The sequence below is a fragment of the Paracoccus sp. J56 genome, from assembly GCF_019633685.1.
Lineage (GTDB): Bacteria > Pseudomonadota > Alphaproteobacteria > Rhodobacterales > Rhodobacteraceae > Paracoccus > Paracoccus kondratievae.
In genome coordinates this window covers 1-172400 of sequence record NZ_JAFL01000006.1, presented here as the reverse complement: position 1 = coordinate 172400, position 172400 = coordinate 1, and the positions used below count along the sequence as shown (strand labels likewise).

Annotated in this window: 160 protein-coding genes and 2 pseudogenes; 100 read left to right on the top strand and 62 right to left on the bottom strand. The window is 63.4% G+C overall.

Annotation, left to right across the window (positions count from 1 at the left end; translation table 11 throughout):
* Window positions 1–41: 41 nt before the first annotated feature.
* The 4 genes from M511_RS19140 to M511_RS06515 all read left to right on the top strand — a co-directional run bounded on the left by M511_RS19140 (window position 42) and on the right by M511_RS06515 (window position 2802).
* A complete protein-coding gene (locus M511_RS19140; RefSeq protein ID WP_254901044.1) occupies window positions 42–1463 on the top strand; it encodes a Hint domain-containing protein in 1422 nt (473 codons plus the stop codon).
* A gap of 302 nt (window positions 1464–1765) precedes the next feature.
* Window positions 1766–1984, top strand: a complete 219-nt coding sequence (locus tag M511_RS06525; RefSeq protein ID WP_010400916.1) for a hypothetical protein — start codon at window positions 1766–1768, stop codon at window positions 1982–1984.
* A 96-nt stretch (window positions 1985–2080) separates the two neighbouring features.
* Window positions 2081–2359, top strand: a complete 279-nt coding sequence (locus M511_RS06520; protein WP_010400914.1) for a hypothetical protein — start codon at window positions 2081–2083, stop codon at window positions 2357–2359.
* A gap of 59 nt (window positions 2360–2418) precedes the next feature.
* Window positions 2419–2802 (top strand): H-type lectin domain-containing protein, encoded by a 384-nt coding sequence (locus M511_RS06515; RefSeq protein ID WP_010400911.1) that lies wholly within the window; start codon window positions 2419–2421, stop codon window positions 2800–2802.
* Window positions 2803–2883: 81 nt separating this feature from the next.
* Here M511_RS06515 and M511_RS06510 read toward each other — a convergent pair whose 3' ends face one another.
* The 7 genes from M511_RS06510 to M511_RS06480 form a co-directional block, all read right to left on the bottom strand.
* On the bottom strand, window positions 2884–4893 hold the full coding sequence (locus tag M511_RS06510; RefSeq protein WP_085501730.1) for a CocE/NonD family hydrolase: 2010 nt from the start codon (window positions 4891–4893) through the stop codon (window positions 2884–2886).
* Between the two features lie 75 nt (window positions 4894–4968).
* A complete protein-coding gene (locus tag M511_RS06505) occupies window positions 4969–6564 on the bottom strand; it encodes an ABC transporter ATP-binding protein (RefSeq protein ID WP_085501729.1) in 1596 nt (531 codons plus the stop codon).
* Window positions 6561–7391, bottom strand: coding sequence for an ABC transporter permease (locus M511_RS06500; RefSeq protein ID WP_085501728.1), 831 nt, complete (start codon window positions 7389–7391; stop codon window positions 6561–6563). Before M511_RS06500 ends, M511_RS06505 begins: the two co-directional genes overlap by 4 nt.
* 1 nt (window position 7392) lies before the next feature.
* A complete protein-coding gene (locus tag M511_RS06495) occupies window positions 7393–8352 on the bottom strand; it encodes an ABC transporter permease (protein ID WP_085501727.1) in 960 nt (319 codons plus the stop codon).
* Window positions 8352–9899, bottom strand: coding sequence for an ABC transporter substrate-binding protein (locus M511_RS06490; protein WP_085501726.1), 1548 nt, complete (start codon window positions 9897–9899; stop codon window positions 8352–8354). Before M511_RS06490 ends, M511_RS06495 begins: the two co-directional genes overlap by 1 nt.
* Window positions 9900–10046: 147 nt before the next feature.
* Entirely contained in the window at window positions 10047–10937 is an 891-nt protein-coding gene (locus M511_RS06485) for a LysR family transcriptional regulator (RefSeq protein ID WP_010396541.1), read from the bottom strand.
* 86 nt (window positions 10938–11023) lie between these two features.
* Window positions 11024–11989, bottom strand: coding sequence for a LysR family transcriptional regulator (locus M511_RS06480; protein ID WP_085501733.1), 966 nt, complete (start codon window positions 11987–11989; stop codon window positions 11024–11026).
* 136 nt (window positions 11990–12125) lie between these two features.
* Between M511_RS06480 and M511_RS06475 the strand changes: the two genes are divergently transcribed.
* The 22 genes from M511_RS06475 (at window position 12126) to M511_RS06370 (ending at window position 32992) form a co-directional block, all read left to right on the top strand.
* Window positions 12126–12743: an FMN-dependent NADH-azoreductase gene (locus M511_RS06475; protein ID WP_010396545.1), complete on the top strand. Its 618-nt coding sequence runs from the start codon at window positions 12126–12128 to the stop codon at window positions 12741–12743.
* Window positions 12744–12917: 174 nt separating this feature from the next.
* Window positions 12918–13430, top strand: a complete 513-nt coding sequence (locus tag M511_RS06470; protein ID WP_085501725.1) for a hypothetical protein — start codon at window positions 12918–12920, stop codon at window positions 13428–13430.
* A complete protein-coding gene (locus M511_RS06465) occupies window positions 13427–15607 on the top strand; it encodes a NosR/NirI family protein (RefSeq protein WP_085501724.1) in 2181 nt (726 codons plus the stop codon). Before M511_RS06470 ends, M511_RS06465 begins: the two co-directional genes overlap by 4 nt.
* A 16-nt stretch (window positions 15608–15623) precedes the next feature.
* Window positions 15624–17582, top strand: coding sequence for a TAT-dependent nitrous-oxide reductase (nosZ, locus tag M511_RS06460; protein WP_010396551.1), 1959 nt, complete (start codon window positions 15624–15626; stop codon window positions 17580–17582).
* Window positions 17583–17586: 4 nt separating this feature from the next.
* Window positions 17587–18915, top strand: coding sequence for a nitrous oxide reductase family maturation protein NosD (locus M511_RS06455; RefSeq protein WP_085501723.1), 1329 nt, complete (start codon window positions 17587–17589; stop codon window positions 18913–18915).
* Complete coding sequence (locus M511_RS06450; RefSeq protein ID WP_085501722.1) at window positions 18881–19780, top strand: ABC transporter ATP-binding protein; 900 nt, start codon at window positions 18881–18883, stop codon at window positions 19778–19780. Before M511_RS06455 ends, M511_RS06450 begins: the two co-directional genes overlap by 35 nt.
* Window positions 19777–20601: an ABC transporter permease gene (locus tag M511_RS06445; protein WP_085501721.1), complete on the top strand. Its 825-nt coding sequence runs from the start codon at window positions 19777–19779 to the stop codon at window positions 20599–20601. The genes M511_RS06450 and M511_RS06445 overlap by 4 nt, the downstream gene beginning before the upstream one ends.
* Window positions 20598–21173 carry a nitrous oxide reductase accessory protein NosL gene (locus M511_RS06440; RefSeq protein WP_085501720.1) on the top strand — a complete coding sequence of 192 codons (576 nt, stop codon included), beginning with the start codon at window positions 20598–20600 and terminating at the stop codon, window positions 21171–21173. The genes M511_RS06445 and M511_RS06440 overlap by 4 nt, the downstream gene beginning before the upstream one ends.
* Window positions 21170–22084: an FAD:protein FMN transferase gene (locus tag M511_RS06435; protein ID WP_085501719.1), complete on the top strand. Its 915-nt coding sequence runs from the start codon at window positions 21170–21172 to the stop codon at window positions 22082–22084. The genes M511_RS06440 and M511_RS06435 overlap by 4 nt, the downstream gene beginning before the upstream one ends.
* 18 nt (window positions 22085–22102) lie before the next feature.
* A complete protein-coding gene (locus M511_RS06430; RefSeq protein ID WP_085501718.1) occupies window positions 22103–22567 on the top strand; it encodes a hypothetical protein in 465 nt (154 codons plus the stop codon).
* Window positions 22568–22653: 86 nt separating this feature from the next.
* The gene (locus M511_RS06425) at window positions 22654–23517 is read left to right on the top strand and encodes a LysR family transcriptional regulator (protein ID WP_217809585.1); all 864 of its coding nucleotides are present in this window, start codon (window positions 22654–22656) and stop codon (window positions 23515–23517) included.
* A gap of 243 nt (window positions 23518–23760) precedes the next feature.
* Complete coding sequence (locus tag M511_RS06420; protein ID WP_010396572.1) at window positions 23761–24597, top strand: hypothetical protein; 837 nt, start codon at window positions 23761–23763, stop codon at window positions 24595–24597.
* 88 nt (window positions 24598–24685) lie between these two features.
* Window positions 24686–25930, top strand: coding sequence for a methylamine dehydrogenase (amicyanin) large subunit (gene mauB, locus M511_RS06415; protein WP_085501716.1), 1245 nt, complete (start codon window positions 24686–24688; stop codon window positions 25928–25930).
* Between the two features lies 1 nt (window position 25931).
* Window positions 25932–26492 carry a MauE/DoxX family redox-associated membrane protein gene (locus tag M511_RS06410; protein ID WP_085501715.1) on the top strand — a complete coding sequence of 187 codons (561 nt, stop codon included), beginning with the start codon at window positions 25932–25934 and terminating at the stop codon, window positions 26490–26492.
* 1 nt (window position 26493) lies between these two features.
* Entirely contained in the window at window positions 26494–27093 is a 600-nt protein-coding gene (mauD, locus tag M511_RS06405; RefSeq protein ID WP_085501714.1) for a methylamine dehydrogenase accessory protein MauD, read from the top strand.
* 43 nt (window positions 27094–27136) lie between these two features.
* Window positions 27137–27703 carry a methylamine dehydrogenase (amicyanin) small subunit gene (gene mauA / locus M511_RS06400; RefSeq protein WP_085501713.1) on the top strand — a complete coding sequence of 189 codons (567 nt, stop codon included), beginning with the start codon at window positions 27137–27139 and terminating at the stop codon, window positions 27701–27703.
* An 83-nt stretch (window positions 27704–27786) separates the two neighbouring features.
* Complete coding sequence (locus M511_RS06395) at window positions 27787–28182, top strand: amicyanin (protein ID WP_010396583.1); 396 nt, start codon at window positions 27787–27789, stop codon at window positions 28180–28182.
* 22 nt (window positions 28183–28204) lie between these two features.
* Complete coding sequence (mauJ, locus tag M511_RS06390) at window positions 28205–29113, top strand: methylamine utilization protein MauJ (protein WP_085501712.1); 909 nt, start codon at window positions 28205–28207, stop codon at window positions 29111–29113.
* A gap of 5 nt (window positions 29114–29118) precedes the next feature.
* Window positions 29119–30333 carry a cytochrome-c peroxidase gene (locus tag M511_RS06385; RefSeq protein WP_085501711.1) on the top strand — a complete coding sequence of 405 codons (1215 nt, stop codon included), beginning with the start codon at window positions 29119–29121 and terminating at the stop codon, window positions 30331–30333.
* Window positions 30334–30352: 19 nt separating this feature from the next.
* Window positions 30353–31018 (top strand): ferredoxin-type protein NapG, encoded by a 666-nt coding sequence (napG, locus tag M511_RS06380; RefSeq protein ID WP_010396587.1) that lies wholly within the window; start codon window positions 30353–30355, stop codon window positions 31016–31018.
* A complete protein-coding gene (gene napH / locus M511_RS06375; RefSeq protein WP_085501710.1) occupies window positions 31015–31887 on the top strand; it encodes a quinol dehydrogenase ferredoxin subunit NapH in 873 nt (290 codons plus the stop codon). Before napG ends, napH begins: the two co-directional genes overlap by 4 nt.
* A gap of 88 nt (window positions 31888–31975) precedes the next feature.
* On the top strand, window positions 31976–32992 hold the full coding sequence (locus M511_RS06370; protein ID WP_085501709.1) for a nucleotidyltransferase family protein: 1017 nt from the start codon (window positions 31976–31978) through the stop codon (window positions 32990–32992).
* Here the strand turns inward: M511_RS06370 and M511_RS06365 are convergent.
* Both M511_RS06365 and M511_RS06360 read right to left on the bottom strand, forming a co-directional pair.
* Entirely contained in the window at window positions 32989–34320 is a 1332-nt protein-coding gene (locus tag M511_RS06365; protein ID WP_085501708.1) for a sigma-54-dependent transcriptional regulator, read from the bottom strand. The two genes, M511_RS06370 and M511_RS06365, sit on opposite strands and share 4 nt — an antisense overlap.
* Entirely contained in the window at window positions 34317–36005 is a 1689-nt protein-coding gene (locus M511_RS06360) for a sensor histidine kinase (protein WP_085501707.1), read from the bottom strand. Before M511_RS06360 ends, M511_RS06365 begins: the two co-directional genes overlap by 4 nt.
* Window positions 36006–36210: 205 nt before the next feature.
* Here M511_RS06360 and M511_RS06355 point away from each other — a divergent pair, with 205 nt between their 5' ends.
* Complete coding sequence (locus tag M511_RS06355; protein WP_085501706.1) at window positions 36211–37578, top strand: dicarboxylate/amino acid:cation symporter; 1368 nt, start codon at window positions 36211–36213, stop codon at window positions 37576–37578.
* 72 nt (window positions 37579–37650) lie between these two features.
* On the opposite strand, the gene M511_RS06350 is transcribed toward M511_RS06355, so the two are convergent.
* Entirely contained in the window at window positions 37651–38664 is a 1014-nt protein-coding gene (locus M511_RS06350; protein ID WP_085501705.1) for a LacI family DNA-binding transcriptional regulator, read from the bottom strand.
* Window positions 38665–38760: 96 nt separating this feature from the next.
* On the opposite strand from M511_RS06350, the gene M511_RS06345 reads away from it, so the two are divergent.
* From M511_RS06345 to M511_RS06325, 5 genes are read left to right on the top strand one after another with little or no spacing between them, the layout of a single operon-like run.
* Window positions 38761–39813: a sugar phosphate isomerase/epimerase family protein gene (locus M511_RS06345; RefSeq protein WP_010396596.1), complete on the top strand. Its 1053-nt coding sequence runs from the start codon at window positions 38761–38763 to the stop codon at window positions 39811–39813.
* Window positions 39810–40904, top strand: a complete 1095-nt coding sequence (locus tag M511_RS06340) for a Gfo/Idh/MocA family protein (RefSeq protein ID WP_029372106.1) — start codon at window positions 39810–39812, stop codon at window positions 40902–40904. The genes M511_RS06345 and M511_RS06340 overlap by 4 nt, the downstream gene beginning before the upstream one ends.
* Entirely contained in the window at window positions 40901–42385 is a 1485-nt protein-coding gene (locus tag M511_RS06335; protein WP_085501704.1) for a sugar ABC transporter ATP-binding protein, read from the top strand. The genes M511_RS06340 and M511_RS06335 overlap by 4 nt, the downstream gene beginning before the upstream one ends.
* Complete coding sequence (locus M511_RS06330; protein WP_085501703.1) at window positions 42382–43350, top strand: ABC transporter permease; 969 nt, start codon at window positions 42382–42384, stop codon at window positions 43348–43350. Before M511_RS06335 ends, M511_RS06330 begins: the two co-directional genes overlap by 4 nt.
* 18 nt (window positions 43351–43368) lie before the next feature.
* Complete coding sequence (locus M511_RS06325; protein ID WP_010396603.1) at window positions 43369–44328, top strand: ABC transporter substrate-binding protein; 960 nt, start codon at window positions 43369–43371, stop codon at window positions 44326–44328.
* 48 nt (window positions 44329–44376) lie between these two features.
* Here the strand turns inward: M511_RS06325 and M511_RS06320 are convergent, their stop codons facing one another.
* A complete protein-coding gene (locus M511_RS06320; RefSeq protein WP_085501702.1) occupies window positions 44377–45519 on the bottom strand; it encodes an alpha-D-ribose 1-methylphosphonate 5-triphosphate diphosphatase in 1143 nt (380 codons plus the stop codon).
* 95 nt (window positions 45520–45614) lie between these two features.
* On the opposite strand from M511_RS06320, the gene M511_RS06315 reads away from it, so the two are divergent.
* Complete coding sequence (locus tag M511_RS06315; protein ID WP_010396608.1) at window positions 45615–46295, top strand: DUF1045 domain-containing protein; 681 nt, start codon at window positions 45615–45617, stop codon at window positions 46293–46295.
* Here the strand turns inward: M511_RS06315 and phnN are convergent.
* Genes phnN through phnG form a run of 7 tightly spaced genes read right to left on the bottom strand, consistent with a single transcriptional unit; the run spans window position 46277 to window position 51239 of the window.
* Window positions 46277–46810: a phosphonate metabolism protein/1,5-bisphosphokinase (PRPP-forming) PhnN gene (gene phnN, locus M511_RS06310; protein ID WP_085501701.1), complete on the bottom strand. Its 534-nt coding sequence runs from the start codon at window positions 46808–46810 to the stop codon at window positions 46277–46279. The genes M511_RS06315 and phnN overlap by 19 nt on opposite strands.
* A complete protein-coding gene (gene phnL, locus M511_RS06305; protein ID WP_010396612.1) occupies window positions 46807–47490 on the bottom strand; it encodes a phosphonate C-P lyase system protein PhnL in 684 nt (227 codons plus the stop codon). The genes phnN and phnL overlap by 4 nt, the downstream gene beginning before the upstream one ends.
* Before the next feature lie 3 nt (window positions 47491–47493).
* Window positions 47494–48276: a phosphonate C-P lyase system protein PhnK gene (phnK, locus tag M511_RS06300; protein ID WP_085501700.1), complete on the bottom strand. Its 783-nt coding sequence runs from the start codon at window positions 48274–48276 to the stop codon at window positions 47494–47496.
* Window positions 48273–49145 (bottom strand): alpha-D-ribose 1-methylphosphonate 5-phosphate C-P-lyase PhnJ, encoded by an 873-nt coding sequence (locus tag M511_RS06295; RefSeq protein ID WP_085501699.1) that lies wholly within the window; start codon window positions 49143–49145, stop codon window positions 48273–48275. The genes phnK and M511_RS06295 overlap by 4 nt, the downstream gene beginning before the upstream one ends.
* Window positions 49142–50224, bottom strand: coding sequence for a carbon-phosphorus lyase complex subunit (locus M511_RS06290; RefSeq protein ID WP_085501698.1), 1083 nt, complete (start codon window positions 50222–50224; stop codon window positions 49142–49144). Before M511_RS06290 ends, M511_RS06295 begins: the two co-directional genes overlap by 4 nt.
* Complete coding sequence (phnH, locus tag M511_RS06285; RefSeq protein ID WP_085501697.1) at window positions 50224–50790, bottom strand: phosphonate C-P lyase system protein PhnH; 567 nt, start codon at window positions 50788–50790, stop codon at window positions 50224–50226. The genes M511_RS06290 and phnH overlap by 1 nt, the downstream gene beginning before the upstream one ends.
* Window positions 50787–51239 carry a phosphonate C-P lyase system protein PhnG gene (gene phnG, locus M511_RS06280; RefSeq protein WP_010396621.1) on the bottom strand — a complete coding sequence of 151 codons (453 nt, stop codon included), beginning with the start codon at window positions 51237–51239 and terminating at the stop codon, window positions 50787–50789. Before phnG ends, phnH begins: the two co-directional genes overlap by 4 nt.
* A gap of 131 nt (window positions 51240–51370) precedes the next feature.
* Between phnG and phnF the strand changes: the two genes are divergently transcribed.
* Window positions 51371–52120, top strand: coding sequence for a phosphonate metabolism transcriptional regulator PhnF (gene phnF, locus M511_RS06275; protein WP_085501696.1), 750 nt, complete (start codon window positions 51371–51373; stop codon window positions 52118–52120).
* On the opposite strand, the gene phnE (M511_RS06270) is transcribed toward phnF, so the two are convergent.
* The 8 genes from phnE (M511_RS06270) to M511_RS06235 form a co-directional block, all read right to left on the bottom strand.
* Window positions 52085–53407, bottom strand: coding sequence for a phosphonate ABC transporter, permease protein PhnE (gene phnE / locus M511_RS06270; RefSeq protein ID WP_085501695.1), 1323 nt, complete (start codon window positions 53405–53407; stop codon window positions 52085–52087). The genes phnF and phnE (M511_RS06270) overlap by 36 nt on opposite strands.
* A 3-nt stretch (window positions 53408–53410) precedes the next feature.
* On the bottom strand, window positions 53411–54253 hold the full coding sequence (gene phnE, locus M511_RS06265) for a phosphonate ABC transporter, permease protein PhnE (RefSeq protein WP_085501694.1): 843 nt from the start codon (window positions 54251–54253) through the stop codon (window positions 53411–53413).
* Window positions 54254–54318: 65 nt separating this feature from the next.
* Window positions 54319–55230, bottom strand: coding sequence for a phosphonate ABC transporter substrate-binding protein (gene phnD, locus M511_RS06260; RefSeq protein ID WP_010396630.1), 912 nt, complete (start codon window positions 55228–55230; stop codon window positions 54319–54321).
* Window positions 55231–55263: 33 nt separating this feature from the next.
* Window positions 55264–56082, bottom strand: coding sequence for a phosphonate ABC transporter ATP-binding protein (phnC, locus tag M511_RS06255; RefSeq protein WP_085501693.1), 819 nt, complete (start codon window positions 56080–56082; stop codon window positions 55264–55266).
* Between the two features lie 167 nt (window positions 56083–56249).
* Window positions 56250–57638, bottom strand: a complete 1389-nt coding sequence (gene lpdA, locus M511_RS06250; protein ID WP_085501692.1) for a dihydrolipoyl dehydrogenase — start codon at window positions 57636–57638, stop codon at window positions 56250–56252.
* 3 nt (window positions 57639–57641) lie between these two features.
* On the bottom strand, window positions 57642–58943 hold the full coding sequence (locus M511_RS06245; RefSeq protein WP_085501691.1) for a dihydrolipoamide acetyltransferase family protein: 1302 nt from the start codon (window positions 58941–58943) through the stop codon (window positions 57642–57644).
* Between the two features lies 1 nt (window position 58944).
* Window positions 58945–59961, bottom strand: coding sequence for an alpha-ketoacid dehydrogenase subunit beta (locus M511_RS06240; protein ID WP_085501690.1), 1017 nt, complete (start codon window positions 59959–59961; stop codon window positions 58945–58947).
* Window position 59962: 1 nt separating this feature from the next.
* Complete coding sequence (locus tag M511_RS06235) at window positions 59963–61216, bottom strand: 3-methyl-2-oxobutanoate dehydrogenase (2-methylpropanoyl-transferring) subunit alpha (RefSeq protein ID WP_010396643.1); 1254 nt, start codon at window positions 61214–61216, stop codon at window positions 59963–59965.
* A gap of 241 nt (window positions 61217–61457) precedes the next feature.
* On the opposite strand from M511_RS06235, the gene M511_RS06230 reads away from it, so the two are divergent.
* The 3 genes from M511_RS06230 (at window position 61458) to M511_RS06220 (ending at window position 64803) form a co-directional block, all read left to right on the top strand.
* Complete coding sequence (locus M511_RS06230) at window positions 61458–61952, top strand: Lrp/AsnC family transcriptional regulator (protein ID WP_010396646.1); 495 nt, start codon at window positions 61458–61460, stop codon at window positions 61950–61952.
* Between the two features lie 109 nt (window positions 61953–62061).
* Window positions 62062–63405 carry an esterase-like activity of phytase family protein gene (locus tag M511_RS06225; RefSeq protein WP_085501689.1) on the top strand — a complete coding sequence of 448 codons (1344 nt, stop codon included), beginning with the start codon at window positions 62062–62064 and terminating at the stop codon, window positions 63403–63405.
* A 153-nt stretch (window positions 63406–63558) separates the two neighbouring features.
* Window positions 63559–64803 (top strand): hypothetical protein, encoded by a 1245-nt coding sequence (locus M511_RS06220; protein ID WP_085501688.1) that lies wholly within the window; start codon window positions 63559–63561, stop codon window positions 64801–64803.
* Between the two features lie 3 nt (window positions 64804–64806).
* On the opposite strand, the gene M511_RS06215 is transcribed toward M511_RS06220, so the two are convergent.
* Together M511_RS06215 and M511_RS06210 are read right to left on the bottom strand one after the other, a co-directional pair.
* Window positions 64807–66438 (bottom strand): peptidoglycan-binding domain-containing protein, encoded by a 1632-nt coding sequence (locus M511_RS06215; protein ID WP_085501687.1) that lies wholly within the window; start codon window positions 66436–66438, stop codon window positions 64807–64809.
* A 150-nt stretch (window positions 66439–66588) separates the two neighbouring features.
* On the bottom strand, window positions 66589–67140 hold the full coding sequence (locus M511_RS06210; RefSeq protein ID WP_010396654.1) for a helix-turn-helix domain-containing protein: 552 nt from the start codon (window positions 67138–67140) through the stop codon (window positions 66589–66591).
* 146 nt (window positions 67141–67286) lie between these two features.
* Between M511_RS06210 and M511_RS06205 the strand changes: the two genes are divergently transcribed.
* The 4 genes from M511_RS06205 (at window position 67287) to M511_RS06190 (ending at window position 72565) form a co-directional block, all read left to right on the top strand.
* Window positions 67287–69731 (top strand): GcvT family protein, encoded by a 2445-nt coding sequence (locus tag M511_RS06205; RefSeq protein ID WP_085501686.1) that lies wholly within the window; start codon window positions 67287–67289, stop codon window positions 69729–69731.
* An 89-nt stretch (window positions 69732–69820) separates the two neighbouring features.
* Complete coding sequence (locus M511_RS06200) at window positions 69821–70549, top strand: putative pterin-binding protein (protein ID WP_237701512.1); 729 nt, start codon at window positions 69821–69823, stop codon at window positions 70547–70549.
* Window positions 70549–71973 carry a sensor histidine kinase gene (locus M511_RS06195; RefSeq protein WP_085501685.1) on the top strand — a complete coding sequence of 475 codons (1425 nt, stop codon included), beginning with the start codon at window positions 70549–70551 and terminating at the stop codon, window positions 71971–71973. Before M511_RS06200 ends, M511_RS06195 begins: the two co-directional genes overlap by 1 nt.
* Window positions 71927–72565: a response regulator transcription factor gene (locus tag M511_RS06190; RefSeq protein WP_029372115.1), complete on the top strand. Its 639-nt coding sequence runs from the start codon at window positions 71927–71929 to the stop codon at window positions 72563–72565. The genes M511_RS06195 and M511_RS06190 overlap by 47 nt, the downstream gene beginning before the upstream one ends.
* Window positions 72566–72580: 15 nt before the next feature.
* Here M511_RS06190 and M511_RS06185 read toward each other — a convergent pair whose 3' ends face one another.
* From M511_RS06185 to M511_RS06165, 5 genes are all read right to left on the bottom strand, one after another.
* The gene (locus tag M511_RS06185; RefSeq protein WP_085501684.1) at window positions 72581–73819 is read right to left on the bottom strand and encodes an AGE family epimerase/isomerase; all 1239 of its coding nucleotides are present in this window, start codon (window positions 73817–73819) and stop codon (window positions 72581–72583) included.
* 49 nt (window positions 73820–73868) lie between these two features.
* Window positions 73869–74981: an ABC transporter ATP-binding protein gene (locus M511_RS06180; RefSeq protein WP_085501683.1), complete on the bottom strand. Its 1113-nt coding sequence runs from the start codon at window positions 74979–74981 to the stop codon at window positions 73869–73871.
* Between the two features lie 5 nt (window positions 74982–74986).
* Complete coding sequence (locus tag M511_RS06175; RefSeq protein ID WP_085501682.1) at window positions 74987–75865, bottom strand: carbohydrate ABC transporter permease; 879 nt, start codon at window positions 75863–75865, stop codon at window positions 74987–74989.
* Window positions 75865–76758 (bottom strand): carbohydrate ABC transporter permease, encoded by an 894-nt coding sequence (locus M511_RS06170; protein ID WP_010396671.1) that lies wholly within the window; start codon window positions 76756–76758, stop codon window positions 75865–75867. Before M511_RS06170 ends, M511_RS06175 begins: the two co-directional genes overlap by 1 nt.
* 117 nt (window positions 76759–76875) lie before the next feature.
* Window positions 76876–78129 (bottom strand): ABC transporter substrate-binding protein, encoded by a 1254-nt coding sequence (locus tag M511_RS06165; RefSeq protein ID WP_085501681.1) that lies wholly within the window; start codon window positions 78127–78129, stop codon window positions 76876–76878.
* 201 nt (window positions 78130–78330) lie between these two features.
* On the opposite strand from M511_RS06165, the gene M511_RS06160 reads away from it, so the two are divergent.
* From M511_RS06160 to M511_RS06150, 3 genes are all read left to right on the top strand, one after another.
* Complete coding sequence (locus M511_RS06160) at window positions 78331–79368, top strand: LacI family transcriptional regulator (protein ID WP_085501680.1); 1038 nt, start codon at window positions 78331–78333, stop codon at window positions 79366–79368.
* Window positions 79369–79446: 78 nt separating this feature from the next.
* The gene (locus M511_RS06155) at window positions 79447–80601 is read left to right on the top strand and encodes a DJ-1/PfpI family protein (RefSeq protein ID WP_085501679.1); all 1155 of its coding nucleotides are present in this window, start codon (window positions 79447–79449) and stop codon (window positions 80599–80601) included.
* A 16-nt stretch (window positions 80602–80617) separates the two neighbouring features.
* The gene (locus M511_RS06150) at window positions 80618–81061 is read left to right on the top strand and encodes an SRPBCC family protein (protein WP_085501678.1); all 444 of its coding nucleotides are present in this window, start codon (window positions 80618–80620) and stop codon (window positions 81059–81061) included.
* Between the two features lie 48 nt (window positions 81062–81109).
* Here M511_RS06150 and M511_RS06145 read toward each other — a convergent pair whose 3' ends face one another.
* Together M511_RS06145 and rnk are read right to left on the bottom strand one after the other, a co-directional pair.
* On the bottom strand, window positions 81110–83101 hold the full coding sequence (locus M511_RS06145; protein WP_085501677.1) for a PhoX family protein: 1992 nt from the start codon (window positions 83099–83101) through the stop codon (window positions 81110–81112).
* Window positions 83102–83224: 123 nt separating this feature from the next.
* Window positions 83225–83638, bottom strand: a complete 414-nt coding sequence (rnk, locus tag M511_RS06140; protein WP_010396684.1) for a nucleoside diphosphate kinase regulator — start codon at window positions 83636–83638, stop codon at window positions 83225–83227.
* Window positions 83639–84042: 404 nt separating this feature from the next.
* Here rnk and M511_RS06135 point away from each other — a divergent pair, with 404 nt between their 5' ends.
* The 4 genes and pseudogenes from M511_RS06135 to M511_RS06120 all read left to right on the top strand — a co-directional run bounded on the left by M511_RS06135 (window position 84043) and on the right by M511_RS06120 (window position 88531).
* Entirely contained in the window at window positions 84043–85641 is a 1599-nt protein-coding gene (locus M511_RS06135; protein ID WP_029372118.1) for an OpgD/OpgG family glucan biosynthesis protein, read from the top strand.
* Between the two features lie 202 nt (window positions 85642–85843).
* Window positions 85844–86479, top strand: a complete 636-nt coding sequence (locus M511_RS06130) for a carboxymuconolactone decarboxylase family protein (RefSeq protein WP_139824548.1) — start codon at window positions 85844–85846, stop codon at window positions 86477–86479.
* A 240-nt stretch (window positions 86480–86719) separates the two neighbouring features.
* Window positions 86720–87503 (top strand): annotated as a pseudogene (locus M511_RS06125) (IS5 family transposase).
* 70 nt (window positions 87504–87573) lie between these two features.
* Window positions 87574–88531 (top strand): annotated as a pseudogene (locus M511_RS06120) (IS481 family transposase).
* A gap of 56 nt (window positions 88532–88587) precedes the next feature.
* Here M511_RS06120 and M511_RS06115 read toward each other — a convergent pair.
* The 3 genes from M511_RS06115 to M511_RS06105 form a co-directional block, all read right to left on the bottom strand.
* Complete coding sequence (locus M511_RS06115; protein ID WP_085501675.1) at window positions 88588–90039, bottom strand: aldehyde dehydrogenase; 1452 nt, start codon at window positions 90037–90039, stop codon at window positions 88588–88590.
* Between the two features lie 94 nt (window positions 90040–90133).
* Window positions 90134–91738 carry a DHA2 family efflux MFS transporter permease subunit gene (locus M511_RS06110; RefSeq protein WP_010397472.1) on the bottom strand — a complete coding sequence of 535 codons (1605 nt, stop codon included), beginning with the start codon at window positions 91736–91738 and terminating at the stop codon, window positions 90134–90136.
* Between the two features lie 3 nt (window positions 91739–91741).
* Window positions 91742–92971 carry an HlyD family secretion protein gene (locus tag M511_RS06105; protein ID WP_085501674.1) on the bottom strand — a complete coding sequence of 410 codons (1230 nt, stop codon included), beginning with the start codon at window positions 92969–92971 and terminating at the stop codon, window positions 91742–91744.
* A 224-nt stretch (window positions 92972–93195) separates the two neighbouring features.
* Between M511_RS06105 and M511_RS06100 the strand changes: the two genes are divergently transcribed.
* The 3 genes from M511_RS06100 (at window position 93196) to M511_RS06090 (ending at window position 95669) form a co-directional block, all read left to right on the top strand.
* Window positions 93196–93876 carry a TetR/AcrR family transcriptional regulator gene (locus tag M511_RS06100; RefSeq protein ID WP_085501673.1) on the top strand — a complete coding sequence of 227 codons (681 nt, stop codon included), beginning with the start codon at window positions 93196–93198 and terminating at the stop codon, window positions 93874–93876.
* A gap of 165 nt (window positions 93877–94041) precedes the next feature.
* A complete protein-coding gene (locus M511_RS06095; protein WP_085501672.1) occupies window positions 94042–95259 on the top strand; it encodes an FAD-dependent oxidoreductase in 1218 nt (405 codons plus the stop codon).
* Window positions 95260–95282: 23 nt separating this feature from the next.
* Window positions 95283–95669: a YbaN family protein gene (locus M511_RS06090; RefSeq protein ID WP_176224521.1), complete on the top strand. Its 387-nt coding sequence runs from the start codon at window positions 95283–95285 to the stop codon at window positions 95667–95669.
* Between the two features lie 44 nt (window positions 95670–95713).
* Here M511_RS06090 and M511_RS06085 read toward each other — a convergent pair whose 3' ends face one another.
* The 5 genes from M511_RS06085 to M511_RS06065 all read right to left on the bottom strand — a co-directional run bounded on the left by M511_RS06085 (window position 95714) and on the right by M511_RS06065 (window position 100451).
* Window positions 95714–97003, bottom strand: a complete 1290-nt coding sequence (locus tag M511_RS06085; protein WP_010397482.1) for a TRAP transporter large permease — start codon at window positions 97001–97003, stop codon at window positions 95714–95716.
* Window positions 96996–97490 carry a TRAP transporter small permease gene (locus tag M511_RS06080; protein WP_010397484.1) on the bottom strand — a complete coding sequence of 165 codons (495 nt, stop codon included), beginning with the start codon at window positions 97488–97490 and terminating at the stop codon, window positions 96996–96998. Before M511_RS06080 ends, M511_RS06085 begins: the two co-directional genes overlap by 8 nt.
* A 3-nt stretch (window positions 97491–97493) precedes the next feature.
* Window positions 97494–98462: a TRAP transporter substrate-binding protein gene (locus M511_RS06075; protein WP_010397487.1), complete on the bottom strand. Its 969-nt coding sequence runs from the start codon at window positions 98460–98462 to the stop codon at window positions 97494–97496.
* 101 nt (window positions 98463–98563) lie between these two features.
* Entirely contained in the window at window positions 98564–99559 is a 996-nt protein-coding gene (locus M511_RS06070) for an asparaginase (protein WP_010397488.1), read from the bottom strand.
* Window positions 99560–99758: 199 nt separating this feature from the next.
* On the bottom strand, window positions 99759–100451 hold the full coding sequence (locus M511_RS06065; protein WP_240547552.1) for a FadR/GntR family transcriptional regulator: 693 nt from the start codon (window positions 100449–100451) through the stop codon (window positions 99759–99761).
* Between the two features lie 111 nt (window positions 100452–100562).
* On the opposite strand from M511_RS06065, the gene M511_RS06060 reads away from it, so the two are divergent.
* On the top strand, window positions 100563–100742 hold the full coding sequence (locus M511_RS06060) for a hypothetical protein (protein WP_085501670.1): 180 nt from the start codon (window positions 100563–100565) through the stop codon (window positions 100740–100742).
* Window positions 100735–101925 carry a multidrug effflux MFS transporter gene (locus M511_RS06055; protein ID WP_085501669.1) on the top strand — a complete coding sequence of 397 codons (1191 nt, stop codon included), beginning with the start codon at window positions 100735–100737 and terminating at the stop codon, window positions 101923–101925. Before M511_RS06060 ends, M511_RS06055 begins: the two co-directional genes overlap by 8 nt.
* A 399-nt stretch (window positions 101926–102324) precedes the next feature.
* Here the strand turns inward: M511_RS06055 and ada are convergent, their stop codons facing one another.
* From ada to M511_RS06040, 3 genes are all read right to left on the bottom strand, one after another.
* Complete coding sequence (gene ada, locus M511_RS06050; protein WP_085501667.1) at window positions 102325–103386, bottom strand: bifunctional DNA-binding transcriptional regulator/O6-methylguanine-DNA methyltransferase Ada; 1062 nt, start codon at window positions 103384–103386, stop codon at window positions 102325–102327.
* 91 nt (window positions 103387–103477) lie between these two features.
* Window positions 103478–104179 (bottom strand): helix-turn-helix domain-containing protein, encoded by a 702-nt coding sequence (locus tag M511_RS06045; protein ID WP_010397498.1) that lies wholly within the window; start codon window positions 104177–104179, stop codon window positions 103478–103480.
* An 87-nt stretch (window positions 104180–104266) separates the two neighbouring features.
* Window positions 104267–104455 (bottom strand): hypothetical protein, encoded by a 189-nt coding sequence (locus M511_RS06040; RefSeq protein ID WP_139824547.1) that lies wholly within the window; start codon window positions 104453–104455, stop codon window positions 104267–104269.
* A 37-nt stretch (window positions 104456–104492) separates the two neighbouring features.
* Here M511_RS06040 and M511_RS06035 point away from each other — a divergent pair, with 37 nt between their 5' ends.
* Genes M511_RS06035 through M511_RS06005 form a run of 7 tightly spaced genes read left to right on the top strand, consistent with a single transcriptional unit; the run spans window position 104493 to window position 115161 of the window.
* Entirely contained in the window at window positions 104493–107171 is a 2679-nt protein-coding gene (locus M511_RS06035; protein WP_010397500.1) for a nitrate/nitrite transporter, read from the top strand.
* A 19-nt stretch (window positions 107172–107190) separates the two neighbouring features.
* A complete protein-coding gene (locus tag M511_RS06030; protein ID WP_085501666.1) occupies window positions 107191–110940 on the top strand; it encodes a nitrate reductase subunit alpha in 3750 nt (1249 codons plus the stop codon).
* Window positions 110937–112454 (top strand): nitrate reductase subunit beta, encoded by a 1518-nt coding sequence (gene narH / locus M511_RS06025; protein WP_085501665.1) that lies wholly within the window; start codon window positions 110937–110939, stop codon window positions 112452–112454. Before M511_RS06030 ends, narH begins: the two co-directional genes overlap by 4 nt.
* A complete protein-coding gene (narJ, locus tag M511_RS06020; RefSeq protein ID WP_085501664.1) occupies window positions 112451–113140 on the top strand; it encodes a nitrate reductase molybdenum cofactor assembly chaperone in 690 nt (229 codons plus the stop codon). Before narH ends, narJ begins: the two co-directional genes overlap by 4 nt.
* A 13-nt stretch (window positions 113141–113153) precedes the next feature.
* Window positions 113154–113840 carry a respiratory nitrate reductase subunit gamma gene (gene narI, locus M511_RS06015; protein WP_010397511.1) on the top strand — a complete coding sequence of 229 codons (687 nt, stop codon included), beginning with the start codon at window positions 113154–113156 and terminating at the stop codon, window positions 113838–113840.
* Window positions 113841–113851: 11 nt separating this feature from the next.
* Window positions 113852–114649, top strand: coding sequence for a peptidylprolyl isomerase (locus M511_RS06010; protein WP_336245880.1), 798 nt, complete (start codon window positions 113852–113854; stop codon window positions 114647–114649).
* Window positions 114649–115161, top strand: coding sequence for a DUF2478 domain-containing protein (locus M511_RS06005; protein WP_085501662.1), 513 nt, complete (start codon window positions 114649–114651; stop codon window positions 115159–115161). The genes M511_RS06010 and M511_RS06005 overlap by 1 nt, the downstream gene beginning before the upstream one ends.
* A 57-nt stretch (window positions 115162–115218) precedes the next feature.
* Here the strand turns inward: M511_RS06005 and M511_RS06000 are convergent, their stop codons facing one another.
* Genes M511_RS06000 through ubiT form a run of 4 tightly spaced genes read right to left on the bottom strand, consistent with a single transcriptional unit; the run spans window position 115219 to window position 118869 of the window.
* Window positions 115219–116433, bottom strand: a complete 1215-nt coding sequence (locus tag M511_RS06000; protein ID WP_085501661.1) for an NnrS family protein — start codon at window positions 116431–116433, stop codon at window positions 115219–115221.
* A gap of 23 nt (window positions 116434–116456) precedes the next feature.
* Entirely contained in the window at window positions 116457–117347 is an 891-nt protein-coding gene (gene ubiV / locus M511_RS05995; protein ID WP_085501731.1) for a ubiquinone anaerobic biosynthesis protein UbiV, read from the bottom strand.
* Window positions 117348–117349: 2 nt separating this feature from the next.
* The gene (gene ubiU / locus M511_RS05990; RefSeq protein ID WP_029372254.1) at window positions 117350–118339 is read right to left on the bottom strand and encodes a ubiquinone anaerobic biosynthesis protein UbiU; all 990 of its coding nucleotides are present in this window, start codon (window positions 118337–118339) and stop codon (window positions 117350–117352) included.
* Window positions 118339–118869: a ubiquinone anaerobic biosynthesis accessory factor UbiT gene (gene ubiT / locus M511_RS05985; RefSeq protein ID WP_085501660.1), complete on the bottom strand. Its 531-nt coding sequence runs from the start codon at window positions 118867–118869 to the stop codon at window positions 118339–118341. The genes ubiU and ubiT overlap by 1 nt, the downstream gene beginning before the upstream one ends.
* Window positions 118870–118992: 123 nt before the next feature.
* Between ubiT and M511_RS05980 the strand changes: the two genes are divergently transcribed.
* The 3 genes from M511_RS05980 to ric are packed head-to-tail and all read left to right on the top strand — an operon-like array spanning window position 118993 to window position 121716.
* Entirely contained in the window at window positions 118993–120462 is a 1470-nt protein-coding gene (locus M511_RS05980; RefSeq protein WP_085501659.1) for a UbiD family decarboxylase, read from the top strand.
* On the top strand, window positions 120459–121058 hold the full coding sequence (locus M511_RS05975; protein ID WP_085501658.1) for a UbiX family flavin prenyltransferase: 600 nt from the start codon (window positions 120459–120461) through the stop codon (window positions 121056–121058). Before M511_RS05980 ends, M511_RS05975 begins: the two co-directional genes overlap by 4 nt.
* Window positions 121051–121716, top strand: a complete 666-nt coding sequence (ric, locus tag M511_RS05970) for an iron-sulfur cluster repair di-iron protein (protein WP_010397531.1) — start codon at window positions 121051–121053, stop codon at window positions 121714–121716. Before M511_RS05975 ends, ric begins: the two co-directional genes overlap by 8 nt.
* A gap of 3 nt (window positions 121717–121719) precedes the next feature.
* Here the strand turns inward: ric and M511_RS05965 are convergent, their stop codons facing one another.
* Both M511_RS05965 and M511_RS05960 read right to left on the bottom strand, forming a co-directional pair.
* Window positions 121720–121992: a DUF6522 family protein gene (locus M511_RS05965; protein WP_010397533.1), complete on the bottom strand. Its 273-nt coding sequence runs from the start codon at window positions 121990–121992 to the stop codon at window positions 121720–121722.
* 159 nt (window positions 121993–122151) lie between these two features.
* Entirely contained in the window at window positions 122152–122592 is a 441-nt protein-coding gene (locus tag M511_RS05960; RefSeq protein WP_010397534.1) for a pseudoazurin, read from the bottom strand.
* Between the two features lie 351 nt (window positions 122593–122943).
* Between M511_RS05960 and acs the strand changes: the two genes are divergently transcribed.
* The 4 genes from acs to M511_RS05940 all read left to right on the top strand — a co-directional run bounded on the left by acs (window position 122944) and on the right by M511_RS05940 (window position 127574).
* Complete coding sequence (acs, locus tag M511_RS05955; protein ID WP_010397536.1) at window positions 122944–124905, top strand: acetate--CoA ligase; 1962 nt, start codon at window positions 122944–122946, stop codon at window positions 124903–124905.
* 204 nt (window positions 124906–125109) lie between these two features.
* Window positions 125110–125418 carry a DUF485 domain-containing protein gene (locus M511_RS05950; protein ID WP_010397538.1) on the top strand — a complete coding sequence of 103 codons (309 nt, stop codon included), beginning with the start codon at window positions 125110–125112 and terminating at the stop codon, window positions 125416–125418.
* Complete coding sequence (locus tag M511_RS05945; protein ID WP_010397540.1) at window positions 125415–127127, top strand: cation acetate symporter; 1713 nt, start codon at window positions 125415–125417, stop codon at window positions 127125–127127. The genes M511_RS05950 and M511_RS05945 overlap by 4 nt, the downstream gene beginning before the upstream one ends.
* Window positions 127128–127205: 78 nt before the next feature.
* On the top strand, window positions 127206–127574 hold the full coding sequence (locus M511_RS05940) for a response regulator transcription factor (RefSeq protein ID WP_029372256.1): 369 nt from the start codon (window positions 127206–127208) through the stop codon (window positions 127572–127574).
* Window positions 127575–127586: 12 nt separating this feature from the next.
* Here M511_RS05940 and M511_RS05935 read toward each other — a convergent pair whose 3' ends face one another.
* Genes M511_RS05935 through M511_RS05920 form a run of 4 tightly spaced genes read right to left on the bottom strand, consistent with a single transcriptional unit; the run spans window position 127587 to window position 131366 of the window.
* Window positions 127587–128363: a heme ABC transporter ATP-binding protein gene (locus tag M511_RS05935; RefSeq protein WP_085501657.1), complete on the bottom strand. Its 777-nt coding sequence runs from the start codon at window positions 128361–128363 to the stop codon at window positions 127587–127589.
* Window positions 128360–129439 (bottom strand): FecCD family ABC transporter permease, encoded by a 1080-nt coding sequence (locus M511_RS05930; RefSeq protein WP_085501656.1) that lies wholly within the window; start codon window positions 129437–129439, stop codon window positions 128360–128362. Before M511_RS05930 ends, M511_RS05935 begins: the two co-directional genes overlap by 4 nt.
* Window positions 129439–130329 carry a heme/hemin ABC transporter substrate-binding protein gene (locus M511_RS05925; protein ID WP_085501655.1) on the bottom strand — a complete coding sequence of 297 codons (891 nt, stop codon included), beginning with the start codon at window positions 130327–130329 and terminating at the stop codon, window positions 129439–129441. Before M511_RS05925 ends, M511_RS05930 begins: the two co-directional genes overlap by 1 nt.
* Window positions 130326–131366, bottom strand: coding sequence for a hemin-degrading factor (locus M511_RS05920; protein ID WP_085501654.1), 1041 nt, complete (start codon window positions 131364–131366; stop codon window positions 130326–130328). The genes M511_RS05925 and M511_RS05920 overlap by 4 nt, the downstream gene beginning before the upstream one ends.
* 150 nt (window positions 131367–131516) lie before the next feature.
* On the opposite strand from M511_RS05920, the gene M511_RS05915 reads away from it, so the two are divergent.
* The gene (locus M511_RS05915) at window positions 131517–133580 is read left to right on the top strand and encodes a TonB-dependent receptor domain-containing protein (RefSeq protein WP_085501653.1); all 2064 of its coding nucleotides are present in this window, start codon (window positions 131517–131519) and stop codon (window positions 133578–133580) included.
* A 59-nt stretch (window positions 133581–133639) separates the two neighbouring features.
* Here the strand turns inward: M511_RS05915 and M511_RS05910 are convergent, their stop codons facing one another.
* The gene (locus tag M511_RS05910; protein ID WP_085501652.1) at window positions 133640–133843 is read right to left on the bottom strand and encodes a P-loop NTPase family protein; all 204 of its coding nucleotides are present in this window, start codon (window positions 133841–133843) and stop codon (window positions 133640–133642) included.
* A 634-nt stretch (window positions 133844–134477) separates the two neighbouring features.
* On the opposite strand from M511_RS05910, the gene ugpB reads away from it, so the two are divergent.
* The 16 genes from ugpB to M511_RS05830 all read left to right on the top strand — a co-directional run bounded on the left by ugpB (window position 134478) and on the right by M511_RS05830 (window position 150351).
* On the top strand, window positions 134478–135773 hold the full coding sequence (ugpB, locus tag M511_RS05905) for a sn-glycerol-3-phosphate ABC transporter substrate-binding protein UgpB (protein ID WP_085501651.1): 1296 nt from the start codon (window positions 134478–134480) through the stop codon (window positions 135771–135773).
* A gap of 49 nt (window positions 135774–135822) precedes the next feature.
* Complete coding sequence (gene ugpA, locus M511_RS05900; protein ID WP_085501650.1) at window positions 135823–136704, top strand: sn-glycerol-3-phosphate ABC transporter permease UgpA; 882 nt, start codon at window positions 135823–135825, stop codon at window positions 136702–136704.
* Window positions 136697–137560, top strand: a complete 864-nt coding sequence (gene ugpE, locus M511_RS05895) for a sn-glycerol-3-phosphate ABC transporter permease UgpE (protein WP_085501649.1) — start codon at window positions 136697–136699, stop codon at window positions 137558–137560. The genes ugpA and ugpE overlap by 8 nt, the downstream gene beginning before the upstream one ends.
* Window positions 137561–138622, top strand: a complete 1062-nt coding sequence (locus M511_RS05890; RefSeq protein WP_085501648.1) for a sn-glycerol-3-phosphate import ATP-binding protein UgpC — start codon at window positions 137561–137563, stop codon at window positions 138620–138622. It abuts the gene before it with no gap.
* Between the two features lie 102 nt (window positions 138623–138724).
* The gene (locus M511_RS05885; protein ID WP_085501647.1) at window positions 138725–140155 is read left to right on the top strand and encodes an alkaline phosphatase D family protein; all 1431 of its coding nucleotides are present in this window, start codon (window positions 138725–138727) and stop codon (window positions 140153–140155) included.
* Window positions 140156–140254: 99 nt separating this feature from the next.
* The gene (queC, locus tag M511_RS05880) at window positions 140255–140956 is read left to right on the top strand and encodes a 7-cyano-7-deazaguanine synthase QueC (protein ID WP_085501646.1); all 702 of its coding nucleotides are present in this window, start codon (window positions 140255–140257) and stop codon (window positions 140954–140956) included.
* The gene (gene queD, locus M511_RS05875; RefSeq protein ID WP_085501645.1) at window positions 140956–141309 is read left to right on the top strand and encodes a 6-carboxytetrahydropterin synthase QueD; all 354 of its coding nucleotides are present in this window, start codon (window positions 140956–140958) and stop codon (window positions 141307–141309) included. Before queC ends, queD begins: the two co-directional genes overlap by 1 nt.
* A complete protein-coding gene (gene queE / locus M511_RS05870; protein WP_085501644.1) occupies window positions 141306–142013 on the top strand; it encodes a 7-carboxy-7-deazaguanine synthase QueE in 708 nt (235 codons plus the stop codon). Before queD ends, queE begins: the two co-directional genes overlap by 4 nt.
* A gap of 17 nt (window positions 142014–142030) precedes the next feature.
* Entirely contained in the window at window positions 142031–142495 is a 465-nt protein-coding gene (gene queF / locus M511_RS05865) for a preQ(1) synthase (protein ID WP_010397578.1), read from the top strand.
* A gap of 137 nt (window positions 142496–142632) precedes the next feature.
* Complete coding sequence (locus tag M511_RS05860) at window positions 142633–143940, top strand: ABC transporter substrate-binding protein (protein WP_085501643.1); 1308 nt, start codon at window positions 142633–142635, stop codon at window positions 143938–143940.
* A 101-nt stretch (window positions 143941–144041) separates the two neighbouring features.
* The gene (locus M511_RS05855) at window positions 144042–144911 is read left to right on the top strand and encodes a carbohydrate ABC transporter permease (protein WP_010397581.1); all 870 of its coding nucleotides are present in this window, start codon (window positions 144042–144044) and stop codon (window positions 144909–144911) included.
* Between the two features lie 4 nt (window positions 144912–144915).
* On the top strand, window positions 144916–145746 hold the full coding sequence (locus M511_RS05850) for a carbohydrate ABC transporter permease (RefSeq protein ID WP_085501642.1): 831 nt from the start codon (window positions 144916–144918) through the stop codon (window positions 145744–145746).
* 12 nt (window positions 145747–145758) lie between these two features.
* Complete coding sequence (locus M511_RS05845) at window positions 145759–146757, top strand: ABC transporter ATP-binding protein (protein ID WP_010397587.1); 999 nt, start codon at window positions 145759–145761, stop codon at window positions 146755–146757.
* A 12-nt stretch (window positions 146758–146769) separates the two neighbouring features.
* Window positions 146770–148233: a mannitol dehydrogenase family protein gene (locus M511_RS05840; RefSeq protein WP_085501641.1), complete on the top strand. Its 1464-nt coding sequence runs from the start codon at window positions 146770–146772 to the stop codon at window positions 148231–148233.
* A gap of 3 nt (window positions 148234–148236) precedes the next feature.
* On the top strand, window positions 148237–148893 hold the full coding sequence (locus tag M511_RS05835; RefSeq protein ID WP_010397591.1) for an HAD-IA family hydrolase: 657 nt from the start codon (window positions 148237–148239) through the stop codon (window positions 148891–148893).
* A 15-nt stretch (window positions 148894–148908) separates the two neighbouring features.
* Window positions 148909–150351, top strand: a complete 1443-nt coding sequence (locus tag M511_RS05830; protein ID WP_085501640.1) for an FGGY-family carbohydrate kinase — start codon at window positions 148909–148911, stop codon at window positions 150349–150351.
* Here the strand turns inward: M511_RS05830 and M511_RS05825 are convergent, their stop codons facing one another.
* Both M511_RS05825 and M511_RS05820 read right to left on the bottom strand, forming a co-directional pair.
* Window positions 150352–151284: a sugar-binding transcriptional regulator gene (locus tag M511_RS05825; RefSeq protein WP_010397594.1), complete on the bottom strand. Its 933-nt coding sequence runs from the start codon at window positions 151282–151284 to the stop codon at window positions 150352–150354. It lies immediately after the preceding gene.
* Between the two features lie 439 nt (window positions 151285–151723).
* Window positions 151724–152155 carry a hypothetical protein gene (locus tag M511_RS05820; RefSeq protein WP_085501639.1) on the bottom strand — a complete coding sequence of 144 codons (432 nt, stop codon included), beginning with the start codon at window positions 152153–152155 and terminating at the stop codon, window positions 151724–151726.
* 98 nt (window positions 152156–152253) lie between these two features.
* On the opposite strand from M511_RS05820, the gene M511_RS19640 reads away from it, so the two are divergent.
* Window positions 152254–152574, top strand: a complete 321-nt coding sequence (locus M511_RS19640; protein WP_085501638.1) for a heme-binding protein — start codon at window positions 152254–152256, stop codon at window positions 152572–152574.
* 6 nt (window positions 152575–152580) lie between these two features.
* Here M511_RS19640 and M511_RS05810 read toward each other — a convergent pair whose 3' ends face one another.
* On the bottom strand, window positions 152581–153234 hold the full coding sequence (locus M511_RS05810) for a TetR/AcrR family transcriptional regulator (protein ID WP_010399539.1): 654 nt from the start codon (window positions 153232–153234) through the stop codon (window positions 152581–152583).
* A 224-nt stretch (window positions 153235–153458) separates the two neighbouring features.
* Here M511_RS05810 and M511_RS05805 point away from each other — a divergent pair, with 224 nt between their 5' ends.
* The 7 genes from M511_RS05805 to M511_RS05775 all read left to right on the top strand — a co-directional run bounded on the left by M511_RS05805 (window position 153459) and on the right by M511_RS05775 (window position 162271).
* On the top strand, window positions 153459–154571 hold the full coding sequence (locus tag M511_RS05805) for a sugar ABC transporter substrate-binding protein (RefSeq protein WP_029372618.1): 1113 nt from the start codon (window positions 153459–153461) through the stop codon (window positions 154569–154571).
* 94 nt (window positions 154572–154665) lie between these two features.
* Window positions 154666–155625, top strand: coding sequence for an ABC transporter permease (locus M511_RS05800; protein ID WP_085501637.1), 960 nt, complete (start codon window positions 154666–154668; stop codon window positions 155623–155625).
* Between the two features lie 7 nt (window positions 155626–155632).
* Window positions 155633–157138 carry a sugar ABC transporter ATP-binding protein gene (locus M511_RS05795; protein ID WP_085501636.1) on the top strand — a complete coding sequence of 502 codons (1506 nt, stop codon included), beginning with the start codon at window positions 155633–155635 and terminating at the stop codon, window positions 157136–157138.
* Between the two features lie 13 nt (window positions 157139–157151).
* A complete protein-coding gene (locus M511_RS05790) occupies window positions 157152–158087 on the top strand; it encodes an ABC transporter permease (protein WP_240547550.1) in 936 nt (311 codons plus the stop codon).
* A gap of 7 nt (window positions 158088–158094) precedes the next feature.
* Window positions 158095–159132 (top strand): zinc-dependent alcohol dehydrogenase, encoded by a 1038-nt coding sequence (locus M511_RS05785; RefSeq protein ID WP_010399550.1) that lies wholly within the window; start codon window positions 158095–158097, stop codon window positions 159130–159132.
* A 30-nt stretch (window positions 159133–159162) separates the two neighbouring features.
* The gene (locus tag M511_RS05780) at window positions 159163–160659 is read left to right on the top strand and encodes an aldehyde dehydrogenase family protein (protein WP_010399553.1); all 1497 of its coding nucleotides are present in this window, start codon (window positions 159163–159165) and stop codon (window positions 160657–160659) included.
* 10 nt (window positions 160660–160669) lie between these two features.
* Window positions 160670–162271, top strand: a complete 1602-nt coding sequence (locus M511_RS05775) for a GMC family oxidoreductase (RefSeq protein ID WP_010399556.1) — start codon at window positions 160670–160672, stop codon at window positions 162269–162271.
* A gap of 38 nt (window positions 162272–162309) precedes the next feature.
* Here M511_RS05775 and M511_RS05770 read toward each other — a convergent pair whose 3' ends face one another.
* Window positions 162310–163128, bottom strand: coding sequence for an aldo/keto reductase (locus M511_RS05770; RefSeq protein ID WP_085501634.1), 819 nt, complete (start codon window positions 163126–163128; stop codon window positions 162310–162312).
* A 126-nt stretch (window positions 163129–163254) separates the two neighbouring features.
* Between M511_RS05770 and M511_RS05765 the strand changes: the two genes are divergently transcribed.
* The 3 genes from M511_RS05765 to M511_RS05755 are packed head-to-tail and all read left to right on the top strand — an operon-like array spanning window position 163255 to window position 166879.
* On the top strand, window positions 163255–164826 hold the full coding sequence (locus tag M511_RS05765; RefSeq protein WP_085501633.1) for an acyl CoA:acetate/3-ketoacid CoA transferase: 1572 nt from the start codon (window positions 163255–163257) through the stop codon (window positions 164824–164826).
* Window positions 164823–165623: an enoyl-CoA hydratase/isomerase family protein gene (locus M511_RS05760; protein WP_085501632.1), complete on the top strand. Its 801-nt coding sequence runs from the start codon at window positions 164823–164825 to the stop codon at window positions 165621–165623. The genes M511_RS05765 and M511_RS05760 overlap by 4 nt, the downstream gene beginning before the upstream one ends.
* Window positions 165620–166879 (top strand): glycerate kinase type-2 family protein, encoded by a 1260-nt coding sequence (locus tag M511_RS05755; RefSeq protein WP_085501631.1) that lies wholly within the window; start codon window positions 165620–165622, stop codon window positions 166877–166879. The genes M511_RS05760 and M511_RS05755 overlap by 4 nt, the downstream gene beginning before the upstream one ends.
* A gap of 25 nt (window positions 166880–166904) precedes the next feature.
* Here M511_RS05755 and M511_RS05750 read toward each other — a convergent pair whose 3' ends face one another.
* Entirely contained in the window at window positions 166905–167921 is a 1017-nt protein-coding gene (locus tag M511_RS05750) for an aldo/keto reductase (protein WP_085501630.1), read from the bottom strand.
* 158 nt (window positions 167922–168079) lie between these two features.
* Between M511_RS05750 and M511_RS05745 the strand changes: the two genes are divergently transcribed.
* The 5 genes from M511_RS05745 to M511_RS05725 all read left to right on the top strand — a co-directional run.
* A complete protein-coding gene (locus M511_RS05745; RefSeq protein ID WP_085501629.1) occupies window positions 168080–169222 on the top strand; it encodes an acyl-CoA dehydrogenase family protein in 1143 nt (380 codons plus the stop codon).
* Window positions 169219–169986 carry a 3-ketoacyl-ACP reductase gene (locus tag M511_RS05740; RefSeq protein ID WP_010399574.1) on the top strand — a complete coding sequence of 256 codons (768 nt, stop codon included), beginning with the start codon at window positions 169219–169221 and terminating at the stop codon, window positions 169984–169986. Before M511_RS05745 ends, M511_RS05740 begins: the two co-directional genes overlap by 4 nt.
* Before the next feature lie 11 nt (window positions 169987–169997).
* The gene (locus tag M511_RS05735) at window positions 169998–171146 is read left to right on the top strand and encodes a dihydrodipicolinate synthase family protein (protein ID WP_085501628.1); all 1149 of its coding nucleotides are present in this window, start codon (window positions 169998–170000) and stop codon (window positions 171144–171146) included.
* A gap of 2 nt (window positions 171147–171148) precedes the next feature.
* Complete coding sequence (locus M511_RS05730; protein ID WP_085501627.1) at window positions 171149–172006, top strand: sugar phosphate isomerase/epimerase family protein; 858 nt, start codon at window positions 171149–171151, stop codon at window positions 172004–172006.
* Window positions 172007–172024: 18 nt separating this feature from the next.
* Window positions 172025–172400 (top strand): electron transfer flavoprotein subunit beta/FixA family protein (locus M511_RS05725; protein WP_441339018.1); only part of this gene is annotated, 376 nt, incomplete at its 3' end.

The window sequence follows — 172400 nt, the reverse complement described above, 5'->3', positions numbered from 1 at the left end:
AAATAGCTGACCTGCCAGTTCATCCGGCTGGCGTCTGAAGTGTGCTTGTCAAGATCGTAACGAGTTTCTCGGCACGGCGGTGCCGATGGTTGTGGGGTAATGAAATGTATATCACGAAAGTGGATGACAATCTCCTCGTCAAGGATGGAGATAAGTGGAAGGTCAATGATAACTGGAAGGGAAACTATTCCGACATATCGCAAGGGTCGGAAGAGCTTGATCACATCTCGGCGAAAGGAACGAACGGCAACCCGTCGTCTACCGCCAAGAACGGGCAGGATGTAACTGTACATCTCCCGAATGGCGAGAAAATTACCGGGACTTACGTCGGCTCCGTGGAAACCATCCTGACCAGTCCTTCTCAGGTTGTGGATGTCCCGGGTCAGGGGCAGATCAGCATCTTTCACGGTAACATCAAAGGGCATTTGATCAAGGGTTCCGATGGGAATACCTACTTCGTCAGTGATACGGATCTGTCCAAATATGAGACTCCGATTGTTGGCGGTGGCTTTTCCATTAATGGAAAAACATACGCAGCGCATGGCCAGACGCCGGAAGAGTTCCAGAAAAAGCTTTACGATTTGCTGCGGCCAGATGCTGATAAGGCTGCAAACGACGCTTTCTTTAAGGCTTATAATGGGTATCCGAATACTATGACCCATGAGCAGAAAGTCGCGGCGGCTCTCAAGGCCAGGGACGAGGCTTTTGCGCCTTGGAAAAAATGGCTCGATAAACTGGAAAGACTGACTGAAGATTATATCAGGCCGTATGTTGACGACACGCAGTTCAAGGCCAAGGGTGGCAATGACCCGCTTCCGGTTGTGTGTTTTGTCCGCGGCACCTTGCTCATGACGGATCGTGGTGAGGTTGCGGTTGAGGATCTTTGTGTCGGGGATCTTGTGCTGACGCGGGACCACGGGCTTCAGCCTGTGCGCTGGATCGGCTCGCGCCAGCTCTGGGCGCATGAGCTTGAAACGATGCCGAACCTGCGTCCGGTCCGCATCAGGGCCGGCGCGATGGGGCCGGGGGTGCCTGCCAGCGATCTGATGGTCTCGCCGCAGCATCGGGTGCTGGTGCGCTCGAAGGTCGCGCAGAAGATGTTCGGCGCGATGGAGGTTCTGGTCGCGGCCAAGCAGCTTGTGCTGCTGGACGGGATCGACATCGCCGACGACGTGCAGGAGGTCGAGTATTTCCACATCCTCTTCGACCGGCACGAGGTGGTGATCTCGAACGGGGCCGAGACCGAGTCGCTTTATACCGGCCCGCAGGCGCTGAAATCCGTCGGCGACGAGGCGGTGCAGGAGATCTGCGCGCTTTTCCCCGAGCTTGCGGATCCGTCCCATGTGCCGCAGCCGGCGCGGTTTCTGCCCTCGGGCCGTCAGGCGCGCAAGATGGGGGTGCGGCATCTGCAGAACAGCCGCCCGCTTGTCGAGCATGATCCCGTCGGGCGCGCCCTTCACTAAGGGCCGGGGGATGTTGACGGGGATCACGCCCGTGGGCCGTGTCCCGGCACATGCGGCAGGCTGACCGATCTGCGCGCCGGGGCCCTGTCTGCCCGGCCGCAGGCCCGATGCGGCCTTGTGCCGGATGATTGGCATGCGTGGTGCACGGTCTTCACATCCGGCCCGGGGTCGCATGATGCGCCGTAAAGGTCTCTCCCGTGTCGGATGAACCGTCGCACGTACCCGCAATCCGACTGGCAGGCGGGCGCCGGCATCTGCTCGGCCCGAATGCGCAATGGGGTGCTTTGGTGGGGAGGTATCTGATGAATTCCGACAGTCATCGGTCCTGGTACGAGGCCGGGTTCGCAGACGGGCAGCAGGCGGTCCTGAAGGTTGTCTCGGAGCTTCTCTCGACAACGGCAGAGATGGTGCCCGAGGGCGAAACCCGCCGCATCGTTTCCAGCCTGGGTGCGATGATTGCCCTGATGGCGCCGCAGACGGCTGAGACCCGCGATCCGACCGGCCGGAATACCGGTTTGTGATGACCGTCCCGCCCCGTGTCGGGCGGGGCGGAAGTAACGGCGGGCCCGGGAGTTCCGCGCCCTGTCTTGTGTAATGGTAGCAGAAGGTAACCAGAGATGAACAAATTCCTGCCGGTCCTGGCGCTGGGGCTGCTTGCGGCCTGTTCGATCGACCCCAAGGATTATGAAACGGCGCCGGTGACGGTCCAGACGGCCTCGGGCCCGGTCACCTGCCAGCTTTACACCAGATCGCTCGTCACCTGGGACCGCTCGATTGATCGCCCGGCGAATATGACGGTGGCTGCCGCGGATCAGATCTGCCTCAGTGAGGGGCAGCGTCAGAAGGCCGCGGGCACCAGTCCCGCCGGCGCCTCTGAACCCGATTTGTCCTTGTGAAGCCGCGCTTCGTAAGCCCCGGCCGCGGCCGGGGGTCGATCAGGATCGGAGATCAGAAGATGTTGGATGATACGCGCTCTCCTTTTACGCAGAACCTGATCTGGACCGGAGAGCTTCAGATGATCAGCGCCTCGGGCGAGCTCTTCAACCATGTTGATGCGGGGCTGCCGATGTGGGCGGGCAGTGGTGACCGGAGTGTCCGGATCAGCACCTCATTTGTCGCGCCTTTCGGTGCGGTTCCATGCGTGAACCTGGGGCTGAGCGGGCTTGATGCGGCGCATGACCAGAACCTGCGCTTCCGGCTCGAGGCGGTGGAGGTGACACGCTCTGGTTTTGTGGTCGAGTTTGTGACCTGGGGCGACACGCATATCGCGCGGGCCTCGGTGACCTGGCAGGCAATCGGCCCCTCAACAGGCAGCCACGATGCCGTCCAGAGTAACTGAGCCTCCCTTCGACACAGAAGGTCCCCAAAAGGGGGCGACAGTCAAGACAGAGTGCAGGGGGCGGCAGCGCCCCCTTTTGCGTCAGAGCAGATGGCGGGGGATTGTCTCGTCCCAATCGCGTCGTGCGACCTCGTTCGCGCCTTCATAGGCGATCAGCCGGCCTTTCAGGAAGAAACGCCCGGCATCCGCGCTCATCTCCGTGACGGTTTCGATACGTGTGCGCCAGCCTTTGCGGCCCATCTCATAGCTTTGGGTCAGGACATAGCGTGCCGACAGGGGATCGTCGGGCCGGATGGTCAGCTCACGGCGCAGGTTATGGGCCAGTTCGGTGCCGGTCTCATCAATGCGCACGATCCCCTCGCCGAAAAGCCCGCCCCGCCCCTCGGTGATATAGTGCGCAACCCCGGTGACATGGTCAAACGACGACGCGCGCAGCACCAAGCCAGGATCAGTTCGCGTCAAAACGGCCAAAACTCCAGAAGAGGGCGGGGGAAAGGACACCTCGGCTTGCGGGGCCGAGGGGTCACGCATGGGCAGCGTCAGGCGGCAATCTCCGGGCCGGATCGTCACCGTGGCGGGTTGCGGCGCGGGCCAGATCATTGGCCAATATGCTGTTCCGATTGACACCCGGATCCGGTGCCCGGGCAGGAAGCGATGCCCACAGGCCGACAGCATGATCTTGATGCGATAGCGCTGGCCGGGCTCCAGCGGCGTCGGCGTTTCGTGACTGTCCCGGTGGGTGAGGTTCAGCACCTGATACGAGACACGCAGCACCTCGCCCGAGGGCAGCACGTCGCACAGTCGTACGCCAAGCTGGGCCACCGGGACATCGGCGCCAAGCTCAAGCTGAAGCTCTGGCGCGCCAAGGATCTCGACCGCATCGGTCAGCGCGGCAGAGGTAAAATTCAGCGCCCCCCCGTCATCAAGGCGCTGATCGGTCGGCATCTCGCCCTCGCAACCGGTGCCCATCCATTCACCCCCGGCGCGGCCGTGATCCTGAGGCGAGCGGATCGACAGTTCCGCGTCGTCAGTCCGGGGCATGGGCGCAAGCGTGCCATTCGCATGCAGATGCAGCACATGTGGCAGGATGGTGGGGCTGGGCCAGCGCATCTCACCCACCCAGCGGCCGGGCTGTTCTTTTCGGGTGCCGGTCGGAGGCGTGGGGTCGTTGATAAAGGCGCGCAGCTGCGGCTCATCCATCACTCCGGTATCAATGCCCCTGAGCCAGTGATCCCACCAGCGCACCGCCTCTTGCAGAAAGCCGATCGCGGGCCCGGGGACACCGTCATGGGGATAGACATGACCCCAGGGGCCGATGATGCCGCGGCTTGGCACCGGCAGCTTTTCCAGCAGGCGCGGGACCGAGTTGGTATAGCTGTCTACCCAGCCACCGACCACCAGCACCGGGCATTGAATCGCGGACCAGTCCTCTTGGACCGAACCATGTTTCCAATAGTCGTCATAGCTTTGATGGGCGGCCCATAGCGCCGGAAAGAAGGGCAGGTTCCTGATCCGCTCAAGCCAGCGATCGCGCCAGCCTGCTCCGGCGATCTCGGGGTCAAGCGGACGGGCCTGATAGGCCAGCATGATCGAACCCCACCACAGGTTGTCGTTCAGCAGACAGCCGCCCATGAAATGGATGTCGTCGCGGAAACGGTCGTCAGTCGAATAACAGCTCAGGACGGCCTTTAGCGCGGGCGGGCGGCGCATGGCGACTTGCAGGCAGTTAAAGCCCGACCAGCTTTTTCCCATCATCCCGACATTGCCCGAGCACCATTCCTGCGCGGCGATCCAGTCGATGATCTCAAGAGCGTCATCCTGTTCCTGCGCCAGGTACTCATCGGCCAGATGACCGTCGGAATCGCCGCTGCCGCGCATGTCCACCCGAATTGAGGCATAGCCGCGCTGTGCGAAATAGCCGTGCATTGGCTCGTCCCGGCCCCGGGTTCCGTCGCGTTTGCGATAGGGAATATATTCCAGAACCGCGGGGACCGGATGCGACCGTGCGCCACTGGGTAGCCAGATCCGCGCCGCAAGACGGGTGCCGTCACTCAGTGGTATCCAAGTATTTTCAATAACTTCTATGCTCATTTTACTCTCCGCTGGCATCAGGAAAGGGACCGGCGCCGCGTAAGGGGCCTGCGTCGGCGGATGGAGGGGCGGGGATCAGTGCGCGGCGGTGACCTCGTCCAGCCAATTGGTGCGCAGCTCGGGGACTGCGGCAAGCAGGCGGCGCGTATAGGCCTGCTCCGGCGTCGCAAATAGCGTCGCGGTCCCGGCTGTCTCGATGATCCGGCCCGTCTGCATCACCATCACCCGGTCGGCGAGGCGGCGGACCACCGACAGGTCGTGGGTGATGAAAAGATAGGCGATGCCCAATTCGTTCTGAAGCTGGAGCAAGAGGCGCAGGATGTCCTCGGCCACCAGCGGATCAAGTGCCGAGGTCACCTCGTCGCAGATCAGCAGATCCGGCTTTGCCGCCAGCGCACGGGCGATGCAGACGCGCTGTTTCTGCCCGCCAGACAATGCGCCGGGCAGCCGGGCGGCGAAACAGGCGGGCAGGCCGATCTGATCCAACAGCCGCGCAACCTCGTCTTTCAGCGCCCGGCCGCGCAGTCCTCCGAACAGCGCCAGCGGTCGGCCGATCGCCTCACCCACGGTCTGGTGCGGGTTCAATGCCACATCGGGCAACTGATAGACAAGCTGGACACGCCGTAGCTGGGCGTTGTCGCGCTGGCTCAACTCCGGTGGCAGGCGTGCGCCGTCCAGCCTTACTTCGCCCCGCGCCGGTGGCAAAAGTCCGGCGATCAGCCGTGCCAGCGTCGACTTGCCCGAGCCGGATTCGCCCACCACGGCCAGCGTTTCACCCCGGTTCAGGCGCAGCGAGACGTCATGCAGAACCTGTGTCCGGCCATAGAAGGCATCGACACCTTCGATTGCCAGCAATTCATCCTTGCCAGGATTGTGCATGCGCTGCGAGGCAGTCAGGCTGCCGTGCCGCTCGGCCACCAGCAGGCGGGTGTAATCCTGTTGCGGCGTGTCAAGCAGCGCGGCGGTCGGGCCGGTTTCGACTTCGCGCCCATTGCGTAGCACCATCAGCCGGTCGGCGATCTGGGCGATCACCGCCAGGTCATGAGTGATGTAAAGCGCGGCGGTCCCATAGCGGCGGATCACGTCGCGCAACAGCCGCAGCACCTCGATCTGGGTGGTGACGTCCAGCGCGGTCGTCGGCTCGTCCAGCACCAGGATATCGGGCTTTCCTGCCATGGCCATGGCGATCATCGCCCGCTGCAACTGCCCGCCCGAGACCTGATGCGGAAACCGCCGGCCGAAATGTTCGGGGTCCGGCAATTGCAGGGCGCTGAACAGGTCGGTCATCCAGACGCGGGCCTCGGCCTCGTTCATCAGCCCGTGGACGCGCGGTACTTCGAGGATCTGGCGTTCCAGCCGCATCGCCGGGTTAAAGGCTGCCGCAGCGCTTTGCGCCACATAAGCGATGCGGGTGCCGCGCAAAGCCTCCCGTGTCTGGCGCGGTGCGGTGCGCATCTCGGTCCCGGCAAGGCGGATTTCGCCCCCTGTGATGCGGCAGCCGCCCCGGCCATAGCCCATCGAGGCCAGCGCAACCGTCGATTTTCCCGCACCGGATTCCCCGATCAGACCCAGTACCTCACCCGGGTTCAGGTCCAGCGAGACGCCGTGCAGCAGTACCGTGCCATCCGGCGCTTCGACCCTGAGGTCACGGATCTGCAGTACATGGCTCATCGGTTTTCTCCCTGTATGGTGGTGCGTCCGGCCAGCGCCCAGTCAACGACAAGGTTGACGCCGATGGTGACAAGCGCGATCGTTCCGGCCGGAAACAGGGGCGCGTAAAGGCCGTAAAGGATGCCCTGCTGGCAGTCGCGCACCATGCCGCCCCAGTCGGCAAAGGGCGGCTGCACCCCCAGCCCAAGGTAAGACAGCCCCGCGACGAACAGGAAGGCAAAGCAAAAGCGCATCCCGAATTCGGCCATCAACGGCGGCAGGGCATTGGGCAGGATCTCGCGGCGCAGCATCCACCACAGGCCCTCGCCGCGCAGACGGGCGACCTCGGCATATTCCATCACCACGATCCCTTGTGCCAGGATGCGGGCAAGGCGAAACACCCGCGTGCTGTCCAAAAGCGCGATGGTTCCGATCAGGACCGGCAAGCTTGAACCAAGTGCCTGCAAGACGACAAGCGCCGAGATCAGCACCGGAATAGACATGACGATATCGACCAGTCGTGCCCCGATCAGATCGGGCCAGCCACCCCTCAGCGCAGCCAGAAAGCCCAGCGGCACCCCGATGCAGAATGAGATCACCACCGCCGTCAGCGACACGCCGACCGACATGCGCGCCCCGTGCAAAAGGCGCGACATCATGTCCCGCCCGTTCTGGTCCAGCCCAAGGGGATGGGCGGCAGACGGCTCGGCAAAGGGCATGCCCAGCACATCTTCCTGTCCATAGGGGGCAAGCATCGGTCCAAAGAGAAACAGCACCAACGTCCCCGCAAGGATCAGCGTGCCAAAGACGGCCGAGAGGGGGATCCGTCCGAAAACCGGCAGGGTCATCTCAGGACTCCTTCACGCGCGGGTGGCGCAGGCGAGGATTCAGCGCGATGGCGGCGATATCGGCCAGCATGTTCATCACCACATGGACAGCGGCAAAGACCATTGCGGCCGCCTGCACCATCGGCACGTCTCGTTTCGAGACCGCATCGACCATGAACCGGCCCAGCCCGTTGTAATTGAAGATTGTCTCGACCAGCACCACACCGGCGATCAGATAGGTCAGGTTAAAAGCGACGACATTGATGGTCGGGCCAAGCGCATTCGGCACGGCATGGACCAGCACGACGCGGCCCATGGGCAACCCCTTGAGGCAGGCCGTTTCGATGAAGGGCTGGTCCATTACTGCAAGGACAGTCGTACGGGTCATGCGCATGATCTGCGCAACGGTCACGAGAACCAGCACCAGCATCGGCAGGGTCGTGGCCTGCAACCATGCTGCCAGACCCATGCCGGACCAAGTATCGGCAAGGCTTGGCAACAGCCCCCACTGGACCGAGACGAACAGGATCAGCAGCAGTCCCAGGAAATATTCCGGCAATGAGACGGTCGCCAGCGCCACGACATTCGCCGCCCGATCAAAGAACGAGCCGCGAAGGGCTGCCGAGGATATCCCCAGCCCGACTGCCAGCGGCACAGCGATGACGGCCGCGTAACCGGCCAGCGCCATGGTATTGCCAAACCGGGGCCAAAGCAGCTCGCCAACCGGCTGGCGATTGGCCAGCGACTGCCCCAGATCGCCATGCAGAATACCCGAGGCCCAGGCGAGGTAACGCGCGACCGGCCCGGAATCGAGGCCAAGTTCTTGCCGCAGCGCGGCCAGTGACTCAGGTGTCGCATTCTGGCCAAGGATTGCGGCGGCCACGTCGCCGGGCAGGATCTCGGTGCCCGTAAAGACCAACATCGAGACCAAGACCAGGGTGATGACCCCCAGTCCCAGCCGCTGCAGGATCAGCCACGCCATCAGTCCAGCCAGACCTTTTCGGCCATACGCGCGCCCATCAGGTTGAACATCGGATGCGGCGTAACCCCTTTGACCTTGACCGAAACGGCGTCGAGATAGTCGCCGAACATCGGGATCATCGCGCCGCCATCGTCATGGATCATGCGCTGCAACTCCCAATAGATCTCGCGGCGGCGGCTGTCGTCGAGCAGGGCGCGCGCCTCGGTCAGCAACCGGTCGAAATCGGCACTGGCCCAATGGGTGTCGTTCTGGGCCGAGCCAGAGGCATAGGCGATGGTCAGCATCTGATCTGCCGTCGGCCTTCCGCCCCAATAGGACATGCAGAAGGGCGCCTTCATCCAGACATTGTCCCAATAGCCGTCGGCAGGCTCGCGCTGGATGGCGACCTCGATCCCTGCCGGGGCGGCCGTGGTGCGGTAGATCGCTGCTGCGTCCACCGCCCCCGGGAATGCCGCATCCGAGCTGTGCAGCGTAAGCGTCAGCCCCTCAAGCCCCGCCTGCCGCAGATGGAATCTGGCTTTATCCGGATCATATGGGCGCTGCGGCAGTTCACTGTTGAAAAAACGGTCCGAGGACGGGATCGGGTGGTCGTTGCCAAGTGCTCCATTGCCCAGAAGCGCGGTCTTGAGCAGCAGTTCACGGTCCACCGCATGTTTCACCGCCAGCCGCACATTCGCATCCGAAAACGGCGCCTTGGTGCAATCCATGAGGAAGGTATAGTGTTGCCCGCCCTTTGAGCGCACGATCTCCAGATTGCGGTTGCGTGCCAGCAGATCCACGGTCTTGAGATCAAGGTTATTGATTACCTGCACCTGTCCCGACATCAGCGCGTTGGTGCGGGCGGCGATATCGTTAATGACGATGACCTCGACCGTATCGACATTGGCGCAGCCCGGCTTCCAGTAATCAGGGTTGCGACGGAAACGTGCACGCACGCCCGGCTCGATGCTTTCGGGGACAAAGGGGCCGGTGCCGATGGGGTTTGTCCAGTCGGTAAAGCCCTCGGGCACGACGAGGAAATGATAATCCGACAAGACATAGGGCAGGTCGGCGTTGCCCGAGGTCAGGGTTATCCTGACCTCATGTTGCGATACTTTCCGGACGTCGCTGAACGCCGCTGCAATCGAACGCGCCGCCGAAGAGCTGTCGCCCCGGTGCAGGTTCAGCGAATAGACGATGTCATCGGCGGTCAGGGTCTTGCCGTTGTGGAAGGTGATGCCCTGACGGACGCGGAACAGCCATTCCCCGGCGCCTTCGCCAGTCTCCCAGCTTTCAAACAGCTCGGGCCGGGCGATGTTTTCGGCGTCGATCTCGACCAGGCCGTTCATCACCATATAGGCCTGGTTCACCGGCACCCAGTCGTTGAGTTTGCGCAGATCGAAATCGTCGGTGGTCGAGCCGCCGCCCAGCCCCATGCGCAAAACGCCGCCCCGTCGGGGGGTGTCCTGGGCAGACAGCCGGCCGGGGAACAGCGCCAGTGCCGATAGTCCCGCCGCGCCGGCAAGCAAGCCGCGCCGCCCGATCTGCGAGGGTTGTCCGTGGTTCATGTGTTTTTACGCCGCAGATACGGCGCCTCCCCGTGTTGAACGATCCCGTGACCTGTTGGCAGGGCTCAACCCTATGGCGCGGGCAGGGCAAGGCAAATGATTTTCAGTCATACCCCTTTGACGCAGGGGCAGGGCGGCGAGGCCGGATCATTTCGTGATCCCGTGACGGTTGCTTGCTACCAGCCAATCGAACAGCTTTTTCGCCGGTGCGCGCAGGTGCCTCTGGGTCGGGCGTATCAGGTAATAGCGCCCCTGACCCATCAGCCGGTATGGGTGGGCCTGGACAAGATGGCCGGCGTCGATCAGGTCCTGGACCAACCATGTCCAGCCCATGGCAACGCCGGTTCCCTGCACTGCTGCCTCGATCGCCAGCCGGTAGCTGCCCATTTTCCAGCGCATCGTTGCCTCGGGCAGGGTGACGCCGGCGCTGAAAAGCCAGTTGCCCCAATCTGTCCACTCTTTGAAGGTTTCTTCCATGGTCAACAGCAGTGGGGTCTCCATTTCGGCCAGCAGCGGCTGCCCGGGGGCTGTGACGGGCACCATCTCTTCGGCGCCAAGCGGATGCATGACGAAATCGGCCACCCGGCCCGGGCGGTGGTAAAGCGCCAGATCATATTCATCTGGCCGCAGTTGCGAGATATTCTCGTCCACCCGCAACTTCAGCTCAAGCCAGGGCAACTCGTGGTGCAGGGCGGCAAGACGCGGCATCACCCACAGATCGGCCACGCCCTGTGAGCAGGCCAGCACGACACGGTGACTGTCATGTGTGCCGGGCATTCCCTCGCTCAGCACCGAAAGTGCATCCATGGCCTGGCCGACCTGCAAGGCATATTCCTGCCCCAGCGCATTCAGCATGACGCCAGAGGTCGTGCGTTCGAAAAGCACTGCGCCGACATGATCCTCAAGCCGGGCGATCTGGCGGCTGACCCCGCTTTGCGTCAGCCCCAGGATTTGTGCGGCGGCCGAGATCGAGCCGCAGCGGGCGACGGTCTGAAATGCAACAAGGGCGCTGAGCGGGGGGACGCGAAGGCGGGTCATCGGAGGCCTGCTTCTGGCGGCGGGTCAGAGACCATGAAATTTCATCATGGACCCATAGGCAAGTGCCGGTTGCATGCCGTGCCCGGTCAGGCCGGTTTCGCCGTGACGCATTCGTCCCCGGCCTTGGCAAGATTGGACAGGTCGACCTGCTTGGGACAGGCCGACAGCCGTTGGCGAAACGCCTCGATCAGCCAGCTGGTCGCGGGGCCCGGCGAATGGTCAGCCCGGCAAAGCGCATAAAGCGAGTATTCGCCCAGTTCGTAGGCATCCAGATCCAGCTGTACCAGCCGCCCGCATTTCAGGTCCTTTCTGACCAGAGCAGCCGGCAGTCCGCCCCAGCCAAGCCCGCCACGGATCAGTTGGTGCTTGGTCGCCACATCGCCGACGCGCCAGATCTTGTAGGAAAGGACGTTGAAGTTTCGCCCGCTGGTCAGGCCCGAGGCGTCAGTGACCACCAGTTGAACCTCTTCGCGCACATCGGCAAGGGTCAGGGGGCGGCCCAGCCGGGCCAAAGGGTGGCTGGCAGTGGCCACCGGCACCATGAAAGAATGCCCCAGCTTATCGGCCGAGATCAGGTCATTGTTCAGCAGAGGCGCGCCGCCGATGCCGATATCTGCCTTGCCGTTGATCACAAGGTTCATCACCGCGCCCAGTTCACCCACCGTCAAGTTCAGCGCCACCGAGGGGAAGGTGTCACGAAACCCGCGCAGGACCGCGACCACGATTTCCGAGGGCACCATGACGCTGATCGCCAGGGACAGCTCAGCCTCAAGCCCCTGTTTAAGGCTGCGCGCCCGCGCCCGCAGAACCTGCAGGTCCGAAACGATCCGCCGTGCATCGGTCAGCAGGGCCTTGCCAGCCTCGGTCAGACGGGGCCGGCGTGGGCCGGCACGCTCAAACAGAACCACATCCAGCTGCGCCTCAAGATTGGCAATGGTGTAGCTGACCACCGATTGCGCCCGGTTCAGCTGGCGCGAGGCAGCCGAAAACCCCCCGCTTTCGGCGACGGCCAGAAAGACCTGCAACTGGTCAAGGGTGGGGTTGGCTTCCATCTTTGCCATCCATTTTTTCGATAGCTAACTTCGATATTTTATCGGTTTTACGGATCATATTCCAGCCCTAGGTTATCGCCCATGCAACGGCCCCGGGCCGTCAGGGAAAACTGAAAGACAAGGAAAGACTGGGATCATGTCCTCAATTCTGCTGATCACTTCGAGCCCGCGTGGCGATGAATCGCTGTCGAGCAAGGTTGCCACCGATCTGGCCAATGCCCTGCGCGCGAAAAACCCCGATGCACAGATCCATCACCGCGATCTGGGTGCCGAGCCGATCCCCCATCTTGATACGGTGACGACTTCGGCGATCCGCAAACCCGCCGAGGCACGCAATGAGCAAGAGGCCGCTGCCGCTGCCTATTCTGACAAACTGGTTGCCGAGCTTTTGGCGGCTGATGCGGTGATCATCGGCACCGGTCTGATCAACTTTAACATCTACTCCACGCTGAAAAGCTGGATCGACAATGTGGCCCGTGCTGGTCAGACTTTCCGTTATACCGAAAACGGTCCCGAAGGGCTGGTGACCGGCAAAAAGGTCTATGTCGTCCTTGCTGCGGGCGGCGTTTACTCGGAAGGCGCGGCTATGGGCATGAACCATGCCGTTCCCTATCTGCGCACTGTGCTGGGCTTCATGGGCATGACCGATATCGAAGTTGTCTATGTCGAAGGCCTCGCATTTGGTCCTGAGGCTGCTGAAAAGGCGATTGCCGCTGCTCAGGTCCGGTCCGAGGAACTGGCGCTCGCTGCCTGACGTCACATAAAACATCGCCAAAGCTGCTGTAAGGCCGGTGCGTTTCGCGCCGGCCTTGTTCGTTTTCCAAGGTTGTGACCCCTGCGTCAGGCTGCCGCAGGCGTTACCCGATTAAACCGAACGGTTTTTGATCAAAGTCAACGAAGCAAATGGCCGCTTGCCTAGACAGGGGGTATGCGCCACCAAGCCGTCCATAATCAGGTCCGACGCCTTTTCTCTCTCGTCGTGATGGCCCTGACTGTTCTGGCCGGCCAGGTGGCGACCGGGGCGGCGATGCCCGGCCATCTGGCCGCGGCACTCGCCGGCCCGCTGGAACAGGTGGTCATCTGCGCCGGTGGTCATGCGCGCACCGTCTGGCTTGATGCCGAGGGCAATGAACGTCCCGCCCCTCAGGACTGTAACGATTGCCGGTTGTGCAACCTGCCGCTTGCCAGCGCCGATCCGCAGCCCCGGCCGCTGCCCGGTATCGTTGTCCGGACATATGCGCGGGCGGGCATTTTGCTGGCCGCCCCGCAGGTACATGGCGCAATCCGGCCCCCGCTTGTCCTGACGCGCGGCCCGCCCGTCTTTCCTGATGCCCGGACTGTTGCTGCCTTGCCTGAGGGCAATGGCCAGATGCAGCGCGCACCCCGGCCAGGCTGGCCGATGCGCGGGGTCCGGGCAAATTTCCTGGATGTCTCCGTATGACCCTATTCCGTCTCATCCTGACCTTTGCACTGCTTTTTCCGGCGTTGCCCGCCGCAGCGGAAAGCGTGCTGGCGCAGCTTTTACCGCAACAGAATGCCGCCGATCTGGTGCCCGGTGCCGATGCCTTCGGCCCGATCAGGTCCGATCTCGCCGTCGCGCCAGTGCTGAAGGGGGGCGAGACGGTGGCCCATGCCTTTGTCACCTCGGATTTCGTCGGCACCACAGGCTATTCGGGCAAGCCCATTCATACGCTGGTGGCGCTGGACAAGGATGCAAAGGTCGCTGGCGTCCAGCTGGTCAGACACTCTGAACCAATCGTCCTGATCGGCATCCCCGAGGCCCGGGTCAAGGCACTGGTCGAGGGTTATCAGGGTCTGGATCTGGTGGCAGAGGCCCAATCGGGCGGCACCGCGCATGAGGTCGAGATCATCTCGGGCGCCACGGTAACGGTGATGGTGATCGACGATTCGATCACGCGTTCGGGCCTTAAGGTCGCGCGGGCACTGGGTCTGGGCGGGCTTGCCCCCGAAGCCGCCGCAACCGGCCCCGAATTCGAGATTGACCCCGACGCCGCCGCCCCGGCCGACTGGCACGAGATCGAGGGCGACGGAACCCTGCGGCGGCTGTCTCTGGACGTTGGGCAGGTGAACGCGGCTTTTGCCGCCAACCCCGACCCTCGCGCCGCCGAGCGGGCGATTGGCGCGCCGCCCGAGACTACTTTTATCGAGATGCACGCCGGGCTGGTCTCGGTCCCGGCCATAGGCAAGGCCGTGATCGGAGAGGCGCAGCAAGCGAACCTGCAAAGCTGGCTTGGTGAGGGGGATCACGCCATCGCGGTGATGGGACGCGGGCTCTACAGCTTCAAGGGTTCGGGCTATGTGCGCGGCGGTATCTTTGACCGGATCGTGCTTATTCAGGATGACGTTTCGGTCCGCTTTCGTGACCGCGATCACCGGCGGCTGAACGGGATCGCCGCCGAGGGCGCCCCCGAATTCACCGAGATGGACCTGTTCCGTATCCCCGCCGCCTCGGGGTTTGATCCGGCGAAACCGTTCCGCATTCAGCTGCTTGTGCAGCGCGAGGTCGGGCCGATCGACAAGGTCTTTCACACTTTTGACCTTGGCTACCAACTGCCCCAGCGTTACCTGCGCCGCCTTGCCGTGCCCACGCCCGAGGCCGCAGCCACGCAGTCCGAACCTGATGAGGGCGCGGCGCAGGCCCAGTTGTGGAAACGCATCTGGCTGGATTCCAAGGCCAGGATTGTCGGGCTGGGGGCAATGCTGCTGGTGCTGACCGGGGTGTTCTTTTTCCAAAGCTTTGCCACCCGCAACGAGCGCGCCTTTTACATCTTTCGCATGGGTTTTCTGACCGTCACGCTGGTCTGGCTGGGCTGGTACGCCAATGCGCAACTTTCGGTCGTGAACCTGATGGCGCTGTTTGGCAGCCTTGTCAGCGGCTTTAGCTGGCAGGCGTTCCTGCTGGACCCGCTGACTTTCGTGCTGTGGTTTGCGGTGGCGGCGGCGCTGCTTTTCTGGGGACGGGGGGCCTATTGCGGCTGGCTGTGCCCCTTTGGCGCGCTGCAAGAGCTGACGAACCAGATCGCGCGCAAGCTGCGCATCCCGCAATGGACCCTGCCCTGGGGTCTGAATGAACGGCTGTGGCCGGTCAAGTACATGATCTTTCTTGGGCTGTTCGGTGTCTCGCTGATGAGCGTCGAACAGGCCGAGCATCTGGCCGAGGTCGAGCCCTTCAAGACGGCGATCATCCTGAAATTCGTGCGCGCATGGCCCTTTGTCGCCTATGCGGCGGCGCTGCTGATCGCGGGACTGTTCGTCGAGCGGTTCTATTGCCGCTATCTGTGCCCGCTTGGTGCGGCGCTCGCGATCCCGGCGCGGATGCGCATGTTCGACTGGCTCAAGCGCTACCACGAATGCGGTAACCCCTGTCAGACCTGCGCCCGCCAATGCCCTGTGCAGGCTATCCATCCGACGGGTGAGATCAATCCCAACGAATGCATCAACTGTCTGCATTGTCAGGTGCTCTACCAGTCCAAATCCGTCTGTCCGGTGGTCATCAAAAAGCTCAAGCGGCGTGAGGCCGTGGCCGGAGGCAGCACCCCCAGGCTGGGCCAGCCCCCTGCGGGCCACCCTAACGCCACCCGCAAGATTGAAGTTTGAAAGAAGGAGTTCGATCATGGAATCGAAGCACGAAAAGGGACTTAGCCGGCGCGCGCTTCTGGGCGCGACCGCGGGCAGCGCGGCCATCGCCGGCGCGTTCGGCGGCCGGCTGGCGCTGGCGCCGGCGGCGGTCGGGCTTGGCACGGCGGGTGTCGCCAGTGTCGGCGGGGCCGGTGCGGCTATGGCAGCCGCGGGCGACGGTGCGGTCGCGCCGGGCCAGCTTGACAGCTATTACGGGTTTTGGTCCTCGGGCCAGACGGGCGAGGTGCGCATCCTTGGCATCCCCTCGATGCGTGAGCTGATGCGGGTGCCGGTCTTTAACCGCTGCTCGGCCACCGGCTGGGGCGTCACCAATGAGTCGATCCGCGTCCATGAACGCAGCATGACCGAGCGGACGAAAAAACAGCTCGCCGCCAATGGGAAACGCATCCATGACAACGGCGACCTGCACCACGTCCATATGTCCTTTACCGAGGGCAAATATGACGGCCGTTATCTGTTCATGAACGACAAGGCCAATACCCGCGTGGCGCGGGTACGCTGCGACGTGATGAAATGCGATGCCATCCTTGAGGTGCCGAACGCCAAGGCCATCCATGGTCTGCGCCCGCAGAAATGGCCACGCACGAACTATGTCTTCTGCAATGGCGAGGACGAGGCGCCGCTGATCAACGACGGCACCACGATGGAGGACCTGTCTACCTATGTGAACGTCTTTACCGCCGTCGACGCCGATAAATGGGATGTCGCCTGGCAGGTGCTCGTCTCGGGCAACCTGGACAACTGCGACGCGGATTACGAAGGCAAATGGGCCTTTTCGACCAGCTATAACTCGGAAATGGGTATGACGCTGGCCGAGATGACCGAGGCCGAGATGGACCATGTCGTGGTCTTCAACATTGCCGAGATCGAAAAGGCCATCGCCGCCGGTAACTATCAGGAACTGAACGGCGTCAAGGTGCTGGACGGCCGCAAAGAGGCAGGCAGCCTTTTTACCCGCTACATCCCCATCGCCAACAACCCCCATGGCTGCAACATGGCGCCGGATAAAAAGCACCTTTGTGTCGCGGGCAAGTTGTCGCCCACGGTGACGGTGCTGGATGTGACCCGGTTTGACGCGCTCTTTTACGAAAACGCCGATCCCCGCAGCGCCGTGGTGGCCGAGCCGGAGCTGGGTCTTGGCCCGCTGCACACCGCCTTTGACGGGCGGGGCAACGCCTATACCTCGCTGTTCCTCGACAGCCAGGTGGTCAAGTGGAACATCGAGGACGCCATTCGCGCCTATGCCGGCGAAAAGGTCGATCCGATCAAGGACAAGATCGACGTTCACTACCAGCCGGGCCACCTCAAGACGGTGATGGGCGAGACGCTGGACGCAAGCAACGACTGGCTGGTCTGCCTGTGCAAGTTCTCCAAGGACCGGTTCCTGAACGTCGGTCCGCTGAAGCCTGAAAACGACCAGCTGATCGACATTTCGGGCGACAAGATGGTGCTGGTTCACGACGGCCCGACCTTTGCCGAGCCGCATGATGCGATCGCCGTTCATCCCTCGGTCCTGTCCAATGTCCGCTCGGTCTGGGACCGTAACGACCCGATGTGGGCCGAAACCCGCAAGCAGGCCGAGGCCGATGGTGTCAACCTTGATGAATGGACCGACACGATCATCCGCGATGGCAACAAGGTGCGGGTCTATATGACCAGCGTCGCGCCCAGTTTTTCGGTCGAAAGCTTTACGGTAAATGAAGGCGACGAGGTCACGATCATCGTCACCAACCTTGATGAGATCGACGACCTGACCCACGGCTTTACCATGGGCAACCATGGCGTTGCGATGGAGATCTCGCCCCAGCAGACTTCTTCGGTGACCTTCGTGGCCGCCAATCCGGGCGTCTACTGGTATTACTGCCAGTGGTTCTGCCACGCGCTGCATATGGAGATGCGCGGGCGCATGATGGTCAAGCCGAAGGCGGGCTGATCCGATGCGCTGGCTGTCCCCGATCCTTGCCCTGCTGCTGGCCTGTCCGGCGCTGGCCGCCGAGCATGTCGTCATGCCGGGCGGGGACAGTCTGGCGCGCGCCATCGCCGGGGCTGTGCCCGGCGATGTGCTGCAACTGCAGGACGGGACCCATGCCGGTCCCGTCACCATTGATCGGCCGCTGACCGTCACAGGCACGCCCGGTGCGGTCGTGGACGGGCACGGGCAGGGCACGGTCATCACCATTGCCGCACCCGATGTCACTTTGCGCGGCTTTTCCGTCACCGGTTCGGGCGGGGTGAACAAGGACCTCGACGCCGGGGTCAAGATCCTCAAGGGCGCCGACAGGGCCCAGATCCGCGGGCTGAGGCTTAGCGGCAATATGCATGGCATCGACGTGCATGGCGGCCGCGACGCCCAGGTCATCGGCAATGAGATTATCGGCACCCGCCACCCCCATATGAATGAGCGGGGCAACGGCATCTATGTCTGGAACAGTCCGGGCACGCTGATCGAGGGCAACAGCATCCGCCATGGCCGCGACGGCATCTTTTCCAACGCCAGCGCCGACAGCATCTATCGCGGCAACCTGTTTCGCGACCTGCGCTTTGCGGTGCATTTCATGTATACCCGCAATACCGAGGTGTCGGGCAATATCAGCATCGGCAACCATCTTGGCTATGCCATCATGTTTTCGGACCGGGCGGTGATCCGGGATAATTTCAGCCTTGGCGACCGCGAACACGGGCTGATGCTGAACTATGCCAACAATGCCGACGTGACCGGCAACCTGATCCGGGGCGGCACGCGGAAATGCCTTTTCATCTACAACGCCCATCGCAACCTGATCTGGAAGAACCGCTTTCAGGATTGCGGCATCGGCATTCACTTTACCGCGGGGTCGGAACGTAACGTGCTGACCGGGAACGCCTTTATCGGCAACCGCGAGCAGGTGAAATATGTCGGCACCCGCCATGTGGAATGGAGCCATGACGGGCGGGGCAATTTCTGGTCCGATCATCCGGGCTTTGACCTGAACGGCGACGGGATTGCCGACGGGGTCTATCGCCCGAATGACCTGATGGATCACATCCTATGGTCTCAGCCTGCCGCCGCGCTGCTGACCGGTGCGCCCGCCGTACAGCTGATCCGTTGGAGCCAGCAAAGCTTTCCCGCCACCCTGCCGGGCGGCGTTCAGGACAGCGCGCCGCTGATGCGGCCGCTCTCCATCCCCGTCCCGCCCGAGATCGAGGCCTATGAGCAAGAGGTTGCCGGGCGATGGGCAAAAGGAACTTATGATGAATTCGACCCTGACGATCTCGCGACTCACTAAACGCTTTCAGGGCGTGAGCGCGCTCAGCGAGGTGTCGCTGAGCCTTGGGCCGGGGATGCGCGTCGCGCTTTTGGGCCATAACGGTGCGGGCAAATCGACGATGATGAAGATCATCCTTGGCCTGATCCCTTTCGACGGGGGGCAGGTGCAGGTCTGCGGTGCCGCGCCCGGTTCGGCCCGTGCCCGCGCGCAGGTAGCCTATCTGCCCGAGAATGCGGCCTTTCACCCCGCCCTGACCGGAGAGGAACAGATCCGCCATTATCTTTCGCTGCGTGGCGAAAGCCCGCGCCGGGCGTCGGAACTGCTTGAGCGGGTCGGGCTGGGCCGGGCGGCAGGGCGGCGCATCGGCACCTATTCCAAGGGCATGCGCCAGCGCGTCGGTTTGGCCCAAGCGCTGATCGGACGGCCAGGGCTGCTGGTGCTGGATGAGCCGACCTCGGGGCTGGACCCGGTGTCGCGGCGCGATTTCTATGCGCTTCTCGACGGGCTCGCGGCCGAAGGGGCGGCGATCCTTTTGTCCTCACATGCGCTGACCGAGGTCGAGGCCCGTACTGATCGTATCTTGATCCTGTCGCAGGGTCGGCTGGTGGCCGAAGGCACGCTTTCCGATCTGCGCCGCCGCGCTGCGCTGCCGGTTGCGCTGATCGTCACCCCCGCGCCCGATGCGGCTGCTGCGCTGGCCGCCGCGCTGCCGCAGGCGCGGCAGGCGGATGACGGAACGCTGCATCTGACCTGCGCCCAAACGGAAAAGCTGGCGCTGCTTGCGCATATCGCCACGCTTGGGCCGCAGGTCGCGGATCTTGAGGTGATCCCGCCCAGCCTTGAGGACATCTACAGCCATTTCAGCCGGAGAGACGGGCAATGATCCGCCGCATCCTTTCCACCGCCGCGCTTGAGTTCCGCATCGCGTTGCGCAACCGCTGGGTGGCGATTGCTATTGGTCTGATGGTGATTTTTGCACTGGTTCTGGCGGCGGCAGGTGCTGCGCCCACCGGCGATATCGGCGCCGACCGGCTGTCGGTCACAGTGGTTTCGCTGACCTCGCTGGCTGTCTATCTGGTGCCGCTGCTTGCGCTGCTGATGAGCTTTGATGCCATTGCCGGAGAGGTCGAGCGTGGCACCCTGCCGCTGCTTTTGACCTATCCGGTCGCCCGGGCCGAGGTGCTGGCCGGCAAGCTTGTCGCGCATATGGCGATCCTCGCACTGGCGGTGGGGGCGGGCTATGGCGCGGCGGCGCTGGCGGCGGTCTGGGTCGATCCCGCCTCGACAGCGGGGCTGCCGGCGCTATGGCGACTGATGTGGAGCTCCACGTTGCTTGGTGCCACGTTCCTCGGCGTCGGCTATGCGCTGTCCTGCCTTGCCCGGCGGCCGTCCGGTGCGGCGGGGCTTGCGGTCGGGCTGTGGCTGGGTCTGGTCGTGCTTTACGATCTGGGCCTGCTTGCGATGATCGTTGCCGATGGTGGTGGACCGCTGACGGGCCGGGTGCTGCCGGTGGCGCTGCTTGCCAATCCCGCCGACGCCTTTCGCCTTTTCAACCTTGCCGCGGCCGAGGCTGCCAATGCCGCCGCTGGCATGGGCGGGGCTGCTGCGACGATCCCGCTATGGCAATCGGCGCTGTCGGTGGTTCTTTGGCCGCTGGCTGCACTGGGGCTTGCCATTGCCGCTTTCCGAAAGGTCACGCCATGAGAAAGGCGTTTGTGTTCATCCTGCTTTGCGGCCTTGCCGCCTGCCGCGAAGAGGTCGCGCAGAACACCGACCCGGTCGAGCTGAATGCCGAAACACTGGGCCATTTCTGCCAGATGAACCTGCTTGAACATCCCGGCCCCAAGGCGCAGGTGCATCTTAAGGGCCTGCCGGGGACGCCACTGTTTTTCAGCCAGGTCCGCGATGCCATCGCCTATGCCCGGATGCCCGAGCAAAGCCACCCGATCCTTGCCATCCACGTCAATGACATGGCCCGCCCCGGTGCCAGCTGGGACGAGCCGGGGCAGGGCAACTGGATTGCTGCGGGGGATGCGTTCTATGTCCTTGGCTCGTCCCGCATGGGCGGTATGGGCGCGCCCGAGGCGGTGCCTTTTTCCAGCCGCGCCGCGGCCGAGCAGTTTGCCGCTGCGCATGGCGGTCAGGTCATGCGTCTGAATGACATCCCCGACGCAATGGTCCTGACGCCCGGGGATGCCGCCGCCGACAGCGGCTCCGAGGCTGAATTCCAGGACCGCCTGCGCGCACTGAACCAACCCGAGGAGCCTGCGACATGAGCCTTTCCCGTCGTCGCTTTCTGACCATTTCGGCTGCCGCTGCCTTGCTGCCCGCCACATTGCAGGCCCGGCCCGCGCGCCATTGGGTCGGGCAGGCGCTTGGCGCCCGCGCTGCGATCCACATCGACCACCCTGACGCCGGGGCCATCACCGCCCGCTGCCTGGCCGAGATCGAGCGGCTGGAAAACATCCTTAGCCTTTATCGCCCGGAAAGCGCACTGTCGCGCCTGAACCGGGATGGGGCGCTGGACGCTCCGCCATTTGAACTGATCGAATGCCTGTCGCTTGCTGGCAGCGTGCACCGCGCAAGCGGCGGGTTGTTTGACCCCAGTGTGCAGCCACTCTGGTCGCTTTGGGCCGAGGCTGCGACCCAAGGTCGTCGTCCGGCCAAGGCTGAGCGTCGCGCGGTGCTGGCCCGGATCGGCTGGCAGGGCGTGTACCTTGATTCTGGCCGCATCACGCTTGCCCCCGGCATGGCGCTGACGCTGAACGGTATCGGTCAGGGCTATGTCGCCGACCGCATAGCCGCGCTGCTTGAGGCCGAGGGGCTGAGCAATATCCTGATCGACACCGGCGAATTGCGTGCGCTGGGGGCGCGGCCCGATGGCGCAGACTGGCCAGTGCAGCTGGCCGATGGTGGCAGTACCGCGCTGCGCGGCCGGGCGCTGGCGACCTCGGCTCCGCTGGGGACCTGTTTCGATGCCGGTGGGCAGGACGGGCATATCATCGACCCGCACAGCGGTATGCCGGCGCGGCCGGTGTGGCGCGGGGTCAGCGTCTCGGCCCCCGGCGCGGCGCTTGCGGATGCGCTTTCGACCGCGGGCTGTCTGACCCCGGACAGGCTGGCGCTGGACGGGCTGCTGTCAGCCTTTCCCGCGGCCCGGCTCGAAGCCGCACATATGGCAGGCTAGGTCGGCGGAGCAGAGCTAATGGACGACCTGGCGCTGGCCCGTATCCTGCATGTCGTGGCGGTCCTGATGTGGATTGGTGGCGTCGGTTTCGTGACGCTGGTGGTGATACCGGCGCTGCGCCGGCTTTACCCCCCGGACAGGCGGCTGGCCGCCTTTCACGCGATCGAGGGTCGGTTTGCCCCGCAGGCGCGGCTTTGGGTGCTGCTTGCCGGGGCAAGCGGGCTGTGGATGATCTGGCGCGGCGCGATGTGGGGCCTCTTTGCTGATCCCTCGTTCTGGTGGATGCACGCCATGCTCGCGGTCTGGCTTGTCTTTGCTGTCATGCTTTTCGTGATCGAGCCGCTGTTTTTGCACCGGCGCATGGCGACCTCACCCGACCCTGCGGCGGATTTCGACCGGCTGGACCGGATGCATCGCCTGCTGCTTGCCGGCTCGATCATCGCGGTTATTGGGGCGGTGGGTGGTGCGCATGGATTGTTCTGATGCCGATTTGTCGGGCACAGCCCCTTTAATCCGGGCAGAAAACCAGATTAACTGCCCAGCATATGGGCAAATCTGGCGCTGCTGCAATGAACTGGGACGACTTTCGGGTTATCTCTGCCGTCTATCGGACTGGTTCGTTTGTCAGGGCGGGCAGGGCGCTGCAGATCGACGAAACGACTGTCGCCCGCCGCGTAGCGCGGATTGAAACCGCCCTTGACGTCTCGTTGTTTGAGCCTGCCGATGGGCTGCGTCGGCCGACAGCGGCCTGTATGGCGATCATGCGCCCGCTGCATGATATGGAATCAGCGGCTGAAAGCATTCGCCGCCTGCTTGACCAACAGCATTTTGCTGAACGGGTGCTGCGCATCACTACTATCGCCGCCATCGCCGAACATTGGCTGGCCCCGAAACTGCCCGACCTTTTGGCCGAACTGCCAGAACTGACGCTGAGCATCGATACCTCGGACAACAATGTCGAAATGTCGCGATGGGAGGCCGATCTGGCCCTGCGCCTTGGAAGGCCCAAAAGCGGCGCTTTCCTGATGCGCCGGGTCGGAGAGATCAGCTTTTCCCTGGTCCGGCCCTGCACCATGGCGCCGGATACCGAGATGCTTGCCGCCTATCCCCAGATCCTTGCCGACACGCCCGAGATGGCGGGTCTGTTCACCGTGGTCAAAGACCGACCGATCCGGGTTGAGACCTCGAACCTGAACCTGATCCGGGCGATGCTGGCAAGCGGCCGGGCGGCGGGGATGTTGCCCGATCTGATGGCCCGGGATCTGGCGCGGCTCGACAATGTGATCGTGACGCCCATGTCGGCTTCACGCGAGATCTGGCTGCTGACGCAGCCCCATCTGCGCAACGATCCGCTGGCGCGCAGACTGTCGGAATGGTGCGCGACGCTGTTCCCTGCGCGCCGGGACGCAAAGACATTCGCAACCAAAGGATGAGTTGCCGCGCAGGTCAACCCGCAGTGTCCCTGAAATCAACCAATTGAACTGACTAAGTTATCTTCCGAACTGATTCGTTTCCTCTGCAACCGGCGTTTTTGCGGCCCCCGGCTGCAGAAATATGAATTTCGCCTGCGGGCAACAGCCTCCAGTCTGTGGTTGCGTCGGGTTCCGGCGATCTTTGGCGCTAACCGTGGCGAAAGGTCGCAGGGCCCCGGGGGACCGAACGAGAGGAGGCGGACGGTGACTTCGATTGACGATTTCCGATTAGGGGGTATTCAGACAGATGGCGTAGCGGACTGCACCGTCTTTCCCGGCAGCTTTTCCCGGACAAGCCGGCTGGCCATCATGGCGCTGGCCATCGCGGCTGGGCTTGGCGGAGGCCTGATTTTGCACAATAGCGGCTCGGGTATGGCGCTGTGGGGTTGCATTGGTGTTGCGGCTTTTCTGGGCGGCCTTTTGTCCACATGGTCACCCTGCGGCTATTCCTCGATCTCGCTTTTGCGGCCGACGGGCAAGGGTGCGCGGGCGCTGGTCGACTGGCTGCCGACCTTTGCCATGCATGGGCTTGGCTATGTCGCAGGGGCGCTGATCCTGGGCACGTTGCTGGGTGCCTTGGGGATGTCGCTGGGCTTTTCAGGCTTTACCAGCGGCTTTGGCCTGGCAGTGCTGGCGCTGATCGGGCTGGTTTATGGCGCGCATCAGCTGGATTTCCTGCGCGTGCCCTATCCGCAGCGCCGGGCGCAGGTGCCGCATGACGCCCGCCAGCGGTTTCCGAAATGGGTGGTCGGCGGACTGTACGGTTTGTCGCTGGGGCTTGATTACCTGACCTATGTGCAGACGCCGCTGCTTTACATGATGACCGCAGCTGCAATCCTGACCGGCAACCCAGTCGAGGCCATCGCCATTATCGCGCTGTTCAATCTGGGGCGCTTTCTGCCGGTGGCTGTGAACCTGTTCCCGGTGACGGATTACGCCATTCAGGCATGGCTCGGACGCAATCAGGAACGCGCAGCCATCGCTGACGGTGCCATCCTGACCGCATTGGGCGCGGCTTTCGCCCTGCTGGCGATGATCTGACAATTAACTGAAATCTCTCACTTTTCCTGTTCTCCCTCTGTCCGGGTTCCCGGATGGGCCGGGCGAACACATCCCTGGGAGGAAAACCATGGCTCTTTCACGCAGAGCGACGATCAAGGACACACGGCTTTGGGGCCTGTGCGCGACCACATTTCTGCTGGCAACGGGTGCGGCTTTTGCGCAGGACAGCAGTCCGGACGAGACAATGACCGAGGGCCAGCGCGCCGCTGCCGAGGCTGCGCGCCAGCTTGCGGCGGGTGAGGCTGACGAGCCGGTGATCCTGAACGCGCCAAAACCCGATGCCCGGCGCGTCTATGTGCAGGACCCGGCCCATTTCGCCGCGGTGACCCAGCAGTTCGTCATCGACGGCTCGACCGGAGAGGTCCTTGGCATGACCGATGGCGGCTTTCTGCCTCAGCCGGTCGCAGCCAATGACGGCTCGTTCTTTGCGCAGGCGAGCACGGTCTATTCGCGCATCGCACGCGGTATCCGCACGGATTACATCGAGGTCTTTGATCCCGAAACGCTGGAACCTACCGCGGATATCGAGCTGCCCAAGGACTCGCGTTTTCTGGTCGGCACCTATCAGTGGATGAATGCGCTGACGCCGGACGACAAGAAATTCCTGTTCTATCAGTTCTCGCCCGCCCCGGCGGTTGGCATCGTCGATCTTGAGGCCAAGAAGTTCGACCGCATGATTGATGTGCCGGATTGCTATCACATCTTTCCGGCCAGCCCGACGGTCTTTTACATGAACTGCCGTGACGGCAGCCTGGCGCGGGTCGATATCGCGGGGGATGAGCCCCAGATCTCGAACAGCAAGGTCTTTCACCCCGAAGAAGAGCTGCTGATCAACCATCCCGCATATACCAGCCGTAGCGGCAGGCTGGTCTGGCCGACCTATACCGGCAAGATTTACCAGATGGATCTGACCGCCGAAGAGGCTGGGTTCCGCAATCCGATCGAGGCCTTGACCGAGGCCGAGCGCGCCGAAGGCTGGGTACCGGGTGGCTGGCAGCAGGTCGCCTATCATCGTAGCTCTGACCGGATCTATCTGTTGGTGGACCAACGCGCCGAGCATAAGCACAAAACCGCAAGCCGCTTTGTTCTGGTGCTGAACGCCGCGACGGGCGAGCGGATTGCCAAGATCGAGATGGGCCACGAGATCGACTCGATCAACGTCAGCCAGGATGCCGAGCCGCTGCTTTACGGTTTGTCGGCCGGGACACAGACCCTGCACATCTATGACGCCGCCTCGGGCAAAGAGCTGCGCAGCGTCAACCAGCTGGGCCGTGGGCCGCAGGTCCTCATCACCCATGACATGGAGTCATGAGATGGCGGCGTTTTTGCACGAACCGCTGATCCTCTGGACGCTACGCAGCTTTCTTGCGGCGCTGTTCGCGACGGCTGCAATCTCCAAGCTCGCGGGGATCGAAGAGTTCTATGGCGTGGTGCGGAATTTTCGCCTGCTGCCCGACTGGCTGGCGCGGGCCGTCGCGATGGTCCTGCCGGTGGCAGAGCTGGCCGTCGCGGTGGCGCTGCTTGTTCCGGCGCTGGCGCGGCCCGCTGCCCTTGTCGCGGCGCTGCTGCTTGCGATCTTTGGTCTGGCCATCGCCATCAACGTGCTGCGCGGGCGTACCCAGATCGACTGCGGCTGTTTTCGCGGCGGCGTGAAACAACGCATCAGCTGGCTGGTCGTTGGTCGCAACGTCCTGCTGACCGGGCTGGCGGCTGCGGTGGCCGCGCTGCATCCCTCCGCACGTCCGGCCGGGCTGGCCGAGCTTGCAACCGGGCTGATCGCCGGGGCCGTGCTCATGCTTCTTTACTTCAGCGTATCGCTGCTGGGCGGGCTCTCCGCCACGCAGAACGCAACCTCTACAGCGAAAGGCCGCTGACATGACCTATCTGATTGCTTCGAACATTCTGCTTTGGATCGCCTTTCTGGGTGTCACCATGGTCATGCTGGGCCTTATGCGCCAGATCGGGCTTTTACATGAGCGCTCATCGCCCATGGGCGCGATGATCACCGACCACGGTCCCGATATCGGAGATCAGGCCCCCGAATTCGACCTGCCCGATTACTTCGGTCGTCCGGTCCATATCGGCGGTGCTTCGGCCGAGGGGCGTCCGACGCTGCTTATGTTCACTGCGCCGACCTGCCCGGTCTGCGACAAGCTGTTCCCGATCATCAAATCCATTGCCCGGGCCGAAAAGATCGGCGTGGTGATGATCAGCGACGGTGCGCCCGAAGAACATGCGCGTTTCCTCAGGAACCATGATCTTGGCCAGATCCGCTATGTCGTTTCGGCTGAAATCGGCATGGCTTTCCAGGTCGGCAAGATCCCCTATGGCGTGCTGCTGGATGCGAATGGAGAGATCAAGGCCAAGGGGCTGACCAACACGCGCGAGCATCTGGAAAGCCTGCTTGAGGCTGACAAGACCGGCTTTGCCTCGCTGCAGCAATTCATGGCCAGCCGCAAAAAGAACGCGGCCTGACCCGGCCGTTTCCGTCTCGACCCAGGCAGAGGGAGGATTAACGATGCTGGGGAACTTCAGATTTGACGATATGGTCGAAAGACTGTCCCGCCGGGTGGCCGGCCGCACCAGCCGCCGGGGTGCCATCGGCCGCCTTGGCGCGGTGCTGGCGGGGGCTGCCATCGTGCCGTTGTTGCCGGTGGATCGCCGCGGCCGCGTCAGCCGCGCCAATGCTGCCTCGGCCCCCGAGGGGGCGGATCCGCGCGCCAAATGGCAGCCGCAGGATCATGACGTGCAATCCTGCGACTATTGGCGGCACTGCTCGATCGACGGCAATATCTGCGATTGCTCGGGCGGTTCGCTGACCAATTGCCCGCCGGGCACCAAGCTTGCGACCGCGTCCTGGGTGGCCAGTTGCTATAACCCGACTGACGGGCAAAGCTATCTGATCGCCTATCGCGATTGCTGCGGTGCGAATGTGTCGGGCCGTTGTCCGTGCCTCAACACCGAGGGCGAACTGCCGGTTTATCGCCCGGAATTCGCCAATGACATCATCTGGTGTTTCGGTGCCGAGGATGACGCCATGACCTATCACTGCACCATCTCTCCTATCGTCGGCAAGGCAAGCTGACGATCCCGCCGGACGCGCTCCTCCGCCTGAGGCTCATGCGCCCTGGCCGCGTCCGGCACCCCGTACCTAAAGAGGACTTTTCCATGAATTTTGCCAAAACGTCGCGGTCTGTGCTTGCCGCTGTGATGCTGGTGGCGACCGGCGCCCTTTCTGCCCTGGCTGACGGGGCCATTGCGCCCGGTGGGTCCGTCTTGACCGCCGCCGATGTCCCGGCCGACGCCATCATTGTCAATATCGACAAGATGAAATACGACCAGCCCGAACTGACCGTTCAGGCAGGGGACACGGTCTATTGGGTCAACCGCGAGGTCATGCCCCATAACGTCGCCTTCAAAAAGGGCGTGGTTGGCGATGATGCCTTCAAGGGTGAGATGCTCAAGAAGGATCAGGCCTATGCGATCACCTTCAATGCGGTGGGCAGCTATGAATATCACTGCACACCCCACCCCTTTATGCGCGCCAAGGTGACGGTCGAGTGACCGGAACGGAAAGGAGCCGCCCATGTGGATCCCCTATGACATCCGCGCCGCACTTAAGGTTGAAAGCAGCCGGGACAGCATCAGCCTGTCACGGGCCGACGCCCGTATGCGGGAATTTCTGGTCGGCTTCTTTCTGCGCAACCCGGTCGCCCAAATCTGGGAGCTGGATCTGTTTGTCCCCGAGGATCTGCACCTGCCTCAGATCGGGGATCAGGCCGAAGGCGGCGCCGGGCCAGTTCGGATCAGCCTGCACGGCAATCAGGGCGGCAAGCTGGCCGAGATCCTGTGCCGCCTTTCGGCCCCTTCGGCCGAGGAGGCGCTGGCCCGCGCCCATGCCGCGATCAAACCGCGTATCCTGCGCTATCTGATGGAAACCGGGCGCGGCATGGCCATCGCAGGCTGGCGTATCGCCGATCTGACCCATGATGCGCGCTGGCGCTGCACGCCTTTCCGCCCCAGCGCCCTGCAGCTGGATCTGGCCTCGCTGGCCCCGGTTGCGCCCGATCTGGTCCCCATTGTCACCTTGTTTCAGCGTGCCCGTAACGCCACCGATGCGGCAAGCAGGCTGATGGCAGGCTTTGCGGTCCTGCACGCCGCCGCGACCGGCCACGCCGCGCTGGCGCGCTCGGGTGCGGCCAGCCTGAGGGTCAGCGAAGAGATGCTGATCCACTCTGGCGCCATCAACGCGCCCGAGGATTTGCAGGGCATAGGGCTGGCGGATCTGGTCGGATTGTTGCGTCCCCATCATGACCGGCTGTTCACGGCAGAAGGGGTGCTTGCACCGCTGGCCGACGATCTGGCTGCACAGAAACTCCTTTCGCAACTGGCCAATCTGGCCGATCTGGTCGCCCATCGTCTGATCGTGGCCGAAACTCGCGCCCGCAACCATGCCGCGCCATCGCTGGTCGGGCCCGAGGGGGTCGGGGTCTGAACGCCATGTCTTTTCCGCGCTCCCTTTCGCCTTTTTTGCTGGTCCTTGCGCTGATCGGGGCCGTGGTAACGGTCGGCGCGGCGACCGGGCGCACCCCCCGCCCAACCTCCGGGCAGGTGCAGCACGATCTGACCGAGCTTGGCCAACGGCTGTTTCATGATCCCGCGCTGTCGCGGAACGGCACCCAGTCCTGTGCCACCTGCCATGATCCCGAGTACGCCTTTACCGACCCGCGCGAAGGGGTGGCGGGCCGGGCGGTTTCGCTTGGCGATGACGGCGTTTCCTATGGTGACCGCAATACGCCGACGCTCAGCTATGCCGCACTTAGCCCATCGTTTCACCGTGACGCCAAGGGCCGCTACAAGGGTGGGCAGTTCTGGGACGGGCGGGCCGATGACCTTGAGGATCAGGCCGGCCAGCCGATGCTGAACCCGGTCGAGATGGCGATGACTGACAAGGCGGCGGTGGTGGCGCGGCTGCGTGACGAGCAGGGCTATCAGGAAAGCTTTGCCGCGCTTTTTGGTCCCGGCGCGCTTGATGATGTGGACAGGGCCTTCAAGGGGGCCTCGGCCGCGCTTGCGGCCTATCAGCGCAGCCAGGAATTCATGCCCTTTGATTCCCGCTTTGACCGCTGGCAGCGCGGCGAAGAAAGCCTGACCCCGCAGGAAGAGTTCGGCTATACCGTCTTTATCACCTGGAACTGTCGGTTGTGCCACCAGTTGCAAAAGCAGGGCGTGGTCGAGCGCGAGACCTTCACGAGCTTTGAATATCACAACATCGGCGTGCCAGTGAATCCCGGGGCCCGTGCAGCCAGCGGTCTGGGGCCGGATCATGTCGATCTGGGGCTGCTTGCCCGTCCCGGTATCGACGATCCCGCGCAGGCCGGGCGCATCAAGGTGCCGACCCTGCGCAATGTCGCTGTGACCGGGCCCTATATGCATAACGGCGTGTTCGAGGACCTGCGCACTGCCGTTCTGTTTTACAACAAATACACCAGTCGCCGGCCTGAATCGCGCATCAATCCCGAAACCGGTCGGGATTGGGGGCAGCCCGAGGTGGCCGAGAACCTGTCTCTGCCCGAACTGCAATCGGGGCTGATGCTGAACGATGCGCGGGTCGATGCGCTGGTGGCTTTTCTCGAAACGCTGACGGACCGCCGCTATGAGCCGCTGCTGGCCGAACAAAAGCGCATCCGCAAGGAGACGGCCCCGACCGACTAGAGCCCGAAAGGAACGCAGGATGGCATCCAGCAAGCGCAAGATGACCCGCCGCACGGCCATGCAAGAGATCGCGCGTGGCGCCGGGGCGGCCTGTCTGGGCGGGTTCTCTCTGGCGGCGCTGGTCAGATCGGCCTCGCATGCTGATGCCCGCGCCCTGCGCCCGCCCGGAGCCCTGCCCGAGCCCGATTTCCTGGCCGCTTGCGTGCGCTGCGGGCTGTGTGTGCAGGCCTGTCCTTATGACACGCTGTCGCTTGCTGAATGGGGGGCAGAGGCCGCGGTTGGCACGCCCTTTTTCACCCCGCGACAGGAACCCTGTTACATGTGCAGGGACGTCCCTTGCGCGCGTGCCTGTCCGACCGGGGCGCTTGACCGCGAGATACCTTCGATCCGCGATGCCGATATGGGCGTCGCAGTGCTGGTCGGGCACGAGGATTGCCTGAATTACAAGGGGATGAATTGCAGCATCTGCGTCCGGGTCTGCCCGATCCGGGGCGATGCGATCACCCTTGAACCGGGCGAGGTGGACGGCCGCAAGATCATGATCCCGACCGTGCATTCGCGCCATTGTACCGGTTGCGGGACTTGCGAAAAGCATTGCGTCACCGGCCATGCATCGATCCGGGTACTGCCGCGCGATCTGGGTCTGGGCGGTCCGGGGCGCAACCGCGCGGGCAGGCCGGCATGATTGGCCCGCTGATCAGTGAGAGCCGACGGCTCAGCCTTGGTAAGCGGGGCTGGCTGCGCAGCCATAAATGGTGGCTGCTGCGCCGGTTCAGCCAGATAACCCTGCTGGGGCTTTTCATGCTGGGGCCATGGGCGGGGATCTGGATCGTGCGCGGCAATTTCGCCGCAAGCGACATCGCCGGGCTGGTGGTGCTGGCCGACCCTTATATCGTCGTGCAGGGAATTTTCGGCGGCGCCATACATGCCTGGCCGGTGCTAAGCGGCGCGGCTGTGATCACACTGGCCTATCTGGTCCTTGGCGGGCGGGCCTATTGCGGCTGGGTCTGCCCGGTCAATATCGTCACCGACACGGCCTTTTGGCTGCGCGAAAAGACCGGGCTGACGCGTGACCGCAAGCTTGACCGCCGCAGCCGGCTGGTCATTCTGGCGGGGACGCTGTTTGCCTCGGCCCTGACAGGCGCTGTGGCGTGGGAGTTCGTCAATCCGGTCAGCCTGCTGCAACGGGCGCTGATTTCGGGTATCGGCTTTGGCTGGAGCATCATTCTGGCGGTGTTCCTGCTTGACCTATTTGTCTCGCGGCGGGCGTGGTGCAGTCATCTTTGCCCGGTCGGAGCATTTTATGGGCTGATCGGGCGGGGCGCGCTGGTCCGCGTCTCGGCCACAAGGCGCAGCGCATGTACTGATTGCGGCGCCTGCTTTAACATCTGCCCCGAGCCGCATGTCATCGTCCCGGCGCTGAAAGGGCGGGGCAGTCCGCTGATCCTGTCCGGCGATTGTCAGAACTGCGGCGGCTGTATCGACGCCTGCCCGGTCGATGTGTTCCAGATCTCGACCCGCCGGCCGTGGCTGCAAACCGGGGCTGCGGAATAGCTGGCAACCTCTACCCCACGAATAATTTATTGTGGGGTATTAGAGGTTCTGCTATCTTACCCCACGAATTTATCTTTGTGGGGTAATCATGGTGCAGCATCTTTCCCCCGTGGCTGTGGCAGCATGGACCGATCTTTTGCGGCATCTCAAGGACGCTGCGGTCAGTGAATTGCACGGTACGCCCCGGCTCAAGACGATCGGGCAGAAAAAATACTGGTACGATCATTTCCGCCTCGGGGACCGGATCATCGACCGCTATATCGGCGAGGACAGCGATGAATTGCGCGCGCGTCTGGAACAGCTTGAGGCCTTGCGCGCGGCCGAGCGTAACAGCCAGCGCGAACGTTCGCGCCTGATGCGCATTCTGCGGGCCGAGGGCTGTTTGATGACCGACCGTGGTTCTGGTCAGGTGATTTCGGCCATGGCACGGGCCGGGGTATTCCGGCTGGGCGGTACGCTGGTCGGGACCCAGGCCTTTCGCTGTTACGAAGGCGAACTTGGCGTCCGTATCGGTTTTGACCAGACCGCAATGACCGACGATATCGACATCGCGAGCTTTCAGCGCCTGTCGCTGGTTCTGGGCGATCAGGTGACCGAGCCATTGGCCGAGGTGTTTCGCGACCTGCGCTTTGACCCTTTGCCAGCCGTTGACGGACAGCGGGTCTGGCGCTGGCGTCAGGGTGAGCAACAGACGCTGGTCGAGTTCCTGACCCCCTGTTTCGACGGCACCGAGGGGCTGCGCGATCTGCCCGCACTTGGCGTTTCGGCGCAGAGCCTGCATTACCTGAACTACCTGATTGCCGATCCGATCCGGGTGCCGCTGCTATATCGTTCAGGGTTTCTTATTCAGGTGCCAAGGCCCGAGCGGCTTGCCATCCATAAGCTGATCGTTGCCGACCGCCGCCGTGACGGGCCTGATACGCTGAAATCGCGCAAGGATCGGGCGCAGGCCGAATTCCTGATCGACGTTCTGGCCGAGGAACGGCCCGATGATTTGCGCGACGCCTATGAAACCGCGCTAGAGCAAGGCCCCGCATGGCGAAACCGGCTGGCCGCGTCGTTGGGACGGATGCCGCATCTGCGCGCGCGGCTTGAGGTGCTTTAGCCCGGCCGGAAATCGGCGGGGCGGATGCCGTGGCGGGTCAGCTTGTCATAGAATGTCTTGCGCGGCAGCCGCAGCCTGGCCATTGCCTGCGTGGCATTGCCCTGGGCCAGTCGCAGCGCCTCGCGGATCAGTTCGGCCTCATATTCCCCGACCAGATCGGCAAGCCCGGGGGCCTCATCCCCCTCGGCCGGCGGGTCAAAGGGGGTTAGCCCCAGCGCATGGCTTTCGGCGAACTGCTGCAATTCGCGCAGATTGCCCGGCCAGCCATAACCGACCAGCCGCGCCTTGACTGCACCGGTCACTGGCGCGACCGGCAGGTTCAGCCGGGCCGAGGCCGCCAGCAGGAAATGGCGAAACAGCTCGGGAATGTCCTCGCGCCGCTCGGCCAGCGGAGGCAGAGTCAGGGTCGCGCCTGACAGCCGGTAATACAGATCGCCCCGAAACGCCCCGGCCTGCACCAGACGCGGCAGGTCGGCGTGGCTTGCGGCAATGACCCGCAGGTCCAGAGGTCGGGGGGCCGCGGTGCCGGGGGGCTGGATCTGGCGCGCCTCGATCAGTGCCAGCAGGCGGGCCTGCAAGGGCGGGGCCAGCGCCTCGATTTCGTCCAGATAAAGCGTGCCGCGATGCGCGGTCTCCAGCCGGCCGGGCTGGCGCGGGCCACGGCCCTGCTGCTCGGTCCCCAGCATCTCGGCCTCAAAACGTGCCTCGTCCAGGGCGGCGCAGGCGATATGGACAAAGGCGCGGGCGCGGCGCGGGCTTTGCCGGTGGATGGCGCGGGCCACGGTTTCCTTGCCCGAGCCGCCGGGGCCAAGGATCAGCACGTCGCTGCCTGCCTCGGCAAGGCGCGAGATCGTCTCGCGCAGATGCTGCATAAAGGGGCTTTGCCCGATCAGCCGGGTTTCGCGCGCAGCACTGTCCTGTTGCTGGCGGCGCAGCGCCCGGTTTTCCAGCACCAGCGCCCGGTTCGAGGCCGCCCGCGTCAGCGCCGCAGCCAGCGTGTCGCCGCCAACCGGTTTGGTCAGAAAGTCATAGACCCCCTGTTTCAGGGCCGCGACTGCCATCGGCACATCGCCATGTCCGGTCAGCAGGATCACCGGCAGATCGGGGTCAAGCGCATGGATGCGCTGGAACAACTGAAACCCGTCCATGCCGGGCATGCGCACATCTGACAGCACCACCCCCGGCCAGTCGCGACCCAGCCCGTCCAGCGCGCTTGCCGCATCGGTAAAGGTTTCGGCGCGAAAGCCGGCCAGATGCAGCGCCTGCGCCTGCGCCTCAAGCAGGTCGGGATCGTCATCGACAAGGCGGACAAGTGGAGCGTCGGTCATTGAGCTTTCGGCAGGTCCAGATGAAAGGTTGCGCCTTCGCCTTTGCGCGGTGGCTCGGCGGTCAGGCTGCCGCCCAGATCGCGCGCGATTTCTTGCGAGATGACCAGACCAAGGCCCAGCCCCTCGGGTTTGTTGGTGGCAAAGGGGGTGAACAGGCTGGCCGCGATCTGGGGCGCAAGGCCGGGCCCGTTGTCTGAAATACTGATCCGCAGCATCGCCCCGTCATCCCGCAGAGTGACCCGGATTTCGGGACCGGGACGGCCGATAAGCGCCTCTTGGGCGTTTTGCAGCAGGTTCACAAGGATCTGCTCCAGTCTTACCGTTTCGGCCATCGCACGCAGGCCCGGGGGGATCTCGGGCAGGATCAGCCGGATATCCTGAGCGCGCCGCCCGCTGGCAGTCAGCAACAATGCCGCATCCAGCGCCTCTTTGATCGCAACCGGGCCAAGCGTGCCAGTGGCCTTGCGGGAAAAGCCGCGCAATTCGGTGGTGATCTGGGCGATGCGGTCGGTCATGCGCAGCACCTGCGACAGGTTGCGGATGACCTCGGGCGCGTCCTTTTCGCCCAGCATCTGACGACCGTTTTCGGCCAGCAGACGGATCGTGGCCAGCGGCGTGTTCACCTCATGCGCGACGCCGGCTGCGATCTGGCCAAGGGTTGCCAGCTTGTTGGCCTGCACCATCTCGCCCTGCAATTGCGACAGCCGCTGTTCGGCGGTGCGGCGTTCGCGCATTTCGGTGGTCAGGTCACGGGTACGCTCGGCCACGGCGCGCTCCAGATCGGCGCGATAGCGGCGCTCGGCCTCGATCCGGCGGGCGGTGCGGCTACGGATGCGCAGCGCCCAGAACCCCGCGCCGGCAAAGAGGGTAAAGAGAAAGCCAAAGGTCCCCGCCGCCAGCAGGGCCGCCCGCGATGCCTCGGCCGCAGACGCCCGTAACCAAAGCACCCAATCCGCACCCGGCACCGCCAGCCGGGCCGAAACCTGACCAGCGGGCTGGGGCGGCATCGGCATGAAGCGCAGCGCAGGCTGGCTTGTCAGGATCACCTGACCGGAGCTGTCAGTGACAAGCGTGGTTTCCTCGGCCTCAGCCCAGCCTTTCTCCATCGGCTCGAACTCGACCTTAACCACGATGACGCCAAGGGCGTGTCCCGCCTGCGGTATGTCATGCGACAGATAAAGGCCCGGGCGGTTGCTGACCGTACCAAGCGCGAATTGCGTTGCTTCACCGTGGTCCAGCGCATCGGTGAAATAGCTGCGGAAACTATAGTCCGAGCCGACGAAACTGTCCGGTTCATGCCAGTTCGAGGCGGCGATCGCGATCCCGTCGCGGTTCAGCAGGTAGATCACCGCGCTGCTGGTCTGTTCCTTCAGCCGCCCAAGCTTTTGCGAAACCCGGGCGACATTCGCGCGCGAAGGGTCCATCAAAGCCTGCCGCACAGCCGCGTCATCGGCAAGCACGGTTGCCACCACACGCTGTTTGGCAAGAACGCTTTCCAGCGTCTGCACCCGGCTTTGGGCGCTGATTGCCAGCCGCCCGGTCAGTTCGCGCGTGGCACTGGCCTGCGCAATGCGAAAGGTCAGGGCAAGCAGCAGGACAAGCACCAGAACAAGCGCCGCCACAACCATCACCCGCCGCAATGTCAGGCGGGGGCTTTCGCTATGCGAATCGACGGTGGCGACCATGGTTTTCCCGGGAATCAGGCTTGTGCGGATTCCCACACTAACAGATCAGATCTGTGCGGAAAACCACACATATGCGCCGGAGTGATCTGCGTAAAAAGCCATGATTACAATGCATTGCTGTCATGCGCGCGATTTTTGGGCGCCGCCGCCTGCGAATTTATCATGGCCGTCACATTGCCGTCATACGCAGGTTGGAGGAGGCCCCATGCACATCGACACCACGGCCGCGACGGTCGCTCACGCACCGCGGCCATTTTACAGGCATCTATATTTTCAGGTTCTTTGCGCCATCTTCGCCGGTGCGCTGATCGGACATTTCTACCCCGAGACGGGCGAGGCGCTGAAGCCTTTTGGCGATGCGTTCATCAAACTGGTCAAGATGATCATCGCCCCGGTGATTTTCCTGACCATCGTCACCGGGCTGGCCGGTATGGGTACGCTCAGGGGCGTGGGTTCGGTCGTCGGCAAGGCCTTTGGCTATTTCCTGACCTTTTCGACGCTTGCCCTGATCGTCGGGCTGATTACGGCCAATGTTATCCGCCCCGGTGCTGGCATGAACATCGATCCCGCGACGCTCGACAGCAGCAAGGTTGCCGATTACGCCACCAAGGCGCATGAGACCTCGCTGACCGGGTTCGTCATGGACATCATTCCGACGACGATCACCTCGGCCTTTGTCGATGGCAATATCCTGCAGGTGCTGTTTGTCGCCATCCTGTTCGGGATCGGTCTGATCCTGATCGGCGACAAGGGCAAGCCGGTCGTCACCCTGTTCGAGGCGATCAGCCACGCCGTCTTTCGTATGGTCGATATCCTGATGAAGGCCGCGCCCATCGGGGCTTTTGGAGCCTTTGCCTTTACCATCGGCAAATACGGCATCGCTTCGGTGATCAATCTGGCGACGCTGGTCGGGACCTTTTACCTGACCTCGGCGCTGTTTGTGATCGTGGTGCTCGGCACGGTCTGCATGGTGAACGGGTTTTCCATCTTTCGGCTGATCGCCTATCTCAAGGCCGAGATCCTGCTGGTGCTGGGCACCTCGTCCTCGGAATCGGCGCTGCCCTCGCTGATGGAGAAGATGGAGCGTGCGGGCTGCCGCCGCTCGGTCGTGGGGCTGGTCGTGCCGACGGGCTACAGCTTCAACCTCGACGGGACCAATATCTACATGACGCTGGCGGCGCTGTTCATTGCGCAGGCGACCAACACCGATCTGACGCTGCAACAGCAGATCCTGCTGCTTTTGGTGGCGATGCTGTCGTCGAAAGGCGCGGCGGGCGTGACCGGGGCGGGCTTCATCACCCTGGCCGCGACGCTTTCGGTCGTGCCCACGGTGCCTGTCGCGGGTATGGCGCTGATCCTGGGTGTGGACCGTTTCATGTCGGAATGCCGCTCGATCACCAACTTTATCGGCAATGCGGTGGCGACCGTTGTCGTCAGCCGTTGGGAAGGCGCGTTTGACCGCGACCAGTTCGACCGCGCCCTTGCCGGAGATCTGCGCGGCGATGTCCAGCCGATCCATGATCTGCATGGCGCCCCGGCTGGCCTGCAACTGAACGAGGCCAGCGCCGACTGATTCCGGTTCCGGGGAATGGTTCCTTGTTGAACGGTTCTGAAAGGGCGTCCCACCAGGATGCCCTTTTTTCGTTCAGCGTTGCGGCGCGGCTGTTGTTTCGCGCAGCATCAGTTCGGGCTCAAGCAGGGTTACGGTGGGGATTTCCTGCCCCGCGATCCGGTCAAGGATGATCTGCGCCGCCTTGCGCCCGATCTCGCGCTTGGGCTGGCGGATCGTGGTCAGCGCCGGGGTCAGGTGCGAGACCAGTTCGATATCGTCAAAGCCGATGATCGACAGATCCTGAGGCACGCTAATGCCTGCGCGCCGCAGCCCGGACATAAAGGCGCAGGCCATCTCATCGGAAAAGGCAAAGACCGCGCCGGGCCGGTCGCGTGCGGGCAGGGCGAGCCAGGCCTCGGCTGCGCGCTGGCCTGACTGCATGGTGAAATCCCCGGGAAACCCCGTGATGCGCGCCGATCCTGCCGCCGCCTGCGCACCCGCAAGCCGGTCCTTGTGCAGCACATTGTCGGGCGGTCCGCCGATCAGGCCGATATGGTCATGGCCAAGATCGCGCAAATGGGTAACGGCCAGTTCCGCGCCCTTGCGGTTATCAAGCATGACGCGCGGCAGTTCCACGCCCTCGATCCATTCGCAGGCGGTGATGACCGGGGGCAGGTCGGGCCGTCCGGCCAGATCGTCAAAGGGCGCAAGTCCGTCCATCAGCACGATCCCGTCTGCGCGCGAAGGATCCAGGAAACGGTCAAGCCGGGTGTGGCGGCCGCTGTCCTCAAGCGTGTCGGCGACCAGCAGGTCATAGCCCGCCCTGGCCAGTTCACGGCCCATGCCGTCAAGGATCTTGGCGAAAAAGGAATTGGCCAGATTGGGCAGCAGCGCCACCACGCATCCTGTCCTTTGCTTGCGCAGGTTGCGGGCGGCGTGATTGATCCGATAGCCGGTTTCCGAGACGGCCTTCAGCACCGCCTCACGCGTGGCCTCGGCAACAAGCCCGGGGCGGGACAGCACACGGCTGACGGTGGCGGCAGACACACCGGCGCGCCGCGCGACATCCGACAATCTGGCCCTTCCGGGCGGGCTTTGGTTCCTCATCACCCAAGATTACGCCTGCGCTCTTGCAGGGTGCAAGAAAATGTTTGCAATCGATTGCAGGGCAAGGCAGCCTGCACATGAGGAGAGAGGGGGAACATGCGGACCATCAAGGGACCGGCGCTGTTTCTGGCGCAATTCATCGCAGACAAGGCGCCTTTTGACAGCTGGGATGGTATCACCCGCTGGGCCGCTGATTGCGGCTATCGCGGGGTGCAGGTGCCGACGACCGATTCGCGCATGCTGGATCTGTCGCTGGCCGGGCAGTCGCGCGATTACCGGGACGAATTTCTGGGCATCGCCCGTCAGAACGGCGTCGAGGTGACTGAGCTTTCGACCCATCTGCAAGGCCAGCTTGTCGCCGTTCATCCAGCCTATGACGCGGCTTTTGATGCATTTGCGCCGCCTGCGCTGCGCGGCAATCCCCGTGCGCGGCAGGAATGGGCAGTCGATCAGGTTGGTCGGGCGCTGCGGGTCAGTCGGCTGCTGGGTCTTGACCGGATGGCGACATTTTCGGGGGCGCTTGCCTGGCCCTATCTCTATCCTTGGCCGCAGCGTGCGCCGGGGCTGGTTGAGACGGCCTTTGACACGCTTGCTGCGCGCTGGCGTCCTTTGCTGGATCTGGCTGATGAGCAGGGCGTTGATCTGTGTTACGAGATCCACCCCGGCGAGGATCTGCACGACGGCGTGACGTTCGAGATGTTTCTGGACCGTCTCGGCGGTCATGCGCGGGCAAACATGCTGTATGATCCGTCGCATTATGTCCTGCAACAGCTTGATTACCTGCAACATATAGACATCTATCACGACCGCATCCGCATGTTCCACGTCAAGGATGCCGAGTTCCGCCCCTCGGGGCGGCAGGGTGTCTATGGCGGCTATCAGCCCTGGGCCGACCGGGCCGGCCGCTTTCGCAGCCCGGGGGATGGGCAGGTGGATTTCGGCGCGATCTTTTCGAAGCTGACGCAATATGATTTCGACGGCTGGGCGGTGGTCGAGTGGGAATGCGCGCTCAAACACCCCGAGGACGGCGCGCGCGAGGGGGCGCGTTTCGTGCGTGATCACATCATTCGCGTCACGCCACATGCTTTTGACGATTTCGCCGCCAGCGAGGTAGATCGCGCGGCCATAAACAAGGCGCTGGGGCTATGAGGCCGGTTCGTCTGGGCATGGTCGGCGGCGGCAGCGGTGCTTTTATCGGCGCCATTCACCGCATCGCCGCGCGTATGGACGGGCGGTTTCAGTTGGTCGCGGGGGCGCTGTCTTCGGACCCTGAACGGGCGGCGGCCAGCGCCGCCGGGCTGGGCATCCGCAGCTATGGCGATTTCGCCGACATGGCCCGGGCCGAGGTCGCGCGCGAAGACGGGATCGAGGCTGTCAGCATCGTCACCCCCAACCATCTGCACGCCGCGCCTGCCGCAGCCTTTCTGCGCGCGGGGATTCACGTGATCTGTGATAAACCCTTGGCCGCGACGCCCGAACAAGCGCGCGAGATTGCCGAGGCTGCACAGGCCAGCGGCGCGCGCTTTTTCCTGACCCATAACTATTGTGCCATGCCCATGGTGCGCGAGGCACGGGCGCTTGTGGCTGAAGGCGCGCTGGGGGATATCCGGCTGGTACAGGCCGAATATCTGCAAGGCTGGCTGGCTGATCAGGCAGACAGCAAACAGGCCGAATGGCGCACCGATCCGGCCCGCGCCGGGGCGGGTGCCATCGGCGACATCGGTACCCATGCCTGGCAACTGGCGCAATTCGTCACCGGGCAAACCCCCGTGGCGCTTTCGGCGGATCTGTCGAGCATGGTTCCGGGCCGCACGGTCGATGACGATGCCCGCATTGCTATGCGCTATGCTTCGGGCGCGAAAGGCGGCATCTGGGTCAGTCAGGTCGCGGTCGGGCAGGAAAACGGCCTGTCTCTGCGTATCTTTGGGACGCAAGCCGCGCTGGAATGGCGTCTGCCCGACCCCGAGCGACTGATCCTGTCGCCCAAGGATGGTCCGGCCCGCATCCTGACCCGTGCGCAGGACCGCAGCACCTCTTTCCGTACCCCGCCCGGCCATCCCGAGGGGTATCTGGAAGGTTTTGCCAATATTTACAGCGATATCGCGGCGATCATTCGCGGTGATTCCAGCCTTGCTGACCGTGTTCCGGGGCTTGAGGCCGGGCTTTCCGGCATGGCGTTTATCGCCGCGACGCAGGCCTCGGCCGCGCGGGACGGCGCATGGGTCGAGGTCGGGTCATGACCGTACTCGCGCTTGATAACGTCTCGAAAAGCTTTGGCCCGGTCGAGGTGCTGCACGGCGTCGATCTGGCGCTGGAACCGGGCGAAGTTCATGCCCTGATCGGTGAAAACGGGGCCGGAAAATCGACGATCATGAAGATCCTCGGCGGTTTTCTGGATCCGACTTCGGGGCAGGTGCTGCTGGACGGCCAGCCCGTCCGGCTGACCAGCGGTCCCGAGGCCGAGGCCCGGGGCATTGTCGTCATCCATCAGGAATTCAACCTTGCCCCCGATCTGACGGTGGCGGCGAATGTGTTTCTGGGGCGCGAAATTGGCGGCTGGCGGCTTGATCATGCTGCCATGCATGAGGCGACGGCGGCGCTGCTGGCGCGACTGGATACCCGGGTCGATCCCGGGGCGCTGATCCGCGACCTGTCGGTTCCCGACCGCCAGATGGTCGAGATCGCCAAGGCCCTGTCACGCAAGGCGCAGGTGCTGATCATGGACGAGCCAAGCGCGGTCCTGACCCATCGCGAGGTCGGCGCGCTTTACCGTCAGATCGACCGCCTGAGGGCCGAAGGGGTGGCGATCCTTTACTGTTCGCACCGCCTGGACGAGGTGGCGCATCTGGCCGACCGCATCACCGTACTGCGCGATGGTCGCGTGGTGCGCCGCGCCATGCGCGGTGACCTGAGCGAGGATGGCATGGCCGCCGCTATGGTCGGTCGTGAGTTGCAGGACTTCTACCCGCCGAAAGGCCAGCCCGGTGATGAGCCCGCGCTTGAGGTTCGGGGTCTGACCGTGCCGGGCCGGGTGCGCGACGTCTCATTCACCCTGCGTCGGGGTGAGGTGCTGGGCATTGCCGGGCTGATCGGTTCAGGACGCACCGAACTGGCCGAGGGGCTGGTCGGTCTGCGCCCCGCTGGCGGCGAAATCTGCGTTGCGGGCAGGCCCGTCGCCATCCGCAGCCTGCGCGACGCCTTTGCCGCGGGCCTTGCCTATCTGACCGAGGACCGCAAAGAGGCGGGGCTGCTGCTTGACAAAGGGCTGCGTGAGAATTTGACGCTTGCGACGCTTGAACGTTTTGGTGGCTGGCGGATCGACACGCGGGCCGAGGATGCGGCGCTGGAACAGGCGACACGCGAATTCGATATCCGTGCCCCACGCCGCGATATTGCCGCGGGCAAACTGTCGGGCGGCAACCAGCAAAAGCTGCTGATGGCCAAGGTGATGCTGTCGGACCCGCGGATCATCCTGATCGACGAGCCGACGCGTGGCATTGATGTGGGCACGAAAAGCCAGATCTACGCCTTTATCCGCAAACTTGCCGCCGAGGGCCGCAGCCTTATCGTTATCAGCAGCGAGATGACCGAAGTGATCGGTCTGGCCGACCGCGTGCTGGTCATGCGCGAGGGGCGGCTGGCCGGAGAATTGTCCGGCAGCGAGATGACCGAAGACCGTATCGTCCGCCTTGCCATGGGCGTGACCGGAGAAGCCGCATGAAGATCGACCTGCATACCCTTGGCCCGCTTGTTGCGCTGATCGCCCTTGTGATCCTGGGGGCGGCGCTGAACAGCTCGTTTCTGGCGCCGGCAAATATCACCAATGTGCTGGCGCGCTCGGCCTTTATCGGGCTGATCGCGGTGGGCATGACCTTCGTGATCACGGCGGGTGGACTTGATCTGTCGGTGGGCTCGATGGCCGCCTTTCTGGCGGGGATTGCGATCATTGCCATGAACGTTGCCCTGCCGGGTCTGGGCAGCAATTGGGGGACTATTCTGCTTGGCATGGCGGTGGCGGTCCTTGGCGGTATCGTTGCCGGTTACCTTAACGGTGCGCTGATCACCAAGGCGCGGATCGAGCCTTTCATCGTCACGCTTGGCACCATGGGCATATTCCGCTCACTGGTGACATGGCTTGCTGACGGGGGCACGCTGTCGCTCGATTATGGGCTGCGCACGCTTTACCGGCCCGTCTATTACGGCGGCATCGGCTGGATCACCTGGCCGATCATCGCCTTTGCCATGGTCGCGGTGCTGGGCGAATGGATCATGCGCCATTCGCGCTTTGGCCGCCATGTCGAAGCGATCGGCTCAAACGACCGGGTGGCGCGTTATTCGGCCATCGACGTGAATCGGGTGCGGCTGCTGACCTATGTGCTGCTGGGCGCACTGGTCGGGATCGCGGTCGTCCTTTACGTGCCGCGCCTCGGCTCGGCCTCGGGCTCGACCGGGGTGCTGTGGGAGCTTGAGGCGATTGCCGCCGTGATCATCGGCGGCACGGCGTTAAAGGGTGGTCGCGGCCGGGTCTGGGGTACGGTGGTCGGCGTGCTGATCCTGTCGCTGATCGACAACATCCTGAATTTGGCCGATCTGGTCAGCCCCTATCTGAATGGGGCGATCCAGGGGGTCATCATCGTTCTTGCTGTGGTGCTGCAGCGGGAAAAACGCGCCGCCGAGGAGCGGTGACTGGGGAGGAAAGAACAGATGAAACGCAGAAGCCTGATGAAGGCCGCCGCGCTGGTCGCGGCCATGGGAATGGGTAGCGCCGCCTTTGCGCAGGACGGCGAGAAAAAGATCATCGGCGTGTCGATCCCGTCGGCGACGCATGGGTTCATGGGCGGGCTGAACTGGCATGCTCAGGACACGATCAAACGGCTGGGCGAGACCTATCCGAACCTTGAATTCGTGCTGTCGACGGCTGGCGATGCGGCCAAACAGGTCAATGACATCGAAGACATGATGGCCACCCGCAATATCGACGCGCTGGTGGTCCTGCCCTTTGAATCCGAGCCGCTGACCGCACCGGTCAAGGCCGTCAAGGACGCGGGCAAATTCGTGACCGTGGTTGACCGGGGCCTTAGCCAGGAGGGGATCGAGGATCTGTATGTCGCGGGAGACAACACCGCCTTTGGCCGTGTCGCGGGCGAATATTTCCGTGAACATCTTGAGCCGGGTTCCAAGGTCGTCGTCCTGCGCGGCATTCCAACCACGCTTGATAATGAGCGGGTCGAGGCCTTCCAAAAGGCGCTGGAGGGTTCCGAGGTAGAAATCCTCGACATGCAGCATGGCAACTGGAACCGTGACGACGCCTTTGCGGTGATGCAGGACTATCTGGCCAAATACCCCAGGATCGACGCGGTCTGGGCGGCTGATGACGACATGGCCCTGGGCGTGCTCGAGGCGATTTCCGCCGCGAACCGCCAGGATGAGATGTGGGTGATCGGCGGCGCCGGGATGAAGGAAATCGTCAAGCGCATCATGGATGGTGACAAGCAGCTGCCGGTCAATGTGACCTATCCTCCGGCGCTTATTTCCGCCGCGATTGAAATGACGGCGCTGAATTTTGTCTCAAACTCGCCGATGACCGGCCGCTTTATCATCAGCAGCCGGCTGATCACGCCCGAGAACGCCGGACAGTTCTATTATCCCGACAGCCCGTTCTAAGCGGCCGTTCGGTCCCGCCGTCAGGGCGGGACCATCCGCCAGGGGCGCTTAGGCGATGCGGTTGGCCTGAACCCAGGCACCGCGCAGTGCTGCGCCCTTACCGATACGGGCGACGCGGATCACATCGGCCCGCGCGCCCGGCTCAAGCCGGCCACGGTCGTCAAGGCCGGTCGCCTCGGCGGGCGCGCGGGTAACTGTGGAGATACCCCGTGCCATGTCGCCCCACAGATCGCCCAGAAGCAGCGCCCCGGATAGCAGCGACGAGGGCACGTAATCCGAGGACAGAATGTCAAGCAAACCTGCCTCGGCCAGTTCGGCTGCGGCGACATTGCCGGAATGGCTGCCGCCCCGGATCAGGTTCGGCGCCCCCATCATCACCCGGATGCCATGGTCACGGCAGGCGCGGGCGGCCTCGGATGTGGTGGGGAATTCGGCGAAATGCGCGCCATGCCCGGCCGAGACCGCGACCTGTCCCGCAGTGGTGTCGTCATGGCTGGCCAGCACCGCGCCATAGCGCCGCGCCTCGGCCACCGCCGTTGCCTCATGCAGCGGGCCCACGCGTTCGCGCAGGGCGCGCTGGCTGGCGACGTGATCGGCAAAGCCTTCGTCCGACAGGCCATGCTTGCCGCAGACATATTCCCTGAGCTTTTCAAGATCGCGGAACTGGCGTTCTCCCGGGGTGTGGTCCATCAGGCTGACGATACCGATGCGGTCACCCGGCCCGAATTTTGCCATCTCGGTCACCAGCGTTTCCGAGCAGACCTCGGCGCGCAGATGCAGGAAATGACTGATCTTGAGCGCGCCCATCGCGCGCAGTTCAAGGATCTCATCGGCCATGGCGCGGGCGTATTCGCCGTGTTCCGACCCGCCGCCTGACACGGCCGAACCGACGCGCAGCGCATCGAATACCGTGGTGATGCCGACGCTTGCCAGTTCGCTGTCATGGGCAAGGATCGCGGCCTGATGTGGCCAGTTCACCTTGGGGCGCGGCTGGATGTGGCGCTCCAGGTTGTCGGTGTGCAGTTCGATCAGGCCGGGCAGGACCAGATCGCCCTGGCAGTCGATCGCGCCCGCGGGCACGGCGCTGCCATGGTCGATGGCAGAGATGCGGCCTTCGGTCATGCGCAGCGTGCCCCGGATCACCTCATCGGGCAGGATCAGAGTGGCATTGGCAAGGATGGTTTCGGTCATCGTCTTTCGTCCTGTCTTGCGTCCGGGTAGATGGGCGGGCTGAATGCCACCGGCATGTCACAGTGCTGTGACACACGACCGCTAAGAGCCTGCGCATGGAAGATATGAAGCGTTACGCCATCTATTACGCCCCGCCCGAGGGTGCCTTTGCCCGTCATGCCAGCGCGTGGCTGGGCTGGGATGCCGCCACTGGTCAAGCCGTTGAACAGCCCGATCTGGGCCTGCCTGCGGCAGACATCACGCGCGATCCGCGCAGATACGGTTTTCACGGCACGTTGAAGCCGCCTTTCCGGCTGGCCGAGGGCCGCGATGCCGGAGGCTTGCATGACGCGCTGAGCCGGCTTGCCGCGCAGCTTGCCCCCGTAACCCTGTCCGGGCTGAAACTGGCAAGCCTTGGCGGTTTTCTGGCGCTGATCCCGCAGGGCGACACGACCCCCCTGCAAACCCTTGCTGCGACGGTGGTTGCCGCGCTTGACGGGTTTCGCGCACCCCTGACCGAGGCCGAGATTGCCCGCCGCCGCCCCGACCTTCTGACGCCGCGCCAGCGTGAGCTGCTGGACCTTTGGGGCTATCCCTATGTGATGGACGAGTTCCGCTTTCACCTGACCCTCTCGGACCGGCTGGATGAACCGCTGGCAAGCGAGGCGGCGCGGGTCCTTGATGCGCATTTCGCCCCGGTCCTGCCCAGACCATTCCGGCTGGCCGAACTGTGCCTTTTTGGCGAGGGCGAGGATGGGCGTTTCCGCCTGCTGCATCGCTATGCCCTTTCGGGCTGAAGCGCGGCAAGAAACCGCGCCAGCCCCTCAGCGGGGGTAGAGTCGTTTATCACGATACGCGGGGTGATGCCGGGCGGTAGCGGGAAATCCGCCCGCGCCAGCCGTGCCGCCTGATCGGGAGCGCTTTCGCGTCCGCGCCCGGCCAGCCTGCGCGCCAGCACCTCGGGCGGGGCGGTGACCAGCACCACGGCAAGGTCGGGAAAGCGTGCCTGCGCCTCGGCCAGAACCGCGCGGCTTGCGTTAAACAGCAGCGTGCCATCGCCCGACAGCGCCTCGACCGGGATGCCGTAGCCCAGCCCATGCGCGCGCCAATGCAGCGCAAAAGCTCCGGCCTGTGCCCGGGCGGTGAATTCGGCATCGCTGACGCCTTCGAAATCTTCGCCTCCTGCCTCGCTGGGGCGGGTAATCACGCGGCGCGCGGCCCGCAGATCGGGCCGCGCCTTGCAGGCCAGCACCATCAGCAGATCCTTGCCCGCGCCCGAGGGGCCGACTACCGCGACCAGATGCCGGCTCATGCCGCCAGTCCCGGGGTAAAGGCGGTCACATCGACCAGGCGGTCACAAACGCGGTCGCGCGCTGCCTCATCGTGGAAAATGCCAAGGATGGCCGCACCCCGGGCCTTGGCCTCTTCGATCAGGCGCAGGACCTCTTCGCGGTTGCGGGCGTCAAGGCTTGCCGTCGGCTCGTCCAGCAGCAGCGCCGGGTAGTCGTGGACAAAGCCGCGGGCGATGTTCACCCGCTGTTGTTCGCCGCCCGAGAATGTGGTCGGCGACAGCGTCCACAGCCGTTCGGGGATGTTTAAACGGGTAAGCAGCCGGGCTGCCCGGGCGCGGGCCTGATCCGCCGGCACGCCAAGGCGCAACAGCGGCTCGGCCACGACCTCCAGCGTTGGAACCCGCGGCACGACGCGCAGAAACTGACTGACATGGCCCAGCACCGCGCGGCGCAGGGCGATGATCTGGCGCGGTTCGGCGCTGACGACATCCAGATCCCCGACCCGGATCGAGCCCTCCTGGGCAAGGTAATTGCCATAGACCATGCGCATCAGTGTCGATTTCCCCGCACCCGAACGGCCGATCAGCCCGACGCATTCGCCGGGGGCGACCTCAAGATGCGCGTCCGCCATGACCGGGATGGCTGCGCTGCCCTGATTATGCAGGGTAAAGCTTTTGGAAAGATTGCGGATCTCAATCATGGCTCACACCTGCAGGACAGAGGAAACAAGAAGCTGGGTATAGGCGTGCTGGGGATCGTCCAGCACCTGATCGGTCAGCCCGGTTTCGACCACCCGGCCCGATTTCATCACCATCAGCCGGTCAGCCAACAGACGCACCACCGCAAGATCATGGGTCACGATCACCACCGACAGGCCCAGATCGCGCACCAGCCCGCGCAACAGGTCCAAAAGCCGCGCCTGCACGCTGACATCAAGACCTCCGGTCGGTTCATCCATGAAAACAAGCCGAGGCCCAGTCACCAGATTGCGGGCAATTTGCAGGCGCTGCTGCATCCCCCCGGAAAAGGCCGAGGGGCGGTCGTCGATGCGATCTGCTGCGATCTCGACCCGGCCAAGCCAGTCGGTCGCTGTGGCGCGAATGGCCCCATAGTTGCGCGCGCCGACGGCCATCAGCCTTTCGCCGACATTGCCCCCGGCCGAAACGCCCATACGCAATCCGTCGCGCGGGTTTTGGTGGACATAGGCCCAGTCCCCGCGAAGCAGGCGCCGCCGCTCGGCCTCGGGCAGGGTCAGCACGTCGGTGCCGTCAAAGAGGATCTGCCCCTGATCAGGCGGTTGCAGCCCGGCAAGGCAGGACAGCAGCGTCGATTTGCCCGAGCCGCTTTCTCCGACGATCCCCAGGACCTCGCCGGGGTAAAGGTCAAAGCTGACATCGGCGCAGCCGATCCGCGCGCCATAACGTCTGGTCAGGCCGCGCACCGACAGAAGCGGCGCGGCGGTGATGGCGTTGGGCATCAGCGTCATGGCGTATCTCCCTGCGGCGCAAGGCGGCCGCGATGGCCCTGCGCCTGGCGCGAGGCACAGAAATCGGTGTCTGAACAGACGAACATGCGTGCGCCCCGGTCGTCGATGATCACCTCGTCAAGGTAGCTGTCGCCCGCGCCGCAAAGGTCGCATTCGTGATCGGTCTTTGAAGGGGTGAATGGATGATCCTCAAAGTCCAGGCTGACGACGTCGGAATAGGGGGGCAGGGCATAGATCCGCGCCTCGCGTCCGGCGCCAAACAGCTGGATTGCCGGATTGCCGCCCAGCTTGGGGTTGTCGAATTTCGGGATGGGTGAGGGGTCCATCACATAGCGCCCCCCGACCCGCACCGGATAGGCGTAAGAGGTCGCAATCTCGCCATGCCGGGCGATGTCCTCATATAGTTTGACATGCATCAGCCCGTATTCCTCAAGCTCATGCATCTTGCGCGTTTCGGTCTCGCGCGGTTCCAGAAAGCGTAAAGGTTCGGGGATCGGGACCTGATAGACAAGGATCTGCCCCTCGGTGAGCGGCGTTTCGGGGATGCGGTGGCGGGTCTGGATCACGGTCGCCTCGCTGGTCGCCTCGGTGGTTTCGACCCCGGCGGTGCGCTGGAAAAAACGGCGGATCGACACGGCGTTGGTGGTGTCGTCGGCCCCCTGATCAATGACCTTCAGCCGGTCATCGGGGGTCAGACAGGCCGCTGTCACCTGCACCCCACCGGTGCCCCAGCCATATGGCATCGGCATTTCGCGGCTGGCAAAGGGCACCTGATAGCCGGGGATCGCCAGCGCCTTGAGCAGTGCGCGGCGGATCATGCGCTTGGTCTGTTCGTCCAGATAGGCAAAGTTATAGGCTTGGCCGGTCATTCCGCCGCCTCCCTTATCTGCGTCGCCTCGCGCCGTATGCGCCGGACCAGTTCAAGCTCGGCCTGAAAATCGACGTAATGCGGCAGCTTGATATGTTCGAGAAACCCGGTCGCCTGAATGTTGTCGCAATGGCTCAGCACGAATTCCTCGTCCTGCGCCGGGGCGCCGGTGAAATCCTCGCCCAGTTCGTGCCAGCGCAATGCGCGGTCAACGAGGCTCATCGAGATCGCCTTGCGTTCGGACTGGCCCATGACCAGACCGTAGCCGCGGGTGAATTGCGGCGGTTCGGTCTTTGACCCTTTGAACTGGTTCACCGTGTCGCATTCGGTCAGCTCGATCTCTCCGATCTCGACGGCGAAACCCAGCTCGGGCAGATCGACCTCGACCGCGACACGGCCGATACGCAATTCACCGACAAAGGCATGGGTGCGCCCGTAACCACGTTGGGTGGAATAGGCCAGCGACAGGGCAAACCCCTCATCAGCGCGGGCCAGCGCCTGCAACCGCAGTGCGCGCGAGGCAGGCAGCTCCAATGGTTGACGCGTCAGGTCGGGGGCAGGGGTGTCGTCTTTGGGCTGGTCCTCGATCAGACCGTCCCGGTCAAGCAGTGCTGTGACATGGGGCACCGGCTCATCCCGGACCGGGGCCTTGGGTGCGGGTGGCTGCGCGCCCTCGGCAGCAAGGGCAAAATCCAGCAGGCGGTGGGTATAGTCGAAAGTCGGTCCCAGCACCTGCCCGCCCGGCAGATCCTTGAATGTGGCCGAGATGCGCCGGTCCACAGCCATCGCTGCCGTATCGACAGAGCGCGACTGGCCAAAGCGCGGCAGGGTGGTGCGATAGGCGCGGATCAGGAACACTGCCTCGATCAGATCGCCGCGGGCCTGTTTGATCGCCAGCGCGGCAAGGTCGGGATCGTAAAGCGAGCCCTCGGCCATCACGCGGTTGACCGCCAGCGTCATCTGTTCGCGGATCTGGGCGACGGTCAGTTCGGGGACTGCGGGGTCGCCCCGGCGTTCCTCGGCCAGCCAGGCATGGGCGGCGTCGATGGCGCGTTCGCCCCCTTTGACGGCGACATACATCAGATGTCCTCCACGATCGTGCTGCGCGGCAGCGCGGCAAGCCGTGAGCCGCAGGTCAGGATGAAATCGAGGCCCAGCGGGAACAGCGCCCGGTTGGAGCGAAAGGCCCCGATCTCGGGCAAGGAGAGCCGCGCTTCATCCCGGATGCCGGGACCGGTCAGGCGCGCGCCTTGGGGTTCCAGCTGATAAAGCTCGACGATCAGGGTTGCCGAACGGTCGGGATAGGCGGGCTCTCCGATGCGAAAACGGCTTAGCGGCTGCAGATCATGCCAGTGCCCAAGGGCGAACTGTGCCTCATCCGCCGGGACCAAAGGTGCGCCGGTGTGAAAACCGATCCAGACGCGCAGCGCCTCAGAATCCGCCGGACCTGCCAGATGCAGGGGCGTGGTGCTGTCTGTCAGGGTCAGCAGCGCCACCCCTGCCGCGACAGAGATCGGCGCGGGCGGTGCTGCCCCGGTCACCTCATGGATGCGGCCCGGACGGGCCATGGCCTCAAGCAGCGCACGAAAGGCATGGGCGGATTGGGTCGGGGGGTCGGCGAATCCGCCGCCAAGGATGGCGTTCATGCGTCCTCTCCACGCAGCATGGTAAAGAATTCGACCCGCGTTGCCGCTGCTTTGGCCGAGCGGGTGGCGCGGGTGCTTGCAGCCTCGGCGCGCAGGGGGGTCAGGACCTCGGCCTCGATCCGCGGTGCTATGTCGGTTTGCATCAACGCGTCAGCGATGGCGGCGCGGGTCGCATGTGCCTTGTCGCGGCCCTGCACGCAGGCATGACCGACGGCGCCCCCTGCCAGCTGGACCGAACAGCGGGTGACAGTCATCTCACCCAGGTTAAAGGGGGCACCGGTGCCGCTGATGCGGCCCTGCACCATGATGGTGCCGATCTCGGGCGCGCGCAGCATTTCATGCGCGGGCAGATCCGGCATCAGCGCCGCCAGACGCTCGGGCCGGGCCTTGGCCAGCGCCGATATCCAGTCGCGGCGCGCAGCAGTTTCGGGATGAGAAGGGGTGGACATTTCCGGGCCTCGACAAGCTTGCGGGTTTGTCTAGATTACTATACAACTAGACAAGTGATAACCCGGCCGGTGATTCCGCTCAAGGGGCGGCTTGGTGAATTTTTGATGACAGCCACCACCAGAGAGGGCAGATGGCGCGCAGTCCGGTATGGAAATCCATCGCCGATACGCTGGCGGGCGAAATCGCCGCGGGCCAGTATCACCCGGGTGACAAGCTGCCATCCGAGGCGGTGCTGGCCGCGCGTTTCGGCGTCAACCGTCACACTGTGCGCCATGCGCTGGCTGCGCTGGCCGAGGCGGGCACCGTGCGTTCGCGACGCGGAGCAGGGGTCTTTGTCGCTTCGCGGCCCACGGATTACGCGCTAGGTCTGCGGGTGCGGTTTCACCAGAACATCACCGCATCGGGACGGACCCCCTCGCGTCGGTTGACGCTGACCGAAACGCGTGCCGCCAATCGCGAAGAGGCCGGGGCGCTGCGCCTTGCCCCCGGCAGCGCGGTCCATGTGGTCGAAGGGGTGTCGCTGGTCGATGGCCAGCCGGTCGCGGTGTTCCGCTCGGTCTTTGATGCCGGACGTTTTCCCGATCTTTTGCGGCATGTGGTGGAAATCCCTTCGGTTACCGCCGCGCTCGCCCAATGCGGGCTCAGGGATTACACCCGCGCCTCGACCCGCCTGACGGCAGAACTTGCACCGGCGGTGATGGCGCTGGCCTTGCAGGTGTCCGAGGGGGCGCCGGTCCTGCGCTCGGTCGGGGTGAACGTGGATAGAGAGGGCGTGCCGGTCGAATTTGGCACCACCTGGTTTGCCGGTGATCGCGTCACCCTGACCCTGCGCCCCGAGGACGCGCTAGCCCTTGATCAGCCTGCGGCGCAGCCAGCCTGACAGGCTGTCCATCGCCATGACCATCAGCACGATCAGGACGACGTAATAGGCGACGTCCTCCCAGTCCTTCTGGGTCTGGATGGCCTGGGTCAGCAACAGGCCGATACCGCCTCCGACGATCGCGCCGATGACGGTCGCACCGCGGGTGTTCGATTCAAGGAAATATAGCACCTGAGACAGCAGCACCGGCGTTACCTGCGGGATCACCCCGAAACGGGCGCGCTGAAGGGCTCCGGCCCCGGTCGAGCGGATGCCCTCGACCTGCTTTTCGTCGATGTTCTCAAGAGCTTCCGAGAACAGTTTGCCAAAGCTGCCGGTGTCAGTCAGCAGGATGGCCAGCGATCCGGTCATCGGGCCGGGGCCAAAGGCGCGGGCCAGAACGATGGTCCAGATCAGCCCGTCCACACCGCGGATAAAGTCAAAGATACGGCGCAGCATAAAGCGCAGCGGGCCAAACGGCATCATGTTCCGCGCGGCAAGAAAGCCCAGCGGCAGTGCGATCAGTGCCGCGCCAAAGGTCCCCAGAAACGCCATCAGCACGGTTTCAAACATGGCCCATAACACATCACCGTGCCGCCACATCGAGTTGGTCCAGAAATCGCGTGCCATGGCGGCAATGTTCGGCATGTCGGGGTCAAGGCGTGGGCCCCATAGGGCGCTTGCCGCGATCTCGGGCCAGTTCATGTAATGAAACGGGCTGTCGAGGGTGAAAAAGAACAGCGCCCAGCCCGGCTGATAGCGCAATGTCTCGACCTTGGTACGAGTATAGGCAAAGCGTCCTGAGGGAGTGGTGACGCTGACACGGTTATCTGACGCGCTGATCCAGTCTGGCAGCGGCTGGGGCGCGGTCAGGTGCAGCCGGCCATTTTCGGGACGAATGTCGATCAGCCCATAGCCCGGCACCTGATAGCGCGCGCCTGCATCGTCGTAGGTGACGATATGGCCGTCGCCAAGGTCGATACGCGTCGACTGGCCGCTATGCGTGATCCAGCCTGGCAAGCGGTCGGGCGGATAAACCCCCTTGGCCTCGCCGTCGATGGCGACGCGCAGCGCGCCCGAGCGGTTGTCGCGGGTCACATGGGTCTTGTGCTGCCAGAAATCGGACAGAAGCACGGTGGCATTATCCATCCGTGCGCGCCCCGCCAAACCTGCGATATCAAAGGCGATGGCGGCATAGGCCAGATAGGTCATGATCGCCAGCGGCACTGCCAGTGCCACCAGTTTGCGGCGGTTGAAACGGCTTAGAACGGCGGTGGTCAAAGCGGGGGAAAGCGTTGCGTCGGTCATGGTTCAGCCCTTTACCAGCCGGCTGCGGGCATGGTCCGAAATGCGGTCGATGGTGACGATGGCGGCAAAGAGCAGCAGAAAGATCGCGACCACTTCGTCATAGCGCCCGCCGCCCCATTGCATCGCCAGTTTCAGGTCATAGCCGATGCCGCCCGAGCCGACGAAGCCAAGGATGGCACTGGCGCGCAGGTTGATTTCGAACCGCATCAGCGCATAGGACAGCCAGTTCGGTGCGACCTGTGGCAGCACGCCCAGCCAGACCTGCTGGCTCCACCGTCCCCCGACCGAGGCAAGCCCCTCGACCGGTTTCAGATCGGCGTTTTCGGCCACTTCCGAGAACAGTTTGCCAAGCGCACCCGCCGTGTGCAGCGAGATGGCGGCGACCGCAGGCACCGGCCCGCCGCCAAGGATATAGATCAGCACCAACGCGATCACGATTTCGGGCATGGCGCGCAGCGCGTCCATCAGCCGCCGGAACACGCCCGTCAGCCTTGGCCAGCGGGCCAGTCCGCGCGTGGACAGCAGCGCGAGGATCATCGCGATCAGCCCGCCCAAAATCGTCGAGACGGCGGCGATGTTCAGCGTTTCGATCAGCGAGGGCAGATGTGCTACAATGAGGCCTGGCAGGTTTGCGCGCTTTTGCCACGCCTCGGCAAGCACCTCGGACGGGAAGGCCAGCAGCATGGGCAGTCCGTCGATGAAGCCCCCGGCATTGCGGCTTTCCGCCAGCCGGAACCCCGCCGCCATCATGGCGACAGAGATGATGAGCAGCAGACCGCCATACAGACGGCGGCGGCGGGTCAGTTCCAGATAGGCGTCACGATGCGCCGGGGCGAGGTCAGCCATGGCAGCCTTGTCCGATGAATGCGAAAGCCGCGCCCGGACATTGGCGGGCGCGGCAAGGGCGGCGTTTACTGCGCGCTTTCCTGCAGTTTACGGGCGGAGATCACGCCCAGATAGGCGTCATGGGTGACGGGAACGAAATCCTTGGCCTCACCATGGGCGACGCCATAGGCGCAGTCCTTGTTCGTTTCATGCAGATCGGCGGACAGTTTGGTCACCTTGTCCTTGACCTCTTGCGGCAGGGCCTTGCGCAGCACCATCGGGCCTTCGGGGATCAGCTTTGATTTCCAGATCTCGACCAGGTCGTTCATTTCGACCAGACCGGCATCGGCGGCCTTGCGGAAGGCGCCCGAGTTATAGCCGTCCTCCCAATCGCCCAGCCCGTCGGCCCAGCTGACACCGGCGGCGAAATCGCCATTGGCGACGCCGATGATCGTCTGTTCATGCCCGCCCGAAAAGCGCACCTCGCCAAAGAAATCCTTCAGCGGACCATAGGTCTCGGTCAGTTCCGCCCCCGGCACCAGATAGCCCGAGGTCGAGTTCGGCTCGGCAAAGGCAAAGACCTTGCCCCTGGCGTCCTCGATCGAGGTGATGCCGCTGTCCTTGCGGGCAAAGCCGATCGAGTAATAACCGGTCGAGCCGTCCATGTTCTGCTTGGTCAGCACCGGTTCGACGGCCTCGGGGTCGGTCAGGTAAATTTTCGCATAGCCCGAGGCACCCAGCCACGCCATATCCAGCGTCCCGCCCAGCAGCCCCTGAATGACACCGTCGTAATCGGCGGGGGTAAAGACCTTGACCGGTACGCCCAGCTCGGCCTCGATGGCGGCGCGGTAGCATTCGTTCGAGGTCATGCGGTCCTGCGCGTTCTCGCCGCCCATGATGCCAAGGTTAAAGCCGGTGATCGACTGGGCCGAGGCGACCGAGCCAAGAACGGGGGTCAGGGCGGTGGCGGCGGCAAGCGCCAGAGCAAGCGGTTTCATGGTCTCTCCATGGGTTGGGGAATCTGGGGGCTGTCAAGCCATCAGCTGCGCGGCATAGGCCGCATCGGCGGCGCTGTCGGTGGGCAGGGCGGTCGAGGTCGCGGCCTCGTTGAAACTGTGATCTGCGCCATAGATGTCGCGTGCGGCGCCGGTCGAAAGCTGGGCGGGGGAGCCGTCGAAAACGATGCGCCCGTCGCGCATTCCGATCACCCGGTCGCAATAGCGTCGCGCGGTGTCGAGTGTGTGCAGGTTGGCAATCACCATCCGCCCGTCCTCGACATTGATACGCCTGAGCGTGTCCATCACGATCTGCGCGTTCATCGGGTCGAGGCTTGCAATCGGTTCGTCGGCCAGAATGATCCGCGGGTCCTGCATCAGCGCCCTTGCGATGGCGACGCGCTGTTGCTGACCGCCCGACAGCGCCTCGGCGCGTTTCTGGGCCTGTTCGGCGATACCAAGTCGATTCAGTATCTCAAGCGCGCGCAGGATATCGGCGCGGGACCACAGATTGCACAGGGTGGCAAGCACCGGACGGCGGTTCAACAGCCCGTGCAGCACGTTCGAGACCACGTCCATGCGCGGCACAAGGTTGAACTGCTGAAAGATCATCGCGCATTGGCCCTGCCAGGCGCGGCGCTCGCGTCCACGCAGGGAAAGGATGTCGCGTCCCTCGACGCAGATCCGGCCTGCTGTCGCGTCCGTCAGCCGGTTCATCATACGCAGAAAGGTGGATTTCCCCGCACCCGAGCGGCCGATGATGCCGACAAAGGCAGGGCCGTCCACGGTAAAGCTGATATCGTCTACAGCCGGGCGTCCGGAAAAGACGCGGGTGACGTTCTGAACTGCAAGCAATGCTGCCCTCCATGAGCGGTTGGGGGGCTGATATCTGGCCTGCGTGACGGAAAGGGTAAGGTTCGGTGAAGCTTTCTTGACGTTTGCGGGCGATGCGTTGCGCCGCAGGGAAAAAGAACGCGCCGCCAGCCAGGGCCAGCGGCGCGCGCAGTCTGTGAATATATGCTTCAGATATGCAGCGCGTGACCCAGCGCGCGCAGGCTGGCTTCGTGCAGGGCCTCGCCTCGTGTCGGGTGGGCATGGATGGTGCCGGTGATGTCCTCAAGCCGCGCGCCCATCTCAAGTGCCAGCGCAAAGCCTCCTGCCATTTCCGATATTCTTGCCCCGACCCCCTGAATACCCAGCACTTCATGGGTATCGGCGCGGGCGGTGACACGGATAAAGCCTGCCTCGTCTCCTGCCGTCATTGCCCGGCCATTGGCGGCAAAGGGGAAGGTTCCGGTCACGACCTCACGCCCCTGAGTTGCCGCTTCGTCCGGAGAGATGCCGACGCTGACGATTTCAGGGTCGGTAAAGCAGACCGCCGGGATCGCGCGCTTGTCCCAGCTGCGCGGCTGTCCGGCGATGATCTCGGCCACCATTTCGCCCTGCGCCATGGCGCGATGGGCCAGCATCGGCTCTCCGGTCACGTCGCCGATGGCGAACACCCCCGACATCGAGGTGCGGCAGCGTTCATCAATGCGGATGAAGGGGCCAGCCATCTCAAGCCGCAGCTTGTCGATGCCGGCGCTGGTGGCGCGGGGGCGGCGGCCGACGGTCACCAGCACCTTGTCGCAATGAAAATCCTCGGCCCCGTCCACGCCGGCGACACGCAGCGCGCCGCTATCCGACAGGCCCCCGGCCCGCGCGCCGGTCAGCAGGCGGATGCCCAGCTGGGTCAGGCGCTGCGCCACCGGACGCGTCAGCTCGCCGTCATATTGCGGCAGAATGCGCGGCGCGGCCTCGATGATGGTGACCTCGGCGCCAAGCTTGGCATAGGCAATGCCCAGCTCCAGCCCGATATAGCCGCCGCCAACCACGGCAAGCCGTGCGGGCACCTCGGTCAGCGACAGCGCGTCGGTCGAAGAGATGACCTTGCCGCCAAAGGGCAGGGCGGGGATCTCGACCGGTTCCGAGCCGGTGGCAAGGACCAGGACTTCGGCGCGGATCTGGACCGGACCTTCGGGCGTCTCGACAATGGCGGTCTTGCCGTCGCGCAGGGTTGCATTCCCGCTGACCAGCCGCACGCCCGCCTTGCGCAGCAATGTTGCCACACCGCCGGTCAGGCGGCTGACAATCCCGTCTTTCCACGCCACAGTTTCTGCAAGGTCGAGCTGTGCGGCGCCCGCCGAAATTCCCATCGATGAATTTGAGGAAAGTTGCGTAAGGCGATGATATTCTTCGGCCGCATGGATCAGCGCCTTTGAGGGGATGCAGCCCACATTAAGGCAGGTTCCGCCCGGGGGTGCGGCATCGACAATCACCGTGTCGATGCCCAGTTGTCCGGCGCGGATGGCGCAGACATAGCCGCCGGGGCCTGCGCCGATGATGAGCAGTCTGCATTGGATCTCGCGCATTGCTCAGCCCTCCACGAAAATCAGCGCCGGGGTTTCCAGCAGTTCCTTGAGCCTGGCGACAAAGACCGCCGCGTCCCAGCCGTCGATCACGCGATGGTCAAAGCTGCAGGACAGGTTCATCATCTTGCGTGGCTCAAAGGCGGTGCCGTTCCAGAATGGCCGCACTGCAAGGCGGTTTACGCCGACGATGGCGACCTCGGGCACGTTCAGGATCGGGGTCGAGGCAATCGCCCCGAGCGGCCCGAGCGAGGTGATGGTGATGGTCGATCCGGTCAGCTCGTCGCGCCTGGCCGTGCCCTCTTTGGCGGCGGTGGCTAGGCGCGCGATCTCGGCTGCTGTGCTGCGCAGGTCCAGCGCCTCGGCATGGCGCAGGACCGGCACCATCAGCCCGGTGGGGGTTTGTGCGGCGATGCCGATGTGGATGCCGCCAAAGCGACGGATCACCCCGGCCCCGGCATCGTAATGGACGTTGAGTAGCGGCTGTTCGCGCAGCGCCCGCACCATGGCCCGGGCGATAAAGGGCAGCATCGTCAGGCGCGTGCCCTTGCCCTGCGCGTTCATCCGCCCGCGCAGATCCTCCAGCGCGGTGGCATCGACTTCTTCGACAATGGTGATTTGCGGGATGCTGTTTGCAGCCTCCATCCGTTCAGCGATCTTGCGGCGCAGGCCGATGACGCGGATTTCCTCGACGCTGGTGTCGGGGCGGGGGCCGCTTGGGGCGGGAACGCCGCCCGATGCGATAAAGGCGTCCAGATCATCGTGGCTGATGCGCCCGCCCGGACCCGAGCCGCGCACCAGCCGCAGGTCCACCCCGGCCTCGCGCGCCCGTGCCCGGACCGCGGGCGAGGCAATGGGCTTTTCGCCCTCGGGCCGTAGCGGGGCGGCGGGGGCAGCCGGGGCAGGGGCCGCGCTTGCCGGGGCCTTTTGCACCTCTGCCGCGGCCTCTTGCCGGGGGGCGGGTTCAGGCTCGGGCACGGGGGCGGCAGCGGGTTTTTCCGGGGTGGCAGACTTGGTCCCGGCGCTGGTTGGCGGGGTCTCGGCCTCTTCGGCGACATTGCCGGGGCCGTCGACCTCAAGCCGGACCAGTTCAGCCCCGACGGCGATCACATCGCCGGGCTGACCCGCCTGCCAGATCACCGTGCCGGTAACGGGCGAGGGGATCTCGACCGTTGCCTTGTCGGTCATCACCGCGACCATCGGGTCGTCCTCGCGCAGGACATCGCCGGGCTTGACCAGCCATTCAGCGATTTCGGCCTCGGCAATGCCTTCGCCGATATCTGGCATGCGGATTGCGTAAATACCCATATCAGGCCACCTCGACCAGTTGACGCAGTGCTTCGGCCACCCGAGCGGGGCCGGGGAAATAGCTCCATTCATGCGTATGGGGATAGGGCGTGTCCCATCCTGCGACCCGGCGGATCGGCGCTTCGAGATGCCAGAAGCATTCCGCCTGCACCAGCGCCGCCAGCTCTGCCCCATAGCCCGAGGTCAGTGTCGCCTCATGCAGCACAAGGCAGCGCCCGGTCTTGGAGACCGATGCGGTGATCGTCTCCATATCAAGCGGCAGCAGGGTGCGCAGGTCGATCACCTCGGCATCGACGCCCGCTTCTTCGGCAGCGGCCAGCGCGACATGGACCATGGTGCCATAGGCGAGCACCGTTGCCGCGCGGCCCTGACGCCGCACCTCGGCCCTGCCCAGCGGGATGGTGTAATGCCCCTCGGGGACCTCGCCCAGTTCATGGGTCTTCCACGCGGTGACCGGGCGGTCGTGATGGCCGTCAAAGGGGCCGTTATAAAGGCGCTTCGGTTCAAAAAAGATCACCGGATCTGGGCATTCGATTGCGGCCAGCAACAGCCCCTTGGCGTCACGCGGGTTCGAGGGCACCACGGTCTTGAGCCCGGTCACATGGGTAAACAGCGCCTCGGGCGACTGGCTGTGGGTCTGGCCGCCAAAGATGCCGCCGCCCGAAGGCATGCGCACCACCAGCGGACAGGTGAACTGTCCGGCCGAGCGATAGCGCAGCCGCGCCGCCTCGGACACGATCTGGTCATAGGCGGGATATACATAGTCGGCGAACTGGATTTCCACCACCGGGCGCAGCCCATAGGCCGCCATGCCGATCGCTGCTCCGACGATGCCGGATTCGTTGATCGGCGTGTCAAAGCAGCGCGTCTTGCCATATTTCGCCTGCAATCCCGCGGTACAGCGGAAAACGCCGCCGAAATAGCCCACGTCCTCGCCAAAGACCACGACGCTGGGATCTGCCCCCATGGCCACATCCAGCGCGTCGCGGATCGCCTCGATCATCGTCATACGTGCCATGTCAGAACCCCGCCTCGTGACGTTGCTTCAAAAGATGCGGCGGCATCTCGGCATAGACATCCTCGAACATATCGGCCGGGCTGGGGTGCTGGCCGTGGTGCAGGGTGCCGATGGCCTCGGCGCGCTTCTGCATCTGGGTGATCTCGGCAAGGATCTCGGCCTCGGCCTGGGCGTGACGCTCATCACTCCAATGGCCAAGGGCGATCAGGTGGTTTTTCAGCCGCAGGATCGGATCTCCCAGGGGCCAGGCATTGCTTTCCTCGGTCGGACGATAGGCGGTCGGGTCGTCCGAGGTTGAATGCGCCCCGGCGCGATAGGTGACGTATTCGATCAGCGTCGGGCCAAGGTTGCACCGCGCCCGCTCGGCCGCCCATTGCGCGGCGGCAAGCACCGCCAGATAGTCATTGCCATCGACCCTGAGCGACGGAATGCCAAATCCCAGCCCCCGTGCCGCAAAGGTCCCCGCCCCGCCGCGCGCGATGCCCTGAAAGGTCGATATCGCCCATTGGTTGTTGACGATGTTCAGCACCACCGGCGCCTTATAGGTCGAGGCAAAGACCAGCGCGGCGTGAAAATCGCTTTCCGCGGTCGAGCCGTCCCCGATCCAGCCCGCCGCGATCTTGCGGTCGCCCGAGATGGCCGAGGCCATGGCCCAGCCAACCGCCTGAATATATTGCGTGGCGAGGTTGCCCGAGATGGTAAAGAACCCATGCTCGCGCGAGGAATAGCAGACCGGCAGCTGACGGCCCCGCATCGGGTCCTCGGCGTTCGAGAATACCTGATTCATCATCGAACTGATCGGATAGCCCGCCGCGATCAGCAGCCCGGCCTGACGATAGGTCGGAAAATTCATGTCTCCCGGACGCAGGGCGCGCTGGAAGCCGCAAGAGATCGCCTCTTCGCCAAGGTGCTGCATGTAAAAGCTGGTCTTTTGCTGACGTTGTGCGTTCAGCATCCGCGCGTCATAGATGCGCAGCGTCATCATGTGGCGCAGCCCGGTCAGCAGATCCTCGGGCGTGATATCAAGCGCCTCGGCCCAAGGGCCGACGGCCTGCCCGTCGCGGTTCAGGACGCGGATGATGGTAAAGGCCAGATCGCGGATCGACTCGGGGTCGGCATCGACCGGCGGACGGCGCACCGTACCCGCGCGTGGGATGGCGACATGCGAGAAATCCGGCTGGTCGCCGGGCCGGACCTCGGGCTCCGGCACGGCAAGGCTTAGCGGCGGAAACTCATTCGGGTCTGGCCGATTCATCGGCACCTCCTTGGCTCTGGCTATCGGGGCGGAAACGGGTGCCTTGGCCTTTCCTGACCGACCGTGCACGGGCCTGCCCAAAGGTGGCGGCGTGGCCGGTGGAAACCCTCATGACAAGAAAGCTGTGCATCCTGTCCCTCCCCTAAGGAAGATCATGCCACAGATCGCGACAGAATTTCCTTTCTTTATTTTCGCCTGATAGCGATGATGAAAAAGATTCTTTCAGAAAGGCGACATTTTCATGGATGAAACTGCTGCATCACGGCGGCTTGATGCGATTGATCTCAGGATCCTGCGCGCGCTGAGTCGGGACGGACGGCTGAGCAACAGCCAGCTTGCCGAAGAGGTGGGGCTTTCGCCCAGTCCCTGCTGGCAGCGCACCCGCCGTCTTGAGGCCGAGGGCATCATTCGCGGCTATACTGCCATTCTGGACCAGTCACGGCTGGGCGGAACCGAGACGGTGCTGATCGAGGTGACGCTGGATCGCCATGACGACCGCGTGCTTGAAGAGTTCGGCCGGGCCATGACCAACCTGCCCGAGGTGCAAGAGATTTACCTGACCACCGGCGAATATGACTATCTGCTCAAGGTCACGGTCAGCGGCACCCGCGGATGTGAGGAATTCTTGCGCCGCAAGCTTTACCGGGTTCCGGGGATACGCCACGCGCGTTCGATCTTTACGCTGCGCTGCCTGAAAGAGCGGGGCTGGGCGCTGCCCGAGGCGGCGGGGGACTGACGCTGGCAGGCGTCACGGACCGGTATCACCGATCTGACACCTGCTTGCAGCATTGCTGTCATCTCTTGGGCCTAAAGGGGCGGTATCACAGCGAAAAGGATTGCCGCTCATGCGATTTGGCCTTGCCATTCTTGCCTGTTCCCTTGCTTCTGCTGCCCAGGCCGAGGAAAGCTTTCCCGCCCGGCTGGCGGGTCATGCTGTTCTGCCCGCCTTTACGCTGGTCGCACCGCCCGCCGATGCGCCGCGCGATCTGTGGCTGGCGGGACGCTTTACCGGGGCCGCGCGCAACGATCTGCCCATGTCGGTCGAGGGCGACACCGGCCCGACCTATGGCAGCCATGCAACCGGGATTTCCCTGCCGTTCATCGGCCAGCCGGTGCAGGGCATGTCGGGCTTTGCCATGAACCGGGCCGAGGATGGCAGCTGGTTCACCCTGACCGACAACGGCTTTGGTTCAAAGGTCAACAGCCCCGATGCGATGCTGTTCTTTCACCGTATGCGCCCCGATTTCCAGACCGGCAGGGTTGAGCGGGCCGAGACGGTCTTTCTGCGCGATCCCGACCGCAAGGTGCCCTTTCGCATCGCCAATGAGACGACCGAAAGCCGCTATCTGACCGGTGCCGATTTCGACCCCGAAAGCATCCAGTATCTTGATGGAGAAATCTGGATCGGCGACGAATTCGGCCCCCATATCCTGCGGGTCGCGCTGGACGGGCGGGTGCTGTCGGTCCATCGCACCATGCTTGAGGGAGAGCTTCTTGCCGGCCCCGATACCCCCGGAGTGACCGTGCCTGCACAGCCGGGCAAGGATTTCCGTGTCCAGCGTTCGGGCGGTTATGAGGGGATGGCGTTGCAGCCGGGTTCGGGTCTGCTTTGGGCGATGCTCGAAAAGCCGCTGCTGGCTGATGACGGCCAGCCCGAGGGCGATTTTCTGCGCGTGATGACCTTTGACACCGCCAAAGGCGACTGGACCGGCGACAGCTACCGTTTCAAACTGGCCGAGGGCGCGACGGCGATCGGGGATTTCAACTTCATCGACGAGACCCGGGCGCTGGTAATCGAACGTGACAATGGCGAAGGCGACGCCGCCCGCGCCTGCGCTGAGGGCGCGGCGGATCAGTCGGCCTGCTATCCTTTGCCCGCGCGGGTCAAGCGCGTGGTATTGGTCGATACCGCCAGCACCGACGCCGAAGGCTATCTGCGCCGCATCGGTCATGTCGATCTGCTGGATATTGCTGACCCCGATGGCAAGGCTTTGCCCGGGCACAAGCCCGATGAGGGGAATTTCACCTTCCCCTTCTTTACCATCGAGGACGTGGCGCGGGTCGATGACAGCCACATCATGCTGGCCAACGACAACAACCTGCCATTTTCGGGTGGGCGCCAGATCGGGCAGGCGGCGGATAATGAATTCATCCTGCTGTCGGTACCCGAGTTGCTGGCGGCGAAATAAGGCACATGGTCAGGGGCTGGGGCCTTGCCCTTGCCCGGCCCAGGCGGCGTGTGTCGGGTCCCGGCTTGCGCCGCTTTTCGCGTTGCGGCTACAACTTCGGTCGGAACGGGGCTGATCGCCCATGTTCCGTGACATCATTGCGGAGGGGCGATCATGAAACTGGTTTCGATCTGTACGGCGGCGGGGCTGACCCTGCTGTCGCTAGGTGCTGCATGGGCCGAGCCACAGCCCGTCGAGCCCTCGGCTCTTTCGCGCGAGATCGGCGAAAGGGGCATCGCGCCGGTGCTTGAGCGGTTGCACGCCCTGCCGTCGCCGACCGCCGACGAGCGTTTTGCCATCGCCGGGCTGGAATTTCTGGGTGCCGTCGAAACCGCCTGGCACTGGCGTGAGACCTATGGCGTCCGCCCCCTTGGCCCGATGATTTTTGGTTTTTCCACCGATCTGCCCGAAGGGATGGAGCCGCAGCCTATGCCGCCTGAGGCTTTGGCCGATCTGACCGAACAGACGCTGGCCGCGATGGAACGCAGCCGCGCCGCGCTTGCCGGGATCGGCCCTGATGAAGACTTTGGTCTGGCCATCTCGATGCGCGATCTGTGGTTCGACATCAATGGCGACGGCAAACGCGCCGAGAGCGAGGGCGCGGCCGAGTTGCTGGACGGAGTCCTTTGGTCCGGCGTTACCGAATTCGATCAGGAAACGGGCGCGCCGATCGCTTCCGAACTTCCGGTGATCCGCTTTGATCGCGCCGATGCGGCCTGGCTGTCGGCCTATACGCATCTGGTTTCGGGCGGGGCAGAGCTGCTTTTGGCCTTTGATCCGACGCCGAGCCTGCAAAGGGTCTTTGCGATGCGCGAACGGATCGACAAAGCCCGGCTAAATGTAGATCCGGACGGACTGTTGCTGCCGCCCATGGCGGATGGCGCCATCGACCCTATTGCCGCGGCCTTCGACATGCTGCGCCGTCAGCCTGATGCCAAGCGTACCCGCGCCGCCCGTGCCCATTGGCAGCAAACCATTGCCGAGAACAGGCGTTTCTGGACGCTGGTCGGGCAGGAAAGCGACAATGCCGGAGAGTGGATTCCGAACGACCGTCAGGTCTCGGCCACGGGCATCGCCTTTCCGCTCGGTACGGGTGCGGCATGGCAGGCGGTCCTGGCCGATGGCGAGGCGCTGCTGAAGGGTGAGCGCAGCGTTATCTTCTGGCGCGCGCCGCTGGGGATCGACCTTGGCGCATGGCTGGAAAACCCCGCGCCGCTGCCGGTCGACGGGGTGATCCAGGGCTGGGCGCTGGCGGATTATTTCACCGACGCCCCGCCCGTCAGCCCGGAAAGCTTTGATCGTTTTGCGGACATGCTGACCGACACCGGGCCGTTCCTTGCCATGGTGATGCTGAACTGATTCTTACTTGACCAGTTCGCGGATGATCAGATCCAGCCCGGGGTTTCCGGTGCCCAGGGGGTTCTGGTTCAACAGCCGCTGACGGCGCTGGCGGGCCTCTGCGGCGTGCTCGCCTCGCGGCCAGGCCTGCAGATACTGGGCATAGGCATCGGCCGTGTTGATCTGGCGGGCGCGGCTCCAGGCGCGGTCCTCGCGCTCATCGCTCGACAGGGTCTCGCGTTCCTGTGCTGCGGCAAGGCGGGCCCGCGCATTCTCGGCATAGATCCCGTCGGGATAGCGATTGAGATAGGCGCGAAGGTTTCTGACCCCGCCGATCGCGCCGGTCTTTTGCCAATAAGCGCGGTCCTCTTGTTCGCGTGTCGAGGTTTGTGTCCCGGCCTGCGCGCGCATGGTCGCGATCTGGTCCGAGGTCAGATAGCCTGTCACCGGATAGCCGTTACGCTGTTGCCAGCCCCGGATGGCCGAGCGGGTGCGCGCGCCAAAGACGCCATCCGCGCCGCCTGTCGAATAGCCAAGGACGTTCAGCCGGCGCTGAATGGTGATACGTGCCGTGCGCGACAGGCCCAGCCGGTTCTCGGCCAGTTCCGCCTGTGACGCCTGACGCACCGGCTCGACCTCGCGCGGTTGCTGGATTTCAGGCGCCCGCGGTTTCACCGGTTGCGGAGCAGGCGCCGGGGCGGGGGCGGGCTCTGGCGGGCGCAGCTCGGTCAGGCGGCGTTGCGCAGCCTCGGCAAATTCGCCCCGGGGGTAGCGGGAAAGATAGTTCTCATAAGCCTCGACCGTATTGGCTGCGGCGGCATCCGCCCATAGATCGCGGTCGCCCTGCGCCGCTTTCAGCGCATCAAGCCGCGCCTTGGCTGCGGCTGAGTAAATCCCGCTGGGGTACTGGCTAAGATAGCTGCGATAGGCATCGGCCGAATCCTCGGCTGCGGCCTTGGCCCACAGATCGCGGTCGGTCTCCAGCGGATCGCCCGAGGGGTCGGTACCTGTGCTGGCCGGGACCAGCACCAGATCGGCATTGCCCCCCTCGGCCAGCGTCAGCCGGTCATCGGCGCGGATCACTGCGTCCACCGATGCTCCGGGCTGCAAAAGCGCCTCTGCCGCCGCGCTGGTCGCCGCTGGAGGACCCGAGATCACCGTCACCCCCTCGGGCGGGGTCAGGGGGCCGATGCCGCTCTCCAGACCGGTGGCGGGCTCCATCCCCGTCTCATCCGTGCCAAGCAGCAGCACCGCGCCGGGGCGGGCATCCTTTAGCAAATCCAGCACCATCGACAGCGGCACGCCCTGCGCCGCCGCGCCGATCAGATCAGGCTTGTTGGCATCGGTGCCCATATACCAGCTGTCGCTGCCGCCGTGCAGGAAATGCCCGTTCAGCAGCACGACCCTTGCACCGGGCGAATCGTCGGGTCGCAGCAGATCCGACAGCGCCTGCCGCACATCCTTGACCACCAGATCGGCCCCGGTGACGGTGCGAAATCCTGCTGCCTTCATTGCCTCGGATGCGGCTTTGGCGTCGGCATCGGCCAGCTTCGGCGCATTCTGGTAATTCGCATTGGCGATCACCACGCCACGGTTTTCGGCCCATGCCGGCCCTGCAGCGACCAGAGCAGCCAAAAGAAGCGACAGGTGACGCATGATGCTTTCCTTCCAAGACGATGCCTTCTGCCTATAAGCGCGGGGCAGGGAATTCGTTCCCGCGTTACTGGCCTGATAATGGTCCCGCAAGCATGCCATCGGGCGATGGGGGAGTGATTTCGGCAAAGCCCTGCCGATGGGGCGGGGCCGTCAGTAGATCGGAGGCGAGACGATCCAGATCACCTCGGTGGGTTCGTCGCCGGGGTTTTCCCACGCATAGGCCGCGCCCTTGAACTGGAAACTGTCGCCGGGCCCAAGCTCGAACCGGCGCGCGTCGATTTTCAGGATCAGCCGGCCCGAGATCACGACGCCACCGTCCTCTTTCTCGCGCGCGGGGCGGATGCCCTCACTTTTTGAGTGGGGGGCAAAGACCGAACGGATCATTTCGAACCCCCCCATAAGACCGGGCGAGAGCAGCTCTTCTGACAGGCCGGTATCGACCGAGCCGATGCGGCTGCGGTCGGCGGCGCGCACGATCAGACCCTGTTCATCGGGTCCGCGGCTGGCCGAGCGGAAAAAGAAACTGATGTTCAGGTCAAACAGCCGCGCGATCCGGCCCAGATCCTGAACCGAGGGCGTGGTCACGCCGCGCTCGACCTGGCTGAGCCAGCCGACCGAACGCTCAAGCGCGGCGGCGCAATCGACAATGGTCAGGCCGCGCGCCTTACGCAAAGCCCGGATGTCCTGTCCGATCCTGTCCATGGTTTATTGCTAAAAGACTGGTGGGTTGTTGACCAGATACTTGATCGAATATCTATCGTTCATCACATAAATGAAAAACAAGCATTGAAATTTCATACCATGCTGACAATCTGGCGCAAAGGATTCGCCCTGCGAGGACCCGCGCCATGCCCGATATTCCCAGCTCTGCCCGTGTCGTCATCATTGGGGGCGGTATTTCAGGCTGTTCGGTCGCCTATCATCTGGCCGAACGCGGCTGGACCGATATCGTGCTGCTTGAGCGCAGGCAGCTGACCTGCGGCACGACCTGGCATGCTGCCGGGCTGATTGGGCAGTTGCGCGCCAGCCGCAATATGACCCGTCTGGCGAAATATTCGGCCGATCTTTACCGCAGGCTTGAGGCAGAGACCGGGCTGGCCACCGGTTTTTCGCAACGTGGCTCGATCACCGTGGCCTTGACAGAGGCGCGGCGCGAAGAGCTTTTGCGTCAGGCCTCGATGGCCCGCGCCTTTGGGGTCGAGGTGAACGAGCTTTCACCTGTCGATATCAATGCTTTGTACCCGCACCTTGAGGTGTCGGACGTGGTATCCGGCGTTCATCTGCCCGGCGATGGGCAGGCAGATCCCGCAAATATTGCGCTGGCGCTTGCCAAGGGCGCACGTGCGCGTGGCGCCCGCATTATCGAGGGCGTCAAGGTAACCCGCGTTACCACCGACCGCGGCCGTGTGACCGGTGTCGATTGGCGGGCAGGGGACGAGCAGGGCCATATCGCCGCCACCCATGTCGTCAATTGCGGTGGCATGTGGGGCCGTGATCTTGCCGCGCAGAACGGCGTTACCTTGCCGCTGCATGCCTGCGAGCATTTCTATATCGTCACCGAGGCGATCCCCGGGCTTGAGCGCCTGCCGGTGCTGCGCGTTCCCGATGAATGCGCCTATTACAAAGAGGATGCGGGCAAGATCCTGCTGGGCGCGTTCGAACCAAAGGCCAAGCCCTGGGGCATGTCCGGCATCCCCGAGGATTTCTGCTTTGACCAGCTGCCCGAAGATCTCGACCATTTCGAACCGATTCTTGAAAAGGCCGTAGCTCGGATGCCGCTTTTGGCCGAAGCGGGGATCCATACTTTTTTCAACGGTCCCGAAAGCTTTACCCCCGACGACCGCTATTATCTGGGCGCGGCACCCGAGGTCGCGGGCTATTGGGTCGCGGCGGGTTATAATTCGATCGGCATCGCTTCGTCGGGCGGTGCGGGCATGGCGCTGGCGGCTTGGATGGATAAGGGCGAACCCCCCTTTGACCTGTGGGAGGTGGACATCCGTCGCGCCCAGCCCTTTCAGCGCAATCGCCGCTATCTGCGTGAACGGGTCAGCGAGACCTTGGGCCTGCTTTATGCCGATCATTACCCCTATCGGCAGGTCGAGACGGCGCGCGGGTTGCGCCGCTCACCCCTGCATGAACATCTGAAGGCGCGCGGCGCGGTCTTTGGCGAGGTCGCGGGGTGGGAGCGGGCGAACTGGTTCGCGCGCCCCGGAGAGCTGCGCGAATATCGTTATTCCTGGGGTCGCCAGAACTGGTTTTCCAATCAGCGGGATGAGCATATGGCGCTGCGCGAGGGCGTCGGGCTGATCGACATGTCCAGCTTTGGCAAGATCCGGGTCGAGGGTCGCGATGCGCTGGCGTTTTTGCAGCGGCTTTGCGGCAATGATCTGGACGTTGCGCCGGGCCGCATTGTCTATACGCAGATGCTGAACGCGCGGGGCTGTATCGAAAGCGATCTGACGGTGACGCGCCTGTCCGAAACGGCCTTTCTGCTGGTCGTGCCCGGGGCGACCCTGCAACGTGACCTTGCCTGGCTGCGTCGGCATCTGGGTGAGGCATGGGTGACGATCACCGATATGAGTGCGGCGGAGGCGGTGCTGCTGGTCATGGGGCCGCGCGCCCGTGCCCTTATGTCCCGCGTCTCGCCCGACGATTTTTCGGACGCTGCCCATCCCTTTGGCGCTGCGCGTGAAATTGAGATCGGCCTTGGTCTCGCCCGCGCCCATCGCATCTCATATGTCGGTGAACTGGGTTGGGAAGTTTACGTAAGCGCCGATCAGGCCGCCCATGTCTTTGAAGAGCTGACCGACGCAGGCGAGGATCTGGGCCTGCGTCTTTGCGGGTTACATGCGATGGACAGCTGCCGGATCGAAAAAGCCTATCGCCATTTCGGTCACGACATCACTGACGAAGATCATGTGCTGGAGGCGGGACTGGGTTTTGCCGTCAAGACTGGCAAAGGCGATTTCATCGGGCGCGAGGCGGTTTTGCGCAAACGCGATGAGGGGTTGTCGCGCCGGCTTTTGCAGTTCTGCCTGTGCGACCCCGAGCCGCTGTTGTTCCATAATGAGCCGATCCTGCGCAACGGGCGTATCGTCGGGCAACTGACCTCGGGGGCTTATGGTCATGCGCTTGGCGCGGCGGTCGGCCTTGGCTATGTGCCCTGCTGCGGGGATGAAAGCGTGGCAGAGCTGCTTGGCTCGGTTTGGCAGATCGAGGTTGCGGGCCGCCCGGTCACCGCCAGGGCCAGCCTTAAGCCGCTATACGACCCGACGGGCGCGCGAATGATCTAGGCGGTGCCGAGCCTGCCCCTGTTTGCTGCCTCAGTGGCGGAATCACGCCGATTGCGAACGCGCACCCCCCTATTTTGGGGAATAGCGAGATGCGCGAACAACTGGCAGAGATGATCCTGCCTGCTCAGGTCGTGTCATTTACACGAGCAAACCGGCGGGACGCTATTTTAGATAGTCATTGCCGTAATGAGTGTCGGCCTTTGGTGCCGAATGTGATGAAATGGCATGCGTGGGTTGTACCCCGACCCGCGCATGCCATATCTTCATCTGTTATGTTCCTGGCTTCGGAGATGGCTCGAATGCATCACCCGCCCGCGCCGCGTCCCAGCAGAAGATCCGTTATTCTTTCCGGTGCTGCGGCAGCTCTTTTGCCCGGATCGCCGCTGCGCGCATCCGAAAACCGGCCGATGCTGACCATCACCGAACCTGCCGGCAAGGTGCGAGAGCTTTCCGAACAGGATATTGCCGATCTGGCCTGGCATGAGATTGCGACCCGAACGCGCTGGACAGACGGCGTCCAGACCTTTCGGGGTCCCCGGTTAAAAGATGTGCTGACCCAGGGCGGCATGACCCGTTCGGACCTGATCAGCCGCAACCTGCTGATGAAGGCGCTGAACGATTTTGGCATTGTGGTTCCTGCCAGCGACGCCTGGGATTACAACCTCATCATCGCGCGCGAGATGAATGGCAAGCTGATGCGGGTGCGCGACAAGGGCCCGTTGTGGCTGATCTATCCCCGCGACCAGTACCTCGAGCTGCAAAACGCCGTCGTTGACGAACGCTGGATCTGGCAACTGTCCGAGATCATCGTGCTGTGATGCGCCTGCGCGGTTCCCATTTCGCGCTGGTGACCATTGCAAGCTTCGCGGTGCTGTTCATCTATTCTCTGACGCAGATCGTCAATATCGACCGCGCATTCCGCAGCGAGATCACCGAAGGCAACATGTGGGTCGCGACTCAGGCGGACCGCGAGGCCCAGAACATGTTGGTCACCCTCTATCGCTATGGGCTGAAAGCCGACTACGACGAGGTGATGCTGCGGTTTGACATTCTCTACAGCCGCATCGCGCTGATGACCGACAGGCCGCAGTTCGAATATTTCCGTTCCATCGGCGCGGGCCCGCAGGTGACCGAGGTCAAGGCGATGCTGGACGACATCGACGCGGTCATCTCGGCCAGCGACTTTGACCTTGCGGAGATCGGGACACTGATTCCGCGTTTCTCCGCGCTGTCGTCGATCCTGCGCGACATCACCAATGCCCTGGTCCTGAAAGAGCGGATCGAGCGTCAGGCCCGCCGGGAATCCCTGCAGCGTATGTTTCAACTGCTAAGCTTCGCTGCGCTTGGCACCTTTGTTTCGGGCGTGGTCATGGCCGGCCTGTTGTGGCGCAACATGCGGCGATCAATACGTGCGCAACAGGAATTGCAGGCCCATCGCGCAGAGCTGGAAAAAACCGTCATCGCCCGCACCTTCGAGCTGCAAGAGGCGCTGGAGGTCGAGCGCCGCGCCAAGGACGTCTATCGCAGCTTTATCGTCACCGTCTCGCACCAGTTCCGCACCCCGGTGTCGATCATTCACATGATCGCGCAGCGCCAGTTGCGTGACGATTCGGCGCCGCTTTCGGATGCGCTGCGGCGCAAGTTCAGCCGTATCCTTGACGCAGCCGAGCGGCTTGAGCGGTTGCTGAGCAGCTTTCTTGCCTCGGCCAGTGTCGAGGGCAAGGACATCTCGCTGTCCCGCCGCCTGATAGATTTCAACGAAATCGCCGCAGTTGCTGCCGATCAGATCCGGCAGGCGAACCCTGCGCGCCGGATTGAGGTATCGCTGGCCGAAACGGCGCTGCTGATTGACGCCGACCCGGTGCTGCTTGAACAAGCGGTGCTGAACCTGCTGTCAAACGCGATCAAATACTCTGAAGCCCCCGCTCCGGTCCGGCTTGAGACATCGTGCAGGAACGGCCGCGTTCTGTGCCGGGTGAAAGACAGCGGCGTCGGTATCCCGCACGAGGCGCAGGCGGTCGTGTTCGACAAGTTTTACCGTGCGCCAAATGTGTATCGCCTGCCCGGAGTCGGGGTTGGCCTTAGTCTTGTGCGTGATATAGTCTCGCTACACGGTGGCGAAGTAACCTTTACTTCGCAGGTGGGCGAGGGGTCCGAGTTCATCATTGCCGTGCCTGCTGCGGGGGGTCAGGCGGATGGGGCGGAGTCGCATACCAGCGACCATTCTTTGTGTCGAGGATGAAGAGTTCCTCCTTGAGGAATTGCAAGAAGAGCTGTCGTCCAAAGGGCATAACGTCCTGACAGCGACGAACAGCGACGAGGCCGAGGCGATTCTGGCCGAGTACCGTCCCGACATTGTCCTATGCGATGTGATGCTGCCCGGGCGCAGCGGCTTTGAGCTTTTGAACGACCTGCGCGACGGTGACAGACTGGCCGAAACGACGGCTTTCATCTTTCTGACCGCACTGTCGGACCGCGAACCTCATCTGGAGGGGCTGCGTGCCGGGGCGGTCGATTACCTGACCAAGCCGGTCGATCTGGATCTGCTGCATCTCAAGATCGAGAATACGCTGGCCTTTGCCCATCGCCTGCGCGAAGGCATGGTGCCGCTGGGTGAACCTCTGGACGTTCACCTGTCACGGCGCGAAGAGCAGGTGCTGTCGCTTTTGGGGCAGGGCGCGCGAACCGGAGCCATCGCCGCGCGGCTTGAGATTTCCGAACACACGGTCAGCCATTACATCAAAGAGCTGTACCGCAAGCTTGGGATCAACAACCGCGCCGATGCCGCCCGGATCGCTATTTCGCTGGGGCTTAGCGCGACAAACAGAACTTAGCCCCAGCCCCTGCAGTTATAGCGCCCCAAGTTCGTGCATGTGACGGGACAGGCCCGGCGTCAGCGGAAACAGGGCTGCTTGCACGGAGTGATAGATGTCGGGCTTACCCTTGAACTGGGTCATTGCCGGACGGCCGTTTCCATCAAGCTCGGGGAACCAGCCGCCGTGGCGGTGGTCGATCAGCTTTTCATCGGCAAAGCGCCACAGGCGGCGATACCAGAGCTCATCTTCGGGGCGCGGGTCCAGCTTGATCAGCATGGAAAGCGCCCCGATCGCCTCGGTCACCGGCCACCAGTAGCGCGCGTCAATCGCCACCTTTCCGTCAAGGTCCAGCGTATAGACTATACCGCCCCGCGCCTTATCCCAGGCATCGGACAGCGCGCGGGCGATCAGGCGGCGGGCGCGTTCAGGCGCGTCACCCTGAGGCCGGCCCGAAAGATCCCACCATTGCAGCAACAGCCGCCCGAATTCGCAGGAATGGCCAGGGGTCGTACCTGAAGGGCGGAACATCGGGTCGTCCGCATAATCGGGATCGACCAGCCATGATGCGGTGTAGTGTTCGGGGATGCGCCAGCCATGCGTCGCGGCCATCCGCTGGGTGAACATCTCAAGGATGCGGCCGGCGCGGGCAAGGGGCTGTGCATCATTTGTGGCCTCATGGGCGGCCAGCAGCGCCTCGACCCCGTGCATATTGGCGTTCATGCCGCGATAGCTGGAAAACGGCGTCCAGTCGCGATTCCATTCGTCGCAGAACAGGCCGGGGTCCTCTTCCCAGAAGTGCTGCTCAAGTACCTCGCTGACGTCCTCATACAGCCTTCTCGCATCGGGATGACCGACCTCCAGCGCGCTTGAGGCAGCAAGCAGCACAAAGACATGTCCATAGGCCAGCTTGCGCCCGTCGGCGACGGCATCGTCCTTGACCCCCCAGACATAGCCGCCATGGACGGGGTCGCGGTGATGGGACCACAGATAGCGCATGCCCTGATCGACGATCTTGTCCGCGCCGGGTTGGCCCAGCCGCATCCCCAATGCGTAAGAGTGGATCAGCCTTGTTGTCGTATGCAGCTCTTGCAGCCGGTCGGGCAGGGGGCGGCCGTCAAGATCAAGGGTAAAGAACCCGCCTTTGGGGTTCACGCTGGCGTCAAAGAACTGAAACTGCCGCCGCGCATCGGCCAGCAGCCAGTCGCGATGGCGCGGGTCCTTTAGCCACGGGGATTGGTCGGTGTCGTCCTGCGGCAGGGCGTTGGCGGGCATGTCGGTCCTTGTCATCTCTGTGGGGCATTCGGGAATGAGGCAGCGTCCGTTACGGCGCGATCCGTTTTTCTGTTTTTGGGTCGAAGGCGATGGCTTTTTCCATGTTGGCGGCGAAGTCGAAGCGTTGTCCCGGTCGGACCAGCGCATCGGCGCGCATCCGTGCGACAACCTCTTTGCCGCCCAGGACCATGGTGACAAATGTGTCCGAACCCGCCGGCTCGGTCACGCTGACGCGGTTGGTCAGGGTCTGGATGTTCGCGGACTGCCGGTCGGCGCCCTCGGGATCGGTCATCGCCTCGGGGCGGATGCCCAGCAGGATCTCGCGACCGTCCCATTCAGCAAGGTTCGGCTGGCTGAAGCGCAAAAGAACCTCATTGCCATCAGCGTCGGTGATTTTCGCATGGGGAACGTCTTCGCGCATCACCACATGCGCCGGGATGATATTCATCGCCGGAGACCCCATGAAGGTCGCCACAAAGACATTGGCGGGCGTGTCATAGATCTCTTTCGGCGTGCCGAGCTGCTGGACATAACCCTGATACATCACCGCAATCCGGGTCGAGAGCGTCATCGCCTCGATCTGGTCATGGGTCACATAGACGATGGTCGTCTTCAGCTTCTGGTGCAGCTTCTTGATCTCGGTGCGCATGTCGACGCGCAGCTTGGCGTCCAGGTTCGACAAAGGCTCGTCGAACAGGAACACATCGGGGTCGCGCACCAGCGCCCGGCCCATGGCGACGCGCTGACGCTGGCCGCCCGAAAGCTGGCCCGGCTTGCGGTCAAGCAGGTGGTCGATCTGCAAAAGCCTGGCGACCTCGGCCAGCGCCTTTTCCCGCTCGGCCCTGGGGGTGCCGTGCATTTCAAGACCGAAGGTGATGTTCTGGCCAACCGTCATGTTGGGGTAAAGCGCATAGCTTTGGAACACCATGGCGATGTTGCGTTTCGACGGGTGAACGCCGTTCATCACCCGGCCCTTGATGCTGATTTCGCCTGAGGTGATGTCCTCAAGCCCGGCGATCATGTTCAGCAGCGTGGATTTGCCGCAGCCCGAGGGGCCGACCAGCACGAGGAATTCGCCCTCTTCGACGCTGATGTCGATATCGTGCAGGATTTCGACCGGGCCATAGGATTTGGTGGTATTGCGGATTTCCAGAAAGCCCATGGCTCTTATCCCTTGACTGAACCGGCCATCAGGCCACGCACGAAATAGCGCCCCGCCACTACATAGACGGCCAGCGTCGGCAGGGCCGCGAGGATCGCGGCGGCGAAATGGACGTTGTATTCCTTAACCCCGGTCGAGGATTGCACGAGGTTGTTGAGCGCCACTGTCATCGGCTGCGAGGTGCCCCCGAATGAGGCGCCGAACAGAAAGTCGTTCCAGATATTGGTGAATTGCCAGATCACCGAAACCACCGCGATCGGGCCGGAAACGGGCAGTAGGATACGCCAGAAGATGCGGAAAAACCCTGCCCCGTCGATCATCGCCGCGCGCACAAGCTCGGTCGGGAAGGCGGCGTAATAGTTACGGAAATACAGCGTGGTAAAGCCGATGCCGTAGACCACATGGACAAGGACAAGCCCCGGGATGCTGCCTGCAAGTCCCAGCTTGCCAAGGATCAGCGCCATCGGGATCAGCACGATCTGGAACGGGATAAAGCAGGAAAACAGCATCAGCCCAAAGACCCAGTCCGCACCGCGAAAGCGCCATTTGGTCAGAATATAGCCGTTCAGCGCCCCGACGATGGTCGAGATGGCCACGGCAGGCACCACCATCAGGATCGAGTTCAGAAAATAGGGCTTAAGGCCGGTCGGCTGCACCCCGATCTGGGCGCTGGACCAGGCCGCGCGCCATGGCTCAAGCGTCCAGGCCCTGGGCAGGGCCATCATGTTCCCGCCGGTGATCTCGGGCAGGGGTTTGACCGAGTTGACGCCCATGACGTAAAGCGGCAGCAGGTAGAACAGCGCAAAAAGCACCAGCACCAGATACAGAAACACCCGTGCCGTGCGGCCGGTCGAGACGGCAGTCTCGTGGCGGATCGCGGACATCAGCGTTTCTCCCTTAGTTCGGCATAAAGATAGGGCACCATGATCGCTGCGATGGTCATCAGCATGATCACCGCCGAGGCTGCGCCCACGCCCATCTGGTTGCGGGTGAAGGTATAGGAGTACATGAATGTCGCCGGCATCTCGGTCGCACGGCCGGGACCTCCGCCCGTCAGTGCCACGACAAGGTCGTAGCTTTTGATCGCAAGGTGACTGAGGATCACGAAGGCCGACAGGAATGCGGGCCGCAAAAGCGGAATGACGATGCGCCGGTAAAGCTGCCAGTTCGAGGCGCCGTCGATCTGGGCGGCCTTCAGGATCTCATTGTCGATCCCGCGCAGCCCGGCCAGAAACATCGCCATGACAAAGCCCGAGGTCTGCCAGACCGCCGCAATGACGATGCAATAGATCGCCATGTTGCTGTTCTTGATCCAGCCAAAGCTGAAGCTTTCCCAGCCCCACAGGTGCATGACATGTTCAAGCCCGATCCCGGGGTCGAGGAACCATTTCCAGGCCGTCCCGGTGACGATGAAAGACAGCGCCATCGGATAAAGATAGATCGGGCGCAACATCCCCTCGCCCCGGATCTTCTGATCCAGAAAGATCGCCAGAGCGAGGCCGATCGCCGTGCAGATCACGATGTAAAGCGATGCAAAAACGGCGATGTTTTTCAGCGCGATATGCCAGTGCTGAAGCTTGAACAGCCGGACATAGTTATCCAGCCCGATAAAGGACCAGTTCGGCAGCATCTTTGACCCGGTAAACGACAGCAGCACCGTGAAAAGGATAAACCCGTAAACAAAGATCAGGGTCGTGGCAAAGGACGGGGCCAGCACCAGCCGGGGCAGCCAGTCCTGCAAGCGGGTGCGGAAATCCGCAGAAGTCGGCGGAGACATGCCATTCCTCCTGCCGCGCTTGGCTGGCGCGGTCGTGTTCCTGTCGGTGTTGGAATGCGCCTTGAACCGGGCGCGCGAAGGGAAGGCGGCGCACCGCCTTCCGTCCATGGATGGTGTTTACTGGGCAGCGGCCACCGCGTCGGCCAAAGCCTTTGCAGCGGTTGCGCCATCGGCATATCCGCCGTTCAGCGCGGCGGTGATGACGTCATAGGTGGCGTTTTTCACCGCGGTCGGCGCGCCATGGCCATGCGCCATCGAGCCAAACAGCGTGCCATTCGCGCTGGCTTCGGCCAGATCCTTCATGCCCTTTTTGCCGCAATCGTCGAAATCGGTGTCAGGCACGTCGGTACGGGCAGGGACCGAGCCCTTGACGGTGTTGAAAGCCGCCTGGAATGCAGGGCTTTCTATGGCCGAAGCCATGGCCTTTTGCGCCTCAAGCTCGCCCTCGCTCTTGACGTTGAACATGGCGAACTGGTCCGAATTGAAGGTGACCGAACCCTGTGTACCGGGGAAGCGGATGCAGACGAAATCGGTGCCCGGCACCTTGCCGGCTTTCAGAAATTCCCCCTTGGCCCAGTCGCCCATGAATTGCATCCCGGCCTCGCCGTTGATGACCATGGCAGAGGCCAGGTTCCAGTCGCGGCCCGAAAAGTTGTCGTCCATATAGCCGCGCAGCTTGATCAGCCGGTCAAAGGCCGACGCCATTTTGGCGCCGCCAAGCGCCTCGGGGTCCAGATCGACAAAGGCCGCCTTGTAGAACTCGGGTCCTTCGGCCAGCAGCAGCGCATCAAAGATAGTGGCATCCTGCCAGGGCTGACCGCCATGCGCGACGGGGGTGATCCCGTTTTCCTTCATCTTGTCCAGAACGGCGACCAATTCATCCCACGAGGTCGGCTCGCCCAGGCCGGTCGCCTCCAGCGCGGGTTTGCTGATCCAGACCCAGTTCGTCGAATGCACGTTCACCGGGGCGGCAATCCAGTGGCCGTCGTATTTCGAGAAACGCTGCAGCGCCTCGGGAATCACTTTGTCCCAGCCTTCGGCGGCAGCAACTTCGTCGAGGTTGCCAAGCGCGCCCTCGGCCGCCCAGTCCTGAATGTCAAAGCCCAGCATCTGCACCGCGGTCGGCGGATCACCGGCGGTTACACGGGCGCGCAGCGCGGTCATCGCGGCCTCGCCCCCGCCGCCCGCAACAGGCATATCCACCCACCCAATGCCCTTGGCAGCCAGATCTTCCTTGAGCACGTTCAGCGCCGCAGCCTCACCACCCGCAGTCCACCAGTGCAAAACCTCGACATCCTCAGCCATGACCGGCGTGGCCAGGCCCGCCATGACCGCGATCGGGGCGACGCCCCGAAGCATTTGCTTGAGCATGATTACCTCCCTTGACCGGAAGTTCCGGTGTAAAATTTTTAACGTTTTAAATTATTGTGAGTCAAGCACTCCTCATGCGTGACGGCATCGGCAAAGCCCTGCTATCATGACCCTCTGTTGCGCCAGAGGGCGGATGCGGCATTGCAGGCAAGGGGTAAAGGGCGCAGATGGAGGACGCCCGCCCGGGCAAGGAGGAACACAATGACGGGAAAGGACGTGCGGCCCAGACCGACCCTGCGCACCATCGCCAGCCATCTGGGCGTGTCGCTGGGAACGGTATCGCGCGCCCTGTCAGACGATCCCCTGATCGCGCGCGAAACACGGGAAAAGGTGCGGGCCACGGCCGAGCAGCTGGGCTATACGCCCGACCGGGCCGCGCGCAGCCTGCGCACCGGGCGGACGGGCACGATCATTCTGGTCCTGAACCCGCATGATGAGGTTCTGGGTTTCAGCACCTCGATCATCCGGGGCATCACCCGCGCGCTGCACGGTACCTCGTATCACCTGTTGGTGCTGCCCGATTTCGAGGGCCAGCGCGACGGGCTGATTCGCAAGATCGTGCGCAACCGTCTTGCCGACGGGGTGATTTTTTCGCGTACCGAGCCGCAGGACATCCGGGTGCGCTATCTGACCGAGATCCGCTTTCCCTTTGTCAGCCATGGCCGGACCGAGCTGCCCTTTGTCCATCCCTTTGTCGATTTCGACAATCACGAATTCGCCCGCTGCGCGGCGCTGTCGCTTCTTGAGGCGGGGGCGCGGCGTCCCGCAATCTTGCTGCCTGATCCGCGCTTTACCTTTGGCGGCCATCTGCTCGAAGGGTTTCGGGTGGCGACTGGCACGGCGGGGCGGGTGCTGCCGGGGGTCACCCTGGATACTGATGGCGGGGCCTTTGCGGCGGTGATCGGCAAGATCCTGCGCGGCCCTGATCCGCCGGATGGGCTGGTCCTGCCGGGCGAGATTTCGGGTCTTGCCGCCATGGCTGCGATCCATGATGCGGGGCTGTGGCCGGGGCAGGATGTGCATCTGGCGGTGAAACAGACTTCGGGCGTTTTTGACATGATCCGCCCGCGAATCAGCAGCTTTTACGAAGATCTGGTCGAGACAGGCTATCTGATGGCAGGTTTCCTTTTGCGCCGCATCGAGGGCGAAGAGCCCGAAAAGTTGCGCCATGTCCAGTCGGTACGCGTTGAAAGGCAGATGGCCCCGCTGCCCCAGAACGGCGGGCCGGCGCTGCCCTGACCCAGATCCTGTTTGTCCCATGCGCCCGGCCTGCTAGGCTGGATCAAAGGCGTCCCCAGGGCGGAGGGAGGACCCGCCATGACCAGAGCCCGCATGCTTTACGCCGTGATTGCGCTCGCGCTTCTGGCGCTGGCGGGGTTTGGTGTCTGGATGGCCAGCCTGCCCGGCACCCCATCCGCGCTGACCGCCACGCCGGTGCCACAGGCCGAGGTCGACGCGCTGCTGACGACGCTAGAGCCCCGTCGCGCCCGGCCCGTCATCGCCGTACCGGGGCTGAATGCAGGGACCGAGACTACCGATTACCTGCTGCCTGCAAGCATCCTGCGCCGCGCCGATGTGGCTGAGGTTCGCCTGCTTGCCGCCGCCCCCGGTCCGGTACAGCTATATCCGGCGTTGCGGGTTCAACCGGACGCGACCTTTGCCGGGTTTGACGCCGCATATCCTGGCGGTGCGGATTATGTGATCGTCCCTGCCATGCGTGTTGATGACGACCCCGCAATTCTGGACTGGCTGCGCCAACAGGCCAGAAAGGGGGCGACAATCATCGGCGTCTGTGCGGGGGCCAAGGTGGTTGCGGCGGCGGGTCTGCTGAATGGTCGAAGGGCCACTACGCATTGGTATTATCTGGACACGCTGTTGTCGCGCAGCCCGACCATTCAATATGTGCCGGATCGCAGGATGGTTGCTGATCGGGGCGTGGTGACGACGACCGGAATTACTGCCTCGGTGCCGACGGCGCTGGCCATGGTGCAGGCGATTGCCGGTCCCGGGCGGGCCGATGCCTTAGCGCGCGAGCTTGGTGTGCTGCCGTGGGACGCCCGCCATGCAAGCGGCGCGTTTCAACTGACCCGGCCTTTTGCCACAACGGTTCTGAAAAACCGCCTGTCCCTGTGGCGGCGGGAAAGCCTTGGGCTGCGGCTGACCCCGGGTATGGATGAGCTGGCCTTGGCGTTTGCCGCCGATATCTGGTCGCGCACATATCTGTCGCGCGTCCAAAGCTATGCAAAGACCACCGATCCGGTGCCGACCCGGGGTGGTATCCGGGTCATTCCCGATCTTGCCGCCCCTGACTGGCCGCAACAGAGCCGCATCACCTTGCCAAAGGGACCGCCCCTGCAAGCACTTGACCGGGCACTGGAGGCGGTTCTGGCGCGTTATGACAAAGCGACCGCCGACATTGTCGCCATGCAGCTGGAATATCCCCGATGGGACAGTGACCTGCTTAGCCGTTAAACGAAAGGAAGAACCGATGCCCAGCACCATCCGCCTGCACCGTGTGATCGCGGCCAGCCCCGACAAGATCTATCGCGCCTTTACCGAGCCGGATGCCATCGCAAGCTGGCTGCCGCCCTATGGTTTTCTTTGCACCGTGCATGAACTGGATGCACGGGTCGGCGGGCGGCACCGGATGTCGTTTCGCAACTTTACCACCGGTCAAAGCCATTCCTTTGGCGGCACCTATCTTGAACTCGTTCCGGGCGAGAGACTGGTCTATACTGACGGTTTCGACGACCCGGCCATGCCGGGGGAAATGCGGGTAACGGTGGTGCTGACGCCGGTCACCGTCGGGACCGAGATGCATGTGGAACAAGACGGTGTTCCCGACCTGATCCCTGCCGAAGCCTGTTATCTGGGCTGGCAGGATTCGCTGCACAAGCTCAAGCGGCTGGTCGAGCCAGAGATCAACCAGTAACAGGCGGGATGGCGACCGCCGTAAAGCGGCCGCCCCTGGTTGCGCCGGTCAGCCGATCTTGCCGCCGCCCTGTTTGCTGATGGCGACAACTGCCGGGCGGACCGGCATGTCATCGCGGAAATCCGGCCAGCGGGTCGAGAGGTCCTCGTAATAGGACGGGCGGCCGTGACCCTCCCAATCCTCGCCGCCGTCGCCGGGGTGCTGGACCGCGACAAAGAAGGTCGTCAGATCGGGCGTCGGGCAGGGGCCGCAAAGCTCGGCCCCGACGGGCACGCGATAGAACAGCCGCGAGGTGCCGCGCGCCGGTCCGTCAACATCCACCGCCCACAGACCGTCGGTGCGCCCGGTGTCCGAGGGCGAGTTGCCATCGGTGGAAACCCACAGCCGCCCCTCGGCATCGACGGCGCAGTTGTCGGGCATGCCGAACCAGCCGTTTTCGGTCGTCGCGGTCGAGAAGGTGGCGCCGACCTCGGCAATCGAAGGGTCGCCGCATTTCACCACGATCTCCCACCGACCCTTGGTCGCAGCCAGATCGCCGCCATCCTCGATGATCTCGATGATATGGCCAAAGGCATTCTCGGCGCGGGGGTTGGCGGCGTTTACCTCTTTGCGCTTGGTGTTGTTGGTCAGCATGACATAGGCGCGACCGGTTTCGGGATTGGGCTGGATATCCTCGGGGCGGTCCATCGGGGTTGCGCCCAGCAGGTCGGCGGCACGGCGGGTCTCGATCAGCACATCGGCCTGGCTTTCAAAGCCGTTCCCGGCGGTCAACGGCCCCTCACCATAGGTCAGAGGCAGCCACTCAAGCGAGCCATCCTCGTGGAAACGGGCGACATACAGCGTGCCCTCATCCAGCAGGTCCATATTGGCGGCGCGGTCATCGGGGTTATAGCGGCCGCTGGTCACGAACTTGTAGACATAGTCGAATCGCTCATCATCGCCGAGATAGAAGACAACGCGCCCATCAGGGGCCAGCGCGCTTTCCGCCCCCTCGTGCTTGAAACGGCCAAGCGCCGTGCGTTTCCTGGGCACCGAATTCGGGTCCATCACATCGACTTCGACGATCCAGCCAAAGCGGTTGGGCTCGTTTGGTTCTTTCGAGATGTCGAAACGGTCATGGAACTTGCCCCAGGCATAGCTTTCCTCGGGGATGCCCATACGTTCATAGTTGCGGGCCTCGGCGTGACCTTCGGGCAGGGCACCCATGAAGTAGCCGTGGATGTTCTCTTCGGCCATGATGTAGGTGCCCCAGGGCGTGACACCGCCGGCACAGTTGTTGATCGTGCCAAGCACCTTGGTGCCGGTCGGATCAGCAACGGTCTGCAGGCGTGAATGGCCGGCGGCGGGGCCACTGATCTGCATCGGAGTCTTGGCGGTGATGCGGCGGTTCAGCGCGCCTTCCAGCACCGGCTGCCATTTGCCGTCCACGCGGCGGATCTCGATAATGGTGCCGCCATGGGCTGCCATTTCGATATTCACCCGATCCTCGGTGGCATCGGCAACCGAGATCTCGCCATCCTTGAGGGTGACGATACCGGGGAACATCAGATGTTCATTGGTGTATTCGTGGTTGACGACCAACAGGCCGCGGTCATCGGCACCCTCAAGCGGGATGAAGCCGACGAAGTCGTTGTTATAGCCGAACTGGCGTTCCTGCGCTGCCTCGGACTGGTTCTTGGGATCGAATTCGGGCGCATCGGCAAAAACCTTGTCGCCCCAGCGCAGCAGGACATCGGCGTCATAGCCCTGGGCAACGTGGTGATTGGCATCGACTCCGGCATCGACCTCGGGGAAGTCAAAGGCCGAGCCTTCGACCGTGCCTTCGGCGCGCGCCTCATCGGCGGCCAGCAGGGCCAGGGGGCTTACGGTCGCCGAAATGGCCGTGGCGGCAAGCGAGCCACGCAGAAAGCCGCGACGCGAAAAGCGGGCTGCGATGATCTCGCCCATGGTCGGGTTGGCGGTGGGGTTATGGCCGGGGCCGTCGGCTTCCTCCAGCTGGCTGGTGCGGAATAGGTGACGGGAAGGCTTTTGCTCGGTCATCAGACGCTCCTGGCTGCTTGGGCGGCCCAAAGGGCGGGGCCGCTTTCGGCGCCCCCTTTAGCCCGCCAGCATGACCGAAAGGTGACAGTGCCACGTTTCAGCAGAACCGTCAGCCACCGGGCGTCACGCCGCCGGGGTCACCGGATCGGCGCGGCTGACCGACAGGATCGTCATTTCGCGCGTCTCGCCCGCGCGGGTATCCCACGAGAACTGCGCGCCCGCCTTCAGCCCGATCAGCGCGACGCCAATCGGGGTCAGGACCGAGGCACGCCCCTGGGCGATATCGGCATCCTCGGGCCAGGTCAGGACAACGGTCTGATCGCGGCCCATGGTTTCATCGCGAAAGGTAACACTGCTGCCGATTGCCGCCACATCCTCGGGCAGGCGCTCAAGCGGCAGGACCTTGGCACGCGACAGCTCGGTCAGCAGCCGGTCGGCGAGGTCCGGGTTGCGCGCCATTGCGGCCTCGGCCAGCCGCTCGAGCCGCTCCAGCGTTTCGCTGGCGATGATAACCGGCGGGTGAGAGGTTCTGGTCATGTTTCGTCCTCGATTGATTGTCATGCACAGCGATCGCCCGGTCATGGCCGGCCGAAGATCAGGATGGGTGGGATCGGAAAGCCCCCGGGGCGAGAGATCAGCGCAAACGCCGCTCTGCCGGGGGCAGAGAGCGGAATAGCAGCACACCGGCGTAATACCGGGCCTGAGATGACGGCGCGCAGAACAACATCATTCCAGCCTATCCATGAAAATCCGCAGAGTCGAGACCGTCCCGTCCATGTGGATGGCCGGGATGCCCCTTGTTGCGCCGCCTGCCGGCAGCAAAATGCCGATAACGCTAACAAGAATGGCAGCCCCCGGCCGATATACGTTCAACCAGTTGAAAAAACGTTTATATTGCTGCTGGATACTGCCCGACCGACTCGCCCACCCCCCGGAGCATCATGCATTCGTCCCAAATCGCCCGCCGCACTCTTTTGCAGGCCGCTCTAGGAGGCGGCGCCTTCTTTCTATTGCCACAGCTCGCCCGTGCGGCCGATGGGGCCGACGGCGGTGAGCCCGTCCCTTTTTCGTTTGAGTGGCTGACCGGGCAGGCGCGCGAGCTTGCCGAACACGACTATCAGCCTCCGGTGGTCGAAGAGGCGGATATCCTTGAAGAGGTCGATTACGACCGCCACAACGAGATCCGCTTTCGCAAAGAGCGGGCGTTGTGGGGCGACAAGCCCAGCCCTTCGCAGGTGCGTTTTTTCTTTCCCGGCCGCTATTTCAAACAGCCCGTCCGCCTTCATACGGTCGAGGACGGTATGGCCCGCGAAATCCCCTTCTCGGTCGATTTCTTTGACATCCCCGAGGACAACCCCGCCAGGCGACTGGTCCGTACCGAAGGGTTTGCCGGGTTCAGCGCCATGGACGCCAAGACCGGGATCGACTGGATGGCGTTCCTTGGCGCGTCCTATTGGCGAACCTCGGGCTATAGCGGGCAATTCGGCCTTTCGGCGCGGGGGCTGGCGATCGACACCGCTATTGCCGGCGGCCCCGAGGAATTTCCCATGTTTACCCAGTTCTGGCTTGAGCCCGAGAACGAAAACGGCCTGACCGCCTATGCGCTGCTTGACAGTCCGCGTGCCACCGGGGCCTATCGCATCGTTTCGCGCCGGGGCGACGGGGTGGTGCAGGACGTGACCGCCCGCATCTTTATGCGCGACACGGTTGAACGTCTGGGCCTTGCGCCGCTGACCTCGATGTTCTGGTTTGCCAAGAATACCCCCCATGTCTCGCCCGACTGGCGGCCAGAGGTACATGATTCAGACGGGCTGGAAATTCTGACGGGCAGCGGAGAGCGCATCTGGCGGCCGTTGAACAACCCGCCCCATACGATGGTGAACACGTTCAGCGCGCCCTCGGTCAAAGGGTTTGGCCTGATGCAGCGCGAAAGGGATTTTGAGCAATATCAGGATGATGGCGTATTCTACGACCGTCGCGCCGGCGCCTGGGTCGTCCCGGGGCAGGATTGGGGTCAGGGCACCGTCACCTTGGTCGAGATCAGCACCGATGATGAGATTCACGACAATATCGTCGCCTTCTGGCAGCCCGCCGGGGCGGTCAAACCGGGCGACAGTCATGAGCTTAGTTATACCCTGTCCTGGCTCAAGGACAGCCCGCTGACCGGCAGCACCGGCCAGTTCACCGCCGTCCGACTGGGCGCGGGGGGCGTGCCGGGACAACCGCGCCCGCAGGATACGGTTAAAATTGTCTGCGATTTTACTCCTCATGACCTTGGGGCGGGCGACAAGCCCTATTTCAACATCACCAGTTCGCGCGGGGTGGTTTCGAATGATGCGGTCTATCCCATCGTTGGCCAGTCGGCCTGGCGGGCCATGTTCGATCTGGGCTTTGGCGGCCCGGAAGAGCTGGTCGGGCGCGACGATAGCCCCATCGACCTGCGCGCCTTTGTAGCCAAGGGGGATGAGGCGGTGACCGAGACTTTGCTGTTGCAGCTATTCCCCACGCAACTGCGCGCCATGCTGGCCCGCAAGCCGTAACGCACAGAGTCGGCCCCCGGATTCGCGGTCAATCCTGTGAGCCGGCCTTTCCTTTCGCGTTGCAGAAGAAATTTCCCGTAGAGTTTGCGATGCGGGAATAATTAAGTCGTGCGGAAGGAAATTTAAAACGACCAATTTCATCGTTTTTTAATCCTTTTCGGGTTAGCCTGCATGCAGACGAAAGCAGCAGGAGGTTGCGGCCGTGTATATGAAGATCACCGAGCGTGCCCCGTCGCGTCGAATTTCCGATGTCCTCGAATTCGACCTCGGCCCCCGCATGGGTTTCGAGCACCATTCGCCCGTTGTGGATGAGCTTGCGGGCCATCACGGCGTTCTGGCGCAGCTGAGAAAGCTTGGCAGCCGTCTGCTGACCCGGGACCGGGGTGATGTGCGACCGCGCCACCGGCCGTCGGCCGCGGCCCTGCTTTCGCCCGCCGACCCCGGGGTTTTCAGCCTTTGGGAGCGCCGGGCCGTTGCTGCCTTTGCCTCAATCCTGACCGGAAACGTCCATCAGGCAAAATATGTTGGTCTGTTGGCCGACAGCCATAATGACACGGGCGAGCGCGTCGGTGATCTGAGCCAGGCGGTTCTGGCCGAGGCGCATCGCCTTGCCAGTACTATGCCGCTTGACCGTTACCGGGTCGGGGATCGTCTGCGCGAAAGGCTGAATGACCGTGTCGCGGCAGCGCTGGAACATGTCTGGCAGATTCTCCACGGTCTTTCTGGCACCGGGGCAAGTCGCCAGTGCCTGTCTCGTGCCGGCTGGAGCGAGGATGACATTGTTTCGCTGGAACATGTCGTCAGCCTTTTTTCACCGATGAGCGTGATCCGGCACTGATCTGCCCAACAGAAACCCGGGCTAAACAGGCAGAGCTGAAAGGCCCGGTGCGGCACCCGCACGACGGGTGCTGCAAAAGGGCGGCCGAGGGATAGAACGAACTGCCTGGCGGCTGCGCCGGGCCTGGAGATGCAGCGCGACCCTGCTTGCCGTATCCGCCCGGCGCGGGCTTGCAGGTTTTGTAACCGTGCAGCCTGCCTCGGCCTTTGGCCCTAAGGTCAGGCCCCGTAAACGCGGCTGATGAGCGTGCTATGCTGTGATTCACGTTTCCACCTCAGGGAGGGATCATACTGGTTGACCGATGAGCAGATGGAGCGTCTGCGACAGTTTTTTCCAAAGTCACGAGGCAGGTCTCGCTTTGACGACTGACGCGTGCTGAGCGGTATGATCTTTATTCAGCGCAACGGGTTGATGCGGAAACACGCACCTGCCGCCTCTGGTCCCGCGAAGACGCTCTACAACCGCTGGAAGTGCTGGAGCCGAATGGGAGTGTTCGCTACCAGCATGACCGAACTGGCGGGCAGGCGCAGGAAACCGATATGATGATGATCGATGCGACACATCTGAAAACGCACCGGACGGCGTTGAGCCTGGCGCTCCAAAAGAGGGACGCGGACGGCTGATCGGGCGCTCCCAGGGCTGGCTGAACTCGAAGTTGCATGTTCTGGCCGATGCCAAGGGTCGCGCGATCAGGCTGTTTCTGTCGGCAGACCAGACCCCGGACTACATCGGTGCGCGGGCGCTGCTCTCGCAGGCGGCCTCATTGCTGGCTGACCGGGAATATGACGCCGCATGGTTCCGTAACGAACTGATCGGAATAGGCATTTCACCCTGCATCCCGCCCCGGAAAGCCCGGAATGTTCCGATCCCACACAACGCCGACCTCTGCCGCCAACGCCACAAGGTCGAGAACATGTTCGCCAGGTTGAAGGGCTGGCGTCGGATCGCAACCCGCTACGATCGCTGCCCCATCCTGTCTCTCTCCGCCTTCGCCCTGGCAGCTACCGTCATTTGCTGGTTATGAGTCCTGACCGTAGGTGTTTGATCCCACAGTTTGATGGTGCGATCTTTTCTTTGGAATGGAAGGATGCCCTATGGGACAAATTCGCCATGGCAGCGCCACGATCACGCACGCTGTCCGAACAACAATACAACAATACAGCGATCGCAAGCTTCGTTCGCGCAGTTGGGCCGCGAACTGGGGATTAACCCCAAGACCGTCGCGAAGTGGCGCAAGCGCGCGACGGCCGAAGACATGAAGACAGGGCCGGCAGAGCTCCGTTCGACAGCTTTGTCCGAGGCCGGGGAGGCGATGACCGTTGCGTTCAGACGTCATACACTTCTGCCCTTAGACGATTGTCTCTACGCTCTGCAACCTTCGATCCCCCACCTGACGCCATCAGCTGTCTGCAGCGACATGGCATCTCGCGCTTGCCTGATATGGAGAGTGACAAGCCGAAGCGGTCGGAATTCAAACGCTACCCGATCGGCTTCTTCCACATCGACATAGCTGAGGTGCAGACAGCTGAAGGTAAGCAATATTTGTTCGTCGGCATCGACCGCACGAGCAAGTTCGCCGTGACCCAACTCGTCGATAGAGCCGACATGAAGACAGCCTGGGAATTCCTTCAGCATATGCTTGAAGCCGTGCCTTACCAGGTTCACACCGTTCTCACGGACAACGGAATCCAGTTCGCAGAGCAGCCGTGGAACCGGAACACCCTCTACTCCCGGCTGATGCGCTTCGACATGATCTGTGAGGCAAACGGGATTGAGCACCGGCTGACCAAGCCCAACCATCCCTGGACCAACGGCCAGGTCGAACGGATGAACCGCACGATCAAGGACGCCACCGTCAAACGCTTCCACTACGAAACCCACGACCAACTGCGAACGCACCTCGCAGACTTCATGGCGGCCTACAACTTCGCACGAAGGCTAAAGATCCCCGGCGGTCTCACGCCTTACGAATACATCTGCGCGATCTCGACATCAGAGCCCGACAGATTCATCCTGAACCCGGTCCATCAGATACCGGGACTGAGCAACTAGGTGCTGCCGCTAATGATGTGCAATTCCGCGCCATCTGGTGGCTTGGGGCTGTGATCCTACAGTGGATATTGGCCGGGCTGGGTTTCCACGGTGATCCAGCGCAGCTCGGTGAATTCGGCAATACCCGCCTTGCCTCCAAAGCGGCCATAACCGGAACTGGCGGTCCCGCCGAAGGGCATCTGTGCCTCGTCATGCACGGTCGGGCCGTTGATGTGGCAAATGCCTGACCTGATCTGGCGTGCCACCGTCAGCCCGCGCGCCATGTCGCGGGTAAATATTGCTGCTGACAGCCCGTATTCCCCGTGGTTGGCAAGGCGGATCATGTCCTCTTCGTCACGGGCGCGGAAAATGGCGACCACTGGACCAAAGCTCTCTTCGTTGGCGATGCGCATATCGGTCGTGACGTGATCGACCACCTGCGCCGGCATCAGCACACCCTCGGCCGTTCCGGCAGAATGCAGGGTTGCGCCTTTCTGGCGGGCGTCCTCGATCAGAGCCGTGACTTTGGTGACGGTCTGGACATCGACCACTGCGCCCAGAGGGGCCTTGCCCTCGCGAGGATCTCCGGCCTTCAGTGCAGCAGCACGGGCGATAAACCGTGCAACGAAATCCTCGGCAACCCCGGGGGCAAGGATGATACGTTCGGTCGACATGCAGATCTGGCCCTGATTGAAAAAGGCACCAAAGATCGCGGCATTCACCGCCTCTTCCAGATCGGCGTCGTGCAGCACCATAAACGGGGCCTTGCCGCCCAATTCAAGCAGGCAGGGTTTAAGCTGCCGTGCTGCGCGTTCGGCAATGATGCGGCCGACCTTGGTCGATCCGGTAAAGTTGATCCGCCGCACCGCAGGATGATCGATCAGCGTTCCGACGATATCGGCTGCGTCCTCGGGGGCGTTAGTGACAAGGCTGACAAGGCCGCGGGGCACCCCGCCTTCCTCAAGGGCCTCGACGATCAGCGAATGGGTGCGCGGGCAGGTCTCGGACGCTTTGAAGACCACGGCATTTCCGCAGGCCAGAGGGGTCGCCAGAGCCCGGACACCCAGGATCACCGGCGCATTCCAGGGTGCGATGCCAAGCACCACCCCGACCGGCTCACGGCTGGCCATGGCAAGACAGCCCGGCTTGTCTGACGGGATGACCTCGCCCGCGACCTGCGTGGTCAGCGCTGCCGCTTCGCGCAGGATCGAGGCAGCCAGCATGGTGTTGAAACGTGCCCAGGGTTCGGTCGCACCGATCTCGTCAGCCATGGCGGCGACGAAAGCATCGGCGCGGGCGGCAAGCGCATCGGCCGCACCAAGCAACGCTGCGCGCCGGGCGTTGGGGCCAAGTGCGGCCCAGGTGGGAAAGGCTGCGGCGGCCGCGTCAGCCGCCGCGATTGCATCGGCCGGGCTTGCGGCGGCGGCTTCGCTGGCAATCGCGCCGGTGACCGGGTTGCGGCGGTGAAAGCTGCGCCCGTCGCTGGCAGGGCGTGCCTTTCCACCGATCTTCATGCTGACGAAACCCATGCTCTCCTCCTGTCGCGCGGGGTCGAATCGGGGCTGTGGGGCCCGCGACCGGGCCATAGCATCATTCCCGTGAGGGCAGGGCAATGTGGTCGGTCTAATGCCCGCCGCCACCGCCGCCGCCGCCGGACGCGGGGCGTTCGACAAATATCAAAAGCAGCGCGAGAGAGGCGAAAAGAGCGGTCAGCAGCACAAAGATATCGGCCAGCGACATAAGCATTGATTGCAGACGCGCCATCTGGGTCAGTGTCGCCAGCGCCGCGGTATCGGCTGCCTCGCCAAGGCTGGAATAAACCTGTTCCAGCATCCGCATCGTCTCTTGCGCGGCATGGTTGGTGCCGCTGACGCTTTCGGCGATGCGGGCATAATGCAGATCCTCGCGGTTGCGCAGCACGGTGTTGATAAGCGCCAGCCCGACCGCGCCGCCAAGGTTGCGCGTCAGGTTGAACAGGCCCGAGGCGTTCTTGACTTTTTCAGGTGGCAGCATCCCCAGTGCGATGTTCGATACCGGCACCATGCAGAGCATCAGCGAGACACCGCGCAGGATCTGAGGCAGGAAGATTTCCCAATAGTCCCAATCCTCGGTCAGCCCGGTCATCATCCAGCAGCTAAAGGCAAAGATCCCGAACCCGATACCCATCATCAGCCGGGGGTCGACGCTTTGCGACAGCCGTCCGGCGATAGGGGCGGTCAGAAACATCGACACGCCCGACACCATCATCGCTTCGCCGATCTGTAGCGAATTATAGCCGCGTACCCCCGACAGATAGAGCGGAAAGATATAGATCAGCCCATAAAGCCCGATCCCAAGGCCAAAGGAAAACAGCGAGCCCATGGCAAAGTTGCGGTCGGCAAAGGCGTCGAGCCGCACGATAGGTTCTTGGGCCGTGAATGCGCGCCAGAAGAAAAGAAAACCGCCAACCGCCATCACTGCGGTCATGGCGACGATGAGTTCGTCGGCGAACCAGTCGTCTGCCGCGCCTTCTTCCAGCACATATTCCATTGCGCCAAGAAACAGCGCAAGGCCCAGAAAACCCCACCAGTCAAAGCGGCGCAGCAGGCTCATGTCCGGCTTGTCAAAGTCGATCATCAGAAAAGCCGCGCTGGTGACGATGATGCCGGGAATGACGTTGATGAAAAACAACCAGTGCCAGCTAAGGTATTCCGTCAGATAGCCGCCAAGCGTCGGCCCGATCGTTGGGGCTAGCGTCGCCACCAGCCCGATCATGGGCGAGACGATATGCATCTTTGATCGCGGAAAGATCGTGAAGGCGCAGGCAAAGACCGTGGGGATCATTGCCCCGCCGATGAAACCCTGAAGCGCGCGCCAGATGATCATCTCGGTCATCGAGTTTGACAGGCCGCACATCAGGCTCATCAATGTAAAGCCGCCCGCCGAGATGGTGAACAGCCAGCGCGTCGACAGCATCCGCGACAGATAGCCTGACAGCGGAATCATGATGACCTCGGCGATCAGATACGAGGTCTGGATCCACGGGATCTCATCGCTTGATGCCGCAAGCCCGGCCTGAATTTCAGAAAGCGAGGCCGAGACGATCTGGATGTCCAGAATCGCCATGAACATGCCCAGCACCATCAGCAGAAAGGTGATGAGGCGGCGTGGGTCGATCCGGTCCTCATCCACCGCGGCAGTCATTACGACGGGCGCGGCGGTCACTTCGGCGGTGCCGTTGGCAGCCATGGTCTAGCCCCTGTTGTGGCTGTCGGGCAGGGCGGCGTCCTTGGCCGCAGCTTCGGGCGCGGCAGAGGTGGCGGCGATATCCGGAGCGGCTTCTTCGGGCGTGGTCGTGGGCGGCATCAGCTGCTGACTGGCACCGGTGCGGGTGTCGATCTCGGCAATGACCGACAAGCCGGGGCGCAGGGGCAGGCGAGCGCGGTCCTGTGCGTCGATCTGGATCCGTACCGGAACGCGCTGCACGACCTTGGTGAAATTGCCCGTGGCATTCGACGAGGGCAATATGCTGAACACCTGTCCCGTACCGGCGGCAAGGCTGTCCACCGTGCCATGCAGAACCTCTTTGGGCCAGGCGTCAACTCGGATCGAAACCTTGGCGCCGGGATGGATATCGGCGATCTGGGTTTCCTTGAAATTGGCATCCACATAGACCTCCTGCACCGGCACCAGCGTCCCGATCGGGCTGCCCGGGCCGACGTATGAGCCGACCTCGACCCGCCGTTCGGTCAGGATGCCATCAAAAGGGGCGCGGATCTGTGTAAAGTCCAGATCGCGCTGCGCCTTGCTCAGATCCGTGCGGGCCGATTGCACCTCAAGCCGGGCGGTGTCCAGCCGGGCCTTGAACAACACCAGCTCGGCCTCGGCCTGGGCCAGCGCGCCGCGTGCGCTTTCAACCTGCGCGGCCGAGGATTTCGCGTTCGCCTCGGCTGCATCCAATGCGGCCTGAGTGCCGGCGGAAGTGGTCTTTAGCTCGCGCGCCCGGCGATAGGCCCGTTGTGCGCCGTCGCTGGTTGCCTCGGCGGCGGTCACTGCGGCGTGGGCCTGGCGGATTGCGGCCTCTCCGGCGGTGATCTGCGCCTCAAGCTGACGCACGTTGCTTTCGGCGACGGCCAGGCCGTTGCGGCTGCTTTCCAGCGCCAGTTCATAATCCTCGGGGTCGATGCGGGCGATGACCTCACCCTTGCGGACGGGCGCGTTGGCCGCGACAAGGATCTCGGCGATATAGCCACTTTCGCGCGCCTGCAGCGTCACCAGATCGGCTTGCAGATAGGCGTCGTCGGTTTTTTCGTGAAAGCGGCCAGAGGTGAACCATTGCCAGCCCTCGTAACCGACCACCGCCAGCAGGATAAATGCCAGCACGCCAAGGATGCGTTTGGCCTTGCCGGGTTTTTTCGCCGCCGGCTGTGCCCCGGGCGAGGGGCCGGTTGCCGCAGACGAATCTTCGTGCGTCGAAGCCATGGTATATCGCGCCTTTCCGATAGTGACCGCTGCCAGCAGATCGAAGAGCCAGCCCCGGTGGAGGAGGGGGGATTCGAGTCGCGGTCAGGCTGCTTATAGTATTGACCGAACCGTTCGGTCAATATACATATTAAGGGACCCTGCGGGATAGGGAATGACTTTTCCTGACGGGGTGGCATATCCTGCCGCACGACATCCGCAGCGTGCAGGAAAAGGAGGCAGGTTTGAACCAACCCGGCGGCAAGACGGCATCTGACAAGGGTGATCAGGGTGATCCCTGCGACCTGACGATGCAGCCCGAGGACAATCCCAAACGCCGCCAGATCCTTGATGGCGCGCGGCGGATGTTCCTGACGCATGGGTTCGAGGCCGCCTCGGTACAGGATATCGCCAAGGCGGCGGGGGTGTCGAAGGGTACGCTCTATGTGTATTTCGACAGCAAAGAGGCGATGTTTCAGGCGCTGGTCTCGACCGAATGCGGTCGCCTGCAACAGACCATCCGCCAGATCGGATCGGGTACGGAGGATGTCGGGCATGAGCTGTGCCAGATCGCCCGACGCATGATCGGCACGCTGCTACAGCGTGAGGTGCTGGCCGCGATGCGCATGATGATCGGCGCGGGTGAGAAATTCCCCGAACTGGCTCGGCTGATCTATCAGGCCGGGCCCACCCGCTCGATCAAGGCTTTGGCAGAGTATTTTGAGCGCCGCGTGGCCCAGGGCGATCTGGTGATGAGCGACTGCCTTGAGGCGGGGGCCGAATTCGTCGACCTGTTGCTGGGCGGTTTGCAGCGCCGCGCGCTTTTGATGATGCCTCCGCTGAGTGATGAAGAGATTGAGGCCTTTATCCGCCGCCGCGTCGCACGTTTTCTGGCCGTCTATGCCCCCGGTCCGGTGGCGGGCTGACGGCGCCTTTTCTGCGTCAATTGGCCCAAGCGCGGCAGGGCCGCGGTGATGGCTATACTGGCGGTGAGTGACAACACCGGGCATGGCCGTCCAGCCCCTCTGGCCCCTCCGGCACTTTCGGGGGGCGTCCTGCCAGGCGGCTCTCAGCAAGATCGGAGGACTGACATGGCCGAGGAACGGGATTGCGTGATTGCGGGCGGCGGACCGGCGGGGATGATGGCGGGGCTGCTGTTGGCGCGGGCGGGTGCCCGCGTCACGGTCCTGGAGCGGCATCCCGATTTCCTGCATGATTTTCGCGGCGACACCATCCATCCAGCCACCCTGCAACTGATGGCCGAACTGGGCTGGCTGGACGAATTCCTGCGCCTGCCGCATCAAAAGGCGCCCGACCTGCATGCTGAGATCGCGGGCCAGCAGGTCACCATCGCCGATTTCAGCCGCCTGCCGCTCGACTGTCGCTATATCGTCTTTATGCCGCAATGGGATTTCCTGAATTTTCTGGCGGAAAAGGCGCAGGAGCTGCCGGATTTTTCGCTGCGTATGGGCCATGGCGTCAGCGGCCTTTTACGCGAAAACGGGCGCATCCACGGCGTGATCTGGCAGGACACAAGCGGCGCGAAAGGCGAGATCCGCGCGCCGCTGGTCATTGGTGCGGACGGTCGGCATTCGGTGGTGCGTACCAAGGCAGGGCTGGAGGTTCAGGACTTTGGCTCAGCGGTTGATGTGCTGTGGCTGCGGCTGACGCGCCTGCCCGACGATCCGGTCCCTGCGATGAGCCATGCCGGCCCGCAGCAAGGGCTGGTGCTGATCGACCGCGGCGATTTCTGGCAATGCGGCTATGTCATCCGCAAGGGCAGTTTCGATGACCTCAAGGCGCGCGGCCTGCCCGCATTTCGCGCCGCGCTGGCTGCGCTGGCGCCCCTGCCGGCCGGGCGGTTTGACGAAATACAGGGCTGGGATCAGGTGCACCTGCTTTCGATCCGCATGGACCGGCTGAAACGCTGGTGGGCGCCGGGGGTGTTGTGCATCGGCGATGCGGCACATGCCATGTCGCCGGTCGGGGGGTTCGGCGTCAACCTTGCCATTCAGGACGCGGTGGCGGTGGCAAATATCCTTGCCCGCCCTTTGCGCGAGGGGCGGTTGCAGGATGCCGATCTGGCCCGGGTCGAGGCCCGCCGCCGTTTCCCGACCAAGGCCACGCAGGGATTGCAGCGCATGATGCGTCGCAAGCGTAACGAAAAGGGCGAGGCCGCGCCGCGCCCGCCGGGCTTTATCCGTGCAATCGCCCGCTTTCCGCTGCTTGCCCATGCCATGGGCCGGCTGATCGGCATGGGGTTCCGGCCCGAACATGTAAAAGAGGTGCCAGGCCATGGCGTGGACTGACGCCGGGTGGCGCGAGGTCGGCCATGCCCGGGCCTGAGCGCCATTCTGCCGTGATGCGGGCGCTGTTTCTTGCGCTTGGCCTTGGCTTTACCGGTCTGGGCTTTGTCGGGATATTTCTGCCGCTGCTGCCGACGGTGCCCTTTCTGATCCTTGCCGCCGCCTGCTTTGCCCGCTCGTCCGAGCGGCTGGAGAACTGGCTGCTTTCACATCCGCAATTCGGCCCGCTGCTTTCGGACTGGCGTGAGCGCGGGGCGATCCCGATGCGGGCCAAATGGGCGGCGCTTATCGGGACGCTGACAGGCTTTGGGCTGTTTTTATTCTTCAGCCACCCGGGCTGGCCGCTGGTACTGGCGGTGGCCGGGCTGATGGGGCTGGGGCTCGGCTATATCTTTACCCGCCCTTCGGCATAAGGAATTCGGCAAGGCAACAGAGGTCCGCGCCTTGCCGCGATATCTTAGCGCGCAAAGCCGCTGATCTGGGGCAGCCAGGTTGAAAGCGCAGGCACAAAGGTCAGGATCAGCAATGATGCCAGCGCCGCAAGAAAGAACGGCGGCAATTCGCGGATCAGCGCCGAGGGTTTTTGCCGTGTCGCCGAGGCGACGACAAAAATCAGCCCTCCGACCGGGGGCGTCATCAGCCCGAAGGTCAGGTTGACGATGACGATGATGGCGAAATGGTCTGCTGCGATGCCAAGGTTATGCGCGATGGGCGCAAGAATCGGCACAAGGATCATCACCCCGGGCAGCGGGTCCATGAACATGCCAAACACCAGCAGCAGCAGGTTCACCATCAGCAGAAACGCTATGGGTGACAGGTCCATGGCGATGACCGCGTCAGCCATGGCCTGCGGCACGCCCTCGATGATCAGCACCCAGGCAAAGGCACGTGCGGCAGCCAGGATCATCAGCACCGCGACCGACATGATAGCCGAGCGCAGGAAAGCCCCCCAAAGATCGCTTAGCGTAAAGCCGCGATAGATAAAGGCGCTGGTCAGGATCGCGTAGAAAACTGCGACGACCGAGGCTTCGGTCGGGGTAAAGACCCCGCCGCGAATGCCGCCGACGATCAGCACGATCAACAAAAGCGCGGGCAGCGCAGCACCGGTGTTGCGCAGCATATCGCCCAGCGGCGGGCGCGGCTCTCCGCTGCGATAGTTGCGTTTGCGGCTGATCCACCAGTTCACGGCGGCCAAAAGGCCGGCGATCAGGATGCCGGGCAGGATGCCTGCCATGAACAGCGAGCCGACCGAGGTATTGCGATCCTGCAGCGCATAGATGATCATGGTGATCGAGGGCGGAATGATCGGGTCGATGACCGCGACCGAGATGGTCAGCGCCCCGGCATAGGCTTTGGAATAGCCGCTGCGCTCCATCATCCGTGCCATCATTGCGCCGGGGCCGGCAGCCGAGGCCAGCGCCGAGCCCGAGATCCCGGCAAACAGCGTCCCGGTCAGGATATTGGCATAGCCAAGCCCGCCGCGCAGATGCCCGACGAATTGCGAGGCAAAACGCAGCAGCATGCGCGAGATCGCGCCCGTGGACATGATCTCGGCCGCGAGGATGAAAAAGGGCACAGCCAGCAGCGGAAAGCTGTCAAGACCGGTGAACATCTCTTTCACCACCACGACCAGCGGATAGCGGCCTGAAAGGCCGACCGCGGCAAAGGCAGCCATGGCCAGCGCAAAGGCGATGGGCACCCCCATGATCATCAGGATCAGAAATGCGACAATCAGAATCTCAACCAACTGGGGCCTCGTCAGATTGCTGCAGGCCCGCCCGCAGATATTGTGGTGCGACCAGCGCCAGATGCAGGATCATCAGCAGGAAACCGACGGGCATTGCGGCATAGATCCACTTCATCGGCACCTGCAGTGCCGCCGACCGCTGGATCGAGGTCCGGTTCATGTAGTCGATGCCGACCCAGACCATGAAGGCGAAAAAGCCGAACAGGATCAACAGGATCACGCCGCGCAGGACAAGCTGACCCCTGGCGGGCAGGGCGTCCTGTGCATTGGTGATGGCGGCGTGGGCGCCGTGGCGCAGCGCCAGCCCGCAGCCCAGAAAGGTCAGCCAGATCATCGAGTAACGCGCGACCTCATCGGCCCAGGTCAGCGAATTGCCGGTCAGGTAGCGACCGGCGACGTTCCAGCCAAGGATCCCCGCCATGGCGGCAAGTCCAAGAACCAGAACGGCACCGTTCAGCGCGACAAAGGCGTGTTCGATCCGGCGCATCGGTTATTCGACCGCCTGGATGCGGTCCATCAGCTCTTTGCCGAACTGGGTCTCATATTGCTTGTAAGGCCCGGCCAGCGCGTCGCGGAAGGCGGCTTTTTCTTCGGGCGACAGCTCGTTGATCTGCATGCCGGCCTGTTTCATCGCCTCGACGCCCGAGGCATCGACATCGTCCACATAGGCGCGCATCGCCGTCACCGCATCGCGAGCGGCCTTGTCAAAGGCGGCTTTCTGCGTGTCGTCGAGCCCGTTCCACAGCGAAGGCGAAACAAGGATGATCGTCGAGGAATAGACATGGCCGTCGAGGGTCAGGAACTTCTGCACCTCGTCAAGCTTGGCCGATACGATCACCGACAGCGGGTTTTCCTGCCCGTCGATGGCGCCTTGTTCAAGCGCGCCGATCACCTCGGGCCATGCCATCGGGGTAGGGGCGGCGCCAAGGGCGCGGAACGCCTCGATATGCACCGGGTTTTCCATGGTGCGGATCTTGAGCCCGCTCAGGTCGGCGGGTTTCTCGACCGGGCCGCGGTTGCTGGTGATATGGCGAAAGCCCTGCTCACCCCAGGCCAGCGCGTGCAGACCGGCGGCGTCGAACTTCGCCAGCATCTCCTGCCCGACCTCGCCGTCCAGAACCTTGCGGGCGTGATCTTTGTCCCGCAACAGGAAGGGGATGCCCAAAACGCCGACTTCGGGGACGAAATTGGTCAGCGTACCGTCCGAGGCGATGGTCATTTCGACAGTGCCAAGCTGCAGCCCTTCGAGAACCTCACGCTCACCGCCCAGACCCGATGAGGGGAAATGGCGGAAGGTGAACTGGTCGCCAAGGCTTTCCTTGAGCGAGGCTTCGAATGCCTTGGCACCCGCGCCGTAATGGCTGTCCTCGGCCAGAGCGTAACCGATCTTGATTTCCTGCGCGAACGACGGCGCGGCGACGGCAGCGCAAAGCAGCGCGGCGGCAAAGACGTGTTTCATGCTGGTTCCTTCCCGTTTCCGGGGGCGATTTAGCGCTACATGACGGGAATGTGCAATCCCGGCACCCGTCGTGGGGCCGGGTGAGAGAGCGGTCCCGCCCCTCAGGCAGGGCGGGATTGCGGCACGGTATCAGGGGTGCCTTCGAATGCGTTAGCGATTTCTGTCTCGCAGCAGCCATTGGCCAGCATTGCCGCCAGCAGGATGCGCGCCTGCCCCGGGCGCAGCACACGGGCGTGGATGGCTCCGGCGCGGCGCATGTCATGGCCGCCGCCCCCGCCGCCATAGATTGGCGAAAGCAGTCCTTCGGGCACGCGGCTTGAGACGACGACAACCGCGCCTTCGTTGCGGGCTCGCGCGATTGCCGCGACCAGTTCGGGCGTGGCATTGCCGGACCCCAGTGCCGCGATGACGATGCCGCGGGCGCCGGCTGCAAGGCTGGCCTCAAGCAGCAGCCCGTCGCTGCCGGGATGGGCGGCGATGATATCGACCCTCAGATCGCTGACAGGGGCGGGCAAGGGGTGCGAGATGGTTGCCCCTTCATCCGCCACCCGCCGAAAGGCGTCGGGTGCATCGGTCGAGAATTTGTAAAGCCCCCAGACCGGCATGACCTGACCGCCAAAGGCCAGGGCGACCCCCGGATCTGCCTGGGGTTGCAGTGCCGCCCGGACAGCATCAGTGAAATTCCGCGCGCCGTCCGAGCGTGGATGGTCAGATGCAAACTGCGCCCCGGTAAAGATCACCGGCTTTTGCGGGCCATGCTGCAACTGAACGAGGAGCGCGGTTTCCTCCATTGCGTCGGTGCCGTGCAGTGCGATGACCCCCGTGACCTGCGGATCGGCCAGTGCTGCCCCCACCGCATCGCTGATCCGCTGCATGTCGGCCAGCGTCAGACTGGCCGAGTCCTTGGCCAGCACCTCTTGCGCGCGCAGATCCACCGCCATCGGCGGCAGTAGTGACAGCAGCTCGGCGGCCCCAAGGTTTGGCCGTGCGGCTCCGTCGGAATCCAGGCTGCTTGCAATGGTTCCGCCGGTGGTCAGGACCACCAGCAGCGGGTTCTGGCCCGTTCCGGTCACGACATAAGCCCTATGGCCTTGCACATTTTCCCCCTGCAGATTTGGCCCTGTTTCAGATCGGCCTCCGGGTCTTGGGCTCCGGTTATCTCAATCTGTCAGACAGCTTGGGGATTAGCACAGCCTGCGGCAGGGTCAAGACGCCATCGCGAAAGCCCGGCATAATCTTGCGTCACGGGTCAGTCAATGAAAGGAAAATTGCGCCCGGGTTCCGCAATGTGGAAGATCACGAATTCGCCGGACGCTGGTTGATGATCCAGGTCATCGCCTGTTCGACCTCGTGCAGGTGGTCGCGCATGGCGGTCTGCGCCTCGGATTCCGAGCCTGCGGCAATCGCTTCGGCGATGCGGCGATGTTCGTGATTTGAGGTAATGCGCCGGTCAGCCATCAGGTTCACCAGCTCGGACTGGCGCATCAGCGCATCGCGAGAGTCGGTGACGATGCGGGCAAACAGCCGGTTGCGCGCTGCCTCGGCGATCAGGCAGTGGAAATCGGAATCAAGGCGCACCCATTTCAGCGCATCCTCTTGCCGCTCCATGCTGTCGCACAGTTGCAGCAGGCGTTTCATGTCCTCTTCGCTGCGGCGCAGGGCGGCCCAGCCGGCGGCGGGGATCTCGATAAAAGGCCGCGCCTCGATCAGCTCACGGGCGGAATAGCTGCCATAGGCAAGCTCGGGCACCTGCCTGTCCGAGATCACGAAGCTGCCGCTGCCGCTGCGGCTGCGGGTCAGCCCCAGCGTCTGCAATGAACGCATGGCCTCGCGGATGATCGGGCGGCTGACGCCATAATGTTCGGCTAGCTTGGCTTCAGAAGGCAACCGGATGCCGACCGGTAAACGACCGGTCAAAATTGCGCCTCGCAGATCCTCGAACACCGTTTCGGCGGCGTTTTTCCGACTGACCGGGCTCTTCTTGGACAACCAATCAGCCACCTTGTTCATGGCGCCAATGTTGCACGTCAGGCGCACCTGTCAAGCCGTCCAGTCGAGGTCGGTGCCTTTTTGTCACCAGATCAATGACAGCGTTGCCGCATGGTGCCGGACGCGGCCGAGGCGCGGTTTTTCGCCCGGCGCGAGATTTTTCAGGTCGTGGTGGTTGTCCTTGCCGTCTGGGCATGGCAGGAAGGGCGCTCGGCGGCGGTGAATGACCCTTGGCGCGATTCTGCGCCGCTATTTTCATATCTGAACATTTACAGGTTTTCCGATGCGTGATCCGTTGTTCCGCATGGCCCTGATTCTTGGCCTGCTTTCCGCCGTCGGTCCCTTTGCGATCGACATGTATTTGCCCGCGCTGCCGCAGGTGGCCCGCGACCTTGGTACGTCCGAGGCCAAGGCCGCCCTGACGCTGACCTCGTATTTCATCGTCTTTGGTATCGCCCAGATGATCTACGGCCCGATGGCCGACGCGGTCGGGCGCAAGAAGCCCCTGGTGATCGGTGTGGCGATCTTTCTTGTCGCTACGGTGGCCGCCAGCCTTGCGCCGACCATCGGCTGGCTGATTGCGGCCCGCGCCCTGCAGGGGCTTGGTGCGGCGACGCTGATGGCGGTGCCGCGCGCGGTGATCCGCGACATGGCGACCGGCCCAGCGGCCGCAAAGATGATGGCCGCGATCATGATTGTGATTTCGGTCTCGCCCATGCTTGCGCCGCTGACCGGCTCGGCCGTGATGGCCTGGGGCGGCTGGCGCGAGATCTTTGCGGTGCTGGCGGCCGCCGCTCTGCTGAGCCTTGCGCTGATTCTTTTTGTGCTGCCGGAAACCCTGCCTCAGGCAGAGCGCCGTCCCGTGCGTCTGACCACCATGGCCGAAGGGGCAAGACGTCTCTTGTCCGACCGCCGCTTTATGGGGCTGACCATGATCGGTGGCTTTGGCATGGCAAGCTTCTTTGTGTTCCTTGCCTCGGCGAGCTTTGTTTATACCGGGCAATATGGGCTTAGCCCGACCGGCTTTTCGCTGGCCTTTGCCGTGAATGCGATCGGCTTTTTCTCTGCTTCGCAATTCGCGGGCAAGCTGGCCGAGCGTTATGGGATGGAGCGGGTCATCTCGCTTGCCATCACCGGTTTTGCGGGACTTGCGCTGCTTTTGTCGGTGGTGGTGATGGCGGGGTTTGATGCTCTGCCGGTGGTGATCGCCGGGTTGTTCATGGCCAATGCTTGTCTGGGCCTGGTGATGCCGACCGCCATGGTCATGTCGCTGGATCCGCATCCGGATATTGCCGGGCTGGCCTCGTCACTGGGTGGCACGATCCAGATGCTGACCGGCGGGCTGATGATCGCCGTCACCAGCCCTTTCCTTGACAATACCTCGGTGACGATGGTGCCAGCGATTGCGCTGTGCGCGGTTCTGGCATGGGCCGCGGCCGCGGCCTCGCTGCCCCGCCTGCGGCTGCTGGCGTAAGGGTTTACTGCGATGGGCGGCGGTGAACACAACCCGGGCCAGATTGCACCCGGTTAGCCGCCGCCATGCCTCGCGCCCCTCATGCGCGGGGCCGGTAAACCGACAGGGCGGCTGGCGGTCACGTCAAAGCCGGCCTTGTCAGAATTCGGCAGCGTCCGGTACGGCCAACAGATCATCGCAGCGTCTGACGCGTGAATTGTGGGTCAGCGGCCCCATATCCGGGCGTGGCTCGCAGGGCGGTTTTATCCTCGAAAAGCCCCGGATGCGCGGTCTGGGGCCAGCTGTCGCCCCGGGGCCAGGGCCAGTGGATTGCCGGGTCGCGCCCGTTCGGCCCAGTCGCGGGGCGGGCTGCCGCGTGATGAAAGATGTCGAACTCAACCTGATCATCCTGCTGCGCCACTAGTCCCGGCTTTCCCGTTCCAGAAGCGCGCGTTTGCGTGCAAGGCCCCAGCGATAACCCGAAAGCGCGCCGTCGCTGCGCACCACCCGGTGGCAGGGGATGGCGACCGCGACCGGGTTTGCTGCGCAGGCCGCCGCTACGGCGCGATGGGCGCGGGGGGCGCCGATGCGGCGGGCAATCTCGGCATAGCTTGTGGTGCTGCCGGGCGGGATCTGACGCAATGCCTGCCAGACCCGCTGTTGAAACACCGTGCCCCGCAGATCAAGCGGCAGGTCAAGCCCGACGCCCGGAGCCTCGACAAAGCCGATGACCCGGGCGATCAGGGCCTGAAATTCTGGATCATCGCCGATGAGGGTGGCGGCAGGAAAGCGGTCCTGAAATTCGTGCAGCAGCGCCTGGGGATCGTCCCCTAATGCGATGGCGCAGATGCCGCGCTGGCTTTGCGCAACAAGGATCGCGCCAAGCTGGCTCTGACCAAGCGCAAAGCGGATTTCGGCCCCGGCGCCTCCCTTGCGCCAGGTCGAAGGCGTCATTCCCAGCATCTGATCCGCGTTCTCATAAAACCGGCTGGCCGAGCCGAAACCTGCATCATAGATCGCCCCGGTCACACTGTCGCTGTCGTGCAACTGCTCGCGCAGCCGGCCGGCGCGATGGGCGATGGCATAGGCGCGGGGCGTCATTCCGGTCGCGGCCTTGAACTGGCGGTGAAAATGAAAGGGGCTCAGCCCCGCCGCCTCGGCCAGCTGTTCCAGGCTGGGCGTGGTTTCAGCGCCTTCGATCAGGCGGCAGGCGGCCGCGACCAGCGCGGCATTCGCCTCGGCCGCTGAAAGACCGCGCGGATTGCAGCGTCGGCAGGGGCGAAAGCCCGCCGCTTCGGCCTCGTCGGGCGCGGGGTACAGCGTTACATTCTGCGCCTTGGCCCGCCGCGCCGGGCAAGAGGGCCGACAGTAGACCCCGGTCGTATGGACGGCATAGACGAAACTGCCATCCGCTGCGGCATCGCGTGCCAGCACCCGCTGCCAGCGCGGATCGGCTTTGGTAGGAAGGGCGGCATCGGTCATGGCAAGAGCCTTTCTGCTGAACAGTTCCTTACCACGGATATCGCCGACGGGGCAGCCGGGCACTCCGCCGCTTGCGGTCAAATTCGCGCGGTCAGGGAATGTTCAACGGGCTGTCGAGCAGGCTGTCGGTCTGGACGAGCGCCTTCAGCGCGGCCGGGTCGGTGATGGTCACACGCATTCCGTCGATATGGACGCCATGGTCACGCAGCGCCTTAAAGGCGCGTGACAGGCTTTCCGGCGTCATGCCCAGATAAGAAGCGAGCAGCCGCTTTTCCTGCGGCAATACAAAGCCCTGCGCCCCGGCATAATCCGATCGTTGCAACAGATACGCCCCCAGCCTTTCGCGGGCATTGCGCAGTTTCAGGTTCTTGGCATGGCGCACGAGGCTGCGATAGCCCTCGGCCAGTTCCTGCACCGTGGCAAGGGCAAAGCCCGGGTCGCGCGAAAAGGCCGCCCGCACATCCACCGCCGGGATCAGCACGATCCGCGAGCGTTGCAAGGTGCGCGCTGACATCAGATAGGGTGCATCGCGCATACAGGCGGCAAGGATAAAGGTCGCAACCGGCTGGACCACCGCCATGGTGGTATCGCGATCCTGCCAATTGGCATAAAGCTCGACCGCACCCTCCAGCACGACATGCAGGAAATTCGCGGCTTCGCCCTGCCGGACCAGTTCAAGCTGTGCGGGGAAAACCTGATCGTAGGCAGCGTGCATCAGCTCATCAAAGGCCGGGCTGGTCATGTTGCGAAACAGGGTCAGCTTGCGGATGTCGTTGCGGTCCTCTTCGCGCATCTGATGATCCTTGCTGTCGTGGCTGGAATCAGGTGCAAGCTGGCAGTTTGTTTGACTATTGTCAATCAATACTGCCAATTTTGTTATTCAGTTAACTAATAGATCCGATACGGCGATTTGAGCAGTTTCCTTGGCAGGAAACATAAAATCCAAATCCGGACGATTTTTCCCCAGGAGGGGGTGCAGGTTGATCCAGATCAAATCTGGTGACACCTGTCCGTGTTGGGTGAGCGGCGGAAATGCGCGTGAAAGACCCAAAACCGGAGCAGCCGCCATGCCGGAAACCCGTTCTCCGTCCCCACTGGAGCAGCAGATGGCCCTGTGGCTTAGCACCATAGCGTTCACGCTGTGCTTTGCCGTCTGGACGATCTTTTCCATCATCGGTGTCACCATCAAACACGACCTTGGCCTGTCCGAGTTCCAGTATGGTGTGCTGATCGCAACCCCGATCCTGACCGGCTCACTCGTCCGGCTGATCCTCGGCGTCTGGACCGAGCGTTATGGCGGACGGCTGGTGTTCTCATTGCAGATGCTGCTGACTGGCGCGGCGACCTGGGCGCTGACCTGGGCGCATAGCTACACGGGCTTTCTGCTGGCCGCGCTTGGCGTCGGGCTGGCAGGCGGTTCGTTCATCATCGGCGTCGCCTATGTCTCGAAATGGTTCCCAAGCCAGCGTCAGGGTACGGCGCTTGGCATCTTTGGCATGGGCAACGTCGGCGCGGCGGTGACCAAGTTCCTAGCGCCTTTTATCCTTGTCGCCTGGGGCTGGCAGGCCGTTGCGCAGATCTGGGCGGTCGGCATCGCGCTGATGGGCGTGATTTTCCTGCTGATCGCGCGGGACGATCCCGATTTTCAGGCCCGGCGCGCGGCGGGTATCGCCGCCCCTTCGCTGGCCGAGCAATTCGCGCCCCTGAAAAAGCTGCAGGTCTGGCGCTTTGCGCTTTACTATTTCTTTGTCTTTGGCGGCTTTGTCGCGCTGGCGCTGTGGCTGCCCCATTACCTGACCGAGGTTTATGGCGTCGATCTGCGGGTTGCCGGTATGGCGGCTGCGGCCTTCAGCCTGTCGGCAAGCGTGTTTCGTGCCTATGGCGGCATGCTGTCGGACCGTTTTGGCGCGCGTACGGTGATGTACTGGACCTTTGGCTTTAGTGCGCTGTTTCTGTTCATGCTGTCCTATCCGCCGACGGATTACACGATCCGTGGCAAGGACGGGCTGATTTCGTTCTCGACCGAGATGGGACTTTGGCCCTTTGTGGTCACGCTTTTTGCACTGGGGTTCTTTATGAGCCTTGGGAAAGCGGCGATCTTTAAGCATATCCCGGTCTATTATCCGAACCATGTCGGTTCGGTCGGTGGTCTGGTCGGCATGATCGGCGGGCTTGGCGGGTTCATCCTGCCCATCGTCTTTGGCGCCCTGCTGGACCTGACCGGGATCTGGACTTCGTGCTTTGCGCTGCTGTTTCTTGTCGTCATCGTGTCGATGGCGTGGATGCATCTGTCGATCCGCGCGATGGAGCGGCAGGCGCAGGGCAAGGCGCTGGACCGGTTGCCGAACTTTCCCGAACTGGCCGAGGTGCATGACCCCGAGCGCACCGTGATGCCGCGCGTCCTTGACGACTGGCGGCCCGAGGACCCGGCCTTCTGGGCGGAAAAGGGCCGCAGGATTGCGCAACGGAACCTGTGGATTTCAATCCCGGCGCTGCTTTTGGCCTTTGCCGTCTGGATGGTCTGGTCGGTGGTGGTGGCAAAGCTGCCCCAGATCGGATTCGCCTTCAGTCAGGACCAGCTGTTCTGGCTGGCGGCACTGCCGGCACTGTCGGGGGCGACGCTGCGCATCTTTTACAGCTTTATGGTGCCGATCTTTGGCGGGCGGCTGTGGACGACGCTTTCGACCGCCTCGCTGCTGATCCCGGCGATGGGTATCGGCTATGCGGTGCAGGACCCCGCCACGCCCTACATCATCTTTGTCGCGCTGGCGCTGCTATGCGGGCTGGGCGGGGCCAATTTCGCCTCATCCATGGCCAATATCAGCTTCTTTTTCCCCAAATCGGAAAAAGGCAGCGCCATGGGGCTGAACGCTGGTCTGGGCAACCTTGGCGTTTCGGTGATGCAGTTCCTTGTCCCGCTGGTCATCACCGTCGGCGTGTTTGGTGCCGTCGGCGGCGACCCGCAACCGCTGTCGGACGGCGGCCGGTTGTGGCTGCAAAACGCGGGCTTCATCTGGGTGCCCTTTATCATTGCCGTGACCATTGCTGCCTGGATCGGCATGAATGACATCGCCGATGCGAAGGCAAGCTTCCGCGAACAGGCAGTGATCTTTACCCGGCTGCACAACTGGGTGATGTGCCTGCTGTATATCGGCACCTTTGGCAGCTTCATCGGCTATTCGGCGGGCTTTCCGCTGCTGATCGGCCTTGCCTTCCCCGAGGTGAACGCCCTGCAATACGTCTTTCTTGGCCCGCTTGTCGGCGCGCTGAGCCGGGCTGGCTCGGGCTGGCTGTCCGACAGGGTCGGTGGCGCACGGGTGACCTTCTGGGTCTTTGCCGGCATGATCGCCTCGGTCGCGCTGGTGATCGTATCGCTGCAAGCGGCCTCGTTTATGGGCTTCTTTGCCGGGTTCATGGCGCTGTTCTTCTTTACCGGGGTCGGCAACTCTTCGACCTTCCAGATGATCCCCGTGATCATGCGCAAAGAGGTCGCCCGGCTGGAGCCGCAACTGAGCCCGGACGAACGTCGCCGCCAGTCCGACCGCGAGTCCGCCGCCATCATCGCCTTTACCAGCGCGATCGGTGCCTATGGCGGTTTCTTCATCCCCAAGGCCTATGGCAGCTCGATCGCCCTGACCGGGTCTGTGCTGGGCGCGCTGTGGGCCTTTCTGGGCTTCTACGTGCTCTGCCTTGCCGTGACCTGGGTGTTCTACACCCGCCCGGGCGGCCTTTTGCATGACATCGAACGCGGCCGCGCCGAAAGCGGCGCCGCCACCCCCGCATGAGAATCCCAAGGAGACAGCAATGAGCCATCTGCTGGACCGTCTGAATTTTCTGAGGCCCGCCCGCAAGGACGTGTTCTCAGAGGGCCATGGCCAGACCACGGTCGAAAACCGCGACTGGGAGGAAACCTATCGCGCCCGCTGGCGCCACGACAAGATCGTGCGCTCGACCCATGGGGTGAACTGCACCGGGTCCTGTTCGTGGAAGATCTATGTCAAATCCGGCATCGTCACATGGGAGACGCAGCAGACCGATTATCCGCGTACCCGCCCCGATCTGCCCAACCATGAACCGCGCGGCTGCGCGCGGGGTGCGTCCTACAGCTGGTATCTTTACTCGGCCAACCGGGTGAAAACGCCGATGATCCGGGGCAGGCTGATGCGGCTGTGGCGCGAAAAGCGCCGCAGCATGTCACCGGTCGCCGCGTGGGAGGCGATCCAGAACGACCCCGCCGCCCGCGAAAGCTATACCCGCATCCGCGGCAAGGGCGGCTTTGTGCGCGCAGGCTGGGACGAAGCGACCGAGATCATCGCTGCTGCCAATGCCTATACCGCACGTAAATACGGCCCCGACCGGGTCTTTGGCTTTTCGCCCATCCCGGCCATGTCGATGATCTCATACGCCGCCGGGACGCGCTATCTGTCGCTTTTGGGCGGGACCTGCATGTCCTTTTACGACTGGTATTGCGACCTGCCGCCGGCAAGCCCGCAGACATGGGGCGAACAGACCGACGTGCCGGAATCGGCCGACTGGTATAATGCGGGCTATCTGCTGCTCTGGGGCTCGAACGTGCCGCAGACCCGCACCCCTGACGCGCATTTCTATACCGAGGCGCGCTATCGCGGCACCAAATCGGCGGTGATCTGCCCCGACTATTCCGAGGCCGCAAAATTCGGCGACATCTGGCTGAACGCCAAGCAGGGCACCGATGCGGCGCTTGGGATGGCCTTTGGCCACGTCATCCTGCGTGAATTCCACCTGGACCGGCAGGCCGAGTATTTTGAGGATTACTGCCGCCGCTATTCCGATATGCCGATGCTGGTCAGGCTTGATCAGCGCGATGGCCGTCTGATCCCGGGCCGCCAGTTGCGCGCCAGCGATTTAGACGGCGCGCTGGGTCAGGCCAACAATCCCGAATGGAAAACCGTCGCCATTGACGAAATCAGCGACCGTATCGTGGTCCCGAACGGCTCGGTCGGTTTCCGCTGGGGCGAAGAGGGGCGCTGGAACCTTGAGGAAAAGGCCGGCGATGACGCGGTTCGCCTTAAGATGAGCCTGATCCTTGACGAGGATCGCGATGATATTGTGGGCGTCGATTTCCCCTATTTCGGCGGTGCCGCGACCAACGGCTTTGCCATTGATGACCGGGGCGAGGTCCTGACCCGCAATGTACCGGTCAAGCGGCTGACCCTGGCCAATGGGGAAGAGGCGCTTGTCGCGACGGTCTTTGACCTGTTGTGTGCCAATTACAGCCTTGACCGTGGGCTTGGGGGCGACCACGTCACGCGCGATTATGACGCTGACGTGCCTTTTACCCCCGCCTGGGCCGAGCACATCACCGGCGTCCGCCGTGACAAGATCATCCAGGTGGCGCGGGAATTCGCCGCCAATGCCGAAAAGACCAACGGGCGTTCCATGGTTATCATCGGCGCGGCGATGAACCACTGGTTCCACATGGACATGAATTACCGCGCCGTCATCAACATGCTGGTGATGTGCGGCTGTGTCGGCCAGTCGGGCGGTGGTTGGGCGCATTACGTTGGACAGGAAAAGCTGCGGCCGCAGACCGGCTGGACGGCGCTGGCCTTTGCGCTGGACTGGGCGCGTCCGCCGCGCCACATGAACTCGACCTCGGCCTGGTATGCCCATACCGACCAGTGGCGCTATGAAACGGTGGGGGCGCAGGAGATCCTGTCCCCGACCGCGCCCAAGGGGGACTGGGGCCAGCTTAGCCTCATTGACTATAATATCCGGGCTGAACGGATGGGGTGGCTGCCCTCGGCCCCGCAACTGCGCACCAATCCGCTGGAGGTCGGCCGTGCCGCCCGCGCCGAGGGTGTTCCGGTTGCCGATTATGTCGCGCGCGGGCTGAAATCCGGCGCCTTGCAAATGTCCTGCGAGGACCCGGACGCGCCCGAGAACTGGCCGCGCAACCTCTTTGTCTGGCGCTCGAACCTGCTTGGCTCGTCGGGCAAGGGGCATGAATATTTCCTCAGGCACCTGCTTGGCACCGATCACGGCGTGCTTGGCAAGGATCTGGGGCAGGAGGGGCGTCAGAAGCCGGTCGAGGCGACCTGGCATGACAAGGCGCCCGAGGGCAAACTGGACCTGCTGGTGACCATCGACTTCCGTATGTCCACCACCGCTGTCTATGCCGACATCGTCCTGCCAACCGCCAGCTGGTACGAAAAGGACGATATGAACACCTCGGACATGCATCCCTTTATCCACCCGCTGCAGGCGGCGGTGGACCCGGCCTATGAGTCGCGCACCGATTGGGAAATCTTCAAATCCATTGCCCGCAAGTTTTCCGAGATCGCACCCGAGGTGCTGGGGGTCGAAACCGATGTCGTGCAGCTGCCCTTGCAGCACGATAGCGCGGGCGAGATCGCCCAACCCTTTGTACAGGACTGGAAGCTGGGCGAATGCGATCTGATCCCCGGCAAGACCGCGCCGAACTATATCGAGGTGACGCGCGATTATCCGAACCTTTACAAGCGGTTCACCGCGCTTGGCCCGTTGATGGAAAAGCTTGGCAACGGCGGCAAGGGCATCTCCTGGGACACCAGGGATGAGGTTCACCACCTGCAGGCCCTGAACGGATGCGTGACCGAGGATGGCCCGACCCGGGGCATGGCGCGGATCGAGACGGCGATCGACGCCGCCGAAGTGGTCCTGATGCTGGCCCCCGAAACCAATGGCGAGGTTGCGGTCAAGGCATGGCAGGCGCTTGGCAAGGCCACGGGCCGCAGCCACCAGCATCTGGCCGAGGTCAAAGAGGATGAAAAGATCCGCTTCCGCGATATCGCTGCCCAGCCCAGAAAGATCATCTCGTCTCCGACCTGGTCAGGCATCGAAAGCGAAGAGGTCTGCTACAACGCCGGCTGGACCAACGTCCATGAGCTGATCCCGTGGCGCACCGTGACCGGCCGCCAGCAGCTTTATCAGGATCACGAATGGATGCGCGCCTTTGGCGAGGCTTTCGTGACATGGCGGCCTCCGGTCGATCTCAAGACGATCACGGCGGATGCCCGCAAGTCGCTGGGGGCCAGCGAAAAGCATGTGGTGCTGAACTTTATCACCCCGCACCAGAAATGGGGCATCCATTCGACCTATACCGACAACCTGCTGATGCTGACGCTGAACCGCGGCGGTCCGGTGGTGTGGATATCAGAGATCGACGCGAAAAAGGCCGGGCTGGTCGATAACGACTGGGTCGAGGTCTTTAACAGCAACGGCGTCATCACTGCGCGTGCCGTCGTCAGCCAGCGCATGAAGGAAGGCACGCTCTTTATGTATCACGCTCAGGAAAAGATCGTGAACACGCCGGGCAGCCAGATCACCGGCCTGCGCGGCGGCATCCACAACTCGGTCACCCGCACGGTGCTGAAGCCCACCCATATGATCGGTGGCTATGCACAGCTGTCCTATGGGTTCAACTATTACGGCACGGTGGGCGCCAACCGGGACGAATTCGTCATCGTCCGCAAGCTGGACAAGATCGACTGGCTCGATCGCCCCGCAACCCAAGCCACGGAGGCAGCGGAATGAAAGTGCGCGCACAAATCGGCATGGTGCTGAACCTGGACAAATGCATCGGCTGTCATACCTGTTCGGTCACCTGCAAGAATGTCTGGACCTCGCGCGAGGGGGTCGAATACGCGTGGTTCAACAACGTCGAGACCAAGCCCGGCATCGGCTATCCCAAGGATTGGGAAAACCAGAAACGCTGGAACGGCGGCTGGGTGCGGACGAAATCGGGGCATCTGCAACCCCGGCAGGGCGGCAAGTGGCGCATCCTTGCCAATATCTTTGCCAACCCCGACCTGCCCGAGATCGACGATTTCTACGAACCTTTTGATTTCGATTACGACCATCTGAAATCGGCGCCCGAGATGCAGGCGTTCCCAAGCGCCCGCCCGCGCTCAAAGATTTCGGGCGAGCGGATGGAAAAGATCGAATGGGGCCCGAACTGGGAAGAAATCCTTGGCGGCGAGTTCGAAAAACGCAGCAGGGACTATAACTTTGAGGGCGTTCAGAAGGACATCTATGGTGAATATGAAAACACCTTCATGATGTACCTGCCGCGGTTGTGCGAACATTGCCTTAACCCGGCCTGCGTCGCCTCGTGCCCCTCGGGCGCGATCTACAAGCGCGAAGAGGATGGCGTCGTCCTGATTGACCAGGACAAATGCCGGGGCTGGCGGATGTGCGTTTCGGGCTGTCCCTACAAAAAGATCTATTACAACTGGTCCACCGGCAAATCGGAAAAATGCATCCTGTGCTATCCGCGCCTGGAATCCGGCCAGCCCACGGTCTGTTCGGAAACCTGCGTCGGGCGCATCCGCTATCTGGGTGTGATGCTTTACGACGCCGACCGCATCGCCGAGGCTGCCAGCGCCGAGTCCGAGATGGATCTTTACGACGCGCAACTGGGTGTTTTCCTTGATCCGGACGATCCCGAGGTGATTGCCGCCGCCCGGGCCGAGGGCATCCCCGAGGACTGGATCCGCGGCGCGCAGAAATCTCCGATCTGGAAGATGGCGATGGAGTGGAAGATCGCCTTTCCGCTGCACCCTGAATACCGCACCCTGCCGATGGTCTGGTATGTGCCGCCGCTGTCGCCGATCCAGAACGCGGCCGAGGCGGGCAAGATCGCGGCGCAGGACGATATGCCCGACGTGCGCAGCCTGCGCATCCCGCTGCGCTATCTGGCCAATATGCTGACCGCCGGGGACGAAGCCCCTGTCGCAGCCGCGCTTGAACGGATGCTGGCGATGCGCAGCTACATGCGTTCCAGGACGCTGGACGGCGTGGTGAACCTTGCCATTGCAAAACGGGTCGGCCTGACCCCCCAGCAGATTGATGAGATGTATCACCTGCTGGCCATCGCCAATTACGAGGATCGCTTTGTCATCCCGACCACGCATCGTGAGCTGGTCGAGGATGCCTATGACCTGCGCGGCGGCTGTGGCTTTACCGATGGGCATGGCTGCTCGTCGGGCAACAGCCCCTCGCTGTTTGGCGGCAAGAAATTCCGCAGCCCGCAGGAGTTCATCGCATGAAAACCTTCAAGGCCCTTTCCGCGCTGCTGAGCTATCCCGGCGAAGATCTGATCGCCGCTTTGCCCCAGGTTGAGCAGGTCCTGCAATCCGAGGGCCTGCTTGGTCCCCGGCGCATGGATGAAATCCGCAGCCTGTTGCAAAAGCTGGGGCAGGGCGACCTATACGATTTGCAGGAACGTTATGTGCTGCTTTTTGATCGCTCGCGCAGCCTGTCGCTGAACCTGTTTGAGCATGTCCACGGCGAAAGCCGCGACCGCGGCGGCGCGATGGTGGACCTGCTTGAAACCTATCGCGACGGCGGCTTTGACCTTGCGGGGTCCGAGCTGCCCGATCACCTGCCGGTGCTGCTGGAATACCTGTCCACCCGGCCACTGCCCGAGGCGTTGGCGCTGTTGGCCGATGCCTCGCATATCCTTGTCGCGCTGGCCGAGCGGCTGACGCGGCGCGAGTCCGCCTATGCCGCTGTCCTTGGCGCGCTGGTGGCGCTTGTGGTGACCGAGCCGGTCGAACTGCCCGAAGAACTGGCCGCCGTCCCCGATGACGACCCCGAGGATCTGGCCGCGCTAGACGCCGTCTGGGAAGAGGCACAGGTGACGTTTGGCCCCGATCCCAACGCCGGCTGTCCGGTCAGCCGCGACATTCTGGCCCGTATGGACGCCCCGCGCGCCCAAAGCCCGGCGCAATGAACAGGAGGCGCAGATGAACTATGTTCTTTTCGGCATCTACCCCTATATCGCCATCACGGTGATGATCCTGGGTTCTGTCATCCGCTATGACCACGACCCTTTCAGCTGGAAATCAAAGTCCAGCCAGATCCTGCGTCGTCGTCAATTCGTCATCGGTTCGGTTCTGTTTCATGTCGGCGTGCTGATTATTCTTGGCGGCCATCTGGTCGGGCTTTTGACCCCGATCGCCGTCTTTGATGCCATCGGCATCAGCCATGGCGCAAAACAGGTGATGGCGATGACCGTGGGCGGCATCGCCGGGGTTATGGCGCTTATCGGCGGGGCGCTGCTTTTGCATCGCAGACTGACCGACCCGCGCGTGCGCGCCCATTCGACTCTGGCCGATACCGGCATTCTTGCGCTGCTTGTCGCGCAACTGGTCCTTGGGCTGGCGACGATTCTGGTTTCGATGCAGCATCTTGACGGGCATGAGATGACCCTGCTCATGTCCTGGGCGCAGGGGATCGTCTATCTGCGCGCCGGTGCGGCTGAACATCTGGCCCATGTCCATTGGCTGTTCAAACTGCATATCCTGCTGGGGCTGACGATTTTTGTGCTCTTTCCCTTTACCCGGCTTGTGCACATGATTTCGGCTCCGGTGCGCTATCTGTGGCGGCCGGGCTATCAGATCGTGCGCTCGCGCCGCTTCCCGGCGGAGTAAGGGCGATGGAGATGAAACCGCTTTTGCCGCCGGTCGTGGTGAACGGCGTCACCATCGACCCCGGCCGCATCGCGGCCGAGGCGCAGAACCATCCCGCGCCCAAGGGCAAGCCCGGTCATGCCTGGCGCGCAGCAGCGCGGGCGCTGGCGGTGCGCGAACTTTTGTTGCAAGAAGCCCGCGCGCAAGGCATCACCGCTGAACCTGCCGAGCTTGCGCCCGGCCAGTGGGAAACTGCGGAAGAGGCCCTGATCCGCGCTCTGCTGGATCAGGAGATCCAACCCGATCCCGTCGATGAGACGGTGCTGGCGGCCTATCACGCGGCGCATCCGGAACAGTTCCGCTCTCCTTCGCTATACGAGGCGGCGCATATCCTTTTCGCCGCTGCCCCGGATGATGCCAAGGCGCGTGAAACGGCGCGCGCCGAGGCAGGGGCGGTTCTGGCCGAGCTTTGTGCCGCGCCGCGCCGCTTTGCTGAGCTGGCAGCACGCCATAGCGCCTGTTCCTCGAAAACCTCGGGCGGCGTGCTGGGCCAGTTGACCGCCGGCGATACGGTACCCGAGTTCGAGGCGGCGCTGGCCACGATGGAGGAAGGCGCGCTGACCATCGCCGAAACGCGCTATGGGCTGCACATCATCCGCCTTGATGCGCGGGCGCGGGGCGAGGTGCTGCCCTTTGCCGCCGTCCTTCCGCGCCTGCGTGAGGCGCATGACAAGGCGGCATGGCTGCGTGCCAGCCGTGACTATATAGATGGGTTGATCGCAAGGGCCCGGATCTCGGGCGTCTCGTTTCAACGCGAAGGGGGCGCATGATGCAACTCGCCTATGTCAGCATACCCGGTCGTGGTGCGAATGACCTGTTTCTGGCCGGTGTCGCCGCGCGGTTGCTGGACGGTGGTATCCGGCTTGCCGGGACCGTTCAGACCAACCCGCGGCGTGAGGGGCGGATCAAATGCGATATGGACCTGCGCGTGCTGCCGGATGGTCCGGTGCTGCGCATCAGCGAGGACCGCGGCAATGGCGCGCGCGGCTGTCGGCTGGATGCGGGTGTGCTGGAGGCGGCTGTCTCGGGCGTTGCCGCCGCACTGCCCGGCGCGGATCTGTTGCTTGTCAATAAATTTGGCAAGCAGGAAAGCGAAGGCCGGGGATTTGCCCCCCTGATCGCCGAGGCGCTGTCGCGCGGCATTCCGGTCCTATGCGGGGTAAACGGGCTGAACCTGCCCGCGTTTCAAGGCTTTGCCGAGGGGTTTGCCACAGCCCTGCCGGGGGATGAGGCGGCGGTCCTTGACTGGTGCCAGCGCGCCTGCGGGCTGCAGCCGGCCTGATCTGTCTTTTCCCATGACAAAGGCCCGGTCACGCGACCGGGCTTTTTGTTGCAAGGCTCAGGCGGTGCGGCCCGGCCCTGAGACCGGCTTTTTTGCCACCCGCGGACGCGCCAGCACCGGCAGATACAACAGGGCAAAGCCGCCGAACCCGATAACCCACAGCGTGCCCGACAAATGCAGCAGCCACAGCTGTGCGGGCAGCCAGCCGGCAAGCAGCCGCGTGACCACCGCGCCACAAAGCGCCAGATACAGTGCCGTAGTGCCCGGCCCGGCGTGCAGCGATCGGCCGCTGTGGCCAAGGCTTGCGCGGGTCATGACCGCCAGCGTCATCAGGCCGATCGCCCCGGCCAGCCAGATATGCCGGGCGGGGGCTGGGGCGATCAGGCCGAACCCTGCCGCCCCCTCGGCCCAAAAGCCAAGCGCAAGCAGCGCATAGGCAAGGTGCAGGACCCAAAGCAGCGGTTCGGCCCCGGTTTGCAGGCCCTGCCAGCGCGCAAGGCGCCACAGTTGTGCCGCCCCCGTCACAAGCATCAGCCATGGCATCCATGCGGCCTCGGGCGCTGCAATGAAACCGGCCAGCGTCAGCCCGGTCAGCCCCAGCACTGCGCCGTCCGCGCGGCCAAAGGGCACGGGCAGGCGTGTGCGGCCCCTTGCAGCCAGCCAGTTGCGGGTAAAGCTGGGGGTGATCCGCCCGCCAATCACCGCCACCAGCATCAGGACCGCAGCCAGCCCCAGCCGCATACCCATACCGTCAAAGGCGGCCTCTCCTCGTGCGGCCTCAAGGTGAAACAGCGCATTGGCGGTGGCAAACAGCGCCAACAGCGCCAGCACCGGCAGGTTCCGCCAATTGCGGCCATGCAGGATTTCGCGCGCCAGAAAGGCAAGCAGGACCAGGGTGCAGGCCAGGTCCGCCACCATCACCACCCGCCAGTCAAGCAGGCCCGAGATTGCAAGCGCCACCCGCCCCAGCAGCCACAGCCCGACCAGCCCGGCCAATGGCGTGCCGATCACCGGCAGCCGTCCGGTCCAGTTCGGCACCGCCGTCAAAAGGAATCCGGCAATGACCCCGCTTGTATAACCAAAAAGGAATTCATGCGCGTGCCAGCTAAAGGGATCCATGGTCAGAGGCAGGATCCCGGCCCCGCTCAGCATGGCGACCCACACCAGCATGGCCAGTGCCGCCCATAGTGATGAGAGCAGGAAAAAGGCCCGAAATCCGTGGCTGAACAGGACTGGCCCGCGATAATTGCGCATGCGTTCCGCGGTGGACATTGCGCGTCTCCATCCGAAAAGGGTCAGGGGCAGGGGGTTGCACCGGGCTGCGCGTCAAGAAAACCTTGCGCAAAGACCGTGCCGGGCAGAATGCGCCGCAGGTCGGAAAGCGCATCGGGCGCAGGCAATCCATTTTCAAGAATCTGCGCGTAAATATTTATGATATCATCAAAATTATCTTGCTGAGGCGACAGGCGCAGGGCGCTTATGCCTGCCTCGCGCAGCGCCGCGGCGTGCGGGGCGGCGGTCATGTGGGCGTGGCTCAGCGTCTGGACGCCATTCACGGTCAGGAAAGGCTGGCCCTCTAATGTCTCGACAAGGCGGCCGTCGGGGTCTTCGGCGCAGACGAACTGGCAGTTATCCTTGGCCCGATCATGTAACCGCGCGTGATAACACCGACCCGAGATTGCCAGCGGTGCGCGGCCATGGCCCCAGACCTCGACCGCGACGCCCGCCTGACGGCCCGCACGGGCAAGCTGCACGACCGAGGCAAGAGGTAGCTCGGGCGGCAGGCAGATGCGGCGCGCGCCTTTCGCGGCAAGCCATTCCAGCGTGCCCTCGTTATAAACGTTCACGGTCGGGCCGACCCAAAAGGGTGCGCCCTTGGGCAGGTGCTGAAGCGCCCCCAGATCGGCAATCTCGACCGGCAGGTCCGAGGCAAACAGCCCGGCTGTCTGCCGCCGCTCGCGCTTTAGCGTGATGAGTGTCAGCGTGGACAGCGCAACCTCTTTGCCGGCGGCTTGCAGGGCCTCGACAGCGGCCGGGATCTCGTGCTGCCAGAAGGGCAGGCGTTTCGAACAGACCCATTCCCCGATCACCACCCGCTGAACCGGAGTGCTGGCGAGCATCTGGTAAAAGGCGCGGACCTGCTCGGCGCTCCAGAAAAAGGCGATGGGGCCAATGGTCAAATCCATGTTCATCTCCATGTCTTGGCATAGGCGCCGGTGGTCGCGGCCTGCCCCTCGGTCAGCCGGGCCAGCAGCCCCTCGGGCATCGGTGCGCCCTGATCGGCGGCCTCGACCGCGGCGCGAAATGCGCGCACCACCTGCGCCACATAGGCGCGAGACCGCTGCCGCCCCTCGATCTTCAGGGCGGTGACGCCGGCTTTTTGCAGGGCCGGGATCAGCCGGGTTGCATCAAGGCTGACCGGATCCTCAAAAATATGGCCGGTCTGGCTGCTGCCATCGCCGGGCGAGGTAAAGCAGCCCTTGCACAGCGTCGGATAGGGTACAGGCATGCCCTTGGGCGTGCGGTGGATCAGGAATTCGCCCAGCCGTGCCTCATGATTGCCGCCGGTATCGGCATAGGCAACGTGGCTGGCGGGTGAGCAGACGCCGTTCATATTCGGCGAAAGCCCCGTAGCGTATGAGGATAGCGAACAACGCCCCTCGGCCATCACACATAGCCCGCCAAAGACAAAGACTTCGGTTTCGATGTCGATTTCGCGGTTGATGGCGGTGATTTCCTCGACCGAAAGCACACGGGGCAGAACCACCCGGCGAATACCAAAGGTTCGGGCATGGAAATTGATCGCGTCGGGATTGGCGGCGGCCGCCTGAACCGAAAGATGCAGTCGCAGATGGGGATGGGTCTGGGCCGCATGGGCGATCAGCCCCGGATCGGCAAGGATCACGGCATCGGCGTCCAGACCTGCTGCATCGCTGACGGCGCGGTGCCACAGTGCCTGATCACCCGCGCGGGGAAAGGTGTTGATCGCAATCAGCACCTTGGCGCCGCGGGCATGGGCATAGGCGATGCCCTGGGCCATTTCCTCGCGGCTGAAGTTCAGGCCGGGAAAGTTGCGGGCATTGGTTTCATCGGCAAAGCCGCAATAGACCGTATGTGCGCCAGCATCGACCGCTGCACGCAAAGCTGCCGGGGTTCCGGCCGGACAGACCAGCTCCATCATGGCAATACCTCTTGTCGGGACAGGATCAGGCCGCTTTTGCGCGCGGCCAGGGCCGAGCCGCGCCGCAGCCAGCCGCCAAACTGGCCGGACAGGGCGGCCAGTTCCTCGGTCAGGTCCAGTTCGGCGTCGTCCAGCGCATTGCGCAGCGCCAGCACGGCAGAAGTGTCGCCGCCGATCTGCAACTCGCCGGAAAAGAACAGCGCGTCCCCGTCCTCGGCCCCGTGCAGCATGGCAAGAAAGGCGGCAAGCCCGCCACGGATCGCGGCGTCATGCGCAGGCTCAGGCGTGCGGCGGGAATGGGCGCTCAGACGCTGCGCCTCGGGCTGCATCAGCAAAAGAAACGGCCCGTCGCGGACATCAAGCAGAAATCGCGCGCCGGCATAGGGGCCAAGCCGCGACAGGATCGACGGGTTTCGCTGGGCGATGCGGCGCAGAAAAGCCGTCAGCGCCAGCCCAAGGGCCGGTCGGGCAAGCGGCGGGGGCGGAAGCCGCGTCAGCAGCGGCAGCAGGGCAGGGCGCTGGGTCATGCCAGACGGTCTAGGCCGGTTAATCGGGGTTGTGATTGATCTTCGTCAAGTCATGCGCGGAATTTGCCGCCTAGCTTTGCGCCCATCATCGCCCGCCTTGTCGCGGGCCCGACGGAGCCAGCGATGCGCAGCCTTCCCCCTTTTCCTGATCTGCGGTCCTTTCTGTCCTGGCTGGAGGCGCGGGGCGAGCTCGCGCGCATCGCCGAGCCCGTGTCGTTGCGCCATGAGATGACGGCTGTCGAATTGGCCTGCTTGCGCCGGGGCGGCCCTGCGCTGCGCTTTGACAACCCGCAGGGTGCGCGCATCCCGGTCATCGCCAACCTGTTTGGTACCCGCGCGCGGGTCGCGGCGGGCCTTGGTCTGGAACCGGATAAGATCGTGGAGTTCGGCGAGTTTCTGGCTGCGCTGCGCAGCCCGCCACCGGTCGAGGGGATGCGGGATGCCATGTCGCGCTGGCCGATGCTGCGCGCGGCATTAAGGATGCGGCAGCGGTTTTTGCGTCATGGCCCGGTGCAGGAGGCCGAGCTATCGGACCTTGATGCCCTGCCGGTCCAGACCCCCTGGCCCAATGACGGCGGGCCGCTGATTACCTGGCCAGTGGTGCTGACCCGGCCAGAGGACAGCCGCGCCGGGGATCTGACGCGCTATAACCTTGGTGTTTACCGCGCGCAGGTTCTGGCGCCCGACCGGCTGATTCTGCGCTGGCTCGCCCATCGCGGCGGTGCGGCACATCATCGCTCATGGGAAAGGGCGGGTAAGGCGATGCCGGTCGCCATCGCCCTTGGCGCGGATCCCGCGTTGTTGCTTGCCGCTGCTTTGCCTCTGCCTGAAACGGTTTCAGAGCTGGGGTTTTCGGGGGTGCTGCGCGGCGCGCGGACCGAGCTTGTCGCGGCGAAAACCGTGCCGTTGATGGTACCCGCCCGCGCCGAGGCGATTATCGAGGGCTGGATCCACCCCGGAGAGACCGCGCCCGAAGGGCCGTTCGGCGATCACACCGGCTATTACAATGCCGTTGAGCCTTTCCCGGTCATGCGCGTCAGCCGCATCACCTGCCGCGAGGCGCCGCTTTACCTCTCGACCGTCACCGGACGGCCACCTGATGAACCCTCGGTCATTGGCGAGGTTTTCAACGATCTGGCGCTGCCTGTGATCCGCACCAAGATCCCCGAGATTACCGATCTGTGGCTGCCGCCCGCTGCCTGTTCCTATCGCATGGCGGTGGTGGCGATCGACAAACGTTATCCCGGTCAGGCGCGACGGGTGATGATGGCGCTGTGGGGGATGCTGCCCCAGTTCAGCTATACCAAGATGATCGTGGTCGTGGACCGCGATATTGATGTGCGCAGCTGGGACGATATCGTCTGGGCAATCTCGACCCGAATGGACCCGGCCCGCGACACGGTGCTGCTGGACCGCACGCCGATGGATTACCTTGATTTTGCATCGCCCCTTGAGGGGCTGGCGGGCAAGCTTGGCCTTGATGCGACCACAAAGATCGGGGCGGAGATCAGCCGCGAATGGGGCCGCGTCATGCACCTTGATTCGCAGCATGAGGCACGGGCCGAGGCTCTGCTTGCGACGGTGCTGCCATGAGGGTGGTGCTTGGCGTCTCGGGTGCGTCAGGCGCGGCGCTGGCGCTGGATTGTGCCCGGGCGCTGACCCGCGTGGGGGCTGACGTTGATCTGGTTGTCTCGCCCATGGCCAAGCGTACGCTTGCCACCGAGGTCGGCACCGGGGCGTTGGCTGATCTGTGCGCCATGGCGGCGCGGGTCCATGCCCAAGGGGACCCCGGGGCCGAGATCGCCTCGGGCTCATGTCCGGTCGCGGGAATGATCGTTGCGCCTTGTTCGATGCGCAGCCTTGCTGCCATTGCCCATGGGCTGGACGATGGGCTTTTGACCCGCGCCGCCGGGGTTCAGCTCAAGGAACGCCGGCCGCTCATCCTGCTTGCGCGTGAGGCGCCGCTGACGTTGGCGCATCTCGACAATATGCTGGCTGCAACGCGGATGGGGGCGGTGATCCTGCCGCCCGTTCCGGCGTTTTACCTGCGCCCGCAAAGCCTTGCCGAAGTCACCGCCCAGATCGCCGCCCGCGCGGTCGATCTGCTGCGCCTCGGCCCGCCTCTGGCGCGGGCGTGGAGCCCGGCCAATCCCCCTGTGAACCCCTGCGAAGGAGATACCCATGACTGACATCACCTTTGGCTCCACAGCCATTGTCGGCGACATTGCGGCCCGGCTGCCCGGCGCGGCAGAGGTCTTTCGCCGCGCCGGCATCAGTTTTTGCTGCGGGGGCAATGTCGCACTGGCCGAAGCGGCTGAGAAAGCCGGTGTGCCGCTGGCCACGCTCAGCGCCGAATTGCAGGCGCTGAGCGATCAGGCCGGACGCGATGCCCCCTCTGAGACACCGGCGCTGATCGAACATATCCTGACCCGTTATCATCGGACCCACCGGCAAGAGCTGGCCTTTCTGATCAGCCTCGCTGAGCGGGTCGAGGCAGTGCATGGCGATCACGAAGAGGCCCCCTTGGGCCTGACCGAGGCGCTGGTCTTGCTGCGGGACGAACTTGAATCGCATATGGCCAAGGAAGAGGCGGTGCTGTTCCCCTCGATCCTGCAGGGGGCGGGGGCAATGCTTGCCGGGCCGATCCGGGTGATGCAGGCCGAGCATGAGGATACCGGGCAGGTCCTGCACAGGATCGAACATGTGACCCGTGGCCTGACCCTGCCTGCAGGGGCCTGTGGTTCATGGACGGCGCTTTACACCGGGCTGCGCAAGCTTTGCGACGACGTGGTCGCCCATATCCACCTTGAAGAAGAGGTGCTCTTTCCCCGCGCCCTGACCTCGTAAGACCTAACCCGGGGCAGCATTGCGGGCGGGGATGTCAAAACGCGCGCGCTTGAGGATCCGGCCCGCCTGATCAACGGTCAGCCGCAGCGCGCGGCCCTTGAAAAAGAAGGTCAGGCGATGGCGTCCGGCGTCTTCACCCTCGCCGGTCTCACAGCGGGTGGTGATCAGGCTCGTGCGCATCAGTTCGGGCACGCGGTCCGGTTCAAGGCCAAAGGCTTCGGCCAGCTCATGCGCATCGACTACGAAACCTTGTTCGGTCACGTCGATCCTGTCCATGCCAGATCCCTCCGGGTGGTTGCTTGCGACATATGGGCATGCGCGGGTCATTTTGCCATGGCGAAAACCTGAACGCACCGGCCCGAAGCGGCAGGAATGGCAAAGGGCGCGATCGGATCGCGCCCATCTCTGTCTTGCTGCCGTTTGAAAAACGCTGCCTCAGTTCACCTGAGTCAGCCCGGCATCCATGCGCTCGCGCGCTTTCTTGGGCATCTTGGCGGTCTTGGCGGCCTCAAGATTTGCCGGGGCGTCGCCGACCTGTACCAGCCCGACCATGCCCATGCCGAAATGCGGGGTGCATTTCACACCGTAAAGGCCGGGTTCGGTCACGGTCAGGGTGTAGGTATCGTTGACCTTGCTTTTGAAGGGCTCGACGCCTTCGGGCAGGATATCCTTGATCGCTTCGACGTTATGGCTTTTGTCGGTGGGAATAAAGGTGATCACATCGCCAGGCTCGGCGCGGACAAAGCCCGGCTCGAACACCATGGCGCCAGTCTCACCCTTGTTGAGCATGTGCACCTCATGGGTTTCGGCACCCGCAGGCAGGGCAAGGCCAAGCGCCACCATGATGGCTGCGACGGCAAGGGGTTTGTGAAACATCACGGTCTCCTTGGTAAACTGGGCGCATGACGGCCCATCGCCCCTGTCCTGATCCTGTTCCGGCTCAGGCGACTTGATGAAAATCAAGCAGAAAGGAAATTACTCGGATTTCTGCCGACCGGATTGCCGCAGGCTAAGACCACAGATCTGTCCGATTTGTGAAAAATTTACAAATTCATTAGAATAGCCGTCAATTTTTTTACAAAAAATTCCTTTATAAAAAAAGGTTTACTGAAAATAGAAACTGGGATTAACATGCAAACTGATCGGCGACCGCTGCCCCCGTGCGGCACCTGAGAGGAGGGTGGGGGTAAAGCGACCCGATGCGGATTGCTATTGAGGAGGCGTGCCATGTCCGTTGAAAAGGTTTTGAAACATCCGATTCCTCCTGGATTTGAGGATGTTCATATTGGTCCTGGTGACTACGCCCGTCTTTATGCCGAATCGATTTCCGACCCTGAGGGGTTCTGGCGGCGCGAGGCTGGCCGGCTGGAGTGGATCGAGCCCTTTACCAAGGTGAAGAACACCGATTTCACCATGGGCAAGGTGTCGATCAAATGGTTCGAGGACGGGGCGCTGAACGCCTCGGTGAACTGTATCGACCGCCATCTGCCGCAGCGTGCCAGCCAGACGGCGATCCTCTTTGAACCCGATGACCCCAGCCAGCCCGCGCGCCACATTACCTATGCCGAGCTTTCCGAAAAGGTGAACCGCTTTGCCAATGTGCTGCTAAGCCAGGGGGTGATGCGGGGCGACCGGGTGGTGATCTATCTGCCGATGATCCCCGAAGCCGCTTATGCCATGCTGGCCTGTGCGCGCATCGGTGCGATCCATTCGATCGTCTTTGCCGGTTTCTCGCCCGATGCGCTGGCCAACCGCATCAATGACTCGGGTGCCAAGCTGGTCATCACCGCCGATACCGCGCCGCGCGGCGGGCGTAAGACCGCGCTGAAATCGAACACCGATGCCGCGCTTTTGCATTGCTCGGACCGGGTGCGCTGCCTTGTGATCAAACATACCGGCGACCAGACCACCTGGATCGACGGGCGTGACGTCGATGTGCTGGCGATGATGGAGCAGGTCAGCCCCGACTGCCCGCCGCGCCCGATGAATGCCGAGGACCCGCTGTTCATCCTTTACACCTCGGGTTCGACCGGCAAGCCCAAGGGGGTAGTCCATACGACCGGGGGCTATCTGCTCTATGCGGCGACGACCTTCCAGTATGTGTTCGACTATAAAGAGGGCGACATTTTCTGGTGCACGGCCGATGTGGGCTGGGTGACGGGTCACAGCTACATCATTTACGGCCCTCTGGCCAATGGCGCGACGACGCTGATGTTTGAGGGCGTGCCGACCTGGCCTGATCCGGGCCGGTTCTGGGCGGTGTGCGAAAAGCACAAGGTCACCCAGTTTTACACGGCGCCGACCGCGATCCGGGCGCTGATCAGCCAGGGCCCGGAATGGGTTGAAAAGCATGATCTGTCGAGCCTGCGGATTCTTGGTACGGTGGGTGAGCCGATCAACCCCGAGGCCTGGAACTGGTATGACAAGCATGTCGGCAAGGGCCGCTGCCCGATTGTTGACACCTGGTGGCAGACTGAGACCGGGGGGCATATGCTGACCTCTCTGCCCGGCGCGATCGAGGCCAAGCCCGGCTCGGCGACGCTGCCCTTCTTTGGGGTCAAGCCGGTTGTCCTGGACGCTCAGACCGGCGCTTTGGTGGAGAAGGAGGGCGAGGCGGTCGAGGGTGTCTTGTGCATTGCCGACAGCTGGCCAGGTCAGATGCGGACGGTCTGGGGCGATCACCAGCGCTTTATGGAGACCTATTTCCAGCAATATCCGGGCCATTACTTTACGGGTGACGGCTGCCGTCGGGATGAGGACGGGTATTACTGGATCACGGGCCGGGTTGACGATGTGATCAACGTGTCCGGCCACCGGATGGGCACGGCCGAGATTGAATCGGCGCTTGTCGCGCATGAGAAGGTGGCCGAGGCGGCGGTGGTTGGTTACCCCCATCCGCTGAAAGGTCAGGGCATTTATGCCTATGTGACGCTGATGAACGGTGTTGAGCCAAGTGATGAGCTGCGTCTGGATCTTGAGAAATGGGTCCGCACCGAGATTGGCCCGATTGCCAAGCCTGACCTGATCCAGTGGGCTCCGGGGCTGCCGAAGACGCGCTCTGGCAAGATCATGCGCCGCATCCTGCGCAAGATCGCCGAGGACGATTTCGGCAACCTTGGCGACATCTCGACCCTCGCAGACCCGGGCGTCGTCGATGAGCTCATAACAAACCGCATGAACCGTCACTGACGCAGGGGCCGGCCCGAGGACGTCGGCCCTGAAGCCGGACAAGATTATCCACGGGCGTGCATGGCGCCCGTGGGGTGGCTGCGGCTGGCCGAGAGGCTGCCAGTAACGCGCCGCTTCTTCTTAAGAGGAGGGCCCGCCCGCGCCGGCCTTGACCCGGTGCGGACAGGATAACCGCAGATCGTGGCAGTGGAGGAGCACGACCCGATGGAAGAAGAACTCGTCGAAAGGATCGTCCGCGATCCGAATTACCAGGCACTGAAGGAAAGACGAACCCGCTATGGCTGGGTGCTGACGATTGCGATGCTGGTCGTCTATTACGGCTATGTCCTGCTTATCGCCTTTGACAAAGAGCTGCTTGCCGCCCGTATCGGCTCTGGCGTCATGACCTGGGGCATCCCGCTGGGCTTTGGCGTGATCATCTTTACCATTATCATCACCGGTATCTACCTGCGCCGTGCGAACAGCGAGTTCGACGATCTGAGCGAGAAGATCCGGCGGGAGGCGCTGAAATGACCGTCAAGATCCTGCGCAAGGGCCTGATCGCTGCGGCCCTGACCGTCCCGGGGGCCGCCCTGGCCGATGTGATCCAGGGGGGCGAAAAACAGGCCACGAACTGGACCGCGATCGTGATGTTTGCCGTCTTTGTTCTTGGGACGCTATATATCACCAAATGGGCAGCCTCTCGCACCAAATCGGCGGCGGATTTCTATACCGCCGGTGGTGGCATCACCGGCTTTCAGAACGGGCTGGCGATTGCCGGGGACTACATGTCGGCGGCATCGTTCCTTGGTATCTCGGCTGCGGTGATGACCACGGGCTATGACGGGCTGATCTATTCGATCGGTTTCCTCGTCGGCTGGCCGATACTGACCTTTCTGCTGGCTGAACGGCTGCGCAACCTCGGCCGGTTCACCTTTGCCGACGTGGCGGCCTTTCGCTTTGCCCAGGCGCCGGTGCGCATCTTTGCCGCCTCGGGTACGCTGGTCGTGGTGGCTTTTTACCTGATCGCGCAGATGGTGGGTGCGGGCTCGCTGATTCAGCTGCTGTTCGGCCTTGATTACTGGATCGCAGTGGTGATCGTCGGCGCGCTGATGATGATCTATGTCCTGTTCGGTGGCATGACCGCGACGACCTGGGTGCAGATCATCAAGGCCTGCCTGCTGCTCGGCGGCGCCTCGTTCATGGCCTTTATGGTCATGTGGCGCTATGGTTTCAGTCCCGAAGCGATGTTTGCCGATGCGGTGCGCATCAAGACCGAGATCGCCACTGCCTCGGGCAAGACCGCAGAAGAGGCCGCCGTTGCCGGTCAGTCCATCATGGGGCCGGGCACCTTTATCAAGGACCCGATCTCGGCGATCAGCTTTGGCATGGCGCTGATGTTCGGTACTGCGGGCCTGCCGCATATCCTGATGCGCTTCTTTACCGTTCCCAGTGCCAAAGAGGCGCGCAAATCGGTGATGTGGGCGACCGGCTGGATCGGCTATTTCTACCTGCTGACCTTTATCATCGGCTTTGGCGCCATCGCCTTTGTCCTGACCAACCCCGAGTTTCTGGACGGGACCGGCGCATTGGTCGGCGGCAGCAATATGGCGGCCGTGCATCTGGCCCATGCGGTCGGCGGCAACGTGTTCCTGGGCTTTATCTCGGCCGTGGCCTTTGCCACCATCCTTGCGGTGGTTGCGGGGCTGACGCTGTCGGGGGCTTCGGCGGTCAGCCATGACCTTTATGCGACCGTGATCAAGAACGGCAACCCCGCGCCGGGCAGTGAACTGCGCGTCTCGCGCATTACCACTATCGTCCTGGGGATCGTCGCGGTGGTGCTGGGCATTGCCTTCAAGAACCAGAACATCGCCTTCATGGTGTCCTTGGCCTTTGCGGTGGCGGCCTCGGCCAACTTCCCGGTGCTGTTCATGTCGGTGCTGTGGAAGGATTGCACCACCCGTGGCGCGGTTGTCGGCGGCTTCCTCGGGCTTATCTCGTCGGTGGTGCTGACGGTGCTGTCGCCCTCGGTCTGGGAGGCGACGCTGGGTAACCCCGCAGGTTCGGCCCCCTTCCCCTATACCTCGCCTGCGCTGTTTTCGATGACGCTTGCCTTCCTTGGCATCTGGCTCGTGTCAAAGATGGACAATGGCGCACGGGCGCGTATCGACCGGGCGGGTTTCCTTGCCCAGCAGGTGCGCTCTGAAACCGGGATCGGCGCGGCCCAGGCCTCGTCGCACTGAAAAAGGCGGCCCGCCCCCCGCAGACGGGGACGGGCCGTTACCGTTCCGCATCCGGTTGCGGATGTTGCGGAGGGGATGATGGCCCACATCCTGATCGTCGAGGACGAGGATAACATTGCCGCCGCGCTGGAGTTTCTGCTTTTGCGCGCTGGCCACAGCTACAGGCGGATCGCCCGAGGCGCAGGCGCGCTGGACGAAATGCGGGCACGCCGTCCTGATCTGGTGCTGCTTGATATCATGCTGCCCGACATTTCGGGCTATGAGATTGTCGGGGCTGTACGCGCCGACCCGGATCTGCGCATGGTGCGGGTGCTGCTGATGACCGCGCGCGGCTCGGTGGTCGAGCGGCGCAAGGGGCTGGCGCTTGGGGCCAATGGTTTTATTGCCAAACCTTTTGAGCTGTCCGAACTGCGGGCCGAGATCGAGCGGTTGCTGGGCACCCCCTGACCGCCCGCACGTTCAGGCCGCGAGGTGTGGCAGGACCCAAATGCCGCTTTCGGGCGTAGCGTTCACCCGCAGCCGGCAGCCATAGGCGCAGGACAAGGTGTCATCGGACAGCACCTCTTCGGGACGGCCCTGAGCCAGAACGCGGCCGGCACACATCAGCACCAGCCGCTGCGCAAAAAGCGCAGTCAGGTTCAGATCATGCATGACCGCAATCACGCCTCCGCCCGCCCGCGCGTAATCGGCGGCCAGCCGCATGACTGTCAGCTGATGGGCGATGTCGAGGCTGCTGACCGGTTCATCCAGCATCAGCCAGCGCGGGCCGGTTTCCTTATCCACCGGCTGCCAGACCTGGGCCAGCACGCGGGCAAGCTGCACGCGCTGCTGTTCGCCACCCGAAAGCTCTTGATAAAGGCGGCCTGAAAAACCCGGCAGACCGACTGCCGCCAGCGCCTGCGGGATCAGGGCCTCGGTGCGCCCGGCCTGCCCCTCGATCCCGATGCGAACCACTTCGGCAACGGTAAAGGGAAAGGACAGCTCGGCTGCCTGTGGCAGCACGCCGCGGTGGCGCGCCAGTTCTTCGGGCGGCATCCGTGCGATGTCTCGACCGTTCAGGGTGATGCGGCCCCGGCAGGCCAGCTCTCCGGTCAGGCTGCGCATCAGGGTCGTCTTGCCCGAGCCGTTGGGGCCGACGATGGCCGTGAACTCGCCCGCCTGCGCGCTTACCGACACGCCATGCAGCACCTGTTTTCGGCCAAGACTGACCGAGATATCGCTGGCGATCAGGCTCATAGGTCCAGCACTCCGCGATTGCGCAAGAGGATCCACAGAAAGAACGGCCCGCCCATGATGGCGGTGACGATGCCGATCGGCAGTTCGGCCGGGGCGATGACCGTACGGCTGATCATATCGGCGATCAGCAGCGTGACCGCGCCAAGCAGCGCCGAGTTCACAAGCAGCCAGCGGTGATCCGGCCCGCTTGCAAGCCGCAAAAGATGCGGCACGACGATGCCGACAAAGCCGATCCCGCCCGAGACCGCCACCGCGGCCCCGGTTGCTGCGGCGACAGTCAGGATGGCGCGGTTCTTGACCTTTTGCACCCGGATACCGACATGGGCGGCCGCGGCCTCACCCAGCGCCAGCGCGTTCAGCCCGCGTGCCAGCCATGGCGCATGGATCATTGCCAGCGCCATGATCGGCGCGGCCACCAGAAGCTTGGGCCAGTTCGCCCCGGCCAGCGAGCCAAGACTCCAGAAGGTCACATCGCGCAATTCGCGGTCATCGGCGCGCAGGATGACCAGCCCTGAAACGGCCCCGATGATCGCCCCCAATGCAATCCCGGCAAGCAGCATGGTCGCAACCGAGGTGCGCCCCCGCCGCGTGGCGATGCGGTAAAGCGTGATCGTCGTGGCCCAGCCACCGGCAAAGGCCCCGACCGGCACCAGATACCAGCCGAAAAGCCCGGTCAGCCAGCCGGGCAGGGCGCTGGCCAGAACTATGGCAAGGATCGCCCCCAAAGAGGCGCCCGAGCTTATGCCCACGATGCCCGGGTCAGCCAGCGGGTTGCGAAACAGCCCCTGCATGACCGCCCCCGAAACAGCAAGCGAGGCGCCGACGAAAATGCCCATCAGCACCCGGGGCAGGCGGATATCCATCAGCACAACCCGATCCTGCACCGCAAGTTCGCGCCCGGCCAGAAGGTCCAGTATCGCCTGCGTCAGCGAGGTGCCCGAGGCGCCCCAGCCAAGTGAGATCACCGTCATTACTGCAAGCAGGGCTGCGAGTGCCAGCCCCAGACGGCGGGCGCGTTGGCTGCGGTCGCCCTTGATCCGCTGTGGCGGGCAAAGATCAGGGGACAAGGCGACCATCACGACCCCGCATAGATGAGGTCATGCAGTTCGACCGCCGCCTCGCCGGTGCGGGGACCAAAGCCCAGCAGTTTCAGTCCGTCCATTACCACTACCGCACCCGCACGACCTGCCGGGGTCTGGGCAAGCGCGGGGATTTTCTGCGCTGCTTCGGCTGCCTCGGCATTGGTGTTGCCGCCATTCATTGTGGCGTCAACCTGTTCATCGCCCCGCGTCATCATCAGGATGACATCGGGGGCGGCGGTAATGATCGCCTCATCAGTGACGGGCTTGTAGCCCTGGAACCCGGCCAGGGCGTTTTCGCCACCTGCCAGGCGAATGATCCCGTCAGCCGCCGTGCCTGTGCCGCCTGCCATGACGCGACCGCCTTGCAGCGAAAGGATGAAAAGGACCTTTTTCGGTGTCCCAACCGCCTGTGAGCGGGCCTGAACGGCCTCAAGATCGGCCGCCAGCTTTTCGCGCAGATCGCGGCCCTTTTCCGGCACGCCAAGCGCCTCGGACACGCGGTCCACCTTGTCGAGCACGCCGGCGATGTCATAACGCTCGGGCACCGCGACATAGGGCAGGCCCGTCGATTGCAGGACTGCGACCGCCTCGGGCGGGCCGGCACCTTCTTCGGCCAGGATCATGTCAGGCGCGACGTTCAGCACCCCCTCGGGCGACAGCGCGCGCAGATAGCCGACATCGGGCAAGGCATTGGCCTCGGGCGGCCAGTTCGAGGTGGTGTCACGCCCGACAAGCCGCGCCTCTTCGCCAAGCGCATAGATGATCTCGGTGATCGAGCCGCCAAGCGACAGCACGCGCCGGGCCTCGGGGTAGCTTTCGGCAAAGGCAGGCCCGGCAAGCCATGACGGTGTCAGCAGCGCAAGCGCCAGTGCCAGCCGTTTCATGCCGCTGCCTCGGCCAGTTCGGGCAGGTCATCAACCAGCGTCGCCCATGCTGCGGCATCGCCGCCCTTTTCGGGCCGCAGCCCGAAACACTGAAAAATCAGCGCGCCTTCTGCATCAAAAGCCTCGACCGAGATTGCCGGACCGCGCCGGGTCGGCTTGTCCACCGCCCAGACCTCGGCAACGTGATCGACGCGCAGATGCAGGTTAAAGCGCGGGTCCATGATATTCAGCCACGGCCCCATCGGCTTCAGCGACTGGATGGGTCCCGAGTGGATCTCGATACAGCCCATATTGCCGACAAAGAACATCACGCCGACGCCCTGGGCGTGGACCCGCTCAAGCAGGGCCGGCACCGCATCGACGGCCAGTTGCCGCACCAGCGGCGCGCCCGCGATGCGGTAAGCGCCCAGCCGGTTCATCTTGAGCCGGCGGGTCAGGATGTTGAACTGGTGGGTATCGGTCATCTCGGCCCATTCGCGGCGCAGGGCCTCGGCGCGCTCGGGGCTGGCCTTGGCGGGCTCGACCGGCGCGCGCGGCGCAAAGCTGGCGCTGTCGGATTGATCGGGCAGCGCCAGATCATGGCAAAGCGCCTGCCATGACGTCAGGTCCGAGGCATCGCGCAGGTGGATCTTGTGCACCGCGTCCCCCGCCGCATCAAAGATCTGGATCGAGCGGCGGGTCCCCGTCTCGGTCTTAAGTTCGACGGCAAATGCATGGACCCAATGGCGCGGAAACATACGCAGGTCGATTTCGGGGTCCACGGTCATGGCGGCATGTTCGCCATCGTGAAATTCGTTATAGGTGCCGATCTTTTCGATCACGCAAGAGCGGTTGCGGGTCAGCGCCATCACCTCGCCCAGACCTTGGACAAGGGGGATCAGCCGCCCCGGTTGCGGGTCAATCCGGATCGCACCATGGCCGACCCGCGCAGCGACCAACGCCGCCTCGGGGATGCCCAGCCGTTCGGCCAGATCATAGGGGCGGGTGCTGTTTTCGGCCAGAAAGCGGCGCAGATCGGCGGGGGAATGAACAGTCATTGCTGTGCCTTTCGCTGCTGTTGCATGCCCGTGGCCTTAACCCGGAGCAGTGCGCAAGAATCATTGACAGTTTTACTCAGTTTATTTTACGCCGCGCAAGATGCCAGCACGCGCCAGCCGGAAACTTCTGGATTTGACGACGGGAAACACATGCCACGCCATTCACTACGCGGCGCGCTGCTGGCCGGAACCGCCTGCCTGACCGCGCTGACCCTGACCACGCCCCTGCTTGCCCAACAGCGCACGGGCGAGGATGAGAAGACCAGGACCACCTTTGTGCTGGATCAGCTCGTGCTGCGCGCCGGAAAGCCCAAAGTCGCGTCCGAGGTACCCCAGTCGGTCTCGGTCGTGGACAGCGAGCAGTTGCGGGACATCGAGGCCGGCCATATCGGCGAGGTCCTGGCGACGGTGCCGGGTGTCGCCGGGGTCGGCTCGGGCAGTTTCTTTGGTCAGGGGTTCAACATCCGCGGCTTTGGCTCGACGGAAATGGCGGCGGCGGAATCCGGCATTGTCCAGCTGATCGACGGCGAAAAGAAATATTACGAATCCTACCGTCAGGGCGCGCTGTTCATTGAGCCGGATTTCCTGCGTCAGGTCGAGGTGCTGCGCGGGCCGGGGTCCTCGACGCTATACGGTTCGGGCGCGCTTGGTGGCGTCATCGCCATGGAGACGATCGAGGCCAGCGACCTGATCGCCGGGGGCAGCACCTTCGGCGGCAAGGCCAAGCTTGGCTATGCCAGCAACCCCGACACGGTCCTGGGCAGCGTTGCGCTTGGCTGGCGCCCGGCCGAGGATTTTGAGGCTCTGGCCGCCTTTGCATGGCGCAAGCTGGGCGATACCAAGGACGCCGACGGCAATACCACCGTGCGCTCGAATTCCAAGACGCCGAACCTGCTGCTGAAAGTCAGGCGCACCTTTGGCGATCAGTATATCGCTTTTTCCTATCAGCATCTGGAAGCCAAAGGCGAAAATCAGGACTTCAATCAGGTCGAGGGCGCGCAGGCCGGACTTTTCCCCGGCTTCACCGGGTGGGGTGTCGGCGATATCACCACCCGCGACCAGACGATGAAACTGACCTGGGGCTGGAATCCGCAGGACAACCGCTACATCGACCTGACCGCGACCCTGTCCTATACCAACACCATGAAGGATGTCCGGCAGGGCGACGACCCGGATGAGCCGATCATGGCTTCGTTGCTGGGCCGGCGGGACTATCAGCTGTGGAAATTCAAGCTGCGCAACGTCTCGGACCTGTCGGGGGCGGGCTATGATCACCACCTGACCACCGGTTTCGACATCATGAAACAGGACCGTTCGTCCAGCGTGCCGTCAAGTTCGCACCCCGAGGCCTATACCCGCGCCTGGGGGGCCTATGCGCTGTCCGAGCTGACCTGGGGCGATCTGACTGTGAACTCGGGTCTGCGCTATGAAAAGCAGCGCACCGAGCCCAAATCCTCGGTGACGGCGACGGACGATAAATACAACTCCGAAGCCATCGAGCCGCAAATCGCAGCGATCTACAGGCTGAATGACAGCTGGTCGGTCTTTGGCTCGGTCGCCTTTGTTCAGCGCATGCCGACGGTTGATGAACTTTACGACAGCTTTCGTGGTGGTGCGCCTTCGCCGGATCTCAAGGATGAAAAGGGCAAGAACCTTGAGGCCGGGCTGTCCTATCGCGGCTCGGATCTGTTCGCCTCGGGCGATGCGGCGGTGATGAAATTGACGCTGTTTCGCAATCATATCGACGACATGATCATGCGCACGAATGGCGCCGCGCCGACCCCGGCCTATGTCAATATCGACCGTGCCTATCTGCGCGGCGGTGAGCTGGAGGCCAGCTACAGCCTTAACAACTGGGAACTGGGCGCCGCCGTTTCGATCGTCGATGGCAAGGATCAGGACGGCAAGGTCCTGGACACGCTGCCAAACGACCGGGTCACGCTGCAGGCGATCTGGCGGCCTAATGACGAGTGGCGACTGGGCCTGCGCAGCACTTTGGCGAAAGGCCGGGACAAAGCGGATGACGAGCATCGCGCGGGCTATGGCGTCCATGACGTCTTTGCCACCTGGGCCCCGCAAACGGGTGCCGCAGCAGGGATCGAGGTTCATATGGGCATCGATAACATCGCCGATCGCGATTACACGCCTGCCACCTGGCTGAGCGGCCCGGCCCCGGGGCGGAACTTTAAACTGTCGGTCTCGCGCAGTTTCTGAGCGGGGCTGCCAGATGCGAAGGCCGGTCCCATCCGGGGCCGGCCGTTTCATTTTAGGGCTCAGTTTGCCCGCCATGTTTGGGCAATCAGCGCGTCATGATCGTCCATTTCGATAACGCGGCCCTCATGTATGACAGCGATACGGTCGGTATGGCGGGTTGCGCCCAGCCGATGGGTGATAACCGGCATCCTGCGTCCGATTGCCGGCTTTCCAAGGGACAGGATCGGTGAATTCTTGAGAATGGCGCGGGCATAGTCGCCCATCAGCCCTTAGAATGTGTCGTGGGCAGCGCCACACTGATCACGGTATCAAGGGGCAGCGAGCAAAACCCGCATCGCGGCATAACCGATCAAGGGGTCGCCCCAGACGCCCAGAACCTCGGCCGAGGCATGGGCCCGGTCATTTTCTTCGCGTTTACATGTCTGCCTGCGGGAATGCTCAACCCCGTTCATTTTGCTTGGCTCATGCGTCGTCGGCTGCCCTCGGGCTCCCCGGGAATCGCAGGTTCCTTGGGGAAAGAAGTTCGCTTTCACGCTATCGTTGTGGATTTGCGGCCCCTTATTGCCTGTTCCACGGGCAGATGAAAAGCCGGGCGATACAGGCTGCAGAGCCGCAGTTTTTGGCATGCGCCAAGATGAAGTAATCTTTGTTACATATTGTTGTCGCGTAATTTTTACAAAGAGCTGCGACAGGGCAGGCGTGACCGGCGCTTTGCCTCCCCGACAGTTTCCATACTGGTCGGTTTGTTTGCGAATTGACACATGCGTCATTGGCAGTGGACAAATTCGAACAGATTCGAAAAGATTCGAACGGGGGGCGGATGGCGGGCGCAGGGGCAACCTTCACAGCCCCGTCCGGGAACAAGAACGCCGAAAGGCATGAATCGGAGGAATATCCATGCGGAAAAACCTGTTCTGGCTGGCCGGTATGATGGCCCTGCCGGTCGCTGCCGAAGCCAAGACCGAAATTTCGTGGTGGCATGCGATGACTGGCGCCAATGCCGAAGTGGTGACCAAGATCGCCAATGACTTTAACGCCAGCCAAACCGACTATGAGCTCAAGCCGGTCTTCAAGGGCACCTATCCCGAGACGCTGAATGCCGGTATTGCGGCCTTTCGCGCCGGGCAGGCCCCGGACATCATTCAGGTCTTTGACGTCGGAACCGGCGTGATGATGGGCGCCCAGGGCGCGATCAAACCGGTCGCCGAAGTGCTGAAAGAAGGTGGCTACGAATTCGACAAGAGCCAGTATCTGCCCGGTATCGTCGGCTATTATTCGACGCCCGAGGGCGATATGCTGTCTTTCCCCTATAACTCGTCCTCGCCGATCCTTTATTATAACAAGGACATCTTCCAGAAGGCGGGCCTTGACCCCGAAACCCCGCCCAAGACCTGGGCCGAGGTCTGGGCGGCTGCCCGCAAGATCAAAGAGTCGGGCGCGGCGACCTGCGGCTATACCTCGACCTGGCTGACCTGGATTCACACCGAGAACTTTGCCGCCTGGAACAACGTCAGCTGGGCGACGAATGAAAACGGCCTTGCCGGCACGCCCGAGCTGAAGATTGACGGACCGCTGTTTGTCAAGCATTTCCAAGAGCTTGCCGATCTGGCCAAAGAGGGCGTCTTTGTCTACGGCGGCCGCACCAGCGAGGCCAAGCAGAACTTTACCTCTGGCGAATGCGGGATTCTGACCGAAAGCTCGGGCGGGCTCGGCGATATCGTAAAATCGGGCATGAACTACGGCATCGGCCAGCTGCCCTATGACGAGACCGCCGAGGGTGCGCCGCAAAACACCACCCCCGGCGGTGCTTCGCTGTGGGTCATGGGCGGCAAGTCGGACGAGACCTACAAGGGCGTCGCTGCCTTCTTCAACTACCTTTCCCAGACCGAGGTTCAGCAGTTCCTGCACGAACAATCGGGCTATCTGCCGGTGACCATGGCTGCCTATGAGGCGACCAAAGGTTCGGATTTCTATCAACAGAACCCGGGCCGCGAAACGCCGATCCAGCAGATGATGGGCAAGGCGCCGACCGAGAATTCAAAAGGGGTGCGCGCGCCTAACCTGCCGCAGCTGCGCGACATTCAGAACGAAGAATACGAAAAGATGCTCGCTGGCCAGCAGGACGCGGCCACCGCGCTGAAAAACGCCGTCGAACGCGGCAATGCCGCGATCAAGGAAGCCGTGGGCGGTTGAAACCAGAAGGCGGGCGTTCCGGCGCCCGCCCGACCCTAAAGAGGGACAGATGAGACGCACCGTCTTTCCGCACAAGCTGTTGCCCTGGCTGCTGCTGGCGCCACAGCTGGCAATCACGCTGATCTTTTTCTATTGGCCCGCAGCGCAGGCGTTTCGCCAGTCAATGCTGCGCGAGGACGCCTTTGGCCTGAAGACCACCTTCGTGGGGCTTGCGAATTTTCGTAAGGTGCTGAGCGATCCGAACTATCTGAACTCGATGCGGGTGACGGTGGTGTTTTCGGTACTTGTGGCATTTTTCGCCATGGCGATTGCGTTGTTTCTGGCCGTGCAGGCCGAAAAGATTGTCCGGGGCAAAGGGTTTTACCGCACGCTGATGATCTGGCCCTATGCGGTGGCGCCCGCCATTGCCGGTATGCTGTGGCTTTTCATGTTCAATCCCAGCTTTGGCACGCTTGCCTGGCCCCTGCGGCAGCTTGGTATCAGCTGGAACCCGCTGCTTGACAGCACACAGGCCATGGGGCTGGTTGTCGCTGCCGCGACATGGAAGCAAATCAGCTACAATTTTCTGTTCTTTGTCGCAGGCTTGCAGGCAATTCCTCGTTCACTGCTGGAAGCGGCGGCGATCGACGGGGCATCGCGCCGCCATACGTTCTGGACCATCACCTTTCCGCTGCTGGCACCGACGAGCTTTTTCCTGCTGGTCGTAAACACGGTTTATGCGCTTTTCGACACCTTTGGCATCATCCATGCGGTGACTGGTGGCGGCCCCGGCAAGGCGACGGAAACGCTGGTCTACAAGGTTTACAACGACGGTTTCGTCAACCTGATCATGGGCGACAGCGCCGCGCAATCGGTGATCCTGATGATCATCGTCATTGCGCTGTCCGCCTTCCAGTTCCGCTTCATCGAAAGGCGGGTGCATTATGGCTGAGTCCGCTCCTCTCGCTGCGCGCCGTTCGGGCCGGCTGATCGCACATCTGTGGATGGTGCTTGGCGTGATTGTCGTGGCCTTCCCGGTCTATTACGTCTTTGTCGCCTCGACCCATTCGTTGCAAACGATCCTGCGCCCGCCCTTGCCGCTGCTGCCCGGTTCCGAGGCGGTGCGGAACTATTCCGAGGCATTCTCGGGTGGGGTCAGCCGCATTGGCGGGGTCAGCCTGTGGCGGCTGCTGGCCAATACCACCATCGTTGCGATGGGGATTGCGCTTGGCAAGATCGCGATCTCGATGGCCTCGGCCTATGCGATCGTCTTTTTCCGCTTTCCGCTGCGGATGGCCTGTTTCTGGCTGATCTTCATCACGCTGATGCTGCCGGTCGAGGTGCGTATCCAGCCGACCTACAAGGTCATGGTCGATCTTGGGCTGATCAACACCTATCCGGGTCTGATCCTGCCGCTGATCGCCTCGGCTACGGCGACGCTGCTGTTTCGGCAGTTCTTCATGACCATTCCGGATGAGCTGCTTGAGGCGGCTCGCGTCGATGGTGCCGGGCCGTGGCGGTTTTTCAAGGACATCCTGTGGCCCCTGTCGCTGACCAATGTCGCGGCGATCTTTGTGATCCAGTTCATCTATGGCTGGACGCAATATCTGTGGCCGCTGCTGGTTACCAATTCCAACGAAATGAACACGATCGTCATCGCGCTGAAGAAGATGGTTTCTTTTGCTGATGCCGATACCCCCTGGCACCTCGTGATGGTGACCAGCGTGCTGGCCATTCTGCCGCCGATCCTGGTGGTGGTGCTGATGCAGCGCTGGTTCGTCAAGGGTCTGGTCGAGACGGAGAAATAAATGGCCCGCATCCTGCTGAACGACGTCCGCAAGAGTTATGCGGGAACTCAGGTGATCCATGGCATCAACATGCAGATCGCTGACGGTGAATTCGTGGTGATTGTCGGCCCCTCGGGCTGCGGCAAATCCACGCTGCTGCGCATGGTCGCGGGGCTTGAGGCGATCACCTCTGGTACGGTCGAGATCGGCGACAAGGTGGTCAACGACCTTGAGCCGCGTCAGCGCGACATTGCCATGGTGTTCCAGAACTACGCGCTTTACCCGCACATGTCGGTGCGCGAGAATATGGCCTACGGCCTCAAGATCGCCCGCATGTCCAAGGCCGAGATCGGCAGCCGTGTCGCCAAGGCCGCAACCATGCTTGAGCTTGAGCCCTATCTGGACCGCAAGCCTCGCGCATTGTCGGGCGGCCAGCGCCAGCGCGTCGCCATGGGCCGGGCGCTGGTGCGCGAGCCTGCGGCGCTGCTTCTGGATGAGCCGCTGTCGAACCTTGACGCCAAGCTGCGGGTCCAGATGCGTTTGCAGATCAAGGAAATGCACCTGCGCACAGGCCAGACCACCCTTTACGTCACCCATGATCAGGTCGAGGCAATGACGCTGGCTGACCGGCTGATCGTGATGAACAAGGGCGTGGCCGAACAGATTGCGACCCCGCTTGAGGTCTATCAGCGACCGGCCAGTGAATTCGTCGCGGGCTTTATCGGCTCTCCGGCCATGAACATCTTTACGGTCAGCGCGGCTGACGGTCGCGTGACCTTGCCGGGGGGCGCGGTCCTGCCGCTGCCCGTGCCGCGTGGGGGCGATCTGCGTCTTGGTCTGCGCCCCGAACATATGCGCATGGCCGAACCGGGCGAGGCGGCAATCCCCGTCGTGCTGCGCTCGGTCGAGCGGCTGGGGGCGGATGCTTTCGGCTATGGCATGATCGAAGGCTCGGATGTGTCTTTCGTTCTGCGTTTGCCCGGCACCAGTACGCTTGATCGCGGCGACCGGGTCGAGGCGGTGCCTGATCCGGCGCATCTGCATTTCTTTGACCCCGAAAGCGGAAAGCGTATCGAAGGTTAATGTCACTTTGCAGCCGGGCCAGAGGCGGTTCGCCGCCGGCCCGGTTTGCAGGTGCCCGCGCCGCACCTATATCCATCGCTGCAGTATAAAGAAGGCAGGTTTATGATGGATGAGGCGCAAGAACCCGGTCATGCGGGGCCGATCCTGCATTTTCGCGGCATGGCCGGGGGCGGGATCAGGCTTGCGACTATCATCATCCGCCCGCTTAATGCGCCAGCGCCTCCGTCGCTGCGGGTTTCTACGGCCGGGGTCGCACCTGTCCGCATCGCCGAAATTGCCAATGTCGCAATCTGGCGCCACGACTTTACCCTGACGCCCGCTGATCGTGGTTATGAGTTCGCGGACTGCTTTTACGAGGTCGTCACCGATCTGAGCGGCGATCTGCGCCTTGCCTTCGTTTCCTGTAATGGCGAGGAAAACGGCGATCTTGAGCGCGACGATGATGAACGTAACCTGATGTGGACGCGGTTGGCGCAGGATCACGCCAGCGCCCCCTTTGCGTTGCTATTGCAGGGCGGCGACCAGATTTATGCTGATGAGGCGACGCAAGGCCACCCGCTGAGCGAGGATTGGCCCGATCACGCGCCCGAGGTCGATGACTCTGCCGCGCTGCAAGATCTGGCCCGGCATCTGCGCGACCGTTTTGTCGAACGCTATCTGCATGTGCTGCGCGCGCCCGGCTATTCGTGGATGGCGGCACGGGTGCCGACGCTGGCGATCTGGGACGACCATGACATTTGTGACGGCTGGGGCTCGCTGCCTGAAAAGCGCGCGCGCTCGGCCGTTGGCCAGGCGCTGTTTCAGGCCGCGCGCGAGACCTATTTGCTGTTCCAGCATGGCGCGGTTGAAAGCGACATCCCCGAGCTGTTTCTTGACGCCACAGGTGCCAGCCTTGGCTGGAAACGCGAACTGCCCGGCCTGACCATCGCAGCACCCGACCTGCGTTCAGAACGCGACCGTCATCGGATCATGGGCCCGGCGGGCTGGCAATCGGTCGAGGCGCTGGCGCCGCAAGGCGAACATATCTTTCTGGTCTCCAGCGTCCCGCTGCTTGGTCCGCGCCTGTCGCTGATCGAGCGGGTGATGATGGCGATCCCGCGTATGCAGCATTACGAGGATGACTTGCGCGACCAATGGCAAAGCCGGGCACATCGCGCTGAATGGCGGCGGATGCTGGGGCAGGTGCTGCAATGGCGCGACCATGCGCGCGTCACCGCCCTGTCGGGCGAGATCCACCTTGCCACACGGGCCGAAATGGGACCGCAGGCGCAAAAGATCCATCAGCTTGTCGCCTCGGGCATTTCCCACCGTGCGCCTTCGCGCGCCTATGCCCGGCTGCTGGGCCTGTTTGCCGGGCTGGGCGAGGCGCCTTTGCCCGGCCACCCGATCCGCATCCTGCCGCTGCCTGGCCAGCGCCACCGCTATGTCGCCGAACGCAATTACCTGACCCTTACCCGCAGTGCGGGCCATTGGCAGGCGGTCTGGCATCTTGAGGACAGCGGCAAAACGCCTCCGCTAGAGCTGTCCGCCTGATCGGGCCGGCGTGGCGGTTGCGCCGCCCGCCAAAGCCCGCTATCCCGGGCGCCCATACCGGTCGCAGCCTACCCGGTTATCAAAACAAGGGTTCACAATATGAAGACTTTAGTTGTCTGCTCAGGCGGACTCGATTCCGTGACGCTTGCTCATATGGTCGCGGCACGGGGCGAACTTTCACGCCTGATCTCGTTCGATTATGGCCAACGCCACCGCAAAGAGCTGGAATTCGCGGTCGCCACCGCCTGGCAGCTTGAGGTGCCCCACCACGTCATAGATCTGCGCGGCGTGGGGGCGGCACTTGGCGGCTCGGCCCTGACCGGAGGGGCCGAAGTGCCCGACGGCCACTATGTCGAGGAAACCATGCGCATCACCGTGGTTCCGAACCGTAATGCCATCATGCTGACGATTGCCTTTGGTGTCGCGGCCTCGATGGGGGATGAGGCGGTGGCCATCGCCGTCCATGGCGGAGATCATTTCATCTATCCCGACTGCCGCCCGGCCTTTACCCAGGCGTTCCAGCATATGCAGGACGCGGCACTTGACGGCTATGCCCGGATCACGCTGCTGACGCCCTTTGTCCATCGCACCAAGGCCGATATCGTCGCCGAAGGGGCACGCCACAACACCCCCTTTGCCGCCACATGGTCCTGTTACAGGGGCGGTAAGCAGCATTGCGGCCGCTGTGGCACCTGTGTCGAACGGCGCGAAGCCTTTCAACTGGCCGGTGTCCCAGACCCGACCACCTATGAGGACCCGGATTTCTGGCTGCAAGCCGTCGCTGACCGGGGGCGGAAGTGATGTTCCGCATTTCCAAGGAATTTCATTTCTCGGCCTCGCATCAGCTATCCCATCTGCCTCCCGATCACCAATGCGCCCGGCTACACGGCCATAACTACATCGTGGTGGTCGAGCTGGCCTCGGCCACGCTGAACGCTGATGGTTTCGTGCGGGACTATCATGAGCTTGCGCCGTTAAAGCATTATATCGACACGCAATTCGACCATCGTCATCTGAATGAAGTGCTGGACGGCCCCTCAACGGCCGAGAATATGGCGCGGCATTTTCACGATTGGTGCAAGGCGCGCTGGCCTGAAACGGTGGCGGTCCGTGTTTCCGAGACACCCAAGACCTGGGCCGAGTACCGGCCATGACCCTGCGCATCGCCGAAATATTTGGCCCGACCATTCAGGGCGAGGGTGCCCTGATCGGAGAGCCGACCGTTTTTGTCCGCGCTGGCGGCTGTGATTACCGCTGCCATTGGTGCGACAGCTTGCATGCCGTGGACAGCAGTCACCGACACGAATGGCGGCCAATGGAGGCCAGGGAAATCTGGGCCGAGGTGCGCCGCCTGTCGGCTGGCCAGCCGCTGACCGTTTCGCTGTCAGGGGGGAACCCGGCGATTCAGGATTTTGCCCCGTTGATCGCGCTGGGGCGGGCCGGGGGGTATCGCTTTGCCTGCGAAACTCAGGGCTCGATTGCGCAGCCGTGGTTTGGCGATCTGGCCATGCTGGTCCTGTCACCCAAGCCGCCCTCTAGCGGGCAGGTGGTGGACTGGGATGCCTTTGATCGCTGCCTGAGCGCAGCCGAAGGCGCGGGTCGGCGGGTGCTCAAGATCGTCATTTTCGATCAGGCGGATCTGGATTGGGCGCGTGAGGTTGCCGCCCGCTATCCCGACCTGCCGCTTTACCTGCAACCCGGCAACCCTGAAACCGACCCTGAAACCCCGGTCGAGCCACAAGCCCTTGCCGACCGGTTGCTGTGGCTGGTCGAAAACACGGTCGGCCGCGGCTGGCTGAAACCCCACATTCTGCCGCAACTGCATGTCCTGATCTGGGGCAACCGGCGCGGCGTATAAGACCATAGGAGCGAAGAATGTCCGAAACGATCTATAGCGGCCTTAAACAGCTTGGTGGCGCAACAGTTCTGCCTGAAAGCCCCGACAAGGCCGAGCTTGAGCGGGTGCAGAACCCGCAGGCCGATGTTGCTTATAACGTACGTTTCACCGCGCCTGAATTCACCTCGCTTTGCCCTATGACCGGTCAGCCGGACTTTGCACATCTGGTTATTGATTATGTGCCAGGTGACTGGCTTGTTGAGTCGAAATCGCTGAAATTATACCTTGGAAGCTTTCGAAATCACGGTGCTTTTCACGAAGATTGCACCGTTTCTATCGGGCGCAGGCTTGCCGGATTCCTCGCTCCGCTCTGGCTGCGCATCGGCGGCTATTGGTATCCGCGCGGCGGTATGCCGATTGACGTTTTCTGGCAAACCGGCCCGATGCCCTCGGGGGTCTGGATCCCGGATCAGGGCGTGCCACCCTATCGCGGACGCGGCTAAGGCTTGCTGACGCAAATCATCTATCGGCGCGGGTGCTCATAGGCTCCGCGCCGATTTTTCTTGACAGCCCTCATCACTATGTGTGAGCATTTGCCCATCACATTAGCAAATGCTGATCCGTAGGGGAGGACAATCGCATGAGCATGATGCTGCGCGGCTTGATGGGGGCCTGCGCCGTGACGGCGCTGACGCTGCCAGCCATGGCCGAGACACTGACCATCGCCACCGTGAACAATGGTGACATGATCCGCATGCAAAAGATGAGCAAGCCGTTCACCGATGCGAACCCGGACATCACGCTGGAATGGGTCACGCTTGAGGAAAACGTGCTGCGTCAGCGCGTGACGACCGATATCGCCACCAAGGGCGGGCAATATGACATCGTCACTGTCGGCAATTACGAGGTGCCGATCTGGGCCAGGCAGGGTTGGCTGTTGCCGCTTGAGGATATGGGCGAGGAATACGATGCCGCTGATATCCTGCCGCCGATCAGCGCCGGCCTGTCGGTGGATGGCAAGCTATATGCCGCGCCATTCTATGGCGAATCCGCGATGATCATGTATCGCACCGATCTGATGGAAAAGGCCGGGCTGACCATGCCTGAACGCCCGACATGGGAGTTCATCTATGACGCCGCCCGCAAGATGACCGACAAAGAGGCCGAGGTCTACGGCATCTGCCTGCGTGGCAAGGCGGGCTGGGGCGAGAATATGGCCTTTCTGACCTCGATGGCACATAGCTATGGCGCGCCATGGTTCGACAAGGACTGGAAGCCCCAATTCTCGGGTGAGAAGTGGAAAAAGGCGCTGACCGACTATGTCACCATCATGAATGAGGCCGGCCCGCCCGGCGCCTCGTCCAACGGGTTCAACGAGAACCTCGCGCTGTTCCAGACCGGCAAATGCGGCATGTGGATTGATGCCACCGTGGCGGCAAGCTTTGTGTCGAACCCCAAGGAATCGACGGTGGCCGACAAGGTCGGCTATGCGCTGGCACCCGAGGGTGAAAAGCCGCAAATGTGGCTGTGGGCATGGACGCTGGCAATCCCCTCTTCGACCGATGCGCCTGATGCGGCAAAGAAATTCGTCGCCTGGGCGACCTCCAGGGCTTATACCGAACAGGTCGCAGCGACCGAGGGCTGGGCGAATGTGCCTCCGGGCACCCGCACCTCGCTTTATGAAAACCCCGAGTATCAGCAGGCCGCGCCCTTTGCCAGGCCGACGCTTGACAGCATCATGTCCGCCGATCTGCAAAACCCGACCAGCGTCGAGGTGCCCTATATCGGCACGCAATGGGTAGGCATCCCCGAGTTCCAGGCCCTTGGCACCTCGGTAGGCCAGCAGTTTTCTGCAGCTCTGGCTGGTCAGGCCAGCGTTGATCAGGCGTTGCAGATGGCCCAGCAGATTGCCGAACGCGAGATGGCCAAGGCCGGTTATCCCAAGTGATACCCAGTTGACGATGTAACCCGGTCGCGGGCCGGGCAGGGGGCGCATTGTCCCCTGCCACCCGGCACCGACAATGATTTCCTGCGCGGGGAGGCGCACCGATGGCGACCCGACACCAGAAAACTCTGGCACGGCTGATGGTTTCCCCCTCGGTCCTGTTGCTTCTGGGCTGGATGATCGTTCCTCTGGCCATGACGCTGTGGTTCAGCTTTCAAAGCTACAACCTGCTGTCACCCGGGATGGAACAGTTCATCGGCTGGACCAATTACCAGTATTTCCTGTCAGATCCGGCCTTCTGGACGGCGATGCGCAACACGCTTTTGCTGGTCGGTGGGGTGCTGGTCATCACCGTGGGGGGCGGCATTGCGCTGGCCCTGCTGCTGGATCAGCCGATGTTCGGGCAGGGTGTGGTACGTATTCTGGTGATTGCGCCCTTCTTCATCATGCCCACCGTTTCGGCGCTGGTGTGGAAGAACATGTTCATGAACCCGGTGAACGGGCTGTTTGCCTGGTTTGCCAAGGCGGTCGGGGCCCAGCCCATCGATTTTCTGGCCCAATATCCGCTGATGTCGATCATCCTGATCGTTTCATGGCAATGGCTGCCCTTTGCCACGCTGATCCTGCTGACGGCGCTGCAATCGCTTGACAGCGAGCAGATGGAGGCGGCCGAGATGGACGGGGCGGGCACTCTGGCCAAGTTCACCCATCTGGTCCTGCCACATCTGTCGCGCGCCATTACCGTCGTGATCCTGATCGAGACCATCTTTCTGCTGTCGGTCTTTGCCGAGATCCTGGTCACGACGAATGGCGGGCCGGGCTATCAATCCACCAACCTGACCTATCTGGTCTATAGCCAGGCCCTGCTGCAATTCGACGTGGGCGGCGCCTCTGCCGGGGGCATCATCGCGGTGATCCTGGCCAATATCGTGGCGATCTTCCTGATGCGGATGATCGGCAAGACGCTGGAGTAACGACATGGCCCGCAACATCTCTCAAAGCCGTCGCTGGGGCTTTACCATCCTGGCCTGGGGCGCGGCGCTGGTGATCTTTTTCCCGATCCTCTGGACCATCCTGACCAGTTTCAAGACCGAGGCCGATGCCATCGCCAGCCCGCCAAAGTTCCTGTTCTTTGACTGGACGGTCGAGAATTATGCCGAGGTGCAGTCTCGCTCACCCTATTTCCGGCATTTCATGAACTCGGTCATCATCTCGGTCGGCTCAACCCTGCTGGGTCTTGTCGTGGCGATCCCGGCGGCCTGGTCTATGGCCTTTCAACCGGGGCGTCGGACCAAAGACCTGCTGATGTGGATGCTGTCGACCAAGATGATGCCGGCGGCCGGGGTCCTGATCCCGATGTATCTGATGTTCCGCAGCTTTGGGCTGCTTGACAGCCGGCTGGGCATCACCGTGGTGCTGATGCTGATCAACCTGCCGATCATCGTCTGGATGCTTTATACCTATTTCCGCGAAATCCCGTCCGAGATCCTTGAGGCGGCGCGGATGGACGGGGCAAGTCTGCGCAACGAAATCCTTCATGTGCTGACGCCCATGGCAGTGCCGGGGATCGCCTCAACGCTGCTTTTGAACGTGATCCTTGCCTGGAACGAGGCGTTCTGGACGCTGAACCTGACCACGTCCAAAGCGGCGCCGCTGACGACATTTATCGCCAGCTATTCCAGCCCCGAGGGGCTGTTTTACGCGAAACTTTCGGCGGCGAGTACAATGGCCATCGCCCCGATCCTGATCCTTGGCTGGTTCAGCCAGAAACAGCTCGTCCGTGGGCTGACCTTTGGCGCGGTGAAATAAGGGGAGGCAAATATGGGAAGCATCACGCTTGAACAGGTCTGCAAAAGCTTTGGCGAGGTCGAGGTCATCCCCGGGGTCGACCTGCAGATCGAGGACGGAGAGTTCGTGGTCTTTGTCGGCCCTTCGGGCTGCGGGAAATCCACGCTTTTACGGCTGATCGCAGGGCTTGAGGACGTGACCTCGGGGCGGATCGTCATCGACGGGCAAGATGTGACGGTGGCGCCTCCGTCGCGGCGCAAACTTGCGATGGTGTTCCAGTCCTATGCGCTGTACCCGCATATGTCGGTGCGCAAAAACATCGCTTTCCCGTTAAAGATGGCGGGGCTGAGCGCCGATGAACAAGAACGGCGCGTCCAGCACGCGGCAGGGATCCTGAACCTGACCGACTATCTGGACCGCCGTCCGGGTCAGCTTTCAGGTGGTCAGCGTCAGCGCGTGGCGATCGGCCGTGCGATCGTGCGCGAACCTTCGGCATTTCTCTTTGATGAGCCTTTGTCGAACCTTGATGCGGCGCTGCGGGTGAACATGCGGGTCGAGATATCCGAGCTGCACAAAAAACTAGCTACCACAATGATCTATGTCACCCATGATCAGGTCGAGGCGATGACCATGGCCGACAAGATCGTCGTTCTGCGCGCCGGCCGGATCGAACAGGTGGGCAGCCCGCTTGAGCTTTATCGCCGCCCGGCGAACCGCTTTGTCGCGGGCTTTATCGGCAGCCCGAATATGAACTTTCTTGAAGGCGAGGCCGCCGCGCGTCTTGGTGCCCATGCGATCGGCGTCCGCCCCGAGCATTTCCGCCTGTCGATGAGCGAGGGGGCGTTTGCGGGCCGGGTCGGGGTCGCCGAGCATCTGGGTTCGGATACCTTCCTGCATGTCGATCTGGACGATGGAACCCATGTGGTTGCCCGGGCCGAGGGCGAATTCCCCGCCAGCCATGGGGACCGCATCCACCTGACCCCGCAGGACGGAAGGCTGTATCGCTTTGACCAAAACGGCAGCGCTCTGTGATCCGGGATGAAAATGACAAGATTAAGTGAACAGACCCTTGGGCAGATCAGCCAGCCGCGCCCGGAATATGATCGCAGGCGGCTGCGCCCCGGTATCCTGCATTTCGGGGTCGGGAATTTCTTCCGCGCCCATCAGGCGGCCTATCTGGACCGGCTGATGAACATGGGACTGGCCCATGATTTCGCCATCATCGGCGCGGGCGTCATGTCGGGGGATGCGCGGATGCGTGACACTCTGGCAGTGCAGGACCACCTTTACACGCTGGTCGAACAATCGGCTGGGGCGTCGCGGGCGCGGGTTTTGGGGCCGGTCATCGACTATATCACCCCCGGTGATCATGTCCGGGTAATCGCCAGCTTGGCCGATCCGGCGATTCGCATTGTCGCGCTGACCATCACCGAGGGCGGCTATTTCATCGACGCCGCTACCGGGCATTTCGATCCCACCCATCCCGCCATTGCGGCCGATGCGGCCAATCCCGATATGCCGCAAACGGTGTTTGGCCTCATCGTCGCCGGACTAAGGGCGCGTCGCGCGGCGGGTCATGCGCCCTTTACCGTCATGTGCTGCGACAACATCCCCCATAACGGCGATGTCACGCGTGAGGCGGTGGTTGAGACGGCGCGCCTCTCTGACCCGGATTTTGCCGAGTGGATCACCGCCGAAGTCGCCTTTCCGAACGGTATGGTGGACCGCATCACTCCTGCGACCAGCGAGCGTGAGCGGCGTCTGGTGCGCGAGGATTTCGGCATTGAGGATGACGCCCCGGTCTTTTGCGAAGATTTCATCCAATGGGTGCTTGAGGACCGCTTTCCTGCCGGACGACCCGCACTGGAAAAGGTCGGTGTTGAATTCGTACAGGACGTGACGCCGTGGGAGCTGATGAAGATCCGCATCCTGAATGGCGGCCATGCGGTGATCGCCTATCCGGCGGGACTGCTCGACATCCACTTCGTCCATGAGGCGATGGAGGATGCCCAGATCCGCGCCTTTCTTGAAAAGATCGAGCGTGATGAGATCATCCCCGCCGTGCCGCCCGTGCCCGGCACCGATCTTGGCGCCTACTTCGCCAAGGTGGCCGAACGTTGTGCCAACCCCAAGATCGGGGATACGGTGCGCCGGCTTTGCCTTGATGGCTCGAACCGGCAGCCCAAGTTCATTGTCCCGACCATCGCCCACCGGCTTGAACGTGATCAGCCGGTCGAGGGGCTGGCGCTGGAATCGGCGTTGTGGTGCCGCTATTGCGCGGGCATCAGCGACAGCGGGGCCGTTATTGCGCCGAACGATCCGAACTGGGATCGTCTGATCATTCAGGCACAGGCCGCGCGCAATGATCCCGCCGCGTGGCTTGCCATGGCCGAGATCTATGGCGCAACGGGGCGCGATCCGCGCTTTGCCCAACCCTTTGCCCGCTGGCTTGCGATGCTGTGGAACAAGGGCACGCGTGCGACGCTTGACGCTTATATCCGGGGCTAGGCAGTGGCGCGCGGGCTGATCTTTGACTGTGACGGGGTTTTGGTTGATTCAGAGCCCCTCGCAGCGGCCGAGATCGGGGCGCTGTTGCAAGGGCAGGGCGCGCCCATCACCCTTGCGCGCATTTATGATGAGTTTCTGGGCCGCTCATTCTCGACCATCACCGATGCGGCGCGTGCGCATGGTGTCGATCTGGGACCGGCCTTGCCGGGTTATGCCACGGCGCTGGCCGAACGTTTCCGCCGCGAGTTGCAGCCGGTTCACGGCATGGCCGAGGTACTGGCCCGGCTTTCAGGTCCGCGCGCCGTCGCCTCATCCAGTGCGCCCGAACGACTGTCGTTGTCGCTGTCGTTGACCGGGCTTGCGTCTTTTTTCGGTCAGCATGTCTATTCGGCGGTGCAGGTTTCGCGCGGCAAGCCAGCGCCCGATTTGTTCCTTTTCGCTGCGAAAAAACTGGGGGTTGATCCCGCTGACTGTGTGGTGATCGAGGATAGCCCGGCCGGTCTGCGCGCTGCCCGTGCGGCGGGGATGCGGGTGATCGGCTTTCTGGGCGGCAGTCACGCGGGACCGGCGCGCCTTGCCGAAAAGCTGGCACAGCTTGCCCCGGATGCGCTGATTGACCGCGCCAGCGATTTGCCCAAAACTCTGGATGATCTGGACTAACAAAGGGGAATCAGCGTGCTGATCGGGGCCGTGGATGTGGGCTCGGCCCGGGCGCGGGCGGGGCTTTTCACCCTTGACGGCCGGCTTGTTGCACGCGCCAGCCGGGGCTTTGCCACCATCCCGGGGCCCGACCAACAGGCCATGTATCATTTTGCCGAGATTTGGCAGGCCGTAGCCGATGCCTTGACCGAGGCACGCCATCAGGCCGGCGTGCCCCCGGCGCAGATCGGCGCGCTGGCTTTCGATGCGACCTGTTCTTTGGTCGTTGACGCCCCGGGGTTTTCGCCCGACGTAATCGCCTGGCACGATCATCGCGCGGTTGCCGAGGCAGCCGAGCTTAGCCGCATCCCGCATGAGGTGGTGGTGCGGGCTGGGGGCTCGGTCTCGCCCGAGATGCAGACGCCAAAGCTTATGTGGCTGAAGCGCAACCGGCCCGGGATCTGGGCGACGCTGAACGGCGTACGGGACCTTTGCGACCATCTGACCTTTCGGGCGACAGGTATCGAGGCGCGCTCGCTTTGCGCGGCGGTGGCAAAATGGGCGTGGCTTCCTGACCGTGGCGGCTGGCAGCAGGATCTGTTGGAACGGGCAGGGGTCGCCGATTTTCCGCGCCCCGGTCCGGTTCTGTCCCCCGGCAGCCGCATTGGCCCCCTGTCACCGCAAGGCGCGGCCGAACTGAGGTTAAAACAGGAAACGCTGGTCGCAACGGGGTTGATCGACGCCTTTGCCGGGGCGCTTGGCGCGGCGCCCGGTATGCCGGCGCTGATCGCGGGCACCTCGAACTGTGTGATCGCGGCAGGGATAGGCCCGCGCACGTCGCTTTGGGGACCTTATCCCGGTGCCATTCTGCCCGATGAAAGCGTGACCGAGGGAGGGCAATCTGCGACCGGCGCGCTGCTGGAACGTCTGCGCGCCCTTTACCCCGAGCCGACCGATCACGACGTGATCCTTGCCCGTATCGCCTCGGCCCCCGAGCCTGCGGCCGATCTGCATGTCCTGCCTGATATCAAGGGCAACCGCACGCCCTTTGCCGATCCGCTGCTGCGTGCCGTCATTCAGGGTCTCACCCTTGAGCGTAGCCCCGAGGCGCTGGATGCGCTTTACTGGCGCGCGGCGGTCGGGATCGCGCTGGGAACGCGTCAGGTGATCGCGCATATGGGCCTGATACCCCAGGCGCTGGCCATGGCGGGTGGGCAGGCGCGCTCACCCCTGTTGCGCCAGCTTTACGCTGATGCCATCGGGGCCGAGATCCACTGGCAGCCCGAAGACGCGGTGCTGCGCGGCACAGCCATCCTTGCTGCTGCGCCGCTCAGCGGCGGTGTTCTTGCTGCCCGCGACCATTTTGCCCGGCCGATCGAGGTGACAAAGCCTGATCCCGCCGCCTGTATCCGGCGTGAGCGGGACTGGCGCATCTTTTTGCGCATGCAAGAACAGCGCGCTGAAATTGCTGCGATGTAGCTAGCCCGACAGCAGCGCCGCACCGGTTGTGGCATCGGTGATCAGCCCGCTGATCAGCCCGCCCCGCAGCGCGCCGCGGATCGCCGGAACCTTTTCACTGCCATGCGCCGCGCCGATAACAAGCGTCGTTTCCCGCGGGGGGATCGGGGCCGAGGCCACGCGATCATTGCTAAGCCCCGGCACCAGCGCGCCATGGGTGTCATAGGCCCAGCCAGTGATCTCGCCCACCGCGCCGGCATCGACAAGGGCGTCAAGCTCGGGCTGGGTCAGAAAACCGTCAAGCATCAATGGCGCGTTCTCGCCCACAGTGCCGATGCCGACAAATGCGACCGCCGCCTCAGACGACATCTGGATCAGGCGCCGGATGCTTGGCTGGCTGTTCACGGCCTGCCGTTCGCTCATGCTGGGGGCGATGACGGGCAGGGGCAATGGAAAGCTGCGGGCGCTGACCAGATCTGACAGGGTAAACAGCACGTTATAATAGGCGGTCGAGCCGTCGGGCGCGATATTGCCGGTCAATGAGACGATACGATGCTGGGGGCAGTCGATATGGGGCAGTTGCGCGATGGCGCTGCGCAGGGTGCGGCCGGTGCCGATCGCCATGGTCAAAGGCTCGGCCCGGCGCAACCATTGCTCGATCGTGTCCGCGACCATCAGCGCGACACCTGCTTCGGGGGCATCTGAGGGGGCGATCTGGCAAAACTCCAGCCCCCATTTGTGCTGCAGCCCGGCGGCAATATCCATGCAATGGGCAAACGGGTGGTCGATGCGGATCTTGACGATACCCTCGGCCATAGCCTGAGCAACCAGCCGCTGCGCAGTCTGGCGCGAGACGCCCATGATCCCGGCGATCTCATCCTGGGTCTTGCCTGCGACATAGGAAAGCCACGCCGCCTTGGCTGCCTGCTCAAGTTTCCGGCCCTGGTTCACCATAAGGGGCTGTCCGTCTTTCCTACCCTAACTATCCCTTTACGTGTCTAGCTTGGTGGTGCCGCAAGTGTCCAGCGGCGGCTTTGGGATCCCAACTGGAGAGGGGGGAGGGGGCTGGCAACAGGTTAACGCCCATTTTCCCAGATCAGAATTGGAAAGAACTGGCCCTTCATATTCCGTTCGCGCCCCAGTAGCCGACCTGGCCGCCATGCGTGTCCGATCACTGAAACAATGGCCATTCCGGCAACTCTGGTGCAAAATAACTGATTGAGTTTACTTTATTATTTAGATGCGCGGTTTTCTGTTTTGTCCACTTTTACCGCGATTATCGACCATCGAAATATTGCGTGACGACCAAAGGAAAAGGCCGCCCGAAGGCGGCCTGACGAAGTCTGGCATCTGATAGAGAGCGGTGTCTGGCCAGGCTTACCCGATTGGCGATTCAGGATTCGGCGGTGCTGGCGATATGCTCTTCGAAGATTCTGCGGAGTGAGCTGCTTTGCGCGGGATTCTGGAACTCATCCAGCAACAGACCGAAGGCGACCCATTTATCGCCCCGGGCGGGCGATTGCTTCGGGTTATGGCTGGCCTCCAGAATTCGGAATGCGCGGCGGATCCCGGTTTCGCCCTTCGAGGTATAGGTCCAGCCACATGTGTCGGCCACATGCCGTTCACTGAAGGACAGATCCTCGAAGGTGACATACGGACCGAACTCCAGGGCGGTGCCCAGAATTTCCGTAACCCGAATGGCCCGTTCGAGCGGCTGGCCATCCAGCCATGCCGGACCAGGACGGCCTGCAATCCGGTCGGTGATATACGCCTGGAGCGGGGAGGCCGAACAGGGCTCCGCGTTGCGAGCAATCTCTCTCAGCATGGGGTGGTTTCCGGGACGCTTGCGGCGAATACACCCCTTCCATCCGTTTCGTCGGGACGGGCGCAGCGGATCAGGGAAGCTACGCGAGCCTTGTCGAGATGAAGCCGGTGCTGAGATCGGCACCGGCCCGCATGGATGGTGTCGCGGCTCAAACGCTGGACTTCGCTGTCGACAAGGCGTTCACGGCAGCCACGATGCGACGTTCGACACTGGATTTCTGCGTTCGGATGAACAGCACCGATGAGCGTAGGGCCGGCTTGGCAAACCGTCACCGGTTGATCACCTGGGAAGGGGGCCTGCCCATCGTTCACAATGGGACCATCGTGGGCGGCGTCGGGGTTTCCGGGGTGCAGGGACACGAGGACGTGGAATGTGCCCAAGCAGCGCTTCACAGCCTGGGCCTAGGTAACGGAACCTGAAGCAGGTCAGGCGCTGACCAGACGCAGGATCGTGTCGATATTGAACTGGAGGCGCTCTTCGAGCGCCTCTTTCGCCATCAGGTCACGCTCGAAGATGATCGAGCCGGTGAAGCGGTTGGTCAGATAGTAATAGCCGATCGCAGCGATGGTGATGTTCAATTGCACCGGATCGATGCCGGAGCGGAAATCGCCACTTGCGACGCCGCGCTCCAGGATCGTGTCGACCATCGAGACGAAGCGGCGGCTGTAGATCTTGACGATCTCCGACTTCTTCAGGTGTTTGGCCCGGTGCAGGTTTTCGCTGTTGACCAGTGTGATGAACTCGGGGTGCTTCAGGTAGTATTCCCAGGTAAAACGCACCAGCCGCGCCAACGCCTCCTTGGGCGGCAGGTGGTCCAGCGCCAGTTTCTGCTCGGCATCGCGGATGTCGATATAGGCATTCTCGAGCACTGTCTGGAACAACTCTTCCTTGCTGCCGAAGTAGTGATAGAGCATCCGCTTGTTGGCATCGGCCTTTTCGGCGATGACGTCCACGCGGGCGCCGCCGAAGCCATTGCGGGCAAACTCGTTCAGTGCCGCCTTGAGGATGCGCGCTTTGGTCGCGTCTGCATCGCGGATGCGGGGCTTGCTACGCGGCGGCGTCTTGGCTTGTGCGGTCACGCTGTGTCTCCGGTGGTTCCTGGCTCGTTCAATGCCTCGCAAAGGTTATAGCAGTCCATGGCTGACGCAAGACGACGATGGCGATTTAATGCACTATCCGGTTAATGATTACGCTTGACTCAACATCCCTGAAAAAAGTAACCAGTTAGTGCGTTATTTTGACGGCGCTCGCCATCTGTGGATCTGAGGAGAGATTCGGGCGGCGCCTTATGGGGAGGCTGAAGATGTCCACCTTTATCAAGGACTATATCGACCGTGAGGTCATAACCCGTCGCAAGTTGCTGCTGGCGGGGGCTGCCGGCATGGCGACGCTCGCCGTTCCAGCCGTATTCGGGCGCGGTCAGGCCCGCGCCGCGCTGACCGATCCCGCCATTGCATGGAGCTATCGCGACCGTGCCTCGGCCTATTGGAATGCGGTCGTGTCGGGAGGCGAGGCTTTCGTTGAATCCATCGGCCGTAGCAAATCGGACATGGTCAACCTGATCAGCGAGGGTTCGTCGGAAAAATCTCTGTCCGATATCAAGGCATTCCTGTCTAAGACCGGCGGCAATTGCGCCATCGCCTGCGACCCGAACGACAGTCCCAATGCCCGGCCCATCGTCGAGGCGGTGCAGGCGGCGGGCGGTTATATCTCGACCATCTGGAACAAGACCGACGACCTGCACCCTTGGGATTTCGGCGACAATTATGTCAGCCACATGACCTGGTCGGACGAACAGCCCTCCGAGCAAACCGCGAGGATCCTGTTCGAGGCGATGGGGGGCAAGGGCGGCGTGGTGCATCTGGGCGGCATCGCGGCGAACAATCCGGCGGTCGAGCGACTGGCTGGGTTGCAGAACGCGCTGAAGGACTTTCCCGATATCGAACTGTTGGACGCGCAGCCTGCCGATTGGGACACGACCAAGGCGGCGGAGCTGATGTCCTCTTTCCTGACCCGCTATGGTGACCGGATCACCGGCGTCCATTGCGCCGCCGACAACATCGCCTATGGCGTGATCGAGGCGCTGCGGGCCGAGGGCATCACCGACATGCCGATCGTCGCCTATGACGGTAATCCCGAGGCGGTGAAGCTGGTCATGGACGGTCAGCTTCTGGCTACGGTCTTTACCAACCCCTATTGGGGTGGCGGTATCTCGGCGGCCTTGGCCTATCACGCGGCCATCGGCACGTTCAAACCGTCCGAGGAGCCGCATGAGCATCGTGAGTTCTACGGTCCGACCGTCCTGATCACTCAGAAGGACGCGGCCGAGTTCAAGGCGCAGTATCTGGACGCCACGCCTGAATATGACTGGACCGACTTCTGGGGGCCGAGCAACGGCCAGATCCAGTATCGCTGATTTCTGAAAATCCGATGGGTTGACCGCGCGGCGGCCTTCCCCGCCGTCCTTCGGGGCATGCGGGCCGGCAGTGTTGAGGAGAACTGCGTTGAAGATGAAGCTCACCCGCGAGAATATCATCCGATGGGCTCCGGCCCTCGTGCTGCTGGGGTTGGTCGTGCTGTTCGCGGCGATCAATCCGGCCTTCCTGTCGCAACGCAACCTGGCCCGGATCGCGCTGGCCTCGACGCCGCCGATGATGGTGGCGCTCGGCGTCACCTTCATCATCGTCATGGGCTCCATCGACCTGTCGATGGAGGGGGCGGTGTCGCTGTGCGCGGTGCTGTTCTGCCTGATGTTCCTGAAGCTGGGCGGATCATTGGGGGCGGGCGCATGGCTGGCCATTCCGGCGATCCTGCTCTGCGGGGCCTTCTTTGGATGGCTGACCGGGATGGTTCATGTCCGGCTTCAGATCCCTTCATTCATGGCCAGCCTGGCGATGGGCTTCGTCGGCACCGGCGCTGCGGTGCTCGTGACAGGAGGTGACATTGTCCGCATTGATGACGATGTTTTCCGCGCCCTGCTGACCTGGCGCATCCTCGGCTTTCCGCTGATGGTGCATATTGCGGCGCTGCTGGTCCTGCTGGCCTGGTTCATCCAGAACCACACGACGCTGGGCCGCAACTTCTATGCCGTAGGCGGCGGCGAGGAACTGGCCCATGCCTCGGGCGTGAACGTGCACCGGGTGCGGCTGGCGGGCTTCGCGCTGGCCGGAGTATTCTACGCCGTCGCCGCGATCTTCCAGGTGGCGCGGCTGGGGCAGGCGGAATCGGTGACCGGCGCCAACCTGATGTTCGTCGCCATCACCTCGGTCGTCGTGGGCGGCGTGGCGCTGTGGGGCGGGATCGGCGGCGTGCTGAACGCGGTCGTCGGCGTTCTGATCGTCAATGTCATCGGCAACGGCATGGTCGTCATCGGCCTGCCCAGTTACCTTCAGGACGGCTTGCTGGGCGTCCTTGTCATCGTCGCGGTCGTTCTTTCCACCGACCGGCGCCTTGTCAGTTTCGCGAAGTGAGGCCGCCATGTATCAGCTAAGCTCGGTCGACAAGAAATTCCCCGGCGTCCATGCCCTGAAATCCATCGACTTCCACATCAAGCGCGGCGAGATCGTCGGGCTGGTGGGCGAGAACGGTGCCGGAAAATCGACGCTCATGAAGGTGATCTACGGCGCCTATCAGCCCGACGGCGGCCAGATCCTGATCGACGGCAAGCCGGTGCATTTCGCCAATCCCCGGCAGGCGATGAAGCGCGGCATCGGCATGGTGTTCCAGGAACAATCCCTGATCCCCAACCTGACGGTGATGGAAAACATCTTCCTGGGCTACGAGGCGCAATTCACCCGCCTGGGCGTGGTGAACTGGAAGGCGATGGCCGCGGCTGCGAAGAAACAGCTTGCGAAGGTCAAGCTGGACATCGACCCGGCGACGGTGACCTCGGTCCTGTCCTTCGCGCAGCGGCAGCTGGTCGAACTGGCCAAGGTGCTGACGCTGGAGGAACGGGTCGAGGGCGATCTGGTCATCCTGCTGGACGAGCCGACCTCGGTCCTGTCCGGGGAGGAGGTGAAGTTGCTCTTCAAGCTGGTGCGTGAGCTGACCAGCCGCGCATCCTTTATCTTCGTCAGCCATCGCATGGACGAGGTGATGGAGCTTTCGGACCGCATCTATGTGATGAAGGACGGGCAGGTGATGGATGTCGTCGCCAAGGTTGACGCCGATGCCAGCGCGATCCAGCACAAGATGGTCGGCCGACACGTGGACCGCGAATATTACCGCGAGCAGCGCCAGAAACCTTATGACACTTCTCGAACGCTGTTCGATATGCGCGACGTTGTCCTGCCGGGCCGTCCGCACAAGCTGAACCTGGCGCTGCATCCGGGCGAGGTGCTGTGCCTGGTCGGTACCGAGGGTTCGGGCCGCGAGGCGATCCTGCGCACGATCTACGGGATGCTGGCGCCAGTCTCGGGCCGTTTCGAGATGAAGGGGCAAGAGCTTCGCCGTTTCAACCCGCGCCGCTCGGTCGCGATGGGCGTGGGCTATGTGCCGCGCGAACGCAAGATCGAAGGCATCGTCGCAGGCATGAACGTCTATGAGAACATGACCCTTTCCCAACTTGGCCGCTATTCCCGGGCGGGGGTGATCGACGTCGGACGCGAAAAAGCGCTGGCGCGGGACTGGATCAGGAAGCTGTCGATCAAGGCACACTCCGAGTTTGCCGATTGCGGCAACCTCTCGGGCGGCAACCAGCAGAAGGTGGTGCTGTCGAAATGGCGGTCGGGCGGGTCCGACATCATGCTTCTGGACCACCCGACGCGGGGTCTGGACATCGGCGCCAAGGAAGACGTTTACGACATGATCCGCGACATGAGCGACGACGGGGTCGGCATCGTTCTGGTGGCCGACACGCTGGAAGAGGCCATCGGCCTCTCGCACACCATCGTCGTGCTGAAGGATGGCGAGATCCGGCAGCGTTTCGAATGCCGGCCGGGCGCCAAACCGTCGCTCTACGATCTTCTCCACCACATGATCTGAGGCGCAGATGACCATGCAACGCATCAAACCGCATCTTCCCTGGATCACCCTGCTGGTGCTGACCGCTGTGGTCGGCGTGGTGGATCCGAATTTCCTACGCCCGGCGAACCTGCTCAGCCTCGCCGGCGATATCGTGCCTCTGTTCATCATGGCGCTGGGGCTGACCTTCGCCATCTATATCGGCGGGATCGACCTCTCGGTGCAGTCCATGGCCAATATGATCACGGTCATCGCCTCAATCTATCTCGCCTCGCTTGGGGCCTGGGTGGCGGTGCTTTGCATCGCGGCGGGTTTCGGACTTGGCATGTTGTCGGGCTTTCTGACTACGCGGCTGTTCGTGCCTTCGTTCATTTCGACGCTGGCGGTGGGCGGGATATGCTTCTCGGTCGCACAATGGCTGTCGGGCAACCGCGCCCTGAACATGGATGCCGAGCAGAGGAATGCCACCTTTGGCTGGATGATCGGCCATACCGGGATCATCCCGAACGAGTTATTTCTGGGTGCTGCCCTGCTGGCGATCTGCCTGTTCATCGAGCGCCGCACCATCCTGGGCCGGGTGCTGAAGGCCGTCGGTGCGGGCGAGCCCGCGGCCAAGGCGTCGGGCATCAATGTCGGGCGCTATAAGATGCTGGCCTTTGCGATATCCGGGGCGCTGGCGGCGATGGCGGGGTTGTTGTTCTCAGTCAAGCTGTCTGGGGGGGCGCCGACCATCGCCAACGGTTTTCTGCTGCCCTCTATCGTCGCGGTGCTGATTGGTGGCACGCCCTTGACCGGTGGTGTCGGCGGCGTGCTGAACACGCTGATCGGCACGCTGATCGTGGCCGTGATCCGCGCTTCGATGCTGTATCTGGGGATCGAGGCGACACAGCAGCAGATGCTGTTCGGACTGGTCCTGATCGCGGCTATCGCCCTGACCATCGACCGCTCGAAACTCCGCACGGTGAAGTGAGGTTGCCATGAAAACCATGCAAGCCGCCGTCCTTGTCGCTCCGCACAAGCTCGAATTGCGCGAGGTGCCGCGCCCGCAGATCGGCCCCGACGAGGTGCTGATCCGCGTGACCCGGACCGGGATCTGCGGTACCGACCTGCATATGTTCCACGGCCATTATGCGGCCGACGACCTGCCGATCATTCCGGGGCACGAATTTTGCGGTATCGTCGAGGAGGCCGGAGCGAACCAGCGCCATCTCACCCCCGGCAAGGTGGTGGTCGCCGACATCAATATCGGTTGCGGACATTGCTACTGGTGCCGCCGCAACGAGGTGCTGAACTGCCCCGAGATGGCGCAGCTTGGCATCACCCGCGACGGTGCCTTCGCCGAGTTTGTCGCGCTGCCCGGTCGGTTGGTCATTCCTGCGCCCAATGACATTTCTCCCGAGATACTCGCCCTGACCGAGCCGGTCGCCTGCGTGGTCCGCGCGGCGCGCAAGGCACAGGCCGGGATCGCGCAATCGGTCGTAGTGCTGGGCGCCGGGCCGGTTGGCAACCTGCATGTGCAGATGATGCGGCTCATGGGCGCGGCACCAATCATCGTGGCCGACCTGTCGGCCGAACGCTGCACGATGGCTTTGGATGTCGGTGCCGATGCCGCGATCAGCGATAACGCGCAACTGAAGGCGACCGTGCTTGAGCTGACATGCGGCCGGGGCGCGGATCTGGTGATCGAAAGCGTTGGCCACCCGGCACTTTACGCAACCGCCTTCGACCTTATTCGCAAGGGCGGCCATGTCGCCTTCTTCGGCCTGACCGGCCCCGATGAGGTCGCTCCGGTGCCGATCCTGCGCACGATCCTTGAGGAGAACGGCCTGAAAGGCTCGGTCGCGGGGATGGGACAGGACATGCATGACGCGCTGGCTTTGCTGGCGCATGGCCGGTTCCGTACCGAGGCGTTCACCACGGCCTCTTATCCGCTCGCGCGCATCCAGGAGGCGTTCGAGACCCTGGCCGAGCGGTCCGCCGACCTCAAGACCCAGATCGTCATTTCGCAGAACTGACATTGCAGCATTTCCGAGGAGCCCGACACGATGGACCAGACCGCCCGCACCCTTTCCCCGCCGGAGTCGCCGCGCGAGTTCGGCTTTTTCATCGACGGCGAATGGCGGCATGGCCGCGATCTGGCCGAACAACGCTCGCCCGCGCATGACGTGCCGGTGACGCGGGTGGCGCGCTGTATCACGGACGACCTGAACGATGCAGTCGCCGCCGCACGCCGCGCCTTCGAGAAGCGCAGCTGGGCTGGCATTTCGGGCGGTGAGCGCGCGGGTGTGCTGTTGCGCGCCGCCGAGATCCTGCGCCGCCGCCGTGACGAGGTCGCCTATTGGGAGGTGCTGGAAAACGGCAAGCCCATTGCCCAGGCCCGCGCCGAGATCGAAGGCTGTATCGCCTGTTTCGAGACGGCTGCGGGTGCCGCCCGGCTGCTGCATGGCGACAGCTTCAATTCGCTGGGCGACGGGTTGTTCGGCATGGTCCTGCGTGATCCCATCGGGGTCGTCGGGCTGATTACGCCGTGGAACTTCCCCTTTCTGATCCTGTGCGAGCGGGTACCCTTCATCCTAGCCTCGGGCTGCACGATGGTGGTAAAGCCGTCCGAGGTGACCAGCGCCACCACGCTGATCTTAGCGGAAATCCTGACCGAGGCGGGGCTGCCCAAGGGGGTCTACAACGTCGTCACCGGCTCGGGCCGCACCATTGGCCAGGCGATGGCCGAACACCCGGACATCGACATGCTGTCCTTCACCGGCTCGACCGGCGTCGGGCGGTCCTGTGTCCACGCCGCCGCCGACAGCAATTTCAAGAAACTGGGGCTGGAACTGGGCGGCAAGAACCCGATCATCGTCTTTGCCGACAGTGATCTTGAGGATGCCGCCGACGCGGCGGCCTTTGGCATCAGTTTCAACACCGGACAATGCTGCGTGTCCTCCAGCCGGTTGATCATCGAGGCCTCGGTGGCCGACGAATTTGAACGGTTGCTGGTGGAAAAGATGCGGCGCATCCGCATCGGCGATCCGCTGGACGAGGCGACGCAGGTCGGCGCCATCACGACGCCCGCGCAGAACGACACCATCCTGAACTATATCGAGAAGGGCCGCCAGGAGGGCGCACGCCTCTTGACCGGCGGCGAAGTTCTGAAGATCGGCGCGGGCCGTTTCATTGCGCCGACGCTGTTTTCCGGCGTGCGCCGCGACATGGCCATTGCGCGCGACGAGATCTTCGGCCCGGTCCTGTCCTCGTTCCGCTTTGAGACCGTGGACGAGGCCATCGCCATCGCCAATGATACGGTATATGGGCTTGCCGCATCGCTGTGGACCAAGGATCTGGACAAGGCACTGACCGTGACGCGGCGCGTCAGCGCGGGCCGGTTCTGGGTGAATACGATCATGGCGGGCGGGCCGGAAATGCCGTTGGGAGGCTTCAAGCAATCCGGCTGGGGCCGCGAGGCCGGTATCTACGGCGTCGAGGAGTATACCCAGATCAAGTCGGTCCATGTCGAGATCGGCAAGCGTACGCATTGGATCGGGTAAAGGGGGCGTCATGGCGCAGGGTTACGATTACGTCATCGTCGGCGGCGGCTCGGCCGGTTGCGTGCTGGCCGCGCGGCTGTCCGAGGACAGTCAGGCGCGGGTCTGCCTGATCGAGGCCGGCGGCAAGGACAGCAACCCGCTGATCCACATGCCGGTGGGTTTCGCCAAGATGACCACCGGGCCGCTGACCTGGGGGCTGGTGACCGCGCCGCAGCGCCATGCCAACAACCGCGAGATCCCCTATGCTCAGGCCCGAGTCCTGGGCGGCGGGTCGTCGATCAACGCCGAGATCTTCACCCGCGGCCACCCGTCCGATTACGACCGCTGGGTCGATGAGGGGGCAGAGGGGTGGGGCGCGGACGAGGTGCGGCGCTATTTCCACCGCTCGGAAGGGAACACGATCCTGTCGGGCGAATGGCACGGCACCGAGGGGCCGCTGGGCGTGTCGAACCTGCCCAATCCCAATGCGATGAGCCGCGCCTTCGTCCAAAGCTGCCAGGAGGCGGGCATCCCCTACAACCCCGATTTCAACGGGCCGATGCAGGAAGGCGCGGGAATCTATCAGACCACGACCCGGGGCAACCGGCGTTGCTCGGCCGCCGTCGGCTACTTGCGCCCGGCGCTGTCGCGCCCGAACCTGACCCTGATTACCGGCGCGCTGGTGCTGCGGCTGGTGTTCGAGGGCAGCCGGGCGGTCGGCGTCGAGTATGCCGCCGGCAAGGGGCGCGCGCCGGTGGTGGCGCGTGCCGAGCGTGAGGTGATCGTGACCTCGGGCGCCATCGGCTCACCCAAGCTTCTGATGCTGTCGGGGATCGGTCCCGCCGATCACCTGCGCAGCCACGGCATCGAGGTGGTGCAGGATATGCCCGGCGTGGGGCAGAACCTCCAGGACCATTTCGGCATCGACATCGTAGCCGAGCTGAAAGGCCATGAAAGCCTCGACCGCTATGGCAAGCCGCATTGGATGGTCTGGGCCGGTCTGCAATACCTGCTGTTCAACTCGGGGCCGGTGACCTCGAACGTGGTCGAGGGCGGGGCCTTCTGGTATGCCGACCGTGGGGCGCCCTGTCCCGATCTGCAATTCCATTTCCTTGCCGGGGCGGGGGCCGAGGCGGGCGTGCCCTCGGTGCCGAAAGGATCTTCGGGGATCACGCTGAACAGCTACACCCTGCGCCCGAAATCGCGGGGCACGGTGACGCTGCGGTCCTCCGATCCGCGCGACAATCCGGTGGTCGATCCGAATTTTCTTGGCCACCCGGACGACCTGCGCATCTCGACCGAGGGGGTAAAGATCAGCCGCGAGATCTTCAGTCAGCATTCGCTGCGAAAGTATATCCGCGAACTGCGCTTTCCCGATGCGAATGTGCGCACGCAGGCGGATTACGAGGCCTATGCGCGCCAATACGGCCGCACCTCGTATCATCCCACCTGCACCTGCAAGATGGGCCGGGACGAGATGTCGGTGGTCGATCCGCAGTTGCGCGTTCACGGGCTGGACGGGTTGCGGATCTGCGACAGTTCGGTCATGCCCTCGCTGATCGGGTCGAACACCAATGCGCCGACGATCATGATCGCTGAAAAGGCATCCGACATGATCCGGGGCAATCACTGAGATTTTGCGGGGCGCGGCCTTCACCGCGCCCTGGCGCGTTAATCCCATATAGGCGCGAAGGGCACCCGGTCGCGGTCTACGATGCGGTAATTCGTGCGATTCAAATCGTCGATCCGGGACATCTCACCCTTCGTAAGCGTGAAATCCATAATCTCCAGATTGGCACGGATATTTTCCGGGTTGGTGGACATGGTGTTCATGCTGAGACCCTTTTGCAGGATCCAGCGCAAGACGACCTGAGCCGCAGATTTTCCATGCGTCTTGCCGATTTCCCCGAACAGCGGGTATTTGAAGACCTCGCCGCGCGCGAGAGAGCAGTATGACGAGAGTGGTATCTTGGTGTCTCTGGCCGCTTCCAACAGGCGCGACTGATCCAGCAGCGGATGAAACTCGACCTGGTTGGTGACCAGCGGAACATCGACGAGGGCACGGGCCTGGCGCATCATCGCGGCGGTATAGTTCGACACGCCGATATGGCTGGCCAATCCGGCCTCATATGCCTTTTGCAACAGCCTCAGCGATGGCGTGATGTCGCCTCCGGCCGGCGGCCAGTGCAGAAGCAACACATCAATCCGGTCGATCCGCAAGGCACGCAGGCTGCCCTCGACCGAGGGCAAGAAGCGCGATTCGCTGTAATTCTCGGGCCTGACCTTGGTGATGATGCAAAGACGGTCGCGCGCGACGCCGGTTTCGGCCAGGGCGGCGCCGGTATCCGCTTCGTTCTCATAACCCTGCGCCGTGTCAAAGGTTCGGTAACCCGCCTTGACCGCCATATGGATCGCGTCCCGCAGGGCGCCACCTTTCAAGGGAAATGTGCCGAATCCCTGCAGGAATCCGGGTTGCAGCAGAATGTTCATCCTGGTCCTCCCTCACATGTTCTTGCATCGCGCCGATCCCGGTTTTCCTCTTGCCGGGCCGGGCGGATTACAGATATATAGATAACCAGTTAGTTACTTAAGATGCAATTGCGAAGGAGGAGCGCAATGTCCAAGATTCGGACCGCCAGTCAGGCGGCAGAACTGGTTCGCGATGGCGCGGTGATTGCGGTGAATTCGTCTTCGGGATTGCTGTGCCCGGATCATGTGCTGGCGGCCCTGGGTGAACGCTTTGTGCAGGAAGGCGCTCCGCGCGGCCTGACGACCATCCATCCGATCGCCGCCGGCGACATGTTCGGCACCCCGGGCGTGGACCATATCGCCCATCCCGGCATGATCACAAAGATCATTGGCGGTTCCTATCCCTCGGGGCCGTCTAATGCCGAGCCGCCGAAGATCTGGCAGCGCATCCTGGCTGAGGAGGTTGCGGCCTATAATGTGCCCTCGGGCATTGTCTTCGACATGCTGCGTGAGGGGGCGGCGCAGCGGCCCGGCGTGCTGACTAAGGTCGGCATGGAAACCTTTGCCGATCCCGCGCTGGAAGGCTGCGCGATGAACGCCACCGCCCGCGCCACACCCATCGTCAAGCGCGTGGCCTTCGAGGGCGAGGACTGGTTGTATTTCCCGGCCCTGCGCCCCGATGTAGCGCTGATCCGCGCAACCACGGCAGACGAGAATGGCAACCTGACCTTCGAGGACGAGGGCGCGACCCTTGGCGCGATGGAAATGGCGCTGGCCGCGCACAACTGCGGCGGCATCGTCATTGCGCAGGTTAGACGTATTGCCGCGCAGGGCACGTTGAAGCCGCATGATGTGAAGGTGCCGGGCATTCTGGTCGATGTAATCGTCGAGGCACCCGATCAGTTGCAGACTACCGCGACACCGCACGATCCGGCTATCTCGGGCGAGGTCTTCCGGCCGCTCGCCAGTTTCCGCGCGGCGGATTTCAATCCCGGCAAGGTCATCGCCAGGCGCGTCGCACAAGAACTGCGATCGGGATGGGCGGTGAATATCGGCTTTGGCATCTCGGCCAATGTGCCGCGCATCCTGATCGAGGAGGGCCTGCATGGCGCGGTGACATGGGTCATCGAGCAAGGCGCGGTCGGGGGCGTGCCGCTGCTGGATTTCAAGTTCGGCTGCGCCAGTAATGCAGAGGCGTTCGTCGCTTCGCCGCATCAGTTCTGCTATTTCCAGGCGGGCGGTTTTGACTGTTCCCTGCTGTCCTTCCTGGAAATCGACGCCGAGGGCTCGGTCAATGTCAGCCGGCTTGCCGCGACGCCGCATCGGACAGCGGGGGCGGGCGGTTTCGTCGACATTACCGCGAGGGCGAAGCGGATCGTTTTTTCCGGGAACTTCAACGCCGGAGCAAAGATGCGAATTGAAAATGGCCGGCTGGTGATTGACCGCGAGGGCAAGGTTGCCAAGATCGTGCCAAAGGTTGATCAGGTAAGCTTTTCGGGCCGGCGCGCGGTGGCGCAGGGGCAGGAGATCACCTATGTCACCGAGCGTTGCGTGTTGCGTCTGTTGCCCGAGGGGCTGACGGTGACCGAGATCGCGCCTGGCGTCGACTTGCGGCGGGATGTGCTGGATCAGGCCGCAACGTCCCTCCGCGTGGCAGAGAATCTGAAGGAAATGGATGCGGCGCTGTTTCGCGACACGCCGATGGGGCTGGCGCTGTGAGCGAAGATCAGCGCGTCGATCTGCGTATCGAGGCGGATATCGCACGGCTGACCATTCGCCGCCCGGACAAGCTGAATGCCCTGGACGCCGAAATGGTGGACGGATTGCTGCCGCTCTGCCGCCGGATCGAGCGATCCGACGCGCGGGTGGTGATCCTGACTGGCGAGGGTGGCCGCTCATTCTGCGCAGGCGGCGATATTGCTGCCTGGTCGCAACTGTCGCCCGAGGATTTCAGCCGCCGCTGGTTGCGCGACGGCCATGCTGCCTTCGATGCGCTGGCACGTTTGATGCAGCCGGTGATCGCTGTGCTGAACGGGCATTGCCTGGGCGGCGGGCTGGAGCTGGCGGCCTGCGCGGACTACCGCCTGGCCGAGGCACATGTGCGGATCGGTTTGCCCGAAACCTCGCTTGGGGTCATTCCCGGCTGGTCGGGAACGCAACGCGCGGTGCGACGCTTCGGTGCTGGCACGGTCCGCCGGATGGCGCTGTTCGGTGAGGTTTTCGGTGCCGAGGAAGCGCAGCGCCTCGGGCTGGTCGATCAGGTCGTCCCGACGGGCGCTGGCATGGCTGCTGCCGAGGCGCTGGCCGCGCGGGTGATTGCCCGCGCCCCGCGCGCAACGGAAATCACCAAGATGCTGGTCAACGCCGCCGAGGGCGAGGAACGCGAGCGGGTGCTTGAGGCACTGGCCGGCAGCGTCGCCGCCGCATCCGGTGATTTGCGGGAAGGGCTAGCGGCGTTCCGCGAAAAGCGCTCTGCAAGGTTCGAAGCGACGGGTCGAGGGGAGAAGCTGGAATGAAAGCCGAGGATCGCGAGTTTCTTACCGGGCTTTTTGACGCGGCGGTGGCTGCTGCCGATCCCGAAACCGCGCTGGCCGCGCATCTGCCGGATCGTCCCAGGGGTCGCACGGTCGTAGTCGGTGCCGGCAAGGGTGCGGCGCAACTGGCGGCGGCGTTCGAGCGCCGATGGGACGCTCCGGTGGAGGGCGTGGTGGTCACGCGTTACGGCTATGGCTGCGATACCCGCAATATCCGCGTGATCGAGGCCGCGCATCCCGTTCCCGATCAGGCCGGTCTTGCCGCGACTGGGGCCTTGTTTGAGGCTGTGCGGTGGCTGAGCAAGGATGATCTGGTCGTGGCGCTGGTCTGCGGTGGTGGCTCGGCGCTGCTGCCAGCGCCGCCCGAGGGGCTGACGCTGGAGGACGAAATCGAGCTGAATCGCACCCTGCTGGCCAGTGGTGCGCCGATCTCGGTGATGAATGCGATCCGCAAGCAGGTCTCGCGTATCAAGGGCGGCAGGCTGGCGCTGGCGGCGCATCCGGCGCGGGTGGTGTCGCTGGTCGTTTCGGACGTGCCGGGCGACGATCCGGCGCAGGTGGCCTCGGGTCCGACGGTGCCGGATGCGGTCACTCGCCGGGATGCGCGGCGTCTGCTTGAAACATGGCGGATCGAGTTGCCACCGCGTCTGGCTGAATGGTTCGCGGGCGAGGACGGCCTGCCGCCGGATCCCGCCGATCCTCGTTTTGCCGGACATGAGGTTCGCGTGGTGGCTTCGGCGCGCCTGTCGCTGGAAGCCGCCGCCGCGCGGGCCGGGGCGGCGGGCATTCCGGCAGTGATCCTGTCGGACGCGATCGAAGGGGAGGCACGCGACGTGGCCCGCGTCCATGCTGCCATCGCCCGCGAGGTCGCGACCCAAGGCCGGCCTTTCACGCCCCCGGTGGCGATCCTGTCAGGCGGCGAAACGACCGTGACGCTGCGCGAAAATGGCAGGGGCGGGCGCAACAGCGAATTCCTGCTGGCTTTCGGTTTGGCTATTGAAGGGCTGCCCATCGCCGCGCTGGCCGCCGATACCGACGGCATCGACGGGTCCGAGGATAACGCAGGCGCTTTTGCTGATGGGGACAGTGCGGCGCGGCTTCGGGCCTTGGGTTGCGATCCGGCAGCGATGCTGGCTGGGAACGATACATGGTCCGCTTTCGCCGCCTTGGGCGACCTGTTCGCTCCTGGCCCGACCGGCACCAATGTCAACGACTTCCGGGCCATCCTGGTCCGATAGGTCCGGGCGCCGCCGACCCGCGATCTCAGGCAGGAACCGGCGCGTCCTCACGCAACAGGCCCTTGTCCTTCAGCGCCGCCCAGAACGCGGCCGGAATGGGGTGCTGGAACCACGTGAGATTCTGCTCAAGCTGCTGGATAGTCCGCGTGCCGGCGCAGAAGGCCGGGACAGCCGGATGTGCCACGACGAATTGCAATGCCGCCGCCGCCAGGGGCACGCCGTATTCGGCGCAGACCGCCTCGATCTTTGCCACCCGGTCCATAATTTCGGACGGGGCAGGGGCGTAGTTGTATTTTGCGCCCGGCTTCGCACCCGTGGCGAGGATCCCCGAGTTGAAGCCGCCGCCCACGACCACTGCCGCACCGCGCTTCTCGCAAAGCGGCAGGAACGCGTCCAGCGCGTCCTGTTCCAGCAGCGTATAGCGCCCGGCCAGCAGGAAGCAGTCGAAATCGCGTTGCTTCAACGCCTCGTGGCAGACCTGCCATTCGTTCACGCCGACGCCGATGGCCTTCACGACCCTCTCGTCGCGCAGCCGGGCCAATGCCCTGTAGCAGCCGTCCATCGCCTGCCGGAATACCTCGGGCTGCTCGGTGCCGCGCGTATAGACGTCGATGTCGTGGATGAACAGAATGTCGATGCGCTCCAGTGCCAGCCGTTGCAGGCTGTCTTCGAAAGCGCGCATCGTGCCGTCGTAGCTATAGTCGAACTCCATTGCGAACGGGGCGGCATTGACCCAGGGCGCGAAGTCGATGCTGTCGCGTCGCGCCGGGCGCAGCAGGCGGCCCACTTTCGAAGACAGCACGAAATCGTCGCGCTTGCGCCAGCGCAGCGCCTCGGAGGTGCGCAGTTCGGACAGGCCATGGCCATACATCGGCGCGGTGTCGAAATAGCGCACTCCGGCATCCCAGGCATGATCGAACATGGCGCGCGAGGTCTGGTCGTCGATCTCGCGGAAAATATTGCCGACCGGTGCGGTGCCGAAGGCGAAGCCGGTCACCTCCATATCCGTGCGGCCGAACTTTCGTTTGCCGGATGGTTTCATCGACTTCCTCCCATAAGTAACCAATTGGTTATAATCTGCATGAGTCCACGCCACGGATCAAGCGGATTTCCAAGCCGTTGTCGGTTTTGGCGCTTGACGCGAGGAAGGTGCCTCAAATAAAGTAACCGGATAGTTACATATCGGGAGGGGATTCGAGGATGTATCTGAACGATACCCAGCTGCAGGTGCGCGACATGGCCCGCGCCTTCGCTGACGAGGTCATCCGGCCTGCAGCCGAGGCGCTGGACCGCGACGAGCGTTTCCCGGCCGAGATCTATGACGAGATGGCCAAGCTGGGCCTGTTCGGCATCGGTGTGCCGGAAAGCATGGGCGGGCCGGGCTTCGACACGCTGACCTATGCCGTGGTGATGGAGGAACTGTCGCGCGGCTATGCCAGCGTGGCCGATCAATGCGGTCTGCTGGAGCTGATCTCGACGCTTCTGGTCCGCCACGGCACCGAAGCGCAGCGCAAGCTGCTGCCCGGGATCCTGGCGATGCAGCAGAAGGTTGCCTATTGCATCACCGAACCGGAGGCCGGGACTGACGTGTCGGGCATCCGCACCACGGCAGTGCGCGACGGCGACGGCTGGGTGCTGAACGGCGGCAAGATCTGGATCCACAATGCACCCGTCGCCGATCTGGGCTTCGTGCTCGCCCGTACCGACAAAGAGGCGGGCAACCGCGGCATGTCGATCTTTATCGTCGACCTGCACGGGGCAGGGGTCGAGCGCGGCCCCAAGGAACACAAGATGGGTCAGCGCGCCAGCCAGGTCGGGGCCTTGACCTTCACCGATGTGCGGCTTGGCGCGGATGCCATGCTGGGCGAGCCGGGCCGCGGCTTTCACATGATGATGAGCGTGCTGGACAAGGGCCGCGTCGGTATCGCTGCACTGGCGGTCGGCATCGGCCAGGCGGGGCTTGAGGCCGCACTGGAATATGCCGGGACGCGCATGCAGTTCGGCAAGCAGATCGCCGAGTTCCAGGGCGTGCAATGGCTGCTGGCCGATATGGCCAAGGATATCGAGGCTGCGCGGCTGCTGGTTCATTCGGCCGCGTCCAAGATCGACAACGGGCAGGATGCTACCAAGGCCTGCTCGATGGCGAAATGCTTTGCCGGCGACATGGCGGTGGCGCGCACGGCGGATGCGGTGCAGGTCTTCGGCGGCTCGGGCTATATCCGGGGTTTCGAGGTCGAGCGGCTCTATCGCGATGCCAAGATCACTCAGATCTACGAGGGCACGAACCAGATCCAGCGCATGATCATTGCCCGCGAATTGCTGAAGAAGGGCGCGCAGGCATGACACAGGTTGCCCTTGTCACCGGCTCGTCGCGCGGGATCGGGCTTGCTGCGGCCGAGGCACTGGCCCGCGAAGGTTTCGCCGTCGCCGTGAACGGCCCCGCCGACGATGCTGAGTTGCGTGCGGCGGTCGAACGCATCGCCGCACTTGGCGTGCCGGTCGTCGCCGCGCCTTTCGACGTGACCGACATTGCCGCCCATGACGCCGCTCTGCAACGGATCGAGAATGCGCTCGGCCCCCTGACCACGCTGGTCAACAACGCGGGCGTCGGCGTCATGCAACGCGGCGACCTGCTGGATGTCAGCGAGGCAAGCTGGGACCGCTGCCTGACCGTCAACAGCAAGGCGATGTTCTTTTTGTCGCAAGCGTTCGCCCGCCGCCTGCTGGCGCGGGAACGCCCGGAAAACCTGTTCCATGCCATCGTCAACGTCACCTCGTCGAACGCGATCGCGGTGGCGGTGCAGCGGTCGGAATATTGCGCCTCCAAGGCGGCCGCCGCGATGGTGTCCAAGGCTTTGGCCGTGCGGCTCGGGCCGGAAAACATCGCGGTCTATGACGTGCAGCCCGGCCTGATCGCGACCGAGATGACCGCCCCCGTGATCGAGACTTATCGCCAGCGCGCCCAAGAAGGGCTGACCCTGTTCCCCCGCGTCGGCCAGCCCGCCGACATGGGCGCCATCATTGCATCGCTGGCCTCGGGCCGGCTTCCCTATACCACGGGACAGGCGATTTCGGCCGATGCCGGGATGCTGGTTCCGCGTTTCTGAAAGCTGCCATCATGAAAATCGCACTTCCCGACACACGAGGCCGCATGGCCGACTATACGCTGACCGGCACCCCCATCGCGCAGGCCGTGCTGCCCGTCAATCCGGCTCGCATCGTCTATTCCGCCGCCCATGTGGTGGCCGACCCCTTCACCACCAACGATCCTTCGGGGCGCGCGGCGGTGGATTGGGAAAAGACGATGGAATTCCGACGCTATCTGGCCGGTCTTGGTCTCGGCATTGCCGAGGCGATGGATACCGCGCAACGCGGCATGGGCCTCGACTGGCCCGGCGCGCTGGAGCTGATCCAGCGCACCAAGGCCGAATTGCCCGACGCGCTGGTCGGCAACGGCTGCGGCACCGATCATCTGGATCCGGCGGATGCCCGCACACTGGACGACGTGATCCGCGCCTATCTGGAGCAGGTCGAGGCGATACAGGCCATTGGCGGCCGCATCGTGCTGATGGCCAGCCGCGCGCTGGCCCGCGTCGCGACCTCGCCCGAGGATTACCTGCATGTCTATGCACAGGTGCTGTCGGCCTGCGACCAGCCGGTGATCCTGCACTGGCTGGGCGAGATGTTCGACCCCGCTCTGGCCGGCTATTGGGGCGACTCGGATTTCGACGCTACGCTGGAGACCGTTCTGGCGGTGATCGAGCAGAACCTTTCCAAGGTGGACGGCATCAAGATGTCGCTCTTGGACAAGGACAAGGAGATCACCCTGCGCCGCCGCCTGCCTGCCGGCGTTAAGATGTATACCGGTGACGATTTCAACTATCCCGAACTGATCGAGGGCGACGACCAAGGCTTCAGCCATGCTTTGCTGGGGATCTTCGACCCGCTGGCCCCTGCCGCCGCCTATGCCGTCAACCGGCTGGCCGAAGGGGACAAGGCCGGTTTCCGTGCCACGCTGGACCCGACCGTGCCGCTGGCCCGCACGATCTTTCGCGCGCCGACGCAATATTACAAGACGGGGGTGGTCTTTCTGGCCTGGCTGAACGGCTTCCAGGATCATTTCATCATGCTGAACGGCCATCAGGCGATGCGGCCCTTGCCCTATTTCGCGCAGGTCTTCCGCCAGTCGGACGCCTGCGGTCTTCTGCGTGATCCCGAACTGGCGGTGCGGCGGATGAAATCGCTGCTGGCCGTCTATGGCGTCTGACGATGCGCGACTTCAGTCATGATATTTCCGCGCTCGCGCTGAATACCGCCACGCTTGGCCATAATGTCGAGGGTGCGGGCGCCGGTTGGTCCCCCGAACGCATCATCGACGCCTGCGCCGAGCGCGGCTATGGCGGCATTGTCTTCTGGCGGCGCGAGATCGGGACCAATGCTGCCAGGATCGCGGCCCATGCCCGAGCGGCCGGGCTGACGGTGGCGGGGCTCTGCCGGACCCCCTTCCTCGTTGGACCCCTGGCGCCGCAGAGCCGACAGGCGGTGATGGATGATTTCCATGCTTCGATCGACATGGCGGCGGAGCTGGGCGCTCCGGTTCTGACCATCGTCACCGGCGGGGTCGAACCGGGCACCCGCGGCGTCGTCGAAAGCCTGCGCCTTGTCACCGACCGTGTGGCCGAGGCAGCGCCCTATGCCGCCGCACGCGGCGTCAAGCTGGCGCTGGAGCCTCTGAACCCGGTCTATGGCGGCAACCGCTCTTGCCTGACCACCCTGCGCGATGCGCTGGACATCTGCGACACCATCGGCGCGCCAAATCTTGGCGTGGCGGTCGATGTCTACCATGTCTGGTGGGACACTGATCTGCCACGGCAACTGGCCCGCGCCGGAGAACGCATCCTCGGCTACCACCTTTGCGATTGGCTGGCCGAGACGACCGATGTGCTCCTGGATCGCGGCATGATGGGCGATGGCGTGGCCGATCTGAAGACCATCCGTTCTGCGGTCGAAGCGGCCGGCTACAACGGCTTTTGCGAGGTCGAGATCTTCTCGGCAGGTAACTGGTGGAAACGCGATCCAGCCGAAGTGCTAGATACCATCGTTACGCGCTTCCGATCCGTCTGTTGATAATTTCAGGAGGAAATCATGAAGATACTGGTCCCCGTCAAGCGTGTGATTGACTACAACGTTAAGGCCCGTGTTAGGTCTGACGGCACTGGTGTTGATCTTGCGAACGTCAAGATGTCGATGAACCCGTTCGACGAGATTGCGGTTGAGGAGGCGATCCGCCTGAAGGAGTCCGGGAAGGCCTCTGAGGTGATCGCGGTTTCGATCGGTGTGAAGCAGGCAGCCGAGACGCTGCGGACGGCGCTTGCGATGGGCGCGGACCGTGCGATCCTGGTGGTTGCTGCCGATGATGTGCATCAGGACATCGAGCCCCTGGCGGTGGCCAGGATCCTGGCGAAAGTGGCGCAGGAAGAGGGCGCGGGCCTGATCATCGCCGGCAAACAGGCGATCGACA

Bases quoted from the DNA above. Each gene is read 5' to 3' on its own strand.
- M511_RS06525 (WP_010400916.1), top strand. From the start codon at position 1,766: ATGAATTCCGACAGTCATCGGTCCTGGTACGAGGCCGGGTTCGCAGAC.
- M511_RS06520 (WP_010400914.1), top strand. From the start codon at position 2,081: ATGAACAAATTCCTGCCGGTCCTGGCGCTGGGGCTGCTTGCGGCCTGT.
- M511_RS06515 (WP_010400911.1), top strand. From the start codon at position 2,419: ATGTTGGATGATACGCGCTCTCCTTTTACGCAGAACCTGATCTGGACC.
- M511_RS06510 (WP_085501730.1), bottom strand. From the start codon at position 4,893: ATGAGCATAGAAGTTATTGAAAATACTTGGATACCACTGAGTGACGGC.
- M511_RS06505 (WP_085501729.1), bottom strand. From the start codon at position 6,564: ATGAGCCATGTACTGCAGATCCGTGACCTCAGGGTCGAAGCGCCGGAT.
- M511_RS06500 (WP_085501728.1), bottom strand. From the start codon at position 7,391: ATGACCCTGCCGGTTTTCGGACGGATCCCCCTCTCGGCCGTCTTTGGC.
- M511_RS06495 (WP_085501727.1), bottom strand. From the start codon at position 8,352: ATGGCGTGGCTGATCCTGCAGCGGCTGGGACTGGGGGTCATCACCCTG.
- M511_RS06490 (WP_085501726.1), bottom strand. From the start codon at position 9,899: ATGAACCACGGACAACCCTCGCAGATCGGGCGGCGCGGCTTGCTTGCC.
- M511_RS06485 (WP_010396541.1), bottom strand. From the start codon at position 10,937: ATGACCCGCCTTCGCGTCCCCCCGCTCAGCGCCCTTGTTGCATTTCAG.
- M511_RS06480 (WP_085501733.1), bottom strand. From the start codon at position 11,989: ATGGAAGCCAACCCCACCCTTGACCAGTTGCAGGTCTTTCTGGCCGTC.
- M511_RS06475 (WP_010396545.1), top strand. From the start codon at position 12,126: ATGTCCTCAATTCTGCTGATCACTTCGAGCCCGCGTGGCGATGAATCG.
- M511_RS06470 (WP_085501725.1), top strand. From the start codon at position 12,918: ATGCGCCACCAAGCCGTCCATAATCAGGTCCGACGCCTTTTCTCTCTC.
- M511_RS06465 (WP_085501724.1), top strand. From the start codon at position 13,427: ATGACCCTATTCCGTCTCATCCTGACCTTTGCACTGCTTTTTCCGGCG.
- nosZ (WP_010396551.1), top strand. From the start codon at position 15,624: ATGGAATCGAAGCACGAAAAGGGACTTAGCCGGCGCGCGCTTCTGGGC.
- M511_RS06455 (WP_085501723.1), top strand. From the start codon at position 17,587: ATGCGCTGGCTGTCCCCGATCCTTGCCCTGCTGCTGGCCTGTCCGGCG.
- M511_RS06450 (WP_085501722.1), top strand. From the start codon at position 18,881: ATGAATTCGACCCTGACGATCTCGCGACTCACTAAACGCTTTCAGGGC.
- M511_RS06445 (WP_085501721.1), top strand. From the start codon at position 19,777: ATGATCCGCCGCATCCTTTCCACCGCCGCGCTTGAGTTCCGCATCGCG.
- M511_RS06440 (WP_085501720.1), top strand. From the start codon at position 20,598: ATGAGAAAGGCGTTTGTGTTCATCCTGCTTTGCGGCCTTGCCGCCTGC.
- M511_RS06435 (WP_085501719.1), top strand. From the start codon at position 21,170: ATGAGCCTTTCCCGTCGTCGCTTTCTGACCATTTCGGCTGCCGCTGCC.
- M511_RS06430 (WP_085501718.1), top strand. From the start codon at position 22,103: ATGGACGACCTGGCGCTGGCCCGTATCCTGCATGTCGTGGCGGTCCTG.
- M511_RS06425 (WP_217809585.1), top strand. From the start codon at position 22,654: ATGAACTGGGACGACTTTCGGGTTATCTCTGCCGTCTATCGGACTGGT.
- mauB (WP_085501716.1), top strand. From the start codon at position 24,686: ATGGCTCTTTCACGCAGAGCGACGATCAAGGACACACGGCTTTGGGGC.
- M511_RS06410 (WP_085501715.1), top strand. From the start codon at position 25,932: ATGGCGGCGTTTTTGCACGAACCGCTGATCCTCTGGACGCTACGCAGC.
- mauD (WP_085501714.1), top strand. From the start codon at position 26,494: ATGACCTATCTGATTGCTTCGAACATTCTGCTTTGGATCGCCTTTCTG.
- mauA (WP_085501713.1), top strand. From the start codon at position 27,137: ATGCTGGGGAACTTCAGATTTGACGATATGGTCGAAAGACTGTCCCGC.
- M511_RS06395 (WP_010396583.1), top strand. From the start codon at position 27,787: ATGAATTTTGCCAAAACGTCGCGGTCTGTGCTTGCCGCTGTGATGCTG.
- mauJ (WP_085501712.1), top strand. From the start codon at position 28,205: ATGTGGATCCCCTATGACATCCGCGCCGCACTTAAGGTTGAAAGCAGC.
- M511_RS06385 (WP_085501711.1), top strand. From the start codon at position 29,119: ATGTCTTTTCCGCGCTCCCTTTCGCCTTTTTTGCTGGTCCTTGCGCTG.
- napG (WP_010396587.1), top strand. From the start codon at position 30,353: ATGGCATCCAGCAAGCGCAAGATGACCCGCCGCACGGCCATGCAAGAG.
- napH (WP_085501710.1), top strand. From the start codon at position 31,015: ATGATTGGCCCGCTGATCAGTGAGAGCCGACGGCTCAGCCTTGGTAAG.
- M511_RS06370 (WP_085501709.1), top strand. From the start codon at position 31,976: ATGGTGCAGCATCTTTCCCCCGTGGCTGTGGCAGCATGGACCGATCTT.
- M511_RS06365 (WP_085501708.1), bottom strand. From the start codon at position 34,320: ATGACCGACGCTCCACTTGTCCGCCTTGTCGATGACGATCCCGACCTG.
- M511_RS06360 (WP_085501707.1), bottom strand. From the start codon at position 36,005: ATGGTCGCCACCGTCGATTCGCATAGCGAAAGCCCCCGCCTGACATTG.
- M511_RS06355 (WP_085501706.1), top strand. From the start codon at position 36,211: ATGCACATCGACACCACGGCCGCGACGGTCGCTCACGCACCGCGGCCA.
- M511_RS06350 (WP_085501705.1), bottom strand. From the start codon at position 38,664: ATGAGGAACCAAAGCCCGCCCGGAAGGGCCAGATTGTCGGATGTCGCG.
- M511_RS06345 (WP_010396596.1), top strand. From the start codon at position 38,761: ATGCGGACCATCAAGGGACCGGCGCTGTTTCTGGCGCAATTCATCGCA.
- M511_RS06340 (WP_029372106.1), top strand. From the start codon at position 39,810: ATGAGGCCGGTTCGTCTGGGCATGGTCGGCGGCGGCAGCGGTGCTTTT.
- M511_RS06335 (WP_085501704.1), top strand. From the start codon at position 40,901: ATGACCGTACTCGCGCTTGATAACGTCTCGAAAAGCTTTGGCCCGGTC.
- M511_RS06330 (WP_085501703.1), top strand. From the start codon at position 42,382: ATGAAGATCGACCTGCATACCCTTGGCCCGCTTGTTGCGCTGATCGCC.
- M511_RS06325 (WP_010396603.1), top strand. From the start codon at position 43,369: ATGAAACGCAGAAGCCTGATGAAGGCCGCCGCGCTGGTCGCGGCCATG.
- M511_RS06320 (WP_085501702.1), bottom strand. From the start codon at position 45,519: ATGACCGAAACCATCCTTGCCAATGCCACTCTGATCCTGCCCGATGAG.
- M511_RS06315 (WP_010396608.1), top strand. From the start codon at position 45,615: ATGGAAGATATGAAGCGTTACGCCATCTATTACGCCCCGCCCGAGGGT.
- phnN (WP_085501701.1), bottom strand. From the start codon at position 46,810: ATGAGCCGGCATCTGGTCGCGGTAGTCGGCCCCTCGGGCGCGGGCAAG.
- phnL (WP_010396612.1), bottom strand. From the start codon at position 47,490: ATGATTGAGATCCGCAATCTTTCCAAAAGCTTTACCCTGCATAATCAG.
- phnK (WP_085501700.1), bottom strand. From the start codon at position 48,276: ATGACGCTGATGCCCAACGCCATCACCGCCGCGCCGCTTCTGTCGGTG.
- M511_RS06295 (WP_085501699.1), bottom strand. From the start codon at position 49,145: ATGACCGGCCAAGCCTATAACTTTGCCTATCTGGACGAACAGACCAAG.
- M511_RS06290 (WP_085501698.1), bottom strand. From the start codon at position 50,224: ATGTATGTCGCCGTCAAAGGGGGCGAACGCGCCATCGACGCCGCCCAT.
- phnH (WP_085501697.1), bottom strand. From the start codon at position 50,790: ATGAACGCCATCCTTGGCGGCGGATTCGCCGACCCCCCGACCCAATCC.
- phnG (WP_010396621.1), bottom strand. From the start codon at position 51,239: ATGTCCACCCCTTCTCATCCCGAAACTGCTGCGCGCCGCGACTGGATA.
- phnF (WP_085501696.1), top strand. From the start codon at position 51,371: ATGGCGCGCAGTCCGGTATGGAAATCCATCGCCGATACGCTGGCGGGC.
- phnE (WP_085501695.1), bottom strand. From the start codon at position 53,407: ATGACCGACGCAACGCTTTCCCCCGCTTTGACCACCGCCGTTCTAAGC.
- phnE (WP_085501694.1), bottom strand. From the start codon at position 54,253: ATGGCTGACCTCGCCCCGGCGCATCGTGACGCCTATCTGGAACTGACC.
- phnD (WP_010396630.1), bottom strand. From the start codon at position 55,230: ATGAAACCGCTTGCTCTGGCGCTTGCCGCCGCCACCGCCCTGACCCCC.
- lpdA (WP_085501692.1), bottom strand. From the start codon at position 57,638: ATGCGCGAGATCCAATGCAGACTGCTCATCATCGGCGCAGGCCCCGGC.
- M511_RS06245 (WP_085501691.1), bottom strand. From the start codon at position 58,943: ATGGGTATTTACGCAATCCGCATGCCAGATATCGGCGAAGGCATTGCC.
- M511_RS06240 (WP_085501690.1), bottom strand. From the start codon at position 59,961: ATGGCACGTATGACGATGATCGAGGCGATCCGCGACGCGCTGGATGTG.
- M511_RS06235 (WP_010396643.1), bottom strand. From the start codon at position 61,216: ATGAATCGGCCAGACCCGAATGAGTTTCCGCCGCTAAGCCTTGCCGTG.
- M511_RS06230 (WP_010396646.1), top strand. From the start codon at position 61,458: ATGGATGAAACTGCTGCATCACGGCGGCTTGATGCGATTGATCTCAGG.
- M511_RS06225 (WP_085501689.1), top strand. From the start codon at position 62,062: ATGCGATTTGGCCTTGCCATTCTTGCCTGTTCCCTTGCTTCTGCTGCC.
- M511_RS06220 (WP_085501688.1), top strand. From the start codon at position 63,559: ATGAAACTGGTTTCGATCTGTACGGCGGCGGGGCTGACCCTGCTGTCG.
- M511_RS06215 (WP_085501687.1), bottom strand. From the start codon at position 66,438: ATGCGTCACCTGTCGCTTCTTTTGGCTGCTCTGGTCGCTGCAGGGCCG.
- M511_RS06210 (WP_010396654.1), bottom strand. From the start codon at position 67,140: ATGGACAGGATCGGACAGGACATCCGGGCTTTGCGTAAGGCGCGCGGC.
- M511_RS06205 (WP_085501686.1), top strand. From the start codon at position 67,287: ATGCCCGATATTCCCAGCTCTGCCCGTGTCGTCATCATTGGGGGCGGT.
- M511_RS06200 (WP_237701512.1), top strand. From the start codon at position 69,821: ATGCGCGAACAACTGGCAGAGATGATCCTGCCTGCTCAGGTCGTGTCA.
- M511_RS06195 (WP_085501685.1), top strand. From the start codon at position 70,549: ATGCGCCTGCGCGGTTCCCATTTCGCGCTGGTGACCATTGCAAGCTTC.
- M511_RS06190 (WP_029372115.1), top strand. From the start codon at position 71,927: ATGGGGCGGAGTCGCATACCAGCGACCATTCTTTGTGTCGAGGATGAA.
- M511_RS06185 (WP_085501684.1), bottom strand. From the start codon at position 73,819: ATGCCCGCCAACGCCCTGCCGCAGGACGACACCGACCAATCCCCGTGG.
- M511_RS06180 (WP_085501683.1), bottom strand. From the start codon at position 74,981: ATGGGCTTTCTGGAAATCCGCAATACCACCAAATCCTATGGCCCGGTC.
- M511_RS06175 (WP_085501682.1), bottom strand. From the start codon at position 75,865: ATGTCCGCGATCCGCCACGAGACTGCCGTCTCGACCGGCCGCACGGCA.
- M511_RS06170 (WP_010396671.1), bottom strand. From the start codon at position 76,758: ATGTCTCCGCCGACTTCTGCGGATTTCCGCACCCGCTTGCAGGACTGG.
- M511_RS06165 (WP_085501681.1), bottom strand. From the start codon at position 78,129: ATGCTCAAGCAAATGCTTCGGGGCGTCGCCCCGATCGCGGTCATGGCG.
- M511_RS06160 (WP_085501680.1), top strand. From the start codon at position 78,331: ATGACGGGAAAGGACGTGCGGCCCAGACCGACCCTGCGCACCATCGCC.
- M511_RS06155 (WP_085501679.1), top strand. From the start codon at position 79,447: ATGACCAGAGCCCGCATGCTTTACGCCGTGATTGCGCTCGCGCTTCTG.
- M511_RS06150 (WP_085501678.1), top strand. From the start codon at position 80,618: ATGCCCAGCACCATCCGCCTGCACCGTGTGATCGCGGCCAGCCCCGAC.
- M511_RS06145 (WP_085501677.1), bottom strand. From the start codon at position 83,101: ATGACCGAGCAAAAGCCTTCCCGTCACCTATTCCGCACCAGCCAGCTG.
- rnk (WP_010396684.1), bottom strand. From the start codon at position 83,638: ATGACCAGAACCTCTCACCCGCCGGTTATCATCGCCAGCGAAACGCTG.
- M511_RS06135 (WP_029372118.1), top strand. From the start codon at position 84,043: ATGCATTCGTCCCAAATCGCCCGCCGCACTCTTTTGCAGGCCGCTCTA.
- M511_RS06115 (WP_085501675.1), bottom strand. From the start codon at position 90,039: ATGGGTTTCGTCAGCATGAAGATCGGTGGAAAGGCACGCCCTGCCAGC.
- M511_RS06110 (WP_010397472.1), bottom strand. From the start codon at position 91,738: ATGGCTGCCAACGGCACCGCCGAAGTGACCGCCGCGCCCGTCGTAATG.
- M511_RS06105 (WP_085501674.1), bottom strand. From the start codon at position 92,971: ATGGCTTCGACGCACGAAGATTCGTCTGCGGCAACCGGCCCCTCGCCC.
- M511_RS06095 (WP_085501672.1), top strand. From the start codon at position 94,042: ATGGCCGAGGAACGGGATTGCGTGATTGCGGGCGGCGGACCGGCGGGG.
- M511_RS06090 (WP_176224521.1), top strand. From the start codon at position 95,283: ATGCCCGGGCCTGAGCGCCATTCTGCCGTGATGCGGGCGCTGTTTCTT.
- M511_RS06080 (WP_010397484.1), bottom strand. From the start codon at position 97,490: ATGCGCCGGATCGAACACGCCTTTGTCGCGCTGAACGGTGCCGTTCTG.
- M511_RS06075 (WP_010397487.1), bottom strand. From the start codon at position 98,462: ATGAAACACGTCTTTGCCGCCGCGCTGCTTTGCGCTGCCGTCGCCGCG.
- M511_RS06060 (WP_085501670.1), top strand. From the start codon at position 100,563: ATGGTGCCGGACGCGGCCGAGGCGCGGTTTTTCGCCCGGCGCGAGATT.
- M511_RS06055 (WP_085501669.1), top strand. From the start codon at position 100,735: ATGCGTGATCCGTTGTTCCGCATGGCCCTGATTCTTGGCCTGCTTTCC.
- ada (WP_085501667.1), bottom strand. From the start codon at position 103,386: ATGACCGATGCCGCCCTTCCTACCAAAGCCGATCCGCGCTGGCAGCGG.
- M511_RS06045 (WP_010397498.1), bottom strand. From the start codon at position 104,179: ATGCGCGAAGAGGACCGCAACGACATCCGCAAGCTGACCCTGTTTCGC.
- M511_RS06040 (WP_139824547.1), bottom strand. From the start codon at position 104,455: ATGGCGGCTGCTCCGGTTTTGGGTCTTTCACGCGCATTTCCGCCGCTC.
- M511_RS06035 (WP_010397500.1), top strand. From the start codon at position 104,493: ATGGCCCTGTGGCTTAGCACCATAGCGTTCACGCTGTGCTTTGCCGTC.
- M511_RS06030 (WP_085501666.1), top strand. From the start codon at position 107,191: ATGAGCCATCTGCTGGACCGTCTGAATTTTCTGAGGCCCGCCCGCAAG.
- narH (WP_085501665.1), top strand. From the start codon at position 110,937: ATGAAAGTGCGCGCACAAATCGGCATGGTGCTGAACCTGGACAAATGC.
- narJ (WP_085501664.1), top strand. From the start codon at position 112,451: ATGAAAACCTTCAAGGCCCTTTCCGCGCTGCTGAGCTATCCCGGCGAA.
- narI (WP_010397511.1), top strand. From the start codon at position 113,154: ATGAACTATGTTCTTTTCGGCATCTACCCCTATATCGCCATCACGGTG.
- M511_RS06010 (WP_336245880.1), top strand. From the start codon at position 113,852: ATGAAACCGCTTTTGCCGCCGGTCGTGGTGAACGGCGTCACCATCGAC.
- M511_RS06005 (WP_085501662.1), top strand. From the start codon at position 114,649: ATGCAACTCGCCTATGTCAGCATACCCGGTCGTGGTGCGAATGACCTG.
- M511_RS06000 (WP_085501661.1), bottom strand. From the start codon at position 116,433: ATGTCCACCGCGGAACGCATGCGCAATTATCGCGGGCCAGTCCTGTTC.
- ubiV (WP_085501731.1), bottom strand. From the start codon at position 117,347: ATGGATTTGACCATTGGCCCCATCGCCTTTTTCTGGAGCGCCGAGCAG.
- ubiU (WP_029372254.1), bottom strand. From the start codon at position 118,339: ATGGAGCTGGTCTGTCCGGCCGGAACCCCGGCAGCTTTGCGTGCAGCG.
- ubiT (WP_085501660.1), bottom strand. From the start codon at position 118,869: ATGACCCAGCGCCCTGCCCTGCTGCCGCTGCTGACGCGGCTTCCGCCC.
- M511_RS05980 (WP_085501659.1), top strand. From the start codon at position 118,993: ATGCGCAGCCTTCCCCCTTTTCCTGATCTGCGGTCCTTTCTGTCCTGG.
- M511_RS05975 (WP_085501658.1), top strand. From the start codon at position 120,459: ATGAGGGTGGTGCTTGGCGTCTCGGGTGCGTCAGGCGCGGCGCTGGCG.
- ric (WP_010397531.1), top strand. From the start codon at position 121,051: ATGACTGACATCACCTTTGGCTCCACAGCCATTGTCGGCGACATTGCG.
- M511_RS05965 (WP_010397533.1), bottom strand. From the start codon at position 121,992: ATGGACAGGATCGACGTGACCGAACAAGGTTTCGTAGTCGATGCGCAT.
- M511_RS05960 (WP_010397534.1), bottom strand. From the start codon at position 122,592: ATGTTTCACAAACCCCTTGCCGTCGCAGCCATCATGGTGGCGCTTGGC.
- acs (WP_010397536.1), top strand. From the start codon at position 122,944: ATGTCCGTTGAAAAGGTTTTGAAACATCCGATTCCTCCTGGATTTGAG.
- M511_RS05950 (WP_010397538.1), top strand. From the start codon at position 125,110: ATGGAAGAAGAACTCGTCGAAAGGATCGTCCGCGATCCGAATTACCAG.
- M511_RS05945 (WP_010397540.1), top strand. From the start codon at position 125,415: ATGACCGTCAAGATCCTGCGCAAGGGCCTGATCGCTGCGGCCCTGACC.
- M511_RS05940 (WP_029372256.1), top strand. From the start codon at position 127,206: ATGGCCCACATCCTGATCGTCGAGGACGAGGATAACATTGCCGCCGCG.
- M511_RS05935 (WP_085501657.1), bottom strand. From the start codon at position 128,363: ATGAGCCTGATCGCCAGCGATATCTCGGTCAGTCTTGGCCGAAAACAG.
- M511_RS05930 (WP_085501656.1), bottom strand. From the start codon at position 129,439: ATGGTCGCCTTGTCCCCTGATCTTTGCCCGCCACAGCGGATCAAGGGC.
- M511_RS05925 (WP_085501655.1), bottom strand. From the start codon at position 130,329: ATGAAACGGCTGGCACTGGCGCTTGCGCTGCTGACACCGTCATGGCTT.
- M511_RS05920 (WP_085501654.1), bottom strand. From the start codon at position 131,366: ATGACTGTTCATTCCCCCGCCGATCTGCGCCGCTTTCTGGCCGAAAAC.
- M511_RS05915 (WP_085501653.1), top strand. From the start codon at position 131,517: ATGCCACGCCATTCACTACGCGGCGCGCTGCTGGCCGGAACCGCCTGC.
- M511_RS05910 (WP_085501652.1), bottom strand. From the start codon at position 133,843: ATGGGCGACTATGCCCGCGCCATTCTCAAGAATTCACCGATCCTGTCC.
- ugpB (WP_085501651.1), top strand. From the start codon at position 134,478: ATGCGGAAAAACCTGTTCTGGCTGGCCGGTATGATGGCCCTGCCGGTC.
- ugpA (WP_085501650.1), top strand. From the start codon at position 135,823: ATGAGACGCACCGTCTTTCCGCACAAGCTGTTGCCCTGGCTGCTGCTG.
- ugpE (WP_085501649.1), top strand. From the start codon at position 136,697: ATGGCTGAGTCCGCTCCTCTCGCTGCGCGCCGTTCGGGCCGGCTGATC.
- M511_RS05890 (WP_085501648.1), top strand. From the start codon at position 137,561: ATGGCCCGCATCCTGCTGAACGACGTCCGCAAGAGTTATGCGGGAACT.
- M511_RS05885 (WP_085501647.1), top strand. From the start codon at position 138,725: ATGATGGATGAGGCGCAAGAACCCGGTCATGCGGGGCCGATCCTGCAT.
- queC (WP_085501646.1), top strand. From the start codon at position 140,255: ATGAAGACTTTAGTTGTCTGCTCAGGCGGACTCGATTCCGTGACGCTT.
- queD (WP_085501645.1), top strand. From the start codon at position 140,956: ATGTTCCGCATTTCCAAGGAATTTCATTTCTCGGCCTCGCATCAGCTA.
- queE (WP_085501644.1), top strand. From the start codon at position 141,306: ATGACCCTGCGCATCGCCGAAATATTTGGCCCGACCATTCAGGGCGAG.
- queF (WP_010397578.1), top strand. From the start codon at position 142,031: ATGTCCGAAACGATCTATAGCGGCCTTAAACAGCTTGGTGGCGCAACA.
- M511_RS05860 (WP_085501643.1), top strand. From the start codon at position 142,633: ATGAGCATGATGCTGCGCGGCTTGATGGGGGCCTGCGCCGTGACGGCG.
- M511_RS05855 (WP_010397581.1), top strand. From the start codon at position 144,042: ATGGCGACCCGACACCAGAAAACTCTGGCACGGCTGATGGTTTCCCCC.
- M511_RS05850 (WP_085501642.1), top strand. From the start codon at position 144,916: ATGGCCCGCAACATCTCTCAAAGCCGTCGCTGGGGCTTTACCATCCTG.
- M511_RS05845 (WP_010397587.1), top strand. From the start codon at position 145,759: ATGGGAAGCATCACGCTTGAACAGGTCTGCAAAAGCTTTGGCGAGGTC.
- M511_RS05840 (WP_085501641.1), top strand. From the start codon at position 146,770: ATGACAAGATTAAGTGAACAGACCCTTGGGCAGATCAGCCAGCCGCGC.
- M511_RS05825 (WP_010397594.1), bottom strand. From the start codon at position 151,284: ATGGTGAACCAGGGCCGGAAACTTGAGCAGGCAGCCAAGGCGGCGTGG.
- M511_RS05820 (WP_085501639.1), bottom strand. From the start codon at position 152,155: ATGCTGAGAGAGATTGCTCGCAACGCGGAGCCCTGTTCGGCCTCCCCG.
- M511_RS19640 (WP_085501638.1), top strand. From the start codon at position 152,254: ATGAAGCCGGTGCTGAGATCGGCACCGGCCCGCATGGATGGTGTCGCG.
- M511_RS05805 (WP_029372618.1), top strand. From the start codon at position 153,459: ATGTCCACCTTTATCAAGGACTATATCGACCGTGAGGTCATAACCCGT.
- M511_RS05800 (WP_085501637.1), top strand. From the start codon at position 154,666: ATGAAGCTCACCCGCGAGAATATCATCCGATGGGCTCCGGCCCTCGTG.
- M511_RS05795 (WP_085501636.1), top strand. From the start codon at position 155,633: ATGTATCAGCTAAGCTCGGTCGACAAGAAATTCCCCGGCGTCCATGCC.
- M511_RS05790 (WP_240547550.1), top strand. From the start codon at position 157,152: ATGCAACGCATCAAACCGCATCTTCCCTGGATCACCCTGCTGGTGCTG.
- M511_RS05785 (WP_010399550.1), top strand. From the start codon at position 158,095: ATGAAAACCATGCAAGCCGCCGTCCTTGTCGCTCCGCACAAGCTCGAA.
- M511_RS05780 (WP_010399553.1), top strand. From the start codon at position 159,163: ATGGACCAGACCGCCCGCACCCTTTCCCCGCCGGAGTCGCCGCGCGAG.
- M511_RS05775 (WP_010399556.1), top strand. From the start codon at position 160,670: ATGGCGCAGGGTTACGATTACGTCATCGTCGGCGGCGGCTCGGCCGGT.
- M511_RS05770 (WP_085501634.1), bottom strand. From the start codon at position 163,128: ATGAACATTCTGCTGCAACCCGGATTCCTGCAGGGATTCGGCACATTT.
- M511_RS05765 (WP_085501633.1), top strand. From the start codon at position 163,255: ATGTCCAAGATTCGGACCGCCAGTCAGGCGGCAGAACTGGTTCGCGAT.
- M511_RS05755 (WP_085501631.1), top strand. From the start codon at position 165,620: ATGAAAGCCGAGGATCGCGAGTTTCTTACCGGGCTTTTTGACGCGGCG.
- M511_RS05750 (WP_085501630.1), bottom strand. From the start codon at position 167,921: ATGAAACCATCCGGCAAACGAAAGTTCGGCCGCACGGATATGGAGGTG.
- M511_RS05745 (WP_085501629.1), top strand. From the start codon at position 168,080: ATGTATCTGAACGATACCCAGCTGCAGGTGCGCGACATGGCCCGCGCC.
- M511_RS05740 (WP_010399574.1), top strand. From the start codon at position 169,219: ATGACACAGGTTGCCCTTGTCACCGGCTCGTCGCGCGGGATCGGGCTT.
- M511_RS05735 (WP_085501628.1), top strand. From the start codon at position 169,998: ATGAAAATCGCACTTCCCGACACACGAGGCCGCATGGCCGACTATACG.
- M511_RS05730 (WP_085501627.1), top strand. From the start codon at position 171,149: ATGCGCGACTTCAGTCATGATATTTCCGCGCTCGCGCTGAATACCGCC.